Source organism: Bacillus sp. PAMC28571 (assembly GCF_014250435.1).
In the GTDB taxonomy this organism is placed as follows: domain Bacteria; phylum Bacillota; class Bacilli; order Bacillales; family Bacillaceae; genus Bacillus; species Bacillus safensis.
On record NZ_CP060191.1, the window covers coordinates 519,042 to 749,727 of the forward strand.

General features: G+C 41.3%; 221 protein-coding genes, 17 tRNA genes, 3 rRNA genes, 3 pseudogenes and 1 other annotated feature (1 of these 245 running past the window's edge). Of the genes and pseudogenes, 166 read left to right on the forward strand and 78 right to left on the reverse strand.

Annotated features, from left to right (window positions below; translation table 11 throughout):
• Positions 1-29: 29 nt before the first annotated feature.
• The 4 genes from treP to H7F25_RS02230 all read left to right on the forward strand — a co-directional run bounded on the left by treP (position 30) and on the right by H7F25_RS02230 (position 4,435).
• Positions 30-1,466 (forward strand): PTS system trehalose-specific EIIBC component, encoded by a 1,437-nt coding sequence (treP, locus tag H7F25_RS02215; protein WP_111291799.1) that lies wholly within the window; start codon positions 30-32, stop codon positions 1,464-1,466.
• A 15-nt stretch (positions 1,467-1,481) separates the two neighbouring features.
• Positions 1,482-3,182: an alpha,alpha-phosphotrehalase gene (treC, locus tag H7F25_RS02220; protein WP_185854176.1), complete on the forward strand. Its 1,701-nt coding sequence runs from the start codon at positions 1,482-1,484 to the stop codon at positions 3,180-3,182.
• Positions 3,183-3,201: 19 nt separating this feature from the next.
• Positions 3,202-3,930 carry a trehalose operon repressor gene (gene treR / locus H7F25_RS02225; protein ID WP_025092691.1) on the forward strand — a complete coding sequence of 243 codons (729 nt, stop codon included), beginning with the start codon at positions 3,202-3,204 and terminating at the stop codon, positions 3,928-3,930.
• A gap of 70 nt (positions 3,931-4,000) precedes the next feature.
• Positions 4,001-4,435 carry a terpene synthase gene (locus tag H7F25_RS02230; RefSeq protein ID WP_185854177.1) on the forward strand — a complete coding sequence of 145 codons (435 nt, stop codon included), beginning with the start codon at positions 4,001-4,003 and terminating at the stop codon, positions 4,433-4,435.
• A gap of 86 nt (positions 4,436-4,521) precedes the next feature.
• Here H7F25_RS02230 and H7F25_RS02235 read toward each other — a convergent pair whose 3' ends face one another.
• Positions 4,522-8,814, reverse strand: a complete 4,293-nt coding sequence (locus tag H7F25_RS02235; protein WP_185854178.1) for a multifunctional 2',3'-cyclic-nucleotide 2'-phosphodiesterase/3'-nucleotidase/5'-nucleotidase — start codon at positions 8,812-8,814, stop codon at positions 4,522-4,524.
• Positions 8,815-9,068: 254 nt separating this feature from the next.
• Here H7F25_RS02235 and H7F25_RS02240 point away from each other — a divergent pair, with 254 nt between their 5' ends.
• On the forward strand, positions 9,069-9,587 hold the full coding sequence (locus tag H7F25_RS02240) for a type 1 glutamine amidotransferase domain-containing protein (RefSeq protein ID WP_185854179.1): 519 nt from the start codon (positions 9,069-9,071) through the stop codon (positions 9,585-9,587).
• A gap of 108 nt (positions 9,588-9,695) precedes the next feature.
• Here H7F25_RS02240 and H7F25_RS02245 read toward each other — a convergent pair whose 3' ends face one another.
• Positions 9,696-9,911: a DUF1128 domain-containing protein gene (locus tag H7F25_RS02245; protein ID WP_003214000.1), complete on the reverse strand. Its 216-nt coding sequence runs from the start codon at positions 9,909-9,911 to the stop codon at positions 9,696-9,698.
• Positions 9,912-9,988: 77 nt separating this feature from the next.
• Positions 9,989-11,335 (reverse strand): alanine/glycine:cation symporter family protein, encoded by a 1,347-nt coding sequence (locus H7F25_RS02250; protein ID WP_185854180.1) that lies wholly within the window; start codon positions 11,333-11,335, stop codon positions 9,989-9,991.
• A gap of 173 nt (positions 11,336-11,508) precedes the next feature.
• Here H7F25_RS02250 and H7F25_RS02255 point away from each other — a divergent pair, with 173 nt between their 5' ends.
• Genes H7F25_RS02255 through H7F25_RS02265 form a run of 3 tightly spaced genes read left to right on the forward strand, consistent with a single transcriptional unit; the run spans position 11,509 to position 13,169 of the window.
• Complete coding sequence (locus H7F25_RS02255) at positions 11,509-11,979, forward strand: low molecular weight protein-tyrosine-phosphatase (protein WP_024425850.1); 471 nt, start codon at positions 11,509-11,511, stop codon at positions 11,977-11,979.
• A gap of 20 nt (positions 11,980-11,999) precedes the next feature.
• Complete coding sequence (locus H7F25_RS02260; protein ID WP_041106306.1) at positions 12,000-12,323, forward strand: YtxH domain-containing protein; 324 nt, start codon at positions 12,000-12,002, stop codon at positions 12,321-12,323.
• Positions 12,324-12,350: 27 nt separating this feature from the next.
• Positions 12,351-13,169, forward strand: a complete 819-nt coding sequence (locus tag H7F25_RS02265; RefSeq protein WP_024425272.1) for a YihY/virulence factor BrkB family protein — start codon at positions 12,351-12,353, stop codon at positions 13,167-13,169.
• Positions 13,170-13,376: 207 nt separating this feature from the next.
• On the opposite strand, the gene H7F25_RS02270 is transcribed toward H7F25_RS02265, so the two are convergent.
• Both H7F25_RS02270 and H7F25_RS02275 read right to left on the reverse strand, forming a co-directional pair.
• On the reverse strand, positions 13,377-13,883 hold the full coding sequence (locus H7F25_RS02270) for a GNAT family N-acetyltransferase (RefSeq protein WP_073204300.1): 507 nt from the start codon (positions 13,881-13,883) through the stop codon (positions 13,377-13,379).
• Between the two features lie 16 nt (positions 13,884-13,899).
• A pseudogene (locus H7F25_RS02275) lies at positions 13,900-15,064 on the reverse strand (MFS transporter).
• A 75-nt stretch (positions 15,065-15,139) separates the two neighbouring features.
• Here H7F25_RS02275 and H7F25_RS02280 point away from each other — a divergent pair.
• The 3 genes from H7F25_RS02280 to H7F25_RS02290 all read left to right on the forward strand — a co-directional run bounded on the left by H7F25_RS02280 (position 15,140) and on the right by H7F25_RS02290 (position 17,500).
• Positions 15,140-15,517 (forward strand): OsmC family protein, encoded by a 378-nt coding sequence (locus H7F25_RS02280; RefSeq protein WP_103132805.1) that lies wholly within the window; start codon positions 15,140-15,142, stop codon positions 15,515-15,517.
• A gap of 65 nt (positions 15,518-15,582) precedes the next feature.
• Positions 15,583-16,650, forward strand: a complete 1,068-nt coding sequence (gene cax, locus H7F25_RS02285; protein ID WP_103132806.1) for a calcium/proton exchanger — start codon at positions 15,583-15,585, stop codon at positions 16,648-16,650.
• A 67-nt stretch (positions 16,651-16,717) separates the two neighbouring features.
• Positions 16,718-17,500, forward strand: a complete 783-nt coding sequence (locus tag H7F25_RS02290; protein WP_087977868.1) for a YfkD famly protein — start codon at positions 16,718-16,720, stop codon at positions 17,498-17,500.
• Between the two features lie 356 nt (positions 17,501-17,856).
• Here H7F25_RS02290 and H7F25_RS02295 read toward each other — a convergent pair whose 3' ends face one another.
• From H7F25_RS02295 to yfkAB, 3 genes are all read right to left on the reverse strand, one after another.
• Complete coding sequence (locus H7F25_RS02295; RefSeq protein WP_024425262.1) at positions 17,857-18,576, reverse strand: YebC/PmpR family DNA-binding transcriptional regulator; 720 nt, start codon at positions 18,574-18,576, stop codon at positions 17,857-17,859.
• A 221-nt stretch (positions 18,577-18,797) separates the two neighbouring features.
• Positions 18,798-19,634 carry a mechanosensitive ion channel family protein gene (locus H7F25_RS02300; RefSeq protein WP_041116197.1) on the reverse strand — a complete coding sequence of 279 codons (837 nt, stop codon included), beginning with the start codon at positions 19,632-19,634 and terminating at the stop codon, positions 18,798-18,800.
• Between the two features lie 7 nt (positions 19,635-19,641).
• Positions 19,642-20,763, reverse strand: coding sequence for a radical SAM/CxCxxxxC motif protein YfkAB (gene yfkAB, locus H7F25_RS02305; RefSeq protein WP_024425260.1), 1,122 nt, complete (start codon positions 20,761-20,763; stop codon positions 19,642-19,644).
• Between the two features lie 146 nt (positions 20,764-20,909).
• Between yfkAB and H7F25_RS02310 the strand changes: the two genes are divergently transcribed.
• Positions 20,910-21,101 carry an SE1561 family protein gene (locus H7F25_RS02310; RefSeq protein ID WP_012009274.1) on the forward strand — a complete coding sequence of 64 codons (192 nt, stop codon included), beginning with the start codon at positions 20,910-20,912 and terminating at the stop codon, positions 21,099-21,101.
• A 101-nt stretch (positions 21,102-21,202) separates the two neighbouring features.
• Positions 21,203-21,994: a delta-lactam-biosynthetic de-N-acetylase gene (gene pdaA / locus H7F25_RS02315; protein WP_024425259.1), complete on the forward strand. Its 792-nt coding sequence runs from the start codon at positions 21,203-21,205 to the stop codon at positions 21,992-21,994.
• A 92-nt stretch (positions 21,995-22,086) separates the two neighbouring features.
• On the opposite strand, the gene corA is transcribed toward pdaA, so the two are convergent.
• Together corA and H7F25_RS02325 are read right to left on the reverse strand one after the other, a co-directional pair.
• Complete coding sequence (gene corA, locus H7F25_RS02320) at positions 22,087-23,046, reverse strand: magnesium/cobalt transporter CorA (protein ID WP_025093503.1); 960 nt, start codon at positions 23,044-23,046, stop codon at positions 22,087-22,089.
• A gap of 134 nt (positions 23,047-23,180) precedes the next feature.
• Positions 23,181-23,690, reverse strand: coding sequence for a hypothetical protein (locus H7F25_RS02325; RefSeq protein ID WP_024425256.1), 510 nt, complete (start codon positions 23,688-23,690; stop codon positions 23,181-23,183).
• Positions 23,691-24,124: 434 nt separating this feature from the next.
• Between H7F25_RS02325 and H7F25_RS02330 the strand changes: the two genes are divergently transcribed.
• The 11 genes from H7F25_RS02330 to H7F25_RS02380 all read left to right on the forward strand — a co-directional run bounded on the left by H7F25_RS02330 (position 24,125) and on the right by H7F25_RS02380 (position 36,431).
• Positions 24,125-24,994 (forward strand): DNA-3-methyladenine glycosylase family protein, encoded by an 870-nt coding sequence (locus H7F25_RS02330; protein ID WP_122631774.1) that lies wholly within the window; start codon positions 24,125-24,127, stop codon positions 24,992-24,994.
• Between the two features lie 102 nt (positions 24,995-25,096).
• Entirely contained in the window at positions 25,097-26,482 is a 1,386-nt protein-coding gene (gene rlmD / locus H7F25_RS02335) for a 23S rRNA (uracil(1939)-C(5))-methyltransferase RlmD (protein ID WP_172880518.1), read from the forward strand.
• Between the two features lie 136 nt (positions 26,483-26,618).
• Complete coding sequence (locus H7F25_RS02340) at positions 26,619-27,029, forward strand: DUF6508 domain-containing protein (protein WP_044334677.1); 411 nt, start codon at positions 26,619-26,621, stop codon at positions 27,027-27,029.
• 39 nt (positions 27,030-27,068) lie between these two features.
• Positions 27,069-27,584, forward strand: a complete 516-nt coding sequence (locus H7F25_RS02345) for a hypothetical protein (RefSeq protein WP_044334679.1) — start codon at positions 27,069-27,071, stop codon at positions 27,582-27,584.
• Between the two features lie 161 nt (positions 27,585-27,745).
• Entirely contained in the window at positions 27,746-28,573 is an 828-nt protein-coding gene (locus H7F25_RS02350; protein ID WP_122632140.1) for a MerR family transcriptional regulator, read from the forward strand.
• Between the two features lie 26 nt (positions 28,574-28,599).
• Positions 28,600-29,787, forward strand: coding sequence for an MFS transporter (locus H7F25_RS02355; protein WP_185854181.1), 1,188 nt, complete (start codon positions 28,600-28,602; stop codon positions 29,785-29,787).
• A gap of 252 nt (positions 29,788-30,039) precedes the next feature.
• Positions 30,040-31,221, forward strand: a complete 1,182-nt coding sequence (locus tag H7F25_RS02360; protein WP_151040218.1) for a DUF1835 domain-containing protein — start codon at positions 30,040-30,042, stop codon at positions 31,219-31,221.
• A 74-nt stretch (positions 31,222-31,295) separates the two neighbouring features.
• Positions 31,296-31,520, forward strand: a binding site (T-box leader).
• A 313-nt stretch (positions 31,521-31,833) separates the two neighbouring features.
• Positions 31,834-33,756, forward strand: coding sequence for a threonine--tRNA ligase (gene thrS, locus H7F25_RS02365; protein ID WP_185854182.1), 1,923 nt, complete (start codon positions 31,834-31,836; stop codon positions 33,754-33,756).
• Between the two features lie 173 nt (positions 33,757-33,929).
• Positions 33,930-34,499 carry a hypothetical protein gene (locus H7F25_RS02370; RefSeq protein ID WP_185854183.1) on the forward strand — a complete coding sequence of 190 codons (570 nt, stop codon included), beginning with the start codon at positions 33,930-33,932 and terminating at the stop codon, positions 34,497-34,499.
• A 23-nt stretch (positions 34,500-34,522) separates the two neighbouring features.
• The gene (locus H7F25_RS02375; protein WP_185854184.1) at positions 34,523-35,806 is read left to right on the forward strand and encodes a hypothetical protein; all 1,284 of its coding nucleotides are present in this window, start codon (positions 34,523-34,525) and stop codon (positions 35,804-35,806) included.
• 343 nt (positions 35,807-36,149) lie between these two features.
• Positions 36,150-36,431 carry a hypothetical protein gene (locus tag H7F25_RS02380; RefSeq protein ID WP_024425245.1) on the forward strand — a complete coding sequence of 94 codons (282 nt, stop codon included), beginning with the start codon at positions 36,150-36,152 and terminating at the stop codon, positions 36,429-36,431.
• Positions 36,432-36,484: 53 nt separating this feature from the next.
• Here H7F25_RS02380 and H7F25_RS02385 read toward each other — a convergent pair whose 3' ends face one another.
• Positions 36,485-37,993 (reverse strand): AcpB/EbpR/MafR family transcriptional regulator, encoded by a 1,509-nt coding sequence (locus H7F25_RS02385; protein ID WP_172881733.1) that lies wholly within the window; start codon positions 37,991-37,993, stop codon positions 36,485-36,487.
• Positions 37,994-38,702: 709 nt separating this feature from the next.
• Between H7F25_RS02385 and H7F25_RS02390 the strand changes: the two genes are divergently transcribed.
• From H7F25_RS02390 to H7F25_RS02405, 4 genes and pseudogenes are all read left to right on the forward strand, one after another.
• Complete coding sequence (locus H7F25_RS02390) at positions 38,703-44,855, forward strand: SpaA isopeptide-forming pilin-related protein (protein WP_260627229.1); 6,153 nt, start codon at positions 38,703-38,705, stop codon at positions 44,853-44,855.
• Positions 44,856-44,876: 21 nt separating this feature from the next.
• Positions 44,877-45,479 carry a class D sortase gene (locus H7F25_RS02395; protein ID WP_185854186.1) on the forward strand — a complete coding sequence of 201 codons (603 nt, stop codon included), beginning with the start codon at positions 44,877-44,879 and terminating at the stop codon, positions 45,477-45,479.
• Complete coding sequence (locus tag H7F25_RS02400; RefSeq protein WP_172881730.1) at positions 45,472-45,798, forward strand: hypothetical protein; 327 nt, start codon at positions 45,472-45,474, stop codon at positions 45,796-45,798. Before H7F25_RS02395 ends, H7F25_RS02400 begins: the two co-directional genes overlap by 8 nt.
• Before the next feature lie 381 nt (positions 45,799-46,179).
• Positions 46,180-46,993, forward strand: a pseudogene (locus H7F25_RS02405) (leucine-rich repeat domain-containing protein).
• An 81-nt stretch (positions 46,994-47,074) separates the two neighbouring features.
• Here H7F25_RS02405 and H7F25_RS02410 read toward each other — a convergent pair.
• The 3 genes from H7F25_RS02410 to H7F25_RS02420 all read right to left on the reverse strand — a co-directional run bounded on the left by H7F25_RS02410 (position 47,075) and on the right by H7F25_RS02420 (position 48,395).
• Entirely contained in the window at positions 47,075-47,389 is a 315-nt protein-coding gene (locus H7F25_RS02410) for a DMT family transporter (protein WP_003217878.1), read from the reverse strand.
• A gap of 1 nt (position 47,390) precedes the next feature.
• Positions 47,391-47,735: a DMT family transporter gene (locus H7F25_RS02415; RefSeq protein ID WP_073204364.1), complete on the reverse strand. Its 345-nt coding sequence runs from the start codon at positions 47,733-47,735 to the stop codon at positions 47,391-47,393.
• An 81-nt stretch (positions 47,736-47,816) separates the two neighbouring features.
• Positions 47,817-48,395, reverse strand: a complete 579-nt coding sequence (locus H7F25_RS02420; protein ID WP_024425822.1) for a TetR/AcrR family transcriptional regulator — start codon at positions 48,393-48,395, stop codon at positions 47,817-47,819.
• Between the two features lie 175 nt (positions 48,396-48,570).
• Between H7F25_RS02420 and H7F25_RS02425 the strand changes: the two genes are divergently transcribed.
• From H7F25_RS02425 to H7F25_RS02440, 4 genes are all read left to right on the forward strand, one after another.
• Positions 48,571-49,116 carry a VanZ family protein gene (locus H7F25_RS02425; RefSeq protein ID WP_122632149.1) on the forward strand — a complete coding sequence of 182 codons (546 nt, stop codon included), beginning with the start codon at positions 48,571-48,573 and terminating at the stop codon, positions 49,114-49,116.
• Positions 49,117-49,581: a DUF6884 domain-containing protein gene (locus tag H7F25_RS02430; protein WP_185854187.1), complete on the forward strand. Its 465-nt coding sequence runs from the start codon at positions 49,117-49,119 to the stop codon at positions 49,579-49,581.
• A 152-nt stretch (positions 49,582-49,733) separates the two neighbouring features.
• The gene (locus H7F25_RS02435; RefSeq protein WP_185854188.1) at positions 49,734-50,363 is read left to right on the forward strand and encodes a rhamnogalacturonan acetylesterase; all 630 of its coding nucleotides are present in this window, start codon (positions 49,734-49,736) and stop codon (positions 50,361-50,363) included.
• A 152-nt stretch (positions 50,364-50,515) separates the two neighbouring features.
• Positions 50,516-51,556, forward strand: coding sequence for an NAD(P)/FAD-dependent oxidoreductase (locus H7F25_RS02440; RefSeq protein ID WP_073204376.1), 1,041 nt, complete (start codon positions 50,516-50,518; stop codon positions 51,554-51,556).
• Positions 51,557-51,617: 61 nt separating this feature from the next.
• Here the strand turns inward: H7F25_RS02440 and H7F25_RS02445 are convergent, their stop codons facing one another.
• Positions 51,618-51,944 (reverse strand): YnfA family protein, encoded by a 327-nt coding sequence (locus tag H7F25_RS02445; protein ID WP_103132717.1) that lies wholly within the window; start codon positions 51,942-51,944, stop codon positions 51,618-51,620.
• 136 nt (positions 51,945-52,080) lie between these two features.
• Here H7F25_RS02445 and H7F25_RS02450 point away from each other — a divergent pair, with 136 nt between their 5' ends.
• The 4 genes from H7F25_RS02450 to H7F25_RS02465 all read left to right on the forward strand — a co-directional run bounded on the left by H7F25_RS02450 (position 52,081) and on the right by H7F25_RS02465 (position 54,518).
• Complete coding sequence (locus tag H7F25_RS02450) at positions 52,081-52,584, forward strand: hypothetical protein (RefSeq protein ID WP_185854189.1); 504 nt, start codon at positions 52,081-52,083, stop codon at positions 52,582-52,584.
• A gap of 90 nt (positions 52,585-52,674) precedes the next feature.
• Positions 52,675-53,700 (forward strand): zinc-binding alcohol dehydrogenase family protein, encoded by a 1,026-nt coding sequence (locus tag H7F25_RS02455; RefSeq protein ID WP_025093480.1) that lies wholly within the window; start codon positions 52,675-52,677, stop codon positions 53,698-53,700.
• Complete coding sequence (locus H7F25_RS02460; protein WP_025093479.1) at positions 53,697-54,224, forward strand: YfiT family bacillithiol transferase; 528 nt, start codon at positions 53,697-53,699, stop codon at positions 54,222-54,224. Before H7F25_RS02455 ends, H7F25_RS02460 begins: the two co-directional genes overlap by 4 nt.
• Before the next feature lie 12 nt (positions 54,225-54,236).
• Positions 54,237-54,518 carry a hypothetical protein gene (locus H7F25_RS02465; RefSeq protein WP_149125853.1) on the forward strand — a complete coding sequence of 94 codons (282 nt, stop codon included), beginning with the start codon at positions 54,237-54,239 and terminating at the stop codon, positions 54,516-54,518.
• A gap of 22 nt (positions 54,519-54,540) precedes the next feature.
• Here H7F25_RS02465 and H7F25_RS02470 read toward each other — a convergent pair whose 3' ends face one another.
• Positions 54,541-55,020 (reverse strand): MarR family transcriptional regulator, encoded by a 480-nt coding sequence (locus tag H7F25_RS02470; protein WP_024425228.1) that lies wholly within the window; start codon positions 55,018-55,020, stop codon positions 54,541-54,543.
• Positions 55,021-55,188: 168 nt separating this feature from the next.
• Here H7F25_RS02470 and mprF point away from each other — a divergent pair, with 168 nt between their 5' ends.
• From mprF to H7F25_RS02485, 3 genes are all read left to right on the forward strand, one after another.
• Entirely contained in the window at positions 55,189-57,759 is a 2,571-nt protein-coding gene (mprF, locus tag H7F25_RS02475) for a bifunctional lysylphosphatidylglycerol flippase/synthetase MprF (RefSeq protein WP_025093478.1), read from the forward strand.
• Positions 57,760-57,851: 92 nt separating this feature from the next.
• Entirely contained in the window at positions 57,852-58,400 is a 549-nt protein-coding gene (locus H7F25_RS02480) for a thioredoxin family protein (RefSeq protein ID WP_024425227.1), read from the forward strand.
• A 333-nt stretch (positions 58,401-58,733) separates the two neighbouring features.
• Entirely contained in the window at positions 58,734-59,201 is a 468-nt protein-coding gene (locus tag H7F25_RS02485; protein WP_024425226.1) for a thiol-disulfide oxidoreductase DCC family protein, read from the forward strand.
• A gap of 36 nt (positions 59,202-59,237) precedes the next feature.
• Here H7F25_RS02485 and H7F25_RS02490 read toward each other — a convergent pair whose 3' ends face one another.
• Positions 59,238-60,494 (reverse strand): transcriptional regulator, encoded by a 1,257-nt coding sequence (locus H7F25_RS02490; RefSeq protein ID WP_024425225.1) that lies wholly within the window; start codon positions 60,492-60,494, stop codon positions 59,238-59,240.
• 274 nt (positions 60,495-60,768) lie between these two features.
• On the opposite strand from H7F25_RS02490, the gene H7F25_RS02495 reads away from it, so the two are divergent.
• Positions 60,769-61,356: a nitroreductase family protein gene (locus H7F25_RS02495; protein ID WP_024425224.1), complete on the forward strand. Its 588-nt coding sequence runs from the start codon at positions 60,769-60,771 to the stop codon at positions 61,354-61,356.
• A 38-nt stretch (positions 61,357-61,394) separates the two neighbouring features.
• Here the strand turns inward: H7F25_RS02495 and H7F25_RS02500 are convergent, their stop codons facing one another.
• From H7F25_RS02500 to H7F25_RS02510, 3 genes are all read right to left on the reverse strand, one after another.
• Positions 61,395-61,550: a YfhD family protein gene (locus H7F25_RS02500; protein WP_024425223.1), complete on the reverse strand. Its 156-nt coding sequence runs from the start codon at positions 61,548-61,550 to the stop codon at positions 61,395-61,397.
• Between the two features lie 61 nt (positions 61,551-61,611).
• Positions 61,612-61,722, reverse strand: a complete 111-nt coding sequence (locus tag H7F25_RS02505; RefSeq protein ID WP_017358836.1) for a YfhE family protein — start codon at positions 61,720-61,722, stop codon at positions 61,612-61,614.
• A 52-nt stretch (positions 61,723-61,774) separates the two neighbouring features.
• A complete protein-coding gene (locus tag H7F25_RS02510) occupies positions 61,775-62,671 on the reverse strand; it encodes a TIGR01777 family oxidoreductase (protein WP_171464081.1) in 897 nt (298 codons plus the stop codon).
• A gap of 94 nt (positions 62,672-62,765) precedes the next feature.
• On the opposite strand from H7F25_RS02510, the gene recX reads away from it, so the two are divergent.
• Complete coding sequence (gene recX, locus H7F25_RS02515; protein WP_024425808.1) at positions 62,766-63,557, forward strand: recombination regulator RecX; 792 nt, start codon at positions 62,766-62,768, stop codon at positions 63,555-63,557.
• A 3-nt stretch (positions 63,558-63,560) separates the two neighbouring features.
• Entirely contained in the window at positions 63,561-63,875 is a 315-nt protein-coding gene (locus H7F25_RS02520) for a YfhH family protein (protein ID WP_041087336.1), read from the forward strand.
• 23 nt (positions 63,876-63,898) lie between these two features.
• On the opposite strand, the gene H7F25_RS02525 is transcribed toward H7F25_RS02520, so the two are convergent.
• A complete protein-coding gene (locus tag H7F25_RS02525) occupies positions 63,899-64,072 on the reverse strand; it encodes a YpzG family protein (protein ID WP_008360604.1) in 174 nt (57 codons plus the stop codon).
• 25 nt (positions 64,073-64,097) lie between these two features.
• The gene (locus H7F25_RS02530; RefSeq protein ID WP_003217849.1) at positions 64,098-64,247 is read right to left on the reverse strand and encodes a small, acid-soluble spore protein K; all 150 of its coding nucleotides are present in this window, start codon (positions 64,245-64,247) and stop codon (positions 64,098-64,100) included.
• Positions 64,248-64,363: 116 nt separating this feature from the next.
• Between H7F25_RS02530 and H7F25_RS02535 the strand changes: the two genes are divergently transcribed.
• From H7F25_RS02535 to H7F25_RS02545, 3 genes are all read left to right on the forward strand, one after another.
• Positions 64,364-64,636: a YfhJ family protein gene (locus H7F25_RS02535; protein ID WP_024425219.1), complete on the forward strand. Its 273-nt coding sequence runs from the start codon at positions 64,364-64,366 to the stop codon at positions 64,634-64,636.
• Between the two features lie 299 nt (positions 64,637-64,935).
• Positions 64,936-65,919, forward strand: coding sequence for a glycosyltransferase family 2 protein (locus tag H7F25_RS02540; protein WP_024425218.1), 984 nt, complete (start codon positions 64,936-64,938; stop codon positions 65,917-65,919).
• A gap of 87 nt (positions 65,920-66,006) precedes the next feature.
• The gene (locus H7F25_RS02545; protein WP_185854190.1) at positions 66,007-68,601 is read left to right on the forward strand and encodes a YfhO family protein; all 2,595 of its coding nucleotides are present in this window, start codon (positions 66,007-66,009) and stop codon (positions 68,599-68,601) included.
• A 50-nt stretch (positions 68,602-68,651) separates the two neighbouring features.
• Here the strand turns inward: H7F25_RS02545 and H7F25_RS02550 are convergent, their stop codons facing one another.
• The 3 genes from H7F25_RS02550 to H7F25_RS02560 form a co-directional block, all read right to left on the reverse strand.
• Positions 68,652-69,071, reverse strand: coding sequence for a regulatory YrvL family protein (locus H7F25_RS02550; protein ID WP_185854191.1), 420 nt, complete (start codon positions 69,069-69,071; stop codon positions 68,652-68,654).
• A 69-nt stretch (positions 69,072-69,140) separates the two neighbouring features.
• Positions 69,141-70,304, reverse strand: a complete 1,164-nt coding sequence (locus H7F25_RS02555) for an oxalate decarboxylase family bicupin (RefSeq protein ID WP_024425215.1) — start codon at positions 70,302-70,304, stop codon at positions 69,141-69,143.
• A 94-nt stretch (positions 70,305-70,398) separates the two neighbouring features.
• Positions 70,399-70,563 carry a YvrJ family protein gene (locus H7F25_RS02560; RefSeq protein WP_073204399.1) on the reverse strand — a complete coding sequence of 55 codons (165 nt, stop codon included), beginning with the start codon at positions 70,561-70,563 and terminating at the stop codon, positions 70,399-70,401.
• Positions 70,564-70,729: 166 nt separating this feature from the next.
• Between H7F25_RS02560 and H7F25_RS02565 the strand changes: the two genes are divergently transcribed.
• On the forward strand, positions 70,730-71,332 hold the full coding sequence (locus H7F25_RS02565) for a sigma-70 family RNA polymerase sigma factor (protein WP_024425214.1): 603 nt from the start codon (positions 70,730-70,732) through the stop codon (positions 71,330-71,332).
• Positions 71,280-71,501 carry a sigma-O factor regulator RsoA gene (gene rsoA / locus H7F25_RS02570; protein ID WP_029707333.1) on the forward strand — a complete coding sequence of 74 codons (222 nt, stop codon included), beginning with the start codon at positions 71,280-71,282 and terminating at the stop codon, positions 71,499-71,501. Before H7F25_RS02565 ends, rsoA begins: the two co-directional genes overlap by 53 nt.
• 25 nt (positions 71,502-71,526) lie before the next feature.
• On the opposite strand, the gene H7F25_RS02575 is transcribed toward rsoA, so the two are convergent.
• On the reverse strand, positions 71,527-72,507 hold the full coding sequence (locus tag H7F25_RS02575) for a metal-dependent hydrolase (RefSeq protein ID WP_185854192.1): 981 nt from the start codon (positions 72,505-72,507) through the stop codon (positions 71,527-71,529).
• 191 nt (positions 72,508-72,698) lie between these two features.
• Here H7F25_RS02575 and mutY point away from each other — a divergent pair, with 191 nt between their 5' ends.
• Complete coding sequence (mutY, locus tag H7F25_RS02580) at positions 72,699-73,799, forward strand: A/G-specific adenine glycosylase (protein WP_185854193.1); 1,101 nt, start codon at positions 72,699-72,701, stop codon at positions 73,797-73,799.
• Here the strand turns inward: mutY and H7F25_RS02585 are convergent.
• Entirely contained in the window at positions 73,786-74,010 is a 225-nt protein-coding gene (locus tag H7F25_RS02585) for a hypothetical protein (protein ID WP_003217808.1), read from the reverse strand. The genes mutY and H7F25_RS02585 overlap by 14 nt on opposite strands.
• A gap of 81 nt (positions 74,011-74,091) precedes the next feature.
• Between H7F25_RS02585 and fabL the strand changes: the two genes are divergently transcribed.
• The 10 genes and pseudogenes from fabL to H7F25_RS02635 all read left to right on the forward strand — a co-directional run bounded on the left by fabL (position 74,092) and on the right by H7F25_RS02635 (position 83,638).
• On the forward strand, positions 74,092-74,844 hold the full coding sequence (gene fabL / locus H7F25_RS02590) for an enoyl-[acyl-carrier-protein] reductase FabL (protein ID WP_024425211.1): 753 nt from the start codon (positions 74,092-74,094) through the stop codon (positions 74,842-74,844).
• A gap of 75 nt (positions 74,845-74,919) precedes the next feature.
• Positions 74,920-75,069: pseudogene (locus H7F25_RS02595) on the forward strand (gamma-type small acid-soluble spore protein); the annotation flags it as partial.
• A 174-nt stretch (positions 75,070-75,243) separates the two neighbouring features.
• A complete protein-coding gene (locus H7F25_RS02600; RefSeq protein ID WP_044334441.1) occupies positions 75,244-75,504 on the forward strand; it encodes a YgaB family protein in 261 nt (86 codons plus the stop codon).
• Positions 75,505-75,651: 147 nt separating this feature from the next.
• On the forward strand, positions 75,652-76,182 hold the full coding sequence (locus H7F25_RS02605) for a nucleoside tri-diphosphate phosphatase (RefSeq protein WP_024425209.1): 531 nt from the start codon (positions 75,652-75,654) through the stop codon (positions 76,180-76,182).
• Between the two features lie 95 nt (positions 76,183-76,277).
• Positions 76,278-78,020 carry an ABC transporter ATP-binding protein gene (locus H7F25_RS02610; protein WP_025093468.1) on the forward strand — a complete coding sequence of 581 codons (1,743 nt, stop codon included), beginning with the start codon at positions 76,278-76,280 and terminating at the stop codon, positions 78,018-78,020.
• Positions 78,021-78,132: 112 nt separating this feature from the next.
• Positions 78,133-79,155 (forward strand): ABC transporter ATP-binding protein, encoded by a 1,023-nt coding sequence (locus tag H7F25_RS02615; RefSeq protein ID WP_044334438.1) that lies wholly within the window; start codon positions 78,133-78,135, stop codon positions 79,153-79,155.
• Positions 79,124-80,101 carry an ABC transporter ATP-binding protein gene (locus H7F25_RS02620; RefSeq protein WP_080780840.1) on the forward strand — a complete coding sequence of 326 codons (978 nt, stop codon included), beginning with the start codon at positions 79,124-79,126 and terminating at the stop codon, positions 80,099-80,101. The genes H7F25_RS02615 and H7F25_RS02620 overlap by 32 nt, the downstream gene beginning before the upstream one ends.
• On the forward strand, positions 80,076-81,662 hold the full coding sequence (locus H7F25_RS02625; RefSeq protein WP_185854194.1) for an ABC transporter substrate-binding protein: 1,587 nt from the start codon (positions 80,076-80,078) through the stop codon (positions 81,660-81,662). Before H7F25_RS02620 ends, H7F25_RS02625 begins: the two co-directional genes overlap by 26 nt.
• A 60-nt stretch (positions 81,663-81,722) precedes the next feature.
• Complete coding sequence (locus H7F25_RS02630) at positions 81,723-82,724, forward strand: ABC transporter permease (protein ID WP_024425205.1); 1,002 nt, start codon at positions 81,723-81,725, stop codon at positions 82,722-82,724.
• Between the two features lie 17 nt (positions 82,725-82,741).
• Positions 82,742-83,638, forward strand: coding sequence for an ABC transporter permease (locus H7F25_RS02635; protein WP_073204415.1), 897 nt, complete (start codon positions 82,742-82,744; stop codon positions 83,636-83,638).
• 228 nt (positions 83,639-83,866) lie between these two features.
• Here the strand turns inward: H7F25_RS02635 and H7F25_RS02640 are convergent, their stop codons facing one another.
• Together H7F25_RS02640 and H7F25_RS02645 are read right to left on the reverse strand one after the other, a co-directional pair.
• Positions 83,867-84,940: an FUSC family protein gene (locus tag H7F25_RS02640; protein ID WP_024425203.1), complete on the reverse strand. Its 1,074-nt coding sequence runs from the start codon at positions 84,938-84,940 to the stop codon at positions 83,867-83,869.
• A gap of 248 nt (positions 84,941-85,188) precedes the next feature.
• Positions 85,189-86,484 (reverse strand): glutamate-1-semialdehyde 2,1-aminomutase, encoded by a 1,296-nt coding sequence (locus H7F25_RS02645; RefSeq protein WP_073204417.1) that lies wholly within the window; start codon positions 86,482-86,484, stop codon positions 85,189-85,191.
• 129 nt (positions 86,485-86,613) lie between these two features.
• On the opposite strand from H7F25_RS02645, the gene bcp reads away from it, so the two are divergent.
• Together bcp and perR are read left to right on the forward strand one after the other, a co-directional pair.
• Positions 86,614-87,081, forward strand: a complete 468-nt coding sequence (gene bcp / locus H7F25_RS02650) for a thioredoxin-dependent thiol peroxidase (protein ID WP_073204419.1) — start codon at positions 86,614-86,616, stop codon at positions 87,079-87,081.
• A 157-nt stretch (positions 87,082-87,238) separates the two neighbouring features.
• Positions 87,239-87,676 (forward strand): peroxide-responsive transcriptional repressor PerR, encoded by a 438-nt coding sequence (gene perR, locus H7F25_RS02655; protein ID WP_012009347.1) that lies wholly within the window; start codon positions 87,239-87,241, stop codon positions 87,674-87,676.
• Between the two features lie 36 nt (positions 87,677-87,712).
• Here the strand turns inward: perR and H7F25_RS02660 are convergent, their stop codons facing one another.
• Positions 87,713-88,060: a YgzB family protein gene (locus H7F25_RS02660; protein WP_024425201.1), complete on the reverse strand. Its 348-nt coding sequence runs from the start codon at positions 88,058-88,060 to the stop codon at positions 87,713-87,715.
• Positions 88,061-88,249: 189 nt separating this feature from the next.
• On the opposite strand from H7F25_RS02660, the gene H7F25_RS02665 reads away from it, so the two are divergent.
• From H7F25_RS02665 to H7F25_RS02775, 23 genes are all read left to right on the forward strand, one after another.
• Positions 88,250-89,128 carry a nucleotidyltransferase-like protein gene (locus H7F25_RS02665; protein WP_024425790.1) on the forward strand — a complete coding sequence of 293 codons (879 nt, stop codon included), beginning with the start codon at positions 88,250-88,252 and terminating at the stop codon, positions 89,126-89,128.
• A gap of 316 nt (positions 89,129-89,444) precedes the next feature.
• Positions 89,445-90,993, forward strand: a 16S ribosomal RNA gene (locus H7F25_RS02670).
• A gap of 182 nt (positions 90,994-91,175) precedes the next feature.
• Positions 91,176-94,106: ribosomal RNA gene (locus H7F25_RS02675) — 23S ribosomal RNA — on the forward strand.
• A gap of 109 nt (positions 94,107-94,215) precedes the next feature.
• Positions 94,216-94,331: ribosomal RNA gene (rrf, locus tag H7F25_RS02680) — 5S ribosomal RNA — on the forward strand.
• Together the 16S, 23S and 5S rRNA genes with 16 tRNA genes alongside form the textbook arrangement of a ribosomal RNA operon.
• A gap of 9 nt (positions 94,332-94,340) precedes the next feature.
• Positions 94,341-94,415: transfer RNA gene (locus H7F25_RS02685), tRNA-Asn, on the forward strand.
• A 4-nt stretch (positions 94,416-94,419) separates the two neighbouring features.
• Positions 94,420-94,510 (forward strand) — tRNA-Ser (locus H7F25_RS02690).
• A gap of 17 nt (positions 94,511-94,527) precedes the next feature.
• Positions 94,528-94,602 (forward strand) — tRNA-Glu (locus H7F25_RS02695).
• 33 nt (positions 94,603-94,635) lie between these two features.
• Positions 94,636-94,711, forward strand: a tRNA-Val gene (locus H7F25_RS02700).
• Positions 94,712-94,726: 15 nt separating this feature from the next.
• Positions 94,727-94,803 (forward strand) — tRNA-Met (locus tag H7F25_RS02705).
• 4 nt (positions 94,804-94,807) lie between these two features.
• Positions 94,808-94,884, forward strand: a tRNA-Asp gene (locus H7F25_RS02710).
• A gap of 18 nt (positions 94,885-94,902) precedes the next feature.
• Positions 94,903-94,978, forward strand: a tRNA-Phe gene (locus H7F25_RS02715).
• Between the two features lie 6 nt (positions 94,979-94,984).
• Positions 94,985-95,057, forward strand: a tRNA-Thr gene (locus H7F25_RS02720).
• Between the two features lie 15 nt (positions 95,058-95,072).
• Positions 95,073-95,157, forward strand: a tRNA-Tyr gene (locus tag H7F25_RS02725).
• 14 nt (positions 95,158-95,171) lie between these two features.
• Positions 95,172-95,245: transfer RNA gene (locus tag H7F25_RS02730), tRNA-Trp, on the forward strand.
• A 29-nt stretch (positions 95,246-95,274) separates the two neighbouring features.
• Positions 95,275-95,350 (forward strand) — tRNA-His (locus H7F25_RS02735).
• Positions 95,351-95,359: 9 nt separating this feature from the next.
• Positions 95,360-95,431, forward strand: a tRNA-Gln gene (locus H7F25_RS02740).
• A 7-nt stretch (positions 95,432-95,438) separates the two neighbouring features.
• Positions 95,439-95,513 (forward strand) — tRNA-Gly (locus H7F25_RS02745).
• Between the two features lie 5 nt (positions 95,514-95,518).
• Positions 95,519-95,589, forward strand: a tRNA-Cys gene (locus tag H7F25_RS02750).
• Between the two features lie 14 nt (positions 95,590-95,603).
• Positions 95,604-95,692 (forward strand) — tRNA-Leu (locus H7F25_RS02755).
• A 37-nt stretch (positions 95,693-95,729) separates the two neighbouring features.
• Positions 95,730-95,811: transfer RNA gene (locus H7F25_RS02760), tRNA-Leu, on the forward strand.
• A gap of 482 nt (positions 95,812-96,293) precedes the next feature.
• Positions 96,294-96,719, forward strand: a complete 426-nt coding sequence (locus H7F25_RS02765; protein ID WP_044335991.1) for a hypothetical protein — start codon at positions 96,294-96,296, stop codon at positions 96,717-96,719.
• A 424-nt stretch (positions 96,720-97,143) separates the two neighbouring features.
• A complete protein-coding gene (locus H7F25_RS02770; protein WP_133744052.1) occupies positions 97,144-97,938 on the forward strand; it encodes a phosphotransferase in 795 nt (264 codons plus the stop codon).
• A gap of 18 nt (positions 97,939-97,956) precedes the next feature.
• A complete protein-coding gene (locus tag H7F25_RS02775) occupies positions 97,957-98,661 on the forward strand; it encodes a hypothetical protein (protein ID WP_073204426.1) in 705 nt (234 codons plus the stop codon).
• 33 nt (positions 98,662-98,694) lie between these two features.
• Here the strand turns inward: H7F25_RS02775 and H7F25_RS02780 are convergent, their stop codons facing one another.
• The 5 genes from H7F25_RS02780 to H7F25_RS02800 all read right to left on the reverse strand — a co-directional run bounded on the left by H7F25_RS02780 (position 98,695) and on the right by H7F25_RS02800 (position 101,484).
• Positions 98,695-99,237: a histidine phosphatase family protein gene (locus tag H7F25_RS02780; protein ID WP_073204430.1), complete on the reverse strand. Its 543-nt coding sequence runs from the start codon at positions 99,235-99,237 to the stop codon at positions 98,695-98,697.
• Positions 99,238-99,299: 62 nt separating this feature from the next.
• Positions 99,300-99,497, reverse strand: coding sequence for a hypothetical protein (locus H7F25_RS02785; protein WP_044335926.1), 198 nt, complete (start codon positions 99,495-99,497; stop codon positions 99,300-99,302).
• 141 nt (positions 99,498-99,638) lie between these two features.
• Positions 99,639-99,908, reverse strand: a complete 270-nt coding sequence (locus tag H7F25_RS02790; protein ID WP_044335925.1) for a hypothetical protein — start codon at positions 99,906-99,908, stop codon at positions 99,639-99,641.
• Positions 99,909-99,972: 64 nt separating this feature from the next.
• The gene (locus H7F25_RS02795) at positions 99,973-100,662 is read right to left on the reverse strand and encodes a DUF1963 domain-containing protein (protein ID WP_044335923.1); all 690 of its coding nucleotides are present in this window, start codon (positions 100,660-100,662) and stop codon (positions 99,973-99,975) included.
• A gap of 18 nt (positions 100,663-100,680) precedes the next feature.
• Positions 100,681-101,484: a DUF2262 domain-containing protein gene (locus H7F25_RS02800; protein ID WP_044335921.1), complete on the reverse strand. Its 804-nt coding sequence runs from the start codon at positions 101,482-101,484 to the stop codon at positions 100,681-100,683.
• A gap of 541 nt (positions 101,485-102,025) precedes the next feature.
• Between H7F25_RS02800 and H7F25_RS02805 the strand changes: the two genes are divergently transcribed.
• A complete protein-coding gene (locus H7F25_RS02805) occupies positions 102,026-103,969 on the forward strand; it encodes a lipoteichoic acid synthase (RefSeq protein WP_024427404.1) in 1,944 nt (647 codons plus the stop codon).
• A gap of 155 nt (positions 103,970-104,124) precedes the next feature.
• Complete coding sequence (lepB, locus tag H7F25_RS02810; RefSeq protein WP_024425343.1) at positions 104,125-104,691, forward strand: signal peptidase I; 567 nt, start codon at positions 104,125-104,127, stop codon at positions 104,689-104,691.
• Positions 104,692-104,732: 41 nt separating this feature from the next.
• On the opposite strand, the gene H7F25_RS02815 is transcribed toward lepB, so the two are convergent.
• Positions 104,733-106,028 carry a homocysteine synthase gene (locus H7F25_RS02815; RefSeq protein ID WP_024425342.1) on the reverse strand — a complete coding sequence of 432 codons (1,296 nt, stop codon included), beginning with the start codon at positions 106,026-106,028 and terminating at the stop codon, positions 104,733-104,735.
• Positions 106,029-106,294: 266 nt separating this feature from the next.
• Here H7F25_RS02815 and H7F25_RS02820 point away from each other — a divergent pair, with 266 nt between their 5' ends.
• The 12 genes from H7F25_RS02820 (at position 106,295) to H7F25_RS02875 (ending at position 115,538) form a co-directional block, all read left to right on the forward strand.
• Positions 106,295-106,450, forward strand: coding sequence for an FbpB family small basic protein (locus H7F25_RS02820; protein WP_029706872.1), 156 nt, complete (start codon positions 106,295-106,297; stop codon positions 106,448-106,450).
• Between the two features lie 163 nt (positions 106,451-106,613).
• Complete coding sequence (locus H7F25_RS02825; protein ID WP_151040870.1) at positions 106,614-107,381, forward strand: ABC transporter ATP-binding protein; 768 nt, start codon at positions 106,614-106,616, stop codon at positions 107,379-107,381.
• Positions 107,382-107,410: 29 nt separating this feature from the next.
• Positions 107,411-108,388 carry an aliphatic sulfonate ABC transporter substrate-binding protein gene (locus H7F25_RS02830; protein ID WP_370880875.1) on the forward strand — a complete coding sequence of 326 codons (978 nt, stop codon included), beginning with the start codon at positions 107,411-107,413 and terminating at the stop codon, positions 108,386-108,388.
• Positions 108,385-109,215, forward strand: coding sequence for an ABC transporter permease (locus H7F25_RS02835; protein ID WP_185854196.1), 831 nt, complete (start codon positions 108,385-108,387; stop codon positions 109,213-109,215). Before H7F25_RS02830 ends, H7F25_RS02835 begins: the two co-directional genes overlap by 4 nt.
• 17 nt (positions 109,216-109,232) lie before the next feature.
• A complete protein-coding gene (ssuD, locus tag H7F25_RS02840) occupies positions 109,233-110,375 on the forward strand; it encodes an FMNH2-dependent alkanesulfonate monooxygenase (RefSeq protein WP_073204443.1) in 1,143 nt (380 codons plus the stop codon).
• A 540-nt stretch (positions 110,376-110,915) separates the two neighbouring features.
• A complete protein-coding gene (locus H7F25_RS02845; RefSeq protein ID WP_012009371.1) occupies positions 110,916-111,128 on the forward strand; it encodes a hypothetical protein in 213 nt (70 codons plus the stop codon).
• 115 nt (positions 111,129-111,243) lie between these two features.
• Entirely contained in the window at positions 111,244-111,990 is a 747-nt protein-coding gene (locus H7F25_RS02850; protein WP_151040874.1) for an ABC transporter ATP-binding protein, read from the forward strand.
• Positions 111,968-113,434, forward strand: coding sequence for a hypothetical protein (locus H7F25_RS02855; RefSeq protein ID WP_185854197.1), 1,467 nt, complete (start codon positions 111,968-111,970; stop codon positions 113,432-113,434). The genes H7F25_RS02850 and H7F25_RS02855 overlap by 23 nt, the downstream gene beginning before the upstream one ends.
• Positions 113,418-114,323, forward strand: a complete 906-nt coding sequence (locus H7F25_RS02860) for a PqqD family protein (RefSeq protein WP_044333672.1) — start codon at positions 113,418-113,420, stop codon at positions 114,321-114,323. Before H7F25_RS02855 ends, H7F25_RS02860 begins: the two co-directional genes overlap by 17 nt.
• On the forward strand, positions 114,320-114,601 hold the full coding sequence (locus H7F25_RS02865; RefSeq protein ID WP_024425332.1) for a hypothetical protein: 282 nt from the start codon (positions 114,320-114,322) through the stop codon (positions 114,599-114,601). Before H7F25_RS02860 ends, H7F25_RS02865 begins: the two co-directional genes overlap by 4 nt.
• Before the next feature lie 79 nt (positions 114,602-114,680).
• Positions 114,681-115,337: a hypothetical protein gene (locus H7F25_RS02870; RefSeq protein WP_185854198.1), complete on the forward strand. Its 657-nt coding sequence runs from the start codon at positions 114,681-114,683 to the stop codon at positions 115,335-115,337.
• 127 nt (positions 115,338-115,464) lie between these two features.
• Positions 115,465-115,538: transfer RNA gene (locus H7F25_RS02875), tRNA-Gly, on the forward strand.
• 98 nt (positions 115,539-115,636) lie between these two features.
• Here H7F25_RS02875 and H7F25_RS02880 read toward each other — a convergent pair.
• Positions 115,637-116,233 carry a hypothetical protein gene (locus tag H7F25_RS02880; protein WP_025093299.1) on the reverse strand — a complete coding sequence of 199 codons (597 nt, stop codon included), beginning with the start codon at positions 116,231-116,233 and terminating at the stop codon, positions 115,637-115,639.
• A gap of 83 nt (positions 116,234-116,316) precedes the next feature.
• Here H7F25_RS02880 and queG point away from each other — a divergent pair, with 83 nt between their 5' ends.
• The 9 genes from queG to H7F25_RS02925 all read left to right on the forward strand — a co-directional run bounded on the left by queG (position 116,317) and on the right by H7F25_RS02925 (position 126,160).
• Entirely contained in the window at positions 116,317-117,465 is a 1,149-nt protein-coding gene (queG, locus tag H7F25_RS02885; protein WP_024427417.1) for a tRNA epoxyqueuosine(34) reductase QueG, read from the forward strand.
• 61 nt (positions 117,466-117,526) lie between these two features.
• Positions 117,527-118,429, forward strand: a complete 903-nt coding sequence (locus H7F25_RS02890) for an amidase domain-containing protein (protein ID WP_163115693.1) — start codon at positions 117,527-117,529, stop codon at positions 118,427-118,429.
• Positions 118,430-118,472: 43 nt separating this feature from the next.
• Positions 118,473-118,946, forward strand: coding sequence for a tRNA (uridine(34)/cytosine(34)/5-carboxymethylaminomethyluridine(34)-2'-O)-methyltransferase TrmL (gene trmL / locus H7F25_RS02895; RefSeq protein ID WP_024425327.1), 474 nt, complete (start codon positions 118,473-118,475; stop codon positions 118,944-118,946).
• 444 nt (positions 118,947-119,390) lie between these two features.
• Positions 119,391-121,286: a PrkA family serine protein kinase gene (locus H7F25_RS02900; RefSeq protein ID WP_185854199.1), complete on the forward strand. Its 1,896-nt coding sequence runs from the start codon at positions 119,391-119,393 to the stop codon at positions 121,284-121,286.
• 139 nt (positions 121,287-121,425) lie between these two features.
• Positions 121,426-122,589 (forward strand): sporulation protein YhbH, encoded by a 1,164-nt coding sequence (yhbH, locus tag H7F25_RS02905; RefSeq protein ID WP_024426618.1) that lies wholly within the window; start codon positions 121,426-121,428, stop codon positions 122,587-122,589.
• A gap of 364 nt (positions 122,590-122,953) precedes the next feature.
• Positions 122,954-123,586: a biotin/lipoyl-containing protein gene (locus H7F25_RS02910; protein WP_024425324.1), complete on the forward strand. Its 633-nt coding sequence runs from the start codon at positions 122,954-122,956 to the stop codon at positions 123,584-123,586.
• Between the two features lie 39 nt (positions 123,587-123,625).
• Entirely contained in the window at positions 123,626-125,245 is a 1,620-nt protein-coding gene (locus H7F25_RS02915; protein WP_024425323.1) for a DHA2 family efflux MFS transporter permease subunit, read from the forward strand.
• A 17-nt stretch (positions 125,246-125,262) separates the two neighbouring features.
• Positions 125,263-125,787: an NAD(P)H-dependent oxidoreductase gene (locus H7F25_RS02920; RefSeq protein ID WP_024425322.1), complete on the forward strand. Its 525-nt coding sequence runs from the start codon at positions 125,263-125,265 to the stop codon at positions 125,785-125,787.
• A gap of 13 nt (positions 125,788-125,800) precedes the next feature.
• A complete protein-coding gene (locus tag H7F25_RS02925; RefSeq protein WP_024425321.1) occupies positions 125,801-126,160 on the forward strand; it encodes a hypothetical protein in 360 nt (119 codons plus the stop codon).
• A gap of 114 nt (positions 126,161-126,274) precedes the next feature.
• Here the strand turns inward: H7F25_RS02925 and cspB are convergent, their stop codons facing one another.
• Positions 126,275-126,475, reverse strand: coding sequence for a cold shock-like protein CspB (cspB, locus tag H7F25_RS02930; protein WP_008349061.1), 201 nt, complete (start codon positions 126,473-126,475; stop codon positions 126,275-126,277).
• A gap of 211 nt (positions 126,476-126,686) precedes the next feature.
• Positions 126,687-127,778: a GGDEF domain-containing protein gene (locus H7F25_RS02935; protein WP_024425320.1), complete on the reverse strand. Its 1,092-nt coding sequence runs from the start codon at positions 127,776-127,778 to the stop codon at positions 126,687-126,689.
• Positions 127,779-127,875: 97 nt separating this feature from the next.
• Here H7F25_RS02935 and H7F25_RS02940 point away from each other — a divergent pair, with 97 nt between their 5' ends.
• Positions 127,876-128,256, forward strand: a complete 381-nt coding sequence (locus H7F25_RS02940; RefSeq protein WP_185854200.1) for a hypothetical protein — start codon at positions 127,876-127,878, stop codon at positions 128,254-128,256.
• A 34-nt stretch (positions 128,257-128,290) separates the two neighbouring features.
• Here the strand turns inward: H7F25_RS02940 and H7F25_RS02945 are convergent, their stop codons facing one another.
• Positions 128,291-128,689, reverse strand: a complete 399-nt coding sequence (locus tag H7F25_RS02945; RefSeq protein ID WP_185854201.1) for a spore coat protein — start codon at positions 128,687-128,689, stop codon at positions 128,291-128,293.
• Positions 128,690-128,840: 151 nt separating this feature from the next.
• Between H7F25_RS02945 and H7F25_RS02950 the strand changes: the two genes are divergently transcribed.
• Entirely contained in the window at positions 128,841-129,347 is a 507-nt protein-coding gene (locus tag H7F25_RS02950) for a YhcN/YlaJ family sporulation lipoprotein (protein ID WP_034623898.1), read from the forward strand.
• Positions 129,348-129,503: 156 nt separating this feature from the next.
• Entirely contained in the window at positions 129,504-130,376 is an 873-nt protein-coding gene (locus H7F25_RS02955; protein ID WP_185854522.1) for a hypothetical protein, read from the forward strand.
• A gap of 25 nt (positions 130,377-130,401) precedes the next feature.
• Here H7F25_RS02955 and H7F25_RS02960 read toward each other — a convergent pair whose 3' ends face one another.
• On the reverse strand, positions 130,402-131,046 hold the full coding sequence (locus H7F25_RS02960; protein WP_151039200.1) for a spore coat protein: 645 nt from the start codon (positions 131,044-131,046) through the stop codon (positions 130,402-130,404).
• A 144-nt stretch (positions 131,047-131,190) separates the two neighbouring features.
• Between H7F25_RS02960 and H7F25_RS02965 the strand changes: the two genes are divergently transcribed.
• The 3 genes from H7F25_RS02965 (at position 131,191) to H7F25_RS02975 (ending at position 138,174) form a co-directional block, all read left to right on the forward strand.
• Complete coding sequence (locus H7F25_RS02965) at positions 131,191-134,571, forward strand: CheR family methyltransferase (protein WP_185854202.1); 3,381 nt, start codon at positions 131,191-131,193, stop codon at positions 134,569-134,571.
• Positions 134,572-134,657: 86 nt separating this feature from the next.
• Positions 134,658-137,561, forward strand: coding sequence for a 5'-nucleotidase C-terminal domain-containing protein (locus H7F25_RS02970; protein ID WP_044333650.1), 2,904 nt, complete (start codon positions 134,658-134,660; stop codon positions 137,559-137,561).
• A gap of 46 nt (positions 137,562-137,607) precedes the next feature.
• Positions 137,608-138,174 (forward strand): class D sortase, encoded by a 567-nt coding sequence (locus tag H7F25_RS02975; RefSeq protein WP_185854203.1) that lies wholly within the window; start codon positions 137,608-137,610, stop codon positions 138,172-138,174.
• 37 nt (positions 138,175-138,211) lie between these two features.
• Here the strand turns inward: H7F25_RS02975 and H7F25_RS02980 are convergent, their stop codons facing one another.
• On the reverse strand, positions 138,212-139,120 hold the full coding sequence (locus H7F25_RS02980; protein WP_185854204.1) for an RluA family pseudouridine synthase: 909 nt from the start codon (positions 139,118-139,120) through the stop codon (positions 138,212-138,214).
• Between the two features lie 109 nt (positions 139,121-139,229).
• On the opposite strand from H7F25_RS02980, the gene H7F25_RS02985 reads away from it, so the two are divergent.
• The 14 genes from H7F25_RS02985 to H7F25_RS03050 all read left to right on the forward strand — a co-directional run bounded on the left by H7F25_RS02985 (position 139,230) and on the right by H7F25_RS03050 (position 156,079).
• Positions 139,230-139,577 carry a DUF5365 family protein gene (locus H7F25_RS02985; protein ID WP_024425310.1) on the forward strand — a complete coding sequence of 116 codons (348 nt, stop codon included), beginning with the start codon at positions 139,230-139,232 and terminating at the stop codon, positions 139,575-139,577.
• A gap of 311 nt (positions 139,578-139,888) precedes the next feature.
• Entirely contained in the window at positions 139,889-140,554 is a 666-nt protein-coding gene (locus H7F25_RS02990; protein WP_024425309.1) for an HAD family hydrolase, read from the forward strand.
• Between the two features lie 15 nt (positions 140,555-140,569).
• On the forward strand, positions 140,570-142,108 hold the full coding sequence (locus H7F25_RS02995) for a bifunctional GNAT family N-acetyltransferase/carbon-nitrogen hydrolase family protein (protein WP_012009394.1): 1,539 nt from the start codon (positions 140,570-140,572) through the stop codon (positions 142,106-142,108).
• Between the two features lie 199 nt (positions 142,109-142,307).
• Complete coding sequence (locus H7F25_RS03000) at positions 142,308-142,724, forward strand: VOC family protein (RefSeq protein WP_122632197.1); 417 nt, start codon at positions 142,308-142,310, stop codon at positions 142,722-142,724.
• Between the two features lie 79 nt (positions 142,725-142,803).
• Complete coding sequence (locus tag H7F25_RS03005; RefSeq protein WP_024425307.1) at positions 142,804-143,721, forward strand: AEC family transporter; 918 nt, start codon at positions 142,804-142,806, stop codon at positions 143,719-143,721.
• A gap of 33 nt (positions 143,722-143,754) precedes the next feature.
• Positions 143,755-145,347 carry a PucR family transcriptional regulator gene (locus H7F25_RS03010; protein ID WP_125587337.1) on the forward strand — a complete coding sequence of 531 codons (1,593 nt, stop codon included), beginning with the start codon at positions 143,755-143,757 and terminating at the stop codon, positions 145,345-145,347.
• A 255-nt stretch (positions 145,348-145,602) separates the two neighbouring features.
• Complete coding sequence (locus H7F25_RS03015) at positions 145,603-146,943, forward strand: aspartate aminotransferase family protein (protein WP_185854205.1); 1,341 nt, start codon at positions 145,603-145,605, stop codon at positions 146,941-146,943.
• 346 nt (positions 146,944-147,289) lie between these two features.
• Positions 147,290-147,847, forward strand: a complete 558-nt coding sequence (locus H7F25_RS03020) for a glycerol-3-phosphate responsive antiterminator (protein WP_024425304.1) — start codon at positions 147,290-147,292, stop codon at positions 147,845-147,847.
• Between the two features lie 215 nt (positions 147,848-148,062).
• A complete protein-coding gene (locus H7F25_RS03025) occupies positions 148,063-148,878 on the forward strand; it encodes an MIP/aquaporin family protein (RefSeq protein WP_044333639.1) in 816 nt (271 codons plus the stop codon).
• Between the two features lie 15 nt (positions 148,879-148,893).
• Positions 148,894-150,390 (forward strand): glycerol kinase GlpK, encoded by a 1,497-nt coding sequence (gene glpK, locus H7F25_RS03030; protein ID WP_073204478.1) that lies wholly within the window; start codon positions 148,894-148,896, stop codon positions 150,388-150,390.
• 139 nt (positions 150,391-150,529) lie between these two features.
• On the forward strand, positions 150,530-152,191 hold the full coding sequence (gene glpD / locus H7F25_RS03035) for a glycerol-3-phosphate dehydrogenase (RefSeq protein ID WP_024426602.1): 1,662 nt from the start codon (positions 150,530-150,532) through the stop codon (positions 152,189-152,191).
• Between the two features lie 194 nt (positions 152,192-152,385).
• Positions 152,386-154,131 carry a phospho-sugar mutase gene (locus tag H7F25_RS03040; protein WP_073204481.1) on the forward strand — a complete coding sequence of 582 codons (1,746 nt, stop codon included), beginning with the start codon at positions 152,386-152,388 and terminating at the stop codon, positions 154,129-154,131.
• 155 nt (positions 154,132-154,286) lie between these two features.
• A complete protein-coding gene (locus H7F25_RS03045) occupies positions 154,287-155,432 on the forward strand; it encodes a GAF domain-containing sensor histidine kinase (protein ID WP_171464104.1) in 1,146 nt (381 codons plus the stop codon).
• On the forward strand, positions 155,429-156,079 hold the full coding sequence (locus tag H7F25_RS03050; protein WP_024425298.1) for a response regulator: 651 nt from the start codon (positions 155,429-155,431) through the stop codon (positions 156,077-156,079). Before H7F25_RS03045 ends, H7F25_RS03050 begins: the two co-directional genes overlap by 4 nt.
• 412 nt (positions 156,080-156,491) lie before the next feature.
• Here the strand turns inward: H7F25_RS03050 and H7F25_RS03055 are convergent, their stop codons facing one another.
• The gene (locus H7F25_RS03055; RefSeq protein WP_024425297.1) at positions 156,492-156,740 is read right to left on the reverse strand and encodes a YhdB family protein; all 249 of its coding nucleotides are present in this window, start codon (positions 156,738-156,740) and stop codon (positions 156,492-156,494) included.
• 191 nt (positions 156,741-156,931) lie between these two features.
• On the opposite strand from H7F25_RS03055, the gene H7F25_RS03060 reads away from it, so the two are divergent.
• Positions 156,932-157,252, forward strand: coding sequence for a YqzG/YhdC family protein (locus tag H7F25_RS03060; protein WP_135032439.1), 321 nt, complete (start codon positions 156,932-156,934; stop codon positions 157,250-157,252).
• Positions 157,253-157,363: 111 nt separating this feature from the next.
• Here the strand turns inward: H7F25_RS03060 and H7F25_RS03065 are convergent, their stop codons facing one another.
• Together H7F25_RS03065 and H7F25_RS03070 are read right to left on the reverse strand one after the other, a co-directional pair.
• Positions 157,364-158,839, reverse strand: a complete 1,476-nt coding sequence (locus H7F25_RS03065; RefSeq protein WP_024425295.1) for a catalase — start codon at positions 158,837-158,839, stop codon at positions 157,364-157,366.
• A gap of 159 nt (positions 158,840-158,998) precedes the next feature.
• The gene (locus H7F25_RS03070) at positions 158,999-159,430 is read right to left on the reverse strand and encodes an Rrf2 family transcriptional regulator (RefSeq protein WP_024425294.1); all 432 of its coding nucleotides are present in this window, start codon (positions 159,428-159,430) and stop codon (positions 158,999-159,001) included.
• A gap of 183 nt (positions 159,431-159,613) precedes the next feature.
• Here H7F25_RS03070 and H7F25_RS03075 point away from each other — a divergent pair, with 183 nt between their 5' ends.
• Both H7F25_RS03075 and H7F25_RS03080 read left to right on the forward strand, forming a co-directional pair.
• Positions 159,614-160,813: a globin domain-containing protein gene (locus tag H7F25_RS03075; RefSeq protein WP_024425293.1), complete on the forward strand. Its 1,200-nt coding sequence runs from the start codon at positions 159,614-159,616 to the stop codon at positions 160,811-160,813.
• A gap of 67 nt (positions 160,814-160,880) precedes the next feature.
• Positions 160,881-162,302, forward strand: a complete 1,422-nt coding sequence (locus H7F25_RS03080; RefSeq protein ID WP_370880851.1) for a SpoVR family protein — start codon at positions 160,881-160,883, stop codon at positions 162,300-162,302.
• A 47-nt stretch (positions 162,303-162,349) separates the two neighbouring features.
• On the opposite strand, the gene H7F25_RS03085 is transcribed toward H7F25_RS03080, so the two are convergent.
• Positions 162,350-163,714 carry an alkaline phosphatase gene (locus tag H7F25_RS03085; RefSeq protein ID WP_024425291.1) on the reverse strand — a complete coding sequence of 455 codons (1,365 nt, stop codon included), beginning with the start codon at positions 163,712-163,714 and terminating at the stop codon, positions 162,350-162,352.
• A 353-nt stretch (positions 163,715-164,067) separates the two neighbouring features.
• Between H7F25_RS03085 and H7F25_RS03090 the strand changes: the two genes are divergently transcribed.
• Positions 164,068-164,898, forward strand: coding sequence for a C40 family peptidase (locus H7F25_RS03090; RefSeq protein WP_024426592.1), 831 nt, complete (start codon positions 164,068-164,070; stop codon positions 164,896-164,898).
• Between the two features lie 453 nt (positions 164,899-165,351).
• A complete protein-coding gene (locus H7F25_RS03095) occupies positions 165,352-166,752 on the forward strand; it encodes a branched-chain amino acid transporter BcaP (RefSeq protein ID WP_044333781.1) in 1,401 nt (466 codons plus the stop codon).
• Between the two features lie 64 nt (positions 166,753-166,816).
• Here H7F25_RS03095 and H7F25_RS03100 read toward each other — a convergent pair whose 3' ends face one another.
• The 3 genes from H7F25_RS03100 to H7F25_RS03110 are packed head-to-tail and all read right to left on the reverse strand — an operon-like array spanning position 166,817 to position 168,637.
• Positions 166,817-167,107, reverse strand: a complete 291-nt coding sequence (locus tag H7F25_RS03100) for a hypothetical protein (RefSeq protein WP_024425288.1) — start codon at positions 167,105-167,107, stop codon at positions 166,817-166,819.
• The gene (locus tag H7F25_RS03105) at positions 167,095-168,153 is read right to left on the reverse strand and encodes an anti-sigma factor (RefSeq protein ID WP_024426591.1); all 1,059 of its coding nucleotides are present in this window, start codon (positions 168,151-168,153) and stop codon (positions 167,095-167,097) included. Before H7F25_RS03105 ends, H7F25_RS03100 begins: the two co-directional genes overlap by 13 nt.
• A complete protein-coding gene (locus H7F25_RS03110) occupies positions 168,146-168,637 on the reverse strand; it encodes a sigma-70 family RNA polymerase sigma factor (RefSeq protein ID WP_185854206.1) in 492 nt (163 codons plus the stop codon). The genes H7F25_RS03105 and H7F25_RS03110 overlap by 8 nt, the downstream gene beginning before the upstream one ends.
• Positions 168,638-169,007: 370 nt before the next feature.
• Here H7F25_RS03110 and H7F25_RS03115 point away from each other — a divergent pair, with 370 nt between their 5' ends.
• Positions 169,008-169,610 (forward strand): lysophospholipid acyltransferase family protein, encoded by a 603-nt coding sequence (locus H7F25_RS03115; RefSeq protein ID WP_024425286.1) that lies wholly within the window; start codon positions 169,008-169,010, stop codon positions 169,608-169,610.
• 241 nt (positions 169,611-169,851) lie between these two features.
• On the opposite strand, the gene H7F25_RS03120 is transcribed toward H7F25_RS03115, so the two are convergent.
• Positions 169,852-171,183, reverse strand: a complete 1,332-nt coding sequence (locus H7F25_RS03120) for a hemolysin family protein (RefSeq protein ID WP_024426590.1) — start codon at positions 171,181-171,183, stop codon at positions 169,852-169,854.
• A 58-nt stretch (positions 171,184-171,241) separates the two neighbouring features.
• Positions 171,242-171,682, reverse strand: a complete 441-nt coding sequence (locus tag H7F25_RS03125) for a MerR family transcriptional regulator (RefSeq protein ID WP_034667702.1) — start codon at positions 171,680-171,682, stop codon at positions 171,242-171,244.
• Positions 171,683-172,019: 337 nt separating this feature from the next.
• Here H7F25_RS03125 and H7F25_RS03130 point away from each other — a divergent pair, with 337 nt between their 5' ends.
• Both H7F25_RS03130 and H7F25_RS03135 read left to right on the forward strand, forming a co-directional pair.
• Entirely contained in the window at positions 172,020-173,402 is a 1,383-nt protein-coding gene (locus H7F25_RS03130) for a hemolysin family protein (RefSeq protein WP_044333777.1), read from the forward strand.
• Between the two features lie 90 nt (positions 173,403-173,492).
• Complete coding sequence (locus H7F25_RS03135) at positions 173,493-173,885, forward strand: hypothetical protein (protein ID WP_024425732.1); 393 nt, start codon at positions 173,493-173,495, stop codon at positions 173,883-173,885.
• Here H7F25_RS03135 and crcB (H7F25_RS03140) read toward each other — a convergent pair.
• From crcB (H7F25_RS03140) to H7F25_RS03150, 3 genes are read right to left on the reverse strand one after another with little or no spacing between them, the layout of a single operon-like run.
• Complete coding sequence (gene crcB, locus H7F25_RS03140) at positions 173,882-174,244, reverse strand: fluoride efflux transporter CrcB (protein WP_044333775.1); 363 nt, start codon at positions 174,242-174,244, stop codon at positions 173,882-173,884. The genes H7F25_RS03135 and crcB (H7F25_RS03140) overlap by 4 nt on opposite strands.
• Positions 174,245-174,640, reverse strand: coding sequence for a fluoride efflux transporter CrcB (gene crcB / locus H7F25_RS03145; protein ID WP_044333773.1), 396 nt, complete (start codon positions 174,638-174,640; stop codon positions 174,245-174,247).
• 5 nt (positions 174,641-174,645) lie between these two features.
• Complete coding sequence (locus tag H7F25_RS03150; protein WP_073204510.1) at positions 174,646-175,362, reverse strand: glycerophosphodiester phosphodiesterase; 717 nt, start codon at positions 175,360-175,362, stop codon at positions 174,646-174,648.
• 305 nt (positions 175,363-175,667) lie between these two features.
• Between H7F25_RS03150 and H7F25_RS03155 the strand changes: the two genes are divergently transcribed.
• The 3 genes from H7F25_RS03155 to H7F25_RS03165 all read left to right on the forward strand — a co-directional run bounded on the left by H7F25_RS03155 (position 175,668) and on the right by H7F25_RS03165 (position 177,783).
• Positions 175,668-175,769 carry a YhdX family protein gene (locus H7F25_RS03155; RefSeq protein ID WP_017360338.1) on the forward strand — a complete coding sequence of 34 codons (102 nt, stop codon included), beginning with the start codon at positions 175,668-175,670 and terminating at the stop codon, positions 175,767-175,769.
• A gap of 164 nt (positions 175,770-175,933) precedes the next feature.
• On the forward strand, positions 175,934-177,022 hold the full coding sequence (locus H7F25_RS03160; RefSeq protein ID WP_024425736.1) for a mechanosensitive ion channel family protein: 1,089 nt from the start codon (positions 175,934-175,936) through the stop codon (positions 177,020-177,022).
• A gap of 29 nt (positions 177,023-177,051) precedes the next feature.
• Entirely contained in the window at positions 177,052-177,783 is a 732-nt protein-coding gene (locus tag H7F25_RS03165) for an NAD-dependent protein deacylase (protein ID WP_370880876.1), read from the forward strand.
• 40 nt (positions 177,784-177,823) lie between these two features.
• On the opposite strand, the gene H7F25_RS03170 is transcribed toward H7F25_RS03165, so the two are convergent.
• The gene (locus tag H7F25_RS03170; protein ID WP_024425738.1) at positions 177,824-178,678 is read right to left on the reverse strand and encodes a polysaccharide deacetylase family protein; all 855 of its coding nucleotides are present in this window, start codon (positions 178,676-178,678) and stop codon (positions 177,824-177,826) included.
• A gap of 296 nt (positions 178,679-178,974) precedes the next feature.
• Here H7F25_RS03170 and dat point away from each other — a divergent pair, with 296 nt between their 5' ends.
• The gene (dat, locus tag H7F25_RS03175; RefSeq protein WP_185854207.1) at positions 178,975-179,832 is read left to right on the forward strand and encodes a D-amino-acid transaminase; all 858 of its coding nucleotides are present in this window, start codon (positions 178,975-178,977) and stop codon (positions 179,830-179,832) included.
• Positions 179,833-179,878: 46 nt separating this feature from the next.
• Here the strand turns inward: dat and H7F25_RS03180 are convergent, their stop codons facing one another.
• Complete coding sequence (locus H7F25_RS03180; RefSeq protein ID WP_024425740.1) at positions 179,879-180,385, reverse strand: universal stress protein; 507 nt, start codon at positions 180,383-180,385, stop codon at positions 179,879-179,881.
• Between the two features lie 556 nt (positions 180,386-180,941).
• On the opposite strand from H7F25_RS03180, the gene H7F25_RS03185 reads away from it, so the two are divergent.
• The 3 genes from H7F25_RS03185 (at position 180,942) to H7F25_RS03195 (ending at position 185,611) form a co-directional block, all read left to right on the forward strand.
• Entirely contained in the window at positions 180,942-182,699 is a 1,758-nt protein-coding gene (locus H7F25_RS03185) for a multidrug ABC transporter ATP-binding protein BmrC (protein ID WP_034282232.1), read from the forward strand.
• Positions 182,696-184,711, forward strand: a complete 2,016-nt coding sequence (locus H7F25_RS03190) for an ABC transporter ATP-binding protein (protein WP_111927066.1) — start codon at positions 182,696-182,698, stop codon at positions 184,709-184,711. Before H7F25_RS03185 ends, H7F25_RS03190 begins: the two co-directional genes overlap by 4 nt.
• A gap of 255 nt (positions 184,712-184,966) precedes the next feature.
• Positions 184,967-185,611 carry a hypothetical protein gene (locus H7F25_RS03195; RefSeq protein ID WP_144470041.1) on the forward strand — a complete coding sequence of 215 codons (645 nt, stop codon included), beginning with the start codon at positions 184,967-184,969 and terminating at the stop codon, positions 185,609-185,611.
• A gap of 109 nt (positions 185,612-185,720) precedes the next feature.
• Here the strand turns inward: H7F25_RS03195 and H7F25_RS03200 are convergent, their stop codons facing one another.
• From H7F25_RS03200 to H7F25_RS03230, 7 genes are all read right to left on the reverse strand, one after another.
• Entirely contained in the window at positions 185,721-186,338 is a 618-nt protein-coding gene (locus H7F25_RS03200; RefSeq protein ID WP_185854208.1) for an NAD(P)-dependent oxidoreductase, read from the reverse strand.
• A gap of 285 nt (positions 186,339-186,623) precedes the next feature.
• A complete protein-coding gene (locus H7F25_RS03205) occupies positions 186,624-186,827 on the reverse strand; it encodes an alpha/beta-type small acid-soluble spore protein (RefSeq protein WP_024425744.1) in 204 nt (67 codons plus the stop codon).
• A 236-nt stretch (positions 186,828-187,063) separates the two neighbouring features.
• On the reverse strand, positions 187,064-188,170 hold the full coding sequence (locus tag H7F25_RS03210) for an ABC transporter ATP-binding protein (RefSeq protein WP_024425745.1): 1,107 nt from the start codon (positions 188,168-188,170) through the stop codon (positions 187,064-187,066).
• Between the two features lie 144 nt (positions 188,171-188,314).
• The gene (locus H7F25_RS03215) at positions 188,315-189,190 is read right to left on the reverse strand and encodes a helix-turn-helix domain-containing protein (RefSeq protein WP_024426580.1); all 876 of its coding nucleotides are present in this window, start codon (positions 189,188-189,190) and stop codon (positions 188,315-188,317) included.
• Positions 189,191-189,210: 20 nt separating this feature from the next.
• On the reverse strand, positions 189,211-189,420 hold the full coding sequence (locus tag H7F25_RS03220; RefSeq protein WP_151039230.1) for a YheE family protein: 210 nt from the start codon (positions 189,418-189,420) through the stop codon (positions 189,211-189,213).
• 152 nt (positions 189,421-189,572) lie between these two features.
• Positions 189,573-190,931 (reverse strand): YheC/YheD family endospore coat-associated protein, encoded by a 1,359-nt coding sequence (locus H7F25_RS03225; RefSeq protein WP_151039232.1) that lies wholly within the window; start codon positions 190,929-190,931, stop codon positions 189,573-189,575.
• Positions 190,888-192,000: a YheC/YheD family protein gene (locus tag H7F25_RS03230; RefSeq protein ID WP_151039233.1), complete on the reverse strand. Its 1,113-nt coding sequence runs from the start codon at positions 191,998-192,000 to the stop codon at positions 190,888-190,890. The genes H7F25_RS03225 and H7F25_RS03230 overlap by 44 nt, the downstream gene beginning before the upstream one ends.
• A gap of 213 nt (positions 192,001-192,213) precedes the next feature.
• Here H7F25_RS03230 and H7F25_RS03235 point away from each other — a divergent pair, with 213 nt between their 5' ends.
• From H7F25_RS03235 to H7F25_RS03255, 5 genes are all read left to right on the forward strand, one after another.
• Positions 192,214-193,347 carry a DUF445 domain-containing protein gene (locus H7F25_RS03235; RefSeq protein WP_151039234.1) on the forward strand — a complete coding sequence of 378 codons (1,134 nt, stop codon included), beginning with the start codon at positions 192,214-192,216 and terminating at the stop codon, positions 193,345-193,347.
• A 121-nt stretch (positions 193,348-193,468) separates the two neighbouring features.
• On the forward strand, positions 193,469-193,825 hold the full coding sequence (locus H7F25_RS03240; protein ID WP_151039235.1) for a YlbF/YmcA family competence regulator: 357 nt from the start codon (positions 193,469-193,471) through the stop codon (positions 193,823-193,825).
• Between the two features lie 451 nt (positions 193,826-194,276).
• A complete protein-coding gene (locus H7F25_RS03245; RefSeq protein WP_039177545.1) occupies positions 194,277-195,143 on the forward strand; it encodes a Cof-type HAD-IIB family hydrolase in 867 nt (288 codons plus the stop codon).
• A gap of 113 nt (positions 195,144-195,256) precedes the next feature.
• Complete coding sequence (locus H7F25_RS03250; RefSeq protein WP_103132125.1) at positions 195,257-196,756, forward strand: coproporphyrinogen III oxidase; 1,500 nt, start codon at positions 195,257-195,259, stop codon at positions 196,754-196,756.
• Positions 196,757-196,831: 75 nt separating this feature from the next.
• Positions 196,832-198,106: a lysine N(6)-hydroxylase/L-ornithine N(5)-oxygenase family protein gene (locus tag H7F25_RS03255; RefSeq protein ID WP_103132124.1), complete on the forward strand. Its 1,275-nt coding sequence runs from the start codon at positions 196,832-196,834 to the stop codon at positions 198,104-198,106.
• Between the two features lie 37 nt (positions 198,107-198,143).
• On the opposite strand, the gene H7F25_RS03260 is transcribed toward H7F25_RS03255, so the two are convergent.
• The 3 genes from H7F25_RS03260 to H7F25_RS03270 form a co-directional block, all read right to left on the reverse strand.
• A complete protein-coding gene (locus H7F25_RS03260) occupies positions 198,144-199,367 on the reverse strand; it encodes a cation:proton antiporter (RefSeq protein ID WP_024426572.1) in 1,224 nt (407 codons plus the stop codon).
• 3 nt (positions 199,368-199,370) lie between these two features.
• Positions 199,371-199,868 carry a cation:proton antiporter regulatory subunit gene (locus H7F25_RS03265; RefSeq protein WP_024425442.1) on the reverse strand — a complete coding sequence of 166 codons (498 nt, stop codon included), beginning with the start codon at positions 199,866-199,868 and terminating at the stop codon, positions 199,371-199,373.
• A 64-nt stretch (positions 199,869-199,932) separates the two neighbouring features.
• Complete coding sequence (locus H7F25_RS03270; RefSeq protein WP_231506868.1) at positions 199,933-200,259, reverse strand: potassium:proton antiporter; 327 nt, start codon at positions 200,257-200,259, stop codon at positions 199,933-199,935.
• Positions 200,260-200,440: 181 nt separating this feature from the next.
• Between H7F25_RS03270 and H7F25_RS03275 the strand changes: the two genes are divergently transcribed.
• Positions 200,441-201,214: an enoyl-CoA hydratase gene (locus H7F25_RS03275; protein WP_051582030.1), complete on the forward strand. Its 774-nt coding sequence runs from the start codon at positions 200,441-200,443 to the stop codon at positions 201,212-201,214.
• A gap of 31 nt (positions 201,215-201,245) precedes the next feature.
• On the opposite strand, the gene H7F25_RS03280 is transcribed toward H7F25_RS03275, so the two are convergent.
• Entirely contained in the window at positions 201,246-201,434 is a 189-nt protein-coding gene (locus H7F25_RS03280; RefSeq protein WP_024425445.1) for a YhzD family protein, read from the reverse strand.
• Between the two features lie 172 nt (positions 201,435-201,606).
• Between H7F25_RS03280 and H7F25_RS03285 the strand changes: the two genes are divergently transcribed.
• From H7F25_RS03285 to H7F25_RS03300, 4 genes are all read left to right on the forward strand, one after another.
• Positions 201,607-202,821 (forward strand): metallophosphoesterase family protein, encoded by a 1,215-nt coding sequence (locus H7F25_RS03285; RefSeq protein WP_185854209.1) that lies wholly within the window; start codon positions 201,607-201,609, stop codon positions 202,819-202,821.
• Between the two features lie 16 nt (positions 202,822-202,837).
• Positions 202,838-205,624: an ATP-binding protein gene (locus H7F25_RS03290; protein WP_185854210.1), complete on the forward strand. Its 2,787-nt coding sequence runs from the start codon at positions 202,838-202,840 to the stop codon at positions 205,622-205,624.
• 62 nt (positions 205,625-205,686) lie between these two features.
• The gene (gene yhaM / locus H7F25_RS03295) at positions 205,687-206,634 is read left to right on the forward strand and encodes a 3'-5' exoribonuclease YhaM (RefSeq protein WP_024425447.1); all 948 of its coding nucleotides are present in this window, start codon (positions 205,687-205,689) and stop codon (positions 206,632-206,634) included.
• 116 nt (positions 206,635-206,750) lie between these two features.
• Positions 206,751-206,981 carry a sporulation YhaL family protein gene (locus tag H7F25_RS03300; protein WP_024425448.1) on the forward strand — a complete coding sequence of 77 codons (231 nt, stop codon included), beginning with the start codon at positions 206,751-206,753 and terminating at the stop codon, positions 206,979-206,981.
• 53 nt (positions 206,982-207,034) lie between these two features.
• On the opposite strand, the gene H7F25_RS03305 is transcribed toward H7F25_RS03300, so the two are convergent.
• Positions 207,035-207,919 carry a peptidylprolyl isomerase gene (locus tag H7F25_RS03305; RefSeq protein WP_024425449.1) on the reverse strand — a complete coding sequence of 295 codons (885 nt, stop codon included), beginning with the start codon at positions 207,917-207,919 and terminating at the stop codon, positions 207,035-207,037.
• A gap of 161 nt (positions 207,920-208,080) precedes the next feature.
• On the opposite strand from H7F25_RS03305, the gene H7F25_RS03310 reads away from it, so the two are divergent.
• The gene (locus H7F25_RS03310; RefSeq protein WP_008361129.1) at positions 208,081-208,167 is read left to right on the forward strand and encodes a YjcZ family sporulation protein; all 87 of its coding nucleotides are present in this window, start codon (positions 208,081-208,083) and stop codon (positions 208,165-208,167) included.
• A 145-nt stretch (positions 208,168-208,312) separates the two neighbouring features.
• Positions 208,313-208,402, forward strand: coding sequence for a YjcZ family sporulation protein (locus H7F25_RS03315; RefSeq protein ID WP_017360317.1), 90 nt, complete (start codon positions 208,313-208,315; stop codon positions 208,400-208,402).
• 51 nt (positions 208,403-208,453) lie between these two features.
• Here H7F25_RS03315 and H7F25_RS19265 read toward each other — a convergent pair whose 3' ends face one another.
• Together H7F25_RS19265 and H7F25_RS03320 are read right to left on the reverse strand one after the other, a co-directional pair.
• Entirely contained in the window at positions 208,454-208,639 is a 186-nt protein-coding gene (locus H7F25_RS19265) for a hypothetical protein (RefSeq protein ID WP_080652927.1), read from the reverse strand.
• An 82-nt stretch (positions 208,640-208,721) separates the two neighbouring features.
• Positions 208,722-209,243 (reverse strand): DUF3267 domain-containing protein, encoded by a 522-nt coding sequence (locus H7F25_RS03320; RefSeq protein WP_024425450.1) that lies wholly within the window; start codon positions 209,241-209,243, stop codon positions 208,722-208,724.
• A gap of 232 nt (positions 209,244-209,475) precedes the next feature.
• Here H7F25_RS03320 and H7F25_RS03325 point away from each other — a divergent pair, with 232 nt between their 5' ends.
• Entirely contained in the window at positions 209,476-209,820 is a 345-nt protein-coding gene (locus H7F25_RS03325) for a YhaI family protein (protein ID WP_024426566.1), read from the forward strand.
• On the opposite strand, the gene H7F25_RS03330 is transcribed toward H7F25_RS03325, so the two are convergent.
• A complete protein-coding gene (locus tag H7F25_RS03330; protein WP_024425452.1) occupies positions 209,798-210,418 on the reverse strand; it encodes an HTH-type transcriptional regulator Hpr in 621 nt (206 codons plus the stop codon). The genes H7F25_RS03325 and H7F25_RS03330 overlap by 23 nt on opposite strands.
• Before the next feature lie 187 nt (positions 210,419-210,605).
• A complete protein-coding gene (locus H7F25_RS03335) occupies positions 210,606-210,962 on the reverse strand; it encodes a YtxH domain-containing protein (protein ID WP_024425453.1) in 357 nt (118 codons plus the stop codon).
• Positions 210,963-211,090: 128 nt separating this feature from the next.
• Between H7F25_RS03335 and H7F25_RS03340 the strand changes: the two genes are divergently transcribed.
• Positions 211,091-211,282, forward strand: coding sequence for a membrane protein YhzF (locus H7F25_RS03340; protein WP_024425454.1), 192 nt, complete (start codon positions 211,091-211,093; stop codon positions 211,280-211,282).
• 253 nt (positions 211,283-211,535) lie between these two features.
• On the opposite strand, the gene H7F25_RS03345 is transcribed toward H7F25_RS03340, so the two are convergent.
• The 3 genes from H7F25_RS03345 to H7F25_RS03355 all read right to left on the reverse strand — a co-directional run bounded on the left by H7F25_RS03345 (position 211,536) and on the right by H7F25_RS03355 (position 214,049).
• Positions 211,536-212,054 (reverse strand): tryptophan transporter, encoded by a 519-nt coding sequence (locus tag H7F25_RS03345; protein WP_185854211.1) that lies wholly within the window; start codon positions 212,052-212,054, stop codon positions 211,536-211,538.
• A 127-nt stretch (positions 212,055-212,181) separates the two neighbouring features.
• Complete coding sequence (gene serC, locus H7F25_RS03350) at positions 212,182-213,261, reverse strand: 3-phosphoserine/phosphohydroxythreonine transaminase (protein WP_185854212.1); 1,080 nt, start codon at positions 213,259-213,261, stop codon at positions 212,182-212,184.
• A gap of 359 nt (positions 213,262-213,620) precedes the next feature.
• Entirely contained in the window at positions 213,621-214,049 is a 429-nt protein-coding gene (locus tag H7F25_RS03355; protein WP_024425457.1) for an HIT family protein, read from the reverse strand.
• Positions 214,050-214,535: 486 nt separating this feature from the next.
• On the opposite strand from H7F25_RS03355, the gene H7F25_RS03360 reads away from it, so the two are divergent.
• From H7F25_RS03360 to H7F25_RS03370, 3 genes are read left to right on the forward strand one after another with little or no spacing between them, the layout of a single operon-like run.
• Entirely contained in the window at positions 214,536-215,276 is a 741-nt protein-coding gene (locus tag H7F25_RS03360) for an ABC transporter ATP-binding protein (protein ID WP_024426563.1), read from the forward strand.
• On the forward strand, positions 215,269-216,489 hold the full coding sequence (locus tag H7F25_RS03365) for an ABC transporter permease (RefSeq protein WP_149125804.1): 1,221 nt from the start codon (positions 215,269-215,271) through the stop codon (positions 216,487-216,489). The genes H7F25_RS03360 and H7F25_RS03365 overlap by 8 nt, the downstream gene beginning before the upstream one ends.
• A gap of 45 nt (positions 216,490-216,534) precedes the next feature.
• Positions 216,535-217,242, forward strand: a complete 708-nt coding sequence (locus tag H7F25_RS03370) for an EcsC family protein (RefSeq protein WP_087975647.1) — start codon at positions 216,535-216,537, stop codon at positions 217,240-217,242.
• Between the two features lie 230 nt (positions 217,243-217,472).
• On the opposite strand, the gene H7F25_RS03375 is transcribed toward H7F25_RS03370, so the two are convergent.
• Positions 217,473-218,660 (reverse strand): M20 family metallopeptidase, encoded by a 1,188-nt coding sequence (locus H7F25_RS03375; protein WP_185854213.1) that lies wholly within the window; start codon positions 218,658-218,660, stop codon positions 217,473-217,475.
• Between the two features lie 148 nt (positions 218,661-218,808).
• On the opposite strand from H7F25_RS03375, the gene H7F25_RS03380 reads away from it, so the two are divergent.
• Positions 218,809-219,096, forward strand: a complete 288-nt coding sequence (locus H7F25_RS03380) for a hypothetical protein (protein ID WP_225315487.1) — start codon at positions 218,809-218,811, stop codon at positions 219,094-219,096.
• Positions 219,097-219,161: 65 nt separating this feature from the next.
• Here the strand turns inward: H7F25_RS03380 and H7F25_RS03385 are convergent, their stop codons facing one another.
• The gene (locus H7F25_RS03385; RefSeq protein ID WP_024425462.1) at positions 219,162-219,647 is read right to left on the reverse strand and encodes an antibiotic biosynthesis monooxygenase family protein; all 486 of its coding nucleotides are present in this window, start codon (positions 219,645-219,647) and stop codon (positions 219,162-219,164) included.
• 127 nt (positions 219,648-219,774) lie between these two features.
• Here H7F25_RS03385 and H7F25_RS03390 point away from each other — a divergent pair, with 127 nt between their 5' ends.
• From H7F25_RS03390 to H7F25_RS03420, 7 genes are all read left to right on the forward strand, one after another.
• Entirely contained in the window at positions 219,775-221,910 is a 2,136-nt protein-coding gene (locus H7F25_RS03390) for a transglycosylase domain-containing protein (RefSeq protein ID WP_034624029.1), read from the forward strand.
• Between the two features lie 125 nt (positions 221,911-222,035).
• Entirely contained in the window at positions 222,036-223,094 is a 1,059-nt protein-coding gene (hemE, locus tag H7F25_RS03395; protein ID WP_024425464.1) for a uroporphyrinogen decarboxylase, read from the forward strand.
• Positions 223,095-223,126: 32 nt separating this feature from the next.
• Complete coding sequence (hemH, locus tag H7F25_RS03400; RefSeq protein ID WP_024425465.1) at positions 223,127-224,065, forward strand: ferrochelatase; 939 nt, start codon at positions 223,127-223,129, stop codon at positions 224,063-224,065.
• Between the two features lie 22 nt (positions 224,066-224,087).
• Complete coding sequence (hemY, locus tag H7F25_RS03405) at positions 224,088-225,500, forward strand: protoporphyrinogen oxidase (RefSeq protein WP_044333704.1); 1,413 nt, start codon at positions 224,088-224,090, stop codon at positions 225,498-225,500.
• A 173-nt stretch (positions 225,501-225,673) separates the two neighbouring features.
• The gene (locus H7F25_RS03410; RefSeq protein ID WP_024425467.1) at positions 225,674-226,252 is read left to right on the forward strand and encodes a TetR/AcrR family transcriptional regulator; all 579 of its coding nucleotides are present in this window, start codon (positions 225,674-225,676) and stop codon (positions 226,250-226,252) included.
• 64 nt (positions 226,253-226,316) lie between these two features.
• On the forward strand, positions 226,317-228,626 hold the full coding sequence (locus H7F25_RS03415; protein ID WP_044333702.1) for a YhgE/Pip domain-containing protein: 2,310 nt from the start codon (positions 226,317-226,319) through the stop codon (positions 228,624-228,626).
• A gap of 143 nt (positions 228,627-228,769) precedes the next feature.
• Positions 228,770-229,819: a M42 family metallopeptidase gene (locus H7F25_RS03420; protein WP_024425469.1), complete on the forward strand. Its 1,050-nt coding sequence runs from the start codon at positions 228,770-228,772 to the stop codon at positions 229,817-229,819.
• A 34-nt stretch (positions 229,820-229,853) separates the two neighbouring features.
• On the opposite strand, the gene H7F25_RS03425 is transcribed toward H7F25_RS03420, so the two are convergent.
• Positions 229,854-230,686, reverse strand: the 3' portion of a protein-coding gene (locus H7F25_RS03425) for a glutamate/proton symporter GltT (protein ID WP_024425470.1). 457 nt of this gene lie beyond the right edge of the window; 833 of the gene's 1,290 nt are visible here — the last part of the coding sequence; its start codon lies beyond the right edge, outside the window; it ends in the stop codon at positions 229,854-229,856.

Sequence of the window (230,686 nt, forward strand, 5' to 3'; positions counted from 1 at the left end):
TTATAAAAAACGATCTCGGAGGGGATAGTATGGCTGATTATCAGGCAGCAGCAGATCAGATTGTGAAAGCCATCGGCGGCAAAGAAAATATCGATCAAGCGACACATTGTGTAACAAGGCTGCGCTTTGTGCTGAAAGATGAAGACAAGGTTGATGAGAAAGCACTTGAACAAATTGAAGAAGTGAAGGGATCTTTCTCAGCAAACGGTCAATACCAAGTTGTCATTGGTCAAGGGGTCGTCAATCGAGTATATGCCGAAATGGTCAAAAGGACAGGAATTGGGGAAGCCACAAAAGAGGACGTCAAGCGTGCCTCTGATCAGAAATTGAATCCATTGCAACGTGCTGTGAAAACGCTTGCGGACATCTTTATACCGATTCTTCCTGCCATCGTCACAGCCGGTTTATTAATGGGAATTAATAATATTTTAACAGCTCCTGATATTTTCTTCGATCAAAAGTCGATTGTGGATGTGTATCCGGCATGGGCTGACTTAGCGAATATGATCAACTTAATTGCAGGCACTGCCTTCACGTTCCTGCCAGCATTAATTGGCTGGTCAGCTGTGAAGCGGTTTGGGGGAAATCCGCTTTTAGGGATGGTACTTGGTCTAATGCTCGTACACCCGGACTTGTTAAACGCATGGGGCTATGGAGCGGCTGAGAAGACCGGTGACATTCCTGTTTGGAACTTGTTTGGACTTGAAGTGCAGAAGGTAGGCTATCAAGGACAGGTTCTTCCGATACTCGTCGCCTCGTATTTACTAGCGAAGCTCGAATTGTTTATCACAAAACGGACACCTGAAAGCATTCAACTGTTAGTGGTTGCTCCGATTACGTTATTAGTCATTGGATTTTTATCATTTATCGTCATTGGACCTGTTACATTTGCAATCGGTAACGTTCTAACATCTGGACTTGTAGCTGTATTCCAGCAATTCGCAGCACTTGGCGGTCTATTATACGGCGGTCTGTATGCAGCATTAGTCATTACAGGAATGCACCATACGTTCCTCGCTGTGGATATTCAATTGATTAACTCAAAGCTGCACGGCACGTTCCTATGGCCAATGCTTGCACTGTCCAATATCGCTCAAGGATCAGCTGCACTGGCAATGATGTTTGTCTTAAAAGATGAAAAGCAAAAAGGACTTTCGCTGACATCAAGTATTTCTGCTTATTTAGGAATTACCGAACCGGCCATGTTTGGGGTCAACCTGCGTTATCGATTCCCATTTATTTTTGCACTGATCAGTTCAGGATTAGCCGGCATGTTTATCGCCTCTCAAGGGGTGCTGGCAAGCTCAGTTGGTGTTGGAGGCATTCCAGGAATCTTCTCCATTATCCCGAAATATTGGGGGGCATTTGCAATTGGAATGGTGATTGTACTCATCCTTCCATTCATCGGTACTCTTTTATATGCAAAACTAAAAAAGAAGAAGGATTTTTCAGAAGAACTTAACTAGTGGTGGTGAAGGAAATTGAATCAGCAATCAAATGAACCATGGTGGAAAAAAGCGGTGGTCTATCAAATTTATCCGAAGAGCTTTTTAGATACAACGGGCTCTGGTACAGGGGATATCAATGGCGTGACGAAAAAGCTTGATTACATTAAAGAGCTTGGGGCGGATTGTATTTGGCTCACGCCAATGTATGAGTCCCCGCAGCATGACAACGGCTATGATATTAGTAATTATACAAAAATCCATGACATGTACGGCACAATGACAGATTTTGAACGCATGCTGAAGGAAGCGCATGAGAGAGGAATACGAGTCATTATGGATCTAGCCGTTAACCATACATCCATTTTCCATGAGTGGTTTCAAGCCTCGCGTGAGTCAAAGGATAACCCTTACCGAGATTATTATATTTGGAAGGAGCCAAAATCGGACGGATCTCCGCCGAATGATTGGCAGTCGAAATTTGGCGGCCCAGCCTGGGAGCTTGACGAAGTAACAGGAGATTATTATCTTCATTTATATGATGTCACTCAGGCGGATCTCAATTGGGAGAAGGATGAGGTGCGCGGGCAAGTATATGACATCATGCACTTTTGGTTTGAAAAAGGAATTGATGGGTTCAGGCTGGATGTCATCAACAACATCTCAAAGGATCAGCGTTTCTTAGATGACGCCGGACAATCTGTGCAAGGCGACGGCCGCATGTACTATACGGACGGGCCGAGAATTCATGAATTTCTGCATGAAATGAACCAGGAGGTTTTTTCGAAATACGATAGCATGACAGTTGGAGAAATGTCTTCAACGAATATCGCAGACTGCATTCGGTATACAAGACCTGATCGGCAGGAGCTGGATATGACGTTCAATTTCCATCATTTAAAGGTGGATTATCCAAACGGTGAAAAATGGGCGATCGCACCATTTGATTTTCAAGAATTAAAGTCGATTCTGTCTGAATGGCAGACGAAAATGCATGAGGGCGGCGGCTGGAATGCGCTGTTCTGGTGCAATCATGATCAGCCGCGGATCGTCTCAAGGTATGGTGATGATGACACGTATCATCAGCAATCAGCGAAGATGCTGGCGACCACGATTCATCTGATGCAGGGGACTCCTTATATTTATCAAGGTGAGGAAATTGGCATGAAGAATCCTCGCTTTGAGGACATTTCGTCTTACCGTGATATCGAATCACTCAATATGTACGAAGTCATGCTTGAAAAGGGAAAATCAAAGGAAGAAGCACTCGCCATTTTACAGGTCAAGTCAAGAGATAATGCAAGAACACCAATGCAGTGGACCTCAGAGAAGAATGCAGGTTTCTCAACAGGAACACCTTGGATTGAGCCAGCCCATAACGACATTTCGGTCGAAGCTGCGTTAAAAGACCGGACGTCCATTTTCTATCATTACCAAGCCCTTTGCAGACTGCGTAAAGAACTTGATGTGATCACATATGGCAGCTTCTCCTTACTTTTAGCAGAAGATCCAAAGATTTTTGCTTATGTTAGAGAAAGCAAGGATGAGAAGCTCCTCGTGATCAATCACTTTTATCCAGGGGAGGCGGACTTTACGCTTCCTGAGGAGCTTGTGCAGGCTGTAGATGAGATGGAGGGGCAAGTCCTGTTATCCAATTATGAGGATGTGCCGGCACATATCAAGGGATTTACGTTGCGCCCATATGAGTCAATCGTTTATCATTTAACCAAACGCTAGAAAATGGGGCGGAGGGAAAATGAAAGAGAATAAGTTTCGAGTGATTTATGATCAGCTCGCAAGACGAATTGAGCAAGGTGAATGGCAGGATAAAGGCATCCTCCCATCAGAACATGAACTTTCTATCATGTACGACACGTCCCGGGAGACGGTGAGAAAGGCATTAAATATTCTTGTACAAAATGGCTATATTCAAAAAATCCGCGGAAAAGGCTCTGTATTGCTGAATCGGGAGAAAATGCAGTTCCCTGTTTCAGGTCTTGTCAGCTTTAAAGAGCTTTCTCAAACGCTTGGTCGAAAGACGGTCACAACGGTTCATGAATTTGGTTTAATTAAACCGGATCAGTATATTCAGTCTCAGCTGAAAATTGATGAACAGACAGACGTCTGGAAAGTCATTCGATCTCGTAATATTAGCGGGGAAGAAGTGATTTTAGACAAGGACTACTTCTTGCAAAAGCATGTCGAAGTCTTGACTAAAGACATATGCGAAGGATCAATCTACGAGTATATTGAGGGAGAACTCGGTGTATCGATCAGCTATGCTCAAAAGGAATTTGTGGTAGAGCCATGTACAGAAGAGGATGCGAAGTACCTTGATTTGAAGGGATTTGACCATATCGTCGTGGTAAAGAATTATGTGTTCTTAGAGGATACGAGTCTATTTCAATACACAGAAAGCCGTCACCGATTAGACCGCTTCAGATTCGTCGATTTTGCTAGAAGAGAAAAAACGGACAGAGCATAGGCTCTGTCCGTTTCAATTTTTGGAGAAGCGGGGATATACAACGACAAGATCATGATTTATAGGAGGAAAAATGATTAGACTGAATCGACCACTAAAATTACGGGATTTAGAAATTTTTAGCGTGATGAAAGATCATCGAATATTATGTTACGTTATCATTGAAGATACTCGAAAACCGTTTACGGAAGAAGATCGAAAACTAGAGCCATTATGTTATATGGATGAAGAAGATATAAAAGCGATTTTGAATGTGTTTCATATTTCAATTATTAATGATGAAAAGTTAAGTGAAGAGGATTTAACTCTTGTAGAGGATTATTTTGCTGATTTTGTGAATAATACGAACTTAACGAATTTTATTATAAGAGATTATGTTCAAGAGGATTTATATGCCATCGATGATGAAGATGATATCACGTTCTTCAATAGAATGCTGCGTCATATAGGATCAGATAATGTGAAAGAATTTGATAAGCGCAATTGGATTTATTTATCCCAAGATTGAGATGAAAAGAAGACAAAGGGCTAAAATCAAGATCATTTTAGCCCTTTGTCAACAATATGAGGACAGAGCATACGCTCTGTCCTTTTTTAGGATGATACATTTTTTCTTGTACGCTTGCGCTGGTAGTAATATAGGATACCGCCTAAGGCAAGCATAAGTACACCAATCAATACAGCTGTATACATCATCGTTGCTGTATTAGGCAGTGTGCCGCCTGGGAGTCCGGTTCCATCTTGGTTTGGATCTGTACCTGTACCTCCGCCTGGCACTGATGTACCGCCGTCTCCGCCAGTTTGATCTGGCGTTGTTCCAGCTGCCCCGCTTTGGTTGAGTACGGTATATTCGCTGAAGTGTTCAGTTTGACCTGATACGACCCCATTTTCGAACGATCCGTTACTTGTTTTGGCATAACGGTTTTTCTTGCGGTCTACATAATATACACCAGGTTTCTTCGCCTTTTGAGGCTCATCTAATGTAAAGGATAGTGTGACAGGATCTTTAAAGGTAGACACCTTTTTCTGATCTTGTTTGATTTTGAAATCATACGTATCCGTTAATGCATTTTTCACCTTATCCGTCTTTGTCATCCATATATCTGCACTTTTCTCGGACAAGTTGGAAAGCGGTAATGCGAGTCCCACTTTGTCATGATAGATGGTGACGTTTGGATCTTGCTCTCTTTTCTTCAGCTCGGCTACCTGCGTTTTTGATAGAGACAATTGAACGTTTTTCGCTTCGCTCGCTTTGTCTAAATAGAGCAATGCTTTGTTTGTATGCTGCACATACGTTTGGAATTTCTCATCATCTTGAATGTCATAGGCGCCTTTTCCTTTCGCACGCGGAAGGAACACTTCTTTCACTCGATGATCGATGACAGGAGAAATATGCCCGCCGTCTGCCTGTTCAATTTGCTCTTTGAAGATTTCATAGTCAACATAGCCTAAGTCTTCGCCGTGAGAAGCTTCTGTAAAGACGCTGTAGCCATCTCCGCCTGTGCCGACAAATGCGTTTGTCGCCACGCGGTATGTTTTCTGATCATCAATGTCTGTTAGTTTGCCGTTTTGGTCTTTCAGTTTGACATCAATGAGTCTGCTGCCAGCTGGTTTACTCAGTGTAAACGTATATTCAATGCCGGCTACATGAGGGAATGCGCCGCCGCCTTCCTCAATCCCTGAAAGCCCTTGTTCGAGTGCTTTCTTAATTTGGTTGCCTTTTAAATCTGCGACATAGAGTGTGTTTCCGAATGGCATGACCGTTAAAATATCACCTAGAGTGATATCTCCTTTTTCAATGCTGCCTCGAATACCGCCGCCGTTTGTGATGGCAAGGTCAGCACCAGCAGATTCTTGTGCTTTTTTCAGCATACCGTCAGCAATAAAGTTCCCAAGGTTCGTTTCCTTCGCACGGACATGCTCGCGTTGTCCATCTAAGAGGACATCGGTAGACCCGACTTTTTCCGTTTTTAAATCTTGAATATCTGCCTTGTACTGATCGAGGATTGCTTTTGCATCGGCATCTTCTTTGACAGAGTCATCGATGGTGATGAGGTCAAAAGAAGATTCCTTTGGCTGCACGACTCCTTTTTGATTAAAGGCCACGTCTACTTTTCCTAAGAATTGTCCGTAGTCTTTTACCTGTGCGACAATCGTTGGTTCTTTCTTATTGACGACCTTTAATTTTTCAACAAGGGTGTGCGTGTGACCGCCAATGATTAAATCAATCCCGTCTACTTTTTGAGCAAGCTCAAGGTCACGGTTATAGCCAATGTGTGTTAAAGCAATGATTTTGTTGATTTTTTCTTTTGTTTGAATCGTGTTGATTGTTTCTTTTGCTTTCTTGTATGCATCCTTGAATTGAATGTTAGGACCGCTGCTGGATGTAATGGCCGTGTCTTCAGTCGTTAAGCCGAATACAGCCACCTTCTCACCGTTTACATCAAGCAGGATGTATGGGTAAATCCCAGCTTCTTTTTTCTCACCAGCTTTAAATGTGGCTGGCTTTTTCACTAAGCCGCTCAATTGTTTCTCCTTAGAGATATCAACGTTTGATGACACAATCGGGAATGCAGGCTTTTCAAATTGATGACGGTTTTTCGCATCTACATCTGATGCATCACCTGTCAGGAATTGACGGAGAACAGAAGGCCCTTTGTCAAATTCATGATTACCAAACGTCATGGCATCATATTTCATTAAGTTCATCAGTTTTAGGTCGGCAAGTCCTTGCCATTTTGTGAAATATAGGTCACCAGAGAAGACATCTCCAGCATCTAATAAAATGTTGTTTTTGCTTTCGGCTCGAACTTCTTTAATCTTTGTTACACGTCTTGCCGCATCATCAAGGTGTGCGTGTGTATCGTTTGTATGCATCACCGTTAAATTCCAGTTATCTGATGCAGGCGGTTCTGTTGTGCCATCCTCTTTAAAGGCTAGCTTGTACACGCCAAGACCATCTGTGCTGGCGTTACGAACAAAATCTACGCTGCTTGATTTTTCAGCAAACGGCTTAGCTAAAAGAGAAGATTCGAATGTGACTGTTGCGCCCTTGACTGGTGCAATGGACCAGTTTTGATCCGCACTTGGATTGATGGTTTTTTGTTCGATAATATAATCCATCAGCACTTGGCGGTTCTCATCAGCTGAGGCAAGCACCACTTTATCTTGCGTCAGATGCGGGAAGCCCCCGCCGCCAGAAGCTCGATAGTTGTTCGTTACGACTAAAAATTCTTGATTGTCAGAGACTGGCTTCCCATTGTAGGACAAGTTTTTGATGCGGTTTGCATTCGCATTAACAAGAGTGCCTGTTGTGCTGTACTTAGCAGGCTGCGTCACATCGACTTGATAGGTGACACCATCGATCACATCAAAGTTATACGAGCGGTATTCTTCGTTTAAAATAGGCTGTTCATTTGAATTGTTTGGTTTGATCTGATTAAACTGTCCAGCAGACATCTCAAGCCAGTCTTTCACTTCACTGCCTTTCAGTTTGACAATCTGCACGGTGTTATCGTAAAGGTAGAGATCGCCGATGTTTTTAATTGCTAAATCACCTTTTGCGATATTTGTATAATAATTTACACCGTTTCGGCCGCCAGCTTTAAACGGGGCGCCTGCAGATAAAATCGGTAAGTTTTTGTATGACGTGTCCTTCATTTTTTCTTGTGCATACCATTTTTGTGCATCAGTCACAATTTGAATAGAAGGGTCATCCATCACTTGAGCAAAAAAGCTGTTAATGTCTGCTTCTGTTTTACCAACAGGTTTTCTCACATACTCAAGTGTGTTTTGATGCGTTGTTTGAATGGCATCTTTCACAGTGCTGTTTTGAGAGGTGACTCCTGCAACAGATTCAATCTTTCCTGTTCCGTCTGTGACCTTCCATTTGCTGCCGTCAGGCTCTAATGTTAAATCAATGACTCCGAGGTAGCTTCCCCAGTTTTTTGACATGACGACTGGAATGCCGTTGATCGTTCCTTTTGAGACATCGAATTTGTCGACGCCGCTATATTCAGCGCTTGGGAATGTGCCGTGCTGATGGCCGGACACGATCGCATCGATGCCTTTTGTTTTTGTGGCAAGGTCAAAGATCATATTTTCTGATCCTTTAGGTGAAGCGGTTTTTTCAATCCCTGTATGGGCAAGGGCGACGATGATATCTGCGCCTTTTTCCTTCATTTCAGGAATGGTTTCATTGGCAGATTCGACGATATCCTGCACTTGAACTTGTCCATCTAAATGCTTCTTATCCCACGTCATGATTTGCGGTGGAACGAATCCTATGTAACCGACTTTCACAGTTTGGGAAGCTCCGTTTGCATCTTTAAATGTTTTTTCTTGGATCACATAAGGCGTAAAACGGTGTTCTCCATTTAACTTTTTGACGTTCGCATTGACAATCGGGAAATTAGCCCCGGCAATAGTACCGTCAAGAAATGATAATCCGTAGTTAAATTCATGATTGCCAAGTGTGCCTGCATCGTACTTTAGTTTGTTGAGTGTATGAATAATGGGGTGAACCTTTGTTTGATTGATGATACTGTCTTTTTCATTTTTGTAAACGTATTCTCCAAGAGGGGTTCCTTGAATCAGGTCTCCGTTATCAACAAGGAGTGTATTTGGATTTTGTGAACGGTGCTTTTCAATCAGCTCAGCTGTTTTTGCCAAACCAAATTCATTTGTTTCTTTGTCGCTGTAATAATCGTAATTCATCATGTTCGCATGAACATCCGTTGTGGCTAAGATGCTGACTTTTACGGCATCGCCGTTTTCTATTGCTGCATGAGTAGGTACTGCTGGGAGAATGAGACTAATCATCATAATGGAAGTGAGCAGAATAGACAGGTTTTTCCTTCGTTTAGACCTATGTGCTTGCTTCTTCACCTGATCTCCGCCTTTCTAATTTTTTTGACCACAATACCTATTGTAGAAATGTTTCGTTAACTTTTGTAGTTATTTTTTGCAGATTATTGTAAAGATAACATAAATCATACGAATTACCTTGTTGAGGAAATATAAATAAGTCTAAATGCTTATTTTCACCATAAGGGTTTATCTGATCGGGATAGGATGTTTGATTTCAATCTCCCCGGGTATAGTGTGTAGTGTAAACGATAATCAAGCAGGAGGGTTTCTACATGGGTAAGAAAATTGCAGTTGTATTAACAGATTACTTTGAGGATGTTGAATTCACCGAGCCTGCAAAAGCCTTTAAAGATGCAGGCCATGAGATCACAGTAATTGAAAACGAAAAAGGAAAAACAGTGAAAGGGAAGCAAGGAGAAGCAGAAGTGAGAGTGGATGCGTCCATTGATAACGTGAAGCCTGAAGACTTCGATGCACTGCTGATTCCTGGCGGGTTCTCACCAGACATTCTGCGTGCAGATGATCGCTATGTCCAGTTCACAAGAGCATTTATGGACGAGAAAAAACCAGTATTTGCGATCTGTCACGGGCCGCAATTGCTTATTACAGCAAAGACGCTGGAAGGCAGAGGCGCGACTGGATATACATCCATCAAAGTAGATATGGAAAACGCAGGCGCAAAATTCAAAGATGAAGAAGTTGTTGTTTGTCAGGATCAGCTTGTGACAAGCCGTACACCTGATGACATTCCAGCATTTAACCGTGAATCATTAAAACTGCTCGCAAAATAAGCAGTTTTGACAGGATAAACAAAGCCAGCACCTTGCGGGGTGCTGGCTTTTTCTGCGCATGAATGGAAGAAAGCGGCGTAAACCGCAATCTTATTTTCCTTTGCACGATTATTTTCTTAAGTTTTTTAGCTCGCTTGCGATGGCTTGCATTTCACTTGGGCTGAATGAAGATTTTTTCATCACCATTTGGTGTAGAAATTCAATATCTTCGTACTTGTCTGGACTGAAGTCCTCGGCTTTGATGACTCCAATGTTCAGCATATTTAACTTTTGCGAAATGTCTTCAATCAGCTGATTGACTTCAGCCGCTTTTTGCTCTGACAAGGGCGGCACGTCCTTTCCTGCATATGTGTTGAATAATATGTCTATTTTAACAGAAAAGCAAAAGAATAAAAGGGCTATTAAGACGACACCGAGATGTTTTTCTCCTGCTTGATCTTATCAATGATTCGTTTAGATTCAAACACGACAACTCCTGACAAACCGATGAGGCCGATTAAGTTAGGAACAGCCATCAGTCCGTTTAGCATATCCGCTACGCCCCAGACGAAATCATTCTTAAACACGGCACCGAAAAAGACAGCAATAACAAACACAACACGATAATACATCACATATGAATCTTTCGCCAAATATGTAAAGCATTTTTCGCCATAATAGGACCAGCCAATAATGGTGGAATAGGCGAATAAAAGTAAGCCGATTGCCACAATGATTGAGCCGATTGGACCAAGGAAATGAGCAAAGGATAACGAGGTGAGTGCATCACTTTTTTCTGTGACGTACATATCGGCCATGACAATTGTGATCCCTGTAATGGAACAAACAATCATCGTATCAATAAAGACTTGCGTCATTGACACAAGCGCTTGACGAGCAGGCATATCTGTTTTTGCAGCAGCAGCAGCGATTGGTGCAGAACCGAGACCTGCTTCATTGGAAAATACCCCTCTCGCCACACCCCAGCGGATTACGGTTCCGATCGCACCGCCTGCAACGGCTTGGCCTGTAAATGCATCCGTAAAAATGAGCCCGACGGCACTTGGGACAAGATCCGCATTCATGACAAGAATGATCAGTCCGCAAATGACGTAGAATAAAGCCATGACCGGTACAAAAATAGCCGTCACACGGCCAATGCTTTTAATCCCGCCTAAAATCACGAGGGCAGTAAAGACTGTAATGATAATGCCGGTGATCCATGTTGGAATCTGAAAGGTTGAATTCATGACACCAGAAATAGAATTTGACTGCACGAGATTCCCAATCCCAAATGCAGCCGTGGCGCCAAAAATAGCAAACAGCACCCCTAGCCATTTTTGCTTCAAGCCATGCTCCAAATAGTACATCGGCCCGCCGGACATTTCCCCTTTTTCATTTTTGACACGGTATTTCACTGCGAGAACAGCTTCAGCATATTTAGTCGCCATTCCAAAGAACGCTGCAAACCACATCCAAAACACAGCGCCTGGTCCGCCGGCAATGACAGCAGAGGCGACCCCTACAATATTTCCCGTTCCAACCGTTGCAGCAAGGGCTGTCATTAATGCTTGGAAGTGAGAAATATCACCTTCTGATGTCTTATCTTGCTTTGAAAATGCCAGCTTAAGCGAATAGGGGAGCAGCCTAATTTGAATGAAGAGCACGCGAAAGGTAAGGTAAATCCCTGTCCCCACGATCAAAAACAAAAGCGGCGGTCCCCATAATACATCATTGATACTGCTGACAATCTGTTCTACCCATCCCATATGTATCCCCCTTTATTTGTTTATTTCTCCTAAAGTGTCACCTTTTTTTGTATAATGTGTCAATGCCGATGGGAGTTTTTCTTGCAAAGTTTTCAAAAGAAAAAGGGCTTGATATGATAGAGAAAAGGTTTTCGAAAGCAGTTCTTAGGGAAAAGATAGGAGGAGAATGAAGGATGATTCATGTATTATTCGTATGTCTTGGCAATATTTGCAGGTCACCGATGGCAGAGGCCATGTTTAGAAAACGAGTAGAAGATGAGGGGCTAAGCGAGCACTTTGTCATTGATTCAGCAGGCATTGGCGGCTGGCATCAAGGCAGTCCTCCGCATGAAGGAACACGAAAGCTGCTTGATGAAAAAGGGATCAGCTATGAAGGGATGTCCGCAAGACAAATCATAGATGAGGACATCACAGCATACGACTATATCATTGCGATGGATGCTGAAAATGTAGGGGCACTTCGCAGTATAGCCGGCTATGGGAAACATCACTTTATTGGCCGTCTTCTTGACTTTGTTGAAGACGACGATCGAGATGATGTGCCAGACCCTTATTACACTGGAAACTTTGAGGAAGTACATGATTTAATTGAAACAGGAATTGATCGTTTTTTGACGTATGTAAAAAAAGAGAAACACCTTTAACTGAAAGGAGATCAGACGAGATGGAAGAAAAAAATCAAATCATGCTTCGAGGAGCTGTGATAGGAGCAGCTTGCGGCGCACTGCTGACATTATTTCATCGGCCAACGAGAATCGCGCTCAAAGACAAATGGGATGACTGTCAGGAAAAGCTGGCGGAATACCGTCAGGAGCCAGCCAGAATTTCTGCTTGTATGAAAGAAAAAATGGAAGAAACGAAGCAGCTGATGCGAACAGTCTCAGATGATTTGTCATTTTTAAATGAACAAGTCAATCAGTTAAAGGAAACAACCCCAAAAGTATTAGAGATTATTGAAGAAACAAAGGATCACTTTCGATCGAAATAGAAAGATTGATCATTGGAGATGAGGCGTATGGGTTTTATTAAAGCGTTAATTGAACGCTTTTTGCTGCATGAAGGACCGGCAAAATCTGCTGAGCTTGCTTACTTCTTTTTGCTTTCATTATTTCCGTTTCTCATCTTCGTGCTGACACTCGTTGGATATTTGCCGCTGACGTCGAAGGATGTCCTAAGCGTCATCTCTGGTTATGCGCCAGAAGGAGCGCTTTCGATGATTGAATCCATTGCCGAAGAGACACTGAACAGCCGTAACGGCGGATTGCTGTCATTCGGGATTATTGCCGCCCTTTGGTCTGCATCTAACGGGATTAATGCCGTCGTCAGAGCATTTAACCATGCTTACGAAGTTGAGGAAAATCGTTCCTTCATTCTCGTACGTTTAACATCAATCATCTTAACCATAGCAATGGTTCTCACGATTATTTTTGCCTTAATGCTGCCTGTCTTTGGAAAAGAACTTGGCTTATTTCTCGCTGAATTAGTCGGGCAGTCAGATGCCTTTCTCACCATTTGGACGGCCATGAGGTGGATCATTAGCCCGCTGATTTTATTGATTGTGTTTACAGCCTTGTATTATTTCGCCCCAAACATTAGACTGAAATTGAAATTTGTTCTGCCAGGCGCCATTTTTGCCTCAATTGGATGGATTTTGGTGAGTATGCTGTTCTCATTTTACGTAGGCGAGTTTGCGAATTACAGTGCGATGTACGGAAGTATTGGGGGAATCATTATTTTAATGATCTGGTTCTATTTAACCGGTATCATGATTATCCTTGGCGGCGAGCTCAATGCGCTTTTACATAAGCGTAAAATCGTACCAGGCAAGGTGTGAAGAAATCCGGGCATCCTAAAGAAGAACGAACATGTTCAATCTTGATGGATGGGGGAATCACATATGTCCAAACAATCGAAAAAAGGCGGAAGCAACACGAAACAAAACAAAGGCCATCAGCCAAAGCACAAAACAAGCGGCAGTGCAAACGGGCAAAATGGTTATCATTAAATGAAAAAACTCCTCTGCATAGGTGCAGGGGAGTTTTTATTTCGACAATCGTATATATCGTTTAAGGATAAAAGCTGTATCTGATTTTGACTGGTAGTGAGGATCATGCTGAAACCCTGCGTTTATCGCTACACGTTCACTTCTGACATGGCCAGCAGGACAAAAAATTTCAAATCCATCGACTTTAGGAGCAAAGGTTTCTGTCATAGATTTGACGATGGTTGTCACAATGCCCTGTCCTTGCGCGTCTTCATCAATCCAATAACCGATATTGCCTAATTGTTGATTAATTGTCAGACGGAATACACCGATTAATTGCTCGTTCAGCTGAATGCCAGCTTCCAACCCTTTTTGTTCATTGTAGATGGTTTGAGTTGATTGAATAAACGTTTTGACAGCTTCTACGCTTTGGCATTGATGAACCCAAGGCAGCCACTCCCCTAAATGGGCCTTATTCTTTTGAATAAGGCTAAATAGTGAGTCCGCATCATCTAATTGTAGAGATGCCAAAGTCAATTCATTTGTGATGTGATATGTAAACAACGATTGATCCCCCATTTTAGTGACTTTCCAGCACTGCCTGCGTTCTCCCAAATCGAACGCAGCAAAACACAAATAATATCACGATGCTGACAAGGTAAAGTAAATTCATTCCTTCAAACGTTTGCACAAAGAATCCTCCGAGTACCGGCCCGAGAATACTGCCTGCACTAAACGCCATTCCGCACATCAAATTCCCGGCTGGAAGCAGATGCTTTGGCAATAAGTCGGTCATATAACTGATGCCAAGTGAGAAGGTAGAGCCTACAGCCATTCCGGCAATAAAGAAACAGATGGCTACAGCCAAAACGGATTGAATGAAAATCCCTGCCAAAAGGAAAAAGAATGATCCAGCGAGTGTCACACATAAAATGATGCGGCGCCTGCCAAACCGGTCACTGAGCATCCCAAGAGGAAGCTGAAAGACAATGCTCCCTATGGCAAATGCAGGTAAAATAAATGCAACCGCATCTACTGTCACACCGCTTCTGAGTGCATACACAGGGAAGTTACTATTAAGCGTCGTTTCTAAAAAGCCATAGCAAAATGGCATCATAAAGGCGACCCAGCCAAATTGAAAGGCCTTTTTAAAGCGCTTTAAACTGTTTGTCTGCTCTGACGTTTGCACTTCGCCTGTATCTGGATATGTATTTTTTAAAACAAACACAAGCAGCCAAATACATAAACTAACGGCACCAGAAACAATAAAAGGCAAGGCTGGATTGATCTCAATGAGCGGCGTTAAAAAAGGGGCCGGCGGCAAAACCGAGTCCAAATGATAATCCATACAATGAAATATTTCGTCCGCGATTTCTTGATGATGAAGCATAGGTCACCCACGTCTGTGTAGAGAAATGCAGCATATGGTCACCAATCCCGATCATGAGCCGAAGGAAGAACCAGACGACATAAGATTCAAAAAACACAAAGCTAAATAAGCTTAAAAAGACAGCGGCGCCTCCAATGACGATTAATGGCTTAAATCCAAACCGGCGAAGCGGTGCTTCCATAAAAGGAGACGCAAGCAGCACACCGAGATATAAGCCTGTGGCATGCAGTCCGTTTAACGTAGGAGAAGTACCGGCATGTTCAAAGATAATGGAAATGACAGGAAGTAATGCCCCTTGTGAAAAACCAGATACGGATACAAGTAAAATTAAAATCATAAAGTGAATTCTCGACATAAGATGCTCCTTACAAGTTCATGCTTTCATCGTACAATGGAACCATAGGGGTTTCAATAGAAAGGTGGAAAAGGAATGACGCTGACATACAAAAAGGATCATTGGATCGCACATATTGAGGACAGGCAGCTGCCTATTTCAGGAAAAGAAGAAACGGGGTTCCGCCCATCTCAATTGTTCACCTCAGCCATTGCAGGCTGCTTTGGAGAAATGCTTATTCATGTATGCCGTAAAAAGCGAATATCCTATGAAGGGCTGACGATCACACCTGAAACGACAAGGGCAGGAGCTGTAAACAAAATTTCCTGCATTCATTTACATATCTTATTTGAAGACATCAAGACATCTGATGAACAAATCGATAAAGTGATCACCCTTGCATTGAAGCATTGCTCTATGGTGCAGTCAGTGAAAGGAAGTATTGATATCACCTTCTCACTCGCGCGAATCTAAAATGTATATGATGCCGGCACTCACGAAAGAATAACAGTCAGACATATGTAAAGGAGAATGGCTGTATGAATCGTTTGTTTCTTGTAATTGTCGCAATCGGTGTTCCGCTATCGGTGATTGGCAGTTTTCTTCATTTCCCGCAGGTCATCATGTTTGCCGTTTATTGTATCGCCATTATTGGTCTTGCTAGTTTTATGGGAAGAGCCACAGAAAGTCTTGCCATCATTGCGGGACCTAGAATTGGCGGACTTTTAAACGCCACATTCGGAAATGCAGTGGAATTAATCATATCGTTTTTTGCCTTAAAGCAAGGACTGACGGCCATCGTACTTGCTTCATTAACAGGGTCGGTCATCGGAAATTTACTGCTTGTGGCTGGGCTGTCTTTTTTCGTTGGTGGATTAAAATATAAGCGCCAAGTGTTCAATGTCCATGATGCAAGGCACAACTCCGGATTGCTCATGTTTGCCATCATTGTAGCGTTTGTCGTTCCAGAAGTGTTTTCGGTGGAGATGGCAGAGAATAAACAGTTTGTTTTAAGCATTGGGATCAGCATTGTCATGATTTTGCTTTATGTTGCGGCGCTTTATTTCAAACTGGTCAGCCACCGCGGTGTCTATGTTGCCAAGCAGGAGAGCGTGGAAGGTGAAGTAGAGACAGAAGAAGAAACACCTGAATGGTCTGGGAAGTTTGCCACCGTGATTTTGCTGCTTTCGACGATTGCAGTTGCGTACATTTCAGAGCGCCTTGTTCATACATTTGATACGGTAGGAGAACAGTTTGGCTGGAGTGAGCTGTTTATCGGTGTCATTATTGTAGCCATTGTCGGTAACGCAGCAGAACATGCCTCGGCTGTCATCATGGCATATAAAAACAAAATGGATGTGGCAGTGGAAATTGCCTTTGGCTCCACACTTCAGGTTGCCATGATGGTCGCGCCAATCCTTGTCATCAGCTCGTTATTTTTCGACAAGCAGATGCCGCTCATTTTCTCTTTGCCAGAACTCATTGCGATGGCATCCTCTGTGCTGCTCACGGTCATTTTATCAAATGATGGTGATACAAACTGGTTTGAAGGCGCCACATTACTCGCTGCCTATTTTATTATGGCGATTGGATTTTTCCTTTTATAATCTTTTGTGGATAAGGGACGTCTTTGCGGAAAATACTATGGAAAAATGAATGAGAAAGAGTGATGATATGAAAAAGATGCCCCGCATCATGTTTGTTGTTCTCTTATCCTTAAGTTTTCTATACAGCTTTCCAGCGGAGGCGGCAAAGCCATTTAAAGTGCCATCCTCTGTCGCCAGTATCTCGAAGGAGAATACGTATCCGAACGCGTCACAGGATCAGCCGCTGCTCCAGCCGAGCGAGCTGACTGCTGAATTGTTCAAAACAACAAGTGTACCGATTGAGAATACTCATTTGATTAAAATGCTGAATGAATCCAGCATTTCAGGAACGCCATTAGCTGTTGGATACCGTGCGACCATTTTCCTTGGGAGATGGGCGCTGAGCTACGATTCAAATGAAACGGTCGCCAACTGGGAATACAAAAAAGTGAATACGAACCACATTGATAACAGAGGCGGCAACAAAACAGCCATTGGCAAATACGTTCAAAAGCAGCAAGTAAAAGTAAGCGGCGGCCTCACCGCAAAAGTGCCGAACCCAGAAGATGTGAAAACATTGATGATGCAAAAAGCGATTCAAAAAACAAAGCTGCCCCTCGCTTTTGATACTGTGATTGGTGCAGGAACAAAACGAGATCAGTCATACCACGTCTCACCGAAAAAAGCTGCAGCGCTACATGCCTATGCACCAGCGATTAACGAAAAAGGAAAGGTCACATACGGAGAAGTGTACCTTGTGCTAAAAGGAAATAAACGAAAACTCGTCGTGAAAAACGTAACCTCACAAGGAATCGGCGCTTGGATACCTGTTCAGGATCACTTGACGTTTGGGTTTCAAGGGATGAATTAAAACAGTCATCTCCTCTTATCAATAGAGGAGATGACTGTTTTTTTCTAAGAGGTTTTCTCTTTTTTTCTTTTTAGTTCATTCTTGTAAAAGTCAAAGGCGTTATATAAATACCAAATGATAAAAAGAAAGAAGATAACTTTAGTCAATATCGGTAAGTTGTTGAAAATAAGACATAGGCCAAAATAAGGGATGATCATAAATCCATAATAAGAAAACCACCATGTTTTAAAAATGAAACTCATCTCCTTGAAAATTGTATATATTAACATATTATACATATATTACATTTTTTGAGAAAATAAAAAAAGCCATAGTAGAAGTTGAATGAACTCAACGACTACTATGGCTTAAGTTTTTTATTCCCCTAAATCCACATTATGATAAACCTGCTGCACGTCTTCAAGCTCTTCTAATACATCGATCAGCTTTTCAAATTGTGCTTTCGATTCATCATCTAATGTCACTTCGTTTTGAGGGAGCATTGTGATTTCAGCGACAGTGAATTCTTCTACGCCGGCTTGTTTGAATGCTTCTTGTACTTGATGGAATTGATCTGGTTCAGCGTACACGATCACCGTTTCATCTTCTTCCATGATGTCACGTACATCAACGTCTGCTTCCATTAAAAGCTCAAGCGTTTCTTCTTCACTTTTTCCTTCGACACCGATGACAGCTGTTTCGTCGAACATGTAGGCAACAGAGCCGCTTACGCCCATGTTTCCACCGTTTTTCCCAAATGCTGCTCGAACATCTGAAGCTGTACGGTTCACGTTATTGGTGAGGGCATCAACGATGACCATTGATCCGTTTGGACCAAATCCTTCGTAGCGCAGCTCATCGAAGTTCTCTTCTGCGCCGCCTTTGGCTTTTTCAATGGCACGGTCCACAATGTGTTTTGGAACACTATATGTTTTTGCACGTTCTAGGACAAAACGAAGTGCTTGGTTTGATTCTGGGTTTGGCTCACCTTGTTTGGCAGCCACATAGATTTCACGCCCAAATTTTGCGTAAATACGACTTGTACTGGCATCCTTTGATGCTTTCTTTTCTTTAATGTTGTTCCACTTACGACCCATCTTATTCACTCTCTTTCACTTAGAAAATACACAGTATGAGGGTCCCCATGCTGCATGAAATCATTCTGCTATCTATTATACATGAATCAGTCAAGGGGATAGAAGTAAGAGGGCTGAAATGAAAAGAATTGTTAGCGAATGTTTAATTGTTCCAAGTTTCTTGCAAGCCCGAGTCAGCCCGGTAACTTGTATATAAAAAAATAACCCCATCATAAATGAGGTTATTTTGCCGGCTGAGGGTAAGCGAGATCCTCAAGCAATTTGACATCATGCTGATGAAGTTGTTTGATCATTTCTTTTCGCACAGCGAGGGCGGCTTCGAAGTATTTTTCGTCTTCGACCATTCCCTTTACTGTGATTTCAATCCCGCGATTCAGCTTATTCAAGCCCATAATTCCATGAACCTGAAAGGGTTCAATGGCGTTTTGGAATTCATCTTTTTTAAGAAAATCATGATGCATTTGATTTAAATTGTCACATGCTGATTCAAGTGCTTGGAAGGCGATATCTGGGTTTTGATTCGCGCTAATTAACACAGATTCCGTAATCCGCATGTAGTGCATGTTATAGTTTTGGATTTGACGGATATCCCCGTTAGAAATGGTTAACAGCTTGCCGCTCCATTCTCTAATTTGCAGAGAGCGGAGACCAATCTCTTCAATGGTTCCATTAAAGAGGTTATTCACCGTCACATAATCCCCTTTATGAATCTGACGTTCATAGATAAGAAAAACGCCTGCTAAAATATCACGAATCAGTGTCTGTGCGCCAAAACCGATGACGATCCCAGCAACACCAGCACCCGCAAGAATTTTCCCAAAGTCATGAAAGAAAAGAGAAATGACATAGAGCACAAAGCAAATCGACGCGGTGTACTGCGTGACCGATTTCACCAAGCTCTCGATCGTTTTCTTCTTCTTGTCCTCTATAAACTCAGTTCGTTTAAAGAAAATTTGAAGGGCTTTGTTAATCATAAAGACGGCAAGCCAAAGAATGAGTCCAACAAGGAGAATTTCAATGTATTTGTTTTTGACCACTGTCAGAAATGTATCGTCCATCTATCGGTTACCCCCTGGCTGTACGAGAAGTAAAATCAACATCTTGATAATAGCTGTTTTTCACTAAAACATTCGGACCGAGGCACTGCACGCTTGGGCAATGACAATTCAGTTCTTTTGCTAATTTTGTATTCATCCAGCGTGTATAGGCTGATTGCAATGTATCAGTTGCAATGTTTCCAAGCGGCGGAGTATCGCCAAAGTCTGTCACAATAATATTCCCATCAAAAATATTCACATTCAACCGTGAGCGTCCATCAGGGTCATTTCGTACCGTGACATTTTTCTCCTGACGCAATCGGTTAAGGAGACGCTGGTCTTCTTCATCTGGGCTGCATGAATAAAATGGCAGGGTACCAAACAGCATCCATGTGTTTTGATCACGAATATCAAGCAGCTGATGAATCGCATCCCGCATTTGCGGAAGCGTCAAAGATTCAAGGGCGCTGGCGAAATCACTTGGGTACATCGGGTGAACTTCGTGGCGCTGGCATTTCATTTCCTCGACGATTTGCCGGTGGATGTGTTCGATATATGGAAGCGTGCGCTTATTCAGCATGGTTTCAGCGGATACGGTTACGCCCGCTTTGACAAGTGCCTGACTATTTTCAATCATACGGTTAAATAATTTCTCGCGCTGCTCAAAGGTTGGTTTTCGATCCATCATGGCAAAACCGACCGTTGCAAACTCTTCGACGGTGCCCCAGTTATGTGAAATGTGAAGGACATCTAAGTATGGAATAATTTCTTCATACCGCGCCAAATCAAGGGTTAAATTTGAATTGATCTGTGTACGGACGCCGCGTTCATGGGCATACTTTAATAAAGGGACGACATATTCCCGTACAGATTTAAGAGAAAGCATGGGCTCTCCGCCTGTAATACTAAGTGAGCGCAAAAGCGGAACTTCATCTAAACGGCGAAGTAACAAATCAATCGGCAGCGCATTCGGATCCTTAGGCTGTAAGGTATAGCCGACCGCACAATGCTCGCATCTCATGTTACACAGCGTTGTTGTCGTAAATTCAATATTTGTCAGCTTCATTTCTCCGTAATCCTGCACATCGAGATAGGCTTCCCAGGGGTCGTATGCAGGTGTGATCGGACGAAGTGCTGTTTTTTGGTTCATGGTATCTATCTCCTTTTCATTCGGGCAAACGTAGACCCGCCAACAGTTAATTTTAAGCCTCATCACGGTTATACGCAAGGGGGACACAATTGATTTGCAAGGGAAAAAAAGATAAGCTATAAACAAATGCTAAAGGGAGTGTATCGATGGGCAAGGCAGCAGACAGCAAAGAGCAGCAGGTTGATTATTTAAAGAACCGATTAGATATGTTTATGAATGTGATTGATTCATTAGATCCCGAATCAACAGACGTTGAGGATATAGACAGACTGATCCAGATGATTGACGACCTGGAAGCGAAATATGAACGGTTTAAAAACGATTGGAAGGAAGAATAGCTCGCGTGATGCGGGCTTTTTTCTTTAAATTGGCAGGTGAATCGGTGTATGAGTCTCGGTCTTATTCTGCACAATAGAAGAAAAACCGGGAAGTGACGTAAATGAAAAAATACATGCTGATCTGTTTATGTGCGCTTTTTGTTTCCATGCCTCTCTCAGAAGCGGAAGCCGTGTCTAATAAGCCCATCCACTGGGGATTTGCGAAAAGTAAAGAGCACAGGCCGCCGGATGCGGGCAAAGAATTGACGGCACTGTTAAAAAAGTATGATGCGTTCTATTTAGGCAACACGAAAAAGAAAGAGATTTATTTTACCTTCGACAATGGCTATGAAAATGGGTACACACCCAAGATCTTAGACGTGCTGAAAAAACATCAAGTACCAGGCACCTTTTTTGTGACAGGTCACTTTGTAAAGGACCAGCCCGGGCTTGTCAAACGTATGGCAGAAGAAGGTCATATCATTGGCAACCATTCCTATCATCATCCAGATTTAACAACAAAGAGCACGAAAGAAATCAAAGAAGAACTGGACCGTGTCAATGAAGCTGTGTACAAAATCACAGGAAAACAAGATAACCTCTATCTTCGTCCGCCGCGCGGTGTGTTCAGTGAACGGGTATTAAAAGAAACAAAACAGCTCGGCTACCAAACCGTTTTCTGGTCAGTGGCGTTTGTGGACTGGCATATCCATCATCAAAAAGGAAAACAGTATGCTTACGATCAAATGATGAAGCAGGCGCACCCAGGCGCCATTTACTTACTTCATACCGTCTCAAGAGACAATGCCGAAGCGCTGGATGATGCCATCACCGCTCTGAAAAAACAAGGATATTCCTTTAAAAGCCTAGACGATCTCATGCTTGAAAAAGTATGGCATCTGCCACAGCTATAGAAAGAAGCCTGCAGAAGACCTGCAGGCTTTTTGATTATCCCTCTCTATTTTTACGATAAAAAAGAGAGTGATGATTTGAAAAAGAGTCAACACTATTTAAAAATCCTGAACCACCCTTTATGTTTAAACCACAAAAGCATCCCCGAGACGAGGAGACCCATGAATATCAGCACGCCAAAATAGCCGTATTTCCAGTGTAATTCAGGCATGTTGTCAAAGTTCATTCCGTACACCCCAACAATAAAGGTCAGTGGAATAAAAATGGTCGACACAATGGTCAATGTCATCATGATCGCATTCATCCGGTTGGAATTCAGCGTCTGATAGCTGTCTCGTAAATCGGCTGTCATATCACGGTTTGACTCAACAATTTCGGTTAGTTTTAATAGATGATCATAAATATCATTAAAATACGCCTGGCGGTTTGTATCGCTTTTCATCATATTTGTGTTCACAATACGATATAAAAGGTCCCTCATCGGGATAATCGTTCTTCGCAGTTTAAGTAAATCTGAGCGAATCCCGAATACTTCGTTCATCAACGTGCCATACGTTTTATGCCCTTCTTCATCCTCAATTTCATTCAGCCTGTCTTCAATTTGATAAATAATAGGGAAATAATCATCAACAAGCTGATCAATCAGCATGTAGGCTATATGCTCAGGTCCGCTGTTTCTCGCTTTATCAGACCCTTTGAGCTTTCGAATCACACGTTCAACGTACGGTGCTTCCTTCAAATGAAAGGTCACGATATAGTTTTCACCAACAAACAGATCGACTTCCTCAGAACGAAGCGTTTTTTGATTAAGGGCATGCAGCACGAAAAACAAATACCCTTCATAAAAATCAAGTTTTGGACGCTGTAAATAATGAAAACAATCTTCAATTGCAAGCGGATGGAAATGAAAATATTCCTTCAAAAGCGCCGCTTCCTTCTCCGTTGGCGCATGAAAATCAATCCAATACCAGGCGATATCGGGGCTTGAAAGCTGCTGCAATGTTGCATGTTCAATCAAGTCGCCGTTTTTTGTCACTGCAAGTTTTCTCAGCATGTGCACCCCTCCAGACTTGCATTATATCATGAAGCAGCACCGGTGAACTTATACGTTTTCTTCATAAAAAAAAGCCGATCTCATTTTTGAGATCGGTTCAATGTGCGTGTATGATTGATGGATAAAACCGAGAATTAAGGACGACGGAAGTTGACGAAACCACCATTACGGTCGAACCAGCCTCTAAATGCCCAGTTGATGTAGCCGCCGTCACCTTTGTTTGTGAAAGATCCATTTTCGAATACCCAGACTCCGTACGTAATACTTCCGTATTTCACAGTAGCAAACGTTTTGACGCCGTTGAAACGAGTCTCATAACCTTGGCTTAAGTTAAATACCATGACATTGTATTTTGCGCCAGCAGCATAGAAAGCAGACTCCATTAATCCTTTGACAAAGCCTTCACGGTTTGTGTTAGCATTTGCAGCATTGATTAATGCATTTGCAATACCAAGTACATCAAAGTTAATATTAACGTTTCCTGCAGTTGTAGATGCTTTACCTTCAGCAGCTTTGTTTAAGACAGTTTGCTGAAGTGTAGTAGAAACAGGTGCTGAAGTTTTTGGCTCAGCAGCGTCAGCGAATACTGGCAGTGTCGAAGAAACAGCAGTGGCAAGGGCAACAGAAAGAATTGTTTTTTTCATTGGTCGGATCTCCTTTGTTTTTAAATTTTGGGTCTTCTTTTTTGTAAAATGTGAAACTAAGTGAAGCCGGTCATCAATGAGGTAAATATGTTCCTGCAAGATAAAACAAATGATTGCCTAATCCGCTAATTTCTTTGTTCACCTCCTTGATATGTCATAATTATACAAATTTTTTTGGAATGGAAGATATCACCCAGAGGTTCTATTTCTAATTTAAGGAAAATGAGCCTAAAATGTTGTAGGAGGCTGTCGAATTTTAGCTGAATTCGACTAAAAACTTTCATCTATCCAAAAGGAGAATGACCACAAATAAGGAAGATATAACTGATAAATTCTTGTACTCTTTATGTTTAAAAGTATTCAATCTAGAGAATCATTCATGCAAAATGAAACAATCACATCTGCGTATGTTTGCAGAAAGGAAGAGGACATGTATGTGGGAAAAACAGCTTGCGGTAGAGCCGCCGTATCATTTCGATCAAGTGCTTAGACGCTTATCAAGTGATCCATTAAAAGCAGTCGATTTGAGTCAAAGAGAAATCAAAGTGCCGATCAGATTAGAGCAAAAACCGTACGTGGTCATCGTTCAAGCTACTGGAACAAAGGATGCGCCTATGTTCCGGGTGCGGGCAAACGGCCCAGAGGAACCCCTTCTTTCTGAGGTGAAACGGATATTTGGCATGGAGCATCAATTACACATGATTCAAGACCATTTTTCTCAAACCAATCTAGCGCCCATTTTTGAGCAGCATATCGGAACGCCGCTCATGCTGGATTTTCATTTATATCATTGTTTAATGAAATGTATCATTCATCAGCAGCTTAATCTTTCGTTTGCTTACGAGCTCACGAAACGATTTGTTCATACGTACGGCGAGCAAATAGAAGGTGTATGGTTTGATCCTTTACCAGAAACCATTGCCTCTCTTGAGACAGATGATTTGAGAAAGCTTCAATTTAGTCAGCGAAAAGCAGAATATGTCATCGATGTATCGAAACGAATTGTGAGCGGCTCACTTTGTTTAGAGGAATTACACGATTTATCTGATTTGGAGGTGGAAGAGCGATTGCTTCCGATTAGAGGGATCGGACCTTGGACGGTTCAAAATGTGCTCATGAATGGGCTTGGAAGACCAAATCTCTTTCCGATGGCAGATATCGGCATTCAAAATGCAATCAAACGGCACTTCGACCTGCCTGAAAAACCGACAAAAGAAGAGATGTCAGCGCTAAGCAAGGAATGGACCCCATATTTAAGCTACGCTTCTTTATATTTATGGAGAAGCATTGAGACAGATAAATAAATGAAAGGCATTTTCTCTCTTTGTCTAAGACGTGTTATACTAATGAGATGGAATAAAATGAAGACAACCTATTAAGGGTTCAAATAGAACGGAGAGAATAAAGTGAAAGAAAAACAGCAAGGTGCCCTTTTGCAAAAGGGACAGCAGTTCCCGCTTACCATTAAACGCCTTGGCATTAATGGTGAAGGGGTCGGTTATTTTAAAAAGCAAGTGGTCTTTGTCCCAGGTGCACTTCCAGGTGAGGAAGTGGTCGTTGAAGCAACGAATGTCCAAGCAAAATATGCAGAAGGTACAGTAAGGAAAGTGCGTAAGCGCTCCGAGCATCGAGTCAAACCGCCATGCCCAGTATACGAACAGTGCGGCGGCTGTCAGCTTCAGCATTTGGCGTATGAGCAGCAGCTAAATGAAAAGCGTGATATTGTCATTCAATCAATGGAGCGCCATACAGAGCTAGCGGTTGAAAAGCTTGATATTCGGCCAACGATCGGTATGGAAGATCCGTGGCATTACCGAAACAAAAGTCAGTTCCAAGTAGGACGTTCTCACAGCGGAGACATCATTGCAGGACTTTATGGACTAAATTCCCATAAGCTTGTACCGATCAAGGAATGTATCGTGCAGCATCCAAAAACGAACAAAACAACAGGCGTTGTCCGCAAAATTTTAGAGAAATTCGGCGTGTCGGTCTACAATGAACGGACAAGAAAAGGCGACGTACGCTCGATTGTCGTGCGTGTCGGCTTTGAAACAGGTGAAGTACAAGTCGTTCTTGTCACATCAAAACCTGAATTTCCAAAGAAAAAAGAAATCGCAGAAGCCATTCAAAAACGACTGCCTGAAGTGACGTCTATCATGCACAATATCAATGGTGAAAAAACGTCGGTTATCTTCGGCCATAAAACATCTCACCTAGCTGGCAATATGGTCATTCAAGAATTTTTAGGAGACGTCTCCTTTGAATTGAGTGCTCGTGCTTTCTTCCAATTGAATCCAAAGCAGACGCTAAAGCTTTACGATGAAGCGAAAAAAGCGGCCAAATTGACAGGTAAAGAAAAGGTTGTCGATGCGTATTGCGGTGTTGGGACCATTGGGATGTGGCTTTCAGAAGGCGCCAAAGAAGTACGAGGAATGGATGTCATCAAAGAATCGATTGATGATGCCAAGAAAAATGCCAAAAAACACGGCATGAAAAACGCGACCTATGTAACAGGAACAGCTGAACATTGGCTGCCAAAATGGGTCAAAGAAGGCTTCCGTCCTGACGTCATCGTCGTCGACCCGCCAAGAACAGGCTGCGAGCGCACCTTCTTAGACACCGTCAAACAAGTCAAACCAAAACGCTTTGTCTACGTCTCTTGCAACCCATCCACACTAGCAAAAGACCTTCAATACATGTCAAAAGACTACAAAATCGAATACATGCAGCCAGTTGATATGTTTCCGCATACGGCGCATGTAGAGACCGTTGTATCAATGGTAAGAGTGTAAAAAAGTGAAGTGAATAAAACTGTCCGTGATTTGAATACTGGTGTCTAGCTGGTAGGATAATCACGGATTTTTTTATATACTGATCCGTAGGTGTCGATCAGAGTAAACCATATGAATGAGGTAGAGGAGGATGGAAATGAGTCAATTCGAGATTCTAACAAAATACATACCGATGCTCCGCGAGGACCATATCGGAGAATGGGTGATCGACCAAGAAAATGATGGAACAGCTGAACGCCCAATCCAGATGCCTTTTGTGCATTATTCTGAAACGGTCCAACGCTTTATCGAAGATGTCTATATCTTTGCGGAACAACATCAAGAGCTGGAGCTTATCCGCTACAGAGAAATCCTCAAAGAAAATGGCATTGAAGGTGGATTGAACGATATCGAGAATGTGGACCTCTCACATTTAAATGCGCAATGTATACTTGCCTTCATCATGGGAGTGGTGAGTGCTGAGCGGTTTTGCGATGGTGCCATATTGGGTTCTTTTAAAAGTGGAGACATGTTAAAGTATCTTGAAAGATTGGATTGTTTGGAGTAAGAGCGGTGAGCGGTTTATTTCAATTTTTGGAGTGATCATATGAAAAATAAAACAAATGTAGCCGATACTTTTCCTCCTATGAAAATAGAAGAAATTGATCAAATATTATTATATGATCTTGATGCAATAAAAATTGAAAAAGAAGATGAACGTATAAAATTCATCTTACAAGATCCCTATTGTCCTGATAAAAGTCATATTCACAGTGTGTATGTCATTTATAAGAAGTCTATACTCGATTTACTTGAAGGTAGGATTCGTTCTATTCATAGTCATGAATTCATTAATGCTAATAAAAAGGATCGAACGATTTCTAAAGAAGATATTGAGTATGTATTAGAGATGGCCACAGTTGTGGTTCTTGCAAGTGAAAATAGTGGAGTTCTGACAAATTATTTTTATAGTGGAGTCGGTGAAAGGTTAGATCGTATTTTTAATATATGCTTAGGTTATTCTACAGACTTACAAAAAGAGAATAAATTAAGTTTGGAACGATTTATGAATGATATGAAGATTGTTGAGCAGATGGGATTGTTAGAAAAAATTTTAGGATAAGAGGCAAAGCCTAGATTTTAGAGAAATCTAGGCTTTTTGCGCTTTTGAAAAATTTATTCAACTTCATCAAATGATTATGCAAATGAAATTCTTCTGTTGACTTTCCCCTTTACTGAAAGGTTTATACTTTGATCAGATCAACAAATCGGAGGAGATGCAGGATGTTTAAAATCGGTGATTTTTCTATGTTAAGTAAGGTCCCTGTCAAAACCTTAAGGTATTATGACCAAATAGATTTATTAAAGCCTAAGCAGATCGATCAAGAATCCGGATACCGGTATTACTCAGCTGAACAGCTGCTTGAGGTCAATCGGATTTTTCTGTACAAGGAATTAGGTTTTACGTTAAAGCAAATGGGTCAGCTTCTTCGTGAAGATATTTCTGTCGAGCAGATTCAGGGCATGTTTCTCTTGAAAGAGAGTGAGATTCAGCAATTGATCGAGAGAGAACAACAGAAATTAGCGCGTATTAAGGAGCGGATGCACCTCATCAAACGAGAGGGGTGTGTTGAAAAAGCGCAGGAGGTCATCATCAAATCGGTTGAAAGCAAATGTATCATGTCTTTTCAATCCCATGGAACTGTTGACGAAATCCCAACATTCTTTCAAACGTTTCATCATTTGTTACATAAACATCCGCAAGAATTGAACTCTGAGCCACAAATCGTGCTGTGGAGGGAATCACTTGCTAAAGAAAGTGAGTTCGAATTTGAGGTTGGGTATTCCGCGAAAGCGTTAAGGGGCTCTCTTCCTCAGGGAATTACGATGCGCACGTTACCAGCTGAAGAAACCATGGCGACGCTCTTATTTCATTCAGATTCTCCATTTGCGCAATCTGCTTGTGTTGACCTGGCGACATGGATCGAACATAACGGATACCGCGTGAAAGAAGATCAGCCGGGCAGAGAGATTTATTACCCATTGGCTGAAAATGAAGAAGGAAGACTCATTGAAATTCAAATTCCTATAAAAAATGAAGTCAAATCGTAAACAATGCCCAAAGGAGAAAAGCCACGATGAAAAATAAAGCCGTTGTCTATTTACTTGCATTAGCAGCCTTTTTAATTGGAACGATCGAATATATCATTACAGGCATTATTCAAATGGTCGCAGATGATTTACAGGTCACGACATCTGCTGCTGGTTTATTGGTCACATCATTAGCGCTCTCAGCAGCAATCGGCGCGCCGATTGTCATTGCACTGACCATCAATATCGACCGCAGAAAAATATTATCATGGATGCTGATCATTTTTACTTTAAGTAATATCATCACAAGTGTCAGCCATTCGTTTGAAATGGTGCTGATGACTAGGGTTTTACAAGGAATTAGTGGGGGGACGGCCATTGTGGTGGCAATGGCAGTGGCCACTCGTCTTGTCGAACGAGAAAAAAGAGGAACAGCCATTGGCATCATCTTAATGGGATTAAGCAGTTCCTTAGTTTTAGGTGTGCCAATCGGGACATTTCTAAGCAGCATGATTGGATGGAAAGCATTATTTGCAGCCATTGGATTGATCACGCTCATTCCGCTGATAGTTGTGTATAGGCGCATCCCTTCTATGAAAGAACAAGAACCGGTGACGCTAGGTATGCAATTATCGATATTAAAAGATAAGCGAATTTTGCTTGCAGTGGCAGTTACACTCTTTTATGTAGGCGGATATTCCACTTTATTTACCTATTTAACGCCATTCCTGCAAGAATCAGCAAACCTTAGCATCACAAAAATCAGTGGCATTTTATTACTAGCGGGAATATGCAGCTTTTTGGGCTCTAGTCTTGGAGGGGTTGCAGCAGATAAAAAAGGCCCAACATTCACGATTTTCTCCGGAATTATTCTACAAATCATCATGCTGATGTTGCTGGCATTTGTGTCAGGGAATCTCGTGGTCATGGTGGCGGTGATCATGATATGGATGATTGCTACATGGAGCACATCGCCAGCTCAGCAGCTGTATCTCGTCACACTTGTACCCAAATCTCCTGATATCGCATTAAGTGTCAATACATCGTTTATTCAATTCGGATTTGCTTTAGGCTCGGGGTTAGGAGGGCTTGTATTGAGCAGGACATCTATACTGCACCTGAGCTGGATCAGCGCTGGAACGGTTCTTCTTGCTTTACTCATGACCATCTTGATGGTGGCGTTTGACCGAATCTCTCAGCAGAAGAGTTTGAAGGTAATGGAGCAAGGAAGGTAACATGAACGATTTCACTAGTGAACATACAAATTTAGTTTTGTATTGTGGGAACTACTTCTTTCGGGTAGTTCCTTGGCCCATTTTGTGGGCTTTTTTTTATAAAAATTCTTATCTCTGCACTTCTGCTTTATTACTTCTGTAAATACCTGATCTCCTTGTCATACTTTTGAATGAAATTGACTCAATAGAATTGACGCAAGAACCATGAATAGGTGAAGATGAAATAAACTGTAAGATAAAGGGAGACGAATAATGATACATATCATATTTGGGGCGGCAGCTGCCGGTAGTTTAAAACAAGCAGTACGTGAAATGAAGCAAGATCAAATAGATGATATCATCGCTTTTGATGATATTTATTCGATTGGACCACTTCTACATTTACACGAAGATGAAGGACAAGCGAACCGTATAGAGTGGCTGCGTAACGTGATGTCAAATGAATATGGCTATTTTGACGACATGGTCAACGATCAGCACAGAATGCTTCAGCAAATAAAAGAGACAACAGCAGGCAGTCGTATTCTCATCTGGACAGGCAGTAATGCACATGAGCAAATTGGTTTGCGATATGCCGTCTATTTATTAAAAGAGAAAAGCATAGAATTGTCTGTAATCAATACAACGACTGCATTTGATCAGCTGTTCAATACTAATACAAGAAGAATGGATATTCGACATTCCGGGGAAATCACATCTGAAAAATTGAAGGTTTTGTACAGAAGTAAAGAGCATATTCACACAGTATCAACAGAAGAAAGAGAAAAATTACAAAACGAATGGCTTTCATTTGCTAAAGAAAATCATACGCTGCGGATATGGAAAAAAGGACAAACGATCAGCGTACCAGAAGATGAATTTGATGCTTATTTAGTGAAAATGGCTAAGCGGCTTCATCAGTCCGCGCCAGAAGACGAGTACATTGTAACTCCACGTTTAATAGGAGAAGTCATTGGTCATTTAGATCAGTATATCGGCGATGATTTTATTGAATATCGAATCAAGAAATTAATTGATCAAGAGATTTTTGATATGAAAGGTAAACTAACTTCCATGCGTTATTACTCAATTAAACTGACAGAGTTTGGTCAGCACTTCAAAAAATGGGTGTGCTGTCGAGAGTTTAAGGATCATCCCTTTGTGAAAATTGAAGGAGATTACGGTGAACCTTTTCAGTGTGGGTATTGCGAATGTCATTTAGAAAGAGATGATGTACCAATGAGTGATACACTCTTTTCAAAGATTTGGAATTGGAACATACAGTATGGCCGCTGGTTTGACGAAGAGACCGATGATTTGCTGCCAAATGGCGTAGACATGGAAAGGAAGTTCAATCAAGAAGGAGAGCGTATCACTGAAGAAGTGAAACGAGCCTTATCTCCTGCGTTTCAAATTGAATACAGCCCAAGTGAATACGCGCAATATTACATTTAAAGAATGAATTTTCTTATCACTGTACAAAATAAAGCTTTACACAATCCATCATCATCATGTAAGATATGGAGAAATTAAAAGCGAAGAAAAGGACATGAGCAATTTTTTACTGGTTACCAGAGAGGGAAGTGACGCTGAAATCTTCCTAACACAGAAAAGTTGTCTTACCACCTTTGAGCTGTATTGGGGAAATCACAGTATCCAATATCGTTTACGCCACGTTACGGCACCAGAGCCATAAAGCGAATACGCATTATGGGAATTTGGGTGGAACCACGGATATCACATTCGTCCCTTTATGAGGGATGGGTGTGTTTTTTTGTACACTCATATAGGATCATTGCTTTGAAAAGGACATGAGCAGCTTTTACGGTTACCAGAGAGGGAAGTCACGCTGAAATCTTCCTAACGCAGAAAAGCGGTCTTACCACCTTTGAGCTGTATTGGGGAAAATTGCAGTATCCAATACCGTCAATGCCACGTTACGGCACCAGAGCCATAAAGCGAATACGCATTATGGGAATTTGGGTGGAACCACGGATTACACATTCGTCCCTTTACGCGGGATGGATGTGTTTTTTTATTTCAAAAAATAGGAAAGGTGTGTCGGTTATGAGAGAAAACATGGTGAAGATTCAATTTCCGGATGGAAAGATAAAGGAGTTTCCCGCAGGTACGACTGTCGCAGATGTTGCCTCCCATATTAGTCCGAGCTTAAGAAAAAAAGCAGTGGCGGGTAAGGTCAATGATCAAATGGTTGATTTAAGTAAAAAGCTATACAGCGATGTTTGGCTGTCTATTGTCACACTTGATTCGAAAGAAGGGCTTGAAGTGATGCGCCATACATCTGCCCACGTATTAGCCCAGGCCGTGAAAAGGTTATATAACAATGTCACACTGGGGATTGGACCGGTCATTGAAAACGGATTTTACTATGATATGAAGCTCAATCAATCATTAAGCGAAGAGGATTTAGCCGAAATTGAAAAAGAGATGAAAAACATCATAAATGAGAATCATCCTATCCAAAGAAAGGAAGTCTCTTACAAAGAAGCTGAAGCGCTGTTTGCACATGATCCTTATAAGCTGGATATTTTAAAAGATTTACCCTCTCAAGAAGCCATCACGGTTTATCAGCAAGGAGAATTTGTAGATTTATGCCGCGGGCCGCATGTACCTTCTACAGGGTACGTAAAGTCATTTAAACTAACACGTGTTGCAGGGGCTTATTGGCGGGGAGACAGTCATCAGGATGTCTTGCAGCGAGTGTATGGTGTGGCGTTTCAATATCCAAAGCATCTCGCTGAGTATCTTCATTTCATGGAAGAAGCAAATAAACGTGATCACCGGAAATTAGGGAAACAGTTATCCCTCTTTATGTTTTCAGAAGAAGCGCCAGGTATGCCGTTTTATTTACCAAAAGGTCAGATTGTCAGAAATGAATTAATGGCCTTTTCAAGAGAAGTGCGAGGCAAAGCGCAATATGAAGAAGTGAGTACACCGTTTATGATGAACCAAGAGCTTTGGGAAAAGTCAGGGCACTGGGATCATTACCATGAAAATATGTATTTCTCAGAAGTAGACCATACAAGCTTTGCTTTAAAACCGATGAACTGTCCAGGGCACATGCTCATGTTCAAAAACAGCTTATATTCCTACAGAGACCTTCCGATCAGAATGGCTGAGTTTGGTCAGGTGCATCGTCATGAATTTAGCGGAGCGTTAAATGGATTGTTCAGGGTCAGAACATTTTGCCAAGATGATGCCCATATTTTTTTAAGAGAAGATCAAATCGAAGCTGAAATCAAACGGATTTTCCAATTAGTTGATCATGTGTATCGGACATTTGGATTTGAGTATTCAGTCGAGCTATCCACTCGTCCAGAAAAAGCATTAGGCAATGATGCTATTTGGGATATATCCGAAACAGCGTTAAAAAATGTGCTTGATCGTCTAAAGGTCGACTACCAGCTGAATGAAGGAGATGGCGCATTTTATGGTCCAAAGATCGATTTTCATATTAAAGATGCCTTGCAGCGGAGCCATCAGTGCGCCACAATTCAGCTAGATTTCCAAATGCCAGAGAAATTTGATTTAACATATATCAACGAAAAAAATGAAAAGGTTCGTCCAGTTGTGATTCACAGTGCCATTTTTGGTTCTCTAGATCGTTTCCTAGGTATTCTCATCGAGCATTTTGCGGGCGCTTTCCCATTATGGCTAGCACCAGTACAAGTACAAATCATCCCTGTCTCAACTGTTCACCTTGATCACTGCTTAGAGGTGCAGCAGCAATTAAGAAGTATCGGAATAAGAGCCACAATCGATGAGCGAGATGAAAAACTTGGCTATAAAATGAGAGAAGCACAAATACAAAAAATCCCTTATATCGCGGTCATCGGCGATAAAGAAAGGCAAGAAAAAACACTGAATATTAGACTGCACGGAGAAAAAACGTCAAAAGAGCTGTCTATTGAGGACTTTAAACACATGGCAGCTAAGCAAATAAAAGACAGATCGGCTGCTCAGATATGATGTGATGATTTTATGAAGAAGGATCAGACGTTCATTGAATGATGGGCGTCTTTTCATTTGCGAAAAAAGCCGAATTGACAGTAGAAAGGGAAAATATTGAAACATTTTTTCGTTAAAACCGTAATAGAGATAGAGCGCTCAACAAGAACCTTTAAAACGGAGAGGAGTATTGCATGGAACAAGCTGCCCTGAAAAAGATGAGATCGAAACAAGTAGTTACCTCTAATTTACTATTCGGCATGGTGATCTTGATTTTTTTTATTTTGATTCAAAATGTTGAAATTCAATTTACATATTTCTTTCTTTGTTTAGGAATCTTCATGCTCCTTCAAGGTATTTACGGCTTGATTAAAAAAGGATCAACAAAGTCTATCATTCCCATTTTTGAGCAGGTAGCCATTTATGAAAAAGAGAAATTGGGAAAAGAGTGGGAGAAAGAACAAAAAGTGGAAAATATTTGGAAATTGATATTGAGCGGGCTAATGTTCTTCCAATCATTTAGTTTTCAAACGATGCAAGATCCATTTTTTCATATAGAACCTAAGTTTCTCATTTTCTTATTTGTTATGGCTCTAGCCATTAACAATATAAGCATGCTTTTTCGCTTTAGAAAAATTGACCGGTCGACGGAAGCTCATGAATTAAAAGGCTTTACAAAGGAATCAAACATGATGGCAATGGCTTTAGGATTATTATCAGTGATTGTCATATTCGGATTTATCGTTATCTTTTTTCTTCCATAAAACTGAATTTTGAGGTGAAACAAATGAATGCAAACATTCAACAACTGATCGATCAGACAAAGGCGAAATTTGGTTTAGATCTTTACTATTTAAAAAGACACAGTTTTCATCGCTACGTCAATATGTTCAATGAAACGGTTTATACATTGAATATGGAATGGTTTCCCTCTCATGAAGCTGAACCCGAGGACGATGATCTAAACCCGGACGGCACAGCTGTGATTGACGTGAACTTAAATACAGGCCAGATTGAAACGGTCATTTTTGTCATGGACAAAACCTTCGCGAAGAATGGTGTCACATTTAAGAGGCCTTATCCAGCTCATGTCATTCAATGGATCGAACAAGAAACAGGATTGGTCTATGGTGAGCATTTTCATATGCATCAAAAGGAGAAAGGGGAACTTTTTTTCGAAGAAGCAATAGATGGTGTGAAAGTGACGCCTTCAGGCAGAATCGAAGTGAAATGGGATGAACATGGGCAGCTCATTCACTTTACACATCATGGGCCATTTATGGCAAAAAACCTACTAAGAGCTGAAGAATATGCGCTCTCTATTGATATGGTTGAGAATTTAGCCCAGCAGCAAGTGCAGCGGTTTGATTGGCCATCCTTCGAGCAGAATCGAATCCGCCCTATATATGCGTTAGAAGAAATTTATGTGAAGAACGATGGAACAGGAACGATACCGTTTGAAATTGGACGTGAAGAAACGCATTGTATCCACATGCATCAGGTCATGGAGTGGAATGAACCGTTAAACAAAGCTTTTGAAAAAAAGGAAATCGATATAAACGAGGACATTACTGCTGAACAAGCCTTCTCACTGGAGCCTTCACCGGATACATTCCCGATCTCAAAAGAAGAGCAGGCTGCGTGTATCAAAGCGGTTCGAACCTTTTTGGCGCAAAAATATTCAAAGGATACAGGGAAGTGGGTGCTAAAAACACTCCACCGTGATCATGGCTACATCGAAGCGATATTAAAAACGAATGAGCAAGAAGGCTGTGGTTTTATGGATAAGATCAAGGTCTTCATTGATGCCAGCACTTTTGAAGCTATTAATTACATAGATAAAAAAGAGATGTTTCAAGTATGCGGGATACTCAATCCATCTCAAACAGTTAGTGAAATCACCATATCTCAGAAAGAAGCCTTTGAAACATTGAGAGAACACCTCGAACTTACACCCATCTACGTCTATGACGATGTGCAAAAACAATATGTTTTATGTGGCAAGCTCGACTGTCATGATGGTGTTGATGCAGTGAGCGGTGAAGTGTTCTCTTTGACAGACCTTTCATAACTTTTAAAAGAACAGTGAGCAACTGTTCTTTTTTATCCCATTTTCCTCTTTTTAGAATAAAAATGGAATTTTGTAGAAGGAAGTTGTCGTTTCATCACGAAAGAAACAGATAAGAATATGATCATAGGTCCATCGATTGGAATTCGTATTTCATATAGTAAACGTCATACATATTGAAAACCCATTGCAGTCAAGTTGATCTACAAATCTTTTAGAAGAAAAAATGAAATCATGTCTCTAGTAGTAAGCGAAAATAGGCGGACTGAGATCATAGGATGAGTTGAACATGTTTGTTTTTAGGTAAGCTTAAAGCCATAAATAGAAGAAAGTGAGGATATCTACCTTGAGTACATTGGAAGTGTTTCGTCAGTTTTTGGTTGACCATTATCCTGCGTTACAAGATGAGCTTTGGCTAAAAGATGTTGATACCCTTCGAATTTCTCCTATTCTTCATCCTTTTCTGAAAAGCAAGCTGCCAGAAGGAATCGAAAAATTCACTTGTGTTCTATTCACGCAGCAGACAGATCAAACCGCTGCACCGCTCAAAGTCTACCTTTTATTAGATGAATATGAGCAATCGCTTTACGCCATTGATTTGATGAATGAACAAATAGCGCTTCATTAATACAGAAGCAAAAAAGCTGCTTGAGAGCTCCTCAGCAGCTTTTCTTGTGAATATTAGTTTGTCATATCAACCAATCTTGAGTGCAAGTTGTCCACTTCTTTCTTTGTTGGAAAAGAGCTGATCAGCAGAGTAGACCGTCCTAATTGATTAGGAAGCTCAGTATCGGTCACAACCATATCAATCCCAAGTTGATCCATTGTCAGTTCATTTAATGTATTTTCTGGACTTGTGAAAATATGAATGAGAGGAGGCAATCTTAATTTAATTAAATCCGCAATAAACAAACTATGATTATAACCTAATGTTGAAATGACAAAAATGTTCAACACGTTTCTCCGATCCATTTCCAAATGAACAAGCCCCCTCCAGTTAGAAGTAATGATACGAATCAATTCTCGTTCATTTTTCACAAAAGAAGCAAGTATATCGTCTGTTTTTAACTCTTGGATGATATGAGTAATCCTCGAATAGAAGTAAGGAAGCTGTTTTTTTACCTCTGATAAATACCTCGATTTCTTTTTGAAAAGGAATCCATCTCTTACGGTAATTTCCCTAGAATACACATAATATTGGAGCAGAATCAGTGTCATCGCCTTGCGATTAGCCACCTCTTGATGAAAAATCAACTCCAATTGATTGATAAAGGAATGAATGGCTTCGAAGAGGTGTGGTGTATGCGATTGAAAGAACGTCAATTTTTCTTCGACAGTTTCAATTGATTTATAATGGCCAATAGCTGGTTCAATCAATAGTAAAAAGACAAATTCGTGACGATCCAACGTAACACCAAAAGTGTCCTTTGTCATTTGGCAGACGTGTTCTTCTAAGTTTTTGATTTGTTTATAGATACCTTTAGCTGTAGATGTTTGTTTTTCCTGATCCATTGAGTATCTATAATTGCGTCGTATGGTAAAATTTTTCCTCACTCGGTGTATGGAAACGGCGAGCCATAGGCAAAATTTATCTCTAGCCACATCAGGTAGATTGACTTCGAGCACCTGAAATAGCTTTTGTAAAAAATCAACTGCATCTTGCTTTTGAATATCTTCGAATGGCCAAAGCCTGCTTCCATACACTTCAAACAAAAATTCCACAAAAAATTGACGAATCTCCTTCTCATTTCCATGGAACTGCATACTATCTGGTCGTAACTCAATGTCATACGAGATAAGAAGCGAATTGATTTTATGAATGGTGTTATACAATGTGGATCTACTGATATTCAGCGTGTCCATCCATTCATAGAAAGACCTGTTTTGTTCAAAGAAAACGCCGTCAATCAATCGAATTTCAATCGTATCTTTTAGAATTTCTTTGATATAGTAGTCGACTCGTATCGTCTGTGTATAACAAATGGATATGCCTTGTCTTGGCTTTATGTGGATTAACGGCTCTCCGTTCTCTGTTTGGAACGACTTCATTTGTTCTAAATCGCTTTGAATGGCACGAACCGAACCGATTTGTTCATTCGATATCTCTTGAAGGCTCCACCACTTATCTTTTGATACAAGCAGTTTTAAAATTTTTATCCATCTCTTTGATTTATTATCAATGAGCTCCATTAAACAACTAACTCCTTCCCTTGGCTTGCCTCTATATGATGAAGTTCACTTAAAGAACATTTGATTTTCTAAATAGGCATAAAATGATTTTAATGTTTAGGCTAAATCGTTTTGTCTTCACTTTTCATGATAAAAGAGAAAAAAATTAGACGAAAACAAATGTTATTCCCTGATTCTCCATATATTTCTTTTAAAAGGTGGTAAGTAAGCCATGAATCCTATAAAAATGGATCATTTTAGATATTTAAGTTTATTTTTTTGCTGATGAAACGGTAAATGTAAGAATAAAACGCAGCAGCTTTTTGATTACCATATGAAAGGGAGTAGAAAGGAAGGCGATTTATATAATGCTGAACTGACGCACCTTACATACGATATGATACATGCTTGTTTCATATGAACGAACAATATGTGAATACATGCTTATATATGCATGTACACATCATTTATTGTTCATTCCAGTATAAATATAAAAATTCACATTTAATCTTTTCACGATCCTCTCACTATTCCCCATTTCTATAGACCCCAATCCAGTTACTCTATCCACTACTCATGATGACCTTTCAAGCTCATGATTGATCAACTCATTTTATTCATAGGGTCTTAAGGTGCCATTTTTAGAAAATATTGATCAGAAGCGGAGTGATTGATCTGACAGTATACAAATGATTTTTTTATCGTTGTTGAAAAATAATTTTAGAAAAGGGTGGATGTATTGAAAAGAATATTGTCGCTGGCACTCATTACAGTGCTAGTCATACAGTCTAGTATATTAGGAGTCTTGCCTTTAGCAGGGGCACAAGCAAAAGAAATTCAAGAAAACATTTATGGGGATATTGAATTTGCTGATAGCGAAGGCAATAAGTTATCAAGCATGGAAGATCCGCAAGTAAGAAAGGCCACTGTGCATTGGTCTATAAAAGGAATTGATCTAAAAAAACAATATCCGTATGTTCTCACTCTTCCTTCAGCCATCCAGGTAGAGAAGGAGCAGAAGGAACCCATTACTGTGGGTGACATACCTGTTGGCGAGTATACCGTTTCAAAACAAAATGAAGTGACGGTGAAATTTAAAGAAGATGTTGAGATCGATCCAAATTTAGAAGGATCAATTGACATCGATGTCACCAGTATAACTCAGCAAGAAGAGAAAACAAAGCAAAATAAGGGTGAAGAAAGCCTTCCAAAAGATGACTCAATCTCATCTGAGAAAGATAAAGCTTCTAACAATCAAGAAGCCGCTCAAACGAAACAAAACGATGAAGATGAATTACTAAAAAACAAAGTGAGCGTGTCTAAGCGTGCAGGGCTGCAAAGTGTTTCAAAACAAATGCAGATACAAGAAAATCTCCTCACTGATGCGAAATTAATCTTTGAAGATCAGGAAGGAAATTCAGTTGAAAAGCCTGATATTAACTCGCTGATTTCCATTAACTATGAGTGGGCCATCCCGAACGGTCATAGCTATAATGGCGGGGATGAATTCCATTTCAAGGTTCCAGAGGAATTAGTGATTTATGAAAAAATCGATCGTCTTGAGATGAAATTTAATCAGGCAACCATTGGTTATTTTTCTGTAGATGAAAGCGGAAATGCCTCCATCGAATTCACTGATTTTATTAAACAATATTCAAATATCCATGGAACACTTCAAGTGTGGACGCAATTAGATAAAAAAACTGTCATTACTGAAGAAAAAGAAGTGGTCATTACCCCGATTGAAGGAAAGGATAAAATATCAATCCCGATTCAATACATTCCAAATGGCCCAAACGTCTCTAAAAAGGGAGAACCAAATCGTTCTTACAATGCTGAAACCATTCAATGGACAGTAGATTTTAATATGGATTTAGAAGATGTGAAACAAGCGAAACTGTTAGATCCGATTCAAGAAGGTCAGGCGTTAAAAAAAGATTCAATTAAGCTTTATCGTATTGATACAAAGCTAAATGGAGAAACATCGATTGGTCAGCTGCTTGACGAAAACCACTACACAATTGGCCAAACAGCAGATGGTCAAGATTTCACGATTGAATTTAAAGATGACGTTCATCTAGCTTACCGTTTAATGTATGAAACGGATATTACGAATCAGGATCAATCTGCATTTCGTAATAAAGCGTCCCTTGTTTCTGGTGATAAAGTGATCAGTTCAGCAGAAGGAACAGTGAATGTGACAAGAGGCAGTCCTTTAAATAAAAAAGCCGCCCAATACGACCCAGTCACACAAACAATTACATGGGAAATTCGTTATAACTATAACGAAAAAAAGATTGCTGAAAAGGACGCTTTGTTAGAAGACTTCTTTAACGGCACACAGGCGCTGATATCTGATTCCATTCAAGTCAAAGAAGTCACAATTGATCAGAATGGCAACGAAGCTGGAACAAAAGCGTTTGAAAATTACGTGGTTCAACCTCAAAAAAAGGATGAACAAAACGGGTTTACCTTGCAATTCAATCAAGATATTCAATCAGCTTATCTCATCACCTATCAAACAAAAGCAACCGAGCGGATTTTTGAAGCTGAAGAGATTATCAATACGGTAACAGCTGGCAAAGAGAGCAAACAAGGGAAGCAAAGAATTGACCAGCAAATCCTAACGAAAAATCATGGAACACCGAATTACAAGACCAAGACCATTCCATGGCGTATCACCTTCAACAAAGATCAACAAACGATGAACAATGTGACATTAAAAGATACGTTTACAAACGAAGGATTGACGCTGCAAAAAGATAGTTTAAAAGTGACGACAGGTAATACAGTGCTTGAAGAAGGCACAGATTATCAAATCGTTGAACATGCAAATGGATTTGATATTCAATTTACGAAAGAAATAAAGACAGAACATACCGTCACATATACAACGTCTTTTGATTATGAAAAAAGAGCAGATAAAGATCAAAAGAACTTGCGTAATCATGTAAAGCTCGAATGGGTAAATGAAGATGGCAAGGATTTGACGAAAGAAAATCAATCTGTCTTCACCCCTGACACATACACGCAGTCAAATGGCTTCAAAAACGGAACTTATAATGCAAAGAAAAAAGAAATCACATGGAATATCGGTGTGAACTATAACTTGAAACATCTAGAAGAGGCGAAAATCGAGGATTTCATTCAAGGAAATCAGCGTTTGCTTAAAGATTCAATCACCGTCTATTCGCTTGATTTACAAGGCGGGGAAAATGGAGCAGAAGAAAAAGAGGTATTAGCGAAAGAACATTATGACATCAAATTCCTTGAAAATGAAAAGGGAGAAACAGGCTTCGAAGTAATTTTCAAAAAAGCCATTGATTCTCCATACAAAATCACGTATCAAACAAGTGTTGAAGGAATGGATTTAGTACAGAAAACCTACGAAAATAAAGCGACCCTTTATAATGGGCAGACAAAAGAATCTGATGTGAATGCAGTGGTGTCCATTCCAAATGGGGGGAAATACACGAGCAAATCAGGAAATCAGCAAGGAAAAGTCATTGATTGGAAACTGAATATCAACTTTGGTCAATCAACAGTTCAAGATGCGACGATTATAGACCATCCAAGCAGTAACCAAGCCATAATAGAAAACTCATTTCATCTCTATTCGACGACAATAGATGAAAAGGGGCAAGTGACAAAAGCAGAAGAACTGGAAAAAGGGAAGGATTATGAACTAGACCTTGAATTTGATCCAGATTCTTTTCAAATTAAATTTAAAGAAGAAATCACAAGACCATATATTTTAGAATACCAATCTCTCATTTTAGATAAAGTGGGAAGTACACTTCAAAACGAAGTAACGTTTAGAGGTGAAAATGTAAAAGAAATCAAAAAGGAATCCGAAGCTTCAATTGTGGTCAAACGCACCGCTGGCATGGGAGATGGCACAGGATCGATTGGTGCTTTAACCGTTAAAAAGGTAGATGCGAGTAGTGGAAAAGCGCTAAAAGGAGCAAGCTTCTCTCTGACAGATGCTGCGAGCGGCATCGTCATTGGTACAAAGACAACAGATGAAGAAGGAGCTCTTCGATTTGATCGTCTTCTGTATGGTGATTATATCGTGACAGAAGAGAAAGCACCTGATGGTTATATTAAAACCAAGGAACCGATCCATGTCACGATTGATCAACCTTACGAATCAGGAGATCAAGCGAAAACAGGAAATAGCATGACGGTGCAGAACCAAGAAATCCGCCAGCATGTCAAGTTAACGAAAAAAGACAAAGAGACGGGTGCAGCATTAGAGAATGCAGAATTTGAACTGAAAAATGAATCTGGAGAGACCGTCCAAACCGATTTGAAAACGGACGAAAAAGGAGAAATCCTTTTCAAACATCTTGAGCCAGGTTCCTATTATTTTGTGGAGACAAACGCACCGAAAGGCTATCAATTAAATCAGCAAAAATGGCCGTTCACCATTAAAGAAAATCAAACAGAAACAACGACTGTCACCGCAGTAAATGACATCATCAAAGGCTCAGCAGAATTGAGCAAAATAGGTGAAGGCGGAGAGCGACTAGAAGGTGCACAGTTCAAGCTCTTAGATCAAGACGGGCATGAGCTAAATGGTTCGCTTGTCACAGGAGAAAATGGCAAGATCACGATAAACGAACTAAGGCCAGGTACGTATCAGCTCATTGAAACAAAAGCACCTGAGGGTTATGTATTAGATGAAACGCCAATCAAATTTGAAGTACCACTTGATCCAAAGGAACCAGTCGTCATTTCGCAAAAGAACCTATATGAAACAAGTGCATTAGAAGTGATGAAAGAAGGGGAAGATGGCAAGAAGCTTCAAGGTGTTCGATTTGAAGTCTTGGATCAAAATGACAAAGTTGTGCGTAAAGATTTGACAACAGATGAAGATGGGAAGCTTTTGGTCGATAATCTCAAACCGGGCAAATATCAGCTCGTGGAGACAGAGAGTGTTGATGGTTACCAAAAGAATAATAAACCATATCCTTTTACCATCGAAGTCGCACAAAAAACACCAGCAGAGATCAAAGTAATCAATGATCTTAAAACTGGAGCTGTCCAGCTCACGAAGCTCGGTGAGAAGGATGATGTGCTTGAAGGAGCAGAATTTAAGCTTGTAGATGCAAATGGAAAAGAGATCAAAACAGGTCTCGTCACTGATCAAAACGGGAAAATCATCGTCAACGATCTGAAGCCTGGAACCTATCAGTTTGTTGAAACGAAGGCGCCATTCGGTCACGAGCTTGACGAAACACCTGTCACTTTTGCTATTCCATTTAACCCTGAGAAACTGGTTAGTGTGACAAAAGAAAATAGCCGCATTACAGGCGGAGTGCTGCTGCACAAAAAAGGCGAAGATGGGAAATCATTAGAAGGGGTTGTCTTTGACCTATCTGATGATAAAGGAAAGATAGTGGCAGGAGGAGAAGGAATCACAACCAATCAGGATGGAAAGATCACCTTCACAGGGCTAAAACCTGGAACCTATCAATTTGTTGAAAGAAAGAGTCTTGAAGGCTATGAATTGAGTGCGAAACCACTTGTCTTTGAAGTTGAATTAGGTCAAAAAGAGTTGATTCAAGTGGAGGCAATCAATCAGCTCAAGAAAGGTTCTGTAGAACTCACAAAAATAGGGGAAGAAAAAGAAAGATTGAAAGGAGCAGAATTTACCCTTTTCAATGACGATGGTAAAGAATTGATGTCAGGTTTAACAACCAACGAGAAAGGCATCATCACTGTCAACGATTTGAAACCAGGCGCTTACCAATTGGTTGAAACGAAGGCTCCTTTTGGACATAAACTAGATGCAGAACCAGTAGAGTTTAAGATTGATTTCAATCCAAAACAACTGGTGAAAGTGACAAAAGAAAATATTCGGACGACAAGTGCTGTGCAGCTTCAGAAAAAAGGAGAAGATGGTCAGTTGCTCAATGGAGTGACCTTCGATCTGCTTGATGAGCACGATCAACGTATAAAGAAAGACTTAAAGACAGACAAAAACGGTCAACTAACAGTCGATCAACTGAAGCCAGGAACCTATCAATTTGTCGAAACAGCAAGCATTGCCGGCTATGAATTGGATCAGACACCTGTCTCATTTACGATTCGTTTAGGTCAAGACAAACCAGCAAAAGTAGAAATGATTAACAAGCTGACGCCGGGAGCAGTGGAACTGACCAAAATCGATGATGAGGGACATCCGCTGGAAAGTGCAGAGTTTGCTCTTCTGAGTAAAGAAGGGAAAACGTTGAAGAAATCACTTGTAACGGATCAAAAAGGAAAGCTTCACATCAACGATCTAAAACCGGGACAATATCAATTCGTTGAAACGAAAGCACCTCATGGCTATCAATTGGATGATAAGCCGATCCTGTTCACAATTGAGAAAAATCAGCAGAAGCCGCTTCAATTAACAGCGAAGAATCACTTGATCTTAGGAAGTCTGCGTATCATAAAGGTAGACCAGCAGACAGATAGAACCTTAAAAGGGGCATCCTTTGACATTCGTACAAAAGCCGGGAAAACCATAAAATCTGTGACAACAGGAAAAGACGGAGAAGCCATTGTCAAAGGGCTTAAACCTGGAGAGTATCTACTCACAGAGACGAAAGCTCCAGATGGTTATGTAGCTTTAAAGAAACCGCTCGCTTTTACAATTCAAATGGGCGAAGTGGAGATAAAGACAATGATTGTGAAAAATGCACCAGTGAAGAATGAAGAGGACCACACGAACCCTCCAGCTTCAGATAAAGGGGATCAACATCCGCCTCATGACTCAAACGGTGAGCTGCCAAAGACTGGTGAAGAATGGCTTCGTTATTTGATGTATGCAGGGATTTTACTAGTAGCTTCTGGAACTGTTCTTCTTGTTGTCAGAAGAAGAACCATTCAGTAAAAGGAAGGAACGAGTGTATTGATGAAAAAAAGAACCTTATTAGGCAGCTTTTTGGTGGTCACGGGGCTGATGCTCATCTCCGTTCCTTTTCTATATGAGTGGCGAACTTCTCAAGAGACAGCAGCAATGGAACAGGCATTAAAGATGATTAAAGAAAATGACAGTGATGCCCTTTCTTCTATTCCACATTTAACTGTGTCAGAAGAAGACCTGCGAGATGTGATGGAGCTAGAGATCCCGTCAATTGATTTAAACGAAAAAGTGCTTCCTGTTACAACAAAAGAAAATTTAGGTATAGCACTGACTCAAATTAAATCTCATCAAATGCCAGGTGAAGGGAATTTCACGATTGCAGGGCATAGAGGGTATAGAGGCGACCGTCTTTTCCGTCAGCTGCCAGAGGTGCCTAAAGGAGAAAAAGTTGTCTTACATCATCAAGCGGAAACATACGAATATAAAATTGTCAGCTCTGCTACGATTGAACCGACGGATGTGGATGTACTAAAGGATCGTGGGAAAAATGAACTGACATTGATCACTTGTACACTTGATGGTCAGAAAAGATTTGTCTTAAAAGGAATACGAATCAACGCTTCAAAGAGTGAGAAGCCGTTGGATGTATAACACCAACATAATAAATGATGGATGCGATGGAAAAGCAGCGCTCACGACCGATATGTTACACCAATTGTTATCAGAGCATTATCCAACTTTAAAAAACGAACGTTGGGATGTTGATGTAGATACAATTCGGGCTTCACCTATTCTTCACCCTTTATTAAAAAGAAAGCTGCCAGTTGGTATTGAAAAATTCACCTGTGTTTTGTTTACGCAGCAGACAGCAGCTTTTGGAGAGCCTTTGATTGTGTACTTTTTATTGGATGAGAAAGGCGAATCGATTTACGCAATGGATCTCTTGCTCGAGCAGCAAGACACCCATTAAACGAGAAATAAAAAGGATTAGCGGGTTTGATTTTAAGGTGGAAAAATAAAATCAGTTATATCATGAGGACTCTAATTCGTATATGAATTAGAGTTCTTTTATTTGTTTATATATAGTCGTTTTACTAACTTTATTATCTACTAAGAAGTCCGCTGCCTAGCAGATAGTCTCCAATGTTTAGATGATAAAGATTTTATAAAATGGATTGAAAACAGAGGTCATAATCACGATTGGCGACCAAAGAAGATCATCTAATTTTTATCCTTTCCCTGTTTCTTCAGAAGGAATATCAGAAAGTGCTAAAGATAATCATGTGTTGACTCCAAAATACTGATAAAATTTATTTAGATATTCCTTAATTATAGGTGTGGAGGTAAAAGCATGCGAAAAGAAGACCCCCAATATATTTTTCATCATGATAAACGACCAGAAGTTGTTCATGATTTAGTCGATGTAGATGAAAATTCCACTGAGTTATTAATCACAGGAAAAACAAAAAATATTGAAAGGTTGAAATCTTTTTCTAACCTGACGAAATTGTGGATTTACAAAGTGAACCAAAAAGGAATTCAATACGATCTTAAGCTTAGTTAATCCCAAAATGCTCTTTGTGCATGAACTGAGAGTCGAAGATTTATCAATCATCAGTTCTCTTAAAGATGTTGAGGTATTGGCACTTGAATGGAATACAAAGGCACAAAGTTTATGGGGTTTATCAAAAAATACGTTTTTAAAATCTTTATCCATAACAGATTTTTCAAAGTTGAATGACATAGCCCCTTTGCAAAAAAACACTGGTTTAGAATTTCTACAATTGTCAGGCGGGATTTGGAATACATTAAATATAAATACTCTTCACCCTTTAAGATACCTCAAAAATTTAACATATCTGTGCTTATCAAATATAAAAGTGAAGGACGAGTCTTTGGAGCCGATATCGGAATTAGAGGGACTCAAGGAACTTGAAATTTCGAACCAATTCCCGACAGAAGAATATGCCAGGTTATCCGTAACCCTCCCAAATACGAAGTGTGATCGTTTTGCACCATACATCTTTTTATCAAGTCCTATTGTAGATAAAGATGTGATGGTGATTGGAAAGCGAAAGCCGAAATTAAATTCAAAAGTTGATGGGGCAAAGTTGCAAAAATACGAAGAACAATTTAAAGCGTACCAAGAAAAATTTATAAATTAACTTAAAAAGCAATGGAAAATCAATTCCATTGCTTTTTGTATGGCTAATACCATCATAAACTTTTTCTTTCTTGTGATTCAATTACGCAAATAACTTCAGCCCAACCACACCAATCACAATCAGCAGCAAGCTGAGTATACGAATCATGTTTTTCGGCTCTTTAAATAAAATCATATTAAACAAGACAGAGCCCGCCGTTCCAAGACCAATCCAGACCGTATAGGCAACGGATACTTGAACGGAAGAGAATGAGGCGTATAAAAACAAAAAGGATAAGGCAAACCCGCCGACAAATAAAATGCCTGTCGTGATTTGCTTTTTCTTACTAAACATATTGAGGCCAATGGTTCCGCCGATTTCGCAGGCAGAGGCCAACAGTACAAAAAACCAGCCCATGTTATACCGCTTCTCCTTTCTGCTCATGTGCATCTCCATCAGACACTTTCAGCCCAATAATCCCGAGAATCAAAATGCCCATAAATAAGAGTTTTTCAAATGAAAACGAACCGCCGAACAGCGCATAATCCATCAAAGATGTCCCTATCGTTCCAACTCCGGCAAACACGGCGTACACGGTCCCTGTCGGTAGCTTCTCGCAGGCCTTCATTAAAAAATAAAAATCAACTGGGATCAGGCAGATAATGATCGCCCATTCCCACACAGCATCAGCCCTATTTAAACCAAACACCCAAAGTAATTCGAATAAACAAGTGAGTGCAACATACATCCAGCTTTTTTTCATCGTATTTCCTCCTAAAAACTCAAAAATGACGATTCGTCATTTTGAAATCAAAAAAGAGCGTACAGCAAGTGCTGTACTAAGTTAAGGTGTCTCTATGCCAAGTGCGTAAAGAAGAAATTGCTTCACCTCTCGCTTTTGAATCAGAACCTCTTCTGTATCTGTTTCCGTAAACAAGTACATTTGCTCAGCAGACGATTCGAGTAAACCGATAATAAATTTGGCTGCATATTGACAGTTCAAATTCGCACGGACCCTTTTGTCCTGCTTTGCTTTTTCTAGAAAAGCAGCGACCCATTTGTAAATCGGCTCATAAATATCTTCCCATTCCTTTAAATGCTCGGTGGCGGCTAAGCCTGAGTAGGTCAGGGCAAGGACATCACGGTATTGTCTTGTAAAAGCAAAGATGAATTCAACAAGCGCATCTGCTTGATCGAGGACATCTGCATGCTGAGTTAATTCCTTTTCGATTGCAGGCACCATCTGTGCGATGAGATGTTCTGCGATTGCAGGCATGACGGAAAGCTTTGAAGGAAAATATAAATAAAACGTTCCTTGCGCTACTCCTGCTGCTTTCACAATATCAGAAATGGTCGTCTTTTCGATGCCTTTTTCTTTAAACGCATCAATCGCAGCAAGCATAATCTTTTCTCGTTTCGACATATCATCACCGACCTTAAATGACTGAATGTCATTCATTTTAGCGGGGGAATGACGATTTGTCAATATGGTTTTCTCTTCATTGAATGTGAGAATAAGTGATGAATAGATGCGGGCAAGCCTGAATAACCTGTAAATATGGCAAGCATCATCATGTGAGAAAGGGGCAGCTCTCTGTATGACTTCCAGTGCTATGTTTTCCATTGCTTATTTTCTCCTGCTCGTCCCGCTCTATTTACATATGAGATACAGACAGGCAAAAAAGCACAATCGTTTTATCTATTTGCGGACAGAATTGGTCCTTGCCAGTCTGTTTATTTATACGAATGTTTTACTATATTTGACGGTCTTTCCAAATCGTTTTTCCGCCCCAAGGGATCAGGTGAGTGTCAACCTCATGCCTTTGCAGTCCATTTATCAAAATCTTCACGCCTACCATCACGGCTATCCAAATCTTGTCTTTTTAAATTTAGCAGGCAACATATTGTTATTTGTACCACTCGGTTTTTTTCTATATCAAGCCTTTCGAACCATGCGCTGGCAAAAGGCGGTTCTTGGGGGCTTTCTCCTGTCAACCATGATCGAATTGCTCCAATGGATGTTCTCGCAATCTGGTATCATTACAAGAAGCAGCGATATTGATGATATTCTTTTAAATACGCTTGGCACAGCGCTAGGCTGTATCGTGTATCAGATCTATCGAAAAAGGAAGGAGAAAACCTGAGTGAAGCGAGTTTGTATCATTCCATGTGGCGCAAAGAAAATTTGGGATGTCGATCCAGAAGCAGGGAGCCAGCCAGCGAACCATGTCTATTTAAGTCCCCTGCATCAGCGTACGAAAAGCTATGCTCAAACGTTCTTTTCAGACTGGATGATCTTATCAGCGAAGCACGGCTTCTTAAAGGCAGATGATATCATTCACGAAAATTATGATGTGGCTTTTGGTACACCGCATTCTGACCAGATCACACGAGAAGAACTGAGCCGGCAATTTCATCAAAAAAATCTTTTCGCATATGATGAACTGGTGGTACTAGGTGGAAAAAAATATCGAAAAGTGATCGATCCTTTATTACAGCCTCATCAAAAAGCAAATTATCCGCTGGCTCCATATAAAGGAATTGGCTACATGCTTCAGGCGTTACATCAAGCAGTGGAATCGAAAATAGAACTTCCGCCGCATATTTAACACATTCACATCTACCGATAAGCAGGGTTTTGATCATTAAAAAGAGAATAATTGAAATAGCGATGCTGATTGTTTCATATCTTTTCAGCAGCCACTAGCATACCCGTATCGCTCGGATGATGTGGCTCTATGAAAAAGGGAGGCGTATGAACATGACAACCATCTATTTAGCTGGTGATTCGACCGTTTCATCTTATCCAGATCGTCCTGTTCAAGGAGGATGGGGAGAGTTTTTACACCGCTATACAGCGCACGGGGTTAACGTCGAGAACCGTGCCATTGGTGGAAGAAGCTCAAAAACATTCATTGAAGAAGGATGCCTTGATGACATATTGGCTGACATTCAGCCAGGAGACTGGCTTTTCACGCAAATGGGGCACAATGATGCTTCCAAGGAAAAGCCTGAGCGGCATACAGATCCTTTCACAACGTATAAAAGCTACCTGTCTCAATATATTCATGGAGCAAGAGCAAAAGGGGCAACACCACTTTTATTAACGCCAGTCGGCCGTTTTCATGAAAAAGACGGAGAATTTATCAATGATTTTCCTGATTACTGTGCCGCTATGAAAGAATTAGCCGATGAAGAAGAAGTTCTTCTCGTCGATTTAAATACCGCAAGCCTTCAGTTTTATCAAATTTCCGGCATAGAGAAAACGACCTCTTATTTTATGCTGTCAACAGGAATTGAGGATCGCACGCACTTTACAAAAGAAGGCGCAGATGCGATTGCAAGACTTGTTTCTCTTGAATTAAAAGACCTTGGTTTAACCATTGTGTGATGGATGACAGGACGAGTGAGCGCTCGTCCTGTTCTTTTTTGCAGAAAGCTATTGATTCCCCTCACTAGAGTAGACTACAATAGATACATATGATAATGAGAATCAATATCACTGATAAATAGATCATTCGATGGAAAACTGGAGGGACTCAAATGACAGAGCAGCTTGAATTGTTTGACGTCACCATTATTGGCGGCGGGCCAGCAGGCATGTACACCGCCTTTTATAGTGGGATGCGGGACTTAAAGACGAAGGTACTTGAGTACAACGAAAGCCTTGGCGGAAAAATCCTTCTCTATCCTGAAAAGGTCATTTGGGATGTCGGCGGTTTGCCGCCAACAAGAGGAGAACAGCTGATACAGCAGCTGGAAACACAGGCGAAAACATTTGAACCAGAGATTGCACTGAATCAAAAAATCACGTCATTTGAGCGAGATGAACATAATCACATCATACTGACGGCTGAAAATGGTGATCGTCATTTGACAAAGACCCTCATATTAGCGATGGGTCACGGCATTCCAGTTCAGCGGAAACTTGAAATCGAGCATGCAGACCGCTATGAAGTGACAAACCTTTATTACACTGTCCAGGAGCTCAAGACATTTGCAGGGAAGCGGGTTGTGATTTCTGGAGGCGGCGACTCAGCGGTTGACTGGGCAAATGCCCTTGCACCGATTGCTGAAAGTGTCACCGTCGTGCATCGCCGTGACATGTTTGGCGGACATGAGAAAAACGTCGCCAACATGAAGGCAACTTGCAAACGAATTTTAACCCCGCATGAACTAACAGAGCTGCATGGTCAAGGCGACAAAATTGCTGCGGTCACCATTCAAAACATAGAGACAGGTGAAAAAGAACGAATCGAAACAGATGCTGTGATTGTCAATCACGGAATGAAAGGCGATCTAAGTGTGCTATCAGAATGGGGCCTTAAGCAAGGTGAATGGGGACTGATCGAGGTCAATGAAAAAATGGAAACCAATTTACCGGGCGTCTATGCGGTAGGCGACTTGTGTACACATAAAAGCAAGGTTCGCTTAATTGCCGGCACGTTTGTTGATGGAGTCAATGCACTGAATAGCGCAAAGCTGTACATCGAACCAGAAGCTGAAAAAGTGGCATACGTTTCCTCTCATAACGAACGCTTTAAAGAGAAAAACAAAGAATTACAAACAGCTGGAGCTCGTTGAAGCATTCAAATAACATAGCAAAGTGCTGCCCGTATGTGGCAGCACTTTTTATATGGGTCCATTAATTGCGAGGCGCAAATAACATCACACTGACTCCAGCCAAACAGATCAAAGCACCCATCCAGTCATATAGATCAGGTGTTTTTCGATCGACCCACCAGCCCCAAAACACAGCAAGAATGACAAAAACACCGCCATAGGCAGCATAAACCCGTCCGAAAGTCGGGAACTGCTGAAAGGTTGGAATGATGCCATATACAACCAAGATGAGGCTGCCGGCGATCCCGAAGCTGACAGGTTTTGCTTCACGCAGCCAAAGCCATACCAAATAGCCGCCGCCAATTTCTGCTAAACCTGCTAATAAAAAAAGAACAATCGTCACCATCATATACGGACACTCCAATTTCTCCAATTTACACCCTATTATGACATGAGGAAAGAATGCGTTCTACCTCAATTGAATGGAGAGGAGCGAAGGGGAACATTTTGGCAATTCAAACGTAGTACATATGGAGGTGAAACACATGAAAACATCCATAGAAAAAGACCTATTTCTCTTATCAGTCAGACACGTATGTATTGCCATTTATTTTCTTGTGATCCCATTTGTAGTCCCAATTTTTTATCACCCATCTCCTTTATCGATTGCGCTTATTGCACTTTTTATAACTCATAACTTAGCAGAAAGTATCATTTGGCTATATAAATCGAGAAAGATTAGAAAGCACCAGTCAGGTGACTTATCAAAACGCGGGCATGTCTTTAGCCAGCTCGTGCAAAGAGTTGAACAGCTCCTCATCCTCAGTTTTGTCATTGTATTGATCAATGAATGGATACAAGGAAGGGCGGATCTATCTACACTCTCATTCACTCTTTTTCTATTGATTATCTTTTTTCTACAGCACGTCCAGTTTTACTACGTTCAGCTATTTTTTAAATCCCACAGCTGGTTCACTTATGTTCCTTCTTTGCAAAAGGCACGTCCTTCATATATGGCGAGGGAGCGAAAGGCCCTGAAAAGGTCATAAATGTGCCATCACTCGGTTGATCCAGCCATAAACATCAGAAAATTATGATAAAATGTGGAAAGAAAGAATGGAGAAAGGGAGTGCGAGCGAGTGAAAGCAGTTGGACTATTGGAGTATTTGCCGATTGAGCATGAGCAAAGCCTGATGGATCAGGAGGTCGAAAAGCCTAAGGCGTCTGGCAGAGATGTACTCGTGAAGATAGAGGCTGTGTCCGTGAATCCAGTTGATACAAAGGTGAGATCACCGAAGGATCAGAAGGAAGAAAAACTGAAAATTCTAGGCTATGATGCAAGCGGTACGGTTGTTGAAGTGGGCGAAGCGTGTACATTGTTTCAGCCAGGTGATCACGTATACTATGCGGGAGATATTACGCGTCAAGGGTCGAATAGTGAATATCAACTTGTGGATGAACGTATTGTGGCGAAAAAGCCTGCCAATCTATCCTTTGCAGAAGCAGCCGCGATGCCCCTTACAACAATTACCGCTTATGAGGCTTTATTTGACCGGATGCATATGAAGCGGAATGCTGAAGGTTCAACCTTGCTGATCATTGGTGGTGCAGGCGGTGTTGGGTCTATCGCCATTCAACTAGCCAAATTAGCGAAGGCAAACGTGATCGCTACCGCATCAAGACCAGAAACAAAAGAGTGGTGTCTGTCATTAGGTGCCGATCATATCATTGATCATCACCAGCCGCTTTTAGCGCAGCTCGAGGAAAAAGGAATCGGCGAAGTGGATTTTATTTTATGCTTAAATGATACAGATGGACATTTCAAAGGCATGGCAGAAGCGATAAAACCGCAAGGCACGATTTGTACCATTGTCGAAAATCAGCAAAACCTAGACATTCAATTACTCAAAAATAAAAGTGCGGCATTTGTATGGGAATTCATGTTTACACGTCCTATGTATGAAACAGCGGACATGATCAAACAGCATGAGCTTTTGACAGAGGCGGGTGAGTTATTTGAGCAGGGAAAAATAACGCATACCTTAACAAAGGTTCTCAGTCCGATCAATGCTGCTAACTTGAAGCAGGCACATCAAACGCTTGAGCAAGGAAAGATGATTGGAAAATTTGTGCTTGAAGGATTTGAGAGAGGAGAAAGCGTATGACGTCATTACAATATCCGATTGGCTTATATGAACCGGTTGAAACAAAAACGAAAGCACAGCTTGAAGCATGGATTGATGAGCTGGCCGCAATCCCCGAAGAGTATGAAGCGGTGACTGCACCGCTGACAGATGCTCAGCTTGATACACCTTATCGCCCGGGAGGATGGACTGTTCGTCAGCTCATTCACCACGTAGCAGACAGCCATCTAAATGCATACTTACGATTCAAACTTGCTCTCACAGAAGATACACCTGACATACGTCCATATGATCAGGAGGGATTTGCCTCACTTCCTGACAGCAAGGCGCCCATCAGTTTATCCCTGCCTTTGATCAGCAGTCTGCATCGCAGGTGGGTCACTTTACTGCGGGGAATGTCAGAGGAGGACTTCAACGCTTCTTATTATCACCCTGCCGATCAACAAACGGTGTCCTTATATGATGCAGCAGGAATGTACGTCTGGCATTCAAAGCATCACCTTGCCCATATCACGGAATTAATCAAAAGAAATCAGTGGAATTAAAGGAGTAAACGCATGTCTGGAAGAAGAATTGTCGGCGCCATGTTTATCTGTATGGCGGCATTGTTTTATATAGCGAAATATGCTCTTTTTGAGATACGCTATAGTAACAGCTTAGGCTCAGAAAGAACGATTGAGGAACTTGAACAGCTGATTCCTGGCGGTACGTGGATCATCATTTTTTTCCTCATCATTGGCTTAGCCCATCTTTTATGGGATGACAGGGAAGTGATTCGTAAAAATCTTTTCACACCAGATCGACAAGTAGAAGAAACAAAAAAGACGGACAACAAGTGACCGTCTTTTTCCCTTTTCATGTTTAGCCGCGTTCAGGACGCAGTGCTTTTTCTAAGATAGCAAGGCCTTCATTGACTTTTTCTTTTTCCTCGTCATTGAGCCGCTGCAGGGAATTTTTGATTTTTTCGTGTCCTTTTTGATAAATACTTCTGAAGATATTTTTCGCTTCCTCAGTCAGTTCTACGACAATGATTCTCCGGTCACGCTCAGAGTGCTTTCGCACGACAAAGTTAGACTGTTCTAACCGGTCAAGCAGACCTGTCATATTGGACAAAGAAGCGCCCATTTTTTCAGCGATTTCAGATACTTTGAGAGAGCCATGGTTATTGAGCAGCATGAGCACCTTCATTTGAGGCATACTCATATCAAGCTTCATCCATTCAGAAACATCTCCAAGACCTGCAGCTGTGAGCACTTTCATATAAAGAACCCATGTCTTTTTTTCTTCTGGAGATAGAATCTCTTCTTTTAATACGGTGGTGTCATGAATATTATATTCCACGCTTGTTCACTTCCTTTAAGCGGCTCTTTTTCTTTATATTACTGATTTTTACTTCTAATTGAAAGGTTCGTCAAGCTTTTGAATGTTAAACTGCATGAATCAAGTGGTATTTGTTGTATAATAATGTTCAGTTGAAATAATGAAGCAACCTAGAAAGTTGGGAAAAACATGTGGAACAAAAAAACGGGTATGACGATCTTAAAAATGCTTTTTCCGATCGTCATTATCCTTGTCTTGATTTTTGTCGCGAAGCAGGAGCTGAGCGGACTTTCCATTAAAAAGACGTTTTATATTATTGACAGCTTGAACCGAATGGACTTGTTTATTCTTGTCTTTCTTGGACTTGTCGCGGTTTTATCGATGTCCTTATATGATTTTATTTTACGAAAAAGCCTTGATATGCCCATCAGCGGCTGGAAAACGATACGCATTTCATGGATTGCGAACTCCTTTAACAGTGTTCTTGGATTTGGCGGTCTATCAGGAGCAGGGCTTAGAACGCTTCTCTATAAGGAGTACATAACAGATACGAAAAAATTGCTGAAAGGCATTGCCCTTTTGACTTCCTCTGTCCTTTTGGGCTTATCTATTTTCAGTGATTTGATCTTGGTCAGGGTGCTTCCTGTTGAAAGTATTATCAGCCAGGAGCCGTGGCTATGGGCATTTGTCATTATCTTTGCCTGTATTGTACCGATTTATATCGTCATGGCATCCATTCGAAAAAGCTCGATCGAGAGCGGTGAAAATGGACTGAAGCATCCAATTTACGCTTATATCGGTGCATCGTTTTTAGAATGGCTGGCAGCTGGACTTGTCATGTACATGGCTGTCGTCTCTATGGGGATGAATGTCGATGTCCGAATAGTCTTAGGTGTATTTGCGATTGCGTCAATCGGCGGTTTAATCAGTATGGTTCCGGGCGGATTTGGTTCGTTTGACCTTATCTTTTTACTGAGCATGCAATACATTGGTTTTGATAAAGAGATGGTGCTGACGGCGCTCGTCTTGTACCGCTTCGTGTACTCGATTTTCCCGTTTATCTTAGGGCTTTGTCTAGCTGCTTACGATTTAACGGGAACGACGCTTAGACGTCTTGAAGGCAATCCGAAAATGGCACCTGCCATTGAAACGACGAACGTTTTAATTGTTTTGCACCGTGCTTTATTAATCCGTTTATTGTACGGATCTTTATCGATTTTAACCTTTGGAAGCGGCTTGCTTATCATGGCATCTGTTGTGCTTCCAGTCGATCGATTAGGTGTGATTACCAGCATTCCGCGCTTTCTGTTATCAGGATTTAATGGTCTTTCTTTAATGTTCGGAATCATTCTGATGATTTTGTCCATTGAAGTGTATAAAAGAACGAAAAGATCATACGTGCTGACAATGATCTCTTTAGCAGGCGGTTTTGTGTTTACTTTGTTAAAGGGGTTTAACCTCAGTCTGATTTTTATTTTGCCAGTCATCATGGCTGTGTTTTTCTCACTTCGAAATCAATTTGTAAAGCAGCAGGCACCTTATTCCTTGTATCAGTTTGTGGCGGCTGCCGCTGGTTATTTATTCGTGCTCTTTAACTATAATGTTATTGGCAACTTTATTTGGACAAAAATCGGGCATTTCTTGAGTAAGGATTACTTGGTGCATAATGAACGGCATATCACGATGACAAGCATGATCGCTCTCATCGGTGTCCCGCTTTTCTTCTTCATTAGTAAACTGATCTTTAATAAGAAAGCATTTCCGATTGGAGAAAAAGCAGATGAGGAAAAACTAAAAACGTTTTTAGAAGAAAAGGGCGGAAATGCCCTCAGTCATCTTGGCTTTTTAGGCGACAAAAAACTATTTTTCTCAAGTGATGGAGAAGCAATGCTTCAGTTTGGGCGAATTGGCCGCTGCGTCATTGTGCTCGGAGATCCATCTGGACGTGAGGCGTCTTATCCGCTTGTACTTGAAGAGTTTTTACAGGAGACAGAAAAAGCCGGCTACCGCGTCGCTTTTTATCAAGTAGAACGAGAAGGGATGGCTCTTTATCATGACTTAGGCTTTCACTTCTTTAAGCTTGGGGAAGAAGCCATGGTCGATTTAGAAACGTTTACTCTGTCAGGTAAGAAAAAATCAAATTTACGAGCTGTGGCGAATAAATTTGAACGAGAAGGCTACACCTTTGAAATGCTGGAACCTCCCTTTTCAAATGAGTTGATCTCAACCTTAAAGCAGATTTCTGACAGCTGGCTCGGAAAGAAAAAAGAAAAAGGATTTTCGCTCGGTTATTTTCAAGAAGACTATCTTCAAAAAGCACCGATTGCGATTCTAAAGGATGAGCAAGGGCAGATCATTTCCTTTGTATCATTGATGCCGATGTATCAAGAAGGGGAGATTTCCATCGATTTAATGCGTCATATGCATGATGCACCGAATGGGATGATGGATGCGCTGTTTATCCACCTATTTCAATGGGCGAAAGAAAGAGGCTACAAATCGTTTAACATGGGAATGGCACCTTTATCGAATGTGGGGACGTTCCATCAGTCCTTTCTTACGGAGCGTTTGGCGAGTGTTATTTTCAACAATGTCAGATACATGTACAGCTTCAGCGGTTTACGGTCATTTAAACAGAAATATAAGCCTGAATGGCGCGGGAAATATTTAGCGTATAAAAAGAATACGTCACTGCCTGTCACAATGGTACTTGTCACCAAGCTGATCGGGATGGACCCAAATCGAAAGCGCCGTCCATAAACCAAAAGACCTTTACCTTTCACTAGGTGAAGGTTTTTTTAGACAAAAGAATAGCAAAAGTGGTAAAGTTGAAGGGTAAGGGGGATGTTCATATGACATTAAATGAATGGTTTACAAAGGGATTAGCTGAACGTACATATGTACACAACATGGAGAAAAACCGGGAAAATCTGCTCACGGTGTACAACCAGTATGCAATTCATCAAAAAGAAAAAGAGCTGCTCCAAAAGCTGCAAAAGAAAAAGCTCAGAGCACTTGTCATCACAGCGGATTGGTGCGGAGATGCGATGGTCAATGTTCCAATTTTCATGCGTATTGCAAATGAAGCACTCATTGATGCGCGCTATTTCATTCGAGATGAGCATCTAGACCTGATGGATCAGTATTTAACGAACGGGACCGCAAGATCGATTCCGATTATCGTCATCATTGATCAGGACGGGAATGAAGTGGGCAAATGGGGACCTCGCTCAGCAGAGGCGCAGCGCTTTGTCGACGAGAAAAAACCGGACAAAGATGCACCTGATTATGAAGAAGCTTTTCAAGTATTTGCGAAAGAAGCCGCACATCACTATACGACAGACCGCTACTTATGGAAAGATATTGAGAAAGAAATAGTAGAAGTTTTGGCAAAAATATAAACCAAAAGACTACTTCGCCGCAATGGGAAGTAGTCTTTTTTTATCTTGTTTTTGCGTTTTACCTACAAAACCACCGCATAAAGATGTAGAAAACCGCAGAATTCTATCAAATACCGCAGAAAACCGCAAAGCACCACGATTTTCCCAACCACTTTTAGTTGAAAAACCTCATATATGCTATGAAATCAATGATTTTGCCCTTATCCAAAGGCTCATATAACGCACAACGGTTGGCTTTTTCCCAATACAAGAGGCCCAGCAACTATAGTAATCTAGTTGTAATCTCCTTTGAACGAACTAAAAAAATGATGGAAAAGGACAGGCGATCAATTTATGAAAAAAATCATTTATCTCGATCAAGAAAAAAAGAAGCTCGCTGAATCGAAAAAAAGAGAACAGCGTTCCATTAAATCACTGAGGCTGCTTGTGTTTTATGACGGACAAAGCCCTGCATGTGCAAAAACGATTGATGTGTTAAGATCACTCGATTGGAAAAATCGGATTCACTTTGAATCCTTTAGACACTCGCAGCTGCTCAGGCTGAATAAAATCAGTGAAGAGAAGGCGGAAAAACGAATTGTGTCTATTTCCCTAGCCAAAAATCAAAAGAATTCAGGGATTTATACTTGGCTGCGTATGGCCTGCCATATCCCTGCTTTATGGGGAACGGTCCCATTCATCGTGCTCAGTATTTGGCTTGGATTTGGACAGCATGCGTACGATTTCTTTGCAAAAAGACGGTATATTCATTCTGTCAAACGGGTGAACCATCATGATACAGATCAACAAGAGACCATTTAATAAATAGAAAAAGCATGACCTTCGAACGGCAGAAGGTCATGCTTTTTTGTAATAGGGAAGATATACTGTTAAATGATCGAGCAATTTCTTTGTATAGGACTTATAGGCCTGCTCATCAAGCTCAGCACCTGCATAGGTAAGTAAGGTCCTAAGAGCAAACAAATATTCACTGTGCAGCTCATTGTGTTCAAAGTAAGGAAGGGCTGCTTCGACCAAATAGGTTTTCAAATCAAGTGGGTTTTCCTCAATCATCAATTTATAGATTTTGATCATATATAAACAGTTTGGCTGAATACGAGGCTGTTTTAACAGCTCGTGTATGTAGGGAAGTGCTTTTTTGCGGTCATATTCAGCATATAGTGTCGCAATTTCATATAGCGTTTCACAGTAACGATCTTCTATCTGTTCTTGATTAAAGTAATTGAGTGAATCTAGTAAATAAGGCACAGCTGAAGAGAAATCACCTTCACGTTTTAAGAGCACCCCGTAATAAAAATAAGCGGACATTTTAATATAGGCATCAGGATGAAGGGACGTGTGCAAAATCACTTCCTTTATATATTTCTTCGCAGTCTGATAGGCTTTTAGTTCAAGTGAGATCACGCCGTGAATGAGTGTACAGTGAATAATCCGCTTGAAATTGTTCTTTTGTCTATATAAATCCATCGCTTGATGTGTCGCTTCAAGCGCATCACCCAGCTGTCCCATGTTTCCAAGGGCTTTTGCATAGTGATAATACAAATCACTTTGTTCAACTGAAGCGTAGGAAAAACAGCTTTCAAGCTTTTTCAGCCCATCTTCAAGCTGACCAATTTTAATTTGATGAATGCCGTCAAGATATTCAAAAATTTCTTTTTCCGTTTCAATAAAGGTTTTTTCGAATTTTTTGAGCACGCGGTGTGTTTTTAAGGCAAGCGGCTGTTTATCCGTTAATAAATAAAATTGAAATAAGGACAAATGATACTGAATACCTAAATCGAGCGAAAAGAACTGCTCCTCGTGCTGAATGATCATTTCTGCATTTTGTTCAGCCTGATCGAGAGCATAGAAATACATATTCATTTGAAACTCATCCAAAAGTGACAGCAGATGACGCGCCTTTTGTGACAGCTTTTCTTGGCTGATGCCAAGCCGTTCAAGCAGCAAATTGATCGTATCTTGATTGGCCTCCTTTGAGCCATTTTCAATTTTACTTAAATGAGAGACAGAACAAATTCCTTCTGCCAATTCAGATTGGGTCATATTTTGTTTATAACGGTAGAGTTTAATGATTTGTCCAATATTGATTTTCATTCCATCCAGAAGCCTCCCTTCCAATCATGGTTGAAAGCCTTTTGACAAAAAAACCAGATCAGACAAAATGGGAATACTTGAAAATCATTTCATCATCTTGGCTTTTTTCTCAAAATTTGTTTAAAACGTAATATGATTGTAACATTACTTGAAAAAGTCAAACAACTATTTAGACGGGGAGGAGGGATTCTTGATTTGCAACTGCATGCGATGACGTTTATAATGTGAATGAGAATCAATTTCAATTAAGTTGATTGAAAGGATGACATATCATATGCCAGAAACGAAACAACAAACAGAAGCGTTAACGGTTCGAGACGCTGTCAGATATAGACGATCGATTCGAAAATTCAAAGACACACCGGTGACGATTGAGCAGCTTCAGCCGCTATTAGAGGATGCAGTCTATGCACCGAACCATAAAATCACGGAGCCGTGGCGCTTTTTATATGCGGTGACGGATGAAGCGAAAGCGACTTTTGTAGAGCGCTTTATTGCTTTCTTTCAGCGCAACAACCCAGATGCAAAAGAAGAAAAAATCAATCAATACAGAGAATACTTTTCTAAGGTTCCAGCGCTTTTACTTGTCGTGCTAAAAGAAGACGAGAACCCTGTGGTGAGAAATGATGATTTTGCCGCTGTCAGCGCACTTATTCAAAATCTTCAGCTGCTTGCGTGGGATCAAGGGATCGGTATGGTATGGAAGAGCGGACGTATTTTATACGACAAAGGCTTTCAACAAGACATGGGATTAAAGGAAAACGAACGGTTTGCTGCGATCCTTCATATAGGTTATCCAGAAGAGGTGCCTGAGGAAAAATCACGCCAGAAAGCATCAAGTCTTCTTACTGAAATCAAATAAAAGAAAAGCAGACCGCTGAATAAGGTCTGCTTTTTTACTTATTGTTTTTTGGCGCGCTGATCGGCCGCTTTCATACGTGCCATTGCTTTTACGTCATTCGGATCTGCAAGTTCTTTGGAAAATTCAACATATTCGCCATCCGTCTCTTGTGCCGCGAGCTCGTGGTTGGATTTTTTGTGTTGGTCTTTTTTCAAAGCCTTTCCCTCCTTTACAAGATCACTTTAGTTATGTGCTTGTTGGAGGGGAATATCCGTCTTATTTGTTTCTTTTTTCTGCTGCTCTTTCCGCTTTTTTGAATTCCTGCTGATACAGGACTTCTTGGGTTTTCTTCAGCTTCGAAGTTGGCTGGTGTTCTTTTTTCTTCATCAAAATCGCCCCCTCATATCATTTCTAATAGGATGGGTGTTTTTGACAACATTTATTCCTTAGAATGCAAAATTGCTTCTTTTAGTTCAGGGTGCAAAAAGTCATAAGAAGAGAGCAGTGCTTTTTTTGGCAGAGCACGCTGACCTTCTAAAACAAGTAATGACATTTCACCAAGGGCCGTTTTGATCACAAAAGATGGCACTTTCAACCAATGGGGGCGGTGAAGGGCAGAAGCAATGGTTTGTCCAAGCTGTTTCATTTGAACAGGATTCGGTGATGTCACATTGAGCGGGCCTGAGAGGTCGTCATTATGAATCGCATAAGCAATGAGATGTGCCACATCCTCAACATGAATCCATGAAACCCATTGCGAGCCAGAGCCGATTGTCCCGCCGGCAAACAGCTTGTAAGGAAGTGTCATCAGTGGCAGTGTCCCTTTTTCGCCTAACACGACGCCAAAGCGGGTGTAGACCGTACGAATGCCGAGTGCTTCAATCTTTTGTCCCTCAGCTTCCCAAAGTTTTGATGTATGACTTAAGAAATCAGTATCTGTAGGATGTGATTCCTCCGTAAAATCTCCTGTTTGAGATGTGCCATAAATTCCGACAGCACTTGCTTGAATCAGCACAGATGGCTTTGATTCCTGCGCTTCTATAATGCGTCTTACCTCTTGTGTTGATTTGAGACGGCTGGAGAGGATGCCTTCTTTTGCCTTGTCTGTCCAGCGTGTAAAAATGGATTTTCCAGCAAGGTTAATCCATACATCGATGGCAGGCAATTCATGCTCAGGTGCAGCACCTTCAGTCAGCCACTGCACATAATGTAAATGATTTTGTTCGGATTCCTTTGGATTTCTTGTTAAAATATATAGATGATGTCCCTCAGCAGCGAGCACTTTTGTGACATGCTGGCCGATAAAACCGGTTCCTCCGGTAATGGCGATATTCAATTGACATCTCTCCTCTCATATACATACCTATATCTTTCACGATTTTGAATCAGAAGAAACATCCTGACTGTTTTGGAAAAGGAGTGATCACAGGATGCCCTATATTACAAAAATTTCTGCTCAGAAAAACAATACCGAGCGGGTCAACATCTTTCTTGATGAAAAATACGCCTTTAGCGTTGATTTAGATGTGCTCGTCCAGCATGATTTGAAAAAAGGAAAAGAGCTGGACGAAGCAGATATCATTGAGATTCAATTCGGTGATTCAGTGAAAAAAGGATTTCAGCAGGCCGTTGATTATTTATCCTACCGCATGAGATCAGTGAAAGAAGTCACCGATTATTTAACGAAAAAAGAAATCCCTGCACCTGCTATTAGTGAAATTATACACAAATTGAAGCATTATAAGTATGTAAATGATCTTGAATTTGCAGAAGCCTATGTCAGCACCCACCGGAAAACGAACAGCAAAGGACCGTCCGTCCTAAAAAAAGAATTGAAGCTCAAGGGGATAGACGATGACACGATTGAACAGGCGCTATCGCAATACCCTGATGACTTACAGCTGGAGGAAGCTGTAAAGCAGGTTCTCAAGCTTGTCAAAAAAGAAAAAAATCGTTCTGCAAAAGAGATCGAGCAGCGCATCAAGCTGCAGCTGCAGCGAAAGGGATTTTCGTTTGAGATCATTGATAAAGCCCTTCAAGAAGCCTATGATGGACAAGAAGAGGAAAAGGAAGAAGAAGCCCTCCTTTATATGCTGGAGAAGGCAAAACGCAAGGTAGGGTATGACGGATCATTTGAAAAGAAGATGAAAGTAAAGCAATTTTTATTCAGAAAAGGCTTTGATCTTGATACAATTGATCACGTTTTAGACAAAGGGGAATGACAGATGGAAAAACGCTATAGTGAGATGACAGAATACGAATTGAAGCAGGAGATTGCCGCCCTTTCTGAAAAAGCACGAAAGGCTGAGCAGCTTGGCATTGTGAATGAATACGCAGTTTTAGAACGGAAAATCGATATGGCGAAAGCCTATTTATTAGATCCAGCCTCGATTCAAACGAAAACAACTTATCAAATTAAAGACACAGAAGAAGAGTTTTATGTGGAATATCTAAATGGCGTTTTTGCATGGGGATACAGAGTATCGGCTCCAAATAAGGAAGATGCCCTGCCGATTTCAATGCTGACGCAAAAGGACTGATCCTAAAAGATCAGTCCTTTTCTTTACTTCGAACGCTGTTTACGGACGTTGTTCTGAAGTACGATGTCGTGCTGCGTTTGCTGCGTTTCTCCGTTGACCTGAGAGGCAGAATGTTTTGCATTTGCCCATGGTTGAGGGTAAGCGGTTGTCCTTAATTGAACAAAGTCTGCCATATACGATTTCCCATTTGAACTCATATCTCAAGCACTCCCTTTGGAAAAATTAGCGTTTCCCTGATGCCCTCATACGTTCCTGTGGACGTGTGTTCGTTTCACCATTCGGCCGTTTAGACGCATAAGCATCTGTAGCGCCTGGTTCGCCTTCAAACTTGTGATTTACCTGATTTGGAAAGCCTTTTGCTTTATTACGCATATCGATTCCCTCCAAACAATACAAATCATTTGCGTCTTTTGAAGACGTAAGGGTAGTATATGAAAAAAGAAGTTTTTTTAAAAAGGCACTTTCTGCTAGATGAAGGAGGAATACACATGGAACAATACTTTGAGCGACTAACAGAACAACTTATGGAAAAAAACAATATGCTGACATATGACGAAGCACGTACATGGGTAGAGCTGCTTTGGAGTGATTTTGAAACGACTTATGCAAAGGCTGGCCGCAAGTATAAAGGACAGGAAACAACAGAACGAATTGTCCAAGAGTGGATCGAGAGCTACGGCGCGCAGCTGCATTTATTTCAAAATAAACAATCAAAGGCAAACGAGCATCTGCAACAAAACAATCGAGGGCTGCTTCACTAAAAGGTTGCCCTTTTACTTCCATTCATCTTTTTCAATCATTTGGAAAATATACTAATGAACAAATAACTTTATGACACAATACCCAGTCTGTGATCGAAATTACAGGCTTTTTACAATGATTAAACTTAAAATTACATTAAATTCATCTTACCGAAAATCACTGGAAATAAAACTCTGATATAATGAAACGATTAAAGAGACATGTAATTTATGGATAATAAAAAAGTGTTTCGTTTTCTGACAAAAAAGGAATAATGAACATATCAGACTATGTGAAAAAAGTGAAGAGAAGGTGCGATATGGAACGGGAACTGCTTTCTGTTATAATTCCTTCTTACAATGAAGGTGAAAACATCAGACGAATCTTTGAGGCACTCGAGGAAGAGTTTCGCGATTTTCATTATGACTTTGAAATCATCTTTGTAAATGATGGAAGCAAAGACAACACGCTTCAATACATGAGAGAGCTCTCTCGCAAAAGTGCAAAAGTTAAATATATATCCTTTTCGCGTAACTTTGGAAAGGAAGCCGCTATTTTGGCAGGTCTTGAACATGCAAAAGGAGCAGCTGCGATTATTATGGACGCCGATCTGCAGCACCCGACGTATTTAATTCAGGACTTTGTCAGAGGGTATGAAGAAGGCTATCATCAAGTCATTGCCAAACGGAATCGGAAAGGTGACAGCAAGCTGCGCTCTTACCTGTCATCCATGTACTATAAGGTGATGAACAAGGTAGTAGAAGTGGACTTGCGTGATGGCGTCGGGGATTTTCGTTTAATTTCACGCCAAGCCATCGATGCATTGCTTCAGCTGAAAGAGGGAAATCGTTTTTCGAAAGGGCTTTTTTGCTGGATTGGGTTTGAAGAAAAGGTCATCTATTATGAAAATGTAGAAAGACAGCATGGTGATACAAAATGGTCACTGAAGAAATTATTTAACTATGGCATAGATGGCGTTATTTCTTTTAACAACCGCCCACTGCGAATTTGTTTTTATACTGGCATACTGATCTTATTTCTCTCATTGATTTACATCGTAGCCACCTTTATTCAAATCGTCAGAACGGGCATTATGGTGCCGGGTTATTTTACTTTAATATCGGCTGTGCTGTTCCTCGGAGGTGTCCAGCTTTTGAGTCTAGGTGTGATTGGAGAATATATTGGCCGTATTTATTATGAAACGAAAAAGAGGCCGCATTATTTAATCCAGGAATCAAATGTGATGGAACAAGAGACAAGCTCAAAGGAACAAGACCGAGTGTTAACACAGTTATTTAAATAACGTGGAGTCAAATAACCGGCAAGCACGAATCGCTTGCTGGGTTGTTTTGTTTCAAAGAACAGTGGATCTTTTGTGGAAAGGATTTAGATGATGAAACGTAGATGGATAATGATAGGAATGTGCCTCATTCTCGCTTTATTAGGACACTCCTTTTTCTTATATGAATATACGCAAGGCCGGTACATGACAGGAGATGGAGACGGAATCTCACAAATGCTCCCATTTAAAAAGCTGCTTTACGATGAATACGTCAAAGGGAACTTCTTTTATTCCTATCAATTCGGTCTAGGCGGCGGTACATATACGCAATTAGGTTATTATTTCACAACGTCGACTGTCTTTATGGTCACGGTCGCTGTCGTCTGGCTGATGAATGCACTTCATCTTATCCAGTCAACGGACATCCATTTCTGGGCAAATGCCGTCATTTGGCTGAGTGTGATGAAGCTGACGCTTATTCTTTTCATCGCTTACCGTGTGCTTCTTTCCATGGTCCAGCATAGGCTGAGTGCATTAACAGGAGCCGCAATTTACGGATTGTCTATTGTGTATTTTCGGCATCAAACGTTTTGGGAGTTTTTCACCGACAGTATGATGTGGCTCCCGCTGCTTGTGCTTGGGGTTGAACGGATTTTCAAAACGGGTAAGCCGGCTTGGTTTATTGCGGCGTGTAGCCTGATGCTTATCAACAATTTTTACTTTGCTTATATTCATTTTATCTTTTTAGCGATCTATCTAGTCTTCAGGTATATCATCAAGCTGAGAAGTGAGGAGAATGGGTGGCGGGTGTTCTGGACGCTGGTGATTTCTACGCTGTTATCCTTTGGAATCAGTGCTGCCTTTTTTGTTCCGTCTGTCTATGGTTTTCTTAATAATATAAGACCGCCATATGATCAATCTATACCTTGGTTTGATCTGCATGATCATCTGCTGTTTACAAGCAGGGTGTATTTATTACCTGTGATCTTTCTCATTTGTATGTTCCTCGTTCCGCTCTATCGGAACAGGTGGTTTTTTATGTTTACATCGATCAGCGTTCTGCTTATTGTTTTTCACTACAGTCCAAAGATGGCGAGCGTGTTTAATGGTTTTTCAGCACCGCAGTACAGATTTGAATACATTCTTGCCTTTACAGTTGGAGCGGACGTAGCCATCACCATCAAGCATTTCTCGCAAATCGAGTGGAAGTGGAAAAAGCGTGCGGTCTTAGGCGCTTGGATCGTGTTTCTTCTCGCAGTCATCTTATCAGAACGAGCAAAGGGAAATATGGATGTTGTTGTATTTACAGGCATAGGGCTGCTTGTGATCAGCTTGCTTTTCCTTGTGATTCATGCGGAAAAACGCCAGCACCTTCGTCTCTTTTCAGCTGTGCTCATCGCTTTCAGCTTACTGACAGCAGGCGTGTATCAGCAGGGCTACTTATCTGAAAGAAGCAATATTAAGAGCGTATCAAATACGTATCTGAATAGTGAGGCATATGCTGGACATGAACAAATGAAGCTCATCCAGCAGATTCAAAGCCGCTCTTCAAAAGATCCGCTTGCCCGGATTGACTGGATGAATGGCGTGCGCAACAATACCCCGTTATTTGAAGGCTTTCAAGGCATGAGTGCGTATTCAAGTATATTGAATCAGCATTTGCTCAATTTCTATTGGAATGACCTGCAAATCGATATGGGACGTGAAAGTGTCAGCCGTTATGCAACAATGGGGGACAGGGTGAATTTATACAGCCTGACCTACGGAAAGTATTATATGAGAGACAATACGATGCCTTACTCACCACCAGCTTATTTTAAGCCAATATTGGAAAGCGAGCATTATAAAGTGTATGAAAATACACGGCCGCTGCCATTTGCAAGAACAACAAGCACGATTTATTCAGAAGAATCCTTAAAAAATGCCTCAGCGCTTGATAGAGAGCATGCAATGCTGCAAGGTGTGATTTTAGACAAAAAAGGAAACGCTGAAATTGAGATTACGCCAAATCGAGTCAAGGATACAAACATTCATACGGAACAAGCCGTATACGAACATGGCGTGCTTGATGTATACGGAGAAACAGGCGGCCTGAATATCACGCTGCCAGATGATATGGCCCGCGCTGGAGATGTGTATGTGAGCTTTTATGTGAAGCGGACAGACCGTAACGAAGGATTTCAGTTATCCGTTGACAACTACGTCACCTCACGAAAAAGCAATACATCCATCTACAAAACAGGCGTCAATGAAGTGACGATTCGAGTCCCTGCAGAAAAAATCCTTTCCATTCGAGTACCAAAAGGGACGTATGAACTCGATCAACTGAAGCTGTACCAAGAGCCTTACCGCATTCTAGAAAAAGCATATGAAAAAGAAAAACAGGATAATGGCAGCCAGCAAGTAAAGCTCGAAAACAACCGCTTTACGATTTCATATGATAACAAACGTGGCGATGATTATATGATCTTGCCAGTACCATATGAAAAAGGCTGGGAGCTCACGGTAAACGGAAAGCAGACAGATATTGAACAAGCCAATTACGCCTTTATCGGTTTTCCAATAGAAAAAGGCAAAAACGAGATTGTGCTAACATACTATCCGCCATATATCAGAATTCTCGCGTTGATTTCACTCGTCAGTTTGATCGGTGCGATCCTATATGCACGAAGAAAACACAAGAAACACCACTTTTCATCATAAGTGGTGTTTTTTTATCTTCCAAGGGCTGATCGATTATATGAAGCAAATCACTAAGCTTCTTTCTCAAACGAAAACGTCGCATAATCAAACAAAAAATGAAACAACCAAAGGCTTAGCGCAAAGAGAACTTCCTCAGAAGTAGATAGTAAAATGCCGCCCACCAATTCATCTGATAAATAGACAGCACCCCAAATAAACAAGAGATGAATTGAAATGGCATAGAAAACGACGGAGCGTTTTTTGGAACGGCACTTTTTAACAACCCTCATGAGCACATGCTCCACATGCTCAAAGGATATCCCAAGTACCACATAGATGCCCATAAATAAAAGCATCGATAAAATCGATTGATAAAAAGCACCCGTTAAATGAAAGAACAGCACACAAAACAACAAAAATATGTAACAGACAGCCGACGCCGCCATGAGCCATTTCAGCCCTTGCCATAAAGCGTGAACAGATTGCTGCATAGGTGAACAAACACTCCTTTACATGAAGATACCTGCAAAAAGGACAGCCTTTTTGCAGGAAGTTATATGTTAATCCTCTTTTTTAGGCGCAGCGATCACAGGATGTTTTTCAGTATCAAGCAGTTTTAAGAAATCTTCACCTTGATCTAAATGATCAAGAACAAGCTGTTTCGGTGTGACCGCAAGCCACTGATTGAGTGAAATGTCTGCATAATGATCGCTCTTAAAGATTTCTAAGAAATAAAGCGGTTCGTCGCCTGTATTTTCTACATAATGCCCCATCGCAAATGGGACATATCCAACGTCTCCCGCCTGATAGTTGAAGGTTCTCGCATGTCCATCAGAAGCAAATACCGTCATTCGTGCTTTTCCAGAAATGAAATATTGCCATTCATCCGTATTTGGATGCCAGTGCAGCTCGCGAATGGCACCTGGATCAACTTTCACAAGAGCAGATGCAATCGTTTTAGACGCTTTGAAATTGGTAGAGTCCGCAATCCACACTTGTCCGCCGCTTGATGTAATCGGCTCCTGTTTTAACAGCTCATATTTAAAGGAATTCGGGACTTCTCCTTGCTCTGTTTTCACCTTGTCACATTCAAGGGAACCAGGAATTCCTTTTTGGAAAATATACTTTTCTTTCTCTGGCAGCTTGTCAAACTGTTCTTTTGTCATACCGAAGTTCTTAAGCACGACTTCCTCTGGCGTGTGGGCAAGCCAATCGGTTACTTGGAACGTACTATTTTCTGAGAATGACCCATCATCAAACACAAGCAAGAATTCAGCTCCCGGTTCAAGTGCTTGGATAGAGTGCGGCAGGCCAGAAGGGAAGTACCACAAATCACCCTCAGTCACATCCTCTGTAAAATTGCGCCCCTCTGCATCAACCGATGTAATCCGGGCTTCCCCATAAATCATGTACGCCCATTCTGCTTCCTTATGCCAGTGAAGCTCACGAATCGCACCAGGCTTTAGCCGCATATTAACAGATGCAAGACTTTTAGAGATCGGCAGTTCACGTACTGTTACCTCACGGGCGTAGCCACCTTTTTCTAAACGATTGTGTGTATCAGAAAAAGAATATTTCAGGTTGGAGACCGTTCCATGATCGGTTTCTGGCGGCGTGAGCATATCTGGATTTTGTCTGTCCCGCTCGAGATTACGTGGAATTTTGACCGTTGCTCCTTTTTCTCCTCGAATCGGCTGTGGTATTCCATTTTGCTTTTCACTCATGATCAAATCCCCTTTCAACATCGTATTGTGTGAGGTGACAAAAGGCCTTTCATTTCGCCCTCGTTTTCATAAGGTGAAACGAATCAAGCAGATGTCAATCTGATTCATCATTTTTTTGAGCAGCGACTAATCGTTGGATGAGCTTGCTTAATTCATCAAACTTTCGTTCAAAGCGTGTCAGCAAGTAAACCGTCAAAATGGCAGGGAAGCCAGCCTGACCGAGCTGCTTCAGCCATTCCTCTGAAAAAAAGGTCTCCATTTGTCTCACCTCCCAGCGGATGCTCGTCTTCTATATAAGTGGTATGAAAGAAGAAAAAGGAAAGCAGAGGGGGAGAAAATGAACCATTAGACCCGTTTCACGAAGTTTACTTTTTTTAACTTTTGTCCACTTAATGCTAGTAGAGGGAACAAAGGGGAGGATGCACATGGATTATCGGCTGTTATTGAAAGCAAAGTGGAAGGAAATCATTGATCACCCGCTCATTCAGCAGTTTTTAAGCAACCCGAAAAACGAGCAGCTGCTCCGGCAAGTCATGGAAGAGCCAAACGAGGAAAATGCCAAAAAACTAGATTCCGAGTTCAAACAGTTCTATCAGAAAATCCGCATCATCAAGTATATCTCCACAATGATACGCATCTTTTCAGTCGACTTTGACAAACGAGTAAAAAAGAAACAGCAGCGTTTTCCGCTTATACTCGATCATCCTGATACGCAAGAAGTGAAAGACCCTGTTCAAACAGATACGTATGAAGCCGTGCTCTTCAACCAGCAAGACCTAGGGGAGCATCTGCAAGACCAAACATTGTACAAGGCCTACCAGCAGCTCACAGACAAACAAAAAATGGTCCTAACCCAAATCTATGTCGAAGGCCAAACGATGAAAGAAATAGCCGATCAGTTAGGCGAAACAAGACAAAACATCTCAAACATTCACAAAAAAGCACTCAACAAACTAAAAGAAGAAACAGGGGGAGATGTCCGTGCACGAAGACAAAATGACCAATGGAGAAATGGAAGAACTCATTGAAACCTTCACACCCATGATCAAAAAGAAACTACAAAACACGGCATATCAAGAAAGAGAAGACCTCGAACAAGAACTCTATATCAAACTCATCGAAAAAATAGACCGGCTGATTTACCAAGAAGGACCTGGATTTTGGGAGTTTATTGTGGAATATATGACGAAGTTGTAAAAGTGAAGCACAAAAAAAGACTCGCTCACACAGAGCCGAGTCTTAATTTTTTTTGCAGTTTTTCTTCACTGAAAATCCAGCCGGTATAGGAATTTTTGATTTGGTGGTCCATGTCGATATGGCAGATCGCGACAAAAGGATAGTGACCTTTGCTGCGGTAGCGCAAATCAATGAACCGCACTTCATAATGATCCTTGTATTTATCCACTTCCCACCGGTAGACAGGGGAGAAGGAGAGAAAGGCTGAAATGTTTTCATCTTGTTTGGCAATTTTCATAATTTCAGTCTCAGGGACCGGCACACGGTTAAACGTGTCTAAAATGACGACCTCTCCATTCATGCTGCGCCCAACATGGAAAGAGGATTTACATTTCACGGCGATGCGCCATTGTCTGAACTTCATTGTAGGCGAAATAATAATCTCTTCAATTTCATCGAATCGTGCACGCAGCTGACGTTTAATCTGAAGCTGCATGATCACCCTGACGATATAGTAACAGAATATCACCGCATACAGCGAGATGAACGTATAGCCGGGATGTCCGCCAATCGCCCAAACGACAATGGCGACAAGGTGTGTAAAAAAGATAAACGGATCAAACGTATTAATGATTCCAAGCGCTACCCATTTCTTCGAAAATGGACGAATGGCCTGCGTGCCGTATGCGTTGAAAATATCAACAAACACATGAAGCACAACGGCTAATAGTGTCCATAACCAAAGGTGAAGTAAATTCGCCCCCGGCACAAATGGGAAAATCACAGCTGGAATCAGCAATGACCAAAACAGAACAGCCGGAATGGAATGTGTAAATCCTCGGTGATTTCTTATATAAACCGCATTATTTTTTAGTTTTAGCACAGTATCAATGTCTGGTGCTTGGGAGCCGGCGATGGTCGCAATCATCACGGCGTGTGCCATGTGTGGATCTGCGCTGACGGCTGGATCTAAAAGTGCAAGTCCCCCAAGAGAAATGCCCATTACTACATGAGTACCAGTGTCCAATTGATTACCTCCTAGTTGTCATGCTTAGGAACAATCATACAAAGTATACGTCTCCAATCAAGACTATGTGCAAAATCACTTTTGCTTTATCCCGATTTAATGTAACATGTTAACGTATCTACAAACAGTATACAACAAATAAGGTTCTATTCAGAACGTTAGCCCTCGGTCCAATGAGAAGGAGTATAGATATGAAAGACATTCAAGAAAAGCTGGACCGCAAAGATATTGCGGGCTTTCAGCATGATTTAATTGATTGGTATGAAAAAGAACAACGAACATTGCCATGGCGTGAAAATCAAGATCCATACCGCGTCTGGGTATCAGAAGTCATGCTTCAGCAAACGAGAGTAGATACGGTCATTCCGTATTTCAACCGGTTTATGGAGCAATTCCCGACGGTGAAGGATCTCGCTTTAGCTGATGAAGAAAAGGTCATGAAAGCATGGGAAGGTCTTGGCTACTACTCAAGAGTGCGTAATTTACAGGCAGCTGTGAAAGAAGTATATGAATCCTACGGTGGCATTGTCCCTGATACGAAAGAGCAATTTTCAAAGCTCAAAGGTGTAGGCCCGTATACGAGCGGCGCAGTGCTGAGTATCGCCTATAACAAGCCGTATCCTGCGGTAGACGGCAACGTGATGAGGGTCATTTCTCGTATTTTGTCCATATGGGATGATATTGCAAAACCAAAAACGAGAAACATTTTCGAGTTTGCGGTCGATCAGCTCATTTCCCGGGAAAAGCCGTCAGAATTTAATCAAGGGCTGATGGAGCTTGGTGCGCTCATTTGTACCCCAACATCCCCTGCCTGCCTCATTTGCCCTGTGAACATGCATTGCTCGGCATTCGAGGAAGGCGTTCAGTATGAGCTCCCAGTGAAAAGCAAAAAGAAAAAGCCGACTGCAAAATCAATGGCAGCAGCGGTGTTATTTGATGACGCAGGCAACCTATATATTCATAAGCGGCCAAGTACAGGCCTGCTTGCGAATTTATGGGAATTCCCTAACATGGAAACCATGAAGGGAAGAAAAACGGAAAAAGAGCAGCTCATTGATTTCTTAAAAGAGGAGGCGGGTGTACAAGCGGAGCTTGGTGATTTAGAAGGCACCATTCAGCATGTATTTACCCACCTCATCTGGAATATTTCTGTTTTCTTTGGACGAGTTACCTCTGTATCTGATGACACGAAGCTGAAAAAAGTCACAACAGAAGAATTTGAGGCATATGCTTTGCCAGTCTCACACCAAAAAATTTGGAAGCTGGCACTTGAGCAGCCTAGTCATATTTAACCGTTGTCCCGTGGGTATAATCAGCTTCATTTCGGTGCAGACCCCCGCGGTCTTCGATTTCAGAAATGATTTCTCGATACTTAGATTGCCCTTCTTCGTTTAAATAAGGTAAAATTTGTTGGAAAGCATGATGAAAGTAAGCAAGCTCAGTATCTTTCCATTGATCCTTGGACATCATGCCAAGCTGGCTTAAATCGCGTCCGACATACATGAATGTAACCTCCTAATAGGAACTTTCCTATTAGTGTGAAGCGAATGAACGAAAACTATTCAAATCAGGAGATGAACCATAATGAGTCAACGTAAATGTGCATTAATTACAGGAAGCAGCAGAGGAGTAGGGAAGGAAGTTGCCCTTCGCCTCGCTGAAAAAGGATATGACATTGTCATTAACTATGCGAGAAGCAAAAAAGCCGCACTTGAAACAGCAGAAGAAATTGAAGCGATGGGTGTTAAAACATTGGTTGTTAAAGCCAATGTAGGCCAGCCTGAGAAAATCAAAGACATGTTTCAGCAAATCGACGAAACATTTGGCCGTTTAGATGTATTTGTAAACAATGCGGCATCAGGTGTTCAGCGTCCAATTATGGACCTTGAAGAAAATCATTGGGACTGGACAATGAATATCAATGCGAAAGCCTTGTTATTCTGCGGACAAGAAGCGGCGAAACTAATGGAGAAAAACGGCGGCGGACATATCGTCAGCATTAGCTCTCTTGGCTCTATCCGCTACCTTGAAAATTACACAGTCGTCGGCGTATCAAAAGCAGCACTAGAGGCTTTGACACGTTACCTTTCTGTAGAGCTTTCACAAAAAAATATCGTCGTCAACGCTGTATCAGGCGGCGCGATCGATACCGATGCACTCAAGCACTTCCCGAACCGTGAAGAGCTTTTAGAAGATGCGAAGAAAAATACACCTGCCGGCCGAATGGTGGAAATTAAAGACATGGTCGACAGCGTGGAATTCCTTGTATCAGGCAAAGCAGACATGATCAGAGGCCAGACGATTATTGTAGATGGCGGACGTTCTTTGCTTGTTTAAAAAAATCATGAATAGGATGTACACCTTCTGCACAAATTAATGTGCGTGGAGGTGATAATGATGGATCAACAACAAAACAAAACAAACGCACAACAAGTGAAGAAACAAAACCAAGCTGCTGCACAAGGTGGTCAATACGGCACTGAATTTGCTAGCGAGACTGACGCACAGCACGTAAAAAAATACAACCAAAAAGCTGAGCAAAACAAACAACAAAACAGCTAATCACTGAAACAAAGGAAAGCACTTCATATACGAATGAAGTGCTTTTCTTTTTGCCTCTCACCACCATCCGACAAAACCTGTAAAACCTCTACATAAACAGTCAAAGGATTTCCTTCTTCTTTCAAGAAATGGTATACAGACAAAAAGTGGATTCGATAAAAAGGGAGGAGTTAGATGTCTGATTTCGATCAGCTTGTAAAAGAACAAATGCAGCTCATGGATCAGCTGCTCGATGTGCAGGGAGAACTCGATCTATGCTTAGAAACAGAAAAACAATTGCTGCAGGATGAAAAAAAAGAAGAGTGGCATAGGCTTTGTGATCAGATCAAACAGAAACGTGAGGAACTGCAAAAAGTGCAAACCTTATTTACAAAACAGACAGAAGAGGTCATCAACTCATATAAACAGATGGAAAAGAGTTCTAGCGCGATGTAAGTCAGTGTGCCGTTCAATTGGTTTGAATGGCTTTTTCATTTCATTTTTTAATGATGTAACGGTATAATATAATAGAGACATGTTTAGTTGGGAAATTAGGTCTTTGGACTGTTAGGTTTGTTTGTTATAGAAAGTAGGGGAGAAAATATGGGCTATCCCAAGGAAGGAGAAACCATCCAAATTCAAAGCTATAAACATAATGGCTTGATCCACAGGATTTGGAATGAAACCACCATTCTGAAAGCAACGGAATTGTGTATCATTGGTGCAAACGACCGTACAATGGTGACTGAATCCGACGGCCGTACTTGGATGACGAGAGAACCGGCTATTTGCTATTTCCATGCAAAACAATGGTTTAATGTAATTGGGATGCTTAGAGATGATGGGGTATATTATTACTGCAACATCAGCTCTCCTTTTGCGACAGATGATGAGGCAATTAAGTATATTGATTACGATTTAGACGTCAAAGTCTTTCCAGACATGACGTACAATATTTTGGATGAGGACGAATATGCAGATCATAAGAGGCAGATGAATTATCCAAAAGAAATCGATAGTATCTTAAGAGAGCATCTGAATACATTACTGCATTGGATTCACCAGCGGAAAGGTCCGTTTGCTCCTGAATTTGTGGATATGTGGTATGAACGTTTTTTACATTATACAAAATAAGCAAGAGCATCGAAAAACCTGTTTGGCTTTTTAGGCTAACAGGTTTTTGACTGCGTACGGATAAGAGGCACTGATAGATTGGGAAGGAGATTTACATGGGGGTCATTAAACGCTACATGGCTTTTGTAACACCGTATAAAAAACAGATTGCATTGACAATGGTCATCGGAATGATTAAGTTCTCGATTCCCTTAACCTTGCCTCTGCTTTTAAAATATGTCATTGATGATGTCATTCAAGGCTCGGGGTCAGCTGAAGAAAAGACATCAACTCTACTGATCATAATGGGAATCATGCTCGTATTATTTTTAGTGTTGAGGCCGCCTGTTGAATACTATAGACAATACTACGCTCAGTGGACAGGCAGTAAGGTTTTGTTTGATATTCGGGAGAAGCTGTTCTCGCATATTCAAAAGCTAAGTCTTCGTTATTATGCCAACACGAGAACAGGAGAAATTATTTCAAGAGTGATCAACGATGTGGAGCAGACAAAGGAATTTGTCATCACAGGGCTCATGAACATTTGGCTGGATATGATGACTGTACTGATCGTGATCGCTATTATGTGTACACTGGATCTGAAGCTCACCATCGTGTCTGTCATTATTTTTCCGCTATACGCGTTTGCAGTAAAGTATTTTTACGGACGGCTTCGTAAGCTGACAAAAGAGCGGTCACAGGCGCTGGCTGAAGTGCAAGGGCACCTGCATGAGCGAGTACAAGGAATGCCGGTCATTCGAAGCTTTGCGATTGAAGAATATGAACAAGAGAATTTTCATGATGAAAACAAAAATTTCTTAAACAAAGCAATCAACCATACGAATTGGAATGCAAAAACATTTGCTGTCGTCAATACCATCACTGACATTGCACCGCTGTTAATCATTGCATTTGCTGGCTACACCGTAATTAACGGGTCGCTTTCGATTGGGACCATGATCGCCTTTGTCGGCTATATTGACCGGATGTACAATCCGATTCGACGTCTCATTAACTCATCCACGACGTTAACTCAGTCCGTTGCATCAATGGATCGGATCTTTGAGTTTATTGATGAGCCATATGAGGTCACAGACCGGCCGAATGCAAAAGAAGCCAATCATTTAAAAGGAGAGGTAGAGTTTAAAAATGTGTCGTTTCGTTATGAACACACGCAGGAAGAGATTCTGCACAATATCTCCTTGAAAGTAGAAAAAGGACAAACAGTTGCCCTTGTAGGAATGAGCGGTGGAGGAAAGTCGACACTCGTCAGCTTAATTCCAAGGTTTTATGATGTCACAAACGGGTCACTTGAAATTGACGGCATTGATATCAAAGAGTACAAAGCAAGAAGCCTTCGAAATCAAGTCGGAATGGTGCTGCAGGATACATTCCTATTCAGTGACACGATTAAAGAAAATATTGCGGTTGGTGACCCTGAAGCATCTTTTGAAAAAATCGTGTCGGCTGCAAAAGCGGCAAACGCCCATGATTTTATTATGTCTCTTCCTGAAGGATATGACACGAAAGTAGGAGAACGGGGCGTGAAGCTGTCAGGCGGACAAAAACAGCGGATTTCCATTGCAAGGGTATTTCTAAAAAATCCACCGCTTTTGATTTTAGACGAAGCGACGTCCGCACTTGATTTAGAAAGTGAGCATTACATTCAAGAAGCGATGCAAAAGCTGGCGAAGGATCGCACAACTTTTATTGTCGCACACCGATTATCAACCATTACACATGCTGACCAAATTGTGGTCATGGAACAAGGCGAAATAGTGGAAAAGGGAACACACGAAGAATTAATGAATCAAGACAGCCACTATCGTCATTTATTTACCATTCAAACATTAAATTAGTAGAAGCCTATCCGATTCTAGCGGATAGGCTTTTTTATGCTTGTCAAAAACATGACATATTTCCCAGCTTGTCTCAATACAATTTTAAAAAGTATGACGGGGTGGTGAATATGTGAAAGAACAAGACGTGCTGCTAGATGTCAAACAGCTGTCCATTGCGTTTCAGCAGAAAAAGCAAAAAGTGCCCATCGTCCATCACATATCGTTCTCGATTCAAAAAGGGGAAACGTTAGGAATTGTGGGCGAATCTGGCTGCGGGAAAAGTATTACAAGCATGTCATTAATGGGATTGAATCAGCAAACCGAAACAACGGGTGAGGTTCATTTCGAAGGGCAAAATCTGCTGTCACTTTCAGAGAAAGAGTGGCGAGAGATAAGAGGAAATGACATTTCGATGATTTTCCAAGAGCCCATGACCTCTCTGAACCCATTAATGACCATCGGCAAACAAATGACGGAAGCCCTTTTCACACATCAAGCAATCGGTCAGAAAGAAGCAAAAGCGAAGGCAGTTGATCTTCTTGAAACAGTTGGGTTGAAGCAAGCGGAATCGTTACTTAAAAAATATCCACACGAATTATCAGGCGGTATGCGCCAGCGAGTCATGATTGCGATGGCAATGCTTTGTCACCCAAAGCTCATGATCGCTGATGAACCGACAACTGCACTTGATGTAACCATCCAAGCGCAAATCCTTCGTCTGCTCAAAAAACTGAACGAAGAATTGGATACTGCTATTTTATTTATTACCCATGATCTAGGCGTGGTGCGGCAAATATGCCAGCGAGTCATGATTATGTATGCCGGTCGAATTGTAGAAGAAGGAACCGTTGACCGTATTTTTCAAAAACCTCTGCATCCCTACACGAAAGGTCTTTTCGCCTCAGTCCCATCGTTTAAAGAGAAAAAAGAAAAACTCATCTCTATTGCAGGTCATGTGCCTAAGCCAGGGGCCATCCGGTCCGGCTGTCAATTTGCACCACGCTGCCCATATCAAATGGCGCAATGTCTTGAAAAAGATCCAGCCTTACAATCCATTGAACAGAATCATCGCGTGGCATGTTTTCTAATGGAAGGAGGAGAAGACACTGAGTCACCCACTCTTGCAAGTGAATCAGCTGACAAAACGGTATGACACAGCCGCTTTTTTTTCTAAACATAAACAATCGACTTTGGCTTTAAATCAAGTGTCCTTTCACGTGAAGGAAGGAGAAACGCTTGGCATTGTTGGTGAATCAGGCTGCGGTAAATCAACACTTGGCAAAAGCCTAATGAGATTGACTGAACCGACGTCAGGCTCTATTCAATTAAAAGGGCAGGAGATCACCCTTCTAAAAGAACGAGACATGCGTTCCTTAAGAAAAGATATTCAAATGATCTTTCAAGATCCATATGCTTCTTTAAATCCGAGAATGAAAATCAAAGATATTTTAGAGGAACCACTGATTGTCCATCAGCATGGGACGAAAGCAGAAAGACGGAAACGGGTAAAAGAGATGCTGCACATTGTTGGATTTGATCCTTCCTACGGGGAACGTTATGCGCATCAATTCAGCGGCGGACAAAGGCAGCGTATCGGTATCGCAAGAGCACTTATTACGCACCCAAGTCTTGTCATTGCCGATGAACCAGTTTCGGCTTTAGATGTATCCGTTCAAGCGCAAATTTTGAATTTGATGCTTGAATTACAAAAGACGCTTTCTCTGACGTATTTGTTTATTTCTCACGACCTTGGGGTTGTCAGGTATATGAGCGATCGGATCGCCGTCATGTATGCTGGGCGCATTGTCGAGATGGGGCCTGCCGAGGATGTGTTTCACAGCCCGCTTCATCCCTATACATCGCTGCTTCTGAAATCCATTCCACATATGGATCACGTACTAGAGGTGCAAGATGTGGCAGCAGAAGAGACCACAATGACGGAACGCGGCGGCTGTCCTTTCTACAAAAGGTGTCCAAAGAGATGGGAGAAATGCCTGAAAGCAGTTCCTGCTTTGTATGAGGAGGCACCGGGGCACGCGGCCGCGTGTTATTTATATCAAAAGGAGGAACACAATGAAGAAGACATGGTTATTCAGTAGTTTCATTTTTGTGCTGGCACTGGCGCTCTTTTTAGGGGGATGCTCGTCTTCACCGACATCAGAAGAAAAGGCAACAAAAGATACCCTCGTATTTGGCAGAGGGGGAGATTCCACTTCACTAGATCCAATCACAACAACAGAAGGCGAAACCTTCAAGGTCACAGAGAATATATTTGAAAAGCTTTTGAATTACGGTGAGAAAGACACGACCATCCATCCTGGCCTCGCAACAGAATGGGATGTTGCAAAGGACGGAAAATCATACACGTTCTACTTAAGAAAAGGTGTGAAATTCCACGATGGTACAGACTTTAACGCAGAAGCAGTGAAATTCAATTTTGAGCGCTGGATGAATGGAGACGCAGAAAAGTTTCCTTACTATGGTATGTTTGGCGGCTATAAAAAAGATAAAGGGCATGTCATTAAAGACATCATCGTCAAAGGCGAGCATGAAATTGAATTTCAGCTAAAGCGCCCGCAGGCGACATTCCTCAAAAACATTGCCATGTCACCATTTGGCATCGCCAGTCCAGCCGCAGTTGAAAAAAGCGGCGATTCATTTAGAGAAAATCCAGTGGGGACAGGGCCATTCAAGTTTAAAGAGTGGAAGCAAAACGACCGTATCGTGTTAGAAAAAAACGAGGATTATTGGCAGAAGGATAAACCAAAGCTGAATCAAATCATCTTCCGCTCCATTCCAGAAAACTCTGCTCGTTTAAATGCCCTTAAAACAGGCGAGATCGACTTAATGGATGGCGTGAATCCGTCAGATTTAGATGGCATTAAAACTGACAAAGCACTCCAGCTCATTGAAAGACCATCGATGAACGTAGGCTATATCGGACTGACCGTCACAAGAAAGCCGCTTGATAACAAGCTGGTTCGTCAGGCACTCAATTATGCGGTCGATAAAGAATCGATTATTGAGTCATTTTATGGCGGACTTGCTGAGCCAGCAAAAAATCCATTGCCGCCAGCTTTAGAAGGCTACAATGACGACATTGAGCCATATCCGTATGATCCAGAAAAAGCGAAAGAACTATTAAAAGAAGCAGGCTTCCCTGATGGATTTCGCATCAAGCTTTGGGCGATGCCTGTACCACGTCCATACATGCCAGATGGGATGAAGGTAGCAGAAGTCATTCAGTCAAATTTTGAAAAGGTCGGCGTCAAAGCAGAAATTGTCACATATGACTGGGCAACCTACTTAGATAAAGCAAGTAAAGGGGAAGCAGATGTGTTCTTATTAGGCTGGACAGGGGACAATGGTGATCCTGATAATTTCATTTACACATTGCTGGACAAAGACAGCATTGGCGGTAACAACTATACATTCTTCGAAAACGATAAAATGCATGACATTCTTATTGAAGCGCAAACAGACACAAATCAAAAGAAACGAAATGAGCTGTATAAAAAAGCGCAGGAAATCATTCATGACGAAGCGCCTTGGATTCCATTGGTGCATTCGATTCCAATGCTTGCCGCTTCTAATGATTTAAAAGGCTATCAGCCGCATCCAACTGGTTCAGAAGCTTTAACTGACGTGTATTTCGAATAAGCAAATAAGGGAGATCATGTATCTCCCTTATCAAACAAAGATAAAGGCGGTGAAAGCTGTTTGTTTGCTTATTGTATGAAGCGGGCAGGAATGCTCATCCCAGTACTGATCGGAATGACATTGGTCGTGTTTTCAATTATTCGTTTTATACCTGGAAATCCAGCGCAGGTCATCTTAGGACAGCGGGCAACGAAAGAGGCTGTAGAACAATTAACGATCCAGCTCGGTTTAGATCAGCCATGGTACGTTCAATACGGTCATTATATGCTTGGCCTTTTAAAAGGGGATTTAGGGACTTCCATTCGAACAGGAGCGGCTATTGCCCAGGAAATGAAGCCTTACTTATTTGCGACGTTAGAATTGACCTTTTTTGCCATGGTGCTGGCGATTGTCGTGGGAGTGAATGCCGGAATCATTAGTGCTTGGTTTAAGCATTCCTTCTTTGATTATGCCGCGATGTTTATTGCACTCATCGGAGTGTCCATGCCAATTTTCTGGTTAGGCTTAATGGGGCAGTGGCTGTTCTCGATCGAATTAGGTATTTTGCCGACAACGGGCCGAGAAGACGTAAGGAATCCAGTCGAATCGATTACGTATATTCATACACTGGACACGCTTTTACAAGGCCGGTTTGATCAATTCGCTGACAGCATCAAGCATTTGATCTTACCAAGTACAGCACTCGCCACAATTCCTGCTGCGATTATTGCGAGAATTACAAGGGCAAGTATGCTGGAAGTGCTTCATTCCGACTTTATTCGAACAGCAAAAGCAAAAGGAGTACGTTCATTTTTTATCATTTATCAGCATGGCCTGAAAAATGCGCTCATTCCGATCTTGACGATTATTGGTCTTCAGACAGGACTCTTGCTTGGTGGAGCGATTTTAACAGAAACCATTTTTGCTTGGCCGGGAATTGGGCGGTATATATATGACGCCATCAGTTATCGTGATTACCCAGTCATTCAAACAGGTATTCTCGTCGTTGCGCTTATATTTGTCCTGATCAATTTCATTGTGGACATCTTGTATGCGGTCATTGATCCAAGGATTAAATATTAGGGAGGGAGAGTGACAATATGGAAGCACAAAAAGAACTTGAACTACCTCAGCCAAAAGATGAACGCTCTCAATCATTGATTCTTGAATCAATGAAGCAGTTCTTTCAGCATAAGCTGGCGGTCATTGGTAGTGTGATTGTTTTTTTATTTCTGATCCTAGCGATCTTTGCGCCGCTCATTGCTCCTTATGGAATCAATGAACAATCACTCGGTGAGCGATTTAGTGCCCCTTCAGCTGCACACTGGTTTGGTACGGATGATTTCGGCAGAGATATATTTTCAAGAGTTGTGCATGGAGCACGGATTTCCTTATGGGTCGGTTTTTTCTCGGTCCTCGGGTCTGTCATTTTAGGTACACTGCTTGGATTGATAGCAGGCTATGGCGGAAGAGTGTTAGATGCTGTGATCTCCAGATTGTTTGATATTTTACTTGCTTTTCCTAGCATTCTATTAGCGATTGCTATTGTCTCCATCCTAGGCCCCTCCTTACAAAATGCCCTTATTGCCATTGCGATTATTAATGTCCCAACCTTTGGACGGCTCGTTCGTTCAAAAGTGCTGAGTATTAAACAAGAAGAATACGTGCTGGCAGCAAAGGCGGTGGGGATGTCACACCGCCGCATCGTTCTGCGCCACATCCTGCCAAATAGTATGGTGCCGGTCATCGTACAGGCAACGCTAGCGATCGGAACGGCAATTATTGAGGCAGCCGCTTTAGGCTTTTTAGGATTGGGGGCACAGGCGCCAAGTCCAGAATGGGGGAAAATGCTCGCCGATGCGAGGCCTTATCTCGTTCAAGCCCCTTGGACATTATTCTTCCCAGGAATAGCGATCATGCTGACTGTTTTAGGCTTTAACCTGATGGGGGATGGATTAAGAGACACATTAGATCCTAAAATGAAGAAAATAAAATAAGACCGATTCTCAGAATCGGTCTCAGCGCGCGGGCAAACCCTCGCATTAAGTGTCAGTCCTGCGTGCCGGTGCTCACGAATACTCAATTCGCTCCGCTCCGGTACTCGTTCTTCCTAGACTGCAAAGGTTTTCAAGTCACGCTGAAAAGAAGACAAAGAGCTAAAATCAAGATCATTTTAGCTCTTTGTCAACAATTTAAGACCGATTCTAGGAATCGGTCTTTTCTGTTTATGCTTCTTTTTCTTCTGTCTCAATTTCACTATCTTTTGGGTGATACGTCTGGAAGCTTGTAATCAATGTATCTAAATGCTCTAATTCATCACGGTATTCGATGATGCTGGACATGACATTCAGCATGTTGTAATCGAGCAGGTCATTTTCTTGGTTTTGCTGATGCTGAATAAATGATTTCGTTAACGTCTCAAGGCGAAGAGAGCATTCATTTTGAAATTCATCGTCCTGCGGTTTCATTTTTCCGACGAATTTCATCAAGGTGCGCTCATGCCAATACAGTAAATAATCAATTTCATCCGTTAAGCTTTCCCTGAAATGCTCTGGCATCAAATGAATCTCATTTTCTAATTTATGAAGCTTTTTCAGCAAATACAGAGCACGATTTGAAGTCATAATGGCCTGCCTGAACAAAACAAGCTTTCTTGATTTGACATAGGTGGTTTTCTTTAAATAGCTTCGTTCCTCTTTGTATAACAAGTAAATATGATCTAATTTGATCATGCGTTCTTTTATTTGATCGATGTCATCCTTTAATGTGGAATGATCAGTAGACTGTCTGGAGGTCAGACGAATCCATTTTAAAATCTCCTCCGTATTTTCCATAATGTGATGAACAAGCTTTGTTTCATACTTTGGCGGCAGGAAGATTAAATTCACTAAAAATGAAGAGAGAACCCCTAACACCACAGTAGCTGTTCGAATTAAGGCAAAGGAAAGGAAATGATCCCCTGCACTTTCTAAAATCGCGATGACTGTTACAAGTGCAATTGGAATTGTGTGTTCAATCTTCAGCTTTAAATTAATGGCGATGACCATGACGGCGGTTAAACCGATAATGACTGGTCCTGTGCCAAAAAGCAGACCGAACGTAATGGCAAGCGCTGCTCCAATAATATTGGCTTGCACTTGATCAACAATGGTTAAAAAAGATCGATAAATTGATGGCTGGATAGCAAATACAGCTGCAATTCCCGCGAAGACGGGCGTTGGCAACCCAAGCCATGTTGCCAGGTAAAGCGCGAGTACAATGGCAATACCAGTTTTTAAAATACGGGCTCCAAGTTTCATTGGTTTTGTCCCTGCATTCCTTTCTTTTCGATAATAGATGATCACTCGTCATTTATCATTCATATTTTGATGAAACAACTAAGTAATATACAGCGGTCTTCCGAAATATTCAAGTGATTTTTGAAAGTTCATGAAAACATCTAAAGAAGGTATTGAGAAGAAATGTAACAGATTCGCACGCTTTTGACAAACAAGAGTTGGTCAATAAAAAAACAGGCGCATGTTTTTACGCCTGTTTTTGGACTTCATTATGATTGTTTTAGCTGTGCAAATGCATGATCTACTGCTTTTAGCGTCTCAGAAATATCTTTTTCAGTATGTGCGATCGTTAAGAACCAAGCTTCATATTTAGAAGGAGCGAGGTTAATGCCTTGGGCGAGCATTAATTTGAAGAAACGGGCAAACATTTCGCCATCAGTATTTTCAGCCTGCTCGTAGTTCACAATCGTTTCTGTTGTGAAATAAATTGTGAGCGCTCCTTTTAAGCGATTCACTGTAATATCTACTTGATGCTTTTTGGCATGGGCTAAAATGCCTTCTTCTAACATAGCGCCAAGCTGATCAAGACGCTCGTAAACACCGTCTTCTTTTAACACTTCCAAGCAGGCAATACCTGAAAGAATGGATGCAGGATTTCCTGCCATTGTGCCAGCTTGATAGGCTGGTCCAAGCGGGGCAACTTGTTCCATAATTTCTTTTTTACCGCCGTAAGCGCCGATAGGAAGTCCGCCGCCAATAATTTTTCCTAATGCAGTAAGGTCCGGTTTTACTTGAAGCAAGTCCTGTGCACCGCCATACATAAAGCGGAAAGCGGTAATGACTTCATCATAAATTACCAGTGCGCCTTTTTCATGTGTGAGGTCATTGACCTGCTGCAAGAAACCGTCCTTAGGCTCTACGATGCCGAAGTTCCCGACAATTGGCTCGACAAGGACAGCTGCTACTTCATCACCCCAGCGATCTAATGCTTCTTTATAGCTGTCAATATCATTAAATGGAACGGTAATGACTTCATTAGCGATACTTTTTGGTACGCCCGCAGAATCAGGTGTTCCTAAAGTGGAAGGACCAGAGCCTGCTGCCACTAGCACAAGATCAGAGTGGCCGTGATAGCATCCGGCAAACTTAATGATTTTTGTTCTGCCTGTATATGCGCGTGCCACTCGAATCGTTGTCATCACCGCTTCTGTACCTGAATTGACAAAACGAACTTTGTCCAAAGCAGGCATGGCTTCCTTCAGGATTTTAGCAAAAGTGACTTCATGTTTCGTTGGTGTTCCGTAAAGGACACCTGTTTCAGCCGCTTTCGTGATGGCTTTTGTAATATGAGGGTGGGCGTGTCCTGTAATAATTGGACCGTATGCTGCCAGGTAATCGATATAGCGGTTTCCGTCAACATCCCAAAAATAAGCGCCTTCTCCTCTTTCCATCGCAACGGGTGAACCTCCGCCTACTGCTTTATATGAACGAGACGGGCTGTTGACACCTCCAACAATGTGCTCCAGCGCCTCTTGATGTAATTTTTCTGATTCTGTGAATTTCATAAATAGCCTCCTATCTCAACGTATCACGTCGTCTATCATTATTTTAACATGCCGATGCAAGCGTCCTTAGTTGAATATCCTTTCAAAATTGGATAGGCTAATTAAAAAATAGGTTGGAGGGATTGTGTCATGACAATCGAAGTAGGGCAGCAAGTACCTGACATTGAATTAACCGGTGACAACGGGGAGAAAGTAAAACTTTCTGATTTTAAAGGAAAACATATTGTTCTTTATTTCTATCCAAAAGATATGACACCAGGCTGTACAACAGAAGCATGTGATTTCCGCGACCGCCATCAAAGCTTTGCAGAATTAGATGCTGTCATTATCGGTGTAAGCCCAGACAGTCAAGACAAGCACCAAAAGTTTAAAGAAAAACATGATTTACCGTTTATGCTTCTTGTAGACGATGAACAGAAATTGTCTGAAGCCTTTGGCGTATGGAAGCTGAAAAAGAACTTTGGCAAAGAATATATGGGAATCGAGCGTTCAACGTTTCTAATTAATAAAGAAGGCACGCTTGTGAAAGAATGGCGAAAAGTAAAGGTGAAAGACCACGTAGAGGAAGCGCTTGAGGAATTGAAAGCTCACGCTTAATATCCTCACAGGATGAGATCGGCAGTCATGCCGATCTTTTTTGTAAAGAAGAATAGGTAAAAAAGAGGATTGTAATTGACAAAGTTTCGGCTCTGGGGGTACACTATTTATAAAGATTATAATATAAGAATATTTTTGAAGAGAGGTGCATGATGAAATGGCTGCTCACGAACTAAAAGACGCTTTAGATGCTCTAAAAGAAACCGGTGTTCGAATTACTCCGCAGCGCCATGCCATCTTGGAGTTTCTCGTAAATTCTATGACTCACCCAACCGCGGACGATATATATAAAGCACTTGAAGGAAAATTTCCAAACATGAGTGTCGCAACGGTTTACAACAATTTACGAGTCTTCCGGGAATCTGGATTAGTAAAGGAATTAACGTATGGTGATTCCTCAAGCCGATTTGATTTTGCGACATCTGACCACTACCATGCGATTTGTGAAAACTGCGGAAAAATCGTAGATTTTCACTATCCTGGCCTTGATGAAGTTGAACAGCTTGCATCCCATGTGACGGGCTTTAAAGTCAGTCATCATCGCTTGGAGATCTATGGAACTTGTCAAGAATGTGCGAAAAAAGAAAATCATTAATGAAAAAAGCTGACCGGTTAAATGGTCAGCTTATTTTTATGACTTTTTTCGATTGTAGGATTCATCAAACTCTTTACCTTCTAATGCTGGATCAAGTGTAAGCGGCTCTCTGCAATGCATGCACATGTCCACCCGCCCAAGCACTTTTGTTTCCTTCTCACAGCCTGGACAAACGACACGTACTGCCTTCGTAGAAAGCATACCAATCCAAAAGTAAACAGCTGTACTTAATCCAATCGATAAGACGCCAAGCAGCATAAAGAAAGTCGACAGCCAGATCGATTCCTTGAAGAACACACCGATATACATGATCAGAAAGCCAACAAAAACCAAACTAAGTGCAAATGTTCTGATTTTATTAATCTTACTGGAGTATTTCGCCATCCCTAGTCCCCCTTATCTCCAATATAGCACATTTTACCTTTCTGTTTGAATTAGTTATAGAGTTTTGTGAATAAATTGCTTATAATGATTCAATGATCTTTTTTCATGTATTGAAGGAATTTTGATTCTATGAGGAGAAATACATAGCATTAGAGAAGAACTTTACACCCGAGTATTGGAGGAATCACTATGGAAAATCTTCTCCGTCCTATTTATCAAGAGAGAGCAAGCCATCCAGACACATTAGCTGTGATTATAGTAGAAAGAAGACATAAAGTATCTTCTGAGACGGATAACTTTGATGCAGCACTTTTAGTCATCGTAAAAGAAGCGGAAGAGCCGTTATTTATCAAGCACTATGAATCCGATCACCAAACTGCTTCCTTAAATGTTGTCACAGATGATCAACTGAAGGAATGGATTACCCTCGGTACTAACCGCCGAATCATCGATTGGATTTTGAATGGCAAAGTCCTGTTTGATCGAAATGAATATATCTTCAACTTAATTGATGAACTAAGTACATTCCCGTTTTCAAACCGCAAACTCAAAATCGGTTTAGAATATGGCAAGCTCATTCGCAGATATATAGAAGGAAAAGCATTTTTTGAGTCAAATCAATTCCTTGATGCATATAATTCCATTGTGCATGCCCTGCATCACTTAGCACGTATTGAAGTAATTGATAAAGGCTTCCACCCAGAAGTGACCGTTTGGAACCAAGTGCGTCATATGGAGCCGGAAGTATACAAACTTTATTCAGAACTGATTGAAAGCCATGAAAGCCTGCATAAACGTTTGGAACTTTTATTTTTAGCAAATGATTTTTTGATCCATTCAAAAGCAGAAATTGGTGCCGCTCATTTGCGTCATGTCATGGAACAGAAGGATATATGGCTTTTTGGTGAGCTTCTTGCACACCCTGATCTAAAGTATTTCACGCCTGACCTTAGCGTTATGATTGATTTCTTTGTGGAAAAAGGAATTGTTCAAGTGGAGCCGATTGAGACAAAGGGACAAAAAATCTATCATCGAGGATATTTTGTGAAAAAAGATATTGACGCATGAATATTATGATGGTATATTATTAAACGTCGCTAACGAGCAACTGAGTTGCTTTGAAAGAAAAGCTGACAAAAAGAAATTCTAAAAAACGCTTGACGCACACGGTGCTCAAATGTTATATTAAGAAAGTCGCCTCTGAGCGATAACGAACATGATCTTTGAAAACTAAACAAGACAAAACGTACCTGTTAATTCGAGTTTTTATAAAAAAATCCTATGATACTTCATAGGTAGTCAGTCAAACTGGCGAGGCAGGAAGTGATCACATGCTAAGTTCGCTACATCGTGTAGCAACGCATGTGTGATATGCATCCTGCATACCTCGGAGAGTTTGATCCTGGCTCAGGACGAACGCTGGCGGCGTGCCTAATACATGCAAGTCGAGCGGACAAAAGGGAGCTTGCTCCCGGATGTTAGCGGCGGACGGGTGAGTAACACGTGGGTAACCTGCCTGTAAGACTGGGATAACTCCGGGAAACCGGAGCTAATACCGGATAGTTCCTTGAACCGCATGGTTCAAGGATGAAAGACGGTTTCGGCTGTCACTTACAGATGGACCCGCGGCGCATTAGCTAGTTGGTGGGGTAATGGCTCACCAAGGCGACGATGCGTAGCCGACCTGAGAGGGTGATCGGCCACACTGGGACTGAGACACGGCCCAGACTCCTACGGGAGGCAGCAGTAGGGAATCTTCCGCAATGGACGAAAGTCTGACGGAGCAACGCCGCGTGAGTGATGAAGGTTTTCGGATCGTAAAGCTCTGTTGTTAGGGAAGAACAAGTGCGAGAGTAACTGCTCGCACCTTGACGGTACCTAACCAGAAAGCCACGGCTAACTACGTGCCAGCAGCCGCGGTAATACGTAGGTGGCAAGCGTTGTCCGGAATTATTGGGCGTAAAGGGCTCGCAGGCGGTTTCTTAAGTCTGATGTGAAAGCCCCCGGCTCAACCGGGGAGGGTCATTGGAAACTGGGAAACTTGAGTGCAGAAGAGGAGAGTGGAATTCCACGTGTAGCGGTGAAATGCGTAGAGATGTGGAGGAACACCAGTGGCGAAGGCGACTCTCTGGTCTGTAACTGACGCTGAGGAGCGAAAGCGTGGGGAGCGAACAGGATTAGATACCCTGGTAGTCCACGCCGTAAACGATGAGTGCTAAGTGTTAGGGGGTTTCCGCCCCTTAGTGCTGCAGCTAACGCATTAAGCACTCCGCCTGGGGAGTACGGTCGCAAGACTGAAACTCAAAGGAATTGACGGGGGCCCGCACAAGCGGTGGAGCATGTGGTTTAATTCGAAGCAACGCGAAGAACCTTACCAGGTCTTGACATCCTCTGACAACCCTAGAGATAGGGCTTTCCCTTCGGGGACAGAGTGACAGGTGGTGCATGGTTGTCGTCAGCTCGTGTCGTGAGATGTTGGGTTAAGTCCCGCAACGAGCGCAACCCTTGATCTTAGTTGCCAGCATTCAGTTGGGCACTCTAAGGTGACTGCCGGTGACAAACCGGAGGAAGGTGGGGATGACGTCAAATCATCATGCCCCTTATGACCTGGGCTACACACGTGCTACAATGGACAGAACAAAGGGCTGCAAGACCGCAAGGTTTAGCCAATCCCATAAATCTGTTCTCAGTTCGGATCGCAGTCTGCAACTCGACTGCGTGAAGCTGGAATCGCTAGTAATCGCGGATCAGCATGCCGCGGTGAATACGTTCCCGGGCCTTGTACACACCGCCCGTCACACCACGAGAGTTTGCAACACCCGAAGTCGGTGAGGTAACCTTTATGGAGCCAGCCGCCGAAGGTGGGGCAGATGATTGGGGTGAAGTCGTAACAAGGTAGCCGTATCGGAAGGTGCGGCTGGATCACCTCCTTTCTAAGGATATATGGAGCAGCGTGCGTTTTCGTCTTGTTTAGTTTTGAAGGATCATTCCTTCAAAACATGTCTCTAGCGAGACAGGATTGTTCTTTGAAAACTAGATAACAATAAGTAATACATTCACATTGAATGCAATGCAAAGTTCATCACACATAGTGATTCTTTCTAAAGTAAGAAATGGTTAAGTTAGAAAGGGCGCACGGTGGATGCCTTGGCACTAGGAGCCGATGAAGGACGGGACGAACACCGATATGCTTCGGGGAGCTGTAAGCAAGCTTTGATCCGGAGATTTCCGAATGGGGAAACCCACTACTCGTAATGGAGTAGTATCCATACTTGAATACATAGAGTATGAGAAGGCATACCCGGGGAACTGAAACATCTAAGTACCCGGAGGAAGAGAAAGCAAATGCGATTCCCTGAGTAGCGGCGAGCGAAACGGGAACAGCCCAAACCAAGAGGCTTGCCTCTTGGGGTTGTAGGACACTCTATACGGAGTTACAAAGGAATGATATAAGCGAAGAGGTCTGGAAAGGCCCGCCAAAGAAGGTAACAGCCCTGTAACTGAAATGTCATTCTCTCCAGAGTGGATCCTGAGTACGGCGGAACACGTGAAATTCCGTCGGAATCCGGGAGGACCATCTCCAAAGGCTAAATACTCCCTAGTGACCGATAGTGAACCAGTACCGTGAGGGAAAGGTGAAAAGCACCCCGGAAGGGGAGTGAAATAGATCCTGAAACCGTGTGCCTACAAGTAGTCAGAGCCCGTTAACGGGTGATGGCGTGCCTTTTGTAGAATGAACCGGCGAGTTACGATCCCGTGCAAGGTTAAGCAGAAGATGCGGAGCCGCAGCGAAAGCGAGTCTGAATAGGGCGCATGAGTACGTGGTCGTAGACCCGAAACCAGGTGATCTACCCATGTCCAGGGTGAAGTTCAGGTAACACTGAATGGAGGCCCGAACCCACGCACGTTGAAAAGTGCGGGGATGAGGTGTGGGTAGGGGTGAAATGCCAATCGAACCTGGAGATAGCTGGTTCTCTCCGAAATAGCTTTAGGGCTAGCCTCAAGGTAAGAGTCTCGGAGGTAGAGCACTGATTGGACTAGGGGCCCCTACCGGGTTACCGAATTCAGTCAAACTCCGAATGCCGATGACTTATCCTTGGGAGTCAGACTGCGAGTGATAAGATCCGTAGTCGAAAGGGAAACAGCCCAGACCGCCAGCTAAGGTCCCAAAGTATACGTTAAGTGGAAAAGGATGTGGAGTTGCTTAGACAACCAGGATGTTGGCTTAGAAGCAGCCACCATTTAAAGAGTGCGTAATAGCTCACTGGTCGAGTGACTCTGCGCCGAAAATGTACCGGGGCTAAACGTATCACCGAAGCTGCGGACTGTTCTTACGAACAGTGGTAGGAGAGCGTTCTAAGGGCTGTGAAGCCAGACTGGAAGGACTGGTGGAGCGCTTAGAAGTGAGAATGCCGGTATGAGTAGCGAAAGACGGGTGAGAATCCCGTCCACCGAATGCCTAAGGTTTCCTGAGGAAGGCTCGTCCGCTCAGGGTTAGTCGGGACCTAAGCCGAGGCCGAAAGGCGTAGGCGATGGACAACAGGTTGATATTCCTGTACCACCTCCTCACCATTTGAGCAATGGGGGGACGCAGGAGGATAGGGTAAGCGCGGTATTGGATATCCGCGTCCAAGCAGTTAGGCTGGGAAATAGGCAAATCCGTTTCCCGTAAAGGCTGAGCTGTGATGGCGAGCGAAATTTAGTAGCGAAGTTCCTGATTCCACACTGCCAAGAAAAGCCTCTAGCGAGGTGAGAGGTGCCCGTACCGCAAACCGACACAGGTAGGCGAGGAGAGAATCCTAAGGTGATCGAGAGAACTCTCGTTAAGGAACTCGGCAAAATGACCCCGTAACTTCGGGAGAAGGGGTGCTTCTTAGGGTGTTAAAGCCCCGAGAAGCCGCAGTGAATAGGCCCAGGCGACTGTTTAGCAAAAACACAGGTCTCTGCGAAGCCGTAAGGCGAAGTATAGGGGCTGACGCCTGCCCGGTGCTGGAAGGTTAAGAGGAGCGCTTAGCGTAAGCGAAGGTGCGAATTGAAGCCCCAGTAAACGGCGGCCGTAACTATAACGGTCCTAAGGTAGCGAAATTCCTTGTCGGGTAAGTTCCGACCCGCACGAAAGGCGCAACGATCTGGGCACTGTCTCAACGAGAGACTCGGTGAAATTATAGTACCTGTGAAGATGCAGGTTACCCGCGACAGGACGGAAAGACCCCGTGGAGCTTTACTGCAGCCTGATATTGAATGTTGGTACAGCTTGTACAGGATAGGTAGGAGCCTTGGAAACCGGAGCGCTAGCTTCGGTGGAGGCATCGGTGGGATACTACCCTGGCTGTATTGACCTTCTAACCCGCTGCCCTTATCGGGCAGGGAGACAGTGTCAGGTGGGCAGTTTGACTGGGGCGGTCGCCTCCTAAAATGTAACGGAGGCGCCCAAAGGTTCCCTCAGAATGGTTGGAAATCATTCGCAGAGTGTAAAGGCACAAGGGAGCTTGACTGCGAGACCTACAAGTCGAGCAGGGACGAAAGTCGGGCTTAGTGATCCGGTGGTTCCGCATGGAAGGGCCATCGCTCAACGGATAAAAGCTACCCCGGGGATAACAGGCTTATCTCCCCCAAGAGTCCACATCGACGGGGAGGTTTGGCACCTCGATGTCGGCTCATCGCATCCTGGGGCTGTAGTCGGTCCCAAGGGTTGGGCTGTTCGCCCATTAAAGCGGTACGCGAGCTGGGTTCAGAACGTCGTGAGACAGTTCGGTCCCTATCCGTCGCGGGCGCAGGAAATTTGAGAGGAGCTGTCCTTAGTACGAGAGGACCGGGATGGACGCACCGCTGGTGTACCAGTTGTTCTGCCAAGGGCATCGCTGGGTAGCTATGTGCGGACGGGATAAGTGCTGAAAGCATCTAAGCATGAAGCCCCCCTCAAGATGAGATTTCCCATTCCGCAAGGAAGTAAGATCCCTGAAAGATGATCAGGTTGATAGGTCTGAGGTGGAAGCGTGGTGACACGTGGAGCTGACAGATACTAATAGATCGAGGACTTAACCTATATTCTATTGTGAAGCATGAACATTGTTATCTAGTTTTGAGAGAACATTTTTAAAATATCTCTTGATTTATTTTCAATACATAGTATAATATCTTTTGTCACTAAATTGTCTGGTGATGATGGCGAAGAGGTCACACCCGTTCCCATACCGAACACGGAAGTTAAGCTCTTCAGCGCCGATGGTAGTTGGGGGTTTCCCCCTGTGAGAGTAGGACATCGCCAGGCTTTCTTCATTCCGCAGTAGCTCAGTGGTAGAGCTATCGGCTGTTAACCGATCGGTCGTAGGTTCGAATCCTACCTGCGGAGCCAATTTGGAGAGCTGTCCGAGTGGCCGAAGGAGCACGATTGGAAATCGTGTAGGCGGTAACCCCGTCTCAAGGGTTCGAATCCCTTGCTCTCCGCCACAATTTACATAATAAAGGGCCCGTTGGTCAAGCGGTTAAGACACCGCCCTTTCACGGCGGTAACACGGGTTCGAATCCCGTACGGGTCACCATTTTTATAGAATACACACCAGCATTTTTTATTCGGAGGATTAGCTCAGCTGGGAGAGCATCTGCCTTACAAGCAGAGGGTCGGCGGTTCGAGCCCGTCATCCTCCACCATATCTTTTATATCGTCGCGGGGTGGAGCAGTTCGGTAGCTCGTCGGGCTCATAACCCGAAGGTCGCAGGTTCAAATCCTGCCCCCGCAACCAAAATGGTCCGGTAGTTCAGTTGGTTAGAATGCCTGCCTGTCACGCAGGAGGTCGCGGGTTCGAGTCCCGTCCGGACCGCCATTTTTCAAAAGAATACTTGGCTCGGTAGCTCAGTTGGTAGAGCAACGGACTGAAAATCCGTGTGTCGGCGGTTCGATTCCGTCCCGAGCCACCACTATTTGCCGGTGTAGCTCAACTGGTAGAGCAACTGACTTGTAATCAGTAGGTTGGGGGTTCAAGTCCTCTTGCCGGCACTGTTTTTCAAAAGTGGAGGGGTAGCGAAGTGGCTAAACGCGGCGGACTGTAAATCCGCTCCCTCCGGGTTCGGCGGTTCGAATCCGCCCCCCTCCACCATTTTTTGTTTTCATAGGGGCATAGTTTAACGGTAGAACAGAGGTCTCCAAAACCTCCGGTGTGGGTTCGATTCCTACTGCCCCTGCCAATTATATTTTATAATTCATTACATCTATGGCGGTTGTGGCGAAGTGGTTAACGCACCAGATTGTGGCTCTGGCACTCGTGGGTTCGATTCCCATCAATCGCCCCATTTTATTATTGGGCTATAGCCAAGCGGTAAGGCAACGGACTTTGACTCCGTCATGCGTTGGTTCGAATCCAGCTAGCCCAGTTGATATGCGGAAGTAGTTCAGTGGTAGAACACCACCTTGCCAAGGTGGGGGTCGCGGGTTCGAATCCCGTCTTCCGCTCCAATAATGGCGGCATAGCCAAGTGGTAAGGCAGAGGTCTGCAAAACCTTTATCCCCGGTTCAAATCCGGGTGTCGCCTTTTTTGAAAAGACTGCCGGGGTGGTGGAATTGGCAGACACACAGGACTTAAAATCCTGCGGTAGGTGACTACCGTGCCGGTTCAAGTCCGGCCCTCGGCACCATTGTTTTTTAATATAAGATGCGCTCTTTAATGATCATGCCGGTGTGGCGGAATTGGCAGACGCGCACGACTCAAAATCGTGTTCCTCACGGAGTGCCGGTTCGACCCCGGCCACCGGTATCTAGTTTTAGATATTCTTTATTATCGTCAATCACAGAAGAATTAAGGAATATCAACGTTTAAAACGTCTTTCTACAAATTGTAGGAGGGCGTTTTTTATTTGTTTTTTAGTTGATTTTTCACACAATAAAATTACTTCAAATCGTGTTCACTGCTGAAAGGGGACCTAGCTAAATGGCAAGACGTAAAAATATTTTAGATCAAGGTGAATTGGCAATTTTAGAAAAGGAAACTAAGTCTTATGTTGAATCATTTCGGGAAGCTATTGAATTATTTGTTTAGGACTGTGAATTTTTAAGGCGTTTTCTTAATTCCCTAACAGCAAAAGGAATAAGTATTGCTGAATTAAAGCCTTACGATATGACAGAGGAACATATTAAGGAGATTATTTTTACTTTATTGATGGTTACCTTATGATTAAACTAAAGAGGCAGGATAATTGAAGAAGGATTGGATATAAATTGTACATAAGAGGTGTTGTAATGATTACGGTTAAAAATGCTGAACGTTATTTTAAAGATAGCATTGGTGAAGATACCGATGATATAAAAAAGGTTTGGGAAACATTTAAGGCTTTTTCAAAGGAGACAGTTGAGGGCGAAGAAGATAAAGAAATTTTATTTCAGTGTGGTGTCTATGATTTTACAGGAGAGGAACTATTTCATTTTGACTTTGTACGTCAGTTTACAGTTTATGAAAAAGATGATTATTCTCACATGGAACAACTACACTGTGAATTTTTATTTAAACCAACAAGCGAGTTAAAAAAGTTAAAGGTGGTAGAAGAATGGTCAATGGATTATGACGATATCGAGCATTTTTTTAATCATATTGAAAGTATTCATGAGTTTAAAATACCTTTGAATTTAAAGCCGATAAAATCAGAAATATATCAGGAAGAGCTTTAATTCTTAATTCATTAACGTGTGCTTTACTTTAAGAAGGTATACCTTGCCTTTTTGGAATAATTTATCACGGAGTGCAGGTTCGACCCCGGCCACCGGTATCTATTAAAAGTTTCATGATTGGTTTTACCATGAACCTAACGTTTCACCCTCGTGGTAAAACGTTTTTTTGTGGTTTAAATGAGTTATTTAGATAAAAAATAGGAACCTATTAGAAAATAATGAGTATGTACTTCTTTTGGCAGAATAATCTTTAGATGATTTGCAACATTTGATAAGATACATTTAACCATGTAAGGAAACAAAATGGAGCAGCACATTCACATAAAACAGTTGTACTACTTTTGTGTAACTAAATGAATATTTGTGGGTACATACACATCTTTAGCTGACATCAACATGGTGACCCAGTTTAAGGGGAGAATTTATGAAAAAACAAAATGATCATGAGGAGTTATTGACAGGTGGAAATGTCTCAAACGTATATCGTTCGGGAGATACGGTTCGTCGAGAAGTAAAGTCAGACAATATCAATATACAAAAGCTGCTAAAGCATTTAGAAAAAAAGAATTTCTCCTATGCTCCAAAGTTTTTAGGGGTTGATGAACAAGGTAGAGAGATATTGTCCTTCATTGAAGGCGTAGCCGGTCATGATCCTTTAAAAGAATACATGTGCTCTCACCATGCCTTAAAAGAAATAGCGAGAATGCTTAGACTGTATCATGATGCTGTTCGTGATTTTCCCATTTCAGACGATTGGGAACGAATGGACAATACGCCTGGCGAAATAGAGGTTGTGTGCCATAATGATTTTGCAATGTACAACATCATTTTCAATAATGAAAAACCAGTAGGTATCATTGATTTTGATGTAGCTGCTCCTGGTCCAAGACTTTGGGATATCGCATATACTTTGTATACATGTGTACCTATCAGTAGGTTTTTTCGCACCAAAACAGGAGACATCGTGAACTATCATTCATTAGACCATGCATACCAGATAAAGCATAGAGTGAAACTGTTTTTTGAAGCTTATGGTGAGGAAATAGCAGAAGATTATTTGGATATGGTGCTGCTGCGTTTAGAAGGATTATGTCAGTATATGAAACGAAAAGCGAGTGAGGGGGATATCGCTTTTCAAAATATGATTCAACAAGGACATCTTGAACATTATCAAAAAGACATTCAATTTATTCATGAACATAGAAAAGAATGGATGTAAAAAGGCGGCGTTGTGATCATGCAAACGAAGACGATATTACAGGCTATCATTCAAGACGAGGGAGTAAATGATTATCCTCTTTTTAGACAATACTGTGTGAGAAAAGAACAGGGGCTGCGTAAAGATGCGCTAAACGTTCTTCAGGCCTTTATTGAAGAGATGACAGAGAACGATTTTGAAGTACAGCGTGAATTTGCTGCTTGGCTGTTTGAGTGGATTGAACGGTTTGAGGATGGTCATCATCTGCTTGTGTATCCGCTGGTAAATGGGGTGATCCAGCCTGTTTTTCAAACGTGGGAGAATGTTGACCCATTGGATGTGAGACCGTATCGCTGGCAAGGTTTGTTTGTGCATCAGGGAGAAGGGCTGCCTCATTTATTGAAGGCACTAGAGCTTGGGGGCAGCAAGGAACAGCGTGTGATTGTTCAAATTTGTGAAACCTATTTATCGGCCTTGTGGTATTCGTTTCATCATATACATGAAGATCTTTATTTAAGCACCTATGAGAAGGATCAAGAGAGAATTCAGGGGATTGAACGTGTTATGATGCTAATTCAAGATAAAAGAACTCGTACGAATGTTCAAAAACAAGCCGTCTATTATGACCAGCTTTTAACGGACTGGATGACGTTTCAGCAGACGGAGACAAGAGACTTTATGAAATGGTGTGCGGAGCGTAAGAAACCGTATGAGTGGGTAGAGGCATTTTATTATAAGCAATAGATGAGAAAACGGCAGAGTTCATTCTGCCGTTTTTTATTGCCATATTCGCTTTGCTTCTATATGACCTGGACTAAAATATTTCAGAATATAGATATCTGGATTGCTTAGTTTCTTCCACTCCTCGAATCCAATCGTTGAATCAGCGTGTTTAAGAAGCAGGCTCATGATATTGCCATGTGTGACGAATAGGGTATGATCTGTTTCTAATATTGTTTGTTCGTGGAGCGCTTCTACAATACGATTCATGGCTTCTTGGCTCGATTCTCCGCCTTCACAGGTCATATGTAAGTCTGTAAAACTGAGCTTTAGTTTCTCATACCAATCGTCTATTGGTTTGCTGCTTAATACACGTTCAGAGAGGCGCTGATCGATTTTTATCTCGAGTTGTTTTGCATGAGCAAGTGGCTCAGTAGTTTGGATCGCTCGTTTATAAGGACTTGAGATAATTTGATTGAGATGAATGCTGGAAAAAAACTGTGCCAGTTCATGAGATTGAGTGATGCCTTGTGGTGTTAAAGCTGCATCTTTAGATTGTCCATCTGCTTGGCAGTGTCTGACGATATAATATGTTTTCATTGGATACACCTTTCATTGAGTATAAAAAAATCATCCAGTATTGGATGAGGATTTACGAAGATCTAGGTAAGCTTGTTCGTATCTGTTTCTTTATAGGGATCTATGAGCTTGGAGGTCAGGTCTAGATTGAACAAAAAATCATCGACGGTGTCTGTGCCAAAGGGAAGTGTGGAGAAGTCGATTGGGATGCTGTCTTCTTGCTTTTCTGAAGTGATTTGCTGTGCAGGCTGCTTTTTTCTCCAGTTCTTAAACAAGCGCATGTGAGGCCTCCTTTTCTTTGAAAAAGATGGATTTATACATAATATACGGGCAGAGTTGTCCAGGCGTCAAATGTTTTCTTCAAAAGGAACGATTCAATTGATAAAAAAGAGCCACAGGAAAGTGCGGCTCTTGTTGTCAGCTTACATTGCGCGTTGTAATGCTTGCAGTAATTTACGTTCGCATCTTAAGTTGTAGCGCTTCTTATGGAGTTTCTTCGTTTTAAACCTGCCTATGACACGTCGAACATCGGGATCGTAAATGATGAGCTCTCTGCAAGTTTGATCATGTAATAGTGCTTGAAACCAGCTATATTTTTTGAGATGTGCTACGTTCCTCGAGATATCCTCTTCATCCACTTGTAGAAAAGGGATATACACAGCAAGTGAAAAGATGTCTAAAATGAATCCCATTTTGCTTCCTCCTTTCATATTATTCATTACGCTTAGGAGAAGGCAAGGTTTCATTCAATAAACGTTAAAAACAATCCCAGTGCATAAACCATTCTTTTGATTCTTTGTCATAATAGAAATACATCGTGCCGTTATCACCAATCATGAAACGAGGTTTTTCTTCTGAGGCGATTTGCAGCATGAATTCGCCTTGTTGTTGATGGGGCGGGGATTGAATATACGCCCCATATCCACCGATTTTTGTGAACGAATAATTTGTGTATTGATTAAAGAAGTGGTCTGTCGCTTCTTCACTTTCGTTTACTTCTGTTAGATCCACATATGACCATGCTTCTTCCCAGCAAGGGAAGTCCCTTTGCTCACTTTCGTTCCATTGGATTTGAAAGGCTTTGAGCCCTCTCACTTCTTCAGGAGTTTCAGCTACTTCTAAACCTTCGATTGATGAATATTCAATGAGCTTCCAGCCTTCACCGTTTTTGGTGATATCAATCGGAAGTGTTTTCTGATTAAGAAAAATTTGAATCAGCTTACATTCATTGAAGCCGTTTATTCCTCCTGGCACTTCTGGTAAATAAATTTGTAAAATCGGAATCATGGCTCCATCTTGATCTGTCGGCCAGCCTTGGTTAGGATCGATGAAAAAATGGCCGGCAAACCAGCTGTGTATAGCTGGATCAGGACGAAAGCCGCCAATTTTGGCGATGGCTGGCGTTTTCCCGATTAGATTTAATTCTTGAAAAGCTTTGATTTCCATGGGTTATTCCTCCAGCCTTTAGCCTGCAATGTGTGCATCATGAAATGTGCCATTTATATTTCCTGTGACAATAATGACATGACCCCAAAATAAATCACCGTCATGATAGTAGACTTCAAACTCTCCCTCAGGGTAAACATGCAGGCTTTCAAGTGAAATGCGGCTTATAAATTGATTCAGTGTGAGTTCTTCTTGCTTTTCAGCTGATTCGTCTTGTTCCTGCCAATCCTTTGCTAGATCTATCAGCTGATTCGCGGCAAATGATTTAATAGAAGAATCCCATTTGGCTTGCTCTTGCATAAGTTGGTTTGCTGTTCTAAGAGAGTCATTTATTTTTTCATCTTCTTCGAGGTTGAAGTAGAGAAAGCACTCTTCATTGCTCCATTGGATCGTTTTTTCAAATAAGTCTAGTCCTTTTACTAACTCAAAGGTTCCAAGTATGTCATCATGATAATACACAGGCTTTTGGGCTTCTTCTAAAATTTCTTGAAGCGCTTGATCCTTTGTGTCTGTATCGATCAAAGATACAAGCATGAATTCACCTTCGCCTTTTCGAACCTGAAGTGTAACGATTGATTCTTTATGTAATTGTGCCTGTTTTTCCCTTAATCCCTCGTCATCTGTTAACCAGCAAAGTCTTACATTTTCGGTTATGATATGACCGTTTTCTTTCCAAGCAATCAGTGGAATAGAAGCGGTCCAAAGAGGTGCCTGGCCTGCTTTTCCTGCCCCTACGCCAGAAGGTCCTGTAACAGCAATGATAGTGACTACATCTTCTGAAAATCTTTCTTCAAAAGTGTTGATTTGTTTGTTAATCTTCATGTGATGTCCTCCAGCCTGATTTTTTTGTCATGAACATATAAGTGTTGTGATCAAGTTCTACCTCTTTATCACACCGCACATCAGTAGGGGAAATCAAGCTTTTTTTGTTTAAAACTGTTTTTTTAGGGAGGTACATGGATTAATGGAGGTTGAGTCACAATAAAAGAAGCAAGGATCGAATTTTGTATAAATTTGGGTAAATGAGTCGAAAAGCCTAGGTGATTCTTCCTTTTCTTTATAATTACTTTGACACGAATAGATGAAAAAAGTAAAGTAATACTGAGTGATTTACAAAACCTTCTTCATCCACTAAAACATGAAGTGTGCGTAAATTTAATGTAAATGGATATTTTTCCTTTTATTTACTCGTATTTTTTTTGAAACTTATGATGCTTCTCATTCGTTATATTAAAGGAGCGCATGTATCCGGCGGAGACAGAGCATCGGCATGCTTGGCGAAGAAGATTTACATTTGCAAAATGAATGTAAATTTTTTATGATTTCATTTATATCAGAACGATGATAAGAAAGAAGAGGTTTTATGAAAAAAATATTTGCAAACAAATATAGCTTTTTTGTTTTGGCTGTCCTTTTATTCTGGGCTAAATCGTACACAGCCTACAAAATGGACTTTAATTTAGGAGTAAAAGGTTCTTTTCAAGAGGGGCTTCTCTTATTGAATCCATTTAGTTCAGCCATCGTGTTTTTTGGACTTGCTCTCTTTTTGAAGGGGCGTAAATCTGCCATTGTTTTAATTGTTATTGATTTTATTATGACCGCACTTTTATATGCAAATGTAGCATATTACCGTTTCTTTGATGACTTTTTGACTTTCTCAACAATGAAGCAGGCAGGAAATCTTGGGGGAGGCATGACTGGCGGTGTGCTAGCAAGCATTAAGCCGCATGACCTTTTATACTTCCTTGATATTATCATCTTGATTGCGATTGTCATTTGGAGACCAGAAGTGAAGAAGTTCCAAATGAAAAAGACGTTTGCACTGCTGATTGTAGCTGCAGGTATTGGACTGTTCTTTGTAAACCTTCATCTGGCTGAAAAGGATCGTCCAGAATTATTAACGAGAACCTTTGATCATAAGTATGTTGTCAAATACTTAGGTGTTTATAACTATACGATTTATGACGGGGTACAAGCAGCACAAAACGCAACACAGGTAGCCAATGCAAGCAGTGAAGATTTAACAGATGTTGTGAACTATACGTCATCTCACTATGCGAAGCCAAATGCAGAGTATTTTGGTAAAGCAAAAGGCAAAAACATTATTAAAATTCATTTAGAAAGCTTCCAGTCTTTCTTAATTGACTACAAATTAAATGGAGAAGAAGTGACTCCATTCTTAAACAAACTGGCTCATGGGAAAGATGATTTTACGTATTTCGATAACTTCTTCCATCAGACTGGTCAAGGGAAGACATCAGATGCTGAGCTGATGATGGATAATAGTATGTTTGGCTTGCCAGAGGGAGCAGCATTTGTGACAAAGGGTGAAAATACCTTCCAATCACTACCTGCCATCCTAGATCAAAAAGCAGGCTATACGAGTGCAGTACTTCACGGGGACTATAAATCTTTCTGGAACCGTGACACGATTTATAAACATATGGGAATTGATCAATTCTTTGATGCTTCCTATTACAACATGGATGAAGAAAACCTTGTGAATATGGGTCTGAAGGATAAACCGTTCTTCAAAGAATCAATTCCAATGCTAGAATCAATGAAAAAGCCATTTTATGCACATTTAATGACACTGACAAATCACTATCCATTTAATTTAGATGAAAAAGATGCGACAATCGCTAAGGCAACAACTGGCGATAAAACAGTCGATAACTATTTCCAAACAGCAAGATATTTAGATGAGTCATTAGAGCAATTCTTCAAAGACTTGAAAAAATCAGGTATGTATAAAGACTCAGTCATTTTATTATATGGTGACCATAACGGTATTTCTGAGAACCATAACCGTGCAATGAGTGAAATTCAAGGGAAAGAAATCACTCCTTATCAAAATGCACAAAACCAGCGTGTTCCGCTCATGATTCGTATTCCTGGTAAGAAGGGCGGCGTGAACCATACGTATGGTGGTGAAGTCGATGTTATGCCAACACTTCTTCACTTACAAGGTATCGATTCAAATGAATTCGTGAATTTTGGAACAGACTTATTCTCTAAAAAGCATGATGAGACTGTTGCCTTCCGTAATGGAAACTATGTGACACCGAAATACACACTTGTTGATAATACCGTTTATGATACGAAAACAGGTAAAGTGGTGAAACAAAATAAAAAGACAGAGGCGATTAAAGCCCGTGTTGATAATCAGTTAAGTCTTTCAGATAAAGTGCTCTATAGGGATCTTCTTCGATTCCATAAGTTATCTGATTTCAAACCAGTGAATCCATCGGATTATTTCTATGGTAAAGCAAACAAAGAAAAAGAAGCGGATTCTTCTGCTAACTAACTGAGTTTTGGGCAAGCACAGAAAGGTGCTTGCCTTTTTCTCTCTCTTCGCTTGATTTGTTGGCAAAATATGTTTATATTTAGGGAGAAACAAGCGTGACGCCGGCTGGCAGCTGGTGACACACATTTCGTCCTTGGGGAATTCAGGAGGAGCTTATGACAACAAATACAAAAACACAAAAAAAGAAATCAGAATTATGGGGCTGGATCAAAGCCATCTTAATCGCATTTATTGCTGTTTTTATCATTCGGAACTTTTTATTCGCGCCATACATTGTCAAAGGATCTTCCATGTATCCGACATTGCATGATACAGAGCGGGTGTTTGTGAATAAAACGGTTGATTATTTCGGTGATTATAAACGGGGACAGATCATTGTTCTTGATGGGGAAGACCGCAGCACGCATTATGTCAAACGCTTGATTGGTTTACCTGGTGATAAAATTGAAATGAAAAATGATCAGCTATATGTTAATGGAAAAAAAGTGGCGGAGCCTTACTTAGCATCAAACAAAAAGAAAGCAGCGGCAGATGGCACTTTGCTGACACCTGATTTTGGCCCTCTGACTGTTCCAAAAGGAAAGTACTTTGTCATGGGGGACAATCGCCAAAATTCAATGGACAGCCGCAACGGCTTAGGTCTTTTTACAAAGCGTGATATTCAAGGAACTACCTCATTTGTATTTTATCCTTTCCAAGACATTCGACTACTCAATCATTAATAAACAATAAAAAAGCACACAGCCGTGTGCTTTTTTCTATGTCATTCAGACTGACTTTTTGTAATCGCCTGTTCAAGATCTGCAAGAATATCTTCAATCGCTTCTGTTCCAACAGATAAACGAATGAGCTCTGGTGTGACACCTGTCGCTTTTTGTTCTGCTTCGCTTAATTGCTGATGCGTTGTGCTGGCAGGGTGAATAATGAGGGATTTAGAATCGCCCACGTTTGCGAGATGGGAGAAAAGCTTCACAGAATCAATGAGCCTTTTACCTGCTTCGCGTCCACCTTTAATACCGAATGTGAGGATTGCGCCTTGTCCTTTTGGTAAATAGGTTTGAGCAAGCTCATAGGATTCGTGACTTTCAAGGCCCGGATAGCTTACCCAATCGACAAGAGGGTGATCCTGTAAGAATTGTGCTGTTTTCAAGGCATTTTCACTATGCCGCTCAAGACGAAGATGTAATGTTTCTAAGCCTTGCAGAAGTAAAAATGAGTTGAATGGCGACAGAGCTGCCCCTAAATCACGTAAGAGCTGTACTCGTGCTTTTGTGATATAAGCCGCTTCTCCAATCGCTTCTGTATATGTCAGACCGTGATAGCTTGGATCTGGTTCAGTCAGTCCTTTGAACTTATCGCTGTCAGCCCAAGGGAATCGGCCGCTATCAACGATGACACCGCCAATTGATGTACCGTGACCGCCAATAAATTTGGTTGCTGAGTGGACGACAATGTCTGCACCAAACTCGATAGGTCTTAATAAATAAGGGCTGGCGAGCGTATTGTCCACAATGAGCGGGATATGATGCTTGTGTGCAATGGCTGAGATGGCTTCAATATGTAAAATGTCGCCTTTTGGATTTCCAATGCTCTCTGCATACACTGCCTTTGTTTTGTCTGTGATCGCCGCTTCGAGTTCTTCAAGGTTGGATGAATCGACGAATTTTACTGTAATTCCAAGTTTTTTGAGTGTATGGGCAAATAAATTGTAGGTGCCGCCATAAAGACTGCTTGAGGAAACGATTTCATCTCCGGCTCCTGCAATGTTTAAAATAGAATAAGTCGTCGCTGCTTGCCCAGAAGAAACAGCAAGTGCACCAATTCCACCTTCAAGCTCAGCGATACGCTTTTCAAATACGTCATTTGTAGGGTTCATAATACGTGAATAAATATTACCCGGTTCCTGAAGACCAAATAAATTCGCTGCATGCTCACTGTCTCTAAAACCAAAGGAGCTCGTTTGGTAAATAGGTACGGCTCTTGAATAGGTCGCTGAATCAAGCTCCTGACCTGCGTGAATGGCTTTTGTTTCTAAACGAAATGGACGTTCTTCTGACATGTGTGTATCCTCCTTTTGTTAGATAAAACCAACTGTTTTGATAAGAAATATTTAATAAGACTATAAATCTTGTTCCCTGCTCGGTCAATCATTTTTTAGATAAATCTGAAAAAACAATAAATATAGTTGACAGGTAGGAATAGTGTGTATTAACATGAGCATACTGAAAACACGAACAAGAATGGCTGATCGGTCAACCGAAGGCTCTATCACTCAAGCATGAGTGAAGAGCCTTTTTTTATTTGAAAAAAGAAAGGATGATGAAGATGGAAAAAAAGAAAAAACGAAAAAAATACAGAAAACACATGGATCTCACACTAGACATATTGATTGAGCGGAACAAATATGAGATATACAGCAGCAAGGAACGAATAGAAGCGATTTACGATCGGATCGATGAAAAACATACAAGGACAAAATAACCATTTTATAAATTTGAGTTGATTTATGGGATTAATATGATTTAGGATGGTGCTAACAAATCAATATGATTAGCTGATCGGACAACGCGAAGGCTCTTATCTCTTTTTTGGGATAAGGGCCTTTCTGTGTATTTATCTGATCGCAAGAGGAGTGAAGGTTTCAATGACAATTTCAATTGATATTGTGGATAAATCCTTTTGGAAAGACAAACAGTCCATTCGGGTACTTGAAGACTTAAGATTGAACATCATTCCCGGGGAATTTGTAACAGTGATAGGTCCAAGTGGATGCGGGAAAAGTACATTGCTAAAGATCATAAGCGGGCTCGACACAGCGTATCATGGGCAAATTTTGATAGGAGACAGACGGATCACAGAACCTGGAATAAAACAGGGCTTTATCTTTCAGGAACACCGCCTGTTTCCATGGCTGACGGTCGAAGAAAACATAGCGGCTAATTTCAATTTAAAACAACAGGATGTACGCCGCAAAGTGGATGAATTGATTGAAATTGTTCGATTAAAAGGATTTGAACATGCTTATCCACATGAGCTTTCAGGAGGAATGTCACAACGGGTTGCCATTGCGAGAGCACTCCTTCGTGATCCGGAGATCTTATTGCTTGATGAACCATTTGGTGCGCTGGATGCATTCACACGAAAACACTTGCAGGATGTGCTGCTGGACATTTGGCAGGAGAAAAAAACAACAATGATTCTCGTTACTCATGATATTGATGAATCGATTTATTTAGGAAATGAAATTGTGCTAATGCAAGCGAGACCTGGCCGAATCCATAAGATTCTTCCTGTAAATCTACCGTTTCCGCGTGATAGAACGTCAACCGCTTTTCAACATTTAAGACAAAAGGTGCTTTCAGAATTTGAGAAAACAGATGAATTGTTACTAACCGATGGATCAGGGATTTAGGGAGGGCAAATTGCATGAAAAAGAAACAAATGATCGTTATCTTTTTGAGTCTTCTCCTTGTTTTAGCAGGGTGTGATCAAGCAGCAGACGGCTCAGAAAACAAGGTGAAAGAAATTCGGATTGGGATTCAGCAAAGTTTGAGTCCGCTGCTTTTAGCAAAGGAAAAGGGCTGGTTTGAACAATCATTTGAAAAAGAAGGAGTGAAGGTAAAGTGGGTGGAGTTTCAAAGTGGTCCTCCCCAATTTGAAGGACTTGCTGCAAATCAATTAGATTTCTCGCAAGTTGGAAACTCACCTGTCATAGCAGGTCAGGCAGCCGGTATTGATTTTAAGGAGATTGGTTTATCTCAGGATGGGCTGAAAGCGAACGGTATTTTAGTGAATAAGAACAGTGAGATTCAAAAAGTAGAAGACTTAAAAGGGAAAAAAATCGCTGTCGCTAAAGGGAGCAGTGGCTTTGACTTTTTATACAAAGTATTAGATCAGGCAGGTTTATCTGCGAAGGATGTTCAGATTATTCAGCTTCAGCCAGATGAAGCGATATCAGCATTTGAAAATGGGTCCGTTGATGCTTGGTCGATCTGGGAGCCGTTCTTATCACTTGAAACGATAAAGAAAGGAGCAAAGCTGCTGGTGAATGGGGAAGCGACCGATTTATATTCTCCAGGTTTCACACTTGTTCGAACTCAGTTTGCTGATCAGCATCCTGAACTAGTAGTGAAATTCTTAAAGGTTTTTGACCATGCGGTGAAGTGGCAGAAAGCACATCCAGAAGAGGCTGTTACTCTATATGCGCGTTTAAAAAATTTAGATAAGAAGGTCGTTACACAAGTATTAAACAATACGGAACCACTCAATAAGCCCATTTCGAAGAAGATCATCAATGCTCAGCAGCATACCGCTGATTTTCAATATCAAACAAAAGCGATCCAGCGGAAAATTGATGTCAATCAGGTTGTAGATAATTCGTTTATTGAAAAAATGCTAAAAGAGGAGATGAATAAATGAAAGCTATTTCGAACCCGGCTTTAGCATCTAAAATTGAGCGGTCAAAGAAAAAAAGGAGAAAAGCTTCTTCTTTATATAAGTTAAAGGGACTGGTATTACCTGTTCTACTTATTGCGGTTTGGCAGATCATAGCTGGTTCTCAAATCGTTTCTTCCACTGTACTTCCTGCGCCTGTCTTGATTGCAGAATCTTTTCGAGATTTATTTCGTTCTGGTGAACTGTTTGGTCATCTTTACATCAGCCTTTATCGAGCGATATGTGGATTTTTACTTGGGGGTGGTTTAGGTCTTTTGCTGGGCGTATGCGTAGGGTTTTCTAAAAAAACAGAGCAGTATGTAGATCCGACGTTGCAAATGTTGAGAACCGTTCCACATTTAGCGGTCACTCCTTTATTTATCCTCTGGTTTGGCTTTGATGAAATGGCGAAAATTTTATTGATTGCACTTGGGGCTTTTTTTCCGATTTATATTAATACTTTTCTAGGTATTCGCAGTGTAGATAATAAGCTGTTTGATGTGGCTCGCGCCTTAGAGTTTAATCTGTATCAAAGCATCACAAAGCTGATTTTACCGGCTGCTCTTCCTCATATTCTTCTGGGCGTGAGGCTGTCATTAGGAATTGCTTGGCTTGGTCTAGTGGTAGCTGAGTTGATGGGTTCAAGCAGCGGCGTCGGCTATATGATTATGGATGCAAGGCAATTCTCTCAAACGGATAAAGTGTTTGTAGGAATTATCATCTTTGCAGTAGTTGGTAAGCTGACAGATTCATTTGTACGTCTGTTAGAAAAGCGTCTGCTCAAGTGGCGCACTAGTTATCAAGGTGAATAATAACAGGGGGCGATGTGATGAATATTTTATGGTTTATTCCAACGCATGGAGACGGCCGTTATTTAGGATCAGCAAAAGGGGCAAGACAGGCAGACTATCCATATTTTAAACAGATTGCTCAAGCAGCTGATCAGCTTGGTTATACAGGGGTCTTGCTGCCTACTGGGAGATCATGTGAAGATCCATGGCTGACGGCAGCTGCTTTAGCTGCGGAAACCACTCATTTAAAGTTCCTCGTGGCTCTTAGACCAGGGCTGATGCAACCGTCTGTTGCTGCTAGAATGACTTCTACATTAGATCGTCTTTCAGGCGGGAGACTGCTGATTAATGTGGTAGCAGGGGGAAGTAAAGAGGAGCTTGAAGGAGATGGGCTGTTCATTTCTCATGATGAACGCTATGAGGCAACAGAAGAATTTTTGACAATTTGGAAGCGGTTATTGAAAGGAGAAAATGTACAATTTCATGGCAAACATCTACAAGCGGAGAATGGTCGTCTGTTATTCCCACCAGCTCAAACACCCCATCCACCAGTCTTTTTTGGCGGATCATCAGCAGCAGGAATTCAAGCAGCCGCCAAGCATACAGATGTCTATTTAACTTGGGGCGAACCGCCTGCACAAGTAAAAGAGAAAATTGCACAAGTGAAGAAACAGGCTGAAAAGGAAGGAAGAACGGTGAAGTTTGGCATTCGTCTTCATGTGATTGTGAGAGATACCGAAGAGGAGGCATGGCAGGCAGCGGAACATCTGATTCGTCATTTGGATCAAAAAACAATTGATGAGGCGCAAAAAGTGTTACAGAGGATGGACTCAGTAGGTCAAAGACGAATGGTGGAATTGCACCAAGGGAGGAAAGACCAACTTGAAATCAGCCCAAATCTTTGGGCAGGCATTGGTTTAGTACGCGGCGGTGCAGGAACAGCACTCGTCGGAGACCCGCAAACAGTAGCAGAACGTATCCTAGAATATGAGTCTCTAGGCATTGATACATTTATATTTTCTGGCTACCCGCATCTAGAAGAAGCTTATTATTTAGCAGAGCTTGTTTTCCCGCTCCTTCCATTCAAGAGATCAGGGGCTACAGGACTCTCTGTGCCAGCTGGTGAAATCATTGGGAACAATCATTTCCCAGATGCAGCCTCTGCTGCTAGTTCCTCTTAAATATGAAAAAGCAAAGCAGTCTGCGATGGCTGCTTTGCTTTTTTTCATAGAATAGCGGGAGTCTTATGTTGTGTACTGCTGAACAAAGTAAGGGCTTTTTTCCCAATCGCTTTTCTTGTATATACACATTTATAGAGTCAAGAAAAGAAGGGAAATATGCCCACTCTTTTATCAGAATGATCAGTAAATTTTTCATAATTGGCGTTATTACGACATATAATCAGGACTTTTTTATCTGATATATCGGGGGAATTCTTTCTATCTCACAAAAAAGAAAGAATAAATATGATTGATGATAAATATGGACTATTTGAAAAAAAGGAGAAAAAAGATGGTGGAAATGACATTAAATGGGTATTGTGGTTCTTATGGGGTGTCAAAATCTAGTAAATAAGAGAGGGTTTAAACAGATGAAAGGGAATAATTGAATAAAAAGTCACATTTTAATCAAATGTATGTTCGGTCAAAAATGGGATGTTCTGTAGATGTTTGGAGTGTGACGCCTATGATACGATCATCATAAGCTGGGAGGTGAAAAGTATGACTTATGCAGCGCCGCAAGTTGACTATTCCACTATGGAACCTGCTATTATGGACCAAGCTTGGTTCTTAGTATTTGTTGCTGTCCTTCTTGGATTGGGAGCAACAGTTGTTCTAGGAGCAGCAGTTTGGTGTATCGCAAACGGCAAGGGTAGCTTTACAGGAGCCGTTCAGTGGGAAAGTGGCTTAAAAGTCCAAATTGAATGTAAGTAGCTATACTTAGGATTCATCTTTTTACTTCTTAGATAAGACACCAGGGCTAAACCGTCTGTGGCGGGCGGTTTAGCCTGATCTGTTTTTAAAGAATATGCAGACACTTGGAGGTTATATGTTTACGATCGAGAATTTAACCAAGACGTATAAAAATAACGTGACTGCTGTCAATGATTTTCATTTAAAGATCGACCCTCATCAAATCGTTGCTGTTGCTGGACCGAATGGTTCGGGTAAAACAACAATGATTAACTGTATACTCGGCATTATTAAGCATACAGAAGGAAGGATTCACTTGCAGGACGTCCCAAATGATGAACCATCCTTTAAAAAACAAGTAGCCTATGTTCCAGATGACCTGCTGCTCCCTGAAGCATTGACTGGTGCTGAATATTTAGATTTTGTTTCTTCTATGTATGAATGTAAAACAATTCACAGAAGAAATCAACTAATTGAACTGTTTGATATGGACTCGGCTTTATCAAGACCGATCGAAACCTATTCACATGGAATGAAAAAAAAGACACAGCTGATTGCTGCATTTATGCTTAATAGTCAATTGGTGATCATGGATGAGCCCTTTAGAGGACTTGATATTGAAGCGGTTATAAACACAAAGAAACTGATGAAGCGGTATGCCGAGCACCATGGTGCGATCTTGCTTTCAACGCATGATATGCTTTCAGCGGAAGAGCTGTGCCATAAAATCGCCATTATTTCTAAAGGAAATAAAATGGATGAAGGGACGGTCTCAGCCTTAAAGGAGAAGTATCAATCAAGCACACTGGAACAGGTGTTTCTGAAAGCTTCAATGTTAAGTGATAGGGGTGCACATTTTGATGAAATCATTAATCATTTCTAAAATGATGCTTAAAATGTGGCAGCAGGAGATGTATAAGCTCTTTGATACTCAAACGAAGCGGATCATTGTGGTCTTATTCTTTTTGTTTGCCGTCACAATGGGAGCCATTATTGGATACAGCTTTACAGGTGTCTTTATGAAGGCTTTCTTAAATGGAGATGAACGTTCACTTGGATTACTTGTCGTGTCAATGGCGATCAATGCTTCTATTTTTACAAGCTTGTTATTCGTTTTGATCAAGGTCAGAACACCTGAACAAGACCGGTTTTCTATGCAGCTCAGCTGGTTCCCGCTCTCTACCTTTCAGAAAAGTTTTGGATACTTCATTCCGATGGTAACAGTGGTGGCAGGGCTTGTTTTATTTTTTATCGGCATCCTGCTTTTACCTAATTTTATTGCCCAGGGAATAGGTATTTTCTTTATCTTCACTTTCTTTTTGATGGTGCTTTTGCAGTCGCTTTTTGTCTTAATGTTGCTGCAGTTTATTTACAATATCACTTATTTGCTCGTTTTGAAATTAAGATTACCGTTGCAAAAATTTGCAGCGATATTTGTTTTATTGGCACTGGTTGTCGCGTATGGATTGACGCACTTTGATATTAGCCAAATTCAGCAATCATATATTCAGTTTGATTATCATTTGATGTATTTGACAGCACCGTTTTTCCTAGCGGCACAAGGAATGCCTCCTGAAGAGGTGAATTATGCCATCTTGATTCTGATCATCCTCTTATCGGCAGGCGGCGCATTTGTTTCTCTGGCGATGATGCCGATTATGGCAGAGAAAAAAGCGTTAACCTTTTTACACAAGCTGCCATTCTCTTCTTCAAAAAAGTGGTCACTTATTGTGAAGGAAATGAAATCACAGGTGCGAAATGAAGAAAATATTTTAAATTTTCTTATTCTCCTTATTGTGATCTTATTCGTTCGTTATCAGTTTGGATTCCGATTTGAAGAAGAAGCGTTTTTTGTTCTTTGCGCTCTTGCTGGATTAACAGCCTTCAATTCGTTTGGCAATGATAAACGAATGCTGGGCATGTATAAAACATTTGGTCTGAGATCGTGGGAAGTGGCTTTGTATAAGTTTATCGGCCTTCTGCTCGTAGGTGTACTGCAAATTGTTTTATTCATGCTGACAACGCTGACGCTTCCTGATCAGATTTGGCACGCATTGATTGGTGCCGCTGTGTTATGCAATGCGACTGCGCTCTTTTATATGGTAGGTATTTTACTTCCTCTTGATCGAAACAATCCCTATACAGGCATTTTTTCATTTGGAGCGCTTATTTTACTCATGATTCCGATTGTTTTTATTGGAAACTATGTCATAGGGGCGTCGAGTCAAACGCTTCAATGGCTGCTTGTGGCTGCATTTGAGGGTCTGCTCATCTTTGCCATATACAAAGGTTTTTCATGGAGGTATTCACATGATTCAACTTCTTAACAATAAGCTAAAGATTGAGCGGGTACCGGCACTAGCGCCGTATGTGACCTTACAAAAGAGGCATCTCACGGATACGCAGTATGGAAGCACCCTCCCGATCAATGAAAGTGCCTATCATATGTTAACGAAAGTGGACGGTAAAAGAACAGAAGCGAGTATTACCGCAGAGCTCGCCGATTTGTTTCAGGTCGATGAGTCGGTGATTGCTCGTGATTTTTATCAGCTGATGACGGGATTGAATCAGCATCACTTGCTGTCTATTCATTATCATTCACCATATCGGATTGTGACAGCCTGCTGTCAATTTTTCAAGCAGTATCAAGTCAAAATGAAGGAACGATTTGATTGTACTGGTCACTCGTTCCTTCACATTTTTGGGACGGCTTTGCTCATGGTGACGCGAAAAATCATCTTTTTCTGGATGCTTTTCATGGTCATGGCAGGGATCGCTTTTTTATTCATTCCTGATCCGTCGATTGCAGCCATTGCGATTTATTTTACGATTATTTATTTCGGGTTAATTACCGGAACCGCCTTACATGAGGCGGCACATGGCTATGCGCATCGAAAATTTGCAGGACGGGATGGTCCTCAAGGCTTTTTTGCGAGTGACATGATGTCAGTGAAGTTTGTAAGGCCCGTATTAGATCCATTTCAGAAAAAGCAGGTATGGATTACGCTGCTTGGACCGCTTGTTCCCGGTGTGATTGGCGCAGCAGGCATCATTGTCACCATTTTATTTCTAAAAGAAAACCCGGTTTCGACAGCTTTTTTCATCTTTTCAATCACGTATTTTATTCAATTACTCTATCTTCTTCCGTTTATGGGGGATGGTAAGTCCATTATGAAGCAGCTATTGCTTGGGGGAATGGGAGGACAACGATCATGAACGTTCAGGCGATGAAACAAGGCGCGATAGTTGGTAGTTTTCTAGGATTCTTAGGCTTTCCGATGCTGACAATCGGTGTACTGTTCTATCATTTATTTCAATCAAAAACGAATGATGCTTTATTATTTAACAGTCTCGCTTTTGAGATGGAAGGCTCTTCCGCATTTACTTTTCAGATCAAGCCAAACTTTTTTATTTATATGATGGTGATTTTTGCTGTGAGTTTTCTCATTGTGGCATTCCTATCAGCCATGAAACAGAAAAAAGCAAAAGGTTAGGAGAATTCTCCTAACCTTTTTTTGTGTTAAGACCAAATTTTAGTATAATAAGAAATAAAAAACATCAAAGGGGATCACAATGGTTAAAAAATGGAGCATTCTTTTATTCACAGTTTTTCTATTAGCAGGATGCGGCGAGAAAGCCGAAGAAACCACGACAACCGAAAAGACGGTTTCGACAATAAAAACAGAGTCTGCCACTAAAAACCAAGTAACCATCGAACAAATGAAACTCTCAAAAAAAGAAAAAAACTTACTAGAAGCAGCAACGACTAATGAAAAGGTGGCTCTGACACTGAAAGGATTAACGAAGAAGAATAAGAGTATTACGTTTATCGGGAGTCATTACAAAAATGGACGATTAGTGGATAAGGAAGCATCATCTGCTACCTTTACTTTACACCAGGATGGAACTGACCAAACGGTGAATGTACTTCTTCAATTACATCATGAGAAAGATACATATGAATCACAATTTAGTATTTGGTCAAATAAAAAGAATGATGGAATGACGAAAGCGACATCAAGCTTTCCGTTCAAAGTAAGTGACTATGTATTTTCTGCACAATCTGAAACTGTCAAAGTTGCTTCTGGAGGAAAGGCACTGATTGCGTATACAGCGGCAATGGGGAAGGATGGAAATTCACCAATGCTTGAGGAAATTCAGAAGAATCCAAAGCAAGCGCTGAAAAATAAGTCACATGCATACTTATTTTATATCCAGCTAGATAAATAACTATCGTAATATATACGGAGAATATGAAGTTTTTTGACGAAAAATCTTCATATTCTCTTGACGAATTGTTAAGAAAGTTGTAACATAATAAAAGTCAACGCGATGACGTTGCTTTTAAAAGATTGATGCGGGTGTAGTTTAGTGGTAAAACCTCAGCCTTCCAAGCTGATGTCGTGAGTTCGATTCTCATCACCCGCTCCAATACATAATTTTGTTTATAACGCAGTATTTCGTTTCTTAGATAAACGAAGTGTTGCGTTTTTTATTATGTCAGTATAATGTGAAAAAGCACTGTCAGGCTACAGTGCTTTTTCAATGAGTTCATATTTGCTTTCTCCGCCATGTATTTGTACAAACATCTTCGTCAAGGATTGAATAAGAGCTTCACTCTTTTCCCGGGAAATAGATGGCGGGAAAAGGATGATTTGAAGAATGTTCTTTGTGTCTTGAGAAATTTGTGCTTTACTTGCTTGAGAAAATAATCCATTCAGTCCTGCGCTGTCCTGCCATTCGATGTGACCAGCCTCATGTTTTGCCAGTGAAAGCGGTCCTTTGATGCGATCGGCATCTAAAGTCAGGATAGGTAAGAAATATTTTAGTGAGAAAAATATCGACAAATCCTGTACGGAATTGGTCGAGTCAATAAATTGTTCCTTTTGGATGTTAGAAAGAAGTGGAAGGAAAGGAACGTCTTTTAAAATATCCGTCCATTCTTTGATGGCTGATACTTCTTCTAAAACTTTATCTTCGTATTCAAAAAATAAAGATTCTTGAAACAGGCGTAATCGGCCTTTTAACATTTGAGGTGATGTACCCACTTCAATATGCGAATATTCAATCTGTCCAACATGGATAGACGGGTTTTGAGGATGAGAAATTTCCATATGTATCTTCACAGTGACTCACTCCAATCGGTCATGATACACTCGTATTATACTGAAAACAACAGAAGAAACAAAGAAAGGAGGTTTGCAAGGTGATTCATGTTGGAGAATTAAAAGAAGAATTGATTCAATATGCGAAAGAAATTGGTGTCGATAAAATTCGATTTGCAAGTGCCGACACATTTGATTCATTAAAGGACCGCCTCATCTTACATGAATCGTTAGGGTATTTGTCAGGCTTTGAAGAGCCTGATATTGAAAAAAGGACAAACCCTTCTTTGCTGCTTCCGAAGGCCAAATCAATTGTTGCGATAGCGCTCGCGTATCCTTCCAAAATGAAAGATGCTCCTCGAAGTACAAAGGATGCGAGAAGGGGGATTTTTTGCCGGGCTTCATGGGGAACGGATTATCATGTTGTGCTGAAAAAAAAGCTTGATATGCTCGAAGAATTTTTGCGAAGCAAACATGTTGATATACGGACAAAATCAATGGTGGATACAGGAGAATTGTCTGATCGTGCTGTAGCGGAACGTGCTGGCATTGGTTTTAGTGCAAAAAACTGTATGATTATCACGCCAGAGTTTGGATCTTATGTGTATTTGGCTGAAATGATCACAAATGTCCCATTTGAACCGGATGAGAAAATTGAAGACCAGTGCGGAACTTGCAATAAATGTGTGGATTCGTGTCCAACGGGTGCGCTGGTGAATCCAGGACAGCTGAATTCTCAGCGGTGTATTTCATTTTTAACGCAGACAAAAGGCTTTTTACCTGATGAGTTTCGTTCGAAAATAGGGAATCGATTGTACGGGTGTGATACATGTCAAACTGTCTGCCCGATCAATAAAGGAAAAGACTTTCATCTGCATCCTGAAATGGAGCCGGACCCTGAAATTGCGAAGCCGCTGTTAAAGCCGCTTCTGACGATCAGCAATCGTGAGTTTAAGGAAAAATACGGTCATGTTTCAGGTTCATGGCGGGGGAAAAAGCCCATTCAGCGGAATGCAATTTTGGCACTCGCTCATTTTAAAGATACATCTGCCTTACCAGTATTAATTGAGCTGATGCACAAGGACCCAAGACCGGTCATTCGGGGAACGGCTGCATGGGCAATTGGCAAAATTGGCGATGATCAGCAGCTCCCAGAGCTGGAAAAGGCCCTTGAGCGGGAAAGTGATGAAGAAGCGAAAGAGGAGATTGTGAAAGGGATTGAGCTTTTACAGACACCTTTAAATACTAAATAACATCCCTGTGAACATAGAATGAACCAAACAAAGATTTTAAAAAATGTTTGGTGGTGTCTGTGTGAAACAATTATTAGAGAAAACTTTAGAAGACAGGCTGGCGTATTTAATCAATGACCGTGCAATCAAACAGCCGCAGCTTATGTCTGATGTGGAAGCAGTAGAGCGGAAAAAAGAGCTTTTTGCTAGAAGACAGGTTGAGATTGTGAAGGCAAAAGCAAAAACAAAACTTCTCGATTCAGCCATTCAAGATGATGGGGCTCAGCATGTGCAGTACCTTGCTCATCTCACATATGTATGCAAGGATGTAGACGATTCTTTTTATTTAGAGGAACAGGTGGAAAAAAGAGAAGCATTTCTTTATAACAACATGCTTGTCAAAGATCGGATGATGTTAGAAGAGCGGCAAAGCGAAGAGCATATGGATGAGCGCTTTCAGACCGAAGATCAATTTGGGAGAGCCTTTCATTATGACCGGCGGGCTGCCGTGAAGTATGCGGAGACATATTGGAATAAACGGAATCCAGCCTATAAAAACTTTGAAGATAACTGTACAAATTTTATTTCACAATGTTTGAAAGCAGGGAATGCGCCAACGAGAGGGTATCCGAACCGCGGGTCTGGCTGGTGGGTGCGTCCGCATACGTGGAGCTATAGCTGGACGGTGGCTCATTCGATGAAAAATTATTTAGCGAATTCAAAAGCGGGTTTGAGAGCAAAGAAACTCAAAGAAGCGCACGAGCTTCAAATTGGTGATGTCATTTGCTACGATTTTGAAGGTGATGGAAGGTATAATCATACAACCATTGTCGTTGATCATGACAAAGGCGGAATGCCTCTTGTGAATGCACAGACGTATGACTGCCGCATGCGTTATTGGTCATATGAGGATTCGACTGCCTATACACCTGCTATTCGATATATGTTTTTTCACATTTTGGACGATGCCGCGAAGGATAGTTAGTGGTATAATGTTGAGCGGAAAAGAAAATTAGAGGTGAACTTTTTTGGGACTTCATGTCGTTTTATATCAACCAGAGATTCCAGCTAATACTGGAAATATTGCGCGTACATGTGCAGCAACAAATACAACCCTTCATCTGATTCGTCCGCTTGGTTTTTCGACAGATGACAAAATGCTGAAGCGTGCAGGACTCGATTATTGGAAATATGCCAATGTGGTCTATCATGATTCACTTGATGAATTGTTTGAGGCACATCCGAAGGGGCAATTTTTCTATATCACTAAATTTGGCCAAAAGCCGCACACAACATTTGATTACTCTCAGCTGGATGAAGACTATTTCTTTGTGTTTGGAAGAGAGACAAGTGGATTGCCGAAAGATTTGATTGAACAAAATATGGACCGTTGTCTTCGTTTACCGATGACAGAGCATGTTCGTTCTCTGAATCTGTCGAATACGGCAGCCATTCTTGTATATGAGGCACTTCGCCAGCAGCAATATCGCGATCTCACATAAGATCATGATAAAAGCCGAGATACTGAACTCGGCTTTTTTATGTGAAATCACTTTTTTTGACATGTTGAAAATGAAAAGGATGTTCCGCAAATGGAACATCCTTTTTTTCATTTACCAGGCTTGCCTTCGTAGCCAGCAGTGAAAATGGATACTAAAAACGTAATGATGACGCCCATCATAATGACCGTTCTCATATAAGCTCCCCCTTATCCCTTTGTTCCGTTCGCTGCCTGTTTCATATGATGTGAAGTTCACCTTGAAAAGCAGGAGAAGAAAATCATTTTTCTCCTATTTTTCCTTTATTATGAAGGGTCTTGCGGATGGTTGTCAATTCAGTTTGCCAATTCGTCATTTTGAAGAACGAAAGCATGTAATAGGACGCCTCCGCATAGATTGTAAAACAGTATCTGATTTCTAGCTTCAATCTTGAAAGAGGAGGTTCATATGGATATTTTAAAGAAAATCGAACAGCACAGAGAAGAAGAGCAGCGTCTCAAATGGGAAGGCACATTCAGCGATTATTTAGACATTATTAAGGAAAATCCACTTGTCGCTCAATCTGCTCATTCTCGCGTTTATCATATGATTAAAGACAGCGGGATTGAAGAGGAGAATGGGGTCAGAACCTACAAATTTTTTGATCAGGAGCTGTTTGGGTTAGAGGAATCACTCGAAAGATTAGTAGAGGAATATTTTCACCCTGCTGCAAAGCGGCTAGACGTCAGGAAGCGTATTTTATTACTGATGGGACCAGTAAGCGGGGGGAAATCGACGCTTGTCACTAGATTGAAAAGAGGACTTGAAGAATATTCATTAACAGATCATGGCGCAGTTTATGCGATCAAAGGCTGCCCTATGCATGAAGATCCGCTTCATCTCATTCCGCAAAATCTGCGGGAGGATTTCTATAGAGAATATGGGATTCGTGTGCAGGGGAATTTGTCGCCTCTGAACATGATGAGACTGGAAGAGGAATATGGCGGCAGAATTGAGGATGTAAAGGTCGAGCGGATCTTTTTTTCTGAAGATAAACGGACCGGCATTGGTACCTTTAGTCCGTCTGATCCGAAATCTCAGGACATTGCCGATTTAACAGGCAGCATCGATTTTTCAACCATTGCTGAATTTGGATCAGAGTCAGATCCCCGCGCCTACCGCTTTGATGGAGAACTCAATAAAGCAAATCGAGGGATGATGGAGTTTCAGGAGATGTTAAAGTGTGATGAGAAATTTCTCTGGCACCTGCTGTCATTAACGCAGGAAGGGAATTTTAAGGCAGGAAGATTCGCCTTGATTAGTGCAGATGAATTGATTGTCGCCCATACAAATGAAACCGAGTACCGGTCGTTTATTTCAAATAAAAAGAACGAGGCTTTGCATTCAAGAATTATTGTGATGCCAATTCCTTATAACTTAAAGGTCACAGAAGAAGAACGCATTTATCATAAAATGATTTCAGAAAGTGATGTCTCAGATGTGCATATTGCCCCGCATACGCTGAAGGTAGCTGCGATGTTCTCCATTTTGACAAGATTGAAAGAGCCGAAGCGTTCTGATATTGATTTGGTGAAAAAAATGCGTCTGTATGACGGAGAAAGTGTCGAAGGCTTCCAATCAGTCGACATTGATGAGATGAAAAAGGAATTTCATGACGAAGGGATGAGCGGAATTGATCCGCGGTATGTGATTAACCGAATTTCATCTACCATTATTCGAAAGAATATGGAATCGATCAATGCACTGGATGTTCTTCGCTCCTTAAAAGAAGGGCTTGATCAGCATCCGTCTATCTCCAGCGAGGACCGGGAGCGTTATTTGAATTTCATTTCAGTCGCGCGAAAAGAGTATGATGATATTGCGAAGAAGGAAGTGCAAAAGGCATTTGTGTATTCCTATGAGGAGTCTGCGAAAACGCTGATGGATAATTACTTAGATAATGTCGAGGCATACTGCAATAAAAACAAGCTGCGTGATCCGTTAACCGGTGAAGAAATGAATCCTGATGAAAAGCTCATGCGTTCAATTGAAGAGCAGATCGGTATTTCTGAAAACGCCAAAAAAGCATTTAGAGAAGAAATTTTGATTCGTATTTCGGCTTATGCGAGAAAGGGAAAACGCTTTGATTATAATTCGCATGAGAGATTGCGGGAGGCCATTCAGAAGAAGCTGTTTGCTGATCTAAAAGATGTGGTGAAAATCACGACATCGACGAAGACACCGGATGAACAGCAGCTGAAGAAGGTCAATGAAGTAGTGGCTAGATTAATTGATGAGCATGGCTATAATTCAACAAGTGCAAATGAACTTTTAAAATATGTAGGCAGTCTTCTGAATCGTTAATATATGAAGGAGGCATTATTGGCGCATCAGCACCGGTAATGTCTTTTTTAGAAATGATCGTCAACTTGGATGACGAGCAGCATAGGATAAAGGAATCGATGGTTAGAAGAATTGTGCAAATAGGTGAGGAGGGGGATGGATGTCCCGGCAAGAAAAAAGTCAGTTTATTGTGTCTCAGGAAGACTGGTCCCTCCATCGAAAAGGCTATGACGACCAGCAGCGTCATCAGAAAAAAGTCAAAGAGGCGATTAAAAATAATTTGCCGGATCTTGTCACAGAAGAAAGCATCATCATGTCGAATGGAAAAGATGTTGTGAAAATTCCGATCCGTTCATTAGATGAATATAAAATTCGGTATAACTACGACAAAAATAAACATGTGGGTCAAGGCGATGGAGACAGCGAGGTTGGCGATGTTGTTGCGCGTGACGGCTCAGACAGCAAGCAGGGTCAAGGAAAGGGGCAGGGTGCTGGAGATCAAGCTGGTGAGGATTATTACGAAGCAGAAGTCTCATTAATGGATCTCGAGGAAGCACTGTTTCGTGAACTGGAGCTGCCAAACCTCAAGCAAAAGGAGCTTGACGACATCATTGTTGAACAAATTGAGTTTAACGATATTCGCAAAACCGGGTTAACAGGAAATATCCACAAAAAACGAACGATGCTGTCGGCATTTAAACGAAATGCGATGACAGGCAGTCCCTCCTTTTATCCAATCTACCCAGAGGATATCAAGTATAAAACGTGGAATGAAGTGACCAAACCAGAGTCGAAAGCCGTCGTTTTGGCGATGATGGATACGAGCGGAAGTATGGGGCTTTGGGAAAAATATATGGCGAGAAGTTTTTTCTTTTGGATGACACGTTTCTTACGGACAAAGTATGAGACGGTCGATATTGAATTTATTGCCCACCATACAGAGGCAAAGGTGGTAGACGAAGAACATTTCTTCTCACGGGGTGAGAGCGGGGGGACCATTTGCTCGTCTGTCTATCGAAAGGCACTAGAGCTCATAGACGAACGATACCCGCCGTCGCGATATAATATTTATCCTTTTCATTTTTCTGATGGTGACAATTTGACCTCAGACAACGCTCGGTGTGTGAAACTTGTTTCTGAAATCATGAAAAAAGCCAATTTATTCTGCTATGGTGAAGTCAATCAATACAACCGGCATTCTACGTTAATGTCAGCATATAAGCACATTCAGGATGAGAAATTTAAGCATTATATTTTGAAGCAAAAATCAGACGTTTTTCTCGCACTAAAAAAATTTTTTCAGCAGGAAGAAGTTCTTTCATAACGAGCACATTTGAAAAAACCTTTCAGCATAAGGGCTGAAAGGTTTTTTGTGTGGAGAAGGAAAGGATCGCCAAAAAAAAAGTAAAACTTTCTCTTTGACATTTCAATTTTCATTTATTAATATTTAATCTTGTTAAATATAAGTTTTTCAAAAAAGATGCCGATCGTCTTTTCTTCTTTTTCTGCTCTTTGCTCATAAGTGAACAATAAGTATAAATGGGCTGCACACCATGATAGGGGCGGGAGTAGATGAAGGGAAAAGGACAGATTGTTGAGCTTGTTTCATATTCTGTCAGATGATGGGCATTCTAAGTTTGCTAAAGCAGATGACACTATATTTTTATACATGAAAGGAGAAACAAAACATGAACAGAGGGCGTTTATTGCTAACGAACATTATTGGCCTTATTGTGATTCTTGCCATTATTGCCGGAGGTGCTTATTACTACTACGAAAGCACAAACTTTGTTAAAACAGACGAGGCAAAAGTGACAGGTGACATGTACCAAATTACAGCACCAGCAGCTGGACAAATCAAAGGCTGGGATATCAACGAAGGTGACGAAGTAGAAAAAGACAGCACAGTTGCAAAAGTTGAAGGACAAACAAAAACAAACATTAAAGCAGTGGCTGATGGCACATTAGTCAAAAAAGAAGTACAAAACAATCAACAAGTGCAGCCTGGTACAGTTCTTGGTGAAACAATTGATTTAAGCAAGCTTTACATCACAGCAAATATTAAAGAAACAGATATTAAAAACATTGAAAAAGGCGACAAAGTCGACATCGTTGTAGATGGAGATCCTGATACAACATTTGAAGGAACTGTTGAACAAATTGGTTATGCGACAAACTCAACATTCAATATGCTGCCAGCAACTAATTCAAGCGGCAACTATACAAAAGTAACGCAAAAAGTAGCAGTGAAAATTTCAATTAAAAACCCATCAGACAAAGTACTTCCAGGTATGAATGCTTCTGTCAAAATTTCATCTTAATGATGATTGATATCAAAAAATGAAAGGAGGTTGTCTGAGATGGCAAATCAACCTGCAGCGACAAAACAGGGAACAGGCTCCTTGTCTTTACTGATCATTTTAATGGCCGGTTTGTTCGTAGCGATTTTAAACCAAACGCTTTTGAACGTAGCCATGCCCCATTTAATGACAGAATTTAATGTGAGTGCAACGACGATTCAGTGGCTGACAACAGGCTACATGCTTGTCAACGGTGTGCTGATTCCGTTGTCTGCGTTTTTAATCACACGTTTTGGGCAGCGCAGCTTATTCCTAGTGGCTATGATCTCGTTTACACTAGGTACATTTATTTGCGGCATTGCGCCAAACTTTTCAACGATGCTCATCGGCCGTTTGATTCAGGCTGTCGGCGGCGGTATCTTACAGCCGCTCGTCATGACAACAATCCTTTTTATTTTCCCTCCGGAAAACAGAGGGAAAGGAATGGGGATTTTCGGTCTTGCGATGATGTTTGCTCCTGCAGTAGGACCAACATTATCTGGTTACATTATTGAACATTATTCTTGGCGTATTATGTTTTATGGACTTGTGCCAATCGGTGCGATTGTCATTATCGCGGCTTTCTTTATGTTTAAAAATATTGTAGAGCCTAAAAAAATCAAGCTGGACAGTCTTGGTGCAATTCTTTCAATCGTCGGTTTTGCTTCCCTTCTATACGGAGTGAGTGAAGCAGGAAGTGATGGTTGGACAGATCCGATCGTCTTATCTACGATAATTATTGGTGCGATTGCGATCATTCTCTTTATTTTCCAACAGTTGAAAGTTGATAATCCGATGCTTGATTTCCGCGTATTTAAATACAGCATTTTCTCATTATCAAGTGTCATTAACGTCATTATTACGGTTGCCTTATATACGGGGATGTTCTTACTTCCGATTTATCTGCAAAACCTCGTTGGGTTTACGGCATTGCAATCTGGGCTATTAATGCTTCCAGGGGCACTTGCGATGCTCATTATGTCCCCGATTTCAGGAATCTTGTTTGATAAATTTGGACCTCGTCCGCTTGCCATTGTGGGGATGCTCATTACCGTTGTCACGACATATGAGTTTACAAAGCTGACCATTGATACTTCCTATAGTCACATAGTGCTCATGTATGCAGTACGTGCATTTGGTATGTCACTCTTGATGATGCCAGTTATGACAGCAGGGATGAACCAATTACCGCAGCACTTAAACAGCCATGGTACAGCGATGTCTAATACATTAAGACAAATTAGCGGTTCCATCGGTACGAGTTTGATCACAACGATTTATACGAATCGGACGACATTCCATTATTCCAATATGGCGGATCAAACAAATACAGCGGACCCGTTCTTTATGAATTCATTCCAGGCGGCTGTATCGAATGTGATGCATCATATGGGTATGACAGCAGAAGCTGCTCAAAAATATGTATCCACCCAGCTCTTTACGAAAGCACAGATCGATTCAAACGTGATGGGTATCAATGACGCTTATATGTGGGTGACATTATTCTGTGCGGCTGGTGTCATTCTCAGCTTGTTCCTGCGAGATGTTCGTAAGGATAAAAAGCGAAAAGAACAGCAGCATAAGAAACAAGAAATATCACTGCTTCCAGCACCTAAGGAAGCAAACCAAGATGCAAGATAAGTGTGGAGGGACCGTACATGAAAATTTATGTTGTATACGATAGTGAAGGTGACCATACAAAAGCACTTGCAGAAGCGATTGCAGCAGGCGCGGGTGAAACAGAGCAAGCTGAAGTATTCATTGATCACGTGAAAGATGCGGATATTCGCAAGCTTGATCAAATGGATGCGATCATTTGGGGCTGCCCTGGTCACTTTGGTACCATTAGTTCTGGGTTAAAGACATGGATTGACCGTCTCGGCTACTTATGGGCAGAAGGAAAACTAATCGATAAAGTCGGTGCTGTTTTCTGTACAACTGCTACAACACACGGCGGTTTAGAAATGACAATGCATAATTTGATCACACCAATGTTCCACCAAGGAATGCTTGTTGTCGGCCTTCCTGGAAATGTTCCAGAGAATGCTTTATACGGCTCTTACTATGGAGCTGGTGTGACATGTCCGATCGATTCAGATGAATTGATTTCGACTGAAGGCATTGAACTTGGAAAAGCACTAGGAAGACGTGTAGCATCAGTCACTGCATCATTTAAGCGATAAGGAGAGGGTTCTTTTGGCGACGATTATTGTAGCGTTAGTAGCTGCTGTTCTAGTCATTATTGGATTAGTAGCGTTCAATGTCAGACACGCATCAGCCGATAAGGAAGAGATCAAAGAAGATGTCTCCAATCAGCCTGACGTGCCGCATAGCGAGCCAGAAGCTGTGGCGAGACATGTAGAGCCTGAAGTTGAAAAAAAAGCGTCAGAGCCTTCTCAAACGGATGATGCTGCGTCTGGCGACGATTTCTATAGACAGGCGCTTCAAAAGTTTAAGCAGCCAGAACCACCTGTCAAAGAAGAAGAACCAGAGACAAAAATGAATGATGATATGTATCGTTCTGCTTTGCAGAAGCTAAAGCAGAAGGACAAATAAAAAAGAGAACCTCTCATCAGGTTCTCTTTTTTTTATGGCACAAAAAAACCGCCGGCAGAAGCCGGGCGGTTTTCCTTCACTCTATAAAGTGCTAAAAGAGCAGATGCTCTTAAATTACGCTTTGTTAACGTTAGCAGCTTGTGGTCCACGGTTACCTTCAACGATTTCGAAAGAAACTGATTGACCTTCTTCTAAAGTTTTGAAGCCTTCGCCTTGGATAGCAGAGAAGTGAACGAATACATCGTCTTGACCTTCTACTTCGATGAATCCGAAACCTTTTTCAGAGTTGAACCATTTTACTTTACCTTCTAACATGAAATTTCCTCCTAAAGCGATCTTAACGCTTAAATTCACTATTCTTGCTCTTACACAAACTTCAAAGACGAAAACTCTTTCAAAACTTTCTTCTTAAAGATGATACGAACAAAAATAATTACCTTTACTTTACCAGTGTTTGCGGGAAAAAACAACTGTTATACGAAAACTTTTTTAAAAATAATTAGTGCTAACAAATTGAGGAAAATGCCTATGTCAAAAGGTCTTTTTTTCTCTCTGAAAAGCTCACTTGATTTCGGCCGGACTCCTTCGCTTTATAGAGCTCCTGATCAGCTATAATCGGTAATTGCTTGATGTCTGCACCAGTTCCATGAGAATAAGCACATCCAATTGATACCGTAGTGTGAATGGACAGACCGTTTTTTAAATAAATCGGCTGATCGGCTATTTTTTTTCGTAAGCGTTCTGCAATCTGCCATGTTTTTTCAATTGTACAATTTGGTAGAAGGACAGCGAATTCTTCACCGCCAATCCGACCAATATAATCAGAGCTTCTTGTGTTTTTAATCAGTCTTGTACCGATTTCTTTTAAAACAATATCTCCCTCATGATGCCCATATTGATCATTGATGGTTTTGAAGTAATCGATGTCTAGGTAAATAAGGGACATTTGATGGATAGGCTGCTTCAACTTCTTAGTAAAAGCATCACTTAATACCTCATCGAACTTCCGTTTATTTAAAACACCTGTTAAAAAGTCATAATGAGCTTGGAATTTATACAAATTTAACAGCTGATATGCTTTTGTTTGATGCTCAATGACATAAAAGTTAAACAATCCAGCAATATATGAGAAAATCCAATAAGTAGAATGCAGCTGAAATGATGTCTCATGCACGATCAAGATGAACAGGCTTGTGGCAACCACATTACCAATCGTAATGGATAACAGCATTTTCACAACATGATTCATATGACGCTCTGCAATCAAAAAAGAAGCGGCTGCGATAAACATCATGGAAAAAATATTGATGGAAGAAGCGATATTGGCTTCAATTAATAATCGGCCAATGATCACAACAAAAGCTGCAATCATTGTTTGGGCGATGCCTCCATAAAAGGCCGTTAAAATAAGGGGAATATGTCTTAAATCGATGATCGCTGGTCCTGTTTTAATAGAAAAGAACATTAAAAGGACACCGAGTAACCCAGAAAGCATGCCTTTGCATATTTGTCTGAGCAAGGTATCTTCTTTCTTTAGAAAATTCTCTTTAAACACAAGTATAAATAAGTAATGGAAAGTGACAAGAATTGTTAAATTAATAAAGAGGTCTCTTAGCAAAATAGAATCACCTTTTTAAAATTACTAAAATTTGTTGCAAAAGAAAAGGGGAAAAAAGATAATTAATAAAAATTTTAATGATGAGGAATTGAAGAAAATGCGAGGAAAACGCTTTCCAGATCAAACGGACTGGCTTTCTTTTTTTGAAAAAATACCAGATGCCGGATTTGAAAAAGAAATGCCGGTTGAATATCAAGATTTGACTTTTCGGTTCGAGAATCATGAGGAGCGATTTGTTGTGAACATGTCGCTTGCTATGAAGGAGTTTAGCTTAAACGTCGTTCGAAAAAAGACCGAATCCGTTTTAGGAATATATGATTTTAAAACAGTGCAGCATGTAGAGATTAAAAAAGATCGGAAGGAAGAAAAGGAGCTGTTGCTGATATTAGAGCATCATGACGACTTCATTACAACAATCGAAATCACATTTCTACCTTCCTTTTGTCTTATGGTCAAAGAACATTTTTCAGGAGAATAAACAGGAGCCTCTTTTTATGAAGGCTCCTGTTTGATTATTTGTGCTCGATGTCATTGATGACTTGCTGGATCGATTCATCATCCATCACATTCATCACACTTTCATCAATGTGAAAAGATTGCGCATAAGACTCTCTTGGCTGATGAGTTCTTGATGGTGATTGGTGCTGGTTCGTTTGATTTGGCTGGACAGCTGTGAATGCCTGCTTGATCATTTGGCCAACTTCACCTGTTCCTTTTGATTCCTTATGTGAGCGGGACTCATGACGAGATGAATCTTGGTGCTGATGGTTTGCGCCTTTCATCATTGAAGACATATTCATTTGTGTCATGCTTTTCAGCCTTCTTCGTAAAACCGGGGAGAATAATGCAATGATAGCTGTTGATACTGCGATCATTGCGCCAGTGCTCATACCTTTTCTTTTTTTAAACAAACGAATCCCTCCATTTGATCGTGATGATCTTTCATCAAGTTTAGGATGACCAATCACAGCTGAATTATGAATTCATTTTGCGGAAAGAGAGGATATGTGCATAAAAAGCCGGCTGGATGAAAAACCTATGAGCAAAAGGAGGGAATAATTGATGAATAAGAAATGGATGCTATCTTTACTGCTCGTGCCAACATTAATCACCGCTGGGTGTGGAATGAACAACCAAGGCGATGAGCGTAGAGGAACAATGAAACGGCAGTATGAAAATGTCACATATAAGAATGACAACATGAGGCAGGATCAGCCAGATGTTCAAACACCTCAGAAGGTCAAAGTGTCAGATAAGGCGTCAGAGCTCGTAGCCAATATGTCTGAAGTGAAAACAGCGAACGTACTTGTCACAGGAAAAAATGCATTTGTTGCCGTTGTACTTGAAGGCAATAAAAGCGGTGATGTGACGGACGATCTGAAAAAGAAAATTTCAGACAAAGTCAAATCAACGGATCAACAAATCGACAACGTGTATGTATCTGCTAATCCAGACTTTGTCGATCGTATGCAAGGTTACGGAAAACGTATTAAAAGCGGAGAGCCGATTTCAGGATTTTTCGATGAATTTACTGAAACGGTTAGACGTGTCTTCCCTGAATCAAAATAGCTACGACAAAAGCCGTATGTCATATGCGGCTTTTTTGTTTGGAACCGCACCTCGCGCACCTGACTGCATAAAGTAAAAAATATATCACCTCTTGTTGATCTTTGTTTCTTCATAGAGAGAGAAAGAGGGTGCAGGATGAATTCAGGTGGGGAGCAAATGAAAGCAGGGCCGTCATTGATTCATAAAAAACTTGTAGGCGGAATGATTGCAGCAGGTCTGATTTTTTATGCTTTCACCGCGTACTTGATTTATGTTGCGTTTCAGCTGACAGGACAATATTTGGAGCAGTCTTCTCCTAAAACGGTTATCACGGAGGGACTCAATAAGCAAGTCTATGAACATATTCGAATCTACTATGCAAAGGAAGAGGATGCTTTTGTTGATCTGACCATAGAGGCCATGAAACAGGCAGAGAAGAGAACATCGTCAGTGTTTCAGTTTGAAGCTGACAGACCTTTAGACGTTATTTATTTTGATGATAAAGAGACGATCGAACAAATGGCTGGAATTAAGCATATAACCGGATTTTACTCTGATCATGATCAAATGATTGGGTTATATCCAGATAAACGGGAAGCATTATTGAAGAAAGAGACACTGCCTTTATACTTTTTCAATACGCTTTTTATTCATGAGTATGCTCATTTTGTTTTCTATGAAAAGGTCCATTCATATGAAGTATCTCCAGGCATTTTTCCGCTTTGGTTCCACGAGGGAACAGCAGAGTGGACGGCCTATGACGTGTTAAATGCTACGTCTGAACGCTTCGACGTGATTCCATTTCAATCTCTTCATTCTGATCAAGACTGGCAGAACTCCCGGGTAACGTATGAGACAGATGTCTATTTACAAAGCTATTATATGATCTATGAGCTGGTGCAGCTTTACGGACGAGACATCATACATGAGATCATGGAGGAAACTGCGAAAACGGGCCAATTTGCTAGCGGCTTTGAACAGGCGACGGGGGAGAGGCTCACAGATTTTGAAAAACAGTTTAAAGTGATGTATCAAAGAAAAAACGGCTGACCAGAGAAGGGGTCAGCCGTTTTTTTTAATGAAGCGGTTTTTGTTGATCTGCCTTGCTAGGAGGCATTTGGACCTGCCCCTGAAGCGGTGCAAAAGCTGATGTCATGGCTGTCATGTCTTGTTTGGAAAGCTGAGGAACTTGATAGTAGCCATGCTTGTTTTGATACAAGAAAATTTCATATGCCATTTCGATAAAGTTTGGAATCTGCGCAGCTAGCACACGTCTGACGACAGGGTTTGTAACTTCTAAAGCGGACATGGAAAGTAACCCAGCGTGTGATTTGACTAGGCTGAGCATATGTCCTGTGATGCCTAAGTCTTTTACATCCTGTAATGATTGATTCGGCTTCTTCGGTTGAGAAGGTTTGATTCCGTATGTCACTTGTGTGTGTTCTTTCATCATATAAGTAGCGGTTTCTTCACTAGGCTTTTGGCCTGTAGAAAAACAATCTACAGTGACATTGTACTGAGATAAAACGAATTGATATTGTCGATCCAAGATGTCGGATAATGCAGGATCTTGAATAAATTGCCGCAGGATCATATATTGATCCAAAATATTAATCGTGCCGGCTAAAATTTCATGTAAATCGAATAATTCATGCCCGCCATGGTTGAGTTCAGGCTGCTGAGCGTTTCCTTGAAACATTGGCTGCTGATCGTTTTGCATTGAGATTCCTCCTTTTGTTTATACAATCTGTTTTAATGTGAGGATGTTTTCTCGTTTTCATGCAAAAAACATTATTTACAATTAGAGGGTTTTCTTTCTTTTTGTCGAAAAAAAGTATCAGACGAATGAACATGGGGGTACCAGATGCAGGACAAAATCATTAATCGTTTGATAGAAGACGAACATGTGCAGGCACCAGTGATCGGCATCGGTGTTTCGCCGTTTGAACAGCATCATCTTGAGGCTTTTTTTCAATCGTTGCCACCTGAATTAAATGCCTCTTTTATTGTTGTGCAAAATCATGTGACAGGCGATTGTATAACAGATTTAGAAGCACTTGTTTTACCGATTGGCTACCGGGCAAAAACGATTAAACATGGTGAGAAAGTCATGAAGAAGACCATCTATTTTTGTCCGCAGCATGCGGCTGTGACGTTAACAGAAGATCATCGGCTTCATGTATCAGAGCAGCTGCCAACAAACAAGGCATGCTCTGTCGACTCGCTTTTTAAGTCACTTGCCAGTGTTCAAAAGGAAGAGGCGTTTGCGATCTTTTTTCAAAAAGGTCATTGTGTGGGGAGTGGATTGCTTCGGTTGGTTGAGCAAGGCGGTACAGCCTTATCATGCAGTGAGGTAGAGAGTGGTTTTGACAGCATGTATCATCACACATTCAAAAATCCATCCACTCTTGCAGCTTATATGGCCAATATCATCAATGTCCCGCATGCGGATGAGACGGATCCAGCTTTACTAAGAATCATTGAACGTCTCGAAATGTATAAAGGGATTGCCTTTTCAGCCTATGAAAAGAAAAGGCTGCTTTCTGTTATTCAAAAACGCATGCGCACTGCAAACGAACCGATGTCATTATTAACAGAGTACGATCGTTTATTAGAAAGAGAACCAGATGAGCTTGACCGCCTGCATGCCCAGCTCCTAAGCGGCACGACTGCTTTCTTTAGAGATATGGAGGCTTTTCGAGTATGTGAACAGAAGGTGATCCCGTCAATCATTGACCATTCGATGAACAACGGGAAATCTCGATGCCGAATTTGGATTGCGGGATGTTCGACAGGGGAAGAAGCTTATTCTTTTACGATTTTATTTTTAGAAGAAATGAAGCGAAGAGATGTGTCCATTGAACTTCAAGTCTTTGCGACAGATATCAACCGAAAAGCAATTCAAATAGCTAGTAAAGGTCTTTATTCGATAGAGTCTATGGCAAGCATACCGGAAAAATGGCGGGCGCGATATTTCGAAAAAAAAGGTGACGCTTTTATTGTGAAGCAGTCGCTTAGAAAACATATTGTTTTTGCTCCTCACAATTTATTGATTGATTCACCTTTTATCCACCTCGATTTTATCAGTTGCCGAAATGTTCTGATGTACTTTGAGCCAGAAGTACAAAAACGAGTATTATCCCGATTCCAATATGCTTTAAAAGATCAAGGGGTGTTAATCTTAGGGCCAAATGAAACTGTTCCCAATATTCCTCGATTGTTTCAATTATTCAATGAGAAGTGGAACATTTACACCTATTCAAATGTTCCTGCATCTAGTGTCCCTTGGGTATATGACGCTCGTGATGCCGAGTTAAAAAAGCGAGCTGCTCAATATATGGAAGAAGTGAGCGAAGAATATGATGCATGCATGGTGATCAATGATTGTGACAAAATTCTGGCGATGTCAAATGGGGCCTATTCCTTCTTAGACCGTACAGAAGTGTCAGATCAATCATGTGAATATGTGACACCTGATTATTTGAAAGAGATGTTGAGTCAAACCTTTCAAAAGGTATGGACGGACGAGACAGAGGTTGTGTTTCAGCATGTCCTCATTTCGGAAAAAGGAAAAAAGCAGTATGCGGATTTTATTGTAAAGAGTTTTGATCACCGTTTTAAAGGGGTATACGTCATTCTCATTCGAATGAATGAGAGAGGGAAAATTCAAGAGAACAGCAGGGAAAAAGGGATGCCAGATCAGAATTCAGTTTATCAACAGCGTATTGTCGATTTAGAAAATGAACTCAATGAAATTAAACAAAAAGAGCAGGAGGCAAGGGCTCAATTAAAAGTGAAAAACACGCAAATAGCGGAGCTTGAGAAAAAACATGAACATTTTATTAATATCATAAACAACTTAAGGGTAACAAGGGAAGAACTGTATAGACCTTCTGTTAAGCCTCAGCTTGCGACGTTGTTTGTGGACCGGGACATGAATATTCGCTATTACACTCCTACAGCCGCCTCTTTATTTACTTCAGCTCAAATAAGGCAACAGCAATCCTTTCAGGCGATGGCTAAGAAGCTTACGCAGGAAACGCTCTATCATGACATTCAATCGGTTATCTTGGACAGGCGCGTCATCGAACGAGAAATTGAGACGAATGAAGGAGAACAATTCACTGTTCACATCACACCTATCTTTGATCAAGATCATGAGGGAGCGGTGATGACGTGGATTAAAATGACGGAAATGACAAAAATCAAACAGTCACTCCATCTAGCAGTAACAGCACTGGATAACAGCCATATCCATATTGTTGTTGCAACTGAGGAAGGGGTCATCCAATGCGTAAATCAGCGCTTTTGCCAGTTTGTACAGCAGCATGAATATGACCTGATCGGCAAAGATATTTTTTCTGTCTATCATTCGCTATGTCAATGTGATGATTTAGAAAAGCAATGGGACGTTTGTTTAAAAGAAGGCAGCTGGACTGGTGAGCTGTTCTTTCAGGATTTATCAGGCCGTGAACGATGGGAGAGGGTCTCTTTACACCGAATTGATGATCCTGACAAAATGCAGTCAACCGTGATGCGGATTTCAGAGGACATTACCAATCAAAAGCAGTCAGAGAAAATGCTGATGAAGTCAGAGATGCTGTCCGCAGTTGGTCAGCTTGCAGCCGGCATCGCCCATGAGATACGGAACCCGCTGACGTCGTTAAAGGGATTTTTACAGCTGATGATTCAAAGTAAGAAATATCAGAAGGATTATGCAGATGTCATGATGTCTGAATTTAATCGGCTTGAAGCGATTATTAATGAATTCCTTGTGCTCTCTAGAAGCAAATCGGTGAAATTTGAGCCGGTACATGTCAATCTTCTGCTCGAAGAAGTGATCATGGTCGTTGAATCACAGGCGGTTTTAAAAGGCGTGTCTATTCAGAAGAATTTGTCTCCGTCGCTGCCAAACATTCAAGGTATACCAAATGAGCTGAAACAAGTTTTCTTAAACATTCTTAAAAACGGTATTGAAGCGATGGATGGTGTGACAGGTGTCATTCAAGTCACATCCGTATTGGAACATAATCAGATGATGCTGATTTTTGAAGACCAGGGAAAGGGCATACCAGAAGAAGAAATAGGGAAACTAGGTGAACCTTTTTATACAACGAAAGAAAAAGGGACTGGTCTTGGTTTAATGATGACGATTAAAATCATTGAAAGCCATGGCGGCAGCATTCGTTTTGAAAGCAAAAGCTTTGAGGGGACACGAGTGATTATTACGTTTCCAATGAGCTGACAGACATAAGATTTACAAGAAATCCATCTACCATCAATATTTACTTAGTACACTAAGAGAGAAAAAGCTCGGAAGGGGAGGGTCTAATGAAACGTGTTCGATCCATTCGAATGATCTGCTGTCTGGTTTTAGTGATCTTTAGTCTGCAATCCTTACTGCCTGGCATGATCACAGCAGAACAAGCCATTGCGTCTGAAAAGAAGGAAACGGTTTGGAACCAAAAGAAGCCAATGAAAATCAAAAAAGCCCGTCAGCTGATCGGAGAGACGGTGACGGTGAGTGGAATTGTGACAGCAGACCAATCGGCTATAGGCAATGGGAAACTGTCAACGTACATTCAAGACAAATCAGCTGGAGTCAATATTTATTCAGCACAGCAAAGCAATTTCCCAGAACTAAAAGCAGGCATGAAGGTGACAGTAACGGGGAAGATCACGTCTTATAAAGGACTGATTGAAATTGTGCCGGATCGAGACCGTCTGAAGATCGATGGTGTGAATCAAACTTTGCCAAAGCCAAAGCGAGTCTCCGTGAAACAACTAGAAACGGATCAGGCACGTAAACATGAAGGAAAACTTGTGAAGGTCAAAGGCTATGTTGAATCAAAACCAGAGCAGCCGGCTGGTGATGGATACAATGTAGTGATCATTGATAAAAAATATCACAGCACCATCCTTAGAGTGATGGTGGATACAAGTGCCATTGATGAAGTAAAGACAGGGAAATGGTATGAGTTTACAGGAGTGTTAAGCAGATATGATACGCTGCAGGTGCTTCCAAGACACAAAGGTGATATCAGTCTGCTGAAACGCCAGCCAAAGCCGCCAAAAATGAAGAAAGAATACGAGGCAACAGTTGACCGGGTGGTAGATGGAGATACGATTCATTTAAAGAAGCCTGTGCTTGGTACAACAAAGGTGCGTTTTGTGAATATGGACACGCCGGAAACGTACCATAAGCCAAAAAATGAATTAGATCAAAACCAGCTGCGTTTTGGACAAAAGGCGGCGGACTATTTAAATACGCTTCTTTCAAGCGGAGATAAAGTCACATTAAAGATTGGTCCTGAAGCGAAGGACGCCTATGGACGTCTTTTAGCTCAAGTGAAAACCAAAAAAGGGGTTAATACGAATTTAGAGCTTGTGAAAAAAGGATATGCCCCTACGTATTTCATCTGGCCGGTTGGAGATGAAAAGGACTATCAGATGTTCCAAAAAGCTGTCAAAGAGGCAAAAGAAAAAGGGCTGGGCATATGGAACGAAGCGGACCCGCTGCTGGAACAGCCGTTTGAATTTAGGGCACGTGAACAGAAAAAAGGACTGACACGCTACGTCGGTGATTCATCAGCGAAAACGTACGTATCGCCTGACAGCTGGAAAGAAATCGCTGTAGATAAACGCATCTTTTTTGCTTCAAAAGAAGAAGCAGAACAGGCTGGCTATCAGCCGGCAGAGGAAGCTAGGGAAGTCCCGTTAACCATTTTAAGCATGAATGATTTACACGGAAAAATTGATCAACAATACGAACTGGATCTAAAAGGTGATGGCAATAAAGGGACGTACGGACGGATGGATTATGTGGCGGCTTATATGAAACAAAAACAAGCAGCAAACAAAAATACGATCACAGTCCATGCTGGAGATATGATTGGCGGCAGCTCTCCAATATCGTCTCTTCTGCAAGATGAACCAACAGTTGAACTCATGGAGAACATTGGCTTTGATGTTGGCACGGTCGGCAACCATGAATTTGATGAAGGGGTGGACGAGCTATTACGTATCATAAATGGCGGAGATCATCCTAAAGGCACAAAGGGATATGACGGCCAGAATTTTCCGCTCGTTTGTGCAAACTGTGAATACAAGGATACAGGCAAACCACTTTTACCTGCTTATGAAATCATGGATGTCGAGGGAATTCCTGTAGCATTTATCGGTGTTGTGACAAAGTCAGCCGCAGGAATGGTCATGCCAGAAGGGATTAAAGACATTCAGTTTACAGATGAAGTCAAAGCCGTAAATGAAGCCGCGCAGGAACTAAAACAAAAAGGGATCAAAGCCATAGCGGTTTTAGCTCATATGACAGCATCGCAAAATGGAGACACCATCACTGGAGAAAGTGCGAAGCTTGCCAAAGAAGGCGATGATGAAATTGATGTCATCTTTGCGGGGCATAATCACGAAGTGGTAAACGGAGAGGTCAATGGGAAATTAATTGTTCAAGCCTTTGAATATGGGAAGGCCATTGGTGAGGTCAATGTAACACTTGACCGCAAAACGAAGGATATTGTCAAAAAGAGTGCAAATATCCAGTACGTAGACCAATCTGGTATTGAAAAGGACAAGGAAGCAGCCGGCATCCTAGCTCATTACGGGAAAGAAGTTGAGCCGATTATTAGTGAGGTAGTTGGAGAAGCTGGTATCAAAATGGAAGGCGGCTATTCAAATGATGGAGACACGCCGCTCGGTAATTTGATTGCTGATGGTATGAGGTATTCTATGAAAAGTGATTTTGCTATGATGAATGGCGGCGGCATCAGACAAAACCTTGAAAAAGGGCCGATTACGTGGGGAGATCTGTTTAATATTCAGCCTTTCGGCAACGTATTAGTTAAACTTGAGATTAAGGGCAAAGACTTGGCGGAGATCATTGAAGCGCAAATTTCTCCTCAATTTGGACCAGATTATAGCATTTCGGGCTTTTCATATTCCTATGATCCGGTAACATATAAAGTAGTCGACTTAAAGCTGCCAGATGGATCAGCCGTTGCGCTTGATCAAACATATACACTCACGGTGAATAACTTTATGGCAACTGCAACTGGCAGTAAGTATGCACCGATAGGAAGGCTGGGGAAAAATCCTGAAACAGGCCCAGAGGATTTAGAAGCCACTGTCGCTTTTGTGAAGAGCTTTGAAGGGGCTTCCATTGTGTATCAAAAAGAGGGACGCATTCAAAAAGCAAAACAAGAAGAAAAAGCAGCAAGCTAAAGAGCGTATCATCTAAGAGAAATGTAACAGGTAAAGGAGTTTAAGCATGAAAAAGTGGCTTGCACTTACTGTGATGACAGCAGGAATTGTCTTGCTCGGCTGGGGAATTTGGCAAATCGTCTCTACGCACCTTCAAACAGCACAATCATTAGAAGATGCAAAGAAAGCGGTAGCGGACGATCAAGGGATGTCAAAAAAGCAGTTTTCTCCTGATGTGGGGAAAGCCTCTGGCATCCTGACGATTCCGAAATTAAAAGCAGACCTTCCCATTGTCGAAGGGACAGATGCGGATGATCTTGCCAAAGGAGTCGGGCATTACAAAGGCAGTTATTACCCAGATCAGAAGGGACAAATCGTCCTATCTGGCCATCGTGACACGGTGTTTCGCCGAACAGGTGAACTGAATATTGGGGATCAGCTGAAAATCACTGTGCCGTATGGTGAGTTTGTTTATGAAATCACACATACGAAAATCGTGGATCAGCATGATACATCCATTATTACTTTGCAAAATAAAAAGGAAGAGCTGGTGTTAACAACATGCTATCCATTTCATTTCGTCGGCAATGCACCAGAGCGGTACATTATTTATGCAAAAAGAGCATCTGTCTAAAGAAAAAGAGCCTGCATTTGATCAGCAGGCTCTTTTTTTAATGGATGATCTCGTCCATAAACTGGGACATATCTAGAGGAAGCGGTGCTTCTATGCTCAGGTGCTCACCTGTAAAAGGATGTGTCATGTCTACTTGTTTGGCGTGGAGAGCGCACCTGTTGATATGATGGCGAGCTCCGCCATAAAGTGTATCTCCGGCTAAAGGGTGCCCAAGACTGCTAAGATGGACTCGAATTTGATGTGTTCTTCCGGTCTCAAGTTGCAGCTTGACGGCTGTCATTTGCAGACGTTTATTGCTGTCCATGACCTGAAAGTGAGTGACAGCACTTTGACCAGTAGGAGAGATTCTTCGTCTGACGGCATGATGCTTGTCACGGCCGATCGCTGCATCAATAGTGCCTTTCTTTTTCTTGAAAAGTCCTTCTGCGATGGCGATGTAGGTTCGGCTGATCGTTTTTTTAGAAAGCATTTGATCAAGCACAGCATGAGCTAATCTGTGTTTGGCAAAAATGACCGTGCCGCTTGTGTCTTGATCTAGTCTGTGAATATGTCTCACTCGCTTTTCCTCGCCATTTGCTTGAAAATGAAAGGCCACAAGGTTTGCCAGTGTGCCCGTTTGTCCCTTTTCATTCGGGTGCGTTGGTCGTCCAGCGGGCTTTTGCACAATCAATAAGTGCTCGTCCTCAAAGAGCACCTCTAATTCACCATATTCAGGCGTCACATCACTTTCTTCCGTTTCAAATAAATCGATCAGGATGTGATCGCCTGTACTGACTTTTGCCGCGTGATGGGCAGGCTTTTGATTTAAACGTATTTTTTGATGCTCCATCCAAAAATGGATAATCGGTTTTGAGGCCGACACGGCTGTTTTTAAAAACTGACTCAGTGAAGTGTCATGATCCTGCTCACCTGCTTTTAGCGAGAGCGTGTGTCCGTTAATGTTCATGATATTCGTTCCTCTCTTTGGGTATATATAGGAAACACTTACCTTGGCGAACGCCTTTTTTTCTGTGCTATTCTGAATGGAGAAATAACGACAGAGAGGTAGATGCCACGTGAGAATAATGAAAGCTGCTACAGACCTGCAAGAGCAGGCAATTGAAGAAATATCAAAGGATGTTGAAGATCTTCTATCCCATGCTGTCGGTGAAAACCCAGCTGCGCGTCAACAAGAACGCCCGCTGACCTTTGTTGAAGGGGTTTATAACGGAACGATGGACGATGCTTTTCGTATTTTATCGGGACTTCAGCTATTACATACCATTATTGTAAAACCTAAACGCCATATTACAAAGCGTGATCGTGAGCTATTCGAGCGAAACCGTGAGCAGGTCAATGCATGCGGCTTTTCTTTTCCATTTGATTTAGACGATTTTGCCAGCCGCCGTCTTCAAAATGCGTAAAAGTTGGTGTGAACTTCCTTGTTAACTTACAAGGCTGCCGCACATACTATTTTTAAGGGAACGGAGAAACCTTTAGATCTGTAATACCAAACCCGCTCTTTTTCAACATTGCCTATTTCTCCACGAATCGGAGCGCTTGGATCTCTTGCAGAATAAACCGAACACGGGTAGGAGCCTGACAAAATTGGTACAGGCTCCTTTTATACATAATTATTTTAGCAGACATTCATCTTTGAAAGTCAATTTTATTCACGATATGATAGCATTGAGTATCATATTAAAGACTTTTGTAAAAAAAAGGAGTGGCCTCGTTGGTAAAGGCGATTATATTTGATTTTGACGGATTAATTTTAGATACAGAAACACATGAATATGAAGTTTTACAAGAAATGTTTGCAGAGCATGAGTCGGAGCTGCCTCTTTCTGTATGGGGCAACGTCATCGGGACGCAGGCAGGCTTTAAGCCTTTTGAATACTTAGAAAAGCAGCTAGGAAAGACGCTCGATCATGAGGCACTTACAGCGGACCGGCGTTCTCGTTTTCAAAAGAGAATGAAGGATGAATCAGCACGGCCTGGCGTAGAAGCTTATTTACAGGCAGCGAAGGAGCTTGGGATCAAGATTGGACTTGCTTCCAGCTCAGACTATAAATGGGTGTCTGATCACCTGAAGCAAATTGGTCTTTTCGATTACTTTGAATGTATCCGCACGTCAGATGATGTGGAAGAAGTCAAACCAAATCCAGAGCTTTATTTGCAGACCGCAAGCTGCTTAGGTGTAGAGCCAAAGGATTGTGTGGCATTTGAGGATTCAGTGAATGGATCAATTGCTGCCAAACGCGCAGGCATGAAATGCGTCATCGTCCCAAACAAAGTGACGAGCACGCTGCAGTTTGAAGAATATGATGTCAGATTAGAATCCATGGCTGAAATCGAATTGCTCCAGCTATTCCATCAGCTTGAAAAAGAGGATCAGTAAGGGGGCAAAAACATCATGGCAGAAAAACTCGATTTAACGCGGTTTGAAAAAAGAATGGTGATCCGTAATATCCGGGAAGAAGATATTGACCGAATCATCGCCTTGCAGGAGGTATGCTTTCCGGGCATGGACCCTTGGAAACGAGAGCACCTTGAAAGTCATCTTGAGCATTTCCCAGAAGGTCAGTTTTGTGCTGAATTTGAGGGAGAAATCATTGGCTCTTGTTCAAGTTTATTAATTAACTTTGATGAATACGATGACCGTCATACTTGGCAGGACATCACAGATGATGGGTACATCACTAACCATAATCCAGATGGGATGAATATGTATGGAATTGAAGTGATGGTTAGTCCTGAATACCGCCGCATGAAAATTGGCCATCGTTTATATGAAGCAAGAAAAGACTTAGCGAGAAGATTAAATTTAAAAAGCATTATCATTGGCGGACGCATCCCGAATTATCATAAATACCAAGAGGAAATGACGCCTCGTCAATATGTGGAGCAGGTCATGCTTCACCAAATTTATGATCCTGTTTTATCTTTTCAGCTGTTAAATGAATTCAGCCTCATGCGGATCAATCCGAATTACTTGCCGGATGATAAGGCATCGAGCACATATGCGACGTTAATGGAATGGAACAACGTCGATTATCGTCCGCAATCGAAGAGATATTATAAATCGGCATTCCCAGTTCGTATTTGCGTCATTCAATATGCGATGAAACAAATTCATTCCTTCGAGGAATTCATGAATCAGGTGGAGTATTATGTTGATGTCGCATCAGATGCGTCAGCTGACTTTGCCGTATTCCCAGAAATTTTTACAACGCAGCTCATGTCTTACTTAGAGGAGCGCTCCCCAAGTCTTGCAGTACAAAGGATCACAGAATATACCGAGGACTACATTAATTTGTTCACAGACCTTTCTGTGAAGTACAACATTAACATCATTGGCGGATCCCATTTCGTTGAAGAGGAAGGGAAAATCTACAATATCGCTTATTTATTTAGACGTGATGGAACAATTGAAAAGCAATATAAGCTCCATATCACACCGAATGAAAGAAAATGGTGGGGGATTTCAGCAGGTGATCAGGTTCGGGTATTTGATACAGACTGTGGTAAAATTGCGATCCAAATTTGCTACGATATTGAATTTCCTGAGCTTGCTCGGATTGCAGCTGATAAAGGAGCGAAAATTATTTTTACTCCGTTCTGTACAGAAGACCGCCAAGGCTATTTAAGAGTGCGTTACTGTGCTCAGGCTAGAGCGGTTGAAAACCAGATTTATACCGTAATCTCAGGAACTGTCGGAAACCTTCCGCAAACCGAAAATATGGATGTCCAATATGCACAGTCAGCAATTTTTGCCCCATCTGACTTTGAATTTGCAAGAGATGGGATTGTAGGAGAATGTAATCCAAATATAGAAATGGTTGTCGTTGGCGATGTCGATTTAGAAATTTTAAGAAGACAGCGGCAAGATGGAACGGTACGTCAGCTCAAAGACCGAAGAAGAGACGTGTACCATATTGAATATAAGAAATAATGAAAAGAAGCGCCTATCACAAGGCGCTTTTTTTGATTAAGAGACATAGTAGTAGCACGAGCGCTGCTACCTGTTCAAGATTCATCATCATTTTTTGCTTAAATAAGATGGAGAGCTTATTTTTTCATGCGATAAAGGGATGCCGGAGCAAAATCTGAATATACTGAAAGGAGATCATGTGTTCAAAAAGGAGAGGAACATGGGACGACAAGCTAAACATTTGTATATCAATTTACCGGTAAAGAATGTCAAGGAATCAAAGGCTTTTTTTGAGCAGCTGGGTTTTGACTTTCAAGAGCAGCTGACGAATGATCAGGCAGCTTGTTTGGTCATTGGTGACACCATTACGGTTATGCTGTTAACCCATAAGCATTTTCAAACCATCTCAGAAAAACAATTGGTGGATGCAAGGCAGGGATCAGAGGTCATTGTCTCTATGCGGGTTGATTCACGAAAAGAGGTCGATGAGCTGGTGGAGCAGGCGATGGCAGCAGGCGGGTCACCGTTTAAGGAAAAGCAGGATCATGGGTTCATGTACGGTTGGAGCTTTCAGGATCTTGATGGTCATTTGTGGGAAGTGTTCTATTTGGATGAGGAGAGAAGCGGCCTTTCATAGGGTGCTTCTTTTTTATTGTTTAACAGTGGTATGATTATGAGGAAGAATAGGAATTCATCTAGAGAAAAGTAGGTGCAGCATGGAGTTTTTACTTGTCTTACTGCCAGTGTTCGGTATTTTCCTTATCGGGTATATTGGGCAGAAGGCCATTGGTTTTGACATACATACGCTCTCATCAATGTCTTTATATTTAATGTCACCATTTCTTGCGTTTGAAACCTTTTATCAAAACAAAGTGTCGATGGACTATGTGTACCTATCTATTTTTGTCGTCGGACTTTGTCTTTCACTTGTTTTATGTGTCTTTATTTTATCTCGTATTTATGGTTATTCGAAGGAAATGTATTGTGCCATGATTCTGTCGTCAGCATTTATGAACAATGGGAATTACGGCACGCCTGTTGTCCTGCTTGTCTTCGGAGCAGCAGGTTTAGATATTGCCATCGTCTTAATGGTGCTGCAGCAGCTTGTTATGAGTACGATCGGTATGTATTATGCAGCAAAGGGCGGAGAGGATGCAGGGGATGGGAAGGTCGTGCTGAAAAAAGTGCTGCGTATGCCGGTTGCATATGGGGCACTCCTCGGTCTATTATTTCAGCTGATGGATCTTACACTACCTAAAGAGGTGATGACGGGTGTCCAGCTTGTGGGAGATGCCGCCATACCGACGATTATGCTTATTTTAGGCATGCAGCTCGCCGTCATTTCTTTTAAGCAAGTGGATTATCGCAATATTTCTTATGCTGTATTGCTGAAGCTGTTTATTTCACCACTCATCGCATTTGGCTTTACACTCATTTTACCGGTAGATGATCTAGTGAAACAAATTATGATCTTAGTTGCAGCCATGCCGACAGCAGCAAATACCACGCTCATGGCTGTACAATTTCGAACGAAGCCTGAGTTTGTCTCAAGCACGACATTTCTCAGTACCGTTTTAAGCATCGTGACATTACCAGTTTTATTATGGATTTTATCTATGCACCCTCTGGGATAGGGGATAGGCGGCAAAACAAAGGGGGACATATCAATGAATGCAGATGTTCATTTTCAAGTGAGTGATGTGTTGAAAACAAAGTATTTTGCCCATGCAAAAGTGTTAGCAGGAGAAAAGGGATTGTTTCGGCAGGTCAAATGGGTCCATGTGTTAGAAGTGCCTGCTGTAGAAGATTTGTTAAATGGGGGAGAGCTCATCCTAACAACAGCCGCAGGCTTTCATGATCAATTGGATGTGTTTCAAGCATTTTTAAAACAGCTGATCGATTCTGGTGCGGCAGGCTTATGTATTGAATTTGTTCCGCTCAGATTCGATGTGCCGGAAGAATTGATTGCGTATGCAGAAGAAAGAGATTTTCCGCTGATTTTGTTTACAAAAGAAGTGAAATTCGTCAACATCACACAGCATCTCCATACGATGATGATTGAACGCCAGTATCAAATGATGGCTGATCTAGAAGCACTATCATCAAAGCTGAATGAGCTTTTGCTGACTCCCCATCCCCAGATGGATATTTTGGATCAAGTGTATCAGCACGTAAGGGGCATACTTTTACTCATTCCTGTTCAGGGGGAGCCGATTATTTTATGTGATTCCTCCAAACAAACCGAAGAGCTGGTCATGAATTATTTACAGTTTGCTTCCTTGCCAAAAGGATACGAAGTGACCAAAAAAGAAGTACTTGCACTCAAGCAGACATTTGCAGACCTTGTGCTCATTCATCAAACAAACACACTCTCAGAATTCGAACTGCTCGTAATGGATAAAGGAGCAAATGCTCTGGCCCAGCAAACGCTAAGAGAGCTTTATACAGAAGAATTGAAGAAGACAAAAGAGAACGAATGGCTGCAAAAATGGTTCCAAGAAGAGCATACAGAAAGAGATATTTTAGAGCATCTTGAAGAAACAGAAGGATTGAAAAAGCCAACCGGCTGTGTGGTGATGCTCTTTCAAAAGCATCATCAAATCGAAGAAATCGCAGGAAATCTATATTTTCTCGTATCGTGCCGCTCTATCTTTCAGCGAGCGGGTTTCCATTTGATTCCTTATGAGCATCAAGGACAAACCTTGTTTATTTTATTGAACACGAGAAAGAAGGAGGATTGGAAAGAGCGTGCAGAGAGGGCTGCGAGTGATATCAAACAATTGTATGAGCGCGAGCAGCCCCGCGGAACTGTGATCAATTTTGGCATCGGTCCATATTGTGAACAGTTTCAGCATATGAGAAAAAGCTTTCAAGCAGCCAAAGAAGTGCTGCATTTAAAGAAAGTGATGCCCCAGCGTGTGGAAAGCCCATTTTATCAAGATTTGCATATGCTCCGTCTCATGCCTGTCATGAAGGAAAGCGGACTGCTTGAATGTATGGTGAAAGAGTATTTGGAGCCTGTCATTTTATATGATAAGCAAAATAGCGGAAGACTTTATCAAACGCTGAATATCTTTTTACAGACAAACGGTTCTAAAAAGGAAACTGCAAGCCAGCTCTATATTGTCAGGCAGACGCTTTATCATAGACTAGATAAACTGCAAGCATTGCTTGGCGAGGATATGATGCAGGCACCGAAACGACAGGCGCTTGAATTTGCGATTCTTGCATATGAATTCCTGCAAGGAAATGACCGTTAACGAAGTATGTTAGATTTGCTAAGCATCCGAGTAGAGTGTCTTACGATTCTTTTCAATCAGTTGACGATCTGTCTAATGTAATGGGCCCGGCCCCTTTTTTATAATGAAAGTAATGGTTGGTACTCTCTTACGGGCGGCCTAGTTTCAGTTTCATATGCCTCCCTTTTCAGCCATATAATGAATAGAGGGGCAATGTGCTGCTGAACCGGTTTAAGCTTCTTTAATGATGAAAACGGATACATGGGGGTCGGGAAGATGAAAATACATGAACAGGCTCAAAACCTTCAGGCGAAAGATGATCAGTTGATCTGGCATCATATGAAAGGGACAAACAAGGAAAATGAAAGCATGGTCATTCACAAGGCAGAAGGCGCATGGGTGACTGATATTCATGGGAATCGCTATTTAGATGGGATGTCAGGTCTTTGGTGTGTAAATGCCGGTTATGGCAGAAAAGAGCTTGCAGAAGCGGCATATGAGCAGCTAAAGACAATGCCTTACTATCCGCTGACGCAAAGCCATGTGCCAGCGATTCAGCTGGCTGAAAAGCTAAATGAATGGCTTGGCGGGGACTATGTCATCTTCTTTTCTAACAGCGGTTCTGAAGCCAATGAAGCTGCATTTAAGATCGCCAAACAATATCATGCGCAAAAAGGAGAGAGCACAAGAACAAAGTTCATCTCCAGGTATCGTTCGTATCACGGTAATACCGCAGCAGCTCTTGCTGCAACGGGGCAGGCGCAGCGTAAATATAAATATGAACCATTAGGTCAAGGCTTTATCCATGTCGCACCGCCTGATATGTATCGTCATCCTGAGGATCAAGAGACTTTGGCAAGTGCAGCGGCAATCGATCAAGCCATGACGTGGGAACTAAGTGAGACCATTGCTGGGGTCATTATGGAACCGATTATTACAGGTGGCGGTATCTTAATGCCGCCAAAAGGGTATTTGAAGAAGGTCAAAGACATCTGTGAGGCTCATGGAGCGCTTCTCATTGTGGATGAAGTCATCTGCGGCTTTGGCCGGACAGGGAAGCGGTTTGGTTTTATGCATGAAGATGTAAAGCCGGACATCATCACAATGGCAAAAGGGATCACAAGCGGCTATTTACCTCTTTCTGCAACGTGCGTGAAACGAGAAATTTATGAAGCGTACGCAGGGGAAGATACGTATGACAGGCTACGCCATGTAAATACATTTGGCGGTCATCCTGCTTCCTGTGCGGTTGCCCTTGCCAACCTAGAGATCATGGAAAACGAGAAATTAGTAGAACGGTCTGACACGCTGGGGCAAGACATGCTTGAACGTTTGCAAGAGTTAAAAGAGCATCCATTTGTCGGCGATGTCAGAGGGAAGGGCCTGCTGTTTGGTATTGAACTTGTTCAGGATCAACAGTCTAAAAAACCGGCTGATCCACAGGTTGTCGGTCAATTGATTGCAGAATGTAAAAAACGCGGACTGATCATCGGGAAAAATGGTGATACGGTTGCCGGCTATAATAACGTTGCCCAGCTTGCACCGCCGCTAAATATAACAAATGAAGACGCCTCATTTATTATCAACACGTTAAAAGAAAGTATGGCACAGTTATAGCAGAGAGATTTCTCTGCTCAGCGTGTAGACAAACCCTCGCATTCGGTGTCAGGTCTGCGCTCCGGTGCTCACGAATGTCAAATTCGCTCCGCTCCGGTGCTCGTCCTTCCTAGACTGCAAAGGTTTTCTATCACGCTGAAAAGAAGACAAAGGGCTAAAATCAACATCATTTTAGCCCTTTGTCAACAATCTGAGCAGAGAGATTTCTCTGCTTTTTTCTATGGAAAAAGCACATACGCTGCTAAGTAAAATCGGCATTGGATACACTAGGTGTATTGAAAAATAGAAGAGATTCTATTACTGTTAGGAGAAGACTGAACCAATACACTTTAGAAGGAGACGGCATATGAGTTTTCATGATCAACCCATTCTACCTGCTGTTCGCAATATGAAGCAATTTGAGGAATTTTTAAAAAGTCCATTTACATATGGGGTCTTACTTGATGTGCATTTAGGCCGGCTAAAGGGCATTATGAATGAGGCAAATGCCCATCATAAAAAAATGTTTGTCCATGTCGATCTCATTCATGGGATCAAACATGATGAGTATGGAACGGAATTTATTTGTCAGGAAATGAAGCCGGCAGGAATTATTTCTACTAGGTCTTCTGTCATAGTAAAAGCCAAGCAAAAAAAGGTATATGCCATTCAGCGAATGTTTTTACTTGATACAAGTGCGATGGAAAAAAGCATGGAGTTCGTAGGAAAACACCGCCCAGATTTTATTGAAGTATTGCCAGGGGTCGTACCGGATTTAATTACAGAAGTGCGCGAGCGAGCTGGGATTCCAATATTTGCAGGCGGGTTTATCCGTACAAAAGAAGATGTAGAAAGAGCGCTTGAAGCGGGAGCTACAGCTGTGACAACATCGAATACAGCCCTTTGGAAAGCGTTCCAAAAGTGAAAAAGATAAAAAGTGAAAATTGATTGACAACGTTTTCATCCTCTGATACTATAGCACTAAGTTAATATCATGTGATGGAGAAATGGAGATCCACAACAGCGCTTTACTAGGTGACAAATGACCCTGATGTAAAGTATGTTTGTTGTGGATCTTTTTTCTTTATCTTTTTTTACACATTCATAGGGGATGGCAACTGAACCAGAGGAGGAATTTTCATGACACCATTTTGGGGTGAAGTCGTAGGTACAATGCTTCTCATTATTTTTGGAGGCGGTGTATGTGCGGCAGTCAATTTAAAGAAATCGCTCGCATATCAGTCCGGCTGGATTGTAATCGCTTTCGGATGGGGATTTGCAGTAGCCATAGCAGCTTATGCAACAGGTGGAATCAGCGGAGCACATTTGAATCCAGCACTAACAATTGGGCTTGCGCTAGAAGGAAGTTTTCCTTGGGCTGATGTACCAATGTATATTGCCGGCCAAATGCTTGGCGCATTAATAGGAGCTATTATTGTCTTTTTACATTACTTACCGCACTGGAAAGCAACAGACGATCCAGGTGCAAAGCTGGGTGTATTCTCAACTGGTCCTGCGATTCCGCATACTTTTGCAAACGTACTTAGTGAAGTCATCGGTACATTTGTATTGGTTCTAGGAATCTTAGCGATTGGTGCAAATAAATTCGCAGACGGAATCAATCCGCTGATTGTTGGATTCTTAATTGTTGCAATTGGTCTTTCTTTAGGTGGAACCACTGGTTATGCAATTAATCCTGCACGTGATTTAGGTCCGAGAATTGCACATGCGATTCTGCCGATTCCAGGTAAAGGTCCATCGAATTGGAAGTATGCTTGGGTGCCAGTCGTTGGTCCAATTTTAGGCGGCGCATTTGGCGGTGTTTTCTACAATGCAGCTTTTAAAGCGAACATCACACCAGCCTTTTGGATTGTAAGCGTTATTTTAATTGTGGTATTGTTAGGACTCTATGTCTCTACGAAAAATCAAACAAATGCTGTAAATGAAAGTATGTAAGGGGAGGAAAACACCATGGCAAAAGAAAAATATATTCTCGCTTTAGATCAAGGGACAACAAGTTCAAGAGCGATCTTATTTGATCAAGAAGGCAAAATTGCACATACAGCTCAGAAGGAATTTAATCAATATTTTCCGAACCCAGGCTGGGTAGAACATAATGCAAATGAAATTTGGAGCTCTGTTCTATCCGTCATTTCAACTGCTTTAATTGAATCAGGCATTGAAGCAGATCAAATCGCCGGTATCGGAATTACGAACCAGCGTGAGACAGCTGTTGTTTGGGATAAACATACAGGCGCACCCGTTTATAATGCAATTGTTTGGCAGTCTAGACAAACGTCTGGCATTTGTGAAGAGTTAAAAGCGGAAGGACACAATGAAACGTTTAGAAATAAAACAGGTCTTCTCATTGATGCTTATTTCTCAGGGACAAAAGTAAAATGGATTTTAGACAATGTAGAAGGTGCTCGTGAGAAAGCAGAAAATGGCGACTTGCTGTTTGGCACAATTGATACATGGCTCATTTGGAAGATGACAGGCGGTCAATCACACGTCACAGATTACTCCAACGCGTCAAGAACGTTAATGTTCAACATTTACGATCTGAAATGGGATGAAGAACTACTTGAGATCCTTGGCGTACCTGCTTCTATGCTTCCAGAGGTGAAACCATCTTCACACATCTATGGTGAAACAACAGACTATCACTTCTTCGGCAGAAATATCCCGATTGCAGGAGCGGCGGGAGACCAGCAGTCTGCACTATTCGGTCAGGCTTGCTTTGAAGAAGGAATGGCGAAGAACACGTATGGCACAGGATGTTTCATGTTGATGAATACAGGGGAAAAAGCAATTAAGTCGGATCATGGTTTATTAACAACAATTGCATGGGGCATTGACGGTAAAGTTGAATATGCTTTAGAAGGAAGTATTTTCGTAGCTGGTTCAGCGATCCAGTGGCTGCGCGATGGACTGAGAATGTTTAAAGACTCAAAAGACAGCGAAGCCTATGCGGAGCGCGTTGAGTCAACAGATGGCGTATATGTCGTTCCAGCATTCGTTGGTCTAGGCACACCATACTGGGACAGTGATGTCAGAGGCGCTGTATTCGGATTAACACGCGGTACTTCTAAAGAGCACTTTGTCCGTGCAACGTTAGAATCACTTGCATATCAAACGAAAGATGTTTTAGATGCGATGGAAAAGGATTCAAACATCTCATTAAAAACTTTGCGTGTGGATGGCGGAGCTGTAAAGAATGATTTCTTAATGGGCTTCCAAAGTGATTTGCTGGATGTACCAGTAGAGCGTCCAGAAATTAATGAAACGACGGCACTCGGTGCGGCCTATCTTGCGGGAATAGCAGTTGGCTTCTGGAACGACCGTTCAGACATTGCAAAACAATGGAACCTTGACAAGCGCTTTGACCCTAAAATGGAAGAGGACAGCCGTGACTCGTTATACAGCGGGTGGAAAAAGGCTGTAAAAGCAGCTCAAGCTTTCAAATAAACCAAAAGTATGGTATACTTCAAGTAAGTTAATAGAACGGTTGGAGAACTGGAGAGACCGCAGGCACCGAAGTGTAGAAATACGCTTTGGGTGTTTGCGGTCTCTTTTTCTTTACCGTACAACATGGGAGGAACAAGAGATGACTTTTTCTAGCTTAGAAAGAGAACAAATGCTGCAGGAAATGACAAAAAAACCATATGATGTGTTTATCATTGGTGGGGGTATAACAGGCGCTGGTACAGCACTTGACGCGGCTTCACGCGGAATGCGTGTCGGTCTTGCAGAAATGCAGGATTTCGCAGCAGGTACGTCCAGCCGCTCAACGAAACTAGTGCACGGCGGACTTCGTTATTTAAAACAATTTGAAGTGAAAATGGTCGCAGAGGTCGGTAAAGAGCGTGCCATTGTATACGAAAATGGTCCTCATGTGACAACGCCAGAATGGATGCTTCTTCCGATGCATAAAGGCGGGACATTTGGTAAGTTTTCAACCTCTATTGGACTTAGAGTGTATGACTTTTTAGCTGGCGTAAAGCATAGCGAACGCAGAAGCATGCTAAGTGCGAAAGAAACACTTGAAAAAGAACCGCTTGTCAAAAAGGACGGCTTAAAAGGCGGCGGCTACTATGTTGAATACCGTACAGATGATGCACGCCTCACAATTGAAGTCATGAAAGAGGCTGTGAAATTCGGAGCGGAAGCGGTCAACTATGCGAAAGTAAAAGAATTTATTTATGATAAAGGCAAAGTGGTTGGTGTTGTCATTGAAGATGTCATGACGCAGAAAACATATGATGTGTATGCGAAGAAGATCGTCAACGCGACAGGTCCATGGGTAGATCAGCTGAGAGACAAGGACCACTCAAAAGAAGGAAAACACTTACAGCATACAAAAGGAATTCACTTAGTATTTGACCAATCGGTCTTCCCATTAAAACAAGCGATTTACTTTGACACGCCTGATAAACGTATGGTCTTTGCCATTCCAAGAGAAGGCAAAACGTACGTTGGAACAACAGATACAGTGTACAAAAAACAGCTGGAACACCCGCGTATGACAAAAGCCGATCGTGACTATGTCATCCAAGCGATTCAGTACATGTTCCCTGACCTCAATATTACAGAAAAAGATGTAGAATCGAACTGGGCCGGTCTTCGTCCGCTCATTCATGAAGAGGGCAAAGACCCTTCAGAAATTTCTCGTAAGGATGAAGTGTGGACATCATCTTCAGGCTTAATCACCATTGCTGGTGGTAAATTAACAGGCTACCGTAAAATGGCTGAGCATATTGTCGATCTAGTACGTGATGGATTGAAACAGGAAACGGGCAAAGATTACGGACCATGTAAAACAAAACATATGCCAATCTCAGGCGGCCATGTAGGCGGATCTAAAAACATGGCAGCCTTTGTTCAAGCGAAAACAGCAGAAGGCGCATCTGTTGGTTTAACAGAACCGATTGCACAAAAACTAGCTGAAAAATATGGTTCAAACGTCAGCAGTGTCTACAAACGAGTAGAGCAGCTTCAAGGGGAAGCAGACAAACGAAACATTCCAGCATATGTGCTGGCAGAGCTTGTCTATGCGATCGAAGAAGAACTAGCTGTAACACCTGTTGATTTCTTTTTAAGAAGAACAGGAAGCCTATTATTTAATATCAACTGGGCAAAAAAATACGCACAGCCTGTTGTTGACTACATGGCAGAGCGTTTTGGCTGGGATGAAGCAGCAAAACAGAAACATCAAACAGAATTAGATCAACTATTCCATGAAGCAGTCGTACCGCTTGATGCTGAATAAAAAGAAGACAAAGGGTTAAAGCAAGATCATTTTAGCCCTTTGTCAACAATCTGAAAGCCGATCATGTATCGGCTTTTTTTATTTGTGCAACATTTTTTCTAACTGCTAATGATATAGCATGACATAAAGGATGATTCCATATAAAATAACAGTAGATGTTATTTTATTGATGATAAGAGCTGGGGAGGACGACCATGAGTTGGAAGACGAATTATGAGCGATGGATCAATGAGAAGCACCTGGATACTGAACTAAAGGAATGGCTGGAGACGCATCAAGATGACCACCAGGCACTTGAAGACTGTTTTTACAAAAACCTTGAGTTCGGCACTGGAGGAATGCGCGGTGAGATTGGTGCAGGCACGAACCGAATGAATGTGTACACTGTTCGTAAAGCATCAGCAGGTCTTGCTGCGTATATTGCGAAACATGGAGAGGATGCAAAAAATAGAGGCGTCGCCATTGCATATGATTCACGCCATAAATCGCCTGAATTTGCGATGGAAGCAGCCAAAACACTTGCTTCACAAGGCATTCAAACGTACGTATTTGATGAATTGCGTCCGACACCAGAGCTCTCCTTTGCGGTTCGTGAGCTGCATGCATTTGCTGGAATCGTCGTGACAGCAAGTCATAATCCACCAGAATATAATGGCTATAAAGTGTATGGTGAAGATGGCGGGCAGCTGCCTCCATTTGAAGCAGATCAAGTCATTCAAGAAGTAGATGCAATTGAAAATGAACTGTCGATTTCAGTTGATTCTGAAGAAACGTTGAAACAGCAAGGGCTGATCAAAATAATCGGAGAAGAAATCGACCATGCTTATATTGAAAAATTAAAAACCATTAGTGTGCACCCTGAGCTGGCACATGAGGTCGATGTCAAAGTCGTGTTTACTCCGCTTCATGGGACAGCCAATCACCTTGTCAGAAACGGGCTGCAGGCTCTTGGATATCAGCATGTCACTGTTGTGCCTGAGCAGGAAAAACCAGATCCACAATTCTCAACAGTGACCTCGCCGAATCCAGAGGAGCATGCAGCATTTGAGTACGCCATCAAGCTTGGTGAAAAACAAAATGCCGATATCCTCATTGCCACAGACCCAGATGCTGACAGGTTAGGCATTGCGGTCAGAGATCATGAAGGAGAATTTACCGTCTTAACAGGCAACCAAACAGGCGCTCTGCTGCTTCATTATTTATTGTCTGAAAAACAAAAGATGGGTCAGCTGCCGCCTCGTCCCGTTGTAATGAAAACCATTGTTACAAGTGAGCTTGGGCGCGCTGTAGCATCAGCTTTTGGTGCCGACACGATAGACACACTCACTGGCTTTAAATTTATTGGAGAAAAAATTAAGCAATTTGAAGAGAGCGGAGAATACACGTTTCAATTCGGTTATGAAGAGAGCTATGGATATTTGATCGGTGACTTTGCCCGAGATAAAGATGCGGTGCAAGCGGCACTATTAGCCGTTGAAGTCGCTGCCTTCTATAAAAAGCAGGGCAAGTCCTTGTACGACGCGCTTGTCGATATTTTCAAGCAGTTTGGATTTTACCGGGAAGGATTAAAGTCGTTAACCTTAAAAGGAAAAGAAGGAGCAGAGCAGATTTCAGCGATCCTTCATACCTTTAGAACAAATCCACCAGCTGCCATCGCAGGGCAGCGCATCACAGTGATTGAGGATTATCAATCAAGTCAAAGACAACTTGTGGCTGAAAAGAAAGAGGAAACCATTCACCTGCCAGCATCAAATGTGCTGAAATATTTCCTTGAGGATGGTTCGTGGTTCTGCTTAAGACCTTCTGGCACTGAGCCTAAAGTGAAATTTTATATTGCAGTCAAAGGCACGTCTTTAACAGATAGTGAAGAAAAGCTAAAGCATTTGTCAGAAGAAGTGATGAAAGTCGTTTATGATATTGTGGAAGAAACAGCGAAATAACGAAAGACAAGGCCGTCGTGTATGAATACATGATGGCTTTTTCTCAGCCAAAAGGATGAGAAGAAATCATTCTTTTGGAGAAAGAGCGACGAGGGGGCTCATGGTATAATGAGCGTAATAATAAATGAAGGCTGCAAATGCCGGGGGTAAACAGTATGGGAGAATACCAAGAGAAGGTTGAAACATTAAAAATGTTAAAAGAAATTGCTGAAAAGCTTAATGAAGGCATGGAAATGAAAGAAACGCTCCATGAAGTGCTCCATATGCTGATGGATGTCACAGGCTTTCATTCAGCATGGATTTATTTTATAGAAAAAGACGGGTCATATGAACTGATGGCAGAGGTTTCCTTACCTGAAGCACTTGCAAAGCATCAAAAGCAGCTCATGTGTCAAAATGATTGTTATTGCATCAACCGATATACAAAAGGTTCACTGCAATCAGCCACCAATATTATTAATTGCAAACGGATTGAAACGGCAATAGAAGAAAAGCTTGGGGATACAGAAGGAATTACTCATCATGCGACCGTACCGCTAAAAGCGTGTAAGCGTACGTTCGGCTTATTAAATGTGGCGGCAAAAGGAAAAGTCACGTTTACGCAAGAAGAGCTGAATTTGCTTGAAAGCATTGCACTTCAAATTGGCACCGCCATTCAGCGGATGAAGCTTGTGCAAAATGAACAGCAGCACGCACTTCTGGAAGAAAGAAACCGGCTCGCACAGGACTTGCATGATTCTGTCAACCAAATGCTGTTCTCTGTGAGTCTGACGGCTAAGGCTGCACGGCAAATGACAAGTGATCAGAATTTAGGGGAAATGATTGATTTTATTCAGCATTTGTCACAAGACGCTCTGATTGAAATGCGGTCACTCATTTGGCAGCTGAGACCAAGAGGCCTTGAAAAGGGGTTTACGACAGCAATTGAAGAGTATGCACAGCTTTTAGGATTACGCTGCACTTTATCTTTATCAGGCTGTATAGAAATGGATCATTCTCACAATGAAACTTTGTTTCGGGTATGTCAAGAAGCGCTGAATAACTGTCAAAAACATGCGGAAGTAGAAGAAGTCGAGGTCAAGCTTGAGCAATCAAAAGACACGTTGGAGATGAAAATCATTGACCACGGAAAAGGTTTTCAATATGACGAGCAGATGAGCCTTCCTTCACTTGGGCTGAAAGGGATGTCTGACCGCATCCAAAGAGCAGGTGGTACATTTTGTATCTATTCAGAATTAGGTAAAGGAACCACGATTCATGTAAAAGTGCCATTTTCACAAGAAAGGAAGGGATCGTCATGAGAGTTGTCATTGCAGATGATCATCATATTGTGAGAAAAGGGCTTGTGTTTTTCTTGCAGACACAGTCTGATGTGGACATCGTTGGTGAGGCGTCCAATGGGCAAGAGGCATTAGAGGTTGTCAGAGAAACCCGGCCTGACATTGTCTTAATGGATTTGTCTATGCCTGTCATGAATGGCATTGAGGCAACGAAACAAATGACGCTGGAAATGCCGGACTCCCGCATTGTGATCCTGACAAGCTATGCGGATAAAGATTATGTCATTCCCGCCATTCAGGCAGGGGCGAAGGCCTATCAATTAAAGGATGTAGCACCAGAAAAGCTGCTTTCGACCATGATTGAAGTGCAAAATGGCACCTATCAGTTAGATGGTCATATCACGACCTTTCTTGTGCAGCATCTGACAGAGCCAAAAGAGCAGAAATGGGCATTGATGAAAGAGCTCACCAATAGAGAGCGAGATGTCTTATTTGAGATTGCAAAAGGCAAAAGCAACAAAGAAATTGCCTCATCGCTGTTTATTTCTGAAAAGACTGTCAAAACGCACGTATCCCATGTATTATCAAAATTAGAGCTGGCAGATCGAACCCAAGCGGCTCTGTATGCAGTGGATTATCAAAAAAATCAGCCAAAAGAGCTGCTATGACAGACTAAAACTTTTAAGCGCACATTCAATTCAGTGAATTGAATAAAAAAGAGCACAGATGTTGGTTATTTGACGTGCCCTTTTGCGTAAAAAGAGAAGCATGAACAGCCTAATTTCTAATAGAAAAACAAAAAAAAAGACTTGATGAGAGTATGCTCATCAAGTCTTTTTTTATTTTAAAGGAGGTGATGAGCTGGTCAATCAAAGGTGAATGTAAAATCGGAGGGGATCAAGTGGAGGCATATGAATTAGTAAGTGATGACAAATTAGAGCTTTAATAAGCTTGGGATCCATACATTATCTCTAACGCTTCCGTCTATTTCATGTCAGCCACTTTATGTTTCCCAGCACTGCGCACTGCTAATTGTATGGAAAAGGGAAGGGCTAAAAAATTCATTTTAGCCCTTTTTCTTTATGTGTACATCGGTTGTGAATAAACTTCAGCAGCAGCAGCCTCTGAAGCATGGTCAATGTACTGCAGGAGCCCATATAAACATTTTTCAACATCTGCATCGTTCCGGTTAAATTGATACGCATGTAAGAAATGCTCAATACGTTTCGAGAGCAAATCATCTTGCGTACGTACCATAAGAATAAGTAAATTATCCCATTGCGAGCGATGCGTATAATAAAGTGCTTTATCATAATCCGCCACATTCATTAAACCTTCTCCTTTCCCTTGAGAAGTCCTCATTAGTTTGCTCGGATCATATCGACTTTTTCAGGGGAAAAGTTGGTGTCCGCATCAATCGTGTACCGGGAATTATAGGCTGAATAATTGCTTCATGTATGAAAAAGGACCGGCCAGCTAAACCTAAACAAAACATTTATGAAAGTGAGTTCAATGATATCATGCAGCCGAAATTGTGGATGCTTATTGCAGCAGGAATCGTTTTGCTTGGCAGTTTGATGATTCATCCTGCATCAAAAGCAGCGGTGCAGCCGTTTGAAAATTGGGAAAGACTTGCGTATACAGCGTTTAAAGATGAATATAAAGGTGCCGCTTTAAATGATTATCATTACATTGGCCGGACAGAAGTGAATGATGAGCAGACAAAAGATGTGTTTCGCGTCACTGTAAAGGAAGGATCAACTCGCTTTGCCGCACATGCAGAAATTTATTTTCATCCGGTGACCGGTCATTTGATTAGTATTAACGTGTTTCGATTATAAAAAAGCCCCTTTTTTTGTAAAGGGTGCTTGAGGCGTTCAGTCATAAAAGACAAAGGGCTAAAATAAAGATCATTTTAGCCCTTTGTCCAACAATTTTTTTTCGAAATGGAATTACTTCATGCTACCTTGAAGATAAGCGCGAATATCCACACCAAGTGAATCTGCTAATCGCTGGCCGTAATCTTCATCTGCACGATAGAAGTTGCAGATTGCAAGTAATTTTGTTTGGTCATTCACATCTTTCAGATCAGCTGTTAGGTTTTTAATCAATGCTTGTTTCTCTTCTTCAGAGTAGCTTCGATATTTTTCTCCAGCTTGTTTGAAATCGTTCGGTTTTTCAATTTTTTGTCTCACCATACGGTCACCGTGAAGAACTGGCTCACTTTCTTTGTAGTGAGGGTTTTCTTTTGGCTGATCGGCATAACGGTTTGGTTCATAGTTAATATGACCGCTTGGACGAGTCGTTGTCATAAAGCCATCCTGCTGGTTATTGTGTACAGGTGCATAAGGGCAGTTAACCGGAATGCGCATGTAGTTCGCACCAAGACGGTGGCGCTGCGTATCAGGATATGAGAACAGACGGCCTTGAAGCAGTTTATCTTCAGATGCCTCAATTCCTGGAACAAATGCACTTGGCGTGAAAGCAGACTGTTCTGTTTCAGCAAAGAAGTTCTCAGGATTGCGGTTGAGTGTCATGCGTCCTACTTTTTGAAGCGGGTAATCTTCCTCGCTCCACGTTTTTGTTGGGTCACATGGATCATAATCAAGGTCATCATAATCGCTGAGCGGCATAAGCTGAACATATAAGTCCCATGCTGGGAAGTTGCCTTTTTCAATGCGGTCATATAAATCTCTTGTCGCATGCTGGAAATCGTTTGCTTGAATTTCCGCTGCTTCTTCCATAGATAAGTTGCGAATACCTTCAGAAGGTCTCCAGTGATATTTCACATATTTTGCTTCGCCGTATTTGTTCACCCATCTAAATGTATGCACACCAGAACCGCGCATTTCAGCGTAGCTTGCAGGGATTCCTTCGTCAGAGAAAAGCCATGTGAGCATATGAGTGGATTCAGGCGTTAAAGTCATAAAATCCCAATAACGGTCAGGATCTTGAATATTGGTTACAGGATCTGGCTTGAGAGAGTGAACCATATCAGGGAATTTCAATGCATCACGAATAAAGAAGATCGGCAAGTTGTTACCAACGAGATCATAGTTGCCTTCTTCTGTATAAAATTTGACAGCAAAGCCGCGCGGGTCACGCAATGTTTCAGGTGAACCTTTCGGATGAATAACGGTAGAGAAGCGAACAAAAACGTCTGTTTGTTTTCCTTCTTCACTTAAGAAGGCTGCTTTTGTATGTTTCTCCATGCTGTTTTCTACTTCAAACACACCGTAAGCGCCGGCGCCTCTTGCATGAACGACGCGCTCTGGAATACGTTCACGGTCAAAGTGTGCAAGTTTTTCAATCAAATGGTAATCATCAAGAAAGGTAGGTCCGCGGTGACCAGCTGTTCTTGAGTTTTGGTTATCGCCAACAGGCACGCCTTGGTTCGTTGTCAAATTTTTATGATTTGAATTTGTCATTCTTTTCTCCTCCTGTAAACAAAAAAGTGTTTTCTAGCAATCTATATACCCTAATTATATTGAATCAAACATGATAGTCAATATTTATTTATAATAATTTTAAATAAATTATTATTACAAGAAGGTAAAGAAAAAGACGAAAGAATAAATTCTTTCGCCTTAAAGCAGGAGCTCTCTAAGAGCATCTTTGTTTTGTGTTAAATCGTTTAGTGTGTATCGGTCTAGAACGCTTAAATAAGCAGTGAGTGCTTCATGAAGTACATGCTTTAATGAACAAATTGGGGAGATGATGCAGCTGTTTTTCTTTGGATCAAAGCATTCAACCATGACTAAATCATCCTCTGTATAACGGACAACCTCTCCAATATTGATGCTTTCTGGGCTTTTTCCAAGCCTGATCCCGCCATTTCTTCCGCGAATTGTTTCCACATACCCGCGTTTTCCAAGATGATAAATCACCTTCGTCAGATGATTTTTAGAAATGCCATAAACATCGGCGATCTGCTGAATATTTGACAGTTCATTATTTTCTCTCGAAGCTAAATAAATGAGTACCCTTAATGAGAAATCTGTGTAATTCGTAAGTTTCATTTTGACGACCTCTAAACCTAATAGAGTTTTGTATCATCGTAACACATTTTAGACAAAAACTGTTCGAGAAAGTGTAAAATGTGACAACATTTAAAACATGTATTATAAATATTGCTTTTAGAGACTGTCATCTATTACGATAAAGATGTATTTAAAATACTTCTTTTGAAAGAAGGAATGACGATGTTATCTAAAGATCAAATGAATGCAATAAAGCAATCAGCTCCTCTACTAAAAGCCGAGGGAACCAAACTTGTCACTGTTTTTTATCAAAATATGATTCGCCAGCACCCGGAGCTGCTCAATCAATTTAATAAAACAAATCTGATGAACGGAAGTCAGCCAGAGGCACTTGCTGCGACACTATATCAAGCTGCACTGCACATTGATCGGTTAGAGGAATTACTTCCTGCGGTCAAACAAATTGCCCATAAGCATGTCAGTGTCATGGTCAAAAAAGAACAATACCCAATTGTCGGATATCACCTGATTGAAGCGATGAAAGAGGTGTTTGGTTTAAGAGAAGAAGATGCCACTTTATTAGCTTGGAAAGCTGCATATGACATCATTGCGAATATTTTCATGACCATAGAAGCAGAAATGATGGATAAAAATGTGAAACAGACAGGCGGATGGGCAGATGTGAAGCCGTTTGTAATTAAGAAAAAGAAGCAAGAATCTCCTTCGCTTATCTCTTTTTATTTAGTACCAGAAGATGAATCAGAGCTGCCAATGTATAAAGCAGGCCAATACATTACGGTTCAGGCAGATATGCCAGGAGAAGCCTATATGTGCAGCAGACAATACAGCTTATCAGACGAGCATCATCCATCTTATTATCGTATTACAGTGAAGCGTGACGGTCATGTGTCTACATTTTTGCATGATGAAATGGAAGAAGGGGACGTTCTTCAAGTGAGTATGCCGCAGGGAATGTTCTGTTTGCAAGATGACATAAAAGAGCCTGTTTATTTCATCAGTGCTGGGTCTGGTGTCACTCCAATGATTGGTTTAGTGAAAACTGCCGCACAAAACAGCCAGACATTCACGATGATTCATGCAGATCGATTAGAGGATGTCATCGCTTTTGAAAATGAGTTTGAACGCGTTCTAGCTTCAGCTTCCTATGGACGCATCATCCTATGTAACGAACAATTTCCGCAGTCTGGAAAGGGTGAACTTGTTGAGAAAGCGGCTTCCCGCATTGACCGTCCATTTCTTCAATCGGTAATCGGAGAAGGGAAAGGCCAATTTTATCTATGCGGTTCCCCGGTGTTTACACAGGAGATCATTCATCATCTAAAAGAGCTGGGAATTCCAGCACACCATATTCATTTCGAAGCATTCGGCGGGCAATCCACGAAAGAAATAGAAGTCGTCTAAACGATTGGCGGAACATCATGTTTTTTTACATACGCTCATATAGTAGGGATAAGTCCGATGAGGAGGGATGGTTTCCTTGAGCGTATCTGAAAAACGTCTTTTACAAAGAGCGATTGATGAAATTACAGAGATTGCAGAAGGATTTGGTCTAGATTTTTATCCGATGAGGTATGAAATCTGTCCCGCGGAAATTATTTATACGTTCGGTGCATATGGAATGCCAACACGATTCAGCCACTGGAGCTTTGGAAAGCAATTTCATAAAATGAAGCTTCATTATGATTTAGGGTTAAGCAAAATTTATGAACTGGTCATCAATTCAAATCCTTGCTACGCCTTTCTACTTGATAACAATACGCTCGTTCAAAATAAATTAATTGTGGCTCATGTATTGGCACACTGTGATTTCTTCAAAAATAATTGCCGTTTCCAAAACACAAAACGAGATATGGTCGAAAGTATGTCAGCAGCGGCAGAGCGGATCAAAGAATATGAGCATATCCATGGAACAAAAGAAGTCGAGTCCTTTTTAGATGCCGTATTGGCTATCCAAGAGCATATTGATCCATCTCTTGTTCGATCAAAATTAAGTTGGAATATGGACGATGAAGAAAGTGAAGATGATAAACCAAAACGTCAAACGCCATATGATGATTTGTGGGGAATGGATGAGCCGAAAACGCGTGAGAAAAAGAAAACTGTTAAGCAGTTTCCGCCAAAGCCGGAAAAGGATCTTTTACTCTTTATTGAGGCGCATTCCCGCGAGCTGGAGCCGTGGCAGCGGGATGTCCTTACCATGCTGAGAGAAGAAATGCTCTATTTTTGGCCGCAGCTGGAAACAAAGATTATGAATGAAGGCTGGGCATCGTATTGGCACCAGCGGATTATGCGGGAGCTTGATTTGGATTCAAGTGAATCGATAGAGTTTGCGAAATTAAATGCAGGTGTGGTGCAGCCATCTAAAACAGGCATCAATCCTTACTATTTAGGGCTGAAGATTTTTGAAGATATTGAAGAGCGCTATAACAACCCGTGTGAAGAATTAAAAAAAGCAGGGGTCACAGAAGGATCTGGCCGCAGTAAAATGTTTGAAGTCAGAGAAATTGAGTCAGATATTTCCTTTATTCGAAACTACTTAACGAAAGACCTTGTGATGAGAGAAGATTTGTACTTGTTTCAAAAGCAGGGGAGGGACTATAAAGTCATTGATAAAGAATGGAAGGCGGTTCGTGATCAGTTAGTCAGTATGAGAGTGAATGGCGGCTTTCCGTATTTGACCGTGATCGATGGCGACTATTTAAAAAATAACGAACTTTATATCAAGCATTGGTATGAAGGCATTGAACTTGATCTGAAATACTTAGAAAAAGTCCTTCCGTATTTATATCAGCTGTGGGGAAGAAGTGTGCATATCGAGTCCGTTCTTGAAGGAAAAGAAGTGATGTTTTCTTATGATGGAAAAGGGGTTCATAGGAAATATCTTGCATGAAAAAGACCAAAAAAGATGTCTCTTAGCAGACATCTTTTTTGTCCATTTTATTGGTTTTTCAGCAGTTTGAAAATGTGTTTTGCTTGATCGGTATTTTCCATTAGACCTTTTAGCTGCTGGCTTGTTGGACCATACGCAAAGAATGGAACTTCATCACCGGTATGACCAGATGTTGTCCAGCCTGTATGTGATCTTGTATTGATCACTTCTTCAATCGCATCATCAATTTTAACAGTATCCTTTGTTTCAGCGGCCTTTTGAATAGATGCTATTTCTTCTTTTGTGAAATCAAGATTGATATATTGTTTCAGGGCTGACTCGACAGGCATGCCGCTGACAATTTTGTTTGCGATAAAGTCAGGCGTTTTTTTCGCTGCTTTTACCGGTTTGTAATCCCAGCTCCCTGAACCGTCTGCTCCGAAGGAAAGTCCGCCAGTTGAATGATCCGCGGTCGTGATGACTAACGTGTTTTTATCCTTTTTCGCAAAACGAATCGCTTCTTCAAATGCTTTTTCAAAATCCTTCATTTCACTCATCGCACTGACAATATCATGATCATGTCCAGCCCAGTCAATTTGACTGCCTTCGACCATAAGGAAAAATCCTTTTTTGTTTTTAGACAGCTGTTTGATGGCTGAGGATGTCATGTCTTGCAGGGAAGGGGTCGTTTGATCACGATCAATGGCTTTATCGAGACCTCCATCGGCAAAAATGCCTAACACTTTTTCATTTTTGTTTTTTTGTAAGGCGGCTTTATTGGTGACATAATCATAACCGGCTTGTCTGAATTCCTTCGTCAGATCACGATCCTTTCGGACAAAGTCGACAAGTCCTCCGCCAAGCATGACATCGACTGTATGCTGTTTTCCGATTTTCTCATCGAAGAAATCATCAGCGATGGCTGCAGTGTTTTTCCTAGACACATCGTGAGCGGCATACGCAGCAGGCGTAGCATTTGTTAATTCAGATGTCACGACAAGACCCGTCGATTTTCCTTTTCGTTTGGCTTCTTCTAAAACGGTTTTTAGTTTTTTGCCGTTTTTGTTTACACCAATGGCATTGTTGTATGTCTTTTTACCAGTTGCCATGGCTGTACCAGCTGCTGCTGAATCGGTAATGTTATTTTTAGAGTCGTCAGGGTATGTTTTGTGCATGCCAGTGAGGTAAGGGTCAAACGCTGTTTGCTTTGAAAGGTCACCGTTGTGTTTAAATGAGCGGTAAGTTGAAAGATAGGGTGTTCCCATGCCATCTCCAATCAGCACGATCACATTTTGCACGTCATTTTTCGGCTTCTTTTTAGCCTCAGCTTTGTCAGCTTGTCCAAATTCAATCCCTGAAAAAATGCCAATCGATAGCACAGATGCTGCTGCCACTGCAGCGATTTTCGTTTTCGAGCTTTTCAACACACTCATTCATTTTGCCTCCTCATTGTTTATGTATCGCTCTTACGTTTACAATGGTAGAGCAGAAGTGTGGATTCCTTTTTACAGCACCGTAAAGTTCACTTTAAAATTGTAAAGGTCCACTTTACATAGAATGAACCAAAAAGAGAAATGAATGTATCATTTATCCATGACAAGATGCGATTATTTTGTCATGATTGTGTAATAAAAATGAAATAAAAAGAACCCTAAAAAAAAATAAATTTTGCCGAATTAATAAGCATAATGTCGTAGGAAGTCAAGACTATTTCTTCTGGTATTTGATCCTTATAATAGGGAGTAGATAAAAATTCGGATCAGATAGATACATACAGGAGGAACAAATGAAAAAACAATTGATCACAGCTGCAAGTGCAGTTCTACTTGGGACGACATTATTTGCCGGAGCTGCCTCAGCACAATCAGTAAAAGTTCAAAAAGGTGACTCTCTTTCTGTTCTAGCGAAAAGATACAAAACAAGCGTGAGCAAAATTAAATCAGACAATAAGCTGAAATCTAACGTGATTTATGTTGGACAAACCTTAAAAGTGAATGGCACTTCTTCGAAAAAAGCAGTGAAGACATCAAAAACAACAACAAAAGTAAAAACGGCTTCAGCAACTGCCACTCATAAAGTTGTCAAAGGTGATACATTATCTAAGATTGGCAAAAAATATGGGATGACTGTGAAAGAGTTGAAATCGTTAAATAAACTTAAAACAGACCTCATTAAAATCGGGCAAAAGCTAAAGGTGAAAAAGACGTCTAAAGTAAAGACGAAACCTGTGAAAGAAAAAACAGTTTCTACTTCTTCCTTAAACACGTCTAAGCTCATAGCAGATGCTAAAGCGCAAAACGGTACTCCATATAGATGGGGTGGAACGACACCGAAGGGCTTTGATTGCAGCGGATTTATGTGGTATATCATTAACAAACAAAAAAAGATTTCAAGACAAACAACTGAAGGTTTCTGGGGATCGATGAAAAGTGTATCCAAACCAAAGGCTGGAGATTTTGTCTTCTTTACAACGTATAAATCAGGTCCATCTCACATGGGTGTCTACCTTGGAAACAATAAGTTTATCCATGCTGCTTCTGACGGTGTAACGATCAGTGATATGACATCAAGCTATTGGAAGCCTATTTATCTTGGAGCGAAAACATTTGTAAACTAATTCATTTTAAGAGACTGCTATGAAGCAGTCTCTTTTTTCATATATCATTTATGCCGCAGAAACTGGTCTTTTTCTCATAGATCACTATCAGTCTAAAGGCTTTAAAATAACATAATTGTGGACCCGCTTTTAAAAAAAGGGTCTTATTTTTGTTGAATAATAAGTATATGAAAAAAATATAATCTTCCATGTTGTATAATAAATAGAGGGAGCCAAACTATCAATTGAATAAGGATTGAAGAAAATCTAACCGTTTTATTGACAATATTTTCGTTGATGTATAAGAATTTTCACTCTATTTTTAAAAAAAGTGTTTTCATTTTTTAATTTTCATATATAATAATTTTACGCCACCAATTTATTGTGCTAAATTTAATCTAAATATTCAGAAAATATTGTGAATTATATGAATGTGGCGTCTTTAGACTGATACTAAGTTTTGGGAGTGATGGTATGAGCAATTCATTGTTTAGAAAAAAGAGCATTTCAGAGCTCATTGCGGCAACACAAGGGGAAAAAGCATTAAAAAAGGAATTGGGTTCATTTGATTTAACCATGCTGGGCATTGGAGCCATTATCGGGACAGGGATATTTGTTCTAACAGGTACAGGAGCCGTCACTGCGGGGCCAGGACTTGTTCTATCATTTGTCATCGCAGGTCTTGCTTGTTTGTTTGCAGCACTGTCATATGCGGAATTTGCTTCCACAGTGCCTGTATCGGGGTCTGTGTATACATTTACGTACGCATCAATGGGGGAATTTCTAGCGTTTATCATTGGCTGGGATTTAATATTAGAATATATGTTGGCCGCTAGTGCCGTTTCAGCGGGCTGGTCAGGCTATTTTGTGTCATTTTTAAATGGGATAGGGATTCATATACCAGTTGAGTTAACAGCAGCACCAGGTGGTTTAAAGGGGCAAGTGACATATTTTAATCTTCCAGCATTTATTATTTTAATGGTCATCACCTTCCTGCTGTACTTTGGTATTAAAGAATCAAAACGAGTAAATAACATCATGGTTATTATGAAAATTGCTGTGATTCTGCTCTTTATTTTAGTCGCTGTGAAATATGTAAAACCTGAAAACTGGACACCATTCGTACCATTTGGGACATCAGGGGTCTTAAGTGCAGCAGCCCTAGTATTCTTTGCATTTATCGGGTTTGATGCAGTTGCTTCTGCGGCAGAGGAGACAAAAAATCCATCACGCAACCTGCCTAGAGGGATTATTACTTCCTTATTGATTTGTACACTGCTTTATGTCATTGTTAGTGCGATTATGACGGGCATTGTTCCTTTCATGAATTTTGAAGGAGTATCACATCCAGTGTCTCTCGTTTTACAAGTAGCCGGACAAAACTGGGTGGCTGGTATTGTGGATGTCGGAGCGATTCTAGGGATGACAACCGTAATGCTTGTCATGCTGTACGGCCAGACACGCGTGATGTTTGCCATGTCTCGTGATGGCTTGGTGCCAAAGGTATTATCAAAAGTTCACCCAAAGCATAAAACTCCTTACATCAATACACTGTTCTTCGGTACATTGTCAGCATTAATGGGTGGATTTATTCCACTTGATGAGCTGGCAAGCCTAGTGAACATCGGGACACTTTCAGCATTCATTTTGATTTCAGTGGCGGTCATTGTGATGAGAAAAACGCAGCCGGACTTACCACGAGCTTTCAGATGCCCAGCAGTTCCGCTTATTCCGATCTTAGCTATTCTATCTTGCGGATTGCTCATTTATAAGCTTGGTGCAATCACCTTTGTTCGTTTCTTAATCTGGCTTGCTATTGGGCTGGTGGTGTATTTCTTATATTCAAGAAAGCATTCAGAATTGAATAAAAAGTAAATGAAAAAAGCCCGTGCTGCTTGGCATTAGTCAAGTAACACGGGCTTTTGCTATGGAGTGCTGATTAAAAACCTAACTGAAGATCGACATCGATTGATACGATGGCATAGACACAAACAATGACAAAGATATTCAGTACGACACCGAGGAAACCTGGACCCGTACGACCTTTTTTAATGAACAGTTCAATAATGCCAAATGGAACTGCGGCCATTGCAAAAGGAAGCATTTGAAAAGAATAAAATGTCACGTTGCTGATAATGGCGAGGTTTAGCATGAGCAGGGATAATATCGCTGTGCCGACAGAAATCCAGCCAAATACATTATGCTCTTTAAAAATTCTTACCAATTCCATAATTCCACCTCGCTCACTTTTGCCGTTTTAATGCGTTTTGTCTTTACAAATTTCTCAATTTCTTTAGAAGGTCCAGTGACCACAGAGCCATAAACGGTGACGCCATTTTGATCGATATAGCGTATACGATTAGACAGATCAAGATCAGGTCTGCCAGAGATCGTTGTTGCCCATGTCGGGTGCTGATTAACATAAGCAAGGGCATCTTTGAATTGATCTACCTCAGTTTTTGATGTGTGCTGAAGCTCTTTTAAAAATTCAGAGTCCTTCCCAGGAAAGCCGATTGGCCGCTGATTTCCACTTAATGAATCCTCTGTTTTAATCGCATTCCACAGCACTTTCATATCGTATTTTTTAGCAAAGGAATAAATATCCTTTGGTGTGTAAGCTCTGTCATAGGATACATACACTTCACTTACTGTTCCTTCAGGAAGCTTGTCTAACGTAGTGAGTGTTTGTTTTTTTGAGGCATCTGCCTGCGCCGAAGGATGGGTAAAGAAACCCTCCGTTTCGCGTGCGCTGTCACCATAATAAGAGATAGTAGGCTGCTTTAATTTATCGAAAAACATCTCGATTTGTTCACTGCCAATAGCTTCTGTTTTATTGCCAATTTGCTTTTGCAGCTTCAATTCGGTGTTCATCCCAAAAAGTTTGACCTGACCTTTTAAATCCTTCATATCAATGGCCACGTTTGGTTTGGTCAAAGCGACGGTGACAGCGGCTGTTTCCATGAAGTGATTGCCTTTGCTCTCGGCTCCGCCAACGCCGTAGTATAAATAACTTCCTAATGTACAAAGCGGTAAAATAATGAGTGTCGATATGACAGCAAGTACGGAAATACGTAAATATGACTTTCTTTTTCCGTATTGTAAAATGGCTTTTTGCTTCTCAGGACTGATGGAAAAATCTGTCCAATCCGAGTCGTTCAGTTCCTGGCTTAAGCGTTTTTCGTTTTCTTCAAGCTCTTCCTCAAACGCTATCATTTCTTCCTCATTCATCTCACCATTATTATATTGTTCCCATCGCTTGTTAAACTCTTCATTCATCATTAACACCTCTGTTGTAAAGTGCTTTTAGGCGCTGCCTTGCACGAAATAAAACACTTTTGAAATTTGCTTCAGTAATATTCATGACCTTGGATGCTTCCTTGTAATTTAGTTCTTTTAAATAATACAATGTCAACGCTTCCTTGTAGTTATCTGGAAGCTGCTCTAAATACATGGTGAGGACTTCCTTTATTTCAACCTGTTCAACAGGGCTTTGTACAGACGTTTGTAAAAGACCGCCAATGAGGTCATCCGATATGGTCACTTCTTTTTTATGTTTCCTGACATAATCAATAAAAGCATTTCGTGCCACCTGAAATAACCAAGGTTTCACTTTGCTATGGTCGTAGGAATGAATATGTATATACGCACGCATAAAGGTTTCCTGCAATAAGTCTTCTGCCAAATGTTTGTCTTTTGTCATGGAGAGCAGAAACCTGTAAACATCGTTCATATACATTTGATAAATTTCATCGATCGTCACTGATTTTTCTCCCCTCTATGTTATACACGCATAAGAAAGGCATAAAGTTGCACGAAACTTCTCATTACCGTACATTACTCATTTCTTTCGCCGAATCAAAATCATTTCTCCTTATCATAGCGAAATTTGCATCATTTATAAAGTATTTTCAATAGAACAAATCAGGAAAAAACATCGAAAAACGACAAAATTGGACACAATTCCTATTCTATTCTCCCCTAAAACCTTGTGCTTGAATACAGTCAGAACGTTCATTTTTAAACGAAAAAATAGGGAGGACTGGACTGTGTGCAAATTTTTAGTACCAGGTAATAAAAAATTTGTTATAATAGAGACAAATCCTTCATTCTTCAAACAAAGGAAGTGCACTATGTATAAATTTTCAGGCTATACCGTCAAACTATTATTTGGTCTCCGAGGTGGAATCAAAGTCTATCAAAAAGAGAATCTGCCAACTGATCGGGGGTTTGTCATTGCTTGTACACATGAGGGTTTTGTGGATGTTCTTGCATTAGGCGCAGGAATTCTTCCGTTTGAGATCCACTACATGGCGAAAAAAGAATTGTTTGCAAATAAATGGATCGGTGGATTTTTAAAAAAGATTCATGCCTTTCCTGTTGATCGAGAGAATCCTGGGCCAAGCAGTATTAAAACGCCCATTAAATTATTAAAAGAGGGAAAGATCGTTGGGATTTTTCCAAGCGGAACACGTACAACAGAGGATGTTCCTCTAAAAAGAGGGGCGGTTACCATTGCGCAGCTCGGTAAAGCACCAATTGTTCCAGCCGCATACAAAGGGCCTTCAAATGCGAAAAGCCTTTTCAAAAAAGGGAAAATGCGCTTAATCATCGGTGAACCGATTGAGCTGTCTGAATTTGACCATCTGCCGCCAAAAGAAAGATTAGGTGCCATGACAGAAGTATTAAACACAAGAATCAAAGAGCTAGAAGCTCAATTAATGGAAAAGGCATAAGAAAAACGACCGCTTGCTTAGGCAAGGGTCGTTTCAGCGTGTAGACAAACCCTCGCATTCGGTGTCAGTCCTGCGTGCCGGTGCTCACGAATGCTCAATTCGCTCCGGTACTCGTCCTTCCTAGACTTCAAAGGTTTTCTATCACGCTGAAAAAGAAGACAAAGGGCTAAAATAAAAATCATTTTAGCCCTTTGTCCACAATGTGAAACGCCCACTTGCTTAAGCAAGTGGGCGTTTTTTGTTACGAAGCGCCTTCTTCAGCTGCTTCTAATAATTGTTCATTTAACTTTTTTACTTCGATGTATGCCACATGGTGTCCATCGACTTCATTAATAATAAATTCATAGCCTTGTTCACGAATGGCGTCATTTTTCTCTACTTCATATTTCTGAGTAAGGAACCAGCCGCCGATTGTGTCGACCTCTTCATTATCAAGCTGTGTACCTAATAGCAGGTTGACTTGATCAACAAGAACCTTGCCATCAAAGATGTAATGGTCTTCTCCAAGTTTACGCACTTCGTTGATTTCATCAATGTCGAACTCATCACGAATTTCACCAACGATTTCTTCAAGGATGTCTTCAACGGTCACAAGACCTGCTGTACCGCCATATTCATCTGATAAAATGGCCATGTGTACACGTTCACGCTGCATTTTGAGCAGTAAATCATGAACAGGAACCGTTTCAATCACATGAATAATCGGATTTACAAACTTTTCGATTGTATCGCTTGTAGAGCACTCACCGCTAATGCAGGCAGTGAGAACCTCTTTAATGTTAAGAACACCGATAATGTTGTCTTTGTCGCCATCTTCAATTGGATAACGTGTATATTTCTCTACCTTTGTTACCTTCAGCATTTCCTCAATGGTAATATCATACGGAAAGCTGACAACTTCGGTACGAGGAATCATAATTTCTTTCGCCAGACGGTCATCAAATTCGAAAATTTTATTTACATATTTGAATTCTGACTGGTTAATCTCGCCGCTCTTATAGCTCTCTGATAAAATAATCCGCAATTCTTCTTCAGAGTGCGCCATGTCATGCTCAGATACTTGCTGAAGACCGAACGCTTTCGTTAACAAACGAGCAGATCCATTTAATACCCAAATGAACGGGAACATCACTTTGTAAAAGATCATCAGTGGTCTAGCAAAAAGAAGGGATACTTGCTCAGCCTTTTGAATGGCGAGTGTTTTCGGTGCAAGTTCTCCAACGACAACGTGTAAAAACGTCATGATACTAAACGCAATAATAAAAGTGACAATAGAACTAGCTGATTGAGGAATGGACAACTCTGCAAAGAGCGGCGCAAGCATATGCGCAATTGTTTCTTCCCCTAACCAACCAATACCAAGGGCGGTAATGGTAATACCAAGCTGACAGGCTGAAAGGTACTCATCAAGGTGAGTCGTTACATGCTTGACAGCAACTGCTGTTTTATTACCTTCTGCGATTAACTGATCAATTCTTGAGCTTCTTAAGCGAATGATCGCAAACTCTGATGCAACGAAAAACGCGGTTAAAGCTATAAGTAAAGCAACTATGAGTAAATTAACTATGTCCAATTAAGGCCTTCGTTCTGACTTTGAGAACGAAGGTAACACCTCCTGTTTAGTAAAAATTTTAACTTAACAGCAGTAAAAATGATTGGACAGCCGTCATTTTTTCAGGAGTAAGCTGCTCTTTTAGTTTTTCACGTTGTTCTGGCTGAAGCTGCTTACAACGTGCCAAAATGCGGTCCATATGCTCATTCATCCGATCGATATCAGAGGTTAAATGGACAAGTTCATCATGATCTTCCTTTTGAGAAGGGAATTGTTCATCTAATCTGGATTTGATGTCAGAAAGAGCCAATCTCTGCTGTTTGCAAAGAACGATTAATTGTAATCGTTTTAAAGCATATTCATCGTAATAACGATAATTTGAGCAAGATCTAACAGGCGCAAGCAAACCTAGATTTGTATAATAATCTACAGTTCGTTTCGTCACCTGTGCAATCTGTGCTAGTTCACCAATACGATACTTTTTCTCAGCCCCATCTGAACATCTCCTCCTAACCGTCACGTTATAGTTTATGAAAATAGTTTAATATAATTCTAGTCTGAAACACAAGTTAATTGTTCATATTTCCTGCCAATAAGAAGAAACAGAGGAGGATTTCCCTCGATTTAGTGAGTCATGTCAAAAACAGCATGATGATACAGGAATTTTCAGATTATTTATGGTAAGATAAAATGAATACCGTTTCATATATATGTAGAGAGGCGGAATTTTACGTGAACCGGAGGTGGTTAAGTGGGGCCCTCAAAGTCGTCTTATTTAATCAGTTAACCGTTTTGCAAAACATAACATCATCAATCAGGAGGTGACTCCTTGTTCTTCTAAGAAAGAGCAAGGTTAAATGGACGATATTGTTAATCTGAGTATAGTCGGTGTTTTGATTGCTTTAACAGCTTTCTTTGTTGCATCTGAATTTGCCATAGTAAAGGTGAGAAGTTCAAGAATTAATCAGCTTGTTGCCGAAGGGTCCAAAAAGGCCATCATGGCGAAAAAGGTGACATCAAGGCTAGATGAATATTTGTCAGCCTGTCAGCTCGGTATTACAGTGACATCCCTTGGTTTAGGGTGGATAGGTAAGCCGGCTGTGAAAGAACTTTTGGTTCGAGGTTTTGGTTTGACAAACATTCCTGATTCAGCAATCAGCCTGATCTCAGCAACACTTGCGTTCTCTATTATTACCTTTTTGCATGTAGTTGTAGGTGAGCTTGCACCAAAAACGCTTGCCATTCAAAAGGCGGAAAAAATGACACTATGGCTGTCAGGCCCGCTGCATGCATTTTATATCCTTATGTTCCCTTTCATTTATGTGTTAAACGGATCAGCCCGTCTGCTAACTAAAATGATGGGCATCGATATGGGGTCTGAAAAAGAACATTCCCATTCTGAAGAGGAACTGAAGATTTTATTATCTGAGAGCTTAAAAAATGGGGAAATCAACCCATCAGAATATAATTATATGAACAAGATTTTCGATTTCGATAATCGAATTGCCAGAGAGATCATGGTACCGCGGAGAGAAATTTGTGCGATTCCAGAAGATATGCCGTTAGATGATATCCTCGCCATCATGACGCAGGAAAAGTATACACGTTTCCCTGTGTTTTCAGGAGATAAAGACCATGTCATCGGCATGTTGAACAAAAAGCAGCTCTTTGCAGATCTTGTGTATCAAGGTGAAAAAGATCAACTGAAAATTCAAGATTATATATATCCAGTGATTGAGGTTATCGACACGATTCCTATTCAAGAGCTTCTCGTCAAGATGCAGCGTGATAGAATGCATATGGCGATCTTAACTGACGAATATGGCGGAACGTCTGGACTTGTCACAACGGAAGATATTTTAGAAGAGATTGTCGGAGATATTCGAGATGAATTCGATGAAGATGAACAGCCAGTTATTCAAAAAAGAGCCGATCATCATTATGTTTTAGATGGCAAAGTGAGATTAGATGAAATTCAAGATTTGATCGAGATCTCTTATCATGATGAGGAAATTGATACAATCGGCGGACTCATCTTAAAAGAGAATATTGATATCAGAGAAGGACAATCCGTCTATCTTGATGATATTCGAATGAAAGTGCTGGAAATGGATGGACGCTACGTTAAAAAGATCGATTTGAAAAAAGGCGTCACATCGTCAGAAAAAGGCAGTGCACGCACGGGACTTGATATAAAGGAGCCGCTGCTAGTAAACGAAATGACCTTGAGCGAAAAATAAGCTCAAGGTTTTTTTAGGTATTTAGTCTCTTTTTAACGAATGTATGTTCGGTATATAATAAGAACAAACGTTCGATAAAGGGGGATGGACATGCTTTGGTATGAAACAGCAAGTATCACGGAGAAAAAAACCTCAATGAAACGAATTGAGTTTCATTTAAAGAATTTCAAAAATTATCAAGCAGCAATTTTAAATATCGAAAGGCAGCTTGAAAAAAGAAGCCCACATCATCTCGACCACATGACACGGAAAAAGTTAGAAGAGCAAAAAAATCAGTATGAACTCATCGTTGCTTGTATTGAAACGGCATTAAAAGAGTTGGACGAAATAGAGCAGCAGCTCATCGATTACAAATATTTTCGAGATTGGCGGATGGCAAAGTGTGCTATGGAAATTGGCTATAGTGAAAAAACACTCTTTTTGATGAAGCGCCAGCTGATGGATCAGCTGCTCATCAGCTTAGCCGCCATCACCAATATTTAAAGATGCTGTCCTATTTGATAAAACGCAGCAAAGAGACATAAAGATCCGATGATTGTGACCAATAAGTAGACAGCAAGTTGTCCAATTTGCCGCTCATGCAGCATGGCCGCAGCTTCTACACTAAATGTAGAGAAGGTTGTAAAACCACCGAAAAAACCAGTCCCAATGATCATAAGCAGCGGATCATTGTCAGTTACTGCACCTGTCAGTAAACCTAAACCGGCAGCGCCGAGTAAGTTGATGAGAATAATACTATACGGAAAACGAGTATGAAACTTGGTTTTCTGAATCGATTGACTGAGGAAAAATCGAAGGGCACTGCCCATCCCGCCGGCCACAGCTGTATAAAATACAATCATTTATCTGCTTCCTTTCGGCTGCTCATCTTGTTGAAAGAGGCGCTGAGCGGTGATCAGTCCACATAAGGCAGCGCCCACTCCAGCAATCACTGAGAGTACAATGTACATGATACTTGATGTGAACAGTCCATCCTGTAATAAGAGAACCGTTTCTTTAGAAAAAGTGGACATTGTCGTAAAACCACCGCAAAATCCTGTTCCGATCAAAGCAGCAAGATATTTTTTTCCTTTCCGAAACATAAAATAACCTGTTGAAAAGCCAAGAAGCAGACTGCCTGTCATGTTTTCAATCAGTGTTGCATAGGGGAATGTCTGGCTGACAACGGATTGGCTAAGTTCATATCTGCAAAGAGTACCAACCAATCCACCGATAAATACGGCGAGATATGCTTTCATTTACATCATTTCTCCTTTAGAAAAAATGGCGGGTGATCCGTCACCACTCCATCAATGGGGTATGTTTTCATCCTGTCGGCTGTTTTTTGATCTTTCACTGTCCATATAAAGACATCCATTCCAAATGAGTGGATGCGATCAATCCACCATCTGTTGATCATCGTTTTCTTCATATTAAGGCAATCCGCAAAGGAGCTGTACTCCGCTAATTTCCTTTTCGTCAGTTTGAAGGCAGAGGGTTTTATAATAAAAGCTGTTCGAAGAGAAGGGGCGTAAGCTTTGACTCTTTGAAGTGCATTGGCATCAAAAGATTGAACCATGATGTGACGAGAATAGGCAAACCGGTTGATGATGTCGACAACTGCCTTTTCAATCCCAATCTGCCGTTTTGGATGCTTGATCTCAATCAGTATCCCGACACGCTGACTGTATCTTTCAAGAATTTCCTGTAAGGTGGGAATTCGTTCGTTGGCGTACTGAGAATGAAACCAGCTTCCTGCATCCAGTTTCTTCAGCCGATCAAGTGTATAACCTTTCACTAAACCGCTTCCGTTACTCGTTCGATCAACAGTATCATCATGGATGACGGCTACGTGCTGATCCATTGTCAGCTGGACGTCCAACTCAATATAATCCGCACCCTGCTGAACGGCTAAATCAAATGCGGCGATTGTATTTTCTGGGGCAGCGCTTGAAGACCCTCTATGCGCGATAATATACACATGCTCCAGCTCCTGACATAAGTTCTGGTCTTATCATATCAAATTTTTGCAGTTTTTCCTTCTTTACTATATGGTACGAGGGAGAGCTGTATGTAATGGAACATGGCATATGGTGAGTAAGCATCGTGTATGAAAGGTGAAAAGTTGCAGGAATATCCCAAGCTCTTATTGAGTAAATCTGAACTACATCATTTTTTCTTCGATCAATTTTGTCCAAATCGTCAGCGTTCGTCAAAATATTAGTGCTTTCGTCATGTTGACTGAAAATTCTGATGTTTTATAATGATGAAAAGGAGGCGAGATGATTGGGTAAAGGGAGAATTAGAGTGGAAGAACGTATTAAGGCCGAAACGGATGCTGAAATGTTTAAAGCGACTCTCCTTGATCAGGCTCAGAAGAAAAAGTAGTTTGCTGCCCGTCGATATGTCTCTAGCCAAAATTTCATATTTGAACTTCATGCCTCGGGATCAGTCCCGAGGCTTTTTATGTAGAGGTCAGACATTTAAGAGAGGACATGAACGAAGGTTATATTATAAACTAGAGAGGATTGTTTTAAAGGAGAGAGACAGACATGTTTACACAAAAATGGATGGATACATATTTTACAGTAGATATTGCGATCCAAATTGGTATTAGCCTTTGTATTTTATTGCTTTTTTTATTGCTTCGGAAAGTATTTACGAAGTATTTATTTCAGCTTCTGTTTAGGCTGACGAATCGGTCTAAAACGGAGGTCATTAACCAAATTGTTGTGGCATTTGAAAAACCAGCGAGGCTGTTTTTCGTGGCACTTGGTTTATATTTTGCGTTAAGACAGGCACCATACTTTGAGCATCATATGGATGTCATCATTAAATTGTATAGATCTTCTATTATATTGATGCTGACGTGGGGGCTTTGTAATTTAACCGCTGCATCTTCTTTCTTGTTTCAAAAGGTCAATTCGAAATTTGAATTAGATATGGATGATATTTTAGCACCATTTTTATCAAAGGTACTTCGCTTCATTATTATTGCACTGAGTATTAGTGTCATTGCACAAGAATTTAATTATGACGTAAATGGACTTGTGGCAGGTCTCGGTCTAGGTGGTCTAGCCTTTGCGCTCGCCGCTCAGGATACAGTGGCTAACTTTTTTGGAGGGATTGTCATCATTACAGAGAAGCCTTTTACGATGGGCGACTTTGTGGAGACACCAAGTGTTCTTGGGACTGTGGAGGACATTACATTTCGAAGTACAAGGTTTCGAACACCTGCTGAAGCCGTCGTGACCGTTCCGAATTCTACGCTTTCAAAGGAGCCAATCACAAACTGGACAAGAATGAATAAACGTCAGATTACGTTCTCTGTTCGCGTTTCCTACAATACACCAAAGGAAAACATTGATCAGTGTATTAAGCGTCTCAAACAGATGCTTCACGAGCATGATGGTGTGCATAAGGAGACAATCATGGTAAACCTCGATGTACTGGCAGACAGCTATTTGAACTTGTTTTTCAACTTTTACACAAACACGACAGCTTGGTCTGAAAACCTTGATATTAAGCAGGATATTAACTATCGCATCATAGATATTTTCCACGAGGAAGGCGTAGAATTTGCTTTCCCTGGTCAGGCCATTTATATGAAACAAAAAGGTGAGAAGCAGCTGGGTGAATAAAGGAGGAATGGTGCGTGGACCAAACAAAGGTGGATGTGTTAAGAGAGAAATTATCGCAGGCTTCACATATCACAGTACTCTCAGGTGCAGGTATGAGTACAGAATCGGGTATTCCTGATTTTAGATCAACGGGTGGTCTGTGGACAGAAGATACTTCCCGCATGGAGGCGATGAGCCGATCCTACTTTTTATCAAATCCTCATCAATTCTGGCCGAAATTTAAGGAATTGTTTCAGATGAAAATGAGTGGAGAATACGAGCCAAACAGCGGGCACACCTTTTTAGCCAGCCTTGAGAAACAAGGGAAGCATGTGGATATTTTTACCCAAAATATTGACGGTCTTCATAAAAAGGCGGGAAGCCAGCATGTATATGAACTCCATGGCTCCATTCAAACGGCCACTTGTCCATCGTGTCAGGCGGTATATGATCTACCTTATTTATTAAAAGAAGAGGTGCCGGTCTGTCAAAGGGTTTCCTCAGACGGCAGTACGTGTGGACGTGTGCTAAAAACAGATGTTGTCCTATTTGGCGATATGGTCAAACATTTAGACCAAGTGGAAACATCACTTCAGAAAACGGACATGCTCCTCGTCATGGGGACTTCCTTGGAGGTAGCGCCAGCAAGGTATATTCCAGAAGATGCAGCTCATGATCCTTCCATCTTCATGGTGATGATGAATTTGAGTGAAACAGAATTCGATCCGCTTTTTGATCTTGTCTTTCATGAGCGAATTGGCGATCTCGTGAAAGCTTTATAAATCATTAAAAAACCCGCATCCTAAAGGTGCGGGTTTTACTTTATTGCTGCAGCGGCTTCATTGTTTCATCAAGGACTTCAAATGTATAGCCCTTTGCCTTTAGCTGCGTAATTAAGCTGCTTAAGTATTTTGCCGTCGCCGGCTGATCATGCATTAAGATGATTTTTGGTTCTTTTGGATATTTTGTCTCCAGCACTTGCAGCTGATTTAATACCTCTGGTACATATTTTGAGCTTTTATATTTCCAGTCAAGACTGTCAATGGTCCAGTCCCAGTAGACAAAGCCTTTTTGTTTTAAACGTGCTTTTTGCTGATCGGTTAAATTTGGGGTGCTGCCATAAGGTGTTCTCACAAGATGGGTATACTCACCTGTGACAGAAGCCAAAATGCGCTGATCTTCCTTCATCTCGTTAACAGGAGAATCTTTTTTTTGATAAAAGCGTTTCACATCATGGGTGATCCCATGAAGCCCTAATTGATGACCTTCTTGATGGAGTCTTTTCACAGCTGCCGGGTGTTCTTTAATCTGCGGTCCGAGCATAAAGAATGTGGCTTTCACTTGATGCGCTTTTAGCACATCTAACAGCTGATTTGAAGTCGCTGATGGACCATCATCAAAGGTTAAAAAGATCGTTTGATCCGTTATATGTTTATCTGAATTGATCTTAAAATGTGCATCTAATGTTTTCCGAGAAGCATCTTTTGCTTTCATACTAGTGCTTGTGTCTCTAAATTGACTGCTTGCAGATAATTTCGCCGGCTGATCTGCTGCCTGCATATTGGTTTTGGACATATCCCAAATAAAAAAGAGGATCAGTGTCAGGATGACAAAACCAATCGCCTTTGAGAGCAGCATTGTGTTTGAAGGTGTCTGTTTTTTTTTAACCCGTTGCATTACAATCGCTCCAATAAATCAAAAATTTGTGTCGAATCATGTAGTGGATTCTGTCTTTTTTCGCTGTTTTTTGTCGTGTTTATATGGAGTAAGTATACAGGAAAAAAGAGCCTATGAATATAGAAGATGCTAAAAAATTGGAATCTTTTTGGTTATCAATCTATATTTGTTACAATGAAAGGTTATCCATTTCATATGATGTGAAATAATTCTGAATAATCATTGAAACGAACCCATTTATCCGCTAAGATAGCATCAGATTCAACCATTATTGCAAAGCGAAGGGGAGATTCCATATGAAAATATTGTACAATGGAGATTTCATTGAAAAAAAGGATGCACATGTTGATATTGAGGACAGAGGCTATCAATTTGGTGACGGAGTCTATGAGGTCATCCGTGTATACAATGGTACTTTGTTTACGTTAAAGGAACATACAGAGCGTCTGTTCAAGAGTGCAAAGGAAATTGGCATTCATCTGCAAGGTACAGTATCAGATATGGAAGAAAAGTTACAACAGCTCGTCGCTCACAATCAATTAACAGATGGCGGTGTGTATATTCAAGTCACGCGGGGTGTCGCCCCTCGTAAACATCAATATAGTGATTCTCTTACTCCTCAAATCACGGCATATACGTTCCAGGTGAAAAAGCCTGTTCAAGAGCAGAAAGATGGGGCAAAGGCCATTTTATCTGAGGATCTTCGCTGGTTAAGATGTGATATCAAAAGCTTAAACCTTTTATATAACATCATGGAAAAGCAGAAAGCATCTGAAGCTGGTGCGTTTGAAGCAATCCTTGTGAGAGATGGTTTTGTGACCGAGGGAACCTCCTCGAATGTATATGCCGTGATTGATGGCGTGATTCGTACTCACCCTGCAAACAATCTCATTTTAAACGGCATTACTCGTAGAAAGCTGCTGGAGGTATGTGAGGAAGAAGGGTGTACTGTTGAAGAAACTCGTATAAGCAAAGAAGAACTGCTGCGCGCTCAGGAAATCTTCATCAGCTCGACGACAGCTGAAGTCATTCCGATTGTTGAAATAGATGGCGAGCCAGTAGGGGAAGGCGTTCCGGGCAAGCTGACAAAGCGCGTACAGGAAGGCTTCCAGCAAAAAATTAACCATGAAAGTGAAGCATCGATCTCTTCATAAATAAAAAAAGGCTGTAAACTAATGTTTACAGCCTTTTGTGATGCATTTATTTCACAATAAGCACAGGTATATCTGATTTTGTTGATAACTTTTCACTCACACTGCCAAACAGCATTTTTTTCAATCTGCTTTGGTCACGTGCTCCCATGACGATGAGGTCTGCTGATATTTCCTCCGCATATTCGATAATCGCTTCCGCTGGTTCTCCCTCTACAATTTCAATGGCAGCCTCAAACTGCTCCTCATTTAAAAGCATTCTTGCTTCCGCAACGACCTCTTCTGTATGGTCTTCAAAAATCAAGGGACTTTGCTGTTCGTCATGAGGTACATATACAGGGGGTGTTTGAAGATCTGCCGTACCGCCGCCGATATAAGCTCCGCCAGTCATTGGGCGCGGCACATCAAACACCTGTCTGTCTGTTTTGCCATCATGTGCATAGGTAACGGTCAGCTTGGCATGTAAGGTTTTAGCTAAAGCGATTGCCTTTTTTAATGCTTTCTTACTGTCTTCATGTCCATCAAACGCTACGACCATCCGATCAGCTTGAAACAATGTCCTCATTCCTTTCAAAAGGAGTCTTTACACTCATGGTATACCCGTTAATAGAAAAAGATACACATGAAGGAGAATGATTTTTGTTAGAAAATTTCATTTATTGAAAAATATTTATTGACAAAATAGTGACAGCCACTATAAGATAAAAAAAGATTCAAGAGCCAAAAGGAGGAAATGTCATGTGCAACATTGGAAGAATGAAATCAAACTGCATGAATGGGTTGATTCACGTGACAATTACACCTTCATTGGTCATGGAAAAGGAACTCGTCTGTTCCAATTGATCGGATGAATCAAGGCGTATGTTGCGTATTTGTCAACATGCGCCTTTTTACATGACGAAAAGAGGCGTACCAGCCAGCTGGTGGCCTCTTTTTTTGTTGAATTCATTTCGCATTTCGAAATAAAGGGATGAAAAACAACAAGTAAATGAAGAGGAGTGAAAGCATGTGAACATGCCAAAATCAAGACAAATGACAAAAGCTCAAAAAACGAAACAAGGTGACTTGCAGGAAAATTTAGAAAGCGGCTAGCTTGAAAAGGAGAGACAAACATGTTTTCAGTATTTGCGAAATTAGGCTGGTTCTTTAAACAAGAGTGGAGGCGTTATACGATTGCTATTACGCTCCTGCTCATTGTGAATGTGCTTGAAATGCTGCCGCCAAGATACCTTGGCCAGGCAGTTGATGACATTCGTTCTGGTCAATTTACAACATCCAGTATTGTGTTTTATGTGACCATTTTTTGCTTACTAGGTGTCGTCGTCTATACACTTACATATTTTTGGATGTATCAGTTATTTGGCGGCGCAAATGTCATGGAGCGTGTGATGCGTGGGAAACTGATGCGCCACTTGCTTAAGATGACGCCTACCTTTTATGAAAAGAAAAAAACCGGCAACTTAATGGCATTAGGTACAAACGACTTGAATGCTGTGGCCTTAACAACAGGCTTTGGCGTTCTGACCTTGGTTGATTCCACTGCTTATATGCTGATGATCTTCTTTACGATGGGGCTGACGATTAGCTGGAAATTAACCTTAATGGCGATTATTCCTATGCCGCTGATGGCGCTCTTGATTGCGTTTTATGGAAGCAAAATTCATGAGCGCTTTACAGTCGCTCAAGATGCATTTGGTGATATGAACGATCGCGTTCTTGAATCAGTGGCAGGTGTCCGGGTCATTCGGTCTTTTGTGCAGGAGAAACAAGATGTCGAACGCTTTCGAGAAATGACAGATGATGTATTTCAAAAAAACATGCGAGTGGCGATCATTGATTCTTTGTTTGAGCCGACAGTGAAATTACTTGTGGGGATCAGCTACTTAATCGGAATCGGCTACGGAGCCTATCTCGTGTTCCAAAGTGATTTAACCATTGGGGAGCTTGTTGCATTTAACGTCTATCTTGGCATGATGATCTGGCCAATGTTTGCGATCGGCGAATTGATTAATATTATGCAAAGAGGAAATGCGTCGTTAGACCGGTTAAATCATACACTCAGCTACAAGCCGGACGTAACAGATGCTGCTCAGCCGAAAACGTTACAAGAGCCTGGAGATATTGAGTTTGATCATGTGACATTCAGATATCCAACCTCATCTAAAGATAATCTCATTGATGTGTCCTTTACCGTTCGAAAGGGGCAGACGATTGGGATTACAGGCAAAACGGGAAGCGGCAAAACGACCATTGTCAAACAGCTTCTGCGCCAGTACCCGGCAGGTGATGGGCAAATCTTGCTATCAGGTGTTCCGATCCAAGACATTGAATTAGATCAGTTATTTCAATGGATCGGATATGTACCGCAGGATCATATACTTTTCTCAAAAAGCGTGGAACAGAATATGCGCTTTGGTCATCGTGACGCGAAACAAGATGAGTTAGCACAAGCAATCAAAGATGCTTACTTTGAAAAGGATTTACGCCTTTTACCAGAGGGTCTGGAAACTATGGTTGGGGAAAAAGGTGTGGCGCTGTCAGGCGGACAAAAACAGCGAATATCCATTGCACGTGCTTTATTAATTGATCCAGACATTTTAATTCTGGATGACTCATTGTCTGCGGTAGATGCAAAAACAGAAACCGCTATCCTAGAAAATCTAAGGCAAAACCGTCATGGCAAAACGACGTTTATTACAACTCATCGCCTATCAGCTGTTGAACATGCCGATCTCATTCTTGTTATGGAAGAAGGGCGCATTGTCCAAAAGGGCACCCACAACGAGCTCATCCAGCAGGATGGGTGGTACAAAGAACAATTTTTGCGTCAGCAGCTAACAAATCAGCTGGAAGGAGGGGATGAGGCATGACAACAGGAAGAAGACTCCTTGCCTACGCACTCCTATATAAGAAAGTATTGTCTGTTGCCTTAATCTTTCTGATGATTGCAGTTGGTGCTGAGCTGACAGGGCCGTTTATTGGGAAGAAAATGATTGATGATCATATTTTAGGTGTAGAAAAACCGTATGTCGAGGTCAATGAAAAGACAGACAAAACCGTTTATTACCAGGGAAATAACTATATACGAAGCGATCGATTAAATAATGGAATGGATTCTGGAAAGCAAATCAATGTAGTGCAAGTCGGGTTCGGTTACTATTTTGTGAATGAGCCGATTCGTTTTGATGGAAACAGAAAAATATCGGGAGATCAGCTCACCATTGATAATGGGAACGAGCGTGAGACATATGAGGTACAGCGTTTATCAAAAGAGGAGATTTTCGCTTTTTATCAGCCAGAAATCAGTGGTTTGGTGCAGCTTGTTCTATTTTATCTAGGACTGCTCATCGTTGCGATTTTCTTTCAGTATGGGCAGCATTATTTGCTCCAGAGGATTGCAAATCGAATTATTCAAAAAATGAGGGTAGACGTATTTGAGCACATCCAAACGCTGCCGATCCGCTATTTTGATAATTTACCGGCTGGAAAGGTTGTCGCAAGGATAACAAATGACACGGAAACCATTCGTGATTTATATGTAACAGTCCTTGCAAATTTCGTGACAAGTGCTATTTACATGATTGGGATTTACATTGCCATGTTTTTATTAAATGTGAAGCTGGCACTCATCTGTTTGGTCGCTGTACCGATTATTTTCCTATGGTCGATGACTTATAGAAAGTTTGCATCGGTGTACAATCACCGCATTCGTTCGATCATCAGTGAAATCAATGCCAAACTAAATGAAGCCATTCAAGGGATGACAATCATTCAAGCCTTTCGTCATGAAAAAGCGACGCAGGAGGAATTTGATGAGCTGAACAACAATCACTTTCGATATCAGCGAAAGATGCTGCATTTAAATTCACTTCTTTCACATAACTTGGTTAATTTGCTGCGAAATTTAGCATATGTGGCGCTCATTTGGTATTTTGGTGGTGCTTCGCTAAGTGCGACAGGCATTGTGTCCATTGGTGTGCTCTATGCGTTTGTCGATTATTTAAATCGATTGTTCCAGCCGATTACAGGCATTGTGAATCAGTTCTCTAGGTTGGAATTAGCAAGGGTTTCATCAGAAAGGGTTTTCCGATTATTAGATGAACCAGGAACAGAAGTGGAAGAACCTGTTCAGAAGAAGCTGGAGGGACACGTTCAGTTCAAAGATGTCACCTTTGCTTATAATGAAGGGAAAAATGTCTTAAAGAACATTACGTTTGAAGCGAAGAAAGGTCAAACGGTTGCACTTGTGGGGCATACTGGTTCTGGGAAAAGCTCGATCATGAACTTGCTGCTGCGTTTTTATGACATTCAGCAAGGAGACATTCTCATAGATGGCGAAAGCATTTATGATCAGTCGCGTCAAACGCTGCGTAAACAAATGGGCATTGTGCTGCAAGACCCGTATTTATTTTCTGGAACGATTGCCTCCAATGTGAGCTTAGGGAATGAAGACATCAAAAGAGAAACGATTGAATCCTCATTAAAGCAAGTAGGTGCCGCAGAGTTATTGAAGCACCTGCCAGAAGGCTTTGATGAACCAGTCGTTGAAAAGGGAAGCACCCTTTCCTCAGGGGAACGTCAGTTGATTTCATTTGCGCGCGCATTGGCGTACGATCCAGCGATTTTAATTTTAGATGAAGCCACCGCGAACATTGATACAGAAACAGAAGCGATCATTCAGCGGGCGCTTGATGTAGTTAAAGAAGGACGAACAACTTTTGTGATCGCTCACCGATTATCCACTATTAAAAAAGCCGATATGATCTTGGTGTTAGAAAAAGGTGAAATCGTCGAGCGTGGCAGTCATGAACAACTCATGCAGCAAGAAGGGCTGTATGCACAAATGTATGAACTGCAAAAAGGTGCTGTTGCAAACAGCTGATGAAATTATTAATAGAGAAAAGCCTCTTTCAATTGAAAGAGGCTTTTCTCAGTGGAGAAATTAAAGTAACTTTAAGATGAACAGCAAGATGTGTTTTTGTAATTATAAGTATATGAAATATGCGAAATTAGATTCTTAAAAATGGTTAATTAATGAATTTTTATCCATATTTTTTAGTTTTTTTATCCAAAAATATATGAATTTCTCTTATTTGTGATATTATATTCTTGTATCAAAAAAACAGGAGGATTGAATATGAAGAGTAAAAAAAGTTTATTTAAGAATGTCATCTTGATTGCTGCAACAACATTAATTATTTCTGGGTTTAGTGAAGTTGCATCAGCAGCTGAACAAAAAGTACCAAAGAAACAAGTAGTCGAAGCAAAAACTGATTTATCAGCACAAATTCAATCATTTAAGACTGCTAATCAAGTTGGACAAGTTCATGCTTTAGGTAATATTAATTCTTCAGAATATGCTGCAAGGGTTACTCTCAATTTAAGCCAAGTTAGAAAAATGACATCTGCTCAGCGTAATATTTATGATAAGGGCTTTAATAAAAAAGATTACAGTAAGCTAAAAGATGCACTAGGAACAAGTGCAACTGTACTTGGATTGGTATTTGTAACTAGTACACCTGCAGGAGTAGTTGCGGGAGTGTCTGGTTTGCTAACTACTTTAGCTCCTAGTGCTCGTGGCACTCTCAAAAATCTTGTATACAATGGATATTGGCAAATGGGCTATTTAGAAGACTTTTTAACAAAAAATAAAAAATACGACCTTATCGATGTTCAATTGCCTTTCATTGAATACAAAGTAAAAGGAAAAAGAATTAGATTTGTTACTGGAAAAGGTGTAGTAAAAAGAGTTCATTCAAAATCAGGCTGGATCACTCTTTAATTGATTTTTTGGAATTTTCAATTTGATTTATTTTAATACTCATATTAAAAAGCCGAGGTGGAAAAACACCTCGACTTTTTTATTTCCAATTATCGATATGACTGCATCATCAATAAGCGATGCCGACGCGTTGATGTACAAACTCCTTCGAATTTAACTGCTGATATAAAAAGTGTGCGGTATCTTCAACTGAAATTTTCTTTCCATCTATAGGGAGAAAATCTTTCTCATAGCGATATGACCGTGTCACTTCTCCATCTGGTAAATAGGTTGGACAAATAATGGTCCAATCTAGATCAGTCGATTGAAGGATTTCAAACGCTTTCGCATGCTCTTTAGCTGCTCGGGAAGTGGTCCGTCTTGATTCATTTGTTTCAAAACGGTAGAGCTCCGGCTGCTGCCTTGCTTTTAAAATGCCTGCTGTACCAATTGTAATAATTCTTGATGTATTCGTTTGCTTCATGGTTTGTACGATATGCTCCATTGAAACAGATAATGTATCATCTCCATCTGTTGATAGACAGCTCACAACAATATCTGCTCCTTTGATTGTCTCAAGCACATCTTCTCGATTTCTTGAATTGCCGGTGACTTGAAACATACCCGCAAGCATTTCTTCTCGGTTTGTCCGAATCAATGAACGAACCATGTAACGCTCATCTACTTGAACGAAACGAAGAAATGCTTGTCCTACACGTCCATGAGCACCGAAAAGAGCTATTTTCATCTGTTCGATCCCTCCACTACATACTATAAGTGAAAAGAACCCAAATTGGTACAACTTTTATGTGATGCTTTTTTTATAAAGATGAAAGGACCGAATACTATGAGCATATTCACATAATAGAGAGATCCCTACAAATTGTAAAAGTTCAAAGTTCATACCAGAAAAAATGTCCATGAAGATCCGCTCCTTTCTACTACATGATATGAGCTGAAAGGAGTTTGGTGAGGGATAAAAACAAAAAAAGAAGACACCATAAGAGGTGCCTTCTATGATCCAGATATGAAATTAAGCTTTTGTTCCGCCAAGGTTTTGTTGAGCGAAAGACACAAGACGTTTTGTAATTTCTCCACCAACTGAACCGTTAGCACGAGATGTTGTTTCTGCTCCAAGATTTACACCAAATTCAGAAGCGATTTCGTATTTCATTTGATCGATCGCTTGCTCTGCTCCAGGAACTAGTAATTGGTTTGAACTATTAGAATTAGCCATGATGTGATTCTCCTTTTTGTATATGATTTGTTTTTTTGGTTGGGTTTGCTGGAATCGCACCAGCGAAATGATCAAGTCATTTGCCACTTGGCGAAACCCAATGCAGTAACTGCTTTGTACTAAGTATTATGGTTATTTCCGAAAAAAACATACGAAAAAAGAACATGGTAAATGTTGTGTTAACATACAAAAAACCATCACCCAATGATGAGTGATGGTGCTGCTTATATATCTTTTTATTCTGCTGAGCGGATGCGCAGCTCCGTATCCGAATCAAAGAAATGGGCTTTGTTCATATTAATCGCAAGAGGGATAGACTGTCCGGCCTGTACATCGGTTCGAGAATCAACACGTGCAATAAACGATTGACCATCGATAGAAGAATAAAGCATCGTTTCTGCCCCCATTAATTCAGCTACTTCTACGTCAGCATGAATTTTTGTGCCTTCAGACGCCTCTATAAATACTGGTTCATCGTGAAAATCTTCTGGTCTGATGCCTAAAATGACATCCTTTCCAATATAGCCTTGGCTGCGTAATACTTTCATTTTTCCTTCTGGTACACGAATATGAGTTTTTCCAACCGCAATGGCACCGTCAGAGAGCTTTCCTGTAAAAAAGTTCATCGCAGGTGAGCCGATAAATCCACCTACAAACACATTCTCTGGGTTTTCATATACATCTTTCGGCGCTCCTACCTGCTGAATAAAACCATCTTTCATGACAACAAGGCGTGTTGCCATTGTCATGGCTTCAGTCTGATCATGTGTCACATAGATAAATGTTGTTTGCAGACGCTGATGAAGCTTAGAAATTTCAGCACGCATCTGAACACGGAGTTTTGCATCTAAATTAGAAAGCGGCTCATCCAAAAGGAAAACCTTTGCATCACGTACAATCGCTCTGCCAAGTGCAACACGCTGTCTTTGACCGCCAGACAGTGCTTTTGGTTTTCTGTCTAAATATTGCTCAAGCCCTAATATTTTAGCGGCATTTCGAACCCGCTCATCAATTTCTGCTTTCGGAAACTTCCGAAGCTTTAATCCAAAAGCCATATTATCGTATACATTCATATGAGGATATAATGCATAGTTTTGGAAAACCATTGCAATATCCCGGTCTTTCGGCGCTACATCATTCATCCGTTTTCCATCTAACAGAAAGTCTCCTTGTGATATTTCTTCTAGACCTGCAATCATGCGAAGGGTTGTTGATTTTCCGCAGCCTGATGGACCAACAAACACAATAAATTCTTTATCTTCTATATGTAGATTAAAGTTGTCTACTGCTGTTACTTTGTTATCGTATACTTTATAAATTTGATTGAGCATCATTTCAGCCATTAGATGTCAGCCTCCCCAGTCCCTCTTTTTTTGAAAGCGCTTTACTAGTAAATAAAGTGTATAAAATGAGGAAGAGTCTGTAAATGGACAACGTGCACAACATCCTATTTTCATTTTTGGGCAGGGTGCTCATGTCTTCATTCTTTATGAAAGATCGAGTAGAGTCATCATCAAATAAGCAGCGGATGCTTCTGGAAAATGTCGTATATCTAGCCCAGTGCGCTCAATAAATTTATCAATTCGATATTGAAGACTGTTTCTGTGAACATATAACGCTTTTGCTGCCTTGGATGCGTTTAAATTACATTGCATATAAGTCATGAGAGTTCGGTAAACATCCCGGTCAAAGACCGCTTCTTTAAAAGCATCTGAAATAGCATGAGAGAGTGCGGATGCATCATAACAAATGAACGAAGGCAGGCATTGATAAAATGTGGCAGCCCCTGATCTAAGCTTTTCTCGCTGCATATGGTATAAAAATAGCTGTTGTTCATTTAATAACCTCATCTGTAAATGGTCATTTGGCAAATGCAGCTGTCCTTGTATAAAGACTGAGTCTGTTAAAAAATCACTTGTAATAGCCAGAGACAAATCATTTAACTGATCTAATTGACTGTTTTCTGATGTGGCATTTGGTTGAATCAGCATAGCTGTTTCAGGGCCTGTCCATATGAAATGAGTATGTTCGAGGCTGTTATTCACAGCCTCTTTTATTTGCTGTCTTTGTTCTTCTTGATGGATCATTTGAAAATAATAAACACGGACGGGATGTTGGACAGTTAGTGGCTTGTTTTCAAAAAGATAGCTGAACCATTTTTGTTCATCCTCGGTCTGCGCTTTTTGAAATAGATCAATTGGTGTAAGAAAAGAGTTGAGAAGAAGTGTTTCTCTTTCTGAAAGCTCCGATTTGTTTACTCCAAATATTTCGCCTTCGTCTGTTTGATACCAAAGAATTTGTTTGTCATGAGTAGGTGTGCTGATGATATGGTCTCCGTAAACAAGTTTTAATTTTTCTAACATGGCGGGGCTCCTTAAACAGTTTAATCATAGACATGGTACAGCATTAATTCGTGGATTTCTTCTTTTAAAGTTGGCTCAACTTCATGAGGCGGAAGGTGAGAGCCCCATTCAATGTCACCTGTTTTGTGGTAGATGCCTTCATAGTGCGCACCATTGTGGAAAAAGGATATTTTCCAGCCTGGCAATTGTGCTTTCTTAAAAAGGGGTTTCCATTGAAAATGAGAAATCATATCATCATTGCCTCCTTGCTTTTATTGATGAAACAATAAACAAACACGACAACACGGAAACAACCTTGAACTTGATTTTATTGTATCTCATCTCATGAAAAGAGCATAGAAAAAGCATAGATTTATGAGCACTGACATGTGACAAAAAAGCGTCAGTAGACGTTCGCGTGATCTGAAGTGGTGAGTGCCGTTTTTGAAAGGTAAGATGCGTAATCCATGATTCTTTTTCCAATCAGCCATTCTGATTTTTTCAAAGAGACATGCTGGAAAATCTCTCGGCCAGGGCGAGAATTTGCTTCGAACATCCAAATTGCACCTGTTTGATCAATGCCTAAGTCAAAACCGATTTCACCAATATGCCCGGTCATTTTTTTATCTATCACCTGGCTAAGCATGATGGCAGTATGAGAAAGCTGCTGTAAAATCTGCAAACGTTTCTTTTCTTCTGGAAAGACAGCATAAAGTGTTTTCACCGTCCCCCCGTGTAACTGGTGAGTCGTAATGGTATGATCTCCAGAAACCTTTGCTGCTGCTGCTGTGACTGTCCAATCACCTTCTTTATTTTTATTCGTATGAACTCTGAAATCCATCGGTTGATTGTCTATTTGAAGAAGCTCAATGCCTTGTTGTGCAATAAAATCATGAATTGCATGATCCTTTCGCAGCCTTTGAACAAACTGATCTATTGAATCATATGGAATAGAATTTCCGAAATTTGAGAATACAGTGATTCCGTCGTTTTCCTTTTTTAACTGATAAATCCCGTCTCCATGACTTCCGTTTGTCGGTTTTAAGTATATAACTTGATGCAGATGGAGGAGTGTTTCAATTTTACTAAGAGCGTCCACGGGATCTAATTGTACAGAATGTGGGAGAAAGGACCATGTTTTTTCATCTGTTAATAGCTGTTCATGAATCTCCCATTTATTAAAAAAGTAAGGGTTGAACCAAGGGATATCATAGTCTTGGGTGAGCTTTCGCTTCGTTTCTTGAATGAGTGCCGACTGAGCAGCTTTTCTATTTGGAAGCCGGTCATAAATGACTGACGGAAGGGGAAGCTGTTTTTTAACCCATGAATCTTCGTGGTACAACAGTCCTTCTACAATTCCTTTTTCCCAATCAATAGAATGTGACCCAAAAAGATAGGCAAAACCAGGATGCTGCCTGAAAGAGTGCAGCAGTTTGATAAAAAATTCTGATCTCGTTCCTAATGGCTGTGTACTTTGCTCAAAACCTGCAGTGAAAATGCCAACCAACGGCCCTATAAAAAGTGTATGGTCAATGATGATCACATCAGCTTTTGATTGGTAAGGAATCAGTAAACCTCTGTATAGATCTTCAGATAATAAAATTTTATTTGGATGCTGATGATAGGAAATGTTGAAGCCATCTACTAAACGAGACCCTAGAGCAAGAGAATAGATGGCATCTTTCTGTTTATAATGGACGGGAAGATGAATTGTTTTTTCACTTGTAAGGTGTGGGGCGATGATGCAACGCTTTCTGTTCATAAGAAACCTCCTTCGGTTGAGACTTTGTCGATTGCGCATGTTCAAGAATGATACGAATCAATTCGTGTTCCTTCTCAGGATAAACATTTAAAAAAGCGGACCGCCCTGGCTTTGATCTGATATTTGATATGAAAAGTCTGCCTTCACTTGTATGAAGTAAGTCTACTGCGAATTCAAAGCAAGGAGAGTAAGTTTTATCTATATAAGCTGGGATTGATGCCTGAATGGATGCAATATCATCTAAAAGGAGTTCCTTGATGTGTGGCTGCAATGTATTTAGATAGTGTTCAAAGCCTATCACAGGAGCTGATTTTTGTGTATAACTTAAAAGACAATTTTCTGCAGGTGATTTTGTGTGAATTCCCATGCGTTTCCATTGATTTTGTGAATCTTTCATAAGGAAAATCTTGATTTCATTGAATAAAATTTCTTTTTGATCATTCGTGTTGAAAAATTGAAGGAAATACCGACCTGCATATTTTTTGCACCAGCGCTCCAGCTCTGACGTACGAGAAAATGTAATGGTTTGATTGGAACTTAGTTGAACAGTAAATGTTGATTTGCCATCAAAGGAAATGAAGTAAGTAGATGCTGCATGCTGAGGGGAGAGAGGCTGCATTCTACAATAACCGCCAGCACCGTACTCCCTTACCATATTGATCAGGTCTGAGGGCTCTTTTAATAAAAAGCAGCCAGGTAAATATGGCTGTAAAGCAGAGAGGAGACGGAGCTGCTCAAATAGCACCATTTTATTTGAAATGCCGGTATTCAAAAAAACTGTTTTTGGATATTTTTTTAGCCATTCCATGATGGGTTTTGCTTTTTTAGATTGTGCGTCATGCCGGTAAAGACATCGGTCATAAATCAAGTCGGGAATCGGAAATTGTGCGTCGGCAAACCCTTGGCCATTCGTATATGCTTGGCCTTGTATCAAATTTGAAGCCGGCTTTAAATCAAATGGTGTAAAACGAACAACCTCTAAACGATAAGAAGAGGCAGCTTTGGCGAGCTGCCGTGTGAATGCCTCTTCATACTGCGGAGAAAGGCTCGCAATACCTAATGTTGTCATTAAAAAACACCTTCTTTTCAACTTCTTTTTTTACCATCAAAAAACATTTTTTTATGATTTTACATAAAGCTTACGCTCCTTTATCATTACGACAGATCGCTTGATCATATGTCTCGCTGCATGCTTCATTTGCTTGGGAACTTGACAACAACTATAATACGTATAGATCAAAACAATAAACCTCGGGTGTTGTTTGAAAGGTAGATGACGACTTTGAATATATTCACAACGTTTATCTTTATGATTGTTATCGGCGCAGTCATAGGAGCAGCGACAAACCATCTTGCAATTAAAATGCTTTTTCGGCCTTATAAGCCATATTACTTATTCGGAAAACAGCTTCCATTTACACCAGGGCTTATTCCTAAAAGAAGAGACGAAGTAGCCAAGCAGGTTGGTGTCATGGTTATGGAGCATTTGCTCACGCCAGAAGGTATTCAAAGGCGATTTGAATCATCGGAGGCAAAGCAGGAGATCCTGCGTACATTCCATCGATATATTGACAAAGGCGCAAATATGGAGATCACCGTATTCTCACTGCTAGAAAAATTCGGCTTTTCACAGGCTGATGTCAAAGCAGATAGATGGCTCCATCAGTGGTCTGACCAGAAGCTCGCTTCATTGCTTGAAACATATAACGAGCAAACTTTATCTGAATTGCTCCCGGTAGAAGTGGAAACCAAAATATCATCAAAAATTCCAGATGCAGCAGATTATATTTTAAAGAGAGGCATTCATTATTTTGAAAGTGATGAAGGCAAAGCCAGGCTTGGCAATATGATTGATGATTTCTTAAAAGAACGGGGAATGCTTGGCAGTATGGTCCAAATGTTTCTAGGGAATTCAAGCTTAATTGACCGTGTGCATCCAGAAATTATCAAGTTCTTAAGAAATGCAGAAACAAAAAGATTTTTAGCAGATTTACTTGTTCAAGAATGGGACAAGGTGAAGCTATTTTCTCTTCATGAGCTTGATGAAAAATGGAATGTGAAGGAACTTATTTTTAGTGTGAAAAATCAATTGCTTTCTCATTTCTCTACAAAGCTGATATTAGACAAAACAGTTGGAACATATGTCAGTGCTGTAGCGGATGACCTTAAAACACATTTTGCGCCAGTGTTGATTGATAAGGGGATTGAAGCGGCTTCAAATGCTTTAGAGAGTCTGCTTGCAAAGCTGCAATTTGAAGATATCATTCGTGAACAAATTGAACTTTTCCCGCTTGAAAAAATGGAAGAGCTTGTAGTCAGCATCTCTAATAAGGAGCTGAAGATGATCACATTTCTAGGCGGTCTTTTAGGCGGGATGATTGGTGCTATCCAGGCTGTTTTTGTGGCGATATTCTAAGACAAGCTATAGAAAATTTAATGAATTCATTGTATATATGTGAAACGAAAGCCATAGTTTGTTATAGTGGAGTGGTGTCCGCCGATCATATCGGTGATAACGGATAGAAAGGAGACATAACATGTCTGTAAATCTTTATGATGTTGCATATGACCTTGAAAAAGCATTGCGTCATAGCGAAGAATATTCAACTTTAAGAAATCTTTATGATGAGGTAAACGCGGATGAGTCCTCTAAAAGAATGTTTGAGAACTTCCGTGACATTCAAGTAAACCTTCAACAAAAACAAATGACTGGTCAAGAGATCACACAAGAAGAAGTGGAGCAAGCTCAAAAAACAGTTGCTCTTGTTCAGCAGCACGACAAAATCTCTCAGTTGATGGAAGCAGAACAACGTGTGAGTATTCTTATCGGTGAATTAAATAAAATTATCATGAAGCCACTTGAAGAGCTTTATGGGAATCCAGAAGAAAACTAATGGAAAGGGCGATGTCATTCGCCCTTTTTTGTTTTATCTTTTCTCCTCAATATCTTTTAAAAAAAGGTTGTCGAAGCACATAAATTCTGCGATAATACTTATATTGAAAGTGCTTTCAAAAGGCGCTCTCAAGGGACAATTGGGTGCGTTTCACTTGGGATTTATGGCGTTGAGCCAAATGAGAGAGAAGCGCTTCTGGGAGAAACGCAAAGCATCATAAGGGGATCTGATATAAGCAATGCTTTGGTGTGTAAATGATAAGGGGATCATGGGGAGCTTCATCACTCCATTGTAACGCATCCAAACCATACATAAAAAAAAGCCTAGGGGTAGGCTTTTTTTATTTATCCATCTATTCATAACCTGGGGCTCTTTCAACTGCATGTTCTAAAGCACCAAGCTAGGGCATATCCTCATCGTAAGTACAGTCATCAAGAAGGGGGATGCCTCAGTGTCAAAAAAACTACTTGCACTCAATATAGATGGGACGTTACTCCGTTCCAATGGTAAAATCCATTCTGCTACAAAAGAAGCTGTGGAATATGTAAAGAAAAAAGGGGTTTACGTGACGATTGTCACCAACCGGCATTTTCGTTCCGCTCAAAAAATTGCCAAGGCGTTGAAGATTCCAACATCAACCCTTGTGACGCATAGTGGTGCATTTATCGCCGATAAACTCGATGAGCCGCTTCATGTGAAAAAATTAACGGAAGAAAAGACATTTAATCTTGTGCAAATCCTTGAAAGCTTCGATTGTAATGTCCGCTTGCTGCATGAAAAATTCTCGATCGGCAACCGGAAAAAAACGCAGTCTCAGCTGATGGGAAAGACGCTCATTCATCCGTCTGATCCCATTTTCTATCCCGTCCAATTTGTTGAATCGTTAAGTGATATGCTGATGGATGAACCAGTCAGTACACCAGTGATTGAAGTATATTCGACCGCGGAGCTTCAGCCTGAGATTCACAGGACCATTCAACAAGCATTCCCATCTGTTGATCTTATTAGGATCAGTGATGAGAAAATGAATATTGTATGCAAAGGGGTTTCGAAGGAAGCGGGACTTTCTCTTTTAACCTCTGCACTCGGTTTTACTTTAGAAGATACGGTTGTCATTGGTCATGGAACAGATGACATTCCAATGCTTGAATTGGCTGGTTTAGGCGTTGCTATGGGAAATGCCCCCAATGATGTCAAGCGTAAAGCCGATTGGGTGACACGCTCGCATGATGAACAGGGTGTGGCTTATATGATCAAGGAATACTTTAGAATGCAGCAAAGAGAAGGTTTTTTACATCAATTTGATATTAAGAGATAATACAGTGAAGGCCCTGTCAATCAAGAAATGACAGGGCCTTCGTCTGTTCCCTTCATTGCTTTTCCTACATGAATTTTGTAAAATGAAACAAGTTTGAAGATAAAGGTGATATGATGCGAATTTTAATTAAAGGGCTGTCAGATGAACGATTTCATCGCCCGCTTGTCAATATAGCCAATTTATTTGAAGAAGATAGTGAAGTGATGTTTGAACCAAGTGAACTGGATGATGGTTTGATCATGGTATTTAGCTGGAAGGAAGAAAATGGCATGGTGGAAGCATCTGGTCATATCGATGGATCAGACATCACCAGTCGTTTTTCGCGGGATGTCCCAGAGAGCTTGAACGATAAGGAGCGCTGGAAACAAATCAAAAACACAGTGCTGTCTGTTTATTTACACTTGCTTCAGGAGCACACAGGAATGACACAAAAGTGGGGGATTCTCACAGGAATACGTCCGACGAAATTGCTCCATAAGATGCTGAGAGAAGGCATGTCAAAGGAAAATGCACATGCGGCATTAAAGCGTGATTACTTGATTCATGATGAAAAAATCAATTTGATGCAGGAAATCGTCGACCGTCAGCTTAAAGCCATTCCAGATCTGTATGACCTTCAGCAGGAAGTGAGTATTTATATTGGCATTCCTTTCTGCCCCACAAAATGTGCTTACTGCACGTTCCCTGCTTACGCCATTAAAGGACAAGCTGGCAGAGTGGGAACGTTTTTGTTTGGTCTGCATTATGAAATGCAAAAAATGGGCGCATGGCTAAAAGAACATGGGATCAAAGTGACGACCGTTTACTTTGGCGGAGGCACGCCAACGAGCATCACAGCGGAAGAAATGGACTTGCTGTATGAAGAAATGTATCGCTCGTTCCCAGACGTGAAGCATATACGGGAAGTGACTGTCGAAGCAGGGCGTCCTGATACGATTTCGCCTGATAAGCTAGAGGTGCTAAACCGCTACAATATTGACCGGATTAGCATTAACCCGCAATCGTATGAGAATGAAACACTAAAGGCTATTGGCAGGCATCATAGTGTGGAAGAAACGATTGAAAAGTATCACTTATCAAGACAGTACGGCATGAATAATATCAATATGGACTTAATCATTGGATTGCCGGGAGAAGGGCTCAAAGAATTTCAGCACTCCTTGCAGCAGACTGAAGAGCTCAAGCCTGAATCTTTAACCGTGCATACACTCTCCTTTAAAAGAGCATCTGAAATGACGCGCAATAAGGAGAAATACCAAGTAGCAGACCGAGAAGAAATCACGCGTATGATGGATGAAGCGGTCTCTTGGACGAAAGCACATCAATATCACCCGTATTATTTATATAGACAAAAAAATATTTTGGGAAATCTCGAAAATGTCGGGTATTCATTAGATGGACAGGAAAGTTTGTATAATATCATTATCATGGAAGAAGTACAGACAATCATTGGCATTGGATGCGGTGCAGCAAGTAAATTCATTGATCCAAGATCAGGAAAAATTACGCAGTATGCCAATCCAAAAGATCCAAAATCGTATAATGACCGGTATGAACACTATACAGAAGAGAAAATTCAATTCCTTGAATCATTATTTGTTTCTCACGTTTAAACACTGCGATGACGCAGTGTTTTTTTCATTTGTAAAAGGGTATATAAGTGATAAAAAGGTAAAGCAGGTGTACATATGATAGATGTGATCGGAATTGGGATTGGGCCCGCCAATTTAGGATTGGCCGCTTTGTTAGAGGAGTTTGAGGATGTCTCATGCTGTTTTTTTGAACAAGAGTCTGAGTTTGCTTGGCATCCTGGTATGCTGATCAAAGGAACGGATTTGCAAGTTTCCTTTTTAGCAGACCTTGTCACAATGGCGAATCCAAGAAGCAGGTATACATTTTTAAATTATTTACATGAATCAAATAGACTTCACCGGTTCTATACATTTGAACAGTTTGATATCCCTCGGAGAGAATTCAATGAGTATTTATCATGGGCGGCAGGAGAATTAGACAGCTGTCAGTTCGGGATGAAGGTAGAAGAAGTGACGGACTGCCAAGATGGCTACCTTGTGAAAGTCAGACGGCTGAACGATGGATCGCTTTCTGAGTATCGTGCAAAGCATGTCGTGTTAGGTACAGGAAGCAAACCAATGATTCCAGTCGATGTGCCTGAAGCAGCATACCCATATGTGACCCATAGCAGCCGTTATTTAGATCAGCAGAAAGCACTTCACGAAGCTGAGTCGGTGGCGGTAATCGGCTCAGGGCAGAGTGCAGCTGAAATTTTCTTAGACCTGCTTCAGCATCAAAAGAAAGGACAGCAGCTTTCATGGTTTACGCGTTCTAGTGAATTTAGAGAGCTGGAGACGGCAGAGCTGGGCCAAGAACTTTTTACACCAAAGTATGTCGAGTATTTTCATTCGCTTCCTTATGAAGAACGTATGAACACATTGCCTAGGCTGACAGGATTAAGAAATGGCATCGATGCATCAACGCTTTCGCGCATTTATCAGGAGCTATATCATCGCTCTGTTTCAGGTGAAGAGCCATCTGTGCTCATTCAGCCAATGACCGAGCTTGAAGCGATTCAAAGAGGAGAGCATCAGCCTTTGGAGCTGCATCTCAAACAGTGGCAGCTGAAGAAAGAAAAAATTATAACTGTAGATCATGCTGTATTGGCTACAGGGTATACACCGAATATTCCTAAATGGTTTAGCGCATATGAACCTTTGATTGAATGGGAAAGTGATGAGCATTTTAAAGTGACAGACGACTTCAGGCTTGTGTTCAAAGACAAGCGTTCAAATCATTTCTTTACATTCACGAATCTTGATCATTCTCATGGAACAGCGGCGACAAATTTGAAACTATCGATTTACCGCAACCAGAAAGTCATTCGAACCATTCGCGGGGCCGAGGAAGCGCCAGTCAAGCAAGAAACTGCATTTCAGCAATTTGAATAAAACATAAAAAAGGGCCCAAGCATAGGGCCCTTTTTCATTAGATTGTCGTTTCTTTTTTTACTTTTGGTTTTTCAGGTTTCCATTTGAAGATTTTGTTTAGGATTTGATAGATTTTCTTAGATTCTTTCGTTACGAGCGGTCCTAAGATCGCAAGGATTAAGACATACAATGCAGCAAAGGGCTTCAAAGTAGCGGCAAGTCCGCCGGCGATGCCAAGCTCGGCAACAATGATTGAAAACTCTCCTCTCGATACGATGGTTAATCCAATATTAGAAGAGGCTTTATGAGAAAATCCAGCTCTCCGTCCAGCGAACATTCCGGCAGTGAAGTTCCCAATTAAGGTAAGAATCACAGCGCCGATCGCAAGCCAGAAGGCATCACCCAATGTAAACGGATCGATACTGAGACCAAAGCTGAAAAAGAACATCGCTCCAAAGAAATCTCTAAACGGAACCACGAGATGCTCAATGCGGTCTGAGTGCTCTGTTTCTGAGAAAACAAGACCAAGTAAGAGAGCTCCAATAGCCTCTGCTACATGAATTGTTTCTGAAAAACCAGCGACAAAGAACAAAGCGGCAAAAATCACAATGATGAACACTTCGTTCGAACGGATATCAAACAACTTATTTAATAGTTTTGGCAGCTTCCGCGCAATGATAAAGAAAAGCATCATATAACCAAAAGCGATTAAAATCGATAATAAGGCACCGCCAACAGTAGTGGCATCTCCAAGGACAAGACCTGATACGACAGATAAATATACGGCAAGGAAAATATCCTCAAACATAATAATCCCTAGAATTAACTCTGTTTCAGGATTTGCCGTCCGTTTCAAATCGACAAGGACCTTGGCCACAATGGCGCTGGATGAAATGGTGATCACACCTGCCATAATGAGAATCTCAAGGAATCCAAACCCTGTGATAAAACCGTAGAGCAGTCCTAAGCTGAAGTTGATCAAAATATAAATAGATCCGCCGACTGCAATAGATTTACCCGATTTAATGAGTTTTCCGACAGAGAACTCAAGTCCAAGATAGAAAAGAAGGAACAGGACGCCCATTCTGCCAAAAAACGAAATGATCTCCGTGCTTTCGATAAATTTCAAATCAATGATCCCGATAGTTGGAGCATGCGGCCCAACAATCATTCCGAGGACAATGAGAAAAGGGATGATAGAAAATTTAATTTTATTGGCGATTAAGCTGGCGATGGCGATAAGAATTAGCGCCGTCCCAACTTCAAAGACTAAATGATCCATTCATCACTCTCCCCCTCTAGAAAGAAAATCACGTACCAATCGTTTCAAGTGTTTTCTTTCGCCCGAAATGACCATCGTATCATTTGCTTGAATAATCGAATCGGCACCAGGGTTGAGTAATTTTTCATTTGTATGTTTAATGATCGCAATCACGGTGACTTCATAATTTTGTCTCACATCTAAATCACCGAGTGTATGTCCAACCGCTTTTGCACCTTTTTCCACTTTAAACCATTCAATGATCAAGTCGTTGAAGGCCATTTCAATGGTTTCTAGTGCCTGCGGTTTATACACCATACCGCCGATAATAGCAGCGATTTGCCGGGATTCAGCATCATCGAGTGAAATGGTAGACAGCACTTCATCTGGATCATCATCGTCAAAACGATAAATTTCCCGTCTGCCATCATCATGAATCACAATCGTCATCTTTTCTCTATTTCTCGTTTCAATTTCAAATTTCTTTCCGATCCCAGGAAGATCATTTTCTTTAATGTTCATTTTATCCCTCCGAATTTGATAGTCTGTGTTTTTCATATAGTAAATGCGGATGAAATAAAATGAATCAGTAGAGGTAATTAGATTGATACATAACGGGGATCGCACACTTCATTTCCAAAAAACATAAATCAATGGACAATGCAGCTGATGGGGCAGGCTTTGGCAGAAAAGTCTTGGCATCCATCATTGATAATCTGTCCTTCAACAGAATGGATGAAGCATGTTTTTTTGAAAACGAAGGTGTCTTCACAGCATTGATTTCTTCATCATAAATGGATGGAGAAATCAGGCTAGGTATACTCGCTTCTGCCTGTGAAGCAAAAACGACATTTGAAAAAGGAGAAAACATGACGATGAAGCTAACCAATATCATGATGGAACATCTGATCAATCATCCTCCTCCTTTCAAATTTATTTTCTTTCTTTTTTTACTATATAAAAATATATTTCTTGTTTCAATCATTATGCTTATTTTAGTATCAATTGATCTTGAAATTTTTTATTTAGAGAAAAAGGTTTTACATGATGGAAATGGAAGTAAGTTATGAGCTTTTAAAAGAAGAGGGGGATGGATGATGACATATATCAATTGTCAGTTAGACGGGGATGTTTTTGAAATCGTTTTCAATAGGCCTGAAGCTTATAATTCTTTTCATGTGGACATGTTTGCTGAATTCAAAGAAGCATGTGATGCAGCGGAGGAAAGCAGTGCAAAAGTCGTTGTCATCAAGGGAGCGGGAAAAGGATTTTCAGCAGGCGGAGATATTGGGATGATGCTCAAGCAGGAAAGTGAAGAAGATTTTCATCGTGTGATGGATTTGATCGAGGGAATTACACTTTCTCTAGCTGGTATGAAAAAAGTGACGATTGCGCTTGTCCACGGGTCAGCAGCAGGCCTCGCTTTTAGCTTTGCTCTAAGCTGTGACTACTTGTTTATGCATCAGGATGCAAAACTCGCCATGAATTTTAATGGAGTAGGATTAATTCCTGATGGCGGGGGGCATTTTTTCCTCACAAAAAGAGTCAGTGAGCAAACCGCTAAACAATTGATTTGGAGCGGACAAAAGCTGCCGGCTGAAGAAGCGTTAAAGCTGCGCCTTGCAGACGGGGTGTTTCAGGATGAGGTCGATACGTACCAAAAAGTGTGTGTGAAGCCATTTATGAACATGCCGCTTCAAGCCTTTATCGAAACGAAGATGATCTATTTCCAGCAGTCAGAATCAAAGCTCTTAGCCGTTCTTCAAAAAGAGAGAGCAGCACAGGCAAGACTGAGAAAAAGTCATGATCACAAGGAAGGTATACAAGCCTTTTTAGAAAAAAGACGTCCTGTCTTTCAAAAAGCATAAATGAACATGAGGCCGGCGAAAGCCGGCTTTTTTAACGTTCAAATAAAAGCAGCTTTCCTGCTTGATCAACGAGTCGATGAGAATGCTTTGTGTATTGCTGTTCCATTAAGCGATGACGTCCTAATTCCTTTGCTTTCTTGTCACTATCCGCTGTGATTTTTTCATTTAATAAAGTCTCACCCGACCGGTCAAATACGGTTAAAAAGTATGTCTTCTCCATGCCTCATCTTCCTTTCCTCTGTTTTTTAATGTAATTAAACATGGAATAAGACAAAACCTCTTTTTTAGCCTTTAAAAATGTGTTTTTTAGATTGAGAGTGATAGAACGTGCATTCGTAAAAATGGCATGATAAAATATGGACAATGACAGTATCGGACAAGGAGATAGACGTTTGACTAAGCTCACCTTTATTCATGCCGCAGATTTACATTTAGACAGTCCATTTGCAGGAATGTCGACTATACCTAATTCTATATTTAAGCGGCTCAAAGAAAGTACATTTCAAAGTGCTAAGAACATCTTTGATCTCGCCGTTGCGCGGGCGGTAGACTTTGTGCTGCTGAGCGGAGATTTATTTGATGAATCCAATCGCAGCTTAAAAGCACAGCTGTTTTTAAGAAATCAGTTTGTAAGACTGCAAACGCACGGCATTGAAGTCTTTATTATTTATGGGAATCATGATCATTTAGGCGGGGAATGGACACCGATTGAGTGGCCCGAGAATGTACATGTCTTTTCGAGCAGTACACCAAGTGAGATCTCCTATTATCGAGGGAAGCAGCTTGTCGCGAGTATTTATGGGTTTAGCTACAAAGAGCGGGCTGTCTATGAAAATATGACATCTCATTATGTCAAAACAACAAATGCTGCCTATCACATTGCAATGCTTCACGGCACTTTAGCCGGACAAGAAGGACATGATGCATATGCCCCATTTCAGCTTCAGCAGCTCATAGCACGGGATTTTGATTATTGGGCGCTCGGACATATACATAAAAGAGCCCTTCTGCATGAAGACCCATTTATTATTTACCCTGGTAATGTTCAGGGCAGACATATTAAAGAAACGGGAGAAAAAGGCTGTTACTTGATTCACCTCTCCGAAGATTCTCAGGCAGCGGATTTTATCAGCTGTGCAGATATCATCTTTGAGAAACTGGCCATAGACATCACAGAAACGGTTCATATGACGGATCTTGTCACACTAGTGGAAGGCAAAATCAATGAGCTGAAAGAGGAAGGCGTTCCTCATTTTGTGAGAATTGAATTGACAGGTGATGCACCTTCTTACTTTGAGCATACGCAGCTTGAGGTCCTCGAAGAGCTGTTGACTGTTTTTCATGAGCAGGAGGAAGATGAAGACGTGTTCGTTTGGGTGATGTCAATTGACTGCCGAACAAATGAGGATGTGATCTATCCAGAGGATTCTTTTTTGAAGGAACTAACGGCAGAAATTGCACAGTTTGAGTCATATGAAGAGCTGCTTTTACCGATCAAGCGTCACCCAATCTACAGGAAGTCAGGAAAAGCGCTCACAAAAGAGGATGAATTGGATATAAAAGAAGAAGCACAAAGGCTGCTGACGGAACAGCTGAAGCAATTATGAGAAAAGGAGAGGTATGATGAAAATACGTTCACTCCATATAGCGAATTTCGGGAAATTTTCAAATCGAACCTTTCACTTTTCTGATGACGGTTTTCAGCTAGTTTACGGCCTGAATGAATCGGGGAAAACGACATTGAAGGCGTTTATTGAGTCGATGTTATTTGGTTTTTCAAAAAACAAGATATACAAGCCGAAACAAGGATCTTTCTATGGCGGCTCCCTCACTTGCTTAGATGAGGAGTTAGGTGTCATTCACATTGAGAGATCGTCCGATCGAGGCGGTCAAGCACAGGTGTTTTTACCGAATGGTGAAGTGAAAGATGAAGCATTCTTGCGGACTCTTTTAAAGGGAACAGATCGCAGATTATTCCAATCAATCTATTCATTTGATGTGTTTGGACTGCAAAATGTCCAAGCCTTAAACGAAGATCAAATCGGTGAATTTCTCCTTTTCTCAAGTTTATTTGGCTCAGATGCTGCCTCTAAGATGGATAGCAGGCTGCTTAAGCAGCAGGAGCAGCTGTTTAAACCGAATGGACGCAAGCCGGAATTAAACCAGCAGCTTGATCGTTTAAAAGAGCTGGCTGCCCAGCTGAAACAAGCTAGATTGGCAGAAGGCCGTTATACAGAGAAAAAACGGGAGCATTCTGAATTAATAGAGAATATCGCAGCGCTTCAAAAGGAAATGAAGCAGACAGAAGAACAGATTCAGCAGTTAAACGAACACATTCGACTTTATCCCATGATAGAGAAGAAGATGGAGTTAAAAAAAGAATTAGCCCGTTATCCAGAACGAGTCAAACGCTTTAGAGCAGAAACAGAGCATGAATTGGATAAATTAGAATCACACCTTCACCCGAAAAAGGCTCAAATGACTGCACTAAAGCAAAAATTAGATCATTTGCAAACCTTGCTGGCACAAGTTCAACCGCTTTATGACAAGGATACATTACTGGAGATGAAGCGTGTCGTTGATGAATCTTCTCATGCTGAACGTGTCAAAAACCGCTTAGCTGAATGTAAAGCAGAACGTGATTCATTGAAACAAAAAATGGACGAAGCCGCAGCGAAGCTAAAGTGGCAGCGTTCAGTCAAGCTCGATCAAATCGATGACTCCCTTGAATTTGAGTGGGAATTAAAGGAGGCTGTCAGCCAATACGTTCGTTTAATGGACAGAAAGGCACAGCTGGATGACCGGTTTGATCATGCAAGACATGAGCTGGAGGAAGCGGAAACCGCTTTAAAAGGATTAAAGGAACAGCAGGCCAAATCGCAAAGTACAGTGGAAGCTGGGGAAACAAGAACAAAAGAGAAAAAGGTTCATTCCCGGGCGTGGTTATTTCCTGTGATGGTGATATTTGATGCTGCATTTCTGCTTGTCCTTTTCTTATTAACAGAGTGGTGGGTTACTTTCTTATTTGCAGGGTTTTCTGTTTTTGTCTTCTTTGCTATTTACCCATTTTTGAAATCGGCACAGGTGAAACAGGGAAGCGGCGGGGGAGCATTCGATTCCTTCCAAGTACAGGCAGCTTCAGCTGAAACGCTTGTGAGGCAGAAGGAGCTTTTGTACGAAAGGATCATCCGGCAATATGAAGACTGGGAGCAGGAGCTGGAACCTGTCCAGCAGCAAGTAGAGGAAAAGAAAAGACAGCTGGGCTTGTCCTCAGAGCTTTCTTTCCTAGTAGAAGCCTTTCTTATTCTGAAGCAATTAAAAACGGATACAGCGGAATATGAGGAGCTTAGCCGGGAAATAGACGAGCTTGCCGGCCAGCAATCCAATTATGAGCAAAGGGTGGAAGCGTTAAGCAGTCTTCTGCAACGAAAGGAAGGCACCATTCAAGAGAACATCTCGGCCTTTCAAGAGATTTTGAAAGATGAGGCGAAAAGAGAAAAAGAACGTCAGACATTGGATGTATCGATTCAACATGTGAAACAGCAGATCACGGCGCTAGAAGGGGAAATTGACTATTACGAAAAACAAATGGACGCGCTTTTTCGTCAAGTAGAGGCAGAGTCCAAAAAAGATTACCAAATTCTTTCTCATCTATCGAAAGAATATAGGGAACGGCTTTCCCAATTGCAGCAGCTGAATCAAGAGCTGCATAGAAGCGGCTGCTTTGATGAGGAAGAATCGATTGTTCGTAAAGGATTGCGTCTTCTTGAAGAAGAGTGTGCGGAAGCAAAGCAGCACCTGAATAACATACAATCAAATGCAGCGAATATGGAAAAACGCCTGGCAGAACGAGCAGTGGAAATCCGGCAAATAGAAGCTTCAGGTACGGTGTCTGATTTGACTCATCAGCTTTCAGCTGAGCAGGAGCATGCAAAGCACCTTGCGAAAAAATGGGCGGCGGTTCAGCTTGTTCGCTCCGTCATTCGAGAAAAATTGAATGAACATAAAGAAAAAAGGCTGCCAGCACTGCTGCAAACAGCCTCCCGCTTTATTCAGCCGTTAACGAATGATCGATATGAAGCCATTTTATTTTCACCCGAGGATGACCGGCTGATCGTGAAAAGGATGGACGGACGAATATTCCGCCCAGAGGAGCTCTCACAAGCAACCTGTGAACAAGTCTATCTGGCCATTCGTTTTGCACTCGCCTTGTCTCATCAGCATGAATGTCAGCTTCCGTTTATGATGGATGACAGCTTCGTTCATTTTGATCATGTTCGTCTAGGAAGAGTACTGGAGTTGATGAATGAACTCACGCGTTTTGAAACACAGCTGTTTTATTTTACCTGTCATCAGCATATGACGCAGGGAGCAGAAGATGGACAGATTACGAGTTTAGCAGTTGAATGATTGACAAATAATGACTTATGTTATACTTATATGAGCAGAAACATGGAAGGAGCTTTTATTGAATGGCTAAAGGGATCATGACCTATGATGTCGGCGAACAAGTTGACCTGCATTTATTAATTAAATCATCTACTAAAGGGATTGCAAGTAATGGCAAACCATTTTTAACGCTCATTCTTCAAGATCAAAGTGGAGATATTGAGGCGAAACTATGGGATGCAAAGCAGAATGATGAAATCACCTACGGCCCGCAAACCATCGTGAAGGTAGTAGGCGACATTCATCATTATCGCGGGAGGAATCAGCTGAAGCTTAGGAATATACGCCCTGTTGCTGAAAACGAGCAAATTCGAATTGATGACTTTCTCGAAACAGCTCCTATTCCAAAACACGATATGATGGATACGATTATGCAATATATTTTTGATATGAAAAACCCTAATATTCAGCGTGTTACAAGGCATTTGCTGAAGAAATATGGACAGGAATTTGCTGATTATCCAGCAGCGACAAAAAATCATCACGAATTTGTCTCTGGACTCGCCTACCACGTTGTGTCTATGCTGCATTTAGCAAAATCAATTGTTGACCTATATCCATCACTAGATCGAGATCTTTTATATTCAGGCATCATTCTTCATGATTTAGGGAAAGTCAAAGAGCTTTCGGGTCCAGTCTCCACGACATATACTGTGGAAGGGAATTTAATTGGCCACATTTCCATTATGGTGACAGAAATTGCGAAAGCTGCGGAAGAGCTTAGCATTGATTCAGAGGAAATTCTCATTTTACAGCACTTAGTCCTGAGTCATCACGGAAAAGGAGAATGGGGCAGCCCGAAACCACCAATGGTGAAAGAAGCTGAAATTCTCCACTATATTGATAATTTAGATGCGAAAATGAACATGATGGATCGTGCGCTTGAGCATGTGAAGCCAGGAGAATATACAGAACGTATTTTTGCACTTGAGAATCGTTCGTTTTATAAACCAACCTTCCATCACGAATAATCATGTCAAAACGTCCGTTTATGCGGGCGTTTTTTTCATAACTTGTCTTTTTTTCGCATAAGCATGTAACACAAAGGAAGAGAGGAATTTCCTTAAGAAAAGGAGGCGATGAAAAAATGTTGTTTTTTCCGTGGTGGGTGTATGCATGTATTATCGGCATTATTTTCTGTGCGTATAAATTAATGACAACAGCCAAAGAGGAGCAAGAAATTGATCAATCCTTTATTGAAAAGGAAGGAGAAATATTTATCGAGCGAATGGAACAGGAAAGAGAGCGCAGACGCCAGAATCAGCAGGTGAAAAGATCACAGGATACTGCGGCACATGAAGATCATTCAATTGCTTAATCTCGTCATACAAAAACCCCTCTGCACGATTACGGCAGAGGGGTTTTTTGTGATTACTGGTTCTGTTGTGTCTGCTGATTTTGTGCAGGCTGTTCAGATTTTTCTTTGAACGTTTTTTGAAGCTCTTTATCTTTTACTTTCACATCAGCATCTTTTACTAATTTGTTTAAGATGTTTTGGATTTCATTTGTGTCTGCTTGTTTTTGGTCAAGCAGTTCTTTTTTCAAGTCTGCTTTCATGTCATCATATTTACCGCGTTCTTCAGTCTTTTTAATGATATGGTAGCCGAATTGGGATTTTACTGGCTTGCTGATTTCATTTACTTTTAGTTTGAAAGCAGCTTTGCTGAAGTTCTCGTCCATTTGGCCTTCTTTTGCGAACCAGCCTACATCGCCGCCTTGTGCTGCTGAAGCAGTATCAGTTGAATATTCAGAGACAAGGGAATCCCATTTTTCACCTTTATCTAATTTCTTTTCCACTTCGTCAGCTGTTTTCTTATCAGCTACTAAAATGTGGCTTGCACGGATTTTTCCTTTAAGGTCATCGTAATACGATTTTACTTCTTTATCAGTGATTTTGATGTTAGCTTTGGCAGCCTTTTGAGTCAGCAGCTCATATTTCACTTGATCTTTGATGTAATCTTTACCGAATTCATCTTGAAGCTGTTTTAAACGATCTTCACCAAGTGTCTTTTTATATTCTTCCAATTTCTTATCAATTTCTTTATCAGATACTTTGTATTTGTCAGCAAGAACCTTTTGTTGAACAAGTAGGTTTAGAGCATCTCCACCTGCTTGTTTCTTAAGAGTTGTATAAAGTTCTCCTTTTGTGACATCTCCTGATTTCGTTGTGGCGATCACATCTTTATCACCGCTACTGCATGCGCCAAGAGTTAAAACACTTACTGCTGTTACAGCTGCTAAAGCCATTTTTTTCATTCAAAAAACACTCCTAATCTTTCCAATTTATTTATCATTGCTTGTATCATAACATATTGTGACACGCTGTAAAAAGAAATGCAAATGGAAGGGCATTCGTCTAGTCAAAAAATTGCGCGCGACATACACATATAGTGATCACAAAAAGGAGGCTGAATTATATGGGAGCAGGATATTCTAATGGGTTTGCTTTATTGGTCGTGCTATTCATTTTGCTGATCATCGTTGGTGCAGCATATCTTTACTAATTAAATCGCTGTGACAGAAGGGAGCCGTCCTGCCGTGCGTGAGGGCGGTTCTTTTTTCAAACGATGACAGGTGCCTAAACGTTTTTTATTTTTCTGCATACACTGAGCTTAGAACAGAGGAAGAACTGGCAGGAGGTGTTTTTACATGGGAGGAGAAGTCTTTGCTGGCGGTTTTGCACTAGTCGTCGTATTATTCATTTTATTGATCATCATCGGTGCATCTTGGATTTGCTAATTCAAATATACACAAAAAGCTGCCCTCAAACTGGCAGCTTTTGCTTTGATCTTAAATGGAAATGTTAATTTGAACAAATGATGAGATAAGTAAGATCAGTATTGATACATTGATAAAGCGAAACACCTTATCTTGCCGTTCTTCAGGAATCTCTCTGACAAGGCATAATGTATTAGTAAGCCTGTTTATTGAATACACAATAAACGCGGCAAAGACGATGAAGTAAAATAAAACTATCGGAGATCCCCCCTCTCTATGCTATTCCCATACTACATTACCAAATTTTTTATGAAAAAGATAGAAGTTGGCTTTAAAAACCTCATGATGAGGAAGTTTGGTCAACTAAAATATCAAACTCGTCTTGAGCTTGATCGATGATGCAGGATTTAGGTGCTTTGAGCAGTTTCCATGCAAATAAAAAGTCAGGCAAACAATAGCCTGCATGTATACTTGCGATGATGATAAAATAGTGTGCGTACATAGGAAACGCCACGCCTAACACAAAGTAAACCGGTGAGATGACACAAAACGGGCTGAGAAGTGAAAAAAGCATCACTTTCTTAGGTACGCGCTGCCAGCAATTTCGTTTCATCAATAGCGTCATTTTTTTCTTATTTTTCATCACTGGGATCAAGTGAACCACACGGTGGACAAGCAATGTCACAAGTAAGAGCACGGCAAAAAGCGGTGCGTTATGGCTGCTTAGCCTCGTTTCAGGATGAGTCAGTTGAAAACATAAAAATGCCATAATGAAAAAAAGGATAGCAAGACTTATGGCAGAAATCATCATTCTCGTATAACCATAATCCTTTTCAAGATTAATGGTCTTCCAACAATTCATTTTTCATCCTTCCAATCTAAAAATCGAATTGAATATCTCAAGATAATTTACTCTTCCTGAGGATAAAAATCAATGGTTTTGATGAAAAAAAATAAAATGGTGCCTTCATATGGAATAAAGAGAGGAAACTTTGGATTTTTCAAGAAAAAAGAACTGAAGGGGGAGGTTCGTCTCTTTCGTCAATGAGTATTTTCGGCTAAAATAGAAGGACTAAGAGAAAGAGGGAACGTACATGAGTATTGAGGAACGAATGAGCCAGCTTGAATATTATATGGAACTTTTATTGACGGCAGCCGATATGAGCCGTTATCCATATTATGCGTTATTGATCAGGCAGCGTGTATCGAAAGAAGAGGCAGAGGAAATTGAGCGTATTTGTGCTGAGCTTTCAGAGGAAATGGATAAGCAAAAAGCACAAGGCTACGTCATGTTTGACGATCTCCTTGCGCTCTTTGCGGGACAGTTAATTGAAAAGCTGGATGTTCATGAGACGATATTTGCTTTGCATGATCAAGGGCTCTTTCAGCCGCTAATGAATGAATTTATAAAGATCATTAAACAATTTGATTTGTTTTAGACGCTTTTTCTGCTGCCTCAGCTGAGTTTTCAAGTTCCTCAGTCTTTTTTGTGACTTTTCCTTGCTCATTCAAAAAGTCCTTCTCAATGTTTGAAAACGATTTCTCAAAAATCTCCATGAAATCCTCACCATAAATGTTTCGGATGATACACATCATTTCTAAAATCTCAGGGAACTTTCCGTAAATGTCATGAAGCGGCTGTGCGCCTTTGACAATACCAGTTCGGGCCGGGTCATAATCTTCGAGTAGTTTATGGAATGTCTCTTCGCCTTTTGGCGTTAGCTCAATATACGTATTGCGCTTATCGTTTAACTTTTTAGAAAATTTTAAAAATCCTCGTTCCTCCAGTTTCTTGGAGAAGTTAAACGCCGTTGATACATGCATGACGCCAAACTTTGCAATTTCTGATATTGAAGCTCCTTTTAATTGATACGCAATCCACAAAATATGATGTTCATTGATATTTAGGTTATACGGTTTGATCCACTGCTGCCAGTCCTTTTCAATGGATTTCCAAAGAGCTTTGCTCAATTGGGCCATTCTTTGACTGAATAAAAGTGCTTCTTTTACATCGAAAGGCTGTTCCGAATGATTCATCCATTTCACCTACTTCTCTTTTTCTTGTAATTCTATTATGCCAATAAAATAAAGATTAATAAAGCTGAAAATTCAAGAATTTTTAAAAGTCATGAAAAACATTGTCAAAATAACCTTTTTTCAACAAAAAAAGTGCGGGATACGCACCCCGCACACTTTTGTAAACGAATATTTTTTTGTGAGTATATTAGTTTTGTAAGGTTTTCTCCAGTTGTTTGAGCTTTTCCTCAATTTCCTGAATTTCCTTTTGTAAGTCCTGCTGATGAGGTTTGATTTCTTCGCGCCATTGCTGAATCGATGTTTGCAATTCAGACCCGACTTCTTTAATTACCTCTGCGCTTTCTTTTGCTGTTTCCACAATTTGCTCTTTTAAAGCTTGTCCATCTCTTTTTAATTTTGTCAGCGTATCTTCGAATTTGTCATAGCCGTCTTTCACTTTTCCGCGCACATCTCTGCCAGAAGAGGGAGTCGTCAGGAGCACTGCCGCACCTCCGAGGAGACCGCCTACAAATAATCCTGTTAATAAAGAACGTCCACTAGCCATTCAAATCACCTCTAGTCAAATTTTACACATTCGCATGTTCTCTCTGAGCTGACGATCAGCTTCATTGAACTTCCATACATAGCTTGCTTTATTTTAGCATACTTTTGAAGAAAAGGGAGGGGAGAAGGTTGTCTGTCTTTCTGTTCGTTTTTATGTGTATCGTCATCGTTTTTACAGGTGGTTCTATTCATTATGCAAGACAGCTTGGGTATGCAGGGTCTTATCCGCCAAAACATGTTTTAAAGCAAAAAGCACTTGTGTGTGCGGCTGGTGCAGGAATTTCGCTCCTCATTTTGCTGCTGACCCTTTTTCTTTTATAAAAGCATGAAAAAAACCTCTTCATCTATCATGAAGAGGTTCCAGCGTGTAGACAAACCCTCGCATTCTTTGTCAGTCCTGCGTGCTGGTGCTCACGAATATCAAATTCGCTCCGCGCCAGTACTCGTCCTTCCTAGACTTCAAAGGTTTTCTATCACGCTGAAAAGAAGACAAAGGGCTAAAATCAAGATCATTTTAGCCCTTTGTCAACAATCTGAAACCTCTTCATCTATCATGAAGAGGTTCGGTTATTCGTTAAGCAACTTCTATCATTCTTGCACGTCTCAGAATGGACTGAGCAATTGGGAAGACAAATGCCATAGCGATGGTATTAATCACGGCTGCTGGCAGGACAACACCCACAAGAAGTGCCGGTAATGCAGCTGGCAGTCCAGTGATCAGTAAAGCGGCAGATAAGAAAATCACGCCGGATACGATGGTTCCAATCGCAGTTAATACAGCGGTCAGCACCACTTTGTTCTTTATCTTCAAGCAAGATAAGAAAAGGGCTAAGAAGATAAAGGCTGTCACTGGCTTATCAATCATATTCGGAATTTGTCCGCCTGGGAATCCCGTTGTTAATGCAGAAATGACACCAGTCACTAGCGCAATCACGACAACATGCTGTACCTTTGGGAAAAGGATGATGCTTAAAAACATCATGACCAGCATCATATCAGGTTTCATTCCGAAAAAGATGGGCGGGAAAATCGTATGCAAGACAGCTCCCATTGCTGCAAGCAATGACATAATCACTAATTCTTTTGTTTTCATTTCTATGCTCTCCTCTGCTAAGCTCTTATAGGACTCTCCAATAATATGGCTCATCATTTATTGCAAGAGTCATGACTTTATATTTCTCGTTATTATAACAAATTTATTTCCTTATAGAAAAGCCTTTTTACTCATTTTCTTGCTGGAACTTTTTCATAAAGTCCGCAAGCTTTTGGCAGTCTTCAATTGAGACCGCATTGTAAATAGATGCTCTGCATCCACCGACAGAACGGTGGCCGGCAAGTCCAACCATTTGCTCTTGCTTTGCTTTTTCCACAAAGGAAGAAGTAAGTGCATCATCGCGAAGAGTAAAGGTGACATTCATATGTGAACGGCTGTCAGCCCGCGCATGTCCTTGATAAAAACCGCCGCTTTGATCAATGGTATCATAGAGAATGCCTGCTTTTTGTTCATTGCGTTTTTCCGCTGCTTCTACACCGCCAGCTTGTTTGACATGCTCAAGGACAAGTGACAGCATATAAATCGCAAAAGTCGGTGGTGTATGATAAAGAGAGTTAGCTTTTGCATGTGTTGAATATTTTAATATTTTCGGTGTGCTGCTTTTCTCTTTCTCTAATAAACGTTTGCGCGCAATCACAATCGTGATACCTGAAGGCCCTAGGTTTTTTTGTGCCCCAGCATAGATGAGATCAAATGAAGAAACGTCTATTTTTTTGCTGAGAATATCACTGGACATATCCGCAATGAGCGGCAGTGACGTGTGCGGGAACGTTTTCCACTGAGTACCGAAGATCGTATTGTTCGATGTGATGTGCAAGTAAGCACCATCTGTTAAACCAGAAGTATCTACTTCTGGAATATACGAGTAGTTGTCATCTTCACTTGAAGCAAGCACAGATGTCTGACCAAACCCTTTTGCTTCTGACAATGCTTTTTCTGACCAAGCGCCTGTTTGAATGAAATGAGCTGTTTCGCCTTCATGTAAGAAGTTCATAGGAATCATCGCAAATTGAAGACTAGCTCCGCCTTGTAAAAAGAGGACTTCATAATCTTCTGGAATGTCCATCAGTTCCACCAAAAGCGCTTTTGCTTTATTGTGGACTTCTTCATATTCACCGCTGCGATGAGAAAGCTCCATCACAGACATCCCAGTTTGTTTAAAATCAACAAGTTCTTTCTGTGCTTTTTGAAGCACTTCTAGCGGCAGTGCCGCCGGACCAGCATTAAAATTTGTCGTTCGCTTCATCACAATCTCTCCCTATTTCTCGCGTTAATGGATCAAAAGATAAAACCATCCTATCACAAATTTGAAGCATTTGGACAAAAAATTTGAATCGTTCAAAATATCTTACTATTAAGAGATGGTAGCGATAAAGAGAGGGCAGAAATAAGAAAAACCTCATCTGTTAAGATGAGGTACAGATTGTTGACAAAGGGCTAAAATGATCTTTATTTTAGCCCTTTGTCTTCTTTTCAGCGTGAAAGAAAACCTTTGAAGTCTAGGAAGGACGAGTACTGGCGCGGAGCGAATTTGACATTCGTGAGCACCAGCGCGCAGAGCTGACAACGAATGCGAGGGTTTGTCTACACGCTGAACCTCACCTGTTAAGATGAGGTAAGCCGCGTGTGGATGGCAGAAGAAATGTCTTTTAAATCCTCTGACGTGTATTGATCTTGGTGTGATTTCCATACGGCACCAAAGCCATCGCCTTTTCCGTAGCGCGGAATGATATGCATATGGTAATGGAACACCGATTGACCGGCTTTTTCACCGTTGTTGTTCAGGAGGTTTAACCCAATTGGTTCAAACTCCTGTTTGATCGCCCTTGCAATTTTCGGAATCGCTTGGAAGTAGTGGTTAGACACTTCTGGTGTCATCTCATAGATGTTTTCTTTATGTATTTTCGGGATTACAAGGGTATGTCCTTTTGTTACTTGGCTGATATCAAGAAAAGCCAATACATGCTCGTCTTCATATACTTTTGCACATGGAATGTCTCCATCAATGATCTTGCAAAAAATGCAGTCGCTCACGCCATGTCACTCCTCATTATTTTTCCTTTATCGTATCACAAAAAGAAGCAAAAAAGAAAACAGGACAAGCGAACTCCTTTGGTCGCTCATCCTGCTCCTGCAGAAGAAATGCTGATGCTTTCATTCGAATGCCTTTTGAATTCTCTATTTACTGAAATAAAGAATTCATGTGCCTGCTATTTCTGCCGTAAACACCTCATTTGACGTTTTGGTTTGTCGTATACATATTGTATAGGACACAAAAATCAAGAATCAGTGAAGCAAAACAGAAGCTAAGGTTTTTAGATGAAAAACCAACTTGTCATGCGGTTCTTTGCCTTTAACAAACACCTCATTTACTTATTGGTCATCAAGTTCATTTCTTCTACATACATTATGATGACCAAAGCGCCTATTTTTTATTCATGACTCGTCTATAGGTAAACATTTCAAATTATCATTCGTTTTTGTTACTATAAAGGAAAAAAGAAAGAAAGGAACGAATTCATGTCCCTTCTCACTGTAAAAGATGTAACGGGCGGATATACGAAGAATCCCGTTCTAAAAAATATTTCATTTGAATTAGAAAGAAATCAAATCGTCGGTCTCATTGGCTTAAACGGGGCGGGGAAAAGTACAACCATCCGCCATATTATCGGGCTCATGAAACCGCATAAAGGTGTCATTGAATTGAATGGACGAACTCTTCAAGACGACCAAGAGGCGTATCGTTCACAATTTACATTTATTCCTGAAACACCTGTTTTATATGAAGAATTAACGTTAAAAGAGCATTTAGAGCTGACTGCGATGGCTTACGGTCTATCAAAGGAACAATTAGACGAACGCCTGCCATCATTGCTGAAAGAATTTCGAATGGAGAAAAGGCTGAAATGGTTCCCTGCTCATTTTTCAAAAGGAATGAAGCAGAAGGTCATGATTATGTGTGCATTCCTTGTGGAACCAGAGCTGTATATCATCGATGAACCGTTTTTAGGGCTTGATCCGCTTGCAATCAATGCACTGCTTGAACGGATGAATGCTGCGAAGAAAAGCGGCGCTAGTGTCCTGATGTCAACGCATATTTTGGCGACAGCTGAGCGCTATTGTGATTCCTTCATTATTTTGCACGAAGGGGAAATCAGAGCGAAAGGAACACTGGCAGAGCTGAGAGAACAGTTCGATATGAGAGATGCGACACTCGATGATCTTTATTTGGAATTAACAAAGGAAGAAAGCTATGAGTAAAACAACGCTTACTATTTGGAAATCAAGATTAGAGGAACACATACAAGAAACAAGAAAATACTTAAAATACATGTTCAACGATCATCTTGTCATTGTGCTCATTTTTTTCCTTGCAGGCGGAGCAAGCTGGTACAGCAGCTGGCTCAAACATATTCCGGTTCACTTCCCATCCTACTGGGTGATGGCAGTTGTTTTCTCATTGGTACTTACAAGCTCATACGTACGTACGTTGATTAAAGAAGCCGATCTCGTGTTTTTGCTTCCTTTGGAAGGGAAGATGGAGCCTTACTTAAAACAAGCGTTTAACTTTAGCTTCATTTCTCAGCTGTTTCCTCTCCTTGCTGTATCCATTGTCGCACTTCCGCTTTATTCGGCGGTGTCTTCAGGAGGCATCACGGAGTATGTGCTGATATTGGCGCAAATGATCTTAATAAAGGGCCTGAATACAGCCATTCAATGGAGAATGACTTATTTTCAAGGAAAACACGTGAGATGGCTCGATGCAGCCCTTCGTTTTCTATTAAATATGATGTTGATCTACACCATCTTACAGGCAGCCTATGTGATTGCAATCGTTTTTTATCTTATCTACGGTGTCTATCTCGTCTACTTAACAAATGCAGTGAAAAAACAGCCCTTTCAATGGGAACTGCATATTTCTGATGAATTAAAACGGAAGCAGCGCTTTTATCGTTTGGCAAACTTATTTACAGATGTGCCTCACTTAAAGAAACAGGTGAAAAGAAGAGCATACATGGACTGGATGTTGAAGTTTGTTCCTTATGATCAGCGTAAAACTTTTTCTTATATGTATGTGAGGGCGTTTGTACGCTCAAATGACTATTTTGGTCTGGTGTTTAGATTAACGGCCGTGTTTGTCCTGATTATTTTGTATACAGGTGCAGCAGGCTGGGTGGGTGCGTTACTAGTCTTGTTCACAGTATTTATCACAGGTGTACAGCTTGTGCCGTTAACGAAGCACTTTGCTCATCTTTCATTACAGGCACTTTATCCAGTTTCTCAAAAAGAAAAGGATCGAAGCTTTTTTGTTCTCGTCCGTAATGTGCTCATCATCCAATCGATATTGCTGAGCTGTGCGGTACTTCCAGCAGGAGGCTGGCAGGGAAGCGGACTTGCCCTTCTCATTTCTGTAGCGTTTGTGCTTGTCCTCTTTAAGCCTTACGTACAAAGCAGGTTAAAAAAGATGAGATAAGTGGAGATTACAGCGAGCGTATGATGACATCAAGGAGGGGACCGGATGAATGCAGCTGAACGGGAGTTGTATGAAGAAGCCATTCTTTTTCAAACACGTTTTTTAAGAAAACCTTCAAAGATCGAACGGTTTTCAAAAGGAGTTCAGCAGCAGGTGAACCGCCGAATTCCTGCCAGGTTTCATCAAGTCATCACAAGTGCAGTCAAAACGATGGTTGAATCCACCGTATCAGGATCACACTTTACTTCATTTTCAGTGATTGATGAACAATTATCTATTGTAGAACGAAATGAACTGGCAAAGGATAAAGTGAAGTATTACCAAAAGGCGGCTGCTATCGAAGGGGTTGGAACAGGTGCAGGCGGTTTATTCCTCGGAATGGCAGACTTTCCGCTGCTGCTGAGCATAAAGATGAAATGCCTTTATGAGCTGGCGTGTATTTATGGCTTTGATTTATCTCAAAAGGAGGAAAGACTCTTTTTGCTCTGTATATTTCAACTCGCCTTTTCCAGCAGTGCCCATCGTCAAAAAATGATGAAGATCATAGATGATTGGGAAACGAGCCGCGAGGAAATGGATTGGTACAGCTTTCAGCAGGAGTATCGAGATTACATTGATCTTGTAAAGCTGTTTCAATTAATGCCGGTCGTCGGAGCCGCTGTTGGCGGGGTGGCAAATCATCAGCTGACAGGACAGCTCGGAGAGGTTGCACGCCATGTGTTTCACTTGCGAATATTGAAAGAAATGAAATAGAAAAGCCGCTGATGACAGCGGCTTCAGATTGTTGACAAAGGGCTAAAATAAAGATTATTTTAGCCCTTTGTCTTCTTTTCAGCACAGCGTGATAGAAAACCTTTGCAGTCTAGGAAGGACGAGCAGTGGAGCGGAGCGAATTTGACATTCGTGAGCACCGGAGCGCAGACCTGACACCGAATGCGAAGGTTTGTCTACACGCTGAAACCGCTGATGACAGCGGCTTTTCTTTATTCATTGTAGGAAAGAACGGCGTTAGCGAGAACCTTTGCTGCGATAGGCATTGCTTTTTCGTTGATATCAAACTTTGGATGATGATGTGGATAGACGTCTTTGGTGTTTTCCGGCATGGCGCCTGTGTAGAAGAAGGTACCAGGGACATGCTGAAGGTAGTAAGCAAAGTCTTCTCCGCCCATTTGGGTTTCCGCTTCTTTTACTTCTGTGACACCTTCTGTCTGGTTTGCGATGCCAGCAATATACTCAGTCGGCTTTGGATGGTTTTTGACAGCAGGGTATCCTCTTACGTATTCATATGTGTAGGCAGCATCATGCATCTGGCATACCCCTTTTACCACCTGTTCAATTTCTCGTTCGATGATATGCCGTGCACTTTCTTCAAAGGATCGTGCTGTACCCGTTAAAACAGCTGAATCTGCAATAACGTTAAAGGCATTCTCTGCTACAAAACCTCCAACAGAAACAACAGCAGAATCAATTGGATTGACTTTACGTGCAACGACTTGCTGCAGGTTTGCGACGATTTGTGAACCGATGAGTACGGCATCTTTTGTTAAATGAGGCTGAGCGCCATGTCCGCCTTTCCCTTGGACTTGAATGGAGAAACGATCGGCCGCTGCCATAAAGTTCCCGCTTTTATAAAGAATCGTGCCACAAGGCTCTGAAGACCAAAGGTGCGTACCAAATATCACATCGACACCGTCTAAACAGCCGTCTTCAATCATTGGTTTTGCACCGCCGGGAGCATATTCTTCTGCATGCTGATGAATGAGGACGATCTTGCCTTTTAATTGATCACGATGCGTATGCAAGACTTTTGCTAATACAAGAAGTGTCGCAGTATGCCCATCGTGACCGCACGCATGCATCACACCAGGCTTTGTTGATTTGTAAGGTACATCTTTTTCATCGTGGATGGGAAGTGCATCAAAATCAGCTCTGAGGGCAATGGTTGGTCCCGGAGAAGCTCCTTCAATAAAAGCGAGTACGCCATGACCGCCCACCTTGGTGCGCGTAGGTATTTGTAATGTATCATAGTAGCTGGCGATGAAAGCGGCTGTTTCTTCTTCCTGAAAAGAAAGTTCAGGATTCATATGGAGATGGCGTCTAATTTCAACCATTTCCTCATAATGTTCATCAAGACGTTCATTGATGCTTTTTTGTAAAGTGGATATTGTCATTGAATCGAAAACCTCCTTCATGCTCTTTTACTGATTGTATGGTAATTGTTAGAATCTTTCAACAGAAGAGGATTTCGTGGTCAGTATCAAAAGGTCATTTTACATAAAAGTCGAAGTTGATATGAAGCAGGGAAAGGGAGGAGTAGCGTTGGGAAGCTGTCCAAATTGTTCAAAAACATTTTCTTTCGTCGAAAAATTTCATTTATCACATACGAAAATGATGATGTGTCCAAGCTGCCGGCATCAAATCAAAGAAACCTTTGTCTCAAAAATGAGTTTTTTTATGATCTGCTTGATTCCACTATTGGTGCTGCTGATTCAATTGAAAGGTGCTTCACCTATGTTGAAGTGGCCGGTCTTATTAGGTTGGATATTGCTGAATTTCTATGTGCTTCAGCCGATCATTCATCGGTACGAGCTGAAATCAAGTTCATAAAATGAAGAGCCCAGGCGACTGGGCTTTTTTTAATGAAAAAAAGAAGTGCTGAGAGCAGCACTTCCTTAATTGTCTGTGACGGCATGGTAGGATGTGAGGTAAGCTGGACGAGAGAAAATGGAGCCTGTATCTTCGTGTGGCTGAAAGAATGCTTCTGATTCTTGAAAGTCTTGAAATAAGTCCTCTGATTCCCAAAGTGTCAAAATCAAATAAACTTCTTCATCTTTTTGAGGTCTTAAAACGCGAATAGCCTGGAAGCCGCGCTGATGTTCTGAGATGTTCGTCTTTTTCTGAAAGGTGGATTCAAACAGTGCTCTGCTTTCAAGCTTAACAGGGATATGATTCAAGGTGACGAAACCAGATTGGACAAGCTCGCCTTTCGCATAAATCACATCATAGGCATGAGGGGCTTTAAATACAGTCTCACCCTCCGTTTCATGAAAAAGAGCTGCTTGTTCTTTTCCGACCATATAAAGCAGATTTTCCAGATGGTGTTTCTTTGCGATTTTATGCAAAAAATCTGCTGTTCCATATGTAATATAAAAATTCATCTAAACCGCCTCCTGCTTGATAGTATAACAAAAGAATGATATATAATTCTTTGGCAGTCAATCCATAAAACATATTATGAAGCAATACATCCCATACTATCCGTATAAAGGAATGAGGTGACCTAATTTGAAGAAAAAGAAGATAATCATTCCATTAGTCATTGCAGGAAGTACAATCGTACTCTCATTCATTGGCTATCTGACGATTTTATTTTTAGGACATTATGTCATAGATGAAAAGAAGCTTGTTTTTCACGCTTCCTCCAAAATCATTGATCAGAATGGAAAAGAACTCACAAGCATGTATTCAGAAAATCGGGACCCTGTGTCATTAAAAGAGGTGCCTGATAAAGTAGCAAAAGCTTTTGTGGCTGTCGAGGACAAGCGTTTTTATGAGCATCACGGAATTGATGCACAGTCTATTTCAAGGGCGGTTTATCGAGATATATTAGCAGGAGGGAAGGTAGAGGGCGGCAGTACAATTACCCAGCAGCTCGCAAAAAATATTTTTCTCACAAATGATAAAACCTTTCTTCGAAAAACGAAAGAAGTCATTATTGCCATTAATTTAGAGAGAGATTATTCAAAGGATAAGCTGCTAGAGATGTATTTGAATCAGCTTTACTTTGGCCATGGTGTTTATGGTATTCAGGCAGCAGCCAATTATTATTTTAGTAAGGATGTGAAAGATTTAACGGTCAGCGAAGGTGCCACACTCGCTGCGATGCCAAAGGCACCATCTTCTTACTCGCCTGTTTTACACCCTGATAAAAATAAACAGAGGCGGGACACCATCCTGAATTTAATGAACGAACAAGGATATTTGTCTTCAACAGAAACAGTAGAAGCAAAAGGGAGAACACTAGGCATTCATTTAAAAAAGAAATCAGAAACGCCTTGGGTGGACAGCTATGTTGATCTCATTATTAAAGAAGCAGAATCAGAGTATGCCATTTCGCATGAACAATTGCTTCAAGGCGGCTATACCATTACAGTTCCGATTGATATGAATCTGCAAAAAACCGCTTATGATGCGATGAAGAACAACCGTTATTTCCCGGGAAAAAGCGGTTCTCCGGAAGGCAGCGCCGTATTCATTGATAACGAGTCTGGTGGAGTGAAAGCAGCCATCGGGGGACGAGAATATCAGGCAAGAGGCTACAACAGGGTGACAGCTGTTAGGCAGCCGGGATCTGTTTTTAAGCCGATCGCAGTCTACGGCCCGGCAATGCAGGAGAAAAAATTCAGACCTTATTCACTGCTTGAAGACAAAGAAAAAAGCTATGACGGCTATTCACCTAAGAATTACGATGGGCAGTATGAAGACAGGGTCACAATGGTGGAAGCCCTCATGAAAAGTAAAAATACCGCTGCTGTGTGGACATTAAGCCAGCTGGGCATTGATACGTCGAAATCATATCTCGAGAAAATGGGGATAGATATCTCTGATAAAGGCTTAGCTATTGCACTTGGCGGTTTAGAAAAAGGAGTTTCTCCATTACAGATCGCTGGAGCCCTTCATACTTTTGCAAATGAAGGTGTATATAAAAAGCCTTTCTTTATTCAAAAAATCACCAATGATGAAGGAGAAACTGTAGAAAAGAATCGTAGTCAGCAAGAACGAGTATTTAGTGTGCAGAATGCTTGGAATATGACAAGAATGCTCCAGCAAGTCGTCAAGGGCGGAACAGCCCAGAGCGGTTCATACGCTGGAGATTTAGCAGGTAAGACAGGTACGACCACATATTCAGGTGTGAAAGGTGCAACAAAGGATGCTTGGTTTGCCGGCTATACGCCTAGTACAACGGGTGCAATTTGGATGGGGTATGACAAAACAGATAACAGCCACTATTTAACTGGAGGCAGTCAATACCCTGTGCAGCTGTTTAAAGATATTTTAACAGCAGCTCAAATCACCAATGAAACGTTTGAAAAACCAGAGGGGATTAAAGAGCTCGAGTCGCCCATCCATTTAGAGGGATTATCAGGATTTGAAGCTCGCTATGCGTTTAAAATCAAAGGCTTGTTTACATTAGAGCTGTCTTGGGACAATCAGGAGGATAAACGCATTGAATACCGCATCTATGAAAAGAGAAATGGAAGCGAGACGCTGATCGACACAGTGACAGGCGTGGACAGCTATACAATGCCGTATGCCAATGTATTTTCAAATGCAGAGTATAAGGTTGTTCCATATAATACCCAAACGCAAGAAGAAGGAGAAGGCAGTCCATATGTCAAGCCAGAGGCTTTTGGACGTTAATATTCGGCGATTTTTTGAACATTGAGCCGCTTTAGTATACCGTGCCTTGAAAAAACGGTATAGTAAAAGCAGGTTTGAGCCTTGTACAAAAAGAGAGTATAAGGCGAAAGGTGGAATGAAAGGTAATGGGAAAAACGAAGGTTTTTAATGACACGTTCTTAAAGGCGTGTAAAGGGGAAAAAACAGACCATGTACCAGTGTGGTATATGAGACAGGCAGGACGCTCACAGCCTGAATATCGTGCCCTTAAAGAAAAATACGGGCTATTTGAAATTACGCATCAGCCAGAGTTATGTGCTTATGTAACAAGACTTCCTGTAGAACAATATGGTGTAGATGCCGCTATTTTATATAAAGATATTATGACCCCGCTTCCGGCTATTGGAGTGGACGTAGAAATTAAAAATGGAATTGGACCTGTGATTGATGCACCGATTCGATCTAAAGCAGATATTGAACGTCTTGGGGAACTTCATCCTGAAGAAGACCTGCCATATGTGCTTGATACCATTCAGCTTTTAACGAAGGAGCAGCTGAATGTTCCGCTTATCGGTTTTGCTGGCGCACCATTTACGATGGCAAGCTATATGATTGAAGGCGGTCCATCTAAAAATTATCATAAAACAAAGGCGCTGATGTACAGTGATCCTGAGGCGTGGATGCTGCTCATGAACAAGTTAGCTGATATGACGATCACGTACATACGTGCGCAGGTAAAAGCCGGGGTCAGTGCATTTCAAATTTTCGACTCATGGGTTGGCGCTTTAAATGCAGCAGATTACCGGACATTCATTAAGCCTGTCATGCAGCGAATTTTCACAGAGCTGAAGTCTGAAAACGTCCCAATGATCATGTATGGAGTTGGTGCAAGCCATTTAGCGAAAGATTGGCATGACCTGCCGCTTGATGTGGTTGGACTGGATTGGCGTATGAGTGTAGACGAAGCAAGAAAAGAAGGGCTCACAAAAACGTTACAGGGGAACCTTGATCCAACTATTTTACTTGCTCCTTGGGAAGTCATTGAAGAGAGAGCAAAAGATATTTTAGATCAAGGAATGAAATCAGATCACTTTATCTTTAACTTAGGTCATGGGGTATTTCCAGATGTTTCACCAGATACGTTAAAGAAGCTGACAGATTTTATTCACGATTATTCAGCGAAACATAAAAAATCATCCATCTAAACTATTTCAAATGATCTGAAGGAGTGTTGGTTGTGGAGAAAAAGAAAATGGGACTTCTTGTCATGGCATATGGCACCCCATATAAAGAAGAAGATATTGAGCGTTATTATACACATATCCGCAGAGGCAGAAAGCCGGAGCCAGAGATGCTGCAAGATTTGAAGGATCGCTACAAGGCAATCGGCGGTATTTCTCCTTTATCAAAAATTACCGAACAGCAGGCAAATGGTTTGTGTGATCATTTGAACGACATCCAAGACGACATTGAATTTCATGTCTACATTGGCTTAAAGCATATTGAGCCGTTCATTGAGGATGCAGTTGCAGAGATGCACAAGGACGGCATCACAGAAGCAGTGAGTATTGTTCTTGCGCCGCATTTTTCAACCTTTAGCGTGAAATCGTATAACAAGCGTGCACAAGATGAGGCAGACAAGCTTGGCAATCTGAAGATGACGTCTGTGGAAAGCTGGTACGATGAGCCGAAGTTTGTGGACTATTGGGTGAAACAAGTGAAGGATACGTATGCATCAATGAGTGAAGAGGAAAGAGAATCAGCCGTACTCATTGTGTCTGCACACAGCCTTCCTGAAAAGATTATTGCAGCAGGAGATCCATATCCTGATCAGCTCGCACAATCTGCCAAAATGATTGCAGAAGGTGCAGGAATTGAACATTATGAAATTGGCTGGCAAAGCGAAGGCAACACGCCTGATCCATGGCTTGGACCAGACGTTCAAGACTTAACACGGGACCTATTCGAACAAAAAGGCTATAAAACGTTCGTATATGTGCCTGTTGGGTTTGTCGCTGACCATCTTGAAGTGTTATACGACAACGATTATGAATGTAAAGTCGTGACAGATGAAATCGGTGCAGCCTACTATCGACCAGAAATGCCAAATGCGAAACCAGCATTTATTGATGCCCTCGCAACTGTCGTATTAAAGAAGCTTGACGAAAGCAAGTAATTATATAAAAGAAGGCGATCCTATGCATGACAATCAAAAACACCTTGTCATCATTGGCGGTGGCATCACTGGTTTAGCCGCCGCCTTCTATTTGGAAAAGGAAGTCGAAGAAAAAGGTCTTCCCATTCAAATATCTCTTATTGAAGCGAGCCCTAGGCTAGGTGGAAAAATCCAAACATTATATAAAGACGGCTACATCATTGAACGTGGACCTGATTCATTTTTAGAAAGAAAGGTCAGTGGACCGCAGCTGGCGAAGGATGTGGGTCTCGCAGATCAGCTCGTCAATAATGAAACAGGGCAGGCATATGTACTAGTCAATGAAACCCTTCACCCGATGCCAAAAGGCGCTGTCATGGGTATTCCAACTCAAATCAGCCCATTCATCACAACCGGTCTTTTTTCAGTTGCAGGAAAAGCGAGAGCCGCAATGGATTTCGTCTTGCCAAAAAGCAAGCAAACAGAAGATCAGTCGCTCGGTGAATTTTTTAGAAGACGTGTCGGTGATGAAGTAGTTGAGAATTTAATCGAACCTCTTCTATCAGGCATTTATGCAGGTGACATTGACCGTCTCAGCTTAATGTCCACCTTCCCGCAGTTTTATCAAACAGAACAAAAGCATCGCAGTTTGATTCTTGGGATGAAAAAATCACAGCAGCATGCGAAAGCGCAGCAAGTGACAGCGAAAAAACAAGGGCAGTTCCAAACGATCAATCAAGGACTTCAAGCGCTTGTTGAAGCAGTAGAAAGCAAGCTCAAGCTGACAACGATTTATAAAGGGACAAAAGTGAAGCAGATTGAAAAAACAGATGGGGGCTACGGTGTGCAGTTAGACAGCGGTCAAACGCTTTTTGCTGATTCAGCCATTGTGACAACTCCGCATCAATCGATCTATTCCATGTTTCCAAAAGAAGCGGGGCTTGAGTACTTGCATGATATGACATCTACTTCTGTTGCAACGGTTGCACTCGGTTTTAAAGAAGAGGATGTTCATAATGAATATGACGGTACTGGTTTTGTCATCTCAAGAAACAGTGATTTCTCTATTACAGCCTGTACGTGGACGAACAAAAAATGGCCGCATACAGCTCCTAAAGGAAAAACGCTATTGCGTGCTTATGTAGGGAAGGCTGGCGACGAATCAATTGTCGAGCAGTCAGACCATCAAATCGTCAGCATTGTGCTGGAGGATTTGAAGAAAATTATGGATATTAAAGCAGATCCAGAACTGACGACAGTGACTCGCTGGAAGACGAGCATGCCGCAATATCACGTCGGTCATCAAAAAGCCATTTCGAACATGCGAGAAACGTTTAAGCAATCATATCCTGGTGTTTATATCACAGGTGCTGCTTTTGAAGGTGTCGGAATCCCTGATTGTATTGATCAAGGAAAAGCGGCCATTTCAGAGGCTGTATCTTATCTATTTTCATAAAATAAACTCCCTTTTCTATCAAGGAAAGGGAGTTTTTCATGTTCGAATAATTCAAAAAGAGTTGTGAATCATAAAACTGAACAAAGTTGTTGCATCTGGAGAAAAGGATATGGTATATTACTTTCTGTACTTAATGACCAAAACGTTCAAATAGTCATTTTGGGAGTGAGATCATGAGTGTTGATAGGAGACAAATGATTTTAGACGGGGCTACGAAGGCATTTACTCAATTCGGGTATAAAGCCACCACAATGGACCTTGTGGCGAAGCTTGCCAATGTCGGAAAAGGAACCATTTATACCTTTTTCAAAAACAAAGAAGAGCTGTTCGATGAAATTTTTACATCCCTTTTAATGGAGATGAGGAAAATTGCGGATGAAGCAATGGATGAGGAGAAAAGTTTCTCTGAAAACCTTCATTTAGCACTCTTTGCAATATTGGAATTTCGAAAAAACCACCAGCTCACAATCAAAATCTTTCAGGAAAATGCGGAGCTTGGCACGTCAGCGGTCAAGGAAATGATTGAGAAGATGGAGCAAATGATCATTCGCTATATTAAAACGAAAGTAAAAGAAGCGATTGATAAAGGCGATATTAAGCCATGTGATCCTGAATTGACTGCATTTGTGATGGTGAAACTATATATTGCACTTATTTTTGATTGGGAAAAGCGATACGAGCCTTTAACAAAAGAAGAGGTGGCCGAGTCGCTGGAGCTTTATGTACTCAAAGGACTTTTAGCCGCAACATAATTTTTTTTAAGTTCAAATGACCAAATTCTAAATTTAGTCATTCATCTATGGGAGGAAAACAGCAATGAATTTAATTCGGAATCAATGGAAAGACATTGTGACGAGCAAAAAACTACTGATCCCGATTTTCGCTGTCTTATTTATTCCGCTGATTTACAGCGGCGTATTTTTAAAAGCGTACTGGGATCCATATGGTACAGTTGATCAATTGCCTGTAGCGGTTGTCAACTTGGACGAAGGCAGTCATTATGACGGAAAAACACTGCATGTCGGCGATGATTTAGTGAAGGAATTAAAGAAAAATGATAATTTCAAATGGAACTTTGTCGATAGTGAAGAAAAAGCCTTGAAGGGATTAAATAACGAGGATTATTATCTCGTCGTGGAAATACCAAAGGATTTCTCGAAAAATGCAAGTACAGTCCTTGATAAACATCCGAAAAAATCGAATCTGAAATATTATACGAATCCAGGCGCCAACTATGCGGCGTCACAAATTGCGAATAATGCCATTATCAAATTAAAAGATTCGGTTTCAAAGGAAGTCACAAAAAATTACGCAGAGGTCATTTTTGATAACTTCAAAACGATTGCAAAAGGCTTAGATCAAGCAAGCGATGGTGCGAAGAAAATTGATGACGGAACAAAAAATGCAAAAGATGGCAGTAACAAATTAAAAGAAAATCTAGCAAAATTGGCTGAGGGAACGTTAACCTATAGCGAAGGTGTTCATCAGTTTGCTGGTAAAATGGGTGAACTGAACACAGGGATACAATCTCTTGACAGCGGTCTTGGCCAGCTCTTAACAGGCTATCAAACCATCGATCAGAAATTTGGAGAGCTTGGTACAGGGATTGATACATTGACTGAAGGGCTAAACACAAGCCGCGAAGGTCATCAGCAGCTCGCTTCTAAAATGCCGCAATTTACAGCGGGTATTGAGCAGCTAAACAACAAAGCACAATCTTTTTCAGAAAAAATCGAAGCAGTAGAAAAAGTCTTGTCGTCACCAGAATTAGCGAATCTTGAAAAGATGGCGCCTAAACTTGATCAGGTGAAAAAAGACGCAAAAACGTTTAGTACAAAACTGGCTTCATTAAAAGAAGCGTTATCGAATCGAGATGCTAAAGTAAAAAGCATCATCCAAAACAGCTCAATGACAGATGAAGAGAAAAAGGCGGCAATGGATCAGCTTGACAGTCTGCCTAAAATCGAACTGCCTGATCTATCTGGACTTGAACAAAGCTTAGCGGCCTTGCAGGAACTGCCTGATGCAGGTGAGGTTCAATCTGCGGTTGCTTCTGCAAAAGCTCAGCTGCAGCAAGTCAAACAGCTGCCAAAGAAAACGGAACAGCTGTACACGTCTACAGTCGCGATACAAAATGCGATTGATCAAATGACATCTGGTACGAATAAATTGTATCAAGGTGCACTGAAGCTCCAAACAGGTCAAGGCCAATTACAAGATGGTCTGCAAACAGCAAATGGAAAGCTTGATACAGCGAAAAACGGTGCAGATAAGCTTGCGAATGGTTCAAGCCAGCTTAGTGCAGCGTTAAATAAGCTGGAAAGTGGTTCAACGAATATCCAAAGCAACACATCTAAGCTTGCTGAAGGTTCAAAATCACTCGATAAAGGATTGGGAGATTTAAAGAGCGGTACAGGTAAGCTGTCTGATAAATTAAAAAGTGCCGCAGATGAAACAGGAGAAATTGATGCGGGTCAAGACAATTACAATATGATTGCGAGTCCCGTGAAAACAGAAAATGATACAGCGAAAAAGATCGATAATTATGGTACAGGGCTCACACCTTATATTTTATCGATGGGACTCTTTGTAGGGGCTCTCATGCTCACTGTTGTATTCCCAATGAAAGACCCTGCTGGACGCCCTAGAAATGCGTTTGAATGGTTTTTCAGCAAATATAGTGTGCTCCTCTTTGTCGGTATCCTGCAAGCAGTTATTGCAAGCTCCATGCTCATCTTTGGGCTTGGTCTTGAGGTGGAAAGCCTCTGGCGCTTCTATCTCTTTGCGATTATCGTCAGTCTGACATTCTTAGCGATCATTCAGCTGCTGGCGACAACTATGGGGAACCCAGGACGCTTCATTGCCGTTATTATCTTGGTTCTTCAGCTCGCAGCAAGTGCTGGTACATTCCCGCTTGAGCTTGTGCCGAAATTCTTCCAAGTCATTCATAGTCTACTTCCAATGACGTATACCATCAACGGGTTTAGAACGATCATTGCAAGCGGTGATGACAGCTATTTATGGCACCAAGCAGCGATCCTTGGAACAGTTGCGATCATCATGATGGCAGCAACAACAGCATACTTTGCTTGGAACGTAAGAAAAATGAAACAGGACGAAGCTTAATCTATGAATCCTTCCTCTTTATAGAGGAAGGATTTTTCATTTGAAATTAGACATCTCGAACCTGAAGCGATATATTTTAAGAAGAGATGCTGAAAAAGGCATACATGGAAGGAATTGCTTTCAGACAAAGGAGGAAATGCCGAATGACAACTGAAGTAAACGAAACCGTTCAGCTGATTCAAAAGCTCGTATCAATCCCAAGTCCATCAGGCAATACAGAAAAAGTGATCGGCTTTGTTGAACGTTTTTTACAAGATTTAAATATTGAGACAAAACGAAATCGAAAAGGCGGATTAATTGCCACCATCAAAGGGACAAATGACAAAGAACACCGCATGCTGACAGCGCATGTTGATACGCTCGGTGCGATGGTTAAGGAAATTAAATCAAATGGACGGCTTCGTCTTGCACTCATTGGAGGCTTTCAATATAACTCAATTGAAGGCGAATATTGTGAAATTGAAACAGCATCAGGCCATACATACACAGGGACCATTCTTATGCATCAAACATCCGTACACGTCTATGCGGATGCTGGAAAAGCGAAACGAAATCAAGAAAATATGGAGATTCGTCTCGATGAAAAGGTGAAAAATGCAGACGATATCAAAGCACTTGGCATTCAAGTAGGGGACTTTATTTCATTTGATCCGAGAGTGGAAGTGACGTCTTCAGGGTTTATTAAATCAAGACATCTTGATGATAAGGCAAGTGTTGCGCTGCTTTTGCGTCTCATCCACCGGATTCAAAAGGAAAAGATCACATTGCCGCATACGACGCATTTCTTAATTTCTAATAATGAAGAGATTGGCTACGGCGGCAACTCGAATATTCCAGAAGAAACAGTGGAATATCTAGCTGTAGATATGGGTGCGATCGGTGACGGTCAATCAACAGATGAATATAGTGTATCGATTTGTGTAAAGGATTCGAGCGGCCCTTATCACTATGGATTACGCAAGCATTTAGCTGCATTAGCAGAAGAGAACAACATTGATTACCGCCTTGATATTTACCCTTATTATGGCTCTGATGCATCAGCAGCCATTAGAGCAGGGCATGATATCATTCATGGACTGATTGGTCCTGGTATAGACTCCTCGCATGCTTTTGAAAGAACACATGAAGATTCACTTATCCATACAGCGGATCTCCTTTACTACTATATTCAATCACCATTAATCACAGCATAAAAAAAGAACCCCTGATAGATGGGGTTCTTTTTGATTAGCTTGAAAGCTGTGTTGGCTCAGGTGCCTCTTGTCCAGTCATCACACGATGTCCTTTTTCAGGGTCATACTGCCCTTCCCATTTAGACATGACAACAGCTGCAAGTGCATTTCCTGTTAAGTTTACAACTGTCCGCGCCATATCCATGATACGGTCCACACCTGCAATAAATGCAAGACCTTCAGCAGGTACACCGATCGTTCCTAATGTCGCGAGTAATACAACAAATGAAGTACCAGGAACGGCAGCCATTCCTTTAGATGTAACCATCAGCACAAGAACTAGTGTAAGCTGCTGGACGATCGTAAGGTCAATGCCATATACCTGTGCAAGGAAAAGCGCAGCAATGGCTTGATACAAGACGGAGCCGTCCAGATTAAATGTATAACCGATTGGGATAACGAACGAAACAATTCCTTTTGGACATCCGATGCGCTCCATTTTATCCATGACTCTTGGTAAAACTGTTTCAGAGCTGGATGTACTAAAGGCAAGAAGCATTTCGTCTTTCATGTAAGCAAGAAATCTGAAAATATTGACGCCAATCATCTTTCCGATAATTCCGAATACAACGATAAGGAAGAGAGCGAGCGCAAAATAAACAAGACCTACAAGCTTACCTAATGAAATAAGAGATTCAAGACCAAATTTTGATACGGTCACACCAATGAGTGCAAATACACCAAATGGTGCAGCTTTCATCACAACATTGACGACATGGAACATGGCATGTGATACACCTTCGAAGAAGGCGAGCACTGGTTTACCGCGTTCCCCAATCGCTGAAACGCCAAGTGCAAATAGCACAGTGAAGAAAATAATCGCAAGCA

Coding starts and splice junctions, on each gene's coding strand:
- H7F25_RS02310 (WP_012009274.1), top strand. CDS start 20,910: ATGGGCAAGGCAGCAGACAGCAAAGAGCAGCAGGTTGATTATTTAAAG.
- H7F25_RS03000 (WP_122632197.1), top strand. CDS start 142,308: ATGGGACGACAAGCTAAACATTTGTATATCAATTTACCGGTAAAGAAT.
- H7F25_RS02530 (WP_003217849.1), bottom strand. CDS start 64,247: ATGCGTAATAAAGCAAAAGGCTTTCCAAATCAGGTAAATCACAAGTTT.
- H7F25_RS03055 (WP_024425297.1), bottom strand. CDS start 156,740: ATGAATGTGGCGGATTATGATAAAGCACTTTATTATACGCATCGCTCG.
- H7F25_RS02640 (WP_024425203.1), bottom strand. CDS start 84,940: ATGAAACTTGGAGCCCGTATTTTAAAAACTGGTATTGCCATTGTACTC.
- H7F25_RS02765 (WP_044335991.1), top strand. CDS start 96,294: ATGATTACGGTTAAAAATGCTGAACGTTATTTTAAAGATAGCATTGGT.
- ssuD (WP_073204443.1), top strand. CDS start 109,233: ATGAATATTTTATGGTTTATTCCAACGCATGGAGACGGCCGTTATTTA.
- H7F25_RS02910 (WP_024425324.1), top strand. CDS start 122,954: ATGAACAGAGGGCGTTTATTGCTAACGAACATTATTGGCCTTATTGTG.
- H7F25_RS03255 (WP_103132124.1), top strand. CDS start 196,832: ATGATAGATGTGATCGGAATTGGGATTGGGCCCGCCAATTTAGGATTG.
- pdaA (WP_024425259.1), top strand. CDS start 21,203: ATGAAAAAATACATGCTGATCTGTTTATGTGCGCTTTTTGTTTCCATG.
- H7F25_RS03195 (WP_144470041.1), top strand. CDS start 184,967: ATGAAGAGTAAAAAAAGTTTATTTAAGAATGTCATCTTGATTGCTGCA.
- H7F25_RS02955 (WP_185854522.1), top strand. CDS start 129,504: ATGAAAGCAGGGCCGTCATTGATTCATAAAAAACTTGTAGGCGGAATG.
- H7F25_RS02665 (WP_024425790.1), top strand. CDS start 88,250: ATGGAAAATCTTCTCCGTCCTATTTATCAAGAGAGAGCAAGCCATCCA.
- H7F25_RS03170 (WP_024425738.1), bottom strand. CDS start 178,678: ATGCAACGGGTTAAAAAAAAACAGACACCTTCAAACACAATGCTGCTC.
- H7F25_RS02295 (WP_024425262.1), bottom strand. CDS start 18,576: ATGGGTCGTAAGTGGAACAACATTAAAGAAAAGAAAGCATCAAAGGAT.
- H7F25_RS03090 (WP_024426592.1), top strand. CDS start 164,068: ATGAAAAAACAATTGATCACAGCTGCAAGTGCAGTTCTACTTGGGACG.
- H7F25_RS02240 (WP_185854179.1), top strand. CDS start 9,069: ATGGGTAAGAAAATTGCAGTTGTATTAACAGATTACTTTGAGGATGTT.
- H7F25_RS03310 (WP_008361129.1), top strand. CDS start 208,081: ATGGGAGCAGGATATTCTAATGGGTTTGCTTTATTGGTCGTGCTATTC.
- H7F25_RS02505 (WP_017358836.1), bottom strand. CDS start 61,722: ATGAAGAAAAAAGAACACCAGCCAACTTCGAAGCTGAAGAAAACCCAA.
- H7F25_RS03385 (WP_024425462.1), bottom strand. CDS start 219,647: ATGAATTTTTATATTACATATGGAACAGCAGATTTTTTGCATAAAATC.
- H7F25_RS02375 (WP_185854184.1), top strand. CDS start 34,523: ATGAATGCAAACATTCAACAACTGATCGATCAGACAAAGGCGAAATTT.
- treP (WP_111291799.1), top strand. CDS start 30: ATGGCTGATTATCAGGCAGCAGCAGATCAGATTGTGAAAGCCATCGGC.
- H7F25_RS03080 (WP_370880851.1), top strand. CDS start 160,881: ATGGTTTCCTTGAGCGTATCTGAAAAACGTCTTTTACAAAGAGCGATT.
- H7F25_RS03320 (WP_024425450.1), bottom strand. CDS start 209,243: ATGAATTGTTGGAAGACCATTAATCTTGAAAAGGATTATGGTTATACG.
- H7F25_RS02980 (WP_185854204.1), bottom strand. CDS start 139,120: ATGAACATTAACGGACACACGCTCTCGCTAAAAGCAGGTGAGCAGGAT.
- H7F25_RS03280 (WP_024425445.1), bottom strand. CDS start 201,434: ATGGAGAAGACATACTTTTTAACCGTATTTGACCGGTCGGGTGAGACT.
- H7F25_RS02300 (WP_041116197.1), bottom strand. CDS start 19,634: ATGGACGATACATTTCTGACAGTGGTCAAAAACAAATACATTGAAATT.
- H7F25_RS02645 (WP_073204417.1), bottom strand. CDS start 86,484: ATGAAATTCACAGAATCAGAAAAATTACATCAAGAGGCGCTGGAGCAC.
- glpD (WP_024426602.1), top strand. CDS start 150,530: ATGACTTTTTCTAGCTTAGAAAGAGAACAAATGCTGCAGGAAATGACA.
- H7F25_RS03420 (WP_024425469.1), top strand. CDS start 228,770: ATGACAACTGAAGTAAACGAAACCGTTCAGCTGATTCAAAAGCTCGTA.
- H7F25_RS02995 (WP_012009394.1), top strand. CDS start 140,570: ATGGCAGAAAAACTCGATTTAACGCGGTTTGAAAAAAGAATGGTGATC.
- mprF (WP_025093478.1), top strand. CDS start 55,189: ATGTGGAACAAAAAAACGGGTATGACGATCTTAAAAATGCTTTTTCCG.
- H7F25_RS03160 (WP_024425736.1), top strand. CDS start 175,934: ATGTTTACACAAAAATGGATGGATACATATTTTACAGTAGATATTGCG.
- H7F25_RS03210 (WP_024425745.1), bottom strand. CDS start 188,170: ATGGCTGAAATGATGCTCAATCAAATTTATAAAGTATACGATAACAAA.
- H7F25_RS03015 (WP_185854205.1), top strand. CDS start 145,603: ATGAAAATACATGAACAGGCTCAAAACCTTCAGGCGAAAGATGATCAG.
- H7F25_RS03085 (WP_024425291.1), bottom strand. CDS start 163,714: ATGAGTGTGTTGAAAAGCTCGAAAACGAAAATCGCTGCAGTGGCAGCA.
- H7F25_RS02395 (WP_185854186.1), top strand. CDS start 44,877: ATGAAAAAAAGAACCTTATTAGGCAGCTTTTTGGTGGTCACGGGGCTG.
- perR (WP_012009347.1), top strand. CDS start 87,239: ATGGCTGCTCACGAACTAAAAGACGCTTTAGATGCTCTAAAAGAAACC.
- H7F25_RS02345 (WP_044334679.1), top strand. CDS start 27,069: ATGAAAAATAAAACAAATGTAGCCGATACTTTTCCTCCTATGAAAATA.
- H7F25_RS02290 (WP_087977868.1), top strand. CDS start 16,718: ATGAAAAAGATGCCCCGCATCATGTTTGTTGTTCTCTTATCCTTAAGT.
- H7F25_RS03070 (WP_024425294.1), bottom strand. CDS start 159,430: ATGAAACTTACGAATTACACAGATTTCTCATTAAGGGTACTCATTTAT.
- H7F25_RS02610 (WP_025093468.1), top strand. CDS start 76,278: ATGGGGGTCATTAAACGCTACATGGCTTTTGTAACACCGTATAAAAAA.
- H7F25_RS03095 (WP_044333781.1), top strand. CDS start 165,352: ATGAGCAATTCATTGTTTAGAAAAAAGAGCATTTCAGAGCTCATTGCG.
- H7F25_RS03330 (WP_024425452.1), bottom strand. CDS start 210,418: ATGAATCATTCGGAACAGCCTTTCGATGTAAAAGAAGCACTTTTATTC.
- H7F25_RS03040 (WP_073204481.1), top strand. CDS start 152,386: ATGAGTTGGAAGACGAATTATGAGCGATGGATCAATGAGAAGCACCTG.
- H7F25_RS02805 (WP_024427404.1), top strand. CDS start 102,026: ATGAAAAAAATATTTGCAAACAAATATAGCTTTTTTGTTTTGGCTGTC.
- bcp (WP_073204419.1), top strand. CDS start 86,614: ATGACAATCGAAGTAGGGCAGCAAGTACCTGACATTGAATTAACCGGT.
- H7F25_RS02635 (WP_073204415.1), top strand. CDS start 82,742: ATGGAAGCACAAAAAGAACTTGAACTACCTCAGCCAAAAGATGAACGC.
- H7F25_RS02815 (WP_024425342.1), bottom strand. CDS start 106,028: ATGTCAGAAGAACGTCCATTTCGTTTAGAAACAAAAGCCATTCACGCA.
- H7F25_RS03365 (WP_149125804.1), top strand. CDS start 215,269: ATGAGTAAAACAACGCTTACTATTTGGAAATCAAGATTAGAGGAACAC.
- H7F25_RS03415 (WP_044333702.1), top strand. CDS start 226,317: ATGAATTTAATTCGGAATCAATGGAAAGACATTGTGACGAGCAAAAAA.
- H7F25_RS02495 (WP_024425224.1), top strand. CDS start 60,769: ATGCCAGAAACGAAACAACAAACAGAAGCGTTAACGGTTCGAGACGCT.
- H7F25_RS02795 (WP_044335923.1), bottom strand. CDS start 100,662: ATGGAAATCAAAGCTTTTCAAGAATTAAATCTAATCGGGAAAACGCCA.
- H7F25_RS02490 (WP_024425225.1), bottom strand. CDS start 60,494: ATGAAAATCAATATTGGACAAATCATTAAACTCTACCGTTATAAACAA.
- H7F25_RS03075 (WP_024425293.1), top strand. CDS start 159,614: ATGTTATCTAAAGATCAAATGAATGCAATAAAGCAATCAGCTCCTCTA.
- H7F25_RS02420 (WP_024425822.1), bottom strand. CDS start 48,395: ATGTCGAAACGAGAAAAGATTATGCTTGCTGCGATTGATGCGTTTAAA.
- H7F25_RS02965 (WP_185854202.1), top strand. CDS start 131,191: ATGCAGGACAAAATCATTAATCGTTTGATAGAAGACGAACATGTGCAG.
- H7F25_RS02605 (WP_024425209.1), top strand. CDS start 75,652: ATGGGCTATCCCAAGGAAGGAGAAACCATCCAAATTCAAAGCTATAAA.
- H7F25_RS03305 (WP_024425449.1), bottom strand. CDS start 207,919: ATGAAAAAAATGGCTTTAGCAGCTGTAACAGCAGTAAGTGTTTTAACT.
- H7F25_RS03115 (WP_024425286.1), top strand. CDS start 169,008: ATGTATAAATTTTCAGGCTATACCGTCAAACTATTATTTGGTCTCCGA.
- H7F25_RS03410 (WP_024425467.1), top strand. CDS start 225,674: ATGAGTGTTGATAGGAGACAAATGATTTTAGACGGGGCTACGAAGGCA.
- hemY (WP_044333704.1), top strand. CDS start 224,088: ATGCATGACAATCAAAAACACCTTGTCATCATTGGCGGTGGCATCACT.
- H7F25_RS02250 (WP_185854180.1), bottom strand. CDS start 11,335: ATGGGATGGGTAGAACAGATTGTCAGCAGTATCAATGATGTATTATGG.
- H7F25_RS02230 (WP_185854177.1), top strand. CDS start 4,001: ATGATTAGACTGAATCGACCACTAAAATTACGGGATTTAGAAATTTTT.
- H7F25_RS03215 (WP_024426580.1), bottom strand. CDS start 189,190: ATGTTAGAAAAATTAAAACTTGTTTACGGAGACCATATCATCAGCACA.
- H7F25_RS03240 (WP_151039235.1), top strand. CDS start 193,469: ATGTCTGTAAATCTTTATGATGTTGCATATGACCTTGAAAAAGCATTG.
- H7F25_RS02835 (WP_185854196.1), top strand. CDS start 108,385: ATGAAAGCTATTTCGAACCCGGCTTTAGCATCTAAAATTGAGCGGTCA.
- H7F25_RS02520 (WP_041087336.1), top strand. CDS start 63,561: ATGGAAAAACGCTATAGTGAGATGACAGAATACGAATTGAAGCAGGAG.
- H7F25_RS02585 (WP_003217808.1), bottom strand. CDS start 74,010: ATGTATGTCGGACGCGATTTAAGCCAGCTTGGCATGATGTCCAAGGAT.
- H7F25_RS03325 (WP_024426566.1), top strand. CDS start 209,476: ATGAGTATTGAGGAACGAATGAGCCAGCTTGAATATTATATGGAACTT.
- H7F25_RS03360 (WP_024426563.1), top strand. CDS start 214,536: ATGTCCCTTCTCACTGTAAAAGATGTAACGGGCGGATATACGAAGAAT.
- H7F25_RS03065 (WP_024425295.1), bottom strand. CDS start 158,839: ATGACAAATTCAAATCATAAAAATTTGACAACGAACCAAGGCGTGCCT.
- H7F25_RS03205 (WP_024425744.1), bottom strand. CDS start 186,827: ATGGCTAATTCTAATAGTTCAAACCAATTACTAGTTCCTGGAGCAGAG.
- H7F25_RS02485 (WP_024425226.1), top strand. CDS start 58,734: ATGAAAAAAATCATTTATCTCGATCAAGAAAAAAAGAAGCTCGCTGAA.
- thrS (WP_185854182.1), top strand. CDS start 31,834: ATGAGAGAAAACATGGTGAAGATTCAATTTCCGGATGGAAAGATAAAG.
- H7F25_RS02340 (WP_044334677.1), top strand. CDS start 26,619: ATGAGTCAATTCGAGATTCTAACAAAATACATACCGATGCTCCGCGAG.
- H7F25_RS03025 (WP_044333639.1), top strand. CDS start 148,063: ATGACACCATTTTGGGGTGAAGTCGTAGGTACAATGCTTCTCATTATT.
- H7F25_RS03130 (WP_044333777.1), top strand. CDS start 172,020: ATGGACGATATTGTTAATCTGAGTATAGTCGGTGTTTTGATTGCTTTA.
- H7F25_RS02265 (WP_024425272.1), top strand. CDS start 12,351: ATGGGTTTTATTAAAGCGTTAATTGAACGCTTTTTGCTGCATGAAGGA.
- H7F25_RS02785 (WP_044335926.1), bottom strand. CDS start 99,497: ATGCGCTTGTTTAAGAACTGGAGAAAAAAGCAGCCTGCACAGCAAATC.
- H7F25_RS02960 (WP_151039200.1), bottom strand. CDS start 131,046: ATGCAAAACGATCAGCAGCCAATGTTTCAAGGAAACGCTCAGCAGCCT.
- H7F25_RS03060 (WP_135032439.1), top strand. CDS start 156,932: ATGCAGCCGAAATTGTGGATGCTTATTGCAGCAGGAATCGTTTTGCTT.
- H7F25_RS02660 (WP_024425201.1), bottom strand. CDS start 88,060: ATGGCGAAATACTCCAGTAAGATTAATAAAATCAGAACATTTGCACTT.
- H7F25_RS02565 (WP_024425214.1), top strand. CDS start 70,730: ATGGATTATCGGCTGTTATTGAAAGCAAAGTGGAAGGAAATCATTGAT.
- H7F25_RS02535 (WP_024425219.1), top strand. CDS start 64,364: ATGGAACAATACTTTGAGCGACTAACAGAACAACTTATGGAAAAAAAC.
- H7F25_RS03185 (WP_034282232.1), top strand. CDS start 180,942: ATGTTTTCAGTATTTGCGAAATTAGGCTGGTTCTTTAAACAAGAGTGG.
- H7F25_RS02920 (WP_024425322.1), top strand. CDS start 125,263: ATGAAAATTTATGTTGTATACGATAGTGAAGGTGACCATACAAAAGCA.
- H7F25_RS02480 (WP_024425227.1), top strand. CDS start 57,852: ATGACATTAAATGAATGGTTTACAAAGGGATTAGCTGAACGTACATAT.
- yhbH (WP_024426618.1), top strand. CDS start 121,426: ATGTCCCGGCAAGAAAAAAGTCAGTTTATTGTGTCTCAGGAAGACTGG.
- lepB (WP_024425343.1), top strand. CDS start 104,125: ATGACAACAAATACAAAAACACAAAAAAAGAAATCAGAATTATGGGGC.
- H7F25_RS02915 (WP_024425323.1), top strand. CDS start 123,626: ATGGCAAATCAACCTGCAGCGACAAAACAGGGAACAGGCTCCTTGTCT.
- glpK (WP_073204478.1), top strand. CDS start 148,894: ATGGCAAAAGAAAAATATATTCTCGCTTTAGATCAAGGGACAACAAGT.
- H7F25_RS02350 (WP_122632140.1), top strand. CDS start 27,746: ATGTTTAAAATCGGTGATTTTTCTATGTTAAGTAAGGTCCCTGTCAAA.
- H7F25_RS03190 (WP_111927066.1), top strand. CDS start 182,696: ATGACAACAGGAAGAAGACTCCTTGCCTACGCACTCCTATATAAGAAA.
- H7F25_RS03315 (WP_017360317.1), top strand. CDS start 208,313: ATGGGAGGAGAAGTCTTTGCTGGCGGTTTTGCACTAGTCGTCGTATTA.
- H7F25_RS02970 (WP_044333650.1), top strand. CDS start 134,658: ATGAAACGTGTTCGATCCATTCGAATGATCTGCTGTCTGGTTTTAGTG.
- H7F25_RS02435 (WP_185854188.1), top strand. CDS start 49,734: ATGACAACCATCTATTTAGCTGGTGATTCGACCGTTTCATCTTATCCA.
- H7F25_RS02770 (WP_133744052.1), top strand. CDS start 97,144: ATGAAAAAACAAAATGATCATGAGGAGTTATTGACAGGTGGAAATGTC.
- crcB (WP_044333773.1), bottom strand. CDS start 174,640: ATGAAAGCATATCTCGCCGTATTTATCGGTGGATTGGTTGGTACTCTT.
- H7F25_RS02780 (WP_073204430.1), bottom strand. CDS start 99,237: ATGAAAACATATTATATCGTCAGACACTGCCAAGCAGATGGACAATCT.
- H7F25_RS02600 (WP_044334441.1), top strand. CDS start 75,244: ATGTCTGATTTCGATCAGCTTGTAAAAGAACAAATGCAGCTCATGGAT.
- treR (WP_025092691.1), top strand. CDS start 3,202: ATGAAAGAGAATAAGTTTCGAGTGATTTATGATCAGCTCGCAAGACGA.
- H7F25_RS02425 (WP_122632149.1), top strand. CDS start 48,571: ATGACTTCCAGTGCTATGTTTTCCATTGCTTATTTTCTCCTGCTCGTC.
- H7F25_RS02850 (WP_151040874.1), top strand. CDS start 111,244: ATGTTTACGATCGAGAATTTAACCAAGACGTATAAAAATAACGTGACT.
- H7F25_RS02260 (WP_041106306.1), top strand. CDS start 12,000: ATGGAAGAAAAAAATCAAATCATGCTTCGAGGAGCTGTGATAGGAGCA.
- yfkAB (WP_024425260.1), bottom strand. CDS start 20,763: ATGAACCAAAAAACAGCACTTCGTCCGATCACACCTGCATACGACCCC.
- H7F25_RS02325 (WP_024425256.1), bottom strand. CDS start 23,690: ATGAAAAAAACAATTCTTTCTGTTGCCCTTGCCACTGCTGTTTCTTCG.
- H7F25_RS02870 (WP_185854198.1), top strand. CDS start 114,681: ATGGTTAAAAAATGGAGCATTCTTTTATTCACAGTTTTTCTATTAGCA.
- crcB (WP_044333775.1), bottom strand. CDS start 174,244: ATGATTGTATTTTATACAGCTGTGGCCGGCGGGATGGGCAGTGCCCTT.
- H7F25_RS02465 (WP_149125853.1), top strand. CDS start 54,237: ATGTCTGGAAGAAGAATTGTCGGCGCCATGTTTATCTGTATGGCGGCA.
- H7F25_RS02360 (WP_151040218.1), top strand. CDS start 30,040: ATGATACATATCATATTTGGGGCGGCAGCTGCCGGTAGTTTAAAACAA.
- H7F25_RS02825 (WP_151040870.1), top strand. CDS start 106,614: ATGACAATTTCAATTGATATTGTGGATAAATCCTTTTGGAAAGACAAA.
- H7F25_RS03020 (WP_024425304.1), top strand. CDS start 147,290: ATGAGTTTTCATGATCAACCCATTCTACCTGCTGTTCGCAATATGAAG.
- corA (WP_025093503.1), bottom strand. CDS start 23,046: ATGCTGAGAAAACTTGCAGTGACAAAAAACGGCGACTTGATTGAACAT.
- mutY (WP_185854193.1), top strand. CDS start 72,699: ATGAAAGACATTCAAGAAAAGCTGGACCGCAAAGATATTGCGGGCTTT.
- H7F25_RS02445 (WP_103132717.1), bottom strand. CDS start 51,944: ATGATGGTGACGATTGTTCTTTTTTTATTAGCAGGTTTAGCAGAAATT.
- H7F25_RS03225 (WP_151039232.1), bottom strand. CDS start 190,931: ATGAACAGAAAGCGTTGCATCATCGCCCCACACCTTACAAGTGAAAAA.
- H7F25_RS02950 (WP_034623898.1), top strand. CDS start 128,841: ATGAATAAGAAATGGATGCTATCTTTACTGCTCGTGCCAACATTAATC.
- H7F25_RS02415 (WP_073204364.1), bottom strand. CDS start 47,735: ATGAAAAAAAGCTGGATGTATGTTGCACTCACTTGTTTATTCGAATTA.
- H7F25_RS02545 (WP_185854190.1), top strand. CDS start 66,007: ATGATGAAACGTAGATGGATAATGATAGGAATGTGCCTCATTCTCGCT.
- yhaM (WP_024425447.1), top strand. CDS start 205,687: ATGGCTAAAGGGATCATGACCTATGATGTCGGCGAACAAGTTGACCTG.
- H7F25_RS03220 (WP_151039230.1), bottom strand. CDS start 189,420: ATGATTTCTCATTTTCAATGGAAACCCCTTTTTAAGAAAGCACAATTG.
- H7F25_RS03375 (WP_185854213.1), bottom strand. CDS start 218,660: ATGACAATATCCACTTTACAAAAAAGCATCAATGAACGTCTTGATGAA.
- H7F25_RS03260 (WP_024426572.1), bottom strand. CDS start 199,367: ATGGATCATTTAGTCTTTGAAGTTGGGACGGCGCTAATTCTTATCGCC.
- H7F25_RS03230 (WP_151039233.1), bottom strand. CDS start 192,000: ATGACAACATTAGGTATTGCGAGCCTTTCTCCGCAGTATGAAGAGGCA.
- H7F25_RS03100 (WP_024425288.1), bottom strand. CDS start 167,107: ATGGAATTGGTAAGAATTTTTAAAGAGCATAATGTATTTGGCTGGATT.
- hemE (WP_024425464.1), top strand. CDS start 222,036: ATGGGAAAAACGAAGGTTTTTAATGACACGTTCTTAAAGGCGTGTAAA.
- H7F25_RS02330 (WP_122631774.1), top strand. CDS start 24,125: ATGTGGGAAAAACAGCTTGCGGTAGAGCCGCCGTATCATTTCGATCAA.
- H7F25_RS03250 (WP_103132125.1), top strand. CDS start 195,257: ATGCGAATTTTAATTAAAGGGCTGTCAGATGAACGATTTCATCGCCCG.
- H7F25_RS02255 (WP_024425850.1), top strand. CDS start 11,509: ATGATTCATGTATTATTCGTATGTCTTGGCAATATTTGCAGGTCACCG.
- H7F25_RS03135 (WP_024425732.1), top strand. CDS start 173,493: ATGCTTTGGTATGAAACAGCAAGTATCACGGAGAAAAAAACCTCAATG.
- H7F25_RS03275 (WP_051582030.1), top strand. CDS start 200,441: ATGATGACATATATCAATTGTCAGTTAGACGGGGATGTTTTTGAAATC.
- H7F25_RS03050 (WP_024425298.1), top strand. CDS start 155,429: ATGAGAGTTGTCATTGCAGATGATCATCATATTGTGAGAAAAGGGCTT.
- H7F25_RS02790 (WP_044335925.1), bottom strand. CDS start 99,908: ATGGGATTCATTTTAGACATCTTTTCACTTGCTGTGTATATCCCTTTT.
- H7F25_RS02370 (WP_185854183.1), top strand. CDS start 33,930: ATGGAACAAGCTGCCCTGAAAAAGATGAGATCGAAACAAGTAGTTACC.
- H7F25_RS02820 (WP_029706872.1), top strand. CDS start 106,295: ATGGAAAAAAAGAAAAAACGAAAAAAATACAGAAAACACATGGATCTC.
- cax (WP_103132806.1), top strand. CDS start 15,583: ATGAATCGTTTGTTTCTTGTAATTGTCGCAATCGGTGTTCCGCTATCG.
- H7F25_RS02410 (WP_003217878.1), bottom strand. CDS start 47,389: ATGGGCTGGTTTTTTGTACTGTTGGCCTCTGCCTGCGAAATCGGCGGA.
- H7F25_RS02845 (WP_012009371.1), top strand. CDS start 110,916: ATGACTTATGCAGCGCCGCAAGTTGACTATTCCACTATGGAACCTGCT.
- H7F25_RS02900 (WP_185854199.1), top strand. CDS start 119,391: ATGGATATTTTAAAGAAAATCGAACAGCACAGAGAAGAAGAGCAGCGT.
- H7F25_RS02860 (WP_044333672.1), top strand. CDS start 113,418: ATGATTCAACTTCTTAACAATAAGCTAAAGATTGAGCGGGTACCGGCA.
- H7F25_RS02460 (WP_025093479.1), top strand. CDS start 53,697: ATGACGTCATTACAATATCCGATTGGCTTATATGAACCGGTTGAAACA.
- H7F25_RS02450 (WP_185854189.1), top strand. CDS start 52,081: ATGAAAACATCCATAGAAAAAGACCTATTTCTCTTATCAGTCAGACAC.
- serC (WP_185854212.1), bottom strand. CDS start 213,261: ATGAAGCGAACGACAAATTTTAATGCTGGTCCGGCGGCACTGCCGCTA.
- H7F25_RS02400 (WP_172881730.1), top strand. CDS start 45,472: ATGTATAACACCAACATAATAAATGATGGATGCGATGGAAAAGCAGCG.
- dat (WP_185854207.1), top strand. CDS start 178,975: ATGAAAATATTGTACAATGGAGATTTCATTGAAAAAAAGGATGCACAT.
- H7F25_RS02555 (WP_024425215.1), bottom strand. CDS start 70,304: ATGAGTGAAAAGCAAAATGGAATACCACAGCCGATTCGAGGAGAAAAA.
- H7F25_RS03045 (WP_171464104.1), top strand. CDS start 154,287: ATGGGAGAATACCAAGAGAAGGTTGAAACATTAAAAATGTTAAAAGAA.
- H7F25_RS02775 (WP_073204426.1), top strand. CDS start 97,957: ATGCAAACGAAGACGATATTACAGGCTATCATTCAAGACGAGGGAGTA.
- H7F25_RS03290 (WP_185854210.1), top strand. CDS start 202,838: ATGAAAATACGTTCACTCCATATAGCGAATTTCGGGAAATTTTCAAAT.
- H7F25_RS02940 (WP_185854200.1), top strand. CDS start 127,876: ATGCGAGGAAAACGCTTTCCAGATCAAACGGACTGGCTTTCTTTTTTT.
- H7F25_RS02830 (WP_370880875.1), top strand. CDS start 107,411: ATGATCGTTATCTTTTTGAGTCTTCTCCTTGTTTTAGCAGGGTGTGAT.
- H7F25_RS03005 (WP_024425307.1), top strand. CDS start 142,804: ATGGAGTTTTTACTTGTCTTACTGCCAGTGTTCGGTATTTTCCTTATC.
- H7F25_RS02540 (WP_024425218.1), top strand. CDS start 64,936: ATGGAACGGGAACTGCTTTCTGTTATAATTCCTTCTTACAATGAAGGT.
- H7F25_RS03105 (WP_024426591.1), bottom strand. CDS start 168,153: ATGAATGAAGAGTTTAACAAGCGATGGGAACAATATAATAATGGTGAG.
- H7F25_RS03265 (WP_024425442.1), bottom strand. CDS start 199,868: ATGAACATTAAAGAAAATGATCTTCCTGGGATCGGAAAGAAATTTGAA.
- H7F25_RS02625 (WP_185854194.1), top strand. CDS start 80,076: ATGAAGAAGACATGGTTATTCAGTAGTTTCATTTTTGTGCTGGCACTG.
- H7F25_RS02385 (WP_172881733.1), bottom strand. CDS start 37,993: ATGGAGCTCATTGATAATAAATCAAAGAGATGGATAAAAATTTTAAAA.
- H7F25_RS03010 (WP_125587337.1), top strand. CDS start 143,755: ATGAATGCAGATGTTCATTTTCAAGTGAGTGATGTGTTGAAAACAAAG.
- H7F25_RS02800 (WP_044335921.1), bottom strand. CDS start 101,484: ATGAAGATTAACAAACAAATCAACACTTTTGAAGAAAGATTTTCAGAA.
- rsoA (WP_029707333.1), top strand. CDS start 71,280: ATGTCCGTGCACGAAGACAAAATGACCAATGGAGAAATGGAAGAACTC.
- H7F25_RS02550 (WP_185854191.1), bottom strand. CDS start 69,071: ATGCAGCAATCTGTTCACGCTTTATGGCAAGGGCTGAAATGGCTCATG.
- H7F25_RS03370 (WP_087975647.1), top strand. CDS start 216,535: ATGAATGCAGCTGAACGGGAGTTGTATGAAGAAGCCATTCTTTTTCAA.
- H7F25_RS02560 (WP_073204399.1), bottom strand. CDS start 70,563: ATGGAGACCTTTTTTTCAGAGGAATGGCTGAAGCAGCTCGGTCAGGCT.
- H7F25_RS02855 (WP_185854197.1), top strand. CDS start 111,968: ATGAAATCATTAATCATTTCTAAAATGATGCTTAAAATGTGGCAGCAG.
- recX (WP_024425808.1), top strand. CDS start 62,766: ATGCCCTATATTACAAAAATTTCTGCTCAGAAAAACAATACCGAGCGG.
- cspB (WP_008349061.1), bottom strand. CDS start 126,475: ATGTTAGAAGGTAAAGTAAAATGGTTCAACTCTGAAAAAGGTTTCGGA.
- H7F25_RS03345 (WP_185854211.1), bottom strand. CDS start 212,054: ATGAAAACAAAAGAATTAGTGATTATGTCATTGCTTGCAGCAATGGGA.
- H7F25_RS03300 (WP_024425448.1), top strand. CDS start 206,751: ATGTTGTTTTTTCCGTGGTGGGTGTATGCATGTATTATCGGCATTATT.
- H7F25_RS02525 (WP_008360604.1), bottom strand. CDS start 64,072: ATGAGTTCAAATGGGAAATCGTATATGGCAGACTTTGTTCAATTAAGG.
- H7F25_RS03200 (WP_185854208.1), bottom strand. CDS start 186,338: ATGAAAATAGCTCTTTTCGGTGCTCATGGACGTGTAGGACAAGCATTT.
- H7F25_RS02975 (WP_185854203.1), top strand. CDS start 137,608: ATGAAAAAGTGGCTTGCACTTACTGTGATGACAGCAGGAATTGTCTTG.
- H7F25_RS02440 (WP_073204376.1), top strand. CDS start 50,516: ATGACAGAGCAGCTTGAATTGTTTGACGTCACCATTATTGGCGGCGGG.
- H7F25_RS02865 (WP_024425332.1), top strand. CDS start 114,320: ATGAACGTTCAGGCGATGAAACAAGGCGCGATAGTTGGTAGTTTTCTA.
- H7F25_RS02355 (WP_185854181.1), top strand. CDS start 28,600: ATGAAAAATAAAGCCGTTGTCTATTTACTTGCATTAGCAGCCTTTTTA.
- H7F25_RS03335 (WP_024425453.1), bottom strand. CDS start 210,962: ATGGCTAGTGGACGTTCTTTATTAACAGGATTATTTGTAGGCGGTCTC.
- H7F25_RS02280 (WP_103132805.1), top strand. CDS start 15,140: ATGACGCTGACATACAAAAAGGATCATTGGATCGCACATATTGAGGAC.
- fabL (WP_024425211.1), top strand. CDS start 74,092: ATGAGTCAACGTAAATGTGCATTAATTACAGGAAGCAGCAGAGGAGTA.